Source organism: Haloarcula sp. KBTZ06, from assembly GCF_048595605.1.
In the GTDB taxonomy this organism is placed as follows: Archaea; Halobacteriota; Halobacteria; order Halobacteriales; family Haloarculaceae; genus Haloarcula; species Haloarcula hispanica.
The window spans coordinates 2760674-2981697 of sequence record NZ_CP184337.1; the positions used below are offsets into that span (position 1 = coordinate 2760674).

General features: G+C 65.0%; 224 protein-coding genes, 3 tRNA genes and 1 pseudogene (2 of these 228 running past the window's edge). 105 read left to right on the forward strand and 123 right to left on the reverse strand.

Annotated features, from left to right (window positions below):
- Window positions 1-587: the 3' end of a DUF460 domain-containing protein gene (locus ACNO8S_RS14390; RefSeq protein WP_420182156.1), read on the forward strand. 1390 nt of this gene lie to the left of the window's left edge; 587 of the gene's 1977 nt are visible here — the last part of the coding sequence; the start codon falls outside the window, past its left edge; the stop codon is at window positions 585-587.
- A gap of 115 nt (window positions 588-702) precedes the next feature.
- Entirely contained in the window at window positions 703-1749 is a 1047-nt protein-coding gene (locus ACNO8S_RS14395) for a PAS domain-containing sensor histidine kinase (protein ID WP_420182157.1), read from the forward strand.
- 11 nt (window positions 1750-1760) lie between these two features.
- Here ACNO8S_RS14395 and ACNO8S_RS14400 read toward each other — a convergent pair whose 3' ends face one another.
- The 7 genes from ACNO8S_RS14400 to ACNO8S_RS14430 all read right to left on the reverse strand — a co-directional run bounded on the left by ACNO8S_RS14400 (window position 1761) and on the right by ACNO8S_RS14430 (window position 7449).
- The gene (locus tag ACNO8S_RS14400) at window positions 1761-2006 is read right to left on the reverse strand and encodes a DUF7470 family protein (protein WP_004590621.1); all 246 of its coding nucleotides are present in this window, start codon (window positions 2004-2006) and stop codon (window positions 1761-1763) included.
- A gap of 38 nt (window positions 2007-2044) precedes the next feature.
- Window positions 2045-2455, reverse strand: a complete 411-nt coding sequence (locus ACNO8S_RS14405) for an SCP2 sterol-binding domain-containing protein (protein WP_014041519.1) — start codon at window positions 2453-2455, stop codon at window positions 2045-2047.
- 117 nt (window positions 2456-2572) lie between these two features.
- A complete protein-coding gene (locus ACNO8S_RS14410; protein ID WP_008307449.1) occupies window positions 2573-3295 on the reverse strand; it encodes an ABC transporter ATP-binding protein in 723 nt (240 codons plus the stop codon).
- The gene (locus ACNO8S_RS14415) at window positions 3292-4104 is read right to left on the reverse strand and encodes an ABC transporter ATP-binding protein (RefSeq protein ID WP_420182158.1); all 813 of its coding nucleotides are present in this window, start codon (window positions 4102-4104) and stop codon (window positions 3292-3294) included. The genes ACNO8S_RS14410 and ACNO8S_RS14415 overlap by 4 nt, the downstream gene beginning before the upstream one ends.
- Window positions 4097-5206: a branched-chain amino acid ABC transporter permease gene (locus ACNO8S_RS14420; RefSeq protein WP_050007487.1), complete on the reverse strand. Its 1110-nt coding sequence runs from the start codon at window positions 5204-5206 to the stop codon at window positions 4097-4099. The genes ACNO8S_RS14415 and ACNO8S_RS14420 overlap by 8 nt, the downstream gene beginning before the upstream one ends.
- Complete coding sequence (locus tag ACNO8S_RS14425; RefSeq protein WP_420182159.1) at window positions 5203-6120, reverse strand: branched-chain amino acid ABC transporter permease; 918 nt, start codon at window positions 6118-6120, stop codon at window positions 5203-5205. The genes ACNO8S_RS14420 and ACNO8S_RS14425 overlap by 4 nt, the downstream gene beginning before the upstream one ends.
- Before the next feature lie 30 nt (window positions 6121-6150).
- Entirely contained in the window at window positions 6151-7449 is a 1299-nt protein-coding gene (locus tag ACNO8S_RS14430) for an ABC transporter substrate-binding protein (protein WP_420182160.1), read from the reverse strand.
- 140 nt (window positions 7450-7589) lie between these two features.
- Between ACNO8S_RS14430 and ACNO8S_RS14435 the strand changes: the two genes are divergently transcribed.
- Complete coding sequence (locus tag ACNO8S_RS14435) at window positions 7590-8561, forward strand: proline racemase family protein (RefSeq protein WP_050037179.1); 972 nt, start codon at window positions 7590-7592, stop codon at window positions 8559-8561.
- Window positions 8562-8632: 71 nt separating this feature from the next.
- A complete protein-coding gene (locus ACNO8S_RS14440; RefSeq protein ID WP_050037180.1) occupies window positions 8633-9469 on the forward strand; it encodes a proline dehydrogenase family protein in 837 nt (278 codons plus the stop codon).
- Between the two features lies 1 nt (window position 9470).
- Here ACNO8S_RS14440 and ACNO8S_RS14445 read toward each other — a convergent pair whose 3' ends face one another.
- A complete protein-coding gene (locus ACNO8S_RS14445) occupies window positions 9471-10187 on the reverse strand; it encodes a helix-turn-helix domain-containing protein (RefSeq protein ID WP_014041526.1) in 717 nt (238 codons plus the stop codon).
- A gap of 189 nt (window positions 10188-10376) precedes the next feature.
- Here ACNO8S_RS14445 and ACNO8S_RS14450 point away from each other — a divergent pair, with 189 nt between their 5' ends.
- From ACNO8S_RS14450 to ACNO8S_RS14480, 7 genes are all read left to right on the forward strand, one after another.
- Window positions 10377-11900, forward strand: coding sequence for an aldehyde dehydrogenase family protein (locus ACNO8S_RS14450; protein WP_191450181.1), 1524 nt, complete (start codon window positions 10377-10379; stop codon window positions 11898-11900).
- Window positions 11893-12021 (forward strand): hypothetical protein, encoded by a 129-nt coding sequence (locus tag ACNO8S_RS14455; protein WP_275039401.1) that lies wholly within the window; start codon window positions 11893-11895, stop codon window positions 12019-12021. The genes ACNO8S_RS14450 and ACNO8S_RS14455 overlap by 8 nt, the downstream gene beginning before the upstream one ends.
- Window positions 12022-12143: 122 nt before the next feature.
- On the forward strand, window positions 12144-12431 hold the full coding sequence (eif1A, locus tag ACNO8S_RS14460) for a translation initiation factor eIF-1A (protein ID WP_004516096.1): 288 nt from the start codon (window positions 12144-12146) through the stop codon (window positions 12429-12431).
- Window positions 12432-12472: 41 nt separating this feature from the next.
- Window positions 12473-13408 (forward strand): serine/threonine-protein kinase Rio1, encoded by a 936-nt coding sequence (gene rio1 / locus ACNO8S_RS14465; RefSeq protein ID WP_004590597.1) that lies wholly within the window; start codon window positions 12473-12475, stop codon window positions 13406-13408.
- Window positions 13409-13681: 273 nt separating this feature from the next.
- On the forward strand, window positions 13682-14731 hold the full coding sequence (locus tag ACNO8S_RS14470) for a two-component system sensor histidine kinase NtrB (RefSeq protein WP_151103902.1): 1050 nt from the start codon (window positions 13682-13684) through the stop codon (window positions 14729-14731).
- Between the two features lie 95 nt (window positions 14732-14826).
- Window positions 14827-15375 (forward strand): KH domain-containing protein, encoded by a 549-nt coding sequence (locus ACNO8S_RS14475; protein WP_004590591.1) that lies wholly within the window; start codon window positions 14827-14829, stop codon window positions 15373-15375.
- 127 nt (window positions 15376-15502) lie between these two features.
- Window positions 15503-15943 (forward strand): acyl-CoA thioesterase, encoded by a 441-nt coding sequence (locus ACNO8S_RS14480; RefSeq protein ID WP_014041531.1) that lies wholly within the window; start codon window positions 15503-15505, stop codon window positions 15941-15943.
- A gap of 57 nt (window positions 15944-16000) precedes the next feature.
- Here the strand turns inward: ACNO8S_RS14480 and ACNO8S_RS14485 are convergent, their stop codons facing one another.
- The 5 genes from ACNO8S_RS14485 to ACNO8S_RS14505 all read right to left on the reverse strand — a co-directional run bounded on the left by ACNO8S_RS14485 (window position 16001) and on the right by ACNO8S_RS14505 (window position 17926).
- Window positions 16001-16276 (reverse strand): hypothetical protein, encoded by a 276-nt coding sequence (locus ACNO8S_RS14485; RefSeq protein ID WP_014041532.1) that lies wholly within the window; start codon window positions 16274-16276, stop codon window positions 16001-16003.
- Window positions 16273-16512, reverse strand: coding sequence for a hypothetical protein (locus ACNO8S_RS14490; RefSeq protein WP_129755721.1), 240 nt, complete (start codon window positions 16510-16512; stop codon window positions 16273-16275). Before ACNO8S_RS14490 ends, ACNO8S_RS14485 begins: the two co-directional genes overlap by 4 nt.
- A 74-nt stretch (window positions 16513-16586) precedes the next feature.
- The gene (locus ACNO8S_RS14495) at window positions 16587-16826 is read right to left on the reverse strand and encodes a hypothetical protein (protein WP_023843446.1); all 240 of its coding nucleotides are present in this window, start codon (window positions 16824-16826) and stop codon (window positions 16587-16589) included.
- Between the two features lie 304 nt (window positions 16827-17130).
- A tRNA-Thr gene (locus ACNO8S_RS14500) sits at window positions 17131-17202 on the reverse strand.
- Window positions 17203-17269: 67 nt separating this feature from the next.
- On the reverse strand, window positions 17270-17926 hold the full coding sequence (locus ACNO8S_RS14505) for a DUF7114 family protein (protein WP_014041535.1): 657 nt from the start codon (window positions 17924-17926) through the stop codon (window positions 17270-17272).
- A gap of 60 nt (window positions 17927-17986) precedes the next feature.
- On the opposite strand from ACNO8S_RS14505, the gene ACNO8S_RS14510 reads away from it, so the two are divergent.
- Entirely contained in the window at window positions 17987-18661 is a 675-nt protein-coding gene (locus ACNO8S_RS14510; protein WP_129755722.1) for an enoyl-CoA hydratase/isomerase family protein, read from the forward strand.
- A gap of 38 nt (window positions 18662-18699) precedes the next feature.
- A complete protein-coding gene (locus ACNO8S_RS14515; RefSeq protein WP_420182161.1) occupies window positions 18700-19470 on the forward strand; it encodes a DUF3105 domain-containing protein in 771 nt (256 codons plus the stop codon).
- A gap of 23 nt (window positions 19471-19493) precedes the next feature.
- Here ACNO8S_RS14515 and ACNO8S_RS14520 read toward each other — a convergent pair whose 3' ends face one another.
- Entirely contained in the window at window positions 19494-20327 is an 834-nt protein-coding gene (locus ACNO8S_RS14520) for an NAD+ synthase (protein ID WP_050037185.1), read from the reverse strand.
- A 274-nt stretch (window positions 20328-20601) separates the two neighbouring features.
- Here ACNO8S_RS14520 and ACNO8S_RS14525 point away from each other — a divergent pair.
- The 10 genes from ACNO8S_RS14525 to ACNO8S_RS14570 all read left to right on the forward strand — a co-directional run bounded on the left by ACNO8S_RS14525 (window position 20602) and on the right by ACNO8S_RS14570 (window position 28737).
- Window positions 20602-20672 (forward strand) — tRNA-Gly (locus ACNO8S_RS14525).
- 733 nt (window positions 20673-21405) lie between these two features.
- Window positions 21406-22413, forward strand: coding sequence for an AAA family ATPase (locus ACNO8S_RS14530; RefSeq protein ID WP_420182162.1), 1008 nt, complete (start codon window positions 21406-21408; stop codon window positions 22411-22413).
- A 195-nt stretch (window positions 22414-22608) separates the two neighbouring features.
- Window positions 22609-22917, forward strand: coding sequence for a 30S ribosomal protein S24e (locus ACNO8S_RS14535; protein WP_004516108.1), 309 nt, complete (start codon window positions 22609-22611; stop codon window positions 22915-22917).
- Complete coding sequence (locus ACNO8S_RS14540; protein ID WP_004590578.1) at window positions 22918-23052, forward strand: 30S ribosomal protein S27ae; 135 nt, start codon at window positions 22918-22920, stop codon at window positions 23050-23052. It begins immediately after the preceding gene.
- Between the two features lie 9 nt (window positions 23053-23061).
- Complete coding sequence (locus ACNO8S_RS14545) at window positions 23062-24723, forward strand: bifunctional N(6)-L-threonylcarbamoyladenine synthase/serine/threonine protein kinase (protein WP_420182163.1); 1662 nt, start codon at window positions 23062-23064, stop codon at window positions 24721-24723.
- A gap of 267 nt (window positions 24724-24990) precedes the next feature.
- Window positions 24991-25266, forward strand: coding sequence for a DUF5808 domain-containing protein (locus ACNO8S_RS14550; RefSeq protein ID WP_004590574.1), 276 nt, complete (start codon window positions 24991-24993; stop codon window positions 25264-25266).
- 65 nt (window positions 25267-25331) lie between these two features.
- Window positions 25332-26003, forward strand: a complete 672-nt coding sequence (locus ACNO8S_RS14555) for a non-canonical purine NTP pyrophosphatase (protein WP_420182164.1) — start codon at window positions 25332-25334, stop codon at window positions 26001-26003.
- On the forward strand, window positions 25993-26115 hold the full coding sequence (locus ACNO8S_RS14560) for a hypothetical protein (protein WP_255355555.1): 123 nt from the start codon (window positions 25993-25995) through the stop codon (window positions 26113-26115). Before ACNO8S_RS14555 ends, ACNO8S_RS14560 begins: the two co-directional genes overlap by 11 nt.
- Window positions 26105-26902: an SDR family NAD(P)-dependent oxidoreductase gene (locus ACNO8S_RS14565; protein ID WP_014041542.1), complete on the forward strand. Its 798-nt coding sequence runs from the start codon at window positions 26105-26107 to the stop codon at window positions 26900-26902. The genes ACNO8S_RS14560 and ACNO8S_RS14565 overlap by 11 nt, the downstream gene beginning before the upstream one ends.
- 131 nt (window positions 26903-27033) lie before the next feature.
- A complete protein-coding gene (locus tag ACNO8S_RS14570) occupies window positions 27034-28737 on the forward strand; it encodes a methyl-accepting chemotaxis protein (protein WP_044952059.1) in 1704 nt (567 codons plus the stop codon).
- A gap of 16 nt (window positions 28738-28753) precedes the next feature.
- Here the strand turns inward: ACNO8S_RS14570 and ACNO8S_RS14575 are convergent, their stop codons facing one another.
- The 3 genes from ACNO8S_RS14575 to ACNO8S_RS14585 form a co-directional block, all read right to left on the reverse strand.
- A complete protein-coding gene (locus tag ACNO8S_RS14575) occupies window positions 28754-29230 on the reverse strand; it encodes a DUF7384 family protein (RefSeq protein WP_420182165.1) in 477 nt (158 codons plus the stop codon).
- Between the two features lie 380 nt (window positions 29231-29610).
- Window positions 29611-30276 carry a potassium channel family protein gene (locus ACNO8S_RS14580; protein WP_127014031.1) on the reverse strand — a complete coding sequence of 222 codons (666 nt, stop codon included), beginning with the start codon at window positions 30274-30276 and terminating at the stop codon, window positions 29611-29613.
- A 57-nt stretch (window positions 30277-30333) separates the two neighbouring features.
- A complete protein-coding gene (locus ACNO8S_RS14585; protein ID WP_420182166.1) occupies window positions 30334-31569 on the reverse strand; it encodes a hypothetical protein in 1236 nt (411 codons plus the stop codon).
- A 369-nt stretch (window positions 31570-31938) separates the two neighbouring features.
- Here ACNO8S_RS14585 and rnz point away from each other — a divergent pair, with 369 nt between their 5' ends.
- Both rnz and ACNO8S_RS14595 read left to right on the forward strand, forming a co-directional pair.
- Complete coding sequence (gene rnz / locus ACNO8S_RS14590; RefSeq protein ID WP_420182167.1) at window positions 31939-32874, forward strand: ribonuclease Z; 936 nt, start codon at window positions 31939-31941, stop codon at window positions 32872-32874.
- Between the two features lie 42 nt (window positions 32875-32916).
- Complete coding sequence (locus ACNO8S_RS14595) at window positions 32917-33990, forward strand: Gfo/Idh/MocA family protein (RefSeq protein WP_151145049.1); 1074 nt, start codon at window positions 32917-32919, stop codon at window positions 33988-33990.
- Window positions 33991-33999: 9 nt separating this feature from the next.
- On the opposite strand, the gene ACNO8S_RS14600 is transcribed toward ACNO8S_RS14595, so the two are convergent.
- Window positions 34000-34728, reverse strand: coding sequence for a DJ-1/PfpI family protein (locus tag ACNO8S_RS14600; RefSeq protein ID WP_014041551.1), 729 nt, complete (start codon window positions 34726-34728; stop codon window positions 34000-34002).
- Here ACNO8S_RS14600 and ACNO8S_RS14605 point away from each other — a divergent pair.
- Both ACNO8S_RS14605 and ACNO8S_RS14610 read left to right on the forward strand, forming a co-directional pair.
- Window positions 34720-35598 carry a PhzF family phenazine biosynthesis protein gene (locus ACNO8S_RS14605; protein WP_420182168.1) on the forward strand — a complete coding sequence of 293 codons (879 nt, stop codon included), beginning with the start codon at window positions 34720-34722 and terminating at the stop codon, window positions 35596-35598. The genes ACNO8S_RS14600 and ACNO8S_RS14605 overlap by 9 nt on opposite strands.
- Window positions 35599-35657: 59 nt before the next feature.
- Window positions 35658-36029: a VOC family protein gene (locus tag ACNO8S_RS14610; RefSeq protein ID WP_129755732.1), complete on the forward strand. Its 372-nt coding sequence runs from the start codon at window positions 35658-35660 to the stop codon at window positions 36027-36029.
- Window positions 36030-36059: 30 nt separating this feature from the next.
- Here the strand turns inward: ACNO8S_RS14610 and ACNO8S_RS14615 are convergent, their stop codons facing one another.
- The 4 genes from ACNO8S_RS14615 to ilvA all read right to left on the reverse strand — a co-directional run bounded on the left by ACNO8S_RS14615 (window position 36060) and on the right by ilvA (window position 39559).
- On the reverse strand, window positions 36060-37538 hold the full coding sequence (locus ACNO8S_RS14615) for a transporter (protein WP_420182169.1): 1479 nt from the start codon (window positions 37536-37538) through the stop codon (window positions 36060-36062).
- A 343-nt stretch (window positions 37539-37881) separates the two neighbouring features.
- Window positions 37882-37963: transfer RNA gene (locus tag ACNO8S_RS14620), tRNA-Ser, on the reverse strand.
- 29 nt (window positions 37964-37992) lie between these two features.
- Window positions 37993-38196 (reverse strand): hypothetical protein, encoded by a 204-nt coding sequence (locus ACNO8S_RS14625; protein WP_014041554.1) that lies wholly within the window; start codon window positions 38194-38196, stop codon window positions 37993-37995.
- 151 nt (window positions 38197-38347) lie between these two features.
- Complete coding sequence (gene ilvA / locus ACNO8S_RS14630; protein ID WP_014041555.1) at window positions 38348-39559, reverse strand: threonine ammonia-lyase; 1212 nt, start codon at window positions 39557-39559, stop codon at window positions 38348-38350.
- A 285-nt stretch (window positions 39560-39844) separates the two neighbouring features.
- On the opposite strand from ilvA, the gene ACNO8S_RS14635 reads away from it, so the two are divergent.
- A complete protein-coding gene (locus ACNO8S_RS14635) occupies window positions 39845-41479 on the forward strand; it encodes a potassium channel family protein (RefSeq protein ID WP_420182170.1) in 1635 nt (544 codons plus the stop codon).
- Window positions 41480-41905: 426 nt separating this feature from the next.
- Here ACNO8S_RS14635 and citZ read toward each other — a convergent pair whose 3' ends face one another.
- Entirely contained in the window at window positions 41906-43051 is a 1146-nt protein-coding gene (gene citZ, locus ACNO8S_RS14640) for a citrate synthase (protein ID WP_014041557.1), read from the reverse strand.
- A gap of 233 nt (window positions 43052-43284) precedes the next feature.
- On the opposite strand from citZ, the gene ACNO8S_RS14645 reads away from it, so the two are divergent.
- On the forward strand, window positions 43285-44508 hold the full coding sequence (locus ACNO8S_RS14645) for a potassium channel family protein (RefSeq protein WP_420182171.1): 1224 nt from the start codon (window positions 43285-43287) through the stop codon (window positions 44506-44508).
- Window positions 44509-44515: 7 nt separating this feature from the next.
- Here ACNO8S_RS14645 and ACNO8S_RS14650 read toward each other — a convergent pair whose 3' ends face one another.
- Window positions 44516-44767, reverse strand: coding sequence for a DUF7536 family protein (locus ACNO8S_RS14650; RefSeq protein ID WP_420182172.1), 252 nt, complete (start codon window positions 44765-44767; stop codon window positions 44516-44518).
- 99 nt (window positions 44768-44866) lie between these two features.
- Here ACNO8S_RS14650 and ACNO8S_RS14655 point away from each other — a divergent pair, with 99 nt between their 5' ends.
- Both ACNO8S_RS14655 and ACNO8S_RS14660 read left to right on the forward strand, forming a co-directional pair.
- Window positions 44867-45823, forward strand: a complete 957-nt coding sequence (locus ACNO8S_RS14655) for a succinylglutamate desuccinylase/aspartoacylase family protein (protein WP_420182173.1) — start codon at window positions 44867-44869, stop codon at window positions 45821-45823.
- 282 nt (window positions 45824-46105) lie between these two features.
- Window positions 46106-47170, forward strand: a complete 1065-nt coding sequence (locus tag ACNO8S_RS14660; RefSeq protein ID WP_420182174.1) for a pyridoxal-phosphate dependent enzyme — start codon at window positions 46106-46108, stop codon at window positions 47168-47170.
- A gap of 1 nt (window position 47171) precedes the next feature.
- Here ACNO8S_RS14660 and ACNO8S_RS14665 read toward each other — a convergent pair whose 3' ends face one another.
- From ACNO8S_RS14665 to ACNO8S_RS14675, 3 genes are all read right to left on the reverse strand, one after another.
- Window positions 47172-47399, reverse strand: coding sequence for a hypothetical protein (locus ACNO8S_RS14665; protein WP_023843450.1), 228 nt, complete (start codon window positions 47397-47399; stop codon window positions 47172-47174).
- A gap of 32 nt (window positions 47400-47431) precedes the next feature.
- Window positions 47432-47638: a hypothetical protein gene (locus ACNO8S_RS14670; protein ID WP_420182175.1), complete on the reverse strand. Its 207-nt coding sequence runs from the start codon at window positions 47636-47638 to the stop codon at window positions 47432-47434.
- A gap of 258 nt (window positions 47639-47896) precedes the next feature.
- Entirely contained in the window at window positions 47897-49162 is a 1266-nt protein-coding gene (locus ACNO8S_RS14675) for a TiaS agmantine-binding domain-containing protein (protein WP_420182176.1), read from the reverse strand.
- Between the two features lie 128 nt (window positions 49163-49290).
- On the opposite strand from ACNO8S_RS14675, the gene ACNO8S_RS14680 reads away from it, so the two are divergent.
- Window positions 49291-50259 (forward strand): transcriptional regulator, encoded by a 969-nt coding sequence (locus ACNO8S_RS14680; RefSeq protein ID WP_420182177.1) that lies wholly within the window; start codon window positions 49291-49293, stop codon window positions 50257-50259.
- A 58-nt stretch (window positions 50260-50317) separates the two neighbouring features.
- On the opposite strand, the gene ACNO8S_RS14685 is transcribed toward ACNO8S_RS14680, so the two are convergent.
- Together ACNO8S_RS14685 and pyrE are read right to left on the reverse strand one after the other, a co-directional pair.
- Window positions 50318-50566, reverse strand: coding sequence for a glutathione S-transferase N-terminal domain-containing protein (locus ACNO8S_RS14685; protein WP_420182178.1), 249 nt, complete (start codon window positions 50564-50566; stop codon window positions 50318-50320).
- A gap of 86 nt (window positions 50567-50652) precedes the next feature.
- Window positions 50653-51204: an orotate phosphoribosyltransferase gene (gene pyrE / locus ACNO8S_RS14690; protein ID WP_420182179.1), complete on the reverse strand. Its 552-nt coding sequence runs from the start codon at window positions 51202-51204 to the stop codon at window positions 50653-50655.
- An 86-nt stretch (window positions 51205-51290) separates the two neighbouring features.
- On the opposite strand from pyrE, the gene glmM (ACNO8S_RS14695) reads away from it, so the two are divergent.
- On the forward strand, window positions 51291-52670 hold the full coding sequence (gene glmM, locus ACNO8S_RS14695; RefSeq protein ID WP_420182180.1) for a phosphoglucosamine mutase: 1380 nt from the start codon (window positions 51291-51293) through the stop codon (window positions 52668-52670).
- On the opposite strand, the gene ACNO8S_RS14700 is transcribed toward glmM (ACNO8S_RS14695), so the two are convergent.
- From ACNO8S_RS14700 to ACNO8S_RS14725, 6 genes are all read right to left on the reverse strand, one after another.
- A complete protein-coding gene (locus ACNO8S_RS14700) occupies window positions 52655-53806 on the reverse strand; it encodes a DUF7118 family protein (protein WP_420182181.1) in 1152 nt (383 codons plus the stop codon). The genes glmM (ACNO8S_RS14695) and ACNO8S_RS14700 overlap by 16 nt on opposite strands.
- Window positions 53806-54168: a phosphoribosyl-AMP cyclohydrolase gene (hisI, locus tag ACNO8S_RS14705; RefSeq protein ID WP_008307361.1), complete on the reverse strand. Its 363-nt coding sequence runs from the start codon at window positions 54166-54168 to the stop codon at window positions 53806-53808. The genes ACNO8S_RS14700 and hisI overlap by 1 nt, the downstream gene beginning before the upstream one ends.
- A gap of 47 nt (window positions 54169-54215) precedes the next feature.
- Complete coding sequence (locus ACNO8S_RS14710; RefSeq protein ID WP_050037203.1) at window positions 54216-55241, reverse strand: A24 family peptidase; 1026 nt, start codon at window positions 55239-55241, stop codon at window positions 54216-54218.
- A gap of 102 nt (window positions 55242-55343) precedes the next feature.
- Window positions 55344-55733 carry a ferredoxin Fer1 gene (gene fer1 / locus ACNO8S_RS14715; RefSeq protein WP_004590522.1) on the reverse strand — a complete coding sequence of 130 codons (390 nt, stop codon included), beginning with the start codon at window positions 55731-55733 and terminating at the stop codon, window positions 55344-55346.
- 125 nt (window positions 55734-55858) lie between these two features.
- On the reverse strand, window positions 55859-57067 hold the full coding sequence (locus ACNO8S_RS14720) for an inorganic phosphate transporter (RefSeq protein ID WP_014041572.1): 1209 nt from the start codon (window positions 57065-57067) through the stop codon (window positions 55859-55861).
- A gap of 69 nt (window positions 57068-57136) precedes the next feature.
- Complete coding sequence (locus ACNO8S_RS14725; RefSeq protein WP_014041573.1) at window positions 57137-58057, reverse strand: hypothetical protein; 921 nt, start codon at window positions 58055-58057, stop codon at window positions 57137-57139.
- Window positions 58058-58167: 110 nt separating this feature from the next.
- Between ACNO8S_RS14725 and hisA the strand changes: the two genes are divergently transcribed.
- Window positions 58168-58902, forward strand: coding sequence for a 1-(5-phosphoribosyl)-5-[(5-phosphoribosylamino)methylideneamino]imidazole-4-carboxamide isomerase (gene hisA, locus ACNO8S_RS14730; RefSeq protein ID WP_014041574.1), 735 nt, complete (start codon window positions 58168-58170; stop codon window positions 58900-58902).
- On the opposite strand, the gene ACNO8S_RS14735 is transcribed toward hisA, so the two are convergent.
- Complete coding sequence (locus tag ACNO8S_RS14735) at window positions 58899-62633, reverse strand: glycoside hydrolase family 97 catalytic domain-containing protein (protein ID WP_420182182.1); 3735 nt, start codon at window positions 62631-62633, stop codon at window positions 58899-58901. The genes hisA and ACNO8S_RS14735 overlap by 4 nt on opposite strands.
- Window positions 62634-62798: 165 nt before the next feature.
- Here ACNO8S_RS14735 and ACNO8S_RS14740 point away from each other — a divergent pair, with 165 nt between their 5' ends.
- On the forward strand, window positions 62799-63389 hold the full coding sequence (locus ACNO8S_RS14740; protein WP_191449942.1) for a class I SAM-dependent methyltransferase: 591 nt from the start codon (window positions 62799-62801) through the stop codon (window positions 63387-63389).
- Window positions 63390-63396: 7 nt separating this feature from the next.
- Here the strand turns inward: ACNO8S_RS14740 and ACNO8S_RS14745 are convergent, their stop codons facing one another.
- The gene (locus tag ACNO8S_RS14745) at window positions 63397-63789 is read right to left on the reverse strand and encodes a nuclear transport factor 2 family protein (RefSeq protein WP_014041577.1); all 393 of its coding nucleotides are present in this window, start codon (window positions 63787-63789) and stop codon (window positions 63397-63399) included.
- Window positions 63790-63894: 105 nt separating this feature from the next.
- On the opposite strand from ACNO8S_RS14745, the gene mutS reads away from it, so the two are divergent.
- The 9 genes from mutS (at window position 63895) to ACNO8S_RS14790 (ending at window position 74419) form a co-directional block, all read left to right on the forward strand.
- A complete protein-coding gene (gene mutS, locus ACNO8S_RS14750) occupies window positions 63895-66660 on the forward strand; it encodes a DNA mismatch repair protein MutS (protein WP_420182183.1) in 2766 nt (921 codons plus the stop codon).
- A gap of 74 nt (window positions 66661-66734) precedes the next feature.
- Window positions 66735-68675 (forward strand): ATP-binding protein, encoded by a 1941-nt coding sequence (locus ACNO8S_RS14755; protein WP_420182184.1) that lies wholly within the window; start codon window positions 66735-66737, stop codon window positions 68673-68675.
- Window positions 68676-68774: 99 nt separating this feature from the next.
- On the forward strand, window positions 68775-69791 hold the full coding sequence (locus ACNO8S_RS14760; RefSeq protein ID WP_420182185.1) for an ABC transporter ATP-binding protein: 1017 nt from the start codon (window positions 68775-68777) through the stop codon (window positions 69789-69791).
- A gap of 19 nt (window positions 69792-69810) precedes the next feature.
- Entirely contained in the window at window positions 69811-70656 is an 846-nt protein-coding gene (locus tag ACNO8S_RS14765) for an ABC transporter permease (protein WP_014041581.1), read from the forward strand.
- Window positions 70657-70797: 141 nt separating this feature from the next.
- Complete coding sequence (locus ACNO8S_RS14770) at window positions 70798-71604, forward strand: LolA family protein (RefSeq protein WP_225306729.1); 807 nt, start codon at window positions 70798-70800, stop codon at window positions 71602-71604.
- A gap of 61 nt (window positions 71605-71665) precedes the next feature.
- Complete coding sequence (locus ACNO8S_RS14775; protein WP_420182186.1) at window positions 71666-72850, forward strand: LolA family protein; 1185 nt, start codon at window positions 71666-71668, stop codon at window positions 72848-72850.
- 364 nt (window positions 72851-73214) lie between these two features.
- On the forward strand, window positions 73215-73586 hold the full coding sequence (locus ACNO8S_RS14780) for an ArsR/SmtB family transcription factor (protein WP_044952077.1): 372 nt from the start codon (window positions 73215-73217) through the stop codon (window positions 73584-73586).
- A gap of 1 nt (window position 73587) precedes the next feature.
- Window positions 73588-73899: a DUF7521 family protein gene (locus tag ACNO8S_RS14785; RefSeq protein ID WP_050037211.1), complete on the forward strand. Its 312-nt coding sequence runs from the start codon at window positions 73588-73590 to the stop codon at window positions 73897-73899.
- Between the two features lie 70 nt (window positions 73900-73969).
- Window positions 73970-74419 carry a hypothetical protein gene (locus ACNO8S_RS14790; RefSeq protein ID WP_014041585.1) on the forward strand — a complete coding sequence of 150 codons (450 nt, stop codon included), beginning with the start codon at window positions 73970-73972 and terminating at the stop codon, window positions 74417-74419.
- A gap of 14 nt (window positions 74420-74433) precedes the next feature.
- On the opposite strand, the gene ACNO8S_RS14795 is transcribed toward ACNO8S_RS14790, so the two are convergent.
- The 4 genes from ACNO8S_RS14795 to ACNO8S_RS14810 all read right to left on the reverse strand — a co-directional run bounded on the left by ACNO8S_RS14795 (window position 74434) and on the right by ACNO8S_RS14810 (window position 76814).
- Window positions 74434-74634 carry a hypothetical protein gene (locus ACNO8S_RS14795; protein ID WP_008307333.1) on the reverse strand — a complete coding sequence of 67 codons (201 nt, stop codon included), beginning with the start codon at window positions 74632-74634 and terminating at the stop codon, window positions 74434-74436.
- 63 nt (window positions 74635-74697) lie between these two features.
- Window positions 74698-75204, reverse strand: a complete 507-nt coding sequence (locus ACNO8S_RS14800; protein WP_014041586.1) for a hypothetical protein — start codon at window positions 75202-75204, stop codon at window positions 74698-74700.
- Window positions 75205-75293: 89 nt separating this feature from the next.
- A complete protein-coding gene (locus tag ACNO8S_RS14805; protein WP_014041587.1) occupies window positions 75294-76562 on the reverse strand; it encodes an HAD family hydrolase in 1269 nt (422 codons plus the stop codon).
- Window positions 76563-76670: 108 nt separating this feature from the next.
- Complete coding sequence (locus ACNO8S_RS14810) at window positions 76671-76814, reverse strand: hypothetical protein (protein WP_004590504.1); 144 nt, start codon at window positions 76812-76814, stop codon at window positions 76671-76673.
- Between the two features lie 134 nt (window positions 76815-76948).
- Between ACNO8S_RS14810 and mutL the strand changes: the two genes are divergently transcribed.
- The 4 genes from mutL to ACNO8S_RS14830 all read left to right on the forward strand — a co-directional run bounded on the left by mutL (window position 76949) and on the right by ACNO8S_RS14830 (window position 82538).
- Complete coding sequence (mutL, locus tag ACNO8S_RS14815) at window positions 76949-79099, forward strand: DNA mismatch repair endonuclease MutL (protein ID WP_420182187.1); 2151 nt, start codon at window positions 76949-76951, stop codon at window positions 79097-79099.
- An 80-nt stretch (window positions 79100-79179) separates the two neighbouring features.
- Complete coding sequence (locus tag ACNO8S_RS14820) at window positions 79180-80124, forward strand: sugar kinase (protein WP_420182188.1); 945 nt, start codon at window positions 79180-79182, stop codon at window positions 80122-80124.
- Between the two features lie 51 nt (window positions 80125-80175).
- Window positions 80176-81414, forward strand: a complete 1239-nt coding sequence (locus tag ACNO8S_RS14825; protein ID WP_420182189.1) for a carboxypeptidase regulatory-like domain-containing protein — start codon at window positions 80176-80178, stop codon at window positions 81412-81414.
- A gap of 38 nt (window positions 81415-81452) precedes the next feature.
- On the forward strand, window positions 81453-82538 hold the full coding sequence (locus ACNO8S_RS14830) for an aminomethyltransferase family protein (protein ID WP_420182190.1): 1086 nt from the start codon (window positions 81453-81455) through the stop codon (window positions 82536-82538).
- A gap of 6 nt (window positions 82539-82544) precedes the next feature.
- Here ACNO8S_RS14830 and ACNO8S_RS14835 read toward each other — a convergent pair whose 3' ends face one another.
- From ACNO8S_RS14835 to ACNO8S_RS14855, 5 genes are all read right to left on the reverse strand, one after another.
- Complete coding sequence (locus tag ACNO8S_RS14835) at window positions 82545-83147, reverse strand: IMPACT family protein (RefSeq protein ID WP_014041592.1); 603 nt, start codon at window positions 83145-83147, stop codon at window positions 82545-82547.
- A 58-nt stretch (window positions 83148-83205) separates the two neighbouring features.
- Complete coding sequence (locus ACNO8S_RS14840) at window positions 83206-83541, reverse strand: 2Fe-2S iron-sulfur cluster binding domain-containing protein (RefSeq protein ID WP_014041593.1); 336 nt, start codon at window positions 83539-83541, stop codon at window positions 83206-83208.
- Window positions 83541-84044 (reverse strand): ACT domain-containing protein, encoded by a 504-nt coding sequence (locus ACNO8S_RS14845; RefSeq protein ID WP_005536977.1) that lies wholly within the window; start codon window positions 84042-84044, stop codon window positions 83541-83543. The genes ACNO8S_RS14840 and ACNO8S_RS14845 overlap by 1 nt, the downstream gene beginning before the upstream one ends.
- A gap of 66 nt (window positions 84045-84110) precedes the next feature.
- Window positions 84111-84698 carry an imidazoleglycerol-phosphate dehydratase HisB gene (hisB, locus tag ACNO8S_RS14850; RefSeq protein WP_129755748.1) on the reverse strand — a complete coding sequence of 196 codons (588 nt, stop codon included), beginning with the start codon at window positions 84696-84698 and terminating at the stop codon, window positions 84111-84113.
- A 58-nt stretch (window positions 84699-84756) separates the two neighbouring features.
- Complete coding sequence (locus ACNO8S_RS14855; RefSeq protein WP_420182191.1) at window positions 84757-85518, reverse strand: alpha/beta fold hydrolase; 762 nt, start codon at window positions 85516-85518, stop codon at window positions 84757-84759.
- Between the two features lie 82 nt (window positions 85519-85600).
- Here ACNO8S_RS14855 and ACNO8S_RS14860 point away from each other — a divergent pair, with 82 nt between their 5' ends.
- Window positions 85601-87463, forward strand: a complete 1863-nt coding sequence (locus ACNO8S_RS14860; protein WP_420182192.1) for a cation:proton antiporter — start codon at window positions 85601-85603, stop codon at window positions 87461-87463.
- Window positions 87464-87480: 17 nt separating this feature from the next.
- Here the strand turns inward: ACNO8S_RS14860 and ACNO8S_RS14865 are convergent, their stop codons facing one another.
- The 4 genes from ACNO8S_RS14865 to ACNO8S_RS14880 form a co-directional block, all read right to left on the reverse strand.
- Window positions 87481-87672: a DUF7511 domain-containing protein gene (locus ACNO8S_RS14865; protein ID WP_014041598.1), complete on the reverse strand. Its 192-nt coding sequence runs from the start codon at window positions 87670-87672 to the stop codon at window positions 87481-87483.
- 349 nt (window positions 87673-88021) lie between these two features.
- Window positions 88022-90805: an alanine--tRNA ligase gene (alaS, locus tag ACNO8S_RS14870; RefSeq protein ID WP_151102651.1), complete on the reverse strand. Its 2784-nt coding sequence runs from the start codon at window positions 90803-90805 to the stop codon at window positions 88022-88024.
- Window positions 90806-90869: 64 nt separating this feature from the next.
- Window positions 90870-91499 (reverse strand): archaellin/type IV pilin N-terminal domain-containing protein, encoded by a 630-nt coding sequence (locus ACNO8S_RS14875; protein ID WP_420182193.1) that lies wholly within the window; start codon window positions 91497-91499, stop codon window positions 90870-90872.
- A gap of 92 nt (window positions 91500-91591) precedes the next feature.
- Window positions 91592-92569 (reverse strand): replication factor C small subunit, encoded by a 978-nt coding sequence (locus ACNO8S_RS14880; protein ID WP_420182194.1) that lies wholly within the window; start codon window positions 92567-92569, stop codon window positions 91592-91594.
- 78 nt (window positions 92570-92647) lie between these two features.
- On the opposite strand from ACNO8S_RS14880, the gene samp2 reads away from it, so the two are divergent.
- Both samp2 and ACNO8S_RS14890 read left to right on the forward strand, forming a co-directional pair.
- On the forward strand, window positions 92648-92848 hold the full coding sequence (gene samp2 / locus ACNO8S_RS14885) for a ubiquitin-like small modifier protein SAMP2 (RefSeq protein WP_044952087.1): 201 nt from the start codon (window positions 92648-92650) through the stop codon (window positions 92846-92848).
- A 27-nt stretch (window positions 92849-92875) separates the two neighbouring features.
- Complete coding sequence (locus tag ACNO8S_RS14890; protein WP_420182195.1) at window positions 92876-93268, forward strand: GNAT family N-acetyltransferase; 393 nt, start codon at window positions 92876-92878, stop codon at window positions 93266-93268.
- Window positions 93269-93334: 66 nt separating this feature from the next.
- Here the strand turns inward: ACNO8S_RS14890 and ACNO8S_RS14895 are convergent, their stop codons facing one another.
- The 5 genes from ACNO8S_RS14895 to larB all read right to left on the reverse strand — a co-directional run bounded on the left by ACNO8S_RS14895 (window position 93335) and on the right by larB (window position 96676).
- Window positions 93335-93787 (reverse strand): pyridoxamine 5'-phosphate oxidase family protein, encoded by a 453-nt coding sequence (locus ACNO8S_RS14895; protein WP_420182196.1) that lies wholly within the window; start codon window positions 93785-93787, stop codon window positions 93335-93337.
- 24 nt (window positions 93788-93811) lie between these two features.
- Window positions 93812-95209: a phosphoglucomutase/phosphomannomutase family protein gene (locus ACNO8S_RS14900; protein ID WP_420182197.1), complete on the reverse strand. Its 1398-nt coding sequence runs from the start codon at window positions 95207-95209 to the stop codon at window positions 93812-93814.
- A gap of 138 nt (window positions 95210-95347) precedes the next feature.
- Window positions 95348-95632 (reverse strand): GIY-YIG nuclease family protein, encoded by a 285-nt coding sequence (locus ACNO8S_RS14905; RefSeq protein ID WP_050007393.1) that lies wholly within the window; start codon window positions 95630-95632, stop codon window positions 95348-95350.
- A gap of 27 nt (window positions 95633-95659) precedes the next feature.
- Entirely contained in the window at window positions 95660-95809 is a 150-nt protein-coding gene (locus ACNO8S_RS14910) for a DUF7563 family protein (protein ID WP_420182198.1), read from the reverse strand.
- A gap of 102 nt (window positions 95810-95911) precedes the next feature.
- Window positions 95912-96676 (reverse strand): nickel pincer cofactor biosynthesis protein LarB, encoded by a 765-nt coding sequence (gene larB, locus ACNO8S_RS14915; protein ID WP_420182199.1) that lies wholly within the window; start codon window positions 96674-96676, stop codon window positions 95912-95914.
- A gap of 288 nt (window positions 96677-96964) precedes the next feature.
- Here larB and ACNO8S_RS14920 point away from each other — a divergent pair, with 288 nt between their 5' ends.
- Window positions 96965-97132, forward strand: a complete 168-nt coding sequence (locus ACNO8S_RS14920; RefSeq protein ID WP_004517708.1) for a hypothetical protein — start codon at window positions 96965-96967, stop codon at window positions 97130-97132.
- Window positions 97133-97180: 48 nt separating this feature from the next.
- On the opposite strand, the gene rpiA is transcribed toward ACNO8S_RS14920, so the two are convergent.
- Window positions 97181-97867, reverse strand: a complete 687-nt coding sequence (gene rpiA, locus ACNO8S_RS14925; protein WP_420182200.1) for a ribose-5-phosphate isomerase RpiA — start codon at window positions 97865-97867, stop codon at window positions 97181-97183.
- 58 nt (window positions 97868-97925) lie between these two features.
- Between rpiA and ACNO8S_RS14930 the strand changes: the two genes are divergently transcribed.
- A complete protein-coding gene (locus ACNO8S_RS14930) occupies window positions 97926-98102 on the forward strand; it encodes a hypothetical protein (protein WP_420182201.1) in 177 nt (58 codons plus the stop codon).
- Between the two features lie 83 nt (window positions 98103-98185).
- A complete protein-coding gene (gene glmM / locus ACNO8S_RS14935; protein ID WP_420182202.1) occupies window positions 98186-99502 on the forward strand; it encodes a phosphoglucosamine mutase in 1317 nt (438 codons plus the stop codon).
- 106 nt (window positions 99503-99608) lie between these two features.
- Here the strand turns inward: glmM (ACNO8S_RS14935) and ACNO8S_RS14940 are convergent, their stop codons facing one another.
- The 8 genes from ACNO8S_RS14940 to ACNO8S_RS14975 all read right to left on the reverse strand — a co-directional run bounded on the left by ACNO8S_RS14940 (window position 99609) and on the right by ACNO8S_RS14975 (window position 107210).
- Entirely contained in the window at window positions 99609-99767 is a 159-nt protein-coding gene (locus ACNO8S_RS14940) for a DUF7563 family protein (RefSeq protein WP_044952319.1), read from the reverse strand.
- A gap of 204 nt (window positions 99768-99971) precedes the next feature.
- Window positions 99972-100556, reverse strand: coding sequence for a DUF7090 family protein (locus ACNO8S_RS14945; protein ID WP_008307296.1), 585 nt, complete (start codon window positions 100554-100556; stop codon window positions 99972-99974).
- 46 nt (window positions 100557-100602) lie between these two features.
- Window positions 100603-101040 carry a DUF2391 family protein gene (locus tag ACNO8S_RS14950; RefSeq protein WP_014041609.1) on the reverse strand — a complete coding sequence of 146 codons (438 nt, stop codon included), beginning with the start codon at window positions 101038-101040 and terminating at the stop codon, window positions 100603-100605.
- 264 nt (window positions 101041-101304) lie between these two features.
- A complete protein-coding gene (upp, locus tag ACNO8S_RS14955; protein ID WP_014041610.1) occupies window positions 101305-101982 on the reverse strand; it encodes a uracil phosphoribosyltransferase in 678 nt (225 codons plus the stop codon).
- A 40-nt stretch (window positions 101983-102022) separates the two neighbouring features.
- Window positions 102023-104824, reverse strand: coding sequence for a TRAP transporter permease (locus ACNO8S_RS14960; RefSeq protein ID WP_420182203.1), 2802 nt, complete (start codon window positions 104822-104824; stop codon window positions 102023-102025).
- On the reverse strand, window positions 104821-105309 hold the full coding sequence (locus ACNO8S_RS14965) for a DUF1850 domain-containing protein (protein ID WP_023843457.1): 489 nt from the start codon (window positions 105307-105309) through the stop codon (window positions 104821-104823). The genes ACNO8S_RS14960 and ACNO8S_RS14965 overlap by 4 nt, the downstream gene beginning before the upstream one ends.
- A gap of 58 nt (window positions 105310-105367) precedes the next feature.
- The gene (locus tag ACNO8S_RS14970) at window positions 105368-106318 is read right to left on the reverse strand and encodes a TAXI family TRAP transporter solute-binding subunit (RefSeq protein WP_420182204.1); all 951 of its coding nucleotides are present in this window, start codon (window positions 106316-106318) and stop codon (window positions 105368-105370) included.
- A 199-nt stretch (window positions 106319-106517) separates the two neighbouring features.
- Window positions 106518-107210, reverse strand: coding sequence for a type 1 glutamine amidotransferase domain-containing protein (locus ACNO8S_RS14975; RefSeq protein ID WP_151102657.1), 693 nt, complete (start codon window positions 107208-107210; stop codon window positions 106518-106520).
- Between the two features lie 258 nt (window positions 107211-107468).
- On the opposite strand from ACNO8S_RS14975, the gene ACNO8S_RS14980 reads away from it, so the two are divergent.
- Entirely contained in the window at window positions 107469-108167 is a 699-nt protein-coding gene (locus ACNO8S_RS14980; RefSeq protein WP_420182205.1) for a DUF5828 family protein, read from the forward strand.
- 80 nt (window positions 108168-108247) lie between these two features.
- Here the strand turns inward: ACNO8S_RS14980 and ACNO8S_RS14985 are convergent, their stop codons facing one another.
- Window positions 108248-108529 carry a hypothetical protein gene (locus tag ACNO8S_RS14985; protein ID WP_014041616.1) on the reverse strand — a complete coding sequence of 94 codons (282 nt, stop codon included), beginning with the start codon at window positions 108527-108529 and terminating at the stop codon, window positions 108248-108250.
- A gap of 126 nt (window positions 108530-108655) precedes the next feature.
- On the opposite strand from ACNO8S_RS14985, the gene ACNO8S_RS14990 reads away from it, so the two are divergent.
- The gene (locus ACNO8S_RS14990; protein WP_050037228.1) at window positions 108656-109855 is read left to right on the forward strand and encodes an inorganic phosphate transporter; all 1200 of its coding nucleotides are present in this window, start codon (window positions 108656-108658) and stop codon (window positions 109853-109855) included.
- Window positions 109856-109860: 5 nt separating this feature from the next.
- Here the strand turns inward: ACNO8S_RS14990 and ACNO8S_RS14995 are convergent, their stop codons facing one another.
- On the reverse strand, window positions 109861-110076 hold the full coding sequence (locus tag ACNO8S_RS14995; RefSeq protein ID WP_050007752.1) for a hypothetical protein: 216 nt from the start codon (window positions 110074-110076) through the stop codon (window positions 109861-109863).
- 176 nt (window positions 110077-110252) lie between these two features.
- Here ACNO8S_RS14995 and ACNO8S_RS15000 point away from each other — a divergent pair, with 176 nt between their 5' ends.
- The gene (locus tag ACNO8S_RS15000) at window positions 110253-110936 is read left to right on the forward strand and encodes a hypothetical protein (protein WP_420182206.1); all 684 of its coding nucleotides are present in this window, start codon (window positions 110253-110255) and stop codon (window positions 110934-110936) included.
- 55 nt (window positions 110937-110991) lie between these two features.
- On the opposite strand, the gene ACNO8S_RS15005 is transcribed toward ACNO8S_RS15000, so the two are convergent.
- The 3 genes from ACNO8S_RS15005 to ACNO8S_RS15015 all read right to left on the reverse strand — a co-directional run bounded on the left by ACNO8S_RS15005 (window position 110992) and on the right by ACNO8S_RS15015 (window position 114302).
- On the reverse strand, window positions 110992-112857 hold the full coding sequence (locus tag ACNO8S_RS15005) for a carbon starvation protein A (RefSeq protein ID WP_420182207.1): 1866 nt from the start codon (window positions 112855-112857) through the stop codon (window positions 110992-110994).
- 174 nt (window positions 112858-113031) lie between these two features.
- Window positions 113032-114006 carry an ArsA family ATPase gene (locus ACNO8S_RS15010; RefSeq protein ID WP_420182208.1) on the reverse strand — a complete coding sequence of 325 codons (975 nt, stop codon included), beginning with the start codon at window positions 114004-114006 and terminating at the stop codon, window positions 113032-113034.
- Window positions 114006-114302, reverse strand: a complete 297-nt coding sequence (locus ACNO8S_RS15015; protein ID WP_004959670.1) for a hypothetical protein — start codon at window positions 114300-114302, stop codon at window positions 114006-114008. The genes ACNO8S_RS15010 and ACNO8S_RS15015 overlap by 1 nt, the downstream gene beginning before the upstream one ends.
- A 145-nt stretch (window positions 114303-114447) precedes the next feature.
- Between ACNO8S_RS15015 and ACNO8S_RS15020 the strand changes: the two genes are divergently transcribed.
- A complete protein-coding gene (locus ACNO8S_RS15020) occupies window positions 114448-115734 on the forward strand; it encodes a CobW family GTP-binding protein (RefSeq protein WP_420182209.1) in 1287 nt (428 codons plus the stop codon).
- Here the strand turns inward: ACNO8S_RS15020 and ACNO8S_RS15025 are convergent.
- The 3 genes from ACNO8S_RS15025 to ACNO8S_RS15035 form a co-directional block, all read right to left on the reverse strand.
- Window positions 115731-115937, reverse strand: a complete 207-nt coding sequence (locus ACNO8S_RS15025) for a hypothetical protein (protein ID WP_008307276.1) — start codon at window positions 115935-115937, stop codon at window positions 115731-115733. The genes ACNO8S_RS15020 and ACNO8S_RS15025 overlap by 4 nt on opposite strands.
- A gap of 95 nt (window positions 115938-116032) precedes the next feature.
- Window positions 116033-116446 (reverse strand): hypothetical protein, encoded by a 414-nt coding sequence (locus ACNO8S_RS15030; RefSeq protein WP_008307275.1) that lies wholly within the window; start codon window positions 116444-116446, stop codon window positions 116033-116035.
- A gap of 30 nt (window positions 116447-116476) precedes the next feature.
- Complete coding sequence (locus ACNO8S_RS15035; protein ID WP_420182210.1) at window positions 116477-116791, reverse strand: hypothetical protein; 315 nt, start codon at window positions 116789-116791, stop codon at window positions 116477-116479.
- Between the two features lie 120 nt (window positions 116792-116911).
- Between ACNO8S_RS15035 and ACNO8S_RS15040 the strand changes: the two genes are divergently transcribed.
- Window positions 116912-117124, forward strand: a complete 213-nt coding sequence (locus ACNO8S_RS15040) for a hypothetical protein (RefSeq protein WP_050037233.1) — start codon at window positions 116912-116914, stop codon at window positions 117122-117124.
- 30 nt (window positions 117125-117154) lie between these two features.
- Here ACNO8S_RS15040 and ACNO8S_RS15045 read toward each other — a convergent pair whose 3' ends face one another.
- Both ACNO8S_RS15045 and ACNO8S_RS15050 read right to left on the reverse strand, forming a co-directional pair.
- Complete coding sequence (locus ACNO8S_RS15045; RefSeq protein WP_008307272.1) at window positions 117155-117526, reverse strand: cupin domain-containing protein; 372 nt, start codon at window positions 117524-117526, stop codon at window positions 117155-117157.
- 50 nt (window positions 117527-117576) lie between these two features.
- On the reverse strand, window positions 117577-118965 hold the full coding sequence (locus ACNO8S_RS15050; RefSeq protein ID WP_420182211.1) for a hemolysin family protein: 1389 nt from the start codon (window positions 118963-118965) through the stop codon (window positions 117577-117579).
- Window positions 118966-119063: 98 nt separating this feature from the next.
- Between ACNO8S_RS15050 and ACNO8S_RS15055 the strand changes: the two genes are divergently transcribed.
- Genes ACNO8S_RS15055 through ACNO8S_RS15065 form a run of 3 tightly spaced genes read left to right on the forward strand, consistent with a single transcriptional unit; the run spans window position 119064 to window position 120438 of the window.
- Window positions 119064-119342 carry a glutathione S-transferase N-terminal domain-containing protein gene (locus tag ACNO8S_RS15055; protein ID WP_008307270.1) on the forward strand — a complete coding sequence of 93 codons (279 nt, stop codon included), beginning with the start codon at window positions 119064-119066 and terminating at the stop codon, window positions 119340-119342.
- Window positions 119342-119851, forward strand: coding sequence for a redoxin domain-containing protein (locus tag ACNO8S_RS15060; protein ID WP_420182212.1), 510 nt, complete (start codon window positions 119342-119344; stop codon window positions 119849-119851). The genes ACNO8S_RS15055 and ACNO8S_RS15060 overlap by 1 nt, the downstream gene beginning before the upstream one ends.
- Before the next feature lie 2 nt (window positions 119852-119853).
- Entirely contained in the window at window positions 119854-120438 is a 585-nt protein-coding gene (locus ACNO8S_RS15065) for an L-threonylcarbamoyladenylate synthase (protein ID WP_050037236.1), read from the forward strand.
- Between the two features lie 30 nt (window positions 120439-120468).
- Here the strand turns inward: ACNO8S_RS15065 and ACNO8S_RS15070 are convergent, their stop codons facing one another.
- Together ACNO8S_RS15070 and ACNO8S_RS15075 are read right to left on the reverse strand one after the other, a co-directional pair.
- Window positions 120469-121131 (reverse strand): CRISPR-associated protein Cas4, encoded by a 663-nt coding sequence (locus ACNO8S_RS15070; protein WP_014041631.1) that lies wholly within the window; start codon window positions 121129-121131, stop codon window positions 120469-120471.
- A 118-nt stretch (window positions 121132-121249) separates the two neighbouring features.
- Complete coding sequence (locus ACNO8S_RS15075) at window positions 121250-121870, reverse strand: hypothetical protein (RefSeq protein WP_014041632.1); 621 nt, start codon at window positions 121868-121870, stop codon at window positions 121250-121252.
- A gap of 143 nt (window positions 121871-122013) precedes the next feature.
- On the opposite strand from ACNO8S_RS15075, the gene ACNO8S_RS15080 reads away from it, so the two are divergent.
- Both ACNO8S_RS15080 and ACNO8S_RS15085 read left to right on the forward strand, forming a co-directional pair.
- Entirely contained in the window at window positions 122014-124101 is a 2088-nt protein-coding gene (locus ACNO8S_RS15080; protein ID WP_064288578.1) for a (Fe-S)-binding protein, read from the forward strand.
- A 46-nt stretch (window positions 124102-124147) separates the two neighbouring features.
- The gene (locus ACNO8S_RS15085; RefSeq protein WP_023843459.1) at window positions 124148-124351 is read left to right on the forward strand and encodes a hypothetical protein; all 204 of its coding nucleotides are present in this window, start codon (window positions 124148-124150) and stop codon (window positions 124349-124351) included.
- Between the two features lie 14 nt (window positions 124352-124365).
- On the opposite strand, the pseudogene ACNO8S_RS15090 reads toward ACNO8S_RS15085, so the two are convergent.
- Window positions 124366-125111: pseudogene (locus ACNO8S_RS15090) on the reverse strand (potassium channel family protein).
- A gap of 399 nt (window positions 125112-125510) precedes the next feature.
- Between ACNO8S_RS15090 and ACNO8S_RS15095 the strand changes: the two are divergent.
- On the forward strand, window positions 125511-126239 hold the full coding sequence (locus ACNO8S_RS15095; RefSeq protein WP_420182213.1) for a competence/damage-inducible protein A: 729 nt from the start codon (window positions 125511-125513) through the stop codon (window positions 126237-126239).
- Window positions 126240-126243: 4 nt separating this feature from the next.
- Here ACNO8S_RS15095 and ACNO8S_RS15100 read toward each other — a convergent pair whose 3' ends face one another.
- Complete coding sequence (locus ACNO8S_RS15100) at window positions 126244-126924, reverse strand: hypothetical protein (RefSeq protein ID WP_420182214.1); 681 nt, start codon at window positions 126922-126924, stop codon at window positions 126244-126246.
- Between the two features lie 515 nt (window positions 126925-127439).
- On the opposite strand from ACNO8S_RS15100, the gene hemB reads away from it, so the two are divergent.
- From hemB to ACNO8S_RS15125, 5 genes are all read left to right on the forward strand, one after another.
- On the forward strand, window positions 127440-128432 hold the full coding sequence (gene hemB / locus ACNO8S_RS15105; protein WP_151102667.1) for a porphobilinogen synthase: 993 nt from the start codon (window positions 127440-127442) through the stop codon (window positions 128430-128432).
- Window positions 128433-128602: 170 nt separating this feature from the next.
- Entirely contained in the window at window positions 128603-129316 is a 714-nt protein-coding gene (locus tag ACNO8S_RS15110; protein ID WP_420182215.1) for a DUF4129 domain-containing protein, read from the forward strand.
- Window positions 129313-129840 (forward strand): DUF7269 family protein, encoded by a 528-nt coding sequence (locus ACNO8S_RS15115; RefSeq protein WP_023843462.1) that lies wholly within the window; start codon window positions 129313-129315, stop codon window positions 129838-129840. The genes ACNO8S_RS15110 and ACNO8S_RS15115 overlap by 4 nt, the downstream gene beginning before the upstream one ends.
- Window positions 129837-131093, forward strand: coding sequence for a DUF58 domain-containing protein (locus tag ACNO8S_RS15120; RefSeq protein WP_050037242.1), 1257 nt, complete (start codon window positions 129837-129839; stop codon window positions 131091-131093). Before ACNO8S_RS15115 ends, ACNO8S_RS15120 begins: the two co-directional genes overlap by 4 nt.
- Window positions 131090-131572, forward strand: a complete 483-nt coding sequence (locus ACNO8S_RS15125) for a DUF7519 family protein (protein WP_420182216.1) — start codon at window positions 131090-131092, stop codon at window positions 131570-131572. The genes ACNO8S_RS15120 and ACNO8S_RS15125 overlap by 4 nt, the downstream gene beginning before the upstream one ends.
- Before the next feature lie 23 nt (window positions 131573-131595).
- Here ACNO8S_RS15125 and ACNO8S_RS15130 read toward each other — a convergent pair whose 3' ends face one another.
- Together ACNO8S_RS15130 and ACNO8S_RS15135 are read right to left on the reverse strand one after the other, a co-directional pair.
- On the reverse strand, window positions 131596-132942 hold the full coding sequence (locus ACNO8S_RS15130) for an ATP-binding protein (RefSeq protein ID WP_420182217.1): 1347 nt from the start codon (window positions 132940-132942) through the stop codon (window positions 131596-131598).
- A complete protein-coding gene (locus ACNO8S_RS15135) occupies window positions 132942-134552 on the reverse strand; it encodes a methyl-accepting chemotaxis protein (protein WP_420182218.1) in 1611 nt (536 codons plus the stop codon). The genes ACNO8S_RS15130 and ACNO8S_RS15135 overlap by 1 nt, the downstream gene beginning before the upstream one ends.
- 464 nt (window positions 134553-135016) lie before the next feature.
- Between ACNO8S_RS15135 and ACNO8S_RS15140 the strand changes: the two genes are divergently transcribed.
- From ACNO8S_RS15140 to ACNO8S_RS15165, 6 genes are all read left to right on the forward strand, one after another.
- Window positions 135017-136345, forward strand: a complete 1329-nt coding sequence (locus ACNO8S_RS15140; RefSeq protein WP_014041644.1) for an ammonium transporter — start codon at window positions 135017-135019, stop codon at window positions 136343-136345.
- Complete coding sequence (locus ACNO8S_RS15145; protein ID WP_004517663.1) at window positions 136338-136703, forward strand: P-II family nitrogen regulator; 366 nt, start codon at window positions 136338-136340, stop codon at window positions 136701-136703. Before ACNO8S_RS15140 ends, ACNO8S_RS15145 begins: the two co-directional genes overlap by 8 nt.
- A 9-nt stretch (window positions 136704-136712) precedes the next feature.
- Window positions 136713-137171 (forward strand): HTH-type transcriptional regulator Lrp, encoded by a 459-nt coding sequence (lrp, locus tag ACNO8S_RS15150; RefSeq protein WP_050037246.1) that lies wholly within the window; start codon window positions 136713-136715, stop codon window positions 137169-137171.
- Between the two features lie 119 nt (window positions 137172-137290).
- Window positions 137291-138649 (forward strand): substrate-binding protein, encoded by a 1359-nt coding sequence (locus ACNO8S_RS15155; RefSeq protein WP_420182219.1) that lies wholly within the window; start codon window positions 137291-137293, stop codon window positions 138647-138649.
- Between the two features lie 40 nt (window positions 138650-138689).
- Window positions 138690-139334 (forward strand): chemotaxis protein CheC, encoded by a 645-nt coding sequence (locus ACNO8S_RS15160; RefSeq protein ID WP_014041647.1) that lies wholly within the window; start codon window positions 138690-138692, stop codon window positions 139332-139334.
- A 172-nt stretch (window positions 139335-139506) separates the two neighbouring features.
- Window positions 139507-140859: a substrate-binding protein gene (locus tag ACNO8S_RS15165; RefSeq protein WP_420182220.1), complete on the forward strand. Its 1353-nt coding sequence runs from the start codon at window positions 139507-139509 to the stop codon at window positions 140857-140859.
- 263 nt (window positions 140860-141122) lie between these two features.
- Here ACNO8S_RS15165 and ACNO8S_RS15170 read toward each other — a convergent pair whose 3' ends face one another.
- The 3 genes from ACNO8S_RS15170 to nasA form a co-directional block, all read right to left on the reverse strand.
- Entirely contained in the window at window positions 141123-142889 is a 1767-nt protein-coding gene (locus tag ACNO8S_RS15170) for a nitrite/sulfite reductase (RefSeq protein ID WP_064288571.1), read from the reverse strand.
- A gap of 428 nt (window positions 142890-143317) precedes the next feature.
- Window positions 143318-144640, reverse strand: coding sequence for an MFS transporter (locus ACNO8S_RS15175; protein ID WP_420182221.1), 1323 nt, complete (start codon window positions 144638-144640; stop codon window positions 143318-143320).
- 320 nt (window positions 144641-144960) lie between these two features.
- A complete protein-coding gene (gene nasA, locus ACNO8S_RS15180; protein ID WP_420182222.1) occupies window positions 144961-146967 on the reverse strand; it encodes an assimilatory nitrate reductase NasA in 2007 nt (668 codons plus the stop codon).
- Between the two features lie 276 nt (window positions 146968-147243).
- Here nasA and hemL point away from each other — a divergent pair, with 276 nt between their 5' ends.
- Together hemL and ACNO8S_RS15190 are read left to right on the forward strand one after the other, a co-directional pair.
- Entirely contained in the window at window positions 147244-148581 is a 1338-nt protein-coding gene (gene hemL / locus ACNO8S_RS15185; protein ID WP_420182223.1) for a glutamate-1-semialdehyde 2,1-aminomutase, read from the forward strand.
- A gap of 1 nt (window position 148582) precedes the next feature.
- A complete protein-coding gene (locus ACNO8S_RS15190) occupies window positions 148583-149398 on the forward strand; it encodes an HVO_0234 family beta-propeller protein (RefSeq protein ID WP_151102677.1) in 816 nt (271 codons plus the stop codon).
- 86 nt (window positions 149399-149484) lie between these two features.
- On the opposite strand, the gene ACNO8S_RS15195 is transcribed toward ACNO8S_RS15190, so the two are convergent.
- Entirely contained in the window at window positions 149485-150552 is a 1068-nt protein-coding gene (locus ACNO8S_RS15195; RefSeq protein ID WP_230458900.1) for a PAS domain S-box protein, read from the reverse strand.
- A gap of 280 nt (window positions 150553-150832) precedes the next feature.
- Here ACNO8S_RS15195 and ACNO8S_RS15200 point away from each other — a divergent pair, with 280 nt between their 5' ends.
- Window positions 150833-151687: a ribose-phosphate diphosphokinase gene (locus ACNO8S_RS15200; protein ID WP_050037253.1), complete on the forward strand. Its 855-nt coding sequence runs from the start codon at window positions 150833-150835 to the stop codon at window positions 151685-151687.
- Between the two features lie 64 nt (window positions 151688-151751).
- Here the strand turns inward: ACNO8S_RS15200 and ileS are convergent, their stop codons facing one another.
- Window positions 151752-155009, reverse strand: coding sequence for an isoleucine--tRNA ligase (gene ileS, locus ACNO8S_RS15205; protein ID WP_151144955.1), 3258 nt, complete (start codon window positions 155007-155009; stop codon window positions 151752-151754).
- Between the two features lie 52 nt (window positions 155010-155061).
- Window positions 155062-155253: a hypothetical protein gene (locus tag ACNO8S_RS15210; RefSeq protein WP_023843467.1), complete on the reverse strand. Its 192-nt coding sequence runs from the start codon at window positions 155251-155253 to the stop codon at window positions 155062-155064.
- Between the two features lie 84 nt (window positions 155254-155337).
- On the opposite strand from ACNO8S_RS15210, the gene ACNO8S_RS15215 reads away from it, so the two are divergent.
- Genes ACNO8S_RS15215 through ACNO8S_RS15225 form a run of 3 tightly spaced genes read left to right on the forward strand, consistent with a single transcriptional unit; the run spans window position 155338 to window position 157195 of the window.
- Window positions 155338-155961 (forward strand): uracil-DNA glycosylase, encoded by a 624-nt coding sequence (locus tag ACNO8S_RS15215; RefSeq protein ID WP_044952092.1) that lies wholly within the window; start codon window positions 155338-155340, stop codon window positions 155959-155961.
- A gap of 34 nt (window positions 155962-155995) precedes the next feature.
- Window positions 155996-156424, forward strand: coding sequence for an HIT family protein (locus tag ACNO8S_RS15220; protein ID WP_058990859.1), 429 nt, complete (start codon window positions 155996-155998; stop codon window positions 156422-156424).
- A gap of 42 nt (window positions 156425-156466) precedes the next feature.
- Complete coding sequence (locus ACNO8S_RS15225; RefSeq protein WP_420182224.1) at window positions 156467-157195, forward strand: ParA family protein; 729 nt, start codon at window positions 156467-156469, stop codon at window positions 157193-157195.
- Here the strand turns inward: ACNO8S_RS15225 and ACNO8S_RS15230 are convergent.
- The gene (locus ACNO8S_RS15230) at window positions 157192-157566 is read right to left on the reverse strand and encodes a universal stress protein (RefSeq protein WP_420182225.1); all 375 of its coding nucleotides are present in this window, start codon (window positions 157564-157566) and stop codon (window positions 157192-157194) included. The two genes, ACNO8S_RS15225 and ACNO8S_RS15230, sit on opposite strands and share 4 nt — an antisense overlap.
- 391 nt (window positions 157567-157957) lie before the next feature.
- Between ACNO8S_RS15230 and ACNO8S_RS15235 the strand changes: the two genes are divergently transcribed.
- A complete protein-coding gene (locus ACNO8S_RS15235) occupies window positions 157958-158695 on the forward strand; it encodes a ribonuclease H-like domain-containing protein (RefSeq protein WP_014041661.1) in 738 nt (245 codons plus the stop codon).
- A gap of 100 nt (window positions 158696-158795) precedes the next feature.
- Here the strand turns inward: ACNO8S_RS15235 and ACNO8S_RS15240 are convergent, their stop codons facing one another.
- The 3 genes from ACNO8S_RS15240 to ACNO8S_RS15250 all read right to left on the reverse strand — a co-directional run bounded on the left by ACNO8S_RS15240 (window position 158796) and on the right by ACNO8S_RS15250 (window position 160171).
- On the reverse strand, window positions 158796-159101 hold the full coding sequence (locus ACNO8S_RS15240; RefSeq protein ID WP_023843468.1) for a hypothetical protein: 306 nt from the start codon (window positions 159099-159101) through the stop codon (window positions 158796-158798).
- 149 nt (window positions 159102-159250) lie between these two features.
- The gene (locus ACNO8S_RS15245; RefSeq protein ID WP_014041663.1) at window positions 159251-159418 is read right to left on the reverse strand and encodes a hypothetical protein; all 168 of its coding nucleotides are present in this window, start codon (window positions 159416-159418) and stop codon (window positions 159251-159253) included.
- 120 nt (window positions 159419-159538) lie between these two features.
- Window positions 159539-160171: a rhomboid family intramembrane serine protease gene (locus ACNO8S_RS15250; RefSeq protein WP_050007537.1), complete on the reverse strand. Its 633-nt coding sequence runs from the start codon at window positions 160169-160171 to the stop codon at window positions 159539-159541.
- 90 nt (window positions 160172-160261) lie between these two features.
- On the opposite strand from ACNO8S_RS15250, the gene ACNO8S_RS15255 reads away from it, so the two are divergent.
- Together ACNO8S_RS15255 and ACNO8S_RS15260 are read left to right on the forward strand one after the other, a co-directional pair.
- Window positions 160262-160552, forward strand: a complete 291-nt coding sequence (locus ACNO8S_RS15255) for a hypothetical protein (protein ID WP_420182226.1) — start codon at window positions 160262-160264, stop codon at window positions 160550-160552.
- Window positions 160553-160558: 6 nt separating this feature from the next.
- Window positions 160559-161008: a GIY-YIG nuclease family protein gene (locus tag ACNO8S_RS15260; RefSeq protein WP_129755796.1), complete on the forward strand. Its 450-nt coding sequence runs from the start codon at window positions 160559-160561 to the stop codon at window positions 161006-161008.
- On the opposite strand, the gene leuS is transcribed toward ACNO8S_RS15260, so the two are convergent.
- From leuS to ACNO8S_RS15285, 5 genes are all read right to left on the reverse strand, one after another.
- The gene (leuS, locus tag ACNO8S_RS15265) at window positions 161009-163684 is read right to left on the reverse strand and encodes a leucine--tRNA ligase (RefSeq protein WP_420182227.1); all 2676 of its coding nucleotides are present in this window, start codon (window positions 163682-163684) and stop codon (window positions 161009-161011) included. It abuts the gene before it with no gap.
- Between the two features lie 498 nt (window positions 163685-164182).
- Window positions 164183-165229, reverse strand: a complete 1047-nt coding sequence (locus ACNO8S_RS15270) for an ABC transporter permease (protein WP_050038257.1) — start codon at window positions 165227-165229, stop codon at window positions 164183-164185.
- 10 nt (window positions 165230-165239) lie between these two features.
- Window positions 165240-166520 (reverse strand): ABC transporter permease, encoded by a 1281-nt coding sequence (locus tag ACNO8S_RS15275; protein WP_420182228.1) that lies wholly within the window; start codon window positions 166518-166520, stop codon window positions 165240-165242.
- Window positions 166517-168073, reverse strand: a complete 1557-nt coding sequence (locus ACNO8S_RS15280; protein WP_191450644.1) for an ABC transporter ATP-binding protein — start codon at window positions 168071-168073, stop codon at window positions 166517-166519. The genes ACNO8S_RS15275 and ACNO8S_RS15280 overlap by 4 nt, the downstream gene beginning before the upstream one ends.
- Before the next feature lie 173 nt (window positions 168074-168246).
- Window positions 168247-169413, reverse strand: coding sequence for a BMP family lipoprotein (locus ACNO8S_RS15285; RefSeq protein WP_420182229.1), 1167 nt, complete (start codon window positions 169411-169413; stop codon window positions 168247-168249).
- Between the two features lie 157 nt (window positions 169414-169570).
- Here ACNO8S_RS15285 and ACNO8S_RS15290 point away from each other — a divergent pair, with 157 nt between their 5' ends.
- The gene (locus tag ACNO8S_RS15290; RefSeq protein WP_129755798.1) at window positions 169571-170764 is read left to right on the forward strand and encodes an inorganic phosphate transporter; all 1194 of its coding nucleotides are present in this window, start codon (window positions 169571-169573) and stop codon (window positions 170762-170764) included.
- 30 nt (window positions 170765-170794) lie between these two features.
- Here ACNO8S_RS15290 and ACNO8S_RS15295 read toward each other — a convergent pair whose 3' ends face one another.
- Window positions 170795-171226 (reverse strand): universal stress protein, encoded by a 432-nt coding sequence (locus ACNO8S_RS15295; RefSeq protein ID WP_014041672.1) that lies wholly within the window; start codon window positions 171224-171226, stop codon window positions 170795-170797.
- Between the two features lie 508 nt (window positions 171227-171734).
- Between ACNO8S_RS15295 and ACNO8S_RS15300 the strand changes: the two genes are divergently transcribed.
- The 3 genes from ACNO8S_RS15300 to fer all read left to right on the forward strand — a co-directional run bounded on the left by ACNO8S_RS15300 (window position 171735) and on the right by fer (window position 173877).
- Complete coding sequence (locus ACNO8S_RS15300) at window positions 171735-172343, forward strand: IMP cyclohydrolase (RefSeq protein WP_420182230.1); 609 nt, start codon at window positions 171735-171737, stop codon at window positions 172341-172343.
- Window positions 172344-172419: 76 nt separating this feature from the next.
- A complete protein-coding gene (locus ACNO8S_RS15305) occupies window positions 172420-173118 on the forward strand; it encodes a metallophosphoesterase family protein (protein WP_420182231.1) in 699 nt (232 codons plus the stop codon).
- Between the two features lie 90 nt (window positions 173119-173208).
- Window positions 173209-173877: a ferredoxin Fer gene (fer, locus tag ACNO8S_RS15310; RefSeq protein WP_050037264.1), complete on the forward strand. Its 669-nt coding sequence runs from the start codon at window positions 173209-173211 to the stop codon at window positions 173875-173877.
- Window positions 173878-173891: 14 nt separating this feature from the next.
- Here fer and ACNO8S_RS15315 read toward each other — a convergent pair whose 3' ends face one another.
- Complete coding sequence (locus ACNO8S_RS15315; RefSeq protein WP_014041676.1) at window positions 173892-175067, reverse strand: aspartate kinase; 1176 nt, start codon at window positions 175065-175067, stop codon at window positions 173892-173894.
- Window positions 175068-175268: 201 nt separating this feature from the next.
- On the opposite strand from ACNO8S_RS15315, the gene ACNO8S_RS15320 reads away from it, so the two are divergent.
- Window positions 175269-175667 (forward strand): hypothetical protein, encoded by a 399-nt coding sequence (locus ACNO8S_RS15320; protein ID WP_008307220.1) that lies wholly within the window; start codon window positions 175269-175271, stop codon window positions 175665-175667.
- Window positions 175668-175673: 6 nt separating this feature from the next.
- On the opposite strand, the gene ACNO8S_RS15325 is transcribed toward ACNO8S_RS15320, so the two are convergent.
- From ACNO8S_RS15325 to ACNO8S_RS15340, 4 genes are all read right to left on the reverse strand, one after another.
- Entirely contained in the window at window positions 175674-176648 is a 975-nt protein-coding gene (locus ACNO8S_RS15325; protein ID WP_420182232.1) for a YndJ family protein, read from the reverse strand.
- Window positions 176645-177319 (reverse strand): DUF4166 domain-containing protein, encoded by a 675-nt coding sequence (locus ACNO8S_RS15330; protein ID WP_420182233.1) that lies wholly within the window; start codon window positions 177317-177319, stop codon window positions 176645-176647. Before ACNO8S_RS15330 ends, ACNO8S_RS15325 begins: the two co-directional genes overlap by 4 nt.
- A 238-nt stretch (window positions 177320-177557) precedes the next feature.
- Window positions 177558-178949, reverse strand: a complete 1392-nt coding sequence (gene thrC / locus ACNO8S_RS15335) for a threonine synthase (RefSeq protein WP_420182234.1) — start codon at window positions 178947-178949, stop codon at window positions 177558-177560.
- Between the two features lie 65 nt (window positions 178950-179014).
- Window positions 179015-179404: a helix-turn-helix domain-containing protein gene (locus tag ACNO8S_RS15340; RefSeq protein ID WP_004959860.1), complete on the reverse strand. Its 390-nt coding sequence runs from the start codon at window positions 179402-179404 to the stop codon at window positions 179015-179017.
- A gap of 443 nt (window positions 179405-179847) precedes the next feature.
- Between ACNO8S_RS15340 and ACNO8S_RS15345 the strand changes: the two genes are divergently transcribed.
- Complete coding sequence (locus ACNO8S_RS15345) at window positions 179848-180825, forward strand: orotate phosphoribosyltransferase (protein WP_050037269.1); 978 nt, start codon at window positions 179848-179850, stop codon at window positions 180823-180825.
- 26 nt (window positions 180826-180851) lie between these two features.
- On the opposite strand, the gene argF is transcribed toward ACNO8S_RS15345, so the two are convergent.
- From argF to ACNO8S_RS15400, 11 genes are all read right to left on the reverse strand, one after another.
- A complete protein-coding gene (gene argF / locus ACNO8S_RS15350) occupies window positions 180852-181748 on the reverse strand; it encodes an ornithine carbamoyltransferase (RefSeq protein WP_014041683.1) in 897 nt (298 codons plus the stop codon).
- A 1-nt stretch (window position 181749) separates the two neighbouring features.
- The gene (locus ACNO8S_RS15355) at window positions 181750-182811 is read right to left on the reverse strand and encodes a [LysW]-lysine hydrolase (protein ID WP_420182235.1); all 1062 of its coding nucleotides are present in this window, start codon (window positions 182809-182811) and stop codon (window positions 181750-181752) included.
- Entirely contained in the window at window positions 182808-183935 is a 1128-nt protein-coding gene (locus ACNO8S_RS15360; protein ID WP_420182236.1) for an aspartate aminotransferase family protein, read from the reverse strand. Before ACNO8S_RS15360 ends, ACNO8S_RS15355 begins: the two co-directional genes overlap by 4 nt.
- Window positions 183932-184843 carry an acetylglutamate/acetylaminoadipate kinase gene (locus tag ACNO8S_RS15365; protein ID WP_420182237.1) on the reverse strand — a complete coding sequence of 304 codons (912 nt, stop codon included), beginning with the start codon at window positions 184841-184843 and terminating at the stop codon, window positions 183932-183934. Before ACNO8S_RS15365 ends, ACNO8S_RS15360 begins: the two co-directional genes overlap by 4 nt.
- Window positions 184844-184861: 18 nt before the next feature.
- On the reverse strand, window positions 184862-185899 hold the full coding sequence (gene argC / locus ACNO8S_RS15370) for an N-acetyl-gamma-glutamyl-phosphate reductase (protein WP_008307210.1): 1038 nt from the start codon (window positions 185897-185899) through the stop codon (window positions 184862-184864).
- The gene (lysX, locus tag ACNO8S_RS15375) at window positions 185896-186804 is read right to left on the reverse strand and encodes a lysine biosynthesis protein LysX (protein WP_064288551.1); all 909 of its coding nucleotides are present in this window, start codon (window positions 186802-186804) and stop codon (window positions 185896-185898) included. Before lysX ends, argC begins: the two co-directional genes overlap by 4 nt.
- 84 nt (window positions 186805-186888) lie before the next feature.
- Window positions 186889-187053: a lysine biosynthesis protein LysW gene (gene lysW / locus ACNO8S_RS15380; RefSeq protein WP_004959888.1), complete on the reverse strand. Its 165-nt coding sequence runs from the start codon at window positions 187051-187053 to the stop codon at window positions 186889-186891.
- A gap of 165 nt (window positions 187054-187218) precedes the next feature.
- Window positions 187219-188745, reverse strand: coding sequence for an argininosuccinate lyase (argH, locus tag ACNO8S_RS15385; protein WP_050037274.1), 1527 nt, complete (start codon window positions 188743-188745; stop codon window positions 187219-187221).
- 4 nt (window positions 188746-188749) lie between these two features.
- Complete coding sequence (locus tag ACNO8S_RS15390) at window positions 188750-190018, reverse strand: argininosuccinate synthase (RefSeq protein ID WP_420182238.1); 1269 nt, start codon at window positions 190016-190018, stop codon at window positions 188750-188752.
- Between the two features lie 397 nt (window positions 190019-190415).
- Entirely contained in the window at window positions 190416-191204 is a 789-nt protein-coding gene (locus ACNO8S_RS15395; protein ID WP_191907461.1) for a hypothetical protein, read from the reverse strand.
- Window positions 191205-191341: 137 nt separating this feature from the next.
- Window positions 191342-192436 (reverse strand): helix-turn-helix transcriptional regulator, encoded by a 1095-nt coding sequence (locus ACNO8S_RS15400; RefSeq protein ID WP_064288548.1) that lies wholly within the window; start codon window positions 192434-192436, stop codon window positions 191342-191344.
- Window positions 192437-192593: 157 nt separating this feature from the next.
- Here ACNO8S_RS15400 and ACNO8S_RS15405 point away from each other — a divergent pair, with 157 nt between their 5' ends.
- The 5 genes from ACNO8S_RS15405 (at window position 192594) to ACNO8S_RS15425 (ending at window position 198445) form a co-directional block, all read left to right on the forward strand.
- Window positions 192594-192782: a DUF7554 family protein gene (locus ACNO8S_RS15405; protein WP_014041693.1), complete on the forward strand. Its 189-nt coding sequence runs from the start codon at window positions 192594-192596 to the stop codon at window positions 192780-192782.
- A gap of 39 nt (window positions 192783-192821) precedes the next feature.
- On the forward strand, window positions 192822-193331 hold the full coding sequence (locus tag ACNO8S_RS15410; RefSeq protein WP_371726985.1) for a 2'-5' RNA ligase family protein: 510 nt from the start codon (window positions 192822-192824) through the stop codon (window positions 193329-193331).
- A 188-nt stretch (window positions 193332-193519) separates the two neighbouring features.
- Entirely contained in the window at window positions 193520-193942 is a 423-nt protein-coding gene (locus ACNO8S_RS15415; protein WP_014041695.1) for a PPC domain-containing DNA-binding protein, read from the forward strand.
- Window position 193943: 1 nt separating this feature from the next.
- Entirely contained in the window at window positions 193944-198137 is a 4194-nt protein-coding gene (locus ACNO8S_RS15420) for a DNA-directed DNA polymerase II large subunit (RefSeq protein ID WP_420182239.1), read from the forward strand.
- 92 nt (window positions 198138-198229) lie between these two features.
- On the forward strand, window positions 198230-198445 hold the full coding sequence (locus ACNO8S_RS15425) for a hypothetical protein (RefSeq protein ID WP_014041697.1): 216 nt from the start codon (window positions 198230-198232) through the stop codon (window positions 198443-198445).
- Between the two features lie 33 nt (window positions 198446-198478).
- Here ACNO8S_RS15425 and serA read toward each other — a convergent pair whose 3' ends face one another.
- Window positions 198479-200065: a phosphoglycerate dehydrogenase gene (gene serA / locus ACNO8S_RS15430; protein ID WP_420182240.1), complete on the reverse strand. Its 1587-nt coding sequence runs from the start codon at window positions 200063-200065 to the stop codon at window positions 198479-198481.
- A gap of 148 nt (window positions 200066-200213) precedes the next feature.
- The gene (locus tag ACNO8S_RS15435; protein ID WP_014041699.1) at window positions 200214-200381 is read right to left on the reverse strand and encodes a DUF7556 family protein; all 168 of its coding nucleotides are present in this window, start codon (window positions 200379-200381) and stop codon (window positions 200214-200216) included.
- 373 nt (window positions 200382-200754) lie between these two features.
- Here ACNO8S_RS15435 and ACNO8S_RS15440 point away from each other — a divergent pair, with 373 nt between their 5' ends.
- From ACNO8S_RS15440 to ACNO8S_RS15455, 4 genes are all read left to right on the forward strand, one after another.
- Window positions 200755-201600 carry a CBS domain-containing protein gene (locus tag ACNO8S_RS15440; RefSeq protein WP_014041700.1) on the forward strand — a complete coding sequence of 282 codons (846 nt, stop codon included), beginning with the start codon at window positions 200755-200757 and terminating at the stop codon, window positions 201598-201600.
- The gene (glyS, locus tag ACNO8S_RS15445) at window positions 201597-203333 is read left to right on the forward strand and encodes a glycine--tRNA ligase (RefSeq protein WP_420182241.1); all 1737 of its coding nucleotides are present in this window, start codon (window positions 201597-201599) and stop codon (window positions 203331-203333) included. Before ACNO8S_RS15440 ends, glyS begins: the two co-directional genes overlap by 4 nt.
- Window positions 203334-203933, forward strand: a complete 600-nt coding sequence (locus ACNO8S_RS15450) for a dolichol kinase (protein ID WP_420182242.1) — start codon at window positions 203334-203336, stop codon at window positions 203931-203933.
- 67 nt (window positions 203934-204000) lie between these two features.
- Window positions 204001-206511 (forward strand): DEAD/DEAH box helicase, encoded by a 2511-nt coding sequence (locus ACNO8S_RS15455; RefSeq protein ID WP_420182243.1) that lies wholly within the window; start codon window positions 204001-204003, stop codon window positions 206509-206511.
- Between the two features lie 6 nt (window positions 206512-206517).
- On the opposite strand, the gene ACNO8S_RS15460 is transcribed toward ACNO8S_RS15455, so the two are convergent.
- Complete coding sequence (locus ACNO8S_RS15460; protein ID WP_420182244.1) at window positions 206518-207327, reverse strand: Sjogren's syndrome/scleroderma autoantigen 1 family protein; 810 nt, start codon at window positions 207325-207327, stop codon at window positions 206518-206520.
- 127 nt (window positions 207328-207454) lie between these two features.
- On the opposite strand from ACNO8S_RS15460, the gene mdh reads away from it, so the two are divergent.
- Entirely contained in the window at window positions 207455-208369 is a 915-nt protein-coding gene (mdh, locus tag ACNO8S_RS15465) for a malate dehydrogenase (protein ID WP_014041705.1), read from the forward strand.
- A 274-nt stretch (window positions 208370-208643) separates the two neighbouring features.
- Window positions 208644-209906: an RNA-guided endonuclease InsQ/TnpB family protein gene (locus ACNO8S_RS15470; RefSeq protein ID WP_420182245.1), complete on the forward strand. Its 1263-nt coding sequence runs from the start codon at window positions 208644-208646 to the stop codon at window positions 209904-209906.
- 55 nt (window positions 209907-209961) lie between these two features.
- Here ACNO8S_RS15470 and ACNO8S_RS15475 read toward each other — a convergent pair whose 3' ends face one another.
- The 4 genes from ACNO8S_RS15475 to ACNO8S_RS15490 all read right to left on the reverse strand — a co-directional run bounded on the left by ACNO8S_RS15475 (window position 209962) and on the right by ACNO8S_RS15490 (window position 211934).
- Entirely contained in the window at window positions 209962-210087 is a 126-nt protein-coding gene (locus tag ACNO8S_RS15475) for a hypothetical protein (RefSeq protein ID WP_255359479.1), read from the reverse strand.
- A gap of 131 nt (window positions 210088-210218) precedes the next feature.
- On the reverse strand, window positions 210219-210905 hold the full coding sequence (locus ACNO8S_RS15480) for an OapC/ArvC family zinc-ribbon domain-containing protein (RefSeq protein ID WP_008307188.1): 687 nt from the start codon (window positions 210903-210905) through the stop codon (window positions 210219-210221).
- Window positions 210905-211288 carry a DUF2073 domain-containing protein gene (locus ACNO8S_RS15485; protein WP_004517591.1) on the reverse strand — a complete coding sequence of 128 codons (384 nt, stop codon included), beginning with the start codon at window positions 211286-211288 and terminating at the stop codon, window positions 210905-210907. Before ACNO8S_RS15485 ends, ACNO8S_RS15480 begins: the two co-directional genes overlap by 1 nt.
- 4 nt (window positions 211289-211292) lie before the next feature.
- Entirely contained in the window at window positions 211293-211934 is a 642-nt protein-coding gene (locus tag ACNO8S_RS15490; protein ID WP_004590329.1) for an Era-like GTP-binding protein, read from the reverse strand.
- Between the two features lie 933 nt (window positions 211935-212867).
- Here ACNO8S_RS15490 and ACNO8S_RS15495 point away from each other — a divergent pair.
- Window positions 212868-214442 (forward strand): Cdc6/Cdc18 family protein, encoded by a 1575-nt coding sequence (locus ACNO8S_RS15495; protein ID WP_064288542.1) that lies wholly within the window; start codon window positions 212868-212870, stop codon window positions 214440-214442.
- 69 nt (window positions 214443-214511) lie between these two features.
- Here the strand turns inward: ACNO8S_RS15495 and ACNO8S_RS15500 are convergent, their stop codons facing one another.
- The gene (locus ACNO8S_RS15500) at window positions 214512-215165 is read right to left on the reverse strand and encodes a S26 family signal peptidase (RefSeq protein WP_420182792.1); all 654 of its coding nucleotides are present in this window, start codon (window positions 215163-215165) and stop codon (window positions 214512-214514) included.
- 128 nt (window positions 215166-215293) lie between these two features.
- Complete coding sequence (locus ACNO8S_RS15505; RefSeq protein WP_146417688.1) at window positions 215294-216004, reverse strand: S26 family signal peptidase; 711 nt, start codon at window positions 216002-216004, stop codon at window positions 215294-215296.
- Window positions 216005-216092: 88 nt separating this feature from the next.
- Between ACNO8S_RS15505 and ACNO8S_RS15510 the strand changes: the two genes are divergently transcribed.
- Together ACNO8S_RS15510 and ACNO8S_RS15515 are read left to right on the forward strand one after the other, a co-directional pair.
- Complete coding sequence (locus ACNO8S_RS15510) at window positions 216093-217661, forward strand: DNA-directed DNA polymerase II small subunit (RefSeq protein WP_420182246.1); 1569 nt, start codon at window positions 216093-216095, stop codon at window positions 217659-217661.
- Window positions 217662-218041: 380 nt separating this feature from the next.
- A complete protein-coding gene (locus tag ACNO8S_RS15515) occupies window positions 218042-219340 on the forward strand; it encodes an O-acetylhomoserine aminocarboxypropyltransferase/cysteine synthase family protein (RefSeq protein ID WP_044951534.1) in 1299 nt (432 codons plus the stop codon).
- A gap of 288 nt (window positions 219341-219628) precedes the next feature.
- Here ACNO8S_RS15515 and serB read toward each other — a convergent pair whose 3' ends face one another.
- Window positions 219629-220261, reverse strand: a complete 633-nt coding sequence (serB, locus tag ACNO8S_RS15520; protein WP_014039045.1) for a phosphoserine phosphatase SerB — start codon at window positions 220259-220261, stop codon at window positions 219629-219631.
- Window positions 220262-220498: 237 nt separating this feature from the next.
- Window positions 220499-221024, reverse strand: the 3' portion of a protein-coding gene (locus ACNO8S_RS15525; RefSeq protein WP_420182247.1) for an erythromycin esterase family protein. The gene runs 884 nt beyond the window's last position; only the last 526 of its 1410 coding nucleotides appear in the window; its start codon lies beyond the right edge, outside the window — the gene reads right to left on this strand; the stop codon is at window positions 220499-220501.

The following is a 221024-nucleotide window of genomic DNA, read 5'->3' on the forward strand; positions in this document are numbered from 1 at the left end:
AAGTCAGGAAGGACCGCGAGGTGACGCGGCTCCAGCGGCGCAACGAGGCCCTCGAACGGAAAGTCGAGGAAGAGGAGGAGAAACGCGAGGCGCTTTCCGACAAGCTCGACCGGCTGAAGGCGCTGTGGAAGCTCGACCACTCGAACTTCGCCGACGTGTCGGAGAAACAGGAGGGGCTCACCCCGGTCAAGGTGGTCAAGCAGTTCACCAAGGACGCCATCGCCGACGCCGACGAGCGGTTCGGCCTCGTCGAGGACGACATCGTCATGTTCCGGGACGCCTCGGGCGCGGGTCGCTCGACGGCGCAGCAGTTGGCCGACATCGACCCGAAAATCGTCCTCCGGAACGGCAATCTCTCCGATATCGCCGATCAAGTGCTGTTCGACAACGACATCCCCGTCGCGCCGGCGGAAATGGTCACCGTGCAGGAAGTGGACGAACTGGCCGTCGCCCGCGAGGGCGAAATCGAGGCCGCAATTGAGGACTGGGAGGAACGCGCTGCCGACCGCCGGAAGGAACAGAACGCGGAGATGGTCGACCAGATCATCAGCGAACACCGGGCCGACCGGCCGACAAGCGAGAACTAGGCGCTGTCCGGGCTGTCGGCGGACAGTAGCTGTATGGAACCCCGTTCAGTGTCACTTGCCGAACCGCGGGCCGTCTGTACTGCGTGGTTATATTCATTGGGTGCCTCTCTCTCGCATGGATGACCAGTGTCGTGTTCTGGCGGCCGCACTCGAAACGCTCGACGATGTCTTCTACGTCTACGACGCGGACGGCCGGCTTGCCTACTGGAACGCCCGACTGAACGAACTGTTCGGCCTGACGGACAGCGAACTGTCGGGCATGGACCCAACCGAGTTTTTCGTCGCGGACGACCGGGCAGCCGTTGAAGCAGCCATCGCGGAGGTGTTCGAGTCGGGTCAGACGACCGTCGAAGCGCGGGCCGAGACGACGGAGGGAGTCGTGACGTTCGAACTCAGCGGCCGGCTTCTCACGGCGGACGACGGCACAGTCCAGGGATTCAGCGGTGTCGGCCGCGATATCACTGCCCGTCGCGAACGGGAGTGGCATCTCCAGCGACAGAACGAGCGGCTCACGGAGTTCGCTGACCTGCTAGCACACGACCTCCGGACGCCGCTTGCCGTCACCAGCGGCCACCTCGAACTCGCTGCCGAGGAGCTGTCGCCCGAACGTATCGACGCCGCCAGAGACGGGTTGGGGCGGTTAGAAGCCATCATCGACGATATGCGAACCGCGACCAGGGAGGGAGCGCTGGCGGCCGACAAGCAGACCATCAATATCGCCGACGTGGCGACGACAGCGTGGAACCACGTCGAAACCGGCAGTGCAGTGCTGGAACCGCCGCCGTCGATACTGGTCGAGGCCGACGCAAAGCGATTGCTCCGACTGTTCGAGAACGTCTTCGCCAACGCCGTCACACACGGTCCTGAACGCGACGAACGGGGCTCTGACGAGGAACGCGACGGTGACGCGACCGGCATAACAGTTCGTGTCGTGCCGACGCCCGACGGCTTCGCGGTCGAGGACGACGGCCGGGGAATCGCTCCCGACGAACGGGAGCGGGTGTTCGAACCGGGCGCGTCACGGGCGGCTGATGGGACCGGCTTCGGTCTCTATATCGTCAGGGCAATCGCCGAAGCCCACGGCTGGACAGTACGTGCCACAGCAGGAGAACACGGCGGTGCACGGTTCGAGTTCGATATTGATGCGGACACCGCCTGTTAGTCGTCTCCGCCTCAGGGCATGCCGTCGCCGCCCATACCGCCACCGCCCATGCCGCCGCCACCCATCCCGCCCATCCCGCCGCCGAGTCCGAACGCGCCGAGCAGGCTCGTGACGAGGCCGTAGACGACCAGCCCGAGGCCGCCGACGACCAGGGCGATGCCGACGGCGACGATGGGTGCCTTCCACGCGACTAGACCGATGCCGGCGAGCAACACGACGATGCCGCCGATACCAACCGCACCGAGTTTGTCGAGCATACCCGTGTAGGCCAAGCGGGCGGACAAAAGCCCGTCGGTCAGTGCTCGAACTCGGTGTCGACGTTCTGTGCCGCCGCGACCATCTCGGCGATGGTGTCCTGGCGGCGCAGCAGCCGCATCGTATCGCCCTCGACGTCGAACGTCCCGTCCATCGCCGCGGCGGAGATATCGAGGTCGCCCTGCAGCATCGTGACCCACTGACTGTAGGGACCACGGAACGCGAAGTCGTACTCGGGGTCCGCGACCGTCCCAGCGGCGGTACAGACACCGTCCTTGATTACAACGACGAACTGTATCGGTTCGCCGGTATAGGCGTCGTCAGCACGGATTTCGAAACAGAATACGGCGGTGAAGCCGTCGGCGCTGTCGGCGAACTCGGACCGGTCGTTTATCCGGTCGCGCCACGCGGCGGCCCAGTCGTCGGCCTCGGTCGGCAGCGTCACAGTCATTGGCAGGCGGTATGCAAGGGGGGCTTTTCTGTGTTGCCTTGTCCGTTCGAATGCGACGCCAGCAGGGTCGTCGTCGCGGCTCCGCGGCGAGCGCGAATAAAACAGCGATGTGAGACCTCAGCGGCGCGATTCGCCGCCGAGATACAGCCGGGACACCTCGGGGTCGTCGAGCAGCGAGTCCGCCTCGCCCTCGAACTTGACAGTCCCCTGGTCGAGGACGAACCCGCGGTCGGAGATGCCCAGTCCCTCGCGGGCGTTCTGCTCGACCATCAGGATCGACGTGCCCAGTTCGTTGACCGTCTCCACGTCGTCGAACACCTCCTTGGCGGTGTTGGGTGCCAGACCGGCGCTTGGCTCGTCGATGAGCAACACGTCGGGCTCCATCACGAGCGCGCGGGCGAAGGCCAGCACCTGCCGCTGGCCGCCCGAGAGCGTCTTCGCGTTCGCGGTACGCTTGTCGTCGAGGATGGGGAACCGGTCGTACAGTTCGGCCACGACCTCGTCGAGGCCGCCGTCGCGGGCGACCCCGCCCATCCGGAGGTTCTCGTCGATGGTCAGCGAGCCGAACACGTTCTCCGTCTGTGGGACGTAGCCGACGCCGATTCGGACGATATCCTCCGGAGCCATCCCGCCGATTTCGCGGTCGCCAAGACGTACCGAGCCGGTCCATGGCTCCAGCATGCCGAACACCGTCTTGAGGACGGTGGACTTACCGGCCCCATTCGGGCCGACGAGGCAAGCGATCTCCCCCTCGCCGAGCGTCAGTGAGAGGTCATCGAGTACCTGCACTTCACCGTAGCCGCTGTCGACGCCGTCGACGGTGAGGATAGGGTCGGTCATTCCGACGGCCCTCCGAGGTAGGCGTCGATGACGCGCTCGTCGCTCCGGACCGCCTCGGGCGGCCCCTCGACGAGGACACTCCCCTGATTGAGGACGATAATCGGGTCGGCGAGCCGCATAATGAAGTTCATATCGTGTTCGATGATGAGGAAGGTGATGCCCTCCTCGTTGAGTTCCTCGATGAACCCCGCCAGTTTGTCGGCCAGCACAGGGTTGACCCCGGCGACCGGCTCATCGAGCAACAGCAGGTCGGGTTCGGCCATCATCCCGCGGGCCAGTTCGACCAGTTTCATCTGTCCGCCCGAGAGGTCCGTTGCTGGCTGGGTCGCCAGATCGCCAATTTCGAACCGTTCGAGCATCTGCTGGGCCTGTTCCAGCGAGCGCCGTTCCTCCTGTTCGACGGTGTCAGGTGAGGTGAACAGCGGGATGATCGACTCCCCGGTCTGGTTGTGCGGCCCCACGAGCAGCGCCTCCCGGACGGTCATCCCCTCCGGTTTGCGCGGCGTCTGGAACGTCCGGATCATCCCCTGATCGGCGATCTGGTGGGGCTTCTGGCCGGTCACGTCGACGCCGTTGACTGCGACGGAGCCGGCGTCGGGTTCGTAGAAGCCCGAGACGAGATTGAACAGCGTGGACTTGCCGGCGCCGTTCGGGCCGATGAGGCCCGTTATCGTGCCGCGTTCGACCTCGATTGACGCGTCGTCCGTCGCCACGAGGCCCCCGAAGCGTTTCTCTAGACCTTCCGCACGCAGTACCGGGTCGTCCTTCCCGAGAACCGGGCCGTCGGAGACGAGCGACTGCTCACTCATCGCGACCACCGCCCAGCGAGTCTGGCCAGATAAGCTCGCGCTCCGGCGGGAGAATCCCCTCCGGGCGGAGCCTGACGATAAAGATGATGAGCAGGCCGACCAGCATGAGTCGGAGCGGTGCCGCGCCGATGGGCAGCGCGCCGGTGTCGGTCAGGAAGCGCGTTCCCTGCTGGATGGCAACGATAGTGAATCCGCCCAGCATCGCACCGCGGTCGCTGCCGGTGCCGCCGAGGATGACAGCGACCCAGACGTAGAACGTCGTGATCGGCTGGAGGTCCGAGGGACTGACGAACAGGACGAGGTGGGAGTAGAACACGCCCGCGAGCGCCATGATGAGGCTCCCGATGACGAAGGCCTGCATCTTGAACGCGAACGTGTTCTTGCCCAGCGTCTCCGCGAGGTCCTCGTCGGTCCGGATGGTTCGCAGGACGCGGCCCCACGGCGACTGGTGGATGCGCCGGAGGAACAGGTAGACGGCCGCGACAATCACCGTGACGAGGACGACGTTCAGCGCGCTGGTGACCACCGACTGACTCATGTTGAACACCGGCGTCCCGCCTACGTAGAAGATGTAGGGGTACGTCAGGTCACCGAGCACGGGCCAGTCGGAGAAGAACAGCGGGATGCCGGTCAGCCCGGCGCTGCCCGCCGTCCACTGGGATTCGTTGAGGATGAAGATACGGACGACCTCTGCGAGCCCTAGCGACGCGATTGCGAGGTAGTCGTCGCGGAGTTTCAGCGTCGGATAGCCGATGATTACCGCGAGCACCGCGGCGAGACCGAGACCGCCGAACAGCGCGACGATGGGGCTGACACCACCGGATATCGGCGAGCCGGATGCCGTCAGCAGGGCGGTCCCGTACGCGCCGAGGCCGAAGAAGGCCGCGACGCTGAAGTTGATCATGCCGCCGTACCCCCACTGGACGTTCAGCCCCATCGAGAGGAGCATGTACATCGCCGACAGCCCGACGAGATACAGCAGGTACGCTGGGGCGAGGAAGCCGGTGATGACCGCGAGGAGCAAGAGCGCGGCGAGCGCGCCCAGCACCCCCGCGACGCCTTTCTCCCGGGGCGAGTACCCACCGACATCGAGCGCGCTCATGTCATATCCCCCGCGATGCCGCGGGGCCTGACAAGCAGGACCGCGACCATGATGACGAATGCGACGGCCGGCGCGTAGGCGTTGCTGATGGGGAGCCCGATGTCGCCGAGCAACGGCGTCAGTTCGTGGAGCATCCCGATGAGCAGCCCACCGAGCATCGCCCCGTACACCGAGCCGATGCCGCCGAGAATGACCGCAGCGAACACGACCAGCAGGATGTTGAAGCCGATGCGCGGGTCGAGTTGGCTGTACAGCGCGAGGAAAACGCCGCCAGCGGCGGCCAGGGCGCTGCCGACGACCCACATGACGAGGATGACGCGGTCGGTTCGGATGCCGCTCACGCGTGCGAGGTCGGGGTTGTCGGCCGTCGCGCGCATCTTCCGGCCCAGCGTCGTCCGCTGGAGCAGCAGGTGCAGACCGGCGACCAGCACCGCCGCGCTGACGATGATTGCGACGTCCCGCTGTGTCACCGCGACGTCGAGCGTGTCCAATAGCACCGGAATCGGCCCGCTGCGACGGATATCGTACTGCAGGAAGTCCGTCCCGAAGGACGCCTGTAGCACCGCGCGGTAGACGAACGCCACGCCGATACTCGTGATGAGGAGCCCGATCGAGTCCGTATCGAGGGGCTTGTACACGAGAATGTGAGTCAGGACGGCGACGACGGCCGCTAGCGCCATTCCGACTGCCAGAGCGATGAAGAACCCGATTGGGAGACCGAGAACGGTGCCGCCAAGGCCGCCGAACACACCGAACGCGACGAACGCCCCGTAGGCACCAAGCGTCATCGTATCGCCGTGTGCGAAGTTCGCGAAGTCGGCGATGCTGTAGACCAGCGAGAGTCCGATGCTCCCGAGGATGATGATACTACTGAAAACGAGCCCGTTTGCCAGGTACTGTAATATCTGCGCCATTGGTGAAAATGGAAAAGGGTCGTGGCCGCCTTAGCCCTCGATGAAGCCGCTGGATTCGTACGCGTGGTCCACGACTTCGAACACCTGCAGCAACCCGACGGGATCACCGTTCTCGTCGAGGTCGATCGGGCCGCTCACGCCGGTGTAGTCCACGTCCGATGGCGAGCCACCGTTGGCCAGAATCTCGTGTGCATCCTCATAGGTGGTCGCCTCCTCGCCTTCGGGACGAGTCACGTCACGGACGACCTCCATGAGCGCCGAGCCGGTGAACTCGTCGGCGGCTTCGATAGCGAGTGCGCTGACGACCACCGCGTCGTAGGCGTACGCCGACCACGACGTTGGTTCCTCGCCGAAGCGCTCCTCGAACTCCGAGACGAACGCCTGGTAGTTCTCGGCGTCCTGTGGGACGCTCGGCACCACGGCCTTCATTCCGTCGAGGCTGCCCTCGGGAGCTGATTCGAGGACTTTCGGGCCTTTGACGCTGTCCCCACCGTACCAGGCGGCCTGATCGGTGACGCCCAGGTCGAACGCCTCCTGGGACATCGTTGCGAACTCCGGCTGGTAGGTGATGAACACCCACGCGTCGGCGTCGGTGTTAGCCATCGAGGAGATGGTGCTACTGTAGGAGGACTGGCCCTGGTCGTGGGGTTCGTTGTAGACGATTTCTCCGTCGTAGGCCTCGATAAAGGCCTCGCCGACGGACTGCCCGTAATCGTTGTTGATCCAGGCCAGGGCAGCGGACTCGTTACCGTCTTCATCGAGGAGCGTTGAGATCGCCTCCGCCTGTGCCTTGCCGGCCGGCGGCATCCGGAGCAGGTCCGGGAAGTTCGTCAAGTTCGGGCTGGTGCTGTTCTGGCTGATCTGGACGACATCAGTGTTCTGGACAACGCTCTCGTGGATGGCCGTGCTGACGCCGCTCCCGACAGTACCGATGAGCAGCGGAACTTCTTCCTGATTGACCAGTGTCTGGGCCGCGCTGACCCCGCCCTGGCTCGTACTCTGGTCGTCCTGCTGTGAAATTTCCAGTTCACCGCCACCGACGCCGACCGAGTTGACGTCGTCAAGCGCGATTTCCTTGCCGCGCTGATTCCGCTGTCCGAACGCCGATAGTGAGCCGGAGAGGCTGTCGACCATCCCGATGGTGTAGGTTTCGGAGCCTGAGTCCGTCGAGGTGTCCGTCGATTCACCGTCGCCGCCGTCACCACCGTCGCCACCGTCACCTTCGTCGGGAGCACCACCGGAACAGCCGGCGAGGCCGACGAGTCCGGCACTGGCAGCGGCTTTGATTACGCTTCGCCTGTCGATCGAAGACTTGTCATGGTCGTTCATGGTATACTGATATCCTTTTTCGTAAGTCCCTGTATAACCCTGTCACCGTCCATGGTAGGCACCATGTTCTGGACGGCGTACGGAAAGCCGTCAATTAATACTTCTGGAACGCCTTTCCCGCATAGAGTATCGCTACGGCTATGGAACGAACGGAGTTTATCACGGTAGACACGCATACGGGCGGAGAGCCGACGCGCATCGTACTCGACGGCATCGAGGCCGACACACTCGCCGGAGAGACCGTCCGGGAGAGACGCGACCGGTTCGCAGCCACAGCAGACGGCGTCCGAAAACTCCTCATGCAGGAGCCCCGCGGACACGCGGATATGTTCGGGGCGGTCCCGGTGCCCACCGACCGGGCCGACCTCGGGGTCTTCTTCATGGACACTGACGGCTATCTGGACATGTGTGGCCACGGCCTCATCGGGGTCGTGACCGCACTCGTCGAACGGGGCGAACTCCCCGAAACGCGGGAACTGACCGTCGAAACCCCGGCCGGGCTGGTCGACGTGACGGTCGAAATAGCTGACGGCGTCGTCCACCGCGTCGCGTTCGAGAACGTCGACAGTTACGTCTGTGAGACGATTACCGTCGAACAGGACGGCATCCCGGTCGAGGCTCGTATCGTCTATTCCGGGAACTACTTCGCCGTCGTCGACGCTGAGAGCCTGGGCGTCACGCTCGACGGCGAGGATGCCACGCAGTGTATCGAGCCCGCACTGGCACTCCGCCGAGCAGTCAACGACGTCGCACCCGACGACCCAGTCACCGGTTCGTCAGTGACCGTCTCGGCAGTCGAACTCACCGCCGGCGGCGACAGCGACCGGAGCTGTGTGGTGTTCGCCGACGGATCTATCGACCGCTCTCCCTGTGGGACGGGGACGTGTGCGCGGTTGACGCTTCACCACGTCGACGGTGACCTCGCTGTTGGCGAGCGTGTCGAAGTGACCGGCCCGGTGGGGTCGGCGTTCGAGGGGTATATCAGCGAGACAAACGTCGACGACGGTGTCACCGTGACCAGCCCGGTCGTTTCGGGTACAGCGCATATCACGGGCGATCACACGTTTTACCGGGACGACGACGATACGCTCGGCAGTTTCACACTCACTTAATTTCAGGCCATGGAGGAGGACTTTTTTGGTAGGGGGTGCGTTTAGGCTCATATAGTGGCGTAGTTTCGATAATGATTCCGCCGATAGCGAACAACTTCGTCGCCGGGGAGACAGCCCCGGGGGCGCTCGACCACGTCGCTTCGCTCAACGACGACGGCGTCAAGGGCATCCTAAATCTGTTAGGCGAACACTACGACGAGCGCCAGCCCGCCAACGAGGACGCAGACCAGTACATCGAGTTAGTCAAAGAAATCGACAGGAGCGGCCTCGACTGCGCTATCTCGGTCAAGCCCTCGCAGATCGGCCTCGACGTTGGGGACGACGTGTTCGTCGAGAACCTCGAACGGATCGTTGCGGCGGGCGACGACCACGGCGTCTTCGTCTGGGTCGACATGGAGGATTACACGACGACCGATGTGACCCTCGACGCGTACGAACGACTCGTCACGGACCACGAGGGCGGCGTCGGCGTCTGTACACAGGCAAACCTCAAGCGGACGCCCGAGGACCTCGAACGGCTCGCTCCTCTTCCCGGGAAGGTCCGGCTGGTCAAGGGAGCCTACTCCGAGCCCAAAGAGGTCTCTTACAAGAAAAAAGAGCGCGTCAACGAAGCCTACCGCGACTGTCTCGAACTGATGTTCGAGGAGTTCGATGGCGGTATCGGCGTCGGTAGCCACGATCCGGCGATGATAGACTACGCGAAGGACCTCCACGACGAGTACGGCACTGACTACGAAGTGCAGATGCTAATGGGCGTCCGCGACGACGCCCAGCGCGACCTCGCCGCGGAGGGCGTCCCGATGTGGCAGTACATCCCCTACGGCGACAAGTGGTTCTCCTACTTCTACCGGCGCGTCCGTGAACGCAAAGAGAACGCGCTGTTCGCTGTTCGGGCCGTTCTGAGCTAACTTACTGGTCCGGGTCGAGTAGTTTCGCTTCTGCTTTCCGGAGGTGTTCGAGCAGCGTCGTCTTCGAAACGCCGAGTTTCGACGCGAGTTCGCGCGTCGAGATGCCCCGCGGCCACGCGTAGTAGTCCTCCTGTCTGGCGAGTTCGAACGCCTCGCGCTGGCTGTCCGAGAGTCTGTCCATCCGCCGGAGTTGCTGCGGATTGCCGCCGCCGGCGGACGTGATTCGAGTCACTTCGATATCGGCCGACTGTTCCTCGCGGATCTCGTCGAGGAGCGACTCGGCCTCGTCGCGGGAGTCCGGGAAAAACACCGGCCAGTGCTCGCGGCCGTGGCGGACGCGAACCGGGTCGTTGTGGATGAACCCCCGCGAGAGAAGGCTGTCGCTAATGGTGTTGTCCGGGTCGTACTCGACGAACAGCTCGCGGGTCGTGTTCCCCGGCGACGAGGACGTGCCAGTCGCGCCGTGGCGCTCGCGTAACTCCAGCACGGAGTCGGTCAGCGACGAATCACGGGTCGCGTCGATGAGATCCTCGACGTCGTTAATACTGTCTGCGTACGCCGTGAACAGGCCCTTCACGCTGCCGTTCTGGGTGTTGTACACGCCGTGAGCCAACAGGCCAGCCGCGGTCTGATCGGTGACTTCGAGGGTCCAGCAGTCAGGATGCCAGATGCTCAGGGTGAGCTGGAGTCCCCCGTGTTCTGATTGTGCTTCACTCATACTGGGCGCCCTCCGTATGAAGGGGTGCTAAAGACAGTCACGATATGGACGCAGATAAAGGTGCGGTTCATAAGGGGAACACCGACCATGGGAGATAATGCCGGATTGTAGATGATATATCAGGCTACGACCAGCCCCCTGACCATGGACGGTGGAACATATTGGTGGGGGACGCGTACAGTACCTACCATGAGTACAGACGACTCACGGCGACACTACATCGACGGTGAATGGACGACAGGCACCGGCGAGGAAACGTTCACAAGTCAGAACCCGGCTACCGGCGAGGCGCTCGCCTCGTTCCACCGCGGAACCGAGGCCGACGTCGACCGCGCGCTGGCCGCGGCAGAAGACGCCTACGACGAGTGGCGCTCGCTCTCGCACATCGACCGCGCAGAGTACCTCTGGGACATCTACCACGAGCTGCGTGACCGCCACGAGGAACTCGGCGAAATCGTCACCATGGAGTGTGGCAAGGAGATCAGCGAGGGGCTGGCCGACGTGACCGAGTCCTGGCACATGGTCGAGTGGGCCGCCGGCAACGCCCGCCACCCCCACGGCGACGTGGTACCGTCCGAGATCGCCAGCAAGGACGCCTATATGCGGCGCAAGCCGAAGGGGGTCGTCGGCTGTATCACCCCGTGGAACTTCCCGGTCGCAATCCCGTTCTGGCACCTCGCAGTGACGCTGGTCGAGGGCAACACCGTCGTCTGGAAGCCCGCCGAGCAGACCCCGTGGTGTGCCCACATCATCGCCGAGATGTTCGAGGACTCGGGCATCCCGGACGGCGTGTTCAACCTCGTGCAGGGCTACGGCGACGCCGGCAACGCCATCGTCGAGGACGACCGCGTCGAGACGGTCCTCTTTACGGGCAGCGCCGAAGTCGGCCACAAGATCGCCTCCAAGGTCGGCGGCGAACCCGGCAAGATCGCCGCCTGCGAGATGGGCGGAAAGAACGCCGTCATCGTCACGGAGGAAGCCGATCTCGATATCGCCGTCCACTCGGCCGTGATGTCCAGCTTCAAGACGACCGGCCAGCGCTGTGTCTCCTCGGAGCGGCTCATCGTCCACGAGGACCTCTATGACGAATTCAAGGAGCGGTTCGTCGACATCGCCGAAGACATCGCCGTCGGCGACCCGCTGGAGGAAGACACCTTCATGGGGCCGCTCATCGAGCGAGACCAGGTCGAGAAGTTCAAGCGCTACAACGACCTCGCTCGCGAGGAGGGCGCGAACGTGCTCGTCGACCGCGCCGACCTCGATGCCGAAGAGATTCCCGAGGGTCACGAGGAGGGCCACTGGGTCGGCCCGTTCGTCTACGAGATCGACTACGACGAGGACCTGCGCTGTATCAACGAGGAAGTGTTCGGCCCCCACGTCGCGCTGCTTGAGTACTCGGGTGACTTCGACCGCGCACTGGAGATGCACAACAGCGTCGACTACGGCCTCGCCGGTGCCATCATCTCCGAGGACTACCGCCAGATCAACCAGTTCCGCGACGAAGCCGAAATCGGCCTCGCCTACGGCAACCTCCCGTGTATCGGCGCGGAGGTCCACCTGCCATTCGGCGGCGTCAAGAAGTCCGGCAACGGCCTCCCGAGCGGCCGCGAGGTCATCGAGGCCGTCACCGAGCGCACCGCCTGGACGCTGAACAACTCCAAGGACATCGAGATGGCACAGGGGCTGTCGGCGGACATCATCACCGATGAGTAAGTCCGTCCAGCCGCCGGAGGTCGGCTCCGTCTGTCCGCGCTGTCGCGGCGAGACGACGACGGCGACCGGCATCGAGAGTTGCACCGACTGCTCGTGGGTCGGCTGTCTCGGCGCTGACTGACGCGACGACATCGCTTTTCCGTACGGCCCCAGCGTCTGTCCCACACCGTCACGGGGGCCACGGACCGGGTTCTCGGTCCAACTTTTCCAAACCTTAAACCTCTCCCCGTCGAAGTACCGTCTATGAGCGACAACGACAGCAGAAAGAACCTGCGGATGCCGGAAGAGGACGAGGTGTTCGCCGTCGTCATGGACATGCTTGGCGCGAACCGCGTCAAGGTACGCTGTATGGACGGCGTCGAGCGCACAGCCCGGATTCCGGGCAAGATGCAAAAGCGGATCTGGATACGCGAAGACGACGTGGTCCTCGTCGAACCCTGGGACTGGCAAGACGAGAAAGCCGACATCACATGGCGCTATGAGAAACAGGACGCCGACCAGCTTCGCGAGGAGGGGCACATCCAGGAGTAGCCTGACATGTATCTGGCTGCGGGCTCGACGGAGGCAAAAGCGTGACCGAGGGGCAGTTCGGCCTGCTCGATACGGACGACGTCGACTCACCGGGTGACGAATGGGAAGAGGTCGACGTCTCCGACACGGAAGCCGACCGCATCGCCCGCAAGCGGGACCGCGAGTTCAGCGAGTTCCGCGAGCGCATCAAGGACGCCGACCAGTTCAAGGTCGAGGCCAGCGTCTTCGACGACGCCACCTACGGCGCGCTGTACAAGCTCGTGCAGGACGGCCACATCGACGCCTTCGGCGGGCCGATTTCGACCGGCAAGGAAGCCAACGTCTACACGGCGCTGTCGGGCGAGACAGAGGTCGCCGTCAAGGTCTACCGCATCAACGCCTCCGATTTCAAGGACATGCGGAGCTATCTCGACGGCGACCCCCGGTTCGAGGGCATCGGCTCGGACAAGAAGAAGGTCGTTACCGCGTGGGTCCGCAAGGAGTCCTCGAACCTCAAGCGCGCCCGCCGGGCCGGCGTCCGGACGCCGGAGCCCATCGCCGTCGAGCGGAACGTCCTCGTGATGGAGTACCTCGGGACCGAAGAGGGCCGCAGCAAACGTCTCAGCGAGGTCCACATCGAGAACCCCGAGACGGCCTACGAGGTTGTCAAGGAGTACACCCGCCGGCTGTACGACGCCGGCCTCGTCCACGGCGACCTCTCGGAGTACAACATCGTCTTCCACGAGGGCCAACTGTACATCATCGATCTCGGGCAGGCGGTGACCATCCACCACCCCAACGCCGACGATTTCCTCGAACGGGACTGCCGCAACGTCGCGAACTTCTTCGCCAGACAGGGCGTCGACGCCACGCCCGAGGACCTGCTCGCGTACGTCCGGGAGTACGCGACACCGAAGGACAAGGACGACACCGCCCCGGGGAGCGACGACGACGCCGTCCCGCAGGGGACGCCAGCCGACCGTCGTGACGACGAGTAACCACCAGCGTTCTGTTCGCGTGATGTGTTTTGGGGTGGAATCTTGTCGCAGCGGCGATATGTGAATTGTAGCCATTATCACCCATGGCACTGAGTTCCGGCAGACAAACCGCAGCACACCGCCGTTGTTACCCGCTTCCTCACAACCCGGTTTGACTGTGAAAACCACAGTGCGTAAAATGTTAGAGGTCGTATATATACACATGGATGACCTGTCACAGTGCTACCCATGCTGTGTGAGCCGGCGCTGGCCTGTCCCGAGTAGGTGCGGCTGATGGACACCACCCCATCAGACAGCAGTTCGGATCAGCAGACCGCGAACAGCGACGCCTCGGTGTCTGAGCGCCTCATCGAGGGACTGTCCTCGCATGCGGTGTTCATGCTCGATGCCGGAGGCACCATCACGACCTGGCCCGACCCGGCAGCGACGCTGTACGGCTACGACCGGGACGCGACGGTCGGCCGCCACTTGGACATGCTGTTTGCCGATCCCGAGGAGATGGAGACGACCGTCGAGTCACTGCTGGTGGAGGCGACAGACAGCCCCGTCGAGACACAGCACTGGCACCGGCAGGCTGACGGCTCGGTGTTCTGGGCCACCCTCTCGCTCTCGCCGCTCGGGGACGGGGACCCCGAGGGGTTCGTCGCAGTCAGCCAGGACACGACCGAGAAACACCAGTACGACAAGATGCTCGAACGCCAGAACGACCGGCTCAAGGAGTTCACGGATATCCTCGCCCACGACCTGCGGAGCCCACTCAGTGTCATCTCCTCACGAGTGCATCTGGCCCGCGAAACCGGTGACGAGGAACACCTCGACGCGCTCGAGGAGACGAGCGACAGGATGGCCCGCCTCGTCGACGATCTGCTCTCGGTCGCCAAGCAGGGCAACGTCGTCACCGACCCGGAAACGACGAACGTCAAGGGCGTCGTCGACACCGCCTGGGAAGGGGGCGGCGGAACCACCGAACGAGCCACGCTCCACTACGACCACGTCGGCTCGGTGAGCGCCGACGCCGACCGCCTCATCGAACTGTTCGAGAACCTCTTTCAGAACAGCATCCGACACGGCGACGGAGCCGTTATCGTCCGCGTCGGCCCGCTGGACCACGGCTTCTACGTCGAGGACGACGGCCCCGGCATCCCGGCAGACATCAAAGACGACGTGTTCGACCACGGCTTCACGACTGCCGAAGACGGCAGCGGCTACGGCCTCTCGATTGTCCGGACCATCGCGGGCGCACACGGTTGGGATATCCTCGTCACCGACAGCAACACGGGCGGCGCGCGGTTCGAAATTACCGGCGTCGAGTTCCTGGACTGAAATGGCTTCTGCCGGCGGACGGGCGCCCGGCATCTTACAGTCACGCGACTGCCGAAGTTTTAAACAGGCAGACCCTCCTACAGAGAGGTATACTTATGCAACACGTGAAGATTCCGCAGGACCGTATCGGTGTGTTGATCGGCGAGGGAGGTGAGACCATGCGCGAGATCGAGGAGCGCGCAGAGGTCCGGCTGGATATCGATTCCGAGGACGGCACGGTGAAAGTCGAGTCCGTCGGCGACCCCGTGACGGCGCTGAAAGGCCCCGACATCGTGAAGGCCATCGGCCGCGGGTTCGCGCCCGACGACGCGCTGGCGCTGCTCGAAGACGACATGATGATGTTCGAACTCATCGATATCGAGGCCGCCTCCCGCAACAAGAACGACTTCCGCCGCCAGAAGGGCCGTCTCATCGGTGAGGGCGGCCGGACGCGGGAACTCATGCAGGAACTCTCCGGCGCGGCCGTGGTCATTTACGGCTCGACGCTGGGCATCATCGGCGGCCCGGAGCAGGTCGACGCCGTCCGGGAGGCCGCCGAGATGATTCTGGACGGTGCACCGCATGGCTCCGTCTACTCGTTCCTCGAACGCAAGCACAACGAGATGAAACACAAAGGCCTCGAATACCACCAGTTCACCGGATAAGTCCGGCACCGGAGCTGTTTGTCTGGCGGTTGCGAGCCACGGCACCAGTATGAATGCACGCCGTCACTGCTGAATCCCGTCAGCCGCGCACCACACCGTTTTCCCGGGACACGCTCTACGAGACGGTATGCCGACTATCGCCGATACCCATATCGTCAACCGTGAGCGCGTCCAGCCGACCCACGCTAACAACTACAACAGTGCCCACGGGGGCATCGTGATGAAGTGGATGGACGAAATCGGGGCGATGTCGGCCATGCGGGCCGCCAGAGAGTCCTGCGTGACCGCGCAGATGTCTCGCGTCGACTTCGAGCGCCCGATACCCATCGGTGACACCGCACTCATCGAGTCATACGCCTACGCGACGGGCCGAACCAGCGTCCGGGTTCGCATCGAAGTCGCCCGCGAGGACCCCCACACGGGCGAAACGGAGGAGACGACGAGCGCCTACGCCACCTTCGTCGCCGTCGACGACGGCACGCCCACGCCTGTGCCCGAACTGACGGCCGAAAGCGAGGCATGCAAGCGACTACGGGAAACGGCGCTCGCAGAAGAACCGCAGCGGTAGCCGACAGGAACTGCCACTAGAGGGCGGTGTTAGCGGGATGGCTTCCGTGCGCCAGGCTCAATGTGACGGGCTCCGCGGCGTGTCGAAGTAATTGAGCATATCCAGCACCGCGCCCAGTATGAAGCTGATAACGGCGATGACCAGAACGAGCCCCGTAAGCAGTGTCGAAATCGGGGGGGTCAGCATGAACTGGAACGCGGCGATGAAGACGCAGGTGACCATCCCAACGACCAGCAGGAACGAGCCTGCGCTGGGGTCCTCACCGGTGAGAAACTCGAGCCCGGCGAGGAAGCCGGATGTCTGTGGCGAGTCCTCGGTGACATCTTCAGTCATTGCTCGGCCTCGGGCTGTGCCGTTTCCGCGGCCCGTTGAATGATCTGCACGAGGTGTGACACCCAGAGCCCGCCGGTGAATCCGAACAGCGCGGAGACGACGACGGCCTTCGTGAGGGTGCCAAGCGGGGCGGCCGCCGCTAACAGGCAGAGTCCTCCGAAGAGGAGCATCAGTCCGTACTGGATTCGGGTGTCAAGGTCAAGGCGTGTGATGGTCTGGGCGAGGGTTGAGCGCATGTGTCGATGGTGGTGGCTGGTCGGACGGCTGGTTGTAACTCGATACGACGGCGGAAGCCGGCGTCAGTTCCTGTTCAGTCAGCGCCCTCTCGGAGAAGCCGTTTGATTTCGCCGAGTCTGAGATACGCGGCGAGTCCGAGGATGGTCGCAGGCCAGAGACCGATGAACTGACCCCGCTGTTTGTCGCCGCGGACGTAGTAGAAGTACAGCGCCAGGGCAACGGACGCGACGGACGCCAGCGCGGCGGGCCCCATGGCGCGGCCGTTCTCGGCTTGCGATACCGCCTCTGCCGTCTCGTCGTGTGTGGTACTCACATGCAATGTTGGGCCTACAGCGGTATATCCCTTTGCAAGCAGTCAGCAGAACTGAAGGTTTCGGGATTCCACGCTTCGGTACAATTTCGGGCTTGCAACTGCCACTATTGCCTCACCTGATCACGGAGTCCGTCGCTCTGGACAGTTAATTCGTTGTAGAAAGCCTCTGCCGGAATGTGAACCGGAGCAGGACGGTCGCCCTCACGCTGGTCGGCGCTGCGACTGGCAGGGATTCAAATTCCGGATCCGGCGTTTCACGCGCTCCGGACCCATCGCTGGCGCTCTGGGTCAGTCGCTTGGAAAAAGCCTAGGCCGGAATTTGAATCCGGGGTCTCGTCCTTACCAAGGACGCGCTTTACCGCTAAGCTACCCAGGCACGCATCAATGTGTATCCGGCAATTGTCTAAAGTCGTTTCGATTCAGGGCCGGTGTGTCGATTAGTATCAGTGGTCGGCGGCGGCCTCGGTCCCGTCGCCGGATGGCTGTTCGGCCCCCGCGCGGGCCCGGAGCGCGTCGGCAACCTCCTCACCGAGCAATTTGGCGTTCGACGGGAGGCCGTCGACGGCCAGTTCAGTCGCGTACTCGCGGAGCGTCGGTGTGGGTCGGATGCCGGCGGCGGTGACGCCGGCGACCACGGCGAGTTCCAGAATGTCAGTTTCGAGCGCGGCGTCGAGACTGTCGTCGTTGGTCGTCTGACGGACTGTCTGGTCGTGGCCGAACGAACGGACGACGGAGACGGCGGCGTCGGCGGCCTCGGTCCTGGCGAGCAGGTAGAAGCCACGCGAGACGAGGATGTCCGCGATGAGGATATCCAGGTCGGCCGCGTCGCGGTCGCCGTTGACCCAAGGGTCGTCGTGGGCCAGTTGGCGAGTGAGCGAAAGTCCCTCGTAGATGAGTTGAACGCCGGCGGCTCGGTCGGCGACGCCGTCGGCCAGGTCGACCGGTGGGTCGCTGGTTGCGCCCGCGCTGACGAGCGCCAGGACGCCGGGCGCAAGCGACGCGTCGTCCAGGCGAGCGGCGATCCGCTCGTGAAGCCGGTCAGGCTCGACATCGTCGACTGCCGCCAACGCCGCTCGGCGAACTGCCGCCACTTCCTCCATTATGAGGGTCTAGCGACGGGAAGGGCAAAGACCTTTGGAAACCGCAGAGTCACAGCAGGCATGGTACAGACCACGAGCGGCGATGGTATCCGGACCCTGACGCTCGACCGGCCCGACCAGCGCAACGCGCTCACCAGCACGGCGCTACGTGACCTCGAAACAGCAGTCGAGTCAGCGACCGAGCCAGTGCTGTATCTCCACGGCGCTGGCGAGGCGTTCTGCGCCGGCGCGGACCTCGACGAGGTCAAGGCCCTCGATTCGGAGAGCGCCGAGGCGTTCGCGGCGCTGGGTCAGCGGGTCGCTCGGACGCTCGAATCCTACGACGGGGCCGTCGTCGCCGGTATCGACGGCGCGGCGCGGGGCGGCGGCGTCGAACTGGCGCTGGCCTGCGATATCCGGGTGGCGACGCCCGGCGCGACCTTCGCGGAAACGGGGGTCAAACTCGGCCTGTTCGGGGCCTGGGGCGGGACAGCGCGGCTCCCCGACATCGTCGGGACCGGCGATGCGCTCGACATCGCGCTCTCTGGCCGAACGCTTGACGCCGAGACGGCGCTGCAGATGGGGCTGGTCTCACGGGTGACTGCGGAGCCTCGGGCTGTCGCTGAAGAGATAGCAGCCGTCGACGCGGACGCGCTTCGAGTGCTGAAAGCACGGATGCGAGACGATGCAGACAGGGAAACACAGGAGCGCCGCGAGCAGCAGGCCTTCGCCGACCTCAACGCGAAGACTGAGTAGGAAAGGGTACAAGACGACGCCTCGCATACGGACCGCCAATGGTCGACTGTGAGTACTGCGGGGAATCGTTCGACGGCGACGACGCCTACCTTGACCATCTCGCCGACGCCCACGACGGCGAACTGGGCGCGATTGATCGACGGCGCGTCGAAGAGCATACCGGTGGCGAAGAGGGGAACGCCCTCCCGGTCGGGCCGATTGTTATCGGCGTCGTCGTCGTGCTCGCTATCGGACTCACAGTGTACGCGACCCAGCTGAGTGGTGGCGACGGCGGCAGCGACGCGGACCTCGTCGGGACGGCGGGCGCACAGCCGCTGTCGGCAGTCGAGGCCTCCGGGGTCGAAGCGTCGTCACTGGACGACACCGGCGACAGCGACCGACTGGCCGGCGTCAAGCAGTTCCCGGACAGAGGGACCACCCACGTCGAAGAAGGCAGTGCTATCGACTACCAGCGGGTCCCGCCACTCTCCGGGACGCACTACGCTTCGACAGTCGATGCAGGCTTCTACGAGGCGACGCCGCTGCTCGGTTCGCTCGTCCACACGCTCGAACACGGCGCGGTCATCGTCTACTACGACCCCGATTCAATTTCCCCAGAAGCCAGAGAGAGCCTTCGGGAGTTCTCCAGCACCCACACCGGCACCTGGCGGAGCGTCATCGCTGTTCCGAACCCCAACGACGACCCGCGGGCGACCTACGTCGTGACGGCGTGGCGGCACGAGCTAACGCTGGACAGCTACGACGCCGACACCGTCCACGCGTTCCTCTCGGAGTATCTGGGCCGCGGACCGGAGAACCCGGTCCGTTAACGACTAAGTCGAAGGAACAGGCCTCAGTACAGCGGGTCCGCACCCGGCGGCATCGCCCGCTTGTGGGCGCTCGATTCGTACATCTCGCGGACAGTCTCGACGACATCGAGCGGGACACCGAGCCGGTCGGCTGTCGCAGCCGCCGGGACACCGCCGTCGATATGCAGGGCGAGGATAGAGTCGAGCGTGTCGTAGTCCATCCCCATCTCGTCGGCGTCGGTCTGGCCGGCCCACATCTCGGCGCTGGCGGTCTTTTCCGCGAGGTCGTCGGGGACGCCGACGTGTTTCGCCAGCTGTCGGACCTGCTGTTTGTACAGCGCCGCGATGGGATGGCAGTCGACCGCGCCGTCGCCGTACTTCGTGTAGTAGCCGACCAGTGCTTCGCTCCGGTTCCCGGTGCCTAGGACCAGCGCCTGCTCGTGGTTGCCGACGAGATAGTTCAGCACCGCCCGACAGCGAACCCGGAGATTGCCGACGGCGAGCTGGTCGCCCTCGGCGTCGGGATAGGCGTCGAGGAATGCGTCGACCAGCGGGTTGATTTCGATAACGTCGTACTCGATGCCGAGCAGGTCGTTGGCCACGCGCTCGGCGTCACTCATGTTGTCCGCGCGGTTGACCTCGCTGGGCATCACGAGGCCGTGGACAGCGTCGCGGCCAAGCGCCTCGACAGCCAGGTGTGAGACGAGTGTGCTGTCGATGCCGCCAGAGAGCCCCAGCACCACGGTGTCGACACCGGCAGCGTCGACCTGGTCCTCGATGAACGACGTGATATGGTCGCGGTGGGCGTCCAGTTCAGCCTCGGAGAACGTCAGGTCGATCGGGTCGTTGGCCCGTACGACGGAGTCCGCTGTTGCCATATCTACTAGTTGGCCGGGCGGAACTAATACCCATCCATCGGCGCGATATTTTCGGACGACCGTCCAGTCGAAACGCTACGTTCAAGTGCGGTCGCTGTTGACAGTTCGATACGGGGTTCGCAGGTCCGACCGACCTGCAGTCTACCGAAGTGCGCCGGTGGTGAGCAAATCCGACGGATTTGCGAGCCTCGGCGCGCGAGTGACCGTAGTGAACGATGCGCGCCGGTGTAATGCGGTTCCAAGGGAACCGCAATGCTCGGCGCGAGTGCAACGAGCGCCGGTGGTCCAGTGGTAGGACATTGCCTTCCCAAGGCAATAGCCCGGGTTCAATTCCCGGCCGGCGCATTTTGCTGCGAGCAAGTCGCGAGCAGCAAATGCAGTCCACGGGAATTGAATCACGCGAGGCGAACGGAGTGAGTCTCGCAATCGGGTTCAATTCCCGGCCGGCGCATTTTGATGCGAACAATTCGCGAGCAGTAAATGCAGTCCACAGGGAATTGAATCACGCGAGGCGAACGGAGTGAGTCTCGCAATCGGGTTCAATTCCCGGCCGGCGCACTCCCTGCGGTCGTTTGCCGCCCGATGTTCGCGAACGCGTCGCGTTCGCTCACTCCCGGCCGGCGGGTTTTGCTGCGAGCAATCCATGAACTCCAACCACAGCCGGAGATCGAGCCACGCAAAAAGCGTGCAGTTCGAACTCCGCAGGTAGTAGCGACACGATTCTAGGTACGTAGAATGAACGGTTATATGAGGATAATATGTAGTATGTTAACGTATGCCTCGACCAGCCACTCGGCCCCACAATCCCCTACTGGAATGTAAGAAATGCCACGAGCCGGTAATCAAAACAGCCGACGAGGAGTTCGAGTGCGTGGAATGCGGTTGGCGGCCAACTGCGGACAGTCTGCTCTCGTAAGCCAGATCGGGGGCGACCGGTGCTATTGGGCCAGTCACTGTTGTATTTCGGCCGAGAGAAGAGGCACCGACCGCGCCGTTACTCACTATTGGTACCAGCGGATAGCGTGAGCCCGCGGACCGCGGGATACTTGTCGGGGCCGGGCATACCCAGTGCCAACAGATGGACGCGCCGCTGTGGACGGAGACACACGCCCCGGAGTTGTCGGATATCCGCCAGCCGAAGGCCCGCGAACACCTGCAAGGAGCCATCGAGGAGCCGATGAACCTCCTAGTCCACGGGCCGAAAGGGAGCGGGAAGACGGCCGCTGTCCGAGCCTTTGCCCGGGAGGTCCACGAGAACCCCGACGCGGACTTCACGGAACTCAACATGGCGGACGTGTTCGACATGACGAAAAAGGAGGTCTCGAACGACCCGCGGTTCGCGTCGTTCATCGACAGCAAGCGCCGCCGCGAATCCTCGAAGGCCGACCTCATCAACCACGTCCTCAAGGAGTCCGCCAGCTACTCGCCGGTGTCGGGCAGCTACAAAACCATCCTGCTCGACAACGCTGAGGGGATGCGCGAGGACTTCCAGCAGGCGCTCCGTCGGGTGATGGAGCAGTACTACGAGGCGACGCAGTTCGTCATCGCGACGCGCCAGCCCTCGGCCGTTATCCCGCCGATCCGCTCGCGGTGTTTCCCGGTCGTGATGCGCGAACCGACTCACGAGGAGACGGCGTCCGTGCTGGAGGACATCGTCACCGCGGAGGACGTCGACCACGACGACGACGGCATCGAGTACGTCGCCGGCTACGCTGAGGGGGACCTCCGAACAGCAGTGCTGGCCGCCCAGACGACCGCCGAAGCCGAGGGCGAGGTGACGATGGACGCCGCCTTCGAGACGCTGAACGCCGTCGAAGCCGACGACCAGGTCGAGCAGATGATCGACGCGGCCGAAGACGGGCGCTTTACCGACGCGCGGTCGACGCTCGACGACCTGCTCGTCGACGAGGGGTATGGCGCGTCCGACATCCTCGACGACATACTGGCGGTGGCCCGGTCACGCTACTCCGGCGACCGACTGGCCGAAATTCACACCATGGCCGGGGAGACGGATATGGCGCTCGTCGACGCGGCCAACGAGCGAATCCATCTCTCACACCTCCTCGCACAGCTGGGCGAGCGGTAGGGAACAGCTGCCGGCCGATAATGCTCTGGGGCGCTGTACGGGACACAGCCGGCCGCTACTGTACGTTCCCGCGCCTCTTGCCGAACCGCGATACGGCGCGGTGACATGGAATCGCGGACGCTCAGCCGCCGAGGCGGCGTCAACCGCTTCGAAATCCTTTTACGCGCTTCGGCGGGTAGATACGGACAACGAACCATGGATATCGACATCATCGAAGAAGACGAGAATCCCATGTTGCACCGCACGGACGTCCGGTTCGAGGTCGTCCACGACGAAGCCACCCCCTCCCGTCTCTCTGTCCGCGACTCTCTTGCGGCCACGCTGAACAAGGATGCCGAAGAAGTCGTCATCCACAAGCTCGACACCAAGTTCGGCATGCGGAAGACGGTCGGCTACGCGAAGGTCTACGACAACCCCGAGTACGCTCGCGACGTCGAGCAGGACCACATGCTCGAACGCAACAAGATCGTCGCCGACGGCGAAGAGGAAGCGGAGGAAGCATAGATGCCACACAACGAGTACTACAGCGACGACGGCGAACTCGACCGCGAGACCTGTCCCCGGTGCGGTGACACCGTCCTCGCCGAGCACGAGGACCGCCAGCACTGCGGCAAGTGCGGCTACACCGAGTGGAAGTAAGGCCGCCCGATGCGTATTCTGGGTATCGAAGGTACCGCCTGGGCAGCCAGTGCTTCGGTGTTCGAGACGCCGGACCCAGCGCAGGTAACTGACGACGACCACGTTTTCATCGAGACGGACGCATACGCGCCAGACAGCGGCGGCATCCACCCGCGCGAGGCCGCCGAGCACATGGGCGAAGCCATCCCGACCGTCGTCGAGACGGTCATCGGACATGCACACGAGCGGGCGGCCGCTGGCGGTACGAACGGGGACGGAGACGACAGCGCGCCGATTGACGCCGTCGCCTTCGCTCGTGGCCCGGGACTCGGCCCCTGTCTTCGCATCGTCGCCACAGCCGCTCGGGCGGTCGCCCAACGGTTCGACGTGCCGCTGGTGGGCGTGAACCACATGGTCGCTCACCTCGAAGTGGGTCGCCATCGCTCGGGCTTCGATTCGCCGGTGTGTCTGAACGCCTCCGGCGCGAACGCCCACATCCTGGGCTACCGGAACGGCCGCTACCGCGTGCTGGGCGAGACGATGGACACCGGCGTCGGCAACGCTATCGACAAGTTCACGCGACACATCGGCTGGTCGCACCCGGGCGGGCCGAAGGTCGAACGGCACGCCCGCGACGGCGAGTACCACGAACTGCCCTACGTCGTCAAGGGGATGGACTTCTCCTTCTCGGGCATCATGAGCGCCGCCAAGCAGGCCGTCGACGACGGCGTTCCGGTCGACGATGTCTGCCGCGGGATGGAGGAGACCATCTTCGCGATGCTGACGGAAGTCTCCGAGCGGGCGCTGTCGCTGACCGGCGCTGACGAGCTGGTGCTTGGCGGCGGCGTCGGCCAGAACGACCGTCTCCAGCGGATGCTCGGCGAGATGTGCGAGCAACGCGGCGCAACGTTTTACGCCCCCGAAAATCGCTTCCTGCGGGACAACGCGGGGATGATAGCCATACTCGGCGCGAAGATGTACGCGGCCGGCGACACCATCGCTATCGAAGACTCACAGATTGACTCGAACTTCCGGCCCGACGAGGTGGCCGTCACCTGGCGCGGGACCGAAGAGTCGGTGGACAGCTATCGGGCGGCGGACGACGAAGTCCAGGGCGCGGAGGCGACCGTCCGCTTCGACGGTGATCGCGTCATCAAGGAGCGCGTGCCCCGCAGCTACCGCCATCCGACGCTCGACGAGCGCCTGCGAATCGAACGCACCAGACAGGAGGCCCGACTCACCAGCGAAGCCCGGCGCAACGGCGTCCCGACGCCGCTTGTCCGTGACGTGGACCCGCAGGAATCTCGTATCGTTTTCCAGCGCGTGGGCGATGCTGACCTGCGCGAGGGGCTGTCCGAGTCACGCGTTACAGACGTGGGCCGATGGCTCGCTCGCATCCACGACGCCGGCTTCGTCCACGGAGACCCGACGACGCGAAACGTCCGGGTCGGTGGTCGTGACGAACAGGCGGACCAGACGTTCCTGATCGACTTCGGCCTCGGCTACTACACGCAGGAGGCCGAGGACCACGCGATGGACCTCCACGTCCTCGCCCAGTCGCTCGCCGGGACCGCGGACGATCCCGAGACGCTGCTGTCGGCTGCCGAGGACGCCTACCGGACCGAGAGCGACCACGCCGACACGGTGTTCGCCAGCCTCGACGACATCGAGGGTCGGGGCCGGTATCAGTAGGATAGGAACCAAGGGCGGTGCTGAGTTGCGGTCGGCGGAGCAAGCATACCGCGGCCTTCGGCCGCGGTTTCACGCGAATCACTCCGCGATTCGCGCCTTTTTCGCCCACGTTCACAAGAGCGAAGCTCTTGTGCAGCCCATCAGAAGTCTCCGACTTCTGAGGACGTTTTTGGACGGGGGTTGAGCGCTCGCCGGGAGCGAGCGCGATGCCCCCGTCGAAAAAGGTGGTGGACAAATGGTTTAACCTCGGCCCGAATAGGAATCGGTATGGCAGAAAAACCCCAGTCGGGAACGTTGTTCGGCGTGCCGTACAACTTCGAACGACCGAGCCTCAAGCGGTTGGTGTCGGCCTATTGGAAGCCGGGCGATGACATGCTGGTGGAGAAGCCGTTCGGCATCGGCTACACGCTGAACCTGGCGAACTGGCGCTCGTGGGTCGTGCTGGCGGTCGCCGGCGTGATGCTGTATCTCGAACGCGGCGGCAGCAGCGAGGAGTTCGAATCCGAGAGCGAGGACGAACCTGTCGAAGTCGTCGTCGACTGAGACGGATTGGTTGGGCGGTTGCGGAGTTTCGACGGCTCTTTTATCGCCGGTCGCTGTGTGCCGGTATGCTCAATTTTGTCACGACCAACCCCGGGAAGGTCCGGGAGGCGACCGAGAATCTCGACGACGAGGTCGAACAGTTCGACTTCGATTACCCGGAAGTCCAGGCAGACGACCTGAAAACGGTCGCGGCCGAGGGGGCGCGGGCGGCCTACCGAGCGGCTGACGGACCGGTCATCGTCGACGACGCAGGACTGTTCATCGACGCCTTCGACGGGTTCCCCGGGCCGTACTCCTCCTACGTCGAGGACACCGTCGGCGTAGAGCGCGTCTGGCGCATGACCGAGCCGGAGGACGACCGCGGCGCGGCGTTCAAGACGGTCATCGCCTACTGCGACGGCGAAGGGTTCGAGGCGACGCCTGATCCGGGCGGGATCGACCGCGAGGACCGGCGCGGACAGGACCTAGCGGCCGACGACCGCGGCGCGGCGACGACGGACGAACAGGTCCACGACGGGAGCGCGGGGAGGAGCAGCGAGACAGTCCCGGTAAAGCTGTTCGAGGGGCGCGTGAACGGTGAAATCGTCGCGCCGCGCGGCGAGGGCGGGTTCGGCTTCGACCCGATCTTCGAGCACGACGGAACGACGTTCGCGGAGATGAGCACCGAGCAGAAGAACGCGATCTCCCACCGCGGGCGGGCGTTGTCGAAGTTCGCGGAGTGGTACGGTGAGCGGTAGCGAACCGTCCGTCGAGGGATGGGGCCCATCCCTCGGAAGTTCCAGCGACGAGGGACCGACGGCGCTGGAACCCGAAGCGACACCGGTCGCGGAGTGGTACGGTGAGCGGTAGCGACGTGCCGGTCGTCGGGACCGGCGGCACCGCCCTGATAACCGGTGCGTCGGCGGGCATCGGCAAATCGCTGGCACAGGAGTTCGCCGCACGCGGGCACGACGTGGTGCTGGTCGCCCGGAGCGAGCGGAAACTGGAGCGGCTGGCCGCGGCCCTCGAAACGAGGGGCGTCACGGCGACACCGATTGTAATGGACCTCGACCACGCGGCGGCCGCCGAAGCCCTGTACGAGGAGGTGCTGGACCGCGAGCTGGACATCGGTGTCCTCGTCAACAACGTCGGCGTGGGGACCTACGGCCCGTTCGCGGAAAGCGATCTCGACGCCGAGCGGACGCAGTTGCGGCTGAACGTCATGCTCCCGGTCGAACTGACGCGGCTATTCCTCGACGAGTTCGACGACGGCGGCGCGGTTATCAACGTGGGTTCAGTCGCCGGGTTCCAGCCGGGACCGAATCTCGCTGGCTACTACGCGAGCAAAGCGTACATCAACAGCTTCAGCGAGGCGTTGGCCGAGGAACTCCGTGAGACTCCGGTCGATGTGACGGTCGTCTGTCCCGGCCCGGTCGACACAGAGTTTCAGGAACGAGCCGGGATGGCGGACTCGATGGTTGGGTCTGTCGCCTCGAATACGCCCGAAGCAGTCGCGACGGCGGCCTACGAAGGAGCCGCCGCTGGCGAGACTGTCGTCATTCCGCGGCGGTCGATGCGGCTTATCGACCGGCTGGTCAGGGTGACGCCGCGCTGTGTCGTCCGGCGCGTTGCAGCGCTGGTCAATCGAGGCCGGTAGAGAATCAAGTACGAGAACGCTATCGGCCCTGGGCTTGTGTCGCTTATTACCGGGCCTACGTCCACTGATTTCTTTTCAATATCCGAGAATTAGACTGGAACATTATTAAACACTGTAAGAAAAGGGTGCGTATGCTCACAGACCCCGTCGGACAGTACAAAGCGGTGATACGCGAATCACTGGACCTCTTCGGCGTCTCCGGCTCCGTCGAGCGGAAGGTGCTCGCGGCCGTCGGTCTACAGTTTGCCGCCTCGGTCGCGCTGGCAGTCGTCTCTCTCGTCGCCAGCGGGACCGTCCGGTTCGTCGTCACCGGTGTATTGCTCGCTGGCGCTATCGTCGCGTTCGCCAACACGGTGTTCATCACCCGCGAGGACTTCGTCGAGCCAATCACAGCCATGGCCGCGGGTGCGGACCACATCGCGTCCGGCGAGCTCGACGTAGAACTGCCCGAGAGCGAGCGGGACGACGAGGTCGCCGAACTGCTCTCGTCGTTTCGGTCGATGCAATCCTACCTTCTGACGGTGTCCCGACAGGCCGACGCGCTCTCCCGACAGGAGTTCGACGCCGACGTCCTCGACGAGGATGTCCCCGGAGCTTTCGGAGAGTCGTTGGAGAAGATGGCCGCCAGTATGGACGACTACACCACCGAACTCAAGACGATGACCAGCGACCTCGAACGGCGCTCCCAGGCGTTGAACGACCTCGTCGTCGCCTTCGGTGACGCCGCCGAACGGGCGAAAGACGGGGACCTGACGGCCACTATCGACGAGGACTTCGAGGCCGACGACGAGCAGTTCGACGCCGTTGTCCAGAACTACAACGACCTCGTGACGACGCTGGGGGAGACGGTTGCCACCGTCGCCGCGTTCGCAGAGGACGTCGACGAGACGAGCGATCACGTCACCCGGAGCGTCGAAGAGATCGACGATGCGAGCGACGAGATTTCCCGGTCGGTTCAGGAGATCTCGGCGGGAGCCAGTCAGCAGGCGTCGCGCCACGACGACGTCGCCTCGGAGATGAACAGGCTGTCTGCCACCGTCGAAGAGATCGCCGCGACCGCCGAAAGCGCCGCCGGGACCGCCGAGCAGGCGACACAGCGAGGCCGAGAGGGGCGCGCGGACGCCGAGCAAGCTATCGATGAACTCGACGAAATGGAGGCCCGTATCGACGACATCGCCGTTGCGGTCGAGAGTCTGGTCGACCAGATCAGCGAGATTGACGACATCGTCGAGGTCATCACGGACATCGCCGAGCAGACCAATATGCTCGCGCTGAACGCCTCCATCGAGGCGGCCCGCGCGGACGGAAGCGGTGACGGGTTCGCCGTCGTCGCCGACGAGGTGAAGACGCTCGCCGAAGAGACCCGTGACGCTGCAACGGACGTATCGGACCGCATCGAGGCGGTCCAGCACGAGGCCAGCGAAACCGTCAGCGACGTGGAAGCGACGAACCAGCAGGTGACCGACAGCGCCGCAACCATCGAGTCGGCGCTCCGGGACTTCGAGGACATCGTCGACGTGCTCGGCGAGGTCAACGATTCGATTCAGGAGATATCGGGAGCTACCTCCGAACAGGCAGAGACCACGCAGGAGGTCGTCGATATGGTCGACGAAGTCGCGACAGTGAGCGAGCAGACCAACGAGGAGTCCGAGGCTGTCGCCGCCGCGACCGAGGAACAGACCGCGACGATTACCGAAGTGACCACCGAGGTACAGGAGATGGCAGCCCAGACCGACGAGTTGCGTGAGGTGCTTGCAGAATTCGACGTTGCCGAGGACGCAGCCGGGCCGTCGGGAGCAGGCGCCACAACCACCGTAACGACGGCTGACGACTAAGCAGCGAGATTACCGGCTACGCGCGTGGGTCACGGTCCGGACCGGGATACTCGCCGTCCTCGACGACTGGGTATAGTGACTCCGGGTCGAACAGGCGCGCGAAGGCGTCCGGTGGTCTGACACTCAGGGACAGATGACGGTTGAGCGACGCGCTGGTCCGGGCGCTCCGCAGGTCGTCATCGTAGGAGAGGAGGTGCTGTGCGCCGCCCCGATAGGCCGATGCCAGCGCGGGCTGGTCGCCGACCGGGTGCTCGACGATGTCACAGTCGGGTTCGATCCGCGCCCGCCAATCGGCCGCCAGGTCGTCGTCAGCGAGGTCGGCGATGACGGCAGTAGCATCGGCTAGCAGGTGGTCACTCGCGACGAGCGTGACCCACGAGTGCCGGCGGATGTGGTCGATAGCGGCACGGGCATCGCTGTCTGGTCCACACAGCAGATCGGCGGCGAGGACGTCGGCGTCGGCGACGACACGCGCCGGCGACGGCTCACGCATCGTCGTCCTCCGCCCGGTGCTCGTCGAGGGCCACACGGACAGCGTCGACCGTGGTCTGGTGGTCCGCCGCACGTTCGAACAACGTCGCCCAGGTCATAGCAGGAAGCAGTAGCTGAACGGGCAAAAAGCCGTGCCGTCTGTCGTCCGTCGGCCGCCTGTCTGACGGGCATTTATGTCTACCGGTAGCATTCCACCCGGTACGGGCGCGCTTCCACGGCTCCAGTGGACGTCGGTGCCACTGCGTGCCATCCTATCCTCCCCAGGCGCGCCCGGACACCGCGATCCTCCCTTTCATATTCTACTCCCCCCGGCTTTCGCCGCAGACAGCGAGCGCTATCGACCTGAAAAGAGACGACAAAGCGGGATATGGTCCCGGAATCTCAGGCTGACGCGTCGCCCCGGAGCGTCGCCCGAATATCGTCCAGTCCACCGGGGTCGGCCATGATCGCGACACTGTCGCCGGGTTCGATTTCCGTCTGTGGGAGCGGAATCGTCATCGGTTCGTGGTCCGTCCCGTGTGCGTAGATGTGAGCATCGCCGGGAAGGTCCACCTCGACGACCCGCTTTCCGACGAACGGCGAGTCGTCGGGAATGCGGATACTTGCGACCGAAAGCTGTTCGGTCAGGTCGGCGAGGACATTGAAGTCACCGCCCAGTAGTGCCGTCTTCGCACCAGCCGCGCCCAGTCGCTCGGGGTAGATTATCTCATCCACGTCAGCGGCGTACTTCTCGTAGATTTCCTCGCGGTAGTCGGCATCAATCCGCAGGACCGTCCGACAGCCGAACTCTTTGCCGATCATGCAGGCGGTGAAGTTCGTGTTCAGGTCGCCCGTGAGACCGCCGATAGCGTCCGCACTTTCGATACCGGCATCGACGAGGACGCTTTCCTCGTTGCCGTCACCCTGGATCGTCTCGAACCCGGTTTCCGTGGCCCGTTCGACCTTCACAGGGTCGTTGTCGACGATAACGACTTCGTGCCCCTCGCTCTGTAGAATCCGTGCGGTCCGGATGCCGACGCGGCCATAGCCAACGATAACGAACTTCATGGACTACGGTACGACGGCCACCATTAAAAATGTGAACGGGTGACAGGGTGGCGCGGGTTAGCCTTCTGTCGTCGCGCTTTCTTCGGTCGCGTTGTCCGTTTCGCCAGTCTCGTCCGCTGGCGGCTCCTCGGTTTCGTCCGCTGGTGGTTCGTCAGTCTCGTCCGCTGGCGGCTCCTCTGTTTCGTCCGCTGGTGGTTCGTCAGTCTCGTTCACTGGCGGCTCCTCAGTCTCGTCCGCTGGCGGCTCCTCGGTTTCGTCCGCTGGTGGCTCCTCAGTCTCGTTCGCTGGCGGCTCTTCGGTCTCGTTTTCGGTCGGCTCTTCGGTTTCGTCCGCTGGTGGTTCGTCAGTCTCGTTCACTGGCGGCTCCTCAGTCTCGTTCACTGGCGGCTCTTCGGTCTCGTTCACTGGCGGCTCTTCGGTCTCGTTCACTGGCGGCTCCTCGGTTTCGTTTGCGAGTGGCTCCTCGGTCTCGTTTGCGGGTGGCTCCTCAGTTTCGTTCGCCGGCGGTTCTTCGGTCTCGTTTTCGGTCGGCTCCTCGGTCTCGTCCGCTGGCGGCTCCTCGGTCTCGTTTTCGGTCGGCTCTTCAGGCGCGTCGATAGCAGACTCGATGGTGATCTCGGCGAACGCACCGTCGTCGCGCGTGAAGACGCTGTGGGTGTACGTATCCGGCTCGATATCAGTTGTGTCGACGGTGAACGTCACGTCCGTAGATTCGTTCGCGTCGAGGGTCACGGACTCGGAGGCCAGCGGCTGGCCACCCAGTCGGAACTCGACGGCCTGTGTCGTGTTGAAGTCGTTCGGGTTGGCGACGGACGCGTCGACAGTGATGTTGTCACCGGCGGTAGCGTTCGTCGGTGCGTCGAGGCTCTCCAGGGTGAACGATTCAGAGACGGTAACTGGAGCGACCTGCCCGTCGTCGCTGGTGAAGACACCGTGGCGGTAGTCACCGGGCGCGACGCCGGTCGTGTCCGCTGAGAACTGGACTGTGGTGGTCTCGTTGGGCTCAAGCGTGACGAGCGTCCGGTCGACGACAGCCCCGTCGAACCGGAACGCCACGGATTCAGTCACTGTAGTGTTCTCGTTGTTCGTGACCGTCGCGGCCACGTCAGCAGTCGAGTTCGGTGCGACGCTCTCCGGGGCGGTCAGGGAATCGACTGCGACGCCTGTGTTCCCGGCTTGTTCTGACGGCGATGCCTGTTGCGCTGTCACGCCCGGTACAGCCCCGACCTGTGCGGTGAGGCCGCCGACGACGAGTAGCGCAGCGAAAACGGCGAGTGTGCGTGTGCGTATCATGATGCGGTTCTGCGGTGATCGGAAGGCAATGCGAACGATGCAACGGGTGAGGGAAACATAAACTGGCGAGACAGTTCAATAGGACATAATAACCTGCTAAGCCGTCATCTGTTACTGCCGGCTCGGGAAAGTGAGACTGAGCGACACTTACTCAGTGTTAAATTGTTTTGCTGGTGGTTAAGTTCTCGACGGAGAAGCGCGCGAGACAGTGTGTGACACCGGAAAGCAGCCGCCATTACCGGTCAGTAGAAACAGCCATGTCACATCCCAACACACAAACGAGCGGCGCAGTGACAAGACGAAGAGTGCTACCGCTCCTGTGACGACACCCTTTCGACACCGGTTTACCCGTCGACAGTAGAGGATTCGATGACTATGCGCGTGACGTTTCTCGGGACGAGTGGGGCCGTGCCGACGACCCAGCGCAACACGAGCAGCATCTTCGTCAACCGCGACGGCGACTACCTCCTCTTCGACTGCGGCGAGGGCACACAGCGGCAGATGATGCGCTACGGCACCGGCTTCGCTATCGACCACCTGTTCGTCACGCATCTCCACGGCGACCATGTCCTCGGGATTCCGGGGCTACTCCAGACGTGGGACTTCAACGAACGCGAGCGGTCGATTGCCGTCCACACGCCGGCGGGCACGCGCGGGAACATCAAACAGCTCATCCAGGCCAACGGGACGACACCCTCGTTTCCCGTCCGCATCAACGAGGTGTCGGCCGGAGACGTAGTCCTCGACCGGTCGGAGTACGAGATTCGGGCAATCGAGACAGCCCACCGCTGTGCTAGCGTCGGCTACGTCCTCGATGAGGACGACCGGAAGGGGAAGTTCGACCGGGAGAAAGCCGAAGCGGAGTTCGGTATCCCGCCAGGGCCGAAGTACTCCAAGCTCCACCGCGGCGAGGCCGTCGAACACGATGGTGAAACTATCCAGCCGGAGGCCGTCGTCGGTCCAGCCCGTCCCGGCCGGCGGTTCGTCTACACCGGCGACACGCTCCCCACCGAGAGCGTCATCGAGGCAAGCGAGGGCGCGGACCTGCTCGTCCACGACGCTACCTTCGCGGAGGACCGGAAGGAACGGGCGAAGGCGACGGCCCACTCCACTGCCCGGGAAGCCGCCGACGTGGCGCGGCAGGCCGGCGCGTCGACGCTGGCACTGACCCATATTTCGACCCGCTACGCCGCGAGCGCCGACGAGCTAGTCGACGAAGCCCGCGACGCGTTCGACGGCGAGGTCGTGCTCGCCGAAGACGGGATGGAGCGCCGTGTCGAGTTCCCGGACGCAGACGAGTACTGATGAGATAGTGCAGCATTTATTCGTTGAAGCAATAACGGAGCCATGACACACCGATTAGTCCACGTCGGTCTGGGCGGCCAGGGGTCCACCTGGGCGACAGACGCGATTCCGCCGAACGTTCACGACGACCGAATCGAGGTCGTCGCCGCGGTCGACACCGACCCGGAACGGCACGAGTTGGCCGAACGGGAACTCGGGCTGTCGCCAGAGGAGTGCTACACCGACCTCGAAACCGCGCTCTCGGAGCGGCCGGCCGACATCTGTTCTATCGTGACACCGCCGTCGACCCACGAGGCCGTCGTGGAGACGGCGCTCGCCCACGACCTGCATATCATCTCGGAGAAGCCGATTGCCGACACACTGGAGGCGTCGGTCCGGGTGGCCGAGAAGGTGGAGAAGGCCGGCAAGAAGATGGGGATCACGATGAGCCACCGGTTCGACCGGGACAAGACGACGTTCCGCCGGGCCGTTGAGGAGGCCGGCGACATCGATTATCTGACGGCTCGGTACACGGGCAACGTCCGCGAGCGAGGTTTCTACGCCGACTACGTCTACGAAATGGAGAACATGCTCCTGCTCGACGGCGCAATCCACCACCTCGACATCCTCGCGTCGCTGGCCGATTCGCCCTGCGAGCGGGTGTACGCCGAGACGTGGACGCCCGAGGAGGCCGACTACGACGGTGACTGCAGCGGCCTCGTGACGCTGCATTTCGCCGATGGCACCCGCGCCCAGTACGAGGGCAGTTACGCCAACGCAACGACACTGAACGGCTGGGGCCACGAGCAGTTCCGCGCCGAGTGCTCGGACCAGACGGTCCTCCTCGACCGCCGCGATGTCGAGCGGTTCCACGCCGACGCGTACGACACCGGGAACTTCGAGAGCATCGGCAAGGGCGACGGCGAGACGGTGCCGCTGGCAGAGCGGCCCCACTGGAAAAACGCCTGGCTCATCGAGCAGTTCTGCGACTGGATCGACGGCGACGACCCGATGCCGACGAATGTCGACAGCGTCCTCCAGTCGATGGCCATCGTCTTCGCCGCCATCGAGAGCAGTGAAACCGGCGAGGCCGTCGACGTGCAGGCGCTGCTCGACGACGCCCGCGCGAACGCCTGATTCCGCGTTTTACGCCGATTCGCCGCGGAAGACCTCGCCGCAGGGCTCGTATTCCATCTCCTCACAGACAGCGGCGGCCACGTCCGCGCCCCACTCGCGTTCGACGAGGTGGACGGCGAGGTCCAGCCCGGACGTGACGCCGCCACAGGTCAGAACGTCATCGTCGTCGACGACCCGGGCGTCGACAACCGTCGCGTCGGTCGCCCGCAGGTCCTCGATTGCGCCGCCATGTGTCACCGCTGGCCGGCCATCGAGCAGGCCGGCCCGAGAGAGCACCATCCCGCCGGTACAGACGCCGGCAACAGTCGCACCGCGGTCGTGTGCCGCCGCGACGGCGTCGGGCAGGTCGCCGCGTTCGGTCTCCGTCCAGACGCCGGCCTCGCTTCGGTCGTTCCACCCGCCGCCAGCGACGACGAGCAGGTCCGGGGTCACGTCGGCGAGCAATCCGTCCGGTTCGACTCGAAGCCCGTGGCTCGCAGTGACCGTGTCCGAGTCGCGCACCGAGCGAAGCGTCACGTCCCACGACGCGCCAGAGCGCGCCGCGTTCTCGAACACCTCGTAGGGCCCGATGGCGTCCAGTTCGTCGAACCCGTCGAAGCAGGCGATTGCAACAGTGTCCATGCCCTCGATACGGCTGACGGCGAGAAATAGCCCGGTGGCTTCAAGCGACTCGGTACCATCCGACAGGCATCCGGAGTGTTCTTTGGGAGCGACGCCGAGCGAACAGGTATGTCCCATCCGTTTCACATCGTCGACGTGTTCGCCCGGGAGCGATACGCCGGGAACCAACTCGCCGTCGTGACCGATGCCGGCGACCTCCACGAGGACGAAATGCAGGCCATCGCCGCCGAGATGAACTACTCCGAAACGACGTTTGTTACCGGCGAACCGACCGACGGCGCGTGGCCGGTCCGCATCTTCACTCCCGCGGCCGAGGTGCCCTTCGCCGGCCACCCGACCCTCGGGACCGCACAGGTCATCCGGGACCACCTGGCTGACGGGACTCCAGAAACGGTGACGCTGGACTTGCCTGTTGGCGAGGTCCCGGTCGAAGTGCGAGAGCGCGACGGCCGCGAGATCCTGTGGATGACACAGCAGGCCCCCGAGTTCGGCGAGCAGTTGACCCACGAGGACCTCGCCGCCGTTCTCGGCCTGCCGGCTGACCGACTGGACCACGACTGGCCGGTCGAAATCGTCTCCACGGGGCTGGCGACGATTGTCGTCCCGGTGGCCGACCGCGACGCGCTGGAAGCCATCGACCTGGACCGCGACGCCTACGACGCCGTGACCGGCGACCGCGACGCAAAGAACGTTCTGGCGGTCTGCCGAGAGCCGCGGAGCGACGACAACGACCTCGCTGTCCGCGTGTTCGCACCGTTCTACAACGTACTGGAGGACCCCGCGACTGGCTCCTCGAACGGCTGTCTGGCCGCGTATCTCGCCCGACACGAGATGCTCGGCAGCCCTGCCGTCGAGGCCCGTGTCGAGCAGGGCTACGAGATGGGGCGACCGTCGCTGTTGCATCTCTCAACTGACGGCAGCGGCGAGGACATCAGCGTCCGAGTCGGCGGCAGCGTCGTCGCCGTCGCTCGTGGCGACCTGCTCTAAGTGGCCGTGACAGTCGGGTTTCCGGCACACTCATTTCGCCCCGTCCACAACGCCGCGGCATGGACCTCGCACACACCGCTATCTGCGTCTCAGACCTCGACCGCACGATGGATTTCTACGAGGCGCTGGGCTTCGAGGAGACGAATCGGTTCACGCTAGACGGCGTGGAGAACGTCTATCTCGGCCGAGACGGCGACGGCGACCTGCAACTGCGCTACGATCCCGACCGCACCACCCCGGTCGCGCCGAACCGCGCCGACGTGGACCACATCGCGTTCACCGTCGACGATGTCGAGGGGACCTTCGAGACGGCCATCGACGCCGGCGCTGCGCCGGTGCTGGAACCGACTGAAGTCGACGCTGCAGAGGCCTTCGCCGCCTTCGTCGAGGACCCCGAAGGGTACACACTGGAGTTCTACCGCTGGCTCTGAGCGGCGACGTCCGCAGCGAACGAGCAGTGCTCACCCAAGCAGGGAGCGAACCCGACCGCGCCATAGCGCTGCCGTCCGGGTGGCGACGAGTCGAGCCGGTTCGGACACCGCAGCGAGGAAGCCGCCGAAGCCGACGAGGCACGTCACAGCGGCCGCGCTGGCAACGATTACCGGGGAGAGGCCAGCGCGCGTGAGGACGGCGACCGCACCGGTCGTGAGTGCGAACGAGACTCCGAGGCCGACAGCGAGGTACGCCGCAACCCTGGAATCCAGCGGAATCCGGCCGAAGACAGCCCGAGAATAGTAGATGACGTACCCGAAGACGACCAGATTCATGACGCCGTACCCGGCGGCCCCGGCGACCGCCCCGAACTCCGCCCCGAAGATCGTGGGCACTGGAACGCTGAACGCCAGTCCGTAGAGCTTCGTGCGGAAGCTCACGCTCGGTTTCCCGATACCCTCCATGGCGTGTGACGTGAGCGTCCAGAAGCCACGGAGGATGTTCACGCCGCCGACGAGCAGGACAGTCGTCGAGAAGACACCCTCCGAGCCGGCGAAAGCGATCCGCGCAACCACGTCGTGTGCGGCCAACAGGTAGCCGAAAACGACGAAGGTGACGCCCGTCCCGCCGGTGACCGCCCCGTCGAGGTACGCGAGTTGCGTGTCACCGGCGGAGGAGTCCCCGCTGACCTTCGTGAGCAGCGGGGAGGAGAGCCGCCAGGAGATCGTCGCCCCGAAGTCGGCGAACCGGTCGGCGGCCTCGTAGATCCCGACAGCCGCCGGCGTCGCGACGATGCCCAGCACGTACACCGGCATATTGTACGACAGACGGTCCAGCACCTGGTCCGGGACGCTCCACCTGGCAAAGTTCCAGGCGCGCTCGACGGCGTGTCGGTCCGGCAGCGTCGGGACGACGCCCAGCGCGACGGTCACAGGAACGAGCACCGCCAGCCGAACCCCGGCCACGACGAGCAGCAGGTCGCCGGCGGTCGTCAGTGTCGGGGCCAGCGCCAGCAGGATGATGAGCTGGATAGCGCTCTGGACGCCGTTAAGCCACGTCTGCACGCTCGGGTAGCCGATGGCACCGACCAGACTCGTCGCGACCATCGACAGTGCAACCGCAAGGGCGTACAGACCGACAGGCGCGAGCAGTCCCGGAGACACCACGGTATTGCGGACGATGACGCCGGCCAGCGCGGCCACAGCCACACCGGCGACGAGGAGATAGCCGAGGGCGAATAGCACTGCCAGGCCGAAATACGGGCCGACAGCTTCGCCCCGTTCGCTGCCGACTTTCTGCAGCGTCTGGCTGATGCCCCGGATCGGACGAAGGACGAGCGAGACCGAGATACTGACGAAGAAATACGTCCCGGTCGCTCCAGGCGATGTGACGAACGCGTAGACGATACCGCTGAGAACGAACAGCGTCGTCGAGAACAGCGCCCCGCTGGTCGTCCGAATAGAGGAGTCCAGCAGGTCTATCTCGTCGCCGTCACGCTGTTCGACCATCGACCGAGTATCAGGGCTGTGGGCGGGAAAACGGTGCGGTGGTTGCACTGGCAGGCGGAACAGCAATGTGACAGGCGCTGTCGCTCCTCACCCGCAGTCAGTCACAGAAATCCCCGCTCACGGCTCACTTTGTTCGCCGTTCGCGGTTCTGGAGGTTCTCACTTCGTTCGAACCTCACTACGCCAGGACTGGGATTTGAACCGATGGCGAGACGTTCCGGGGTGCTCGCTTCGCTGTGCTCCCGGGGCTGCGACTCGCGTGCTCAAATTCCAGTCAGTGTACGTTTCGTGACTGCTGGCTCGCTCGTCGCTGTCGCTCCTCACTCGCAGTCAGTCACAGAAAACGCCAGGACTGGGATTTGAACCCAGAATCCCGAAAGGGAACACGCTTTCCAGGCGTGCGCCTTACCGTTCGGCCATCCTGGCACGTATTTCGAGAGTGCGAGGGCGGGCGATTAAGGGCTTTCGTTTCCGAACAGCCGGGGCTGCATGCGGTAAGAGGCCAGCGTCGCCCCGATACCGACGGCTACGGCGACGCCGGCTTTGGCTGATATCGACACCGGCGTCCCGGCCAGCAGTTCGTAACCCTGAACGAGAACCAGAAACGCGAGGCCCCCGACGACGCCCCACAGGAGGCTGGCCTTCGTTCGCGGGTCCATCAGCGCCCTCCGTTCCGTGCTGTTGTATCGGCAGGTACTGTCCGTGCGAGCCGTCGCATACACGAAGCGGTGGCCGCCGCGGCTAAAACCCCGCCGAAATCAGTCGAGAACAGTTCTCTCGGCGCGCTCTGGCTCGGGGGGCGAGACCCAGTCAGACGAGCACGTCGACCTCGTACCCCTCGTCGGTGAGCGCGTCGATGAGTTCGTCAACGTGGTCGTGGCCGCGGGTCTCCAGATCCAGTTCGACCTCGGCCGAACTCATCGCCACGTCGCGACTGGTCCGGTCGTGCTCGATGCCATAGATGTTGACCTGCTCGCGCGAGAGGACCTCGACGAGTTCCTCTAGCGCTCCGGGGCGGTCCTGAAGGACAGTCCGGATCTTGAGATAGCGGCCGGTCTCGACGAGGCCGCGCATGATGACGTTAGTCAACATGTTCAGGTCGATGTTCCCGCCACACAGCGCGGGGACAATCGTCTCGTCGTCCTCGAAATCGAACTTCTCCTCCATGACGGCGGCCAGCGCGACGGCACCCGCGCCCTCGGCGAGTGTTTTTGAGCGCTCTAACAGCGTCGTCAGGGCGACAGCGATTTCGGAGTCCGACACCGTCACGACCTCGTCGACGCGTTCGCTGATGACCTCGAACGTCTTTTCGCCGGTGGTACGAGTGGCAATGCCGTCGGCAATGGTCTCGACGCTGTCACGTTCGATACGGTGCCCCTTCTCCAGGGATTCGGCCACGCTGGACGCTCCCTCGGCCTGGACGCCGATGACGCGGATGCTTTCGTCCTTACCTTTGAGCGCCGTGGCGATGCCGCTGATGAGCCCGCCGCCGCCGATTGGAACGACGACCGTGTCCACACCGGGGAGGTCCTCGTAGATTTCCAGTCCGATGGTCCCCTGCCCCGCCATCACTTTCTCGTCGTCGAAAGCGTGGACGTAGGTCCGGCCCTCCTCGCGCTCGAGTTCGTGGGCGTGTTCGGCGGCCGCGTCGTAGTCCCGGCCGTGGAGGACCACGTTGCCGCCGTAGCTCCGGGTCGCCTTCACCTTCGAGACTGGTGCTCGTTCCGGCATCACGATTTTCGAGTCGACGCCGATTCGCGTGGCGGCCAGTGCAACTCCCTGAGCGTGGTTGCCGGCGCTCGCCGTGACGACACCGGCTTCCCGTTCAGCGTCCGAGAGCGACGCGATGCGGTTGGTCGCACCCCGTATCTTGAACGACCCCGTGCGCTGGAACAGTTCGAGCTTGAGATGGATATCCGCGCCTGTCATCGCCGAAAACGTGTGCGAGTAATCGAGCGGTGTGTGCCTGGCCGTTTCAGAGACGGTGTCCTGTGCCGCGAGGACGTCCTCAAATGAGAGCATGGGAGTGGCTATTCACCGGACCATGTTATACTGTCGGCCGACCATGCGGCATCGACGGCCGCCATAGCCACGACTGCTCGGGTAGTGTCCTGAAACGGAAAGGGGGAGCGTGTGACTGCACGCGGGAGAAGGAACGCGATTAACTTAAATCCCGTCGTAGCGCGGTGAAAGTGAAAGTGCGGGACAACGGCCGGGTGAGAAACTCTCCCTGGCGCTCGTTTCCTGAGAGGGCCGTCGACTAGCCGGACAGAACTGTTTTACACTCGGTATCCCAGAACGTAGTAGATGGATACCTGGCAGCGACGAACAGCGCTGTACGTTCTCGGCCTCGTTGGCATCATCCTAGCCTATGCGCTGGCCTACGACTACGGGATGTCGGCCTTCGAGAACGAGCCGCGCACGTTCCTGAAATCGCTGCAAATCGTCGTAGAGACGTTTACTACGACTGGCTACGGCTCGGATGGGGACTGGCAGAGCACGGAGATGTTACTACTCATCATCGTGATGGACATCACCGGCGTCGTGCTCATCTTCCTCGCATTACCGGTGTTGCTGTTTCCGCTGTTCGAGGAGGCAATGGAGACGAAAGCCCCGAATACGGTCGAAAACGGACTCAGCGACCACGTCGTCATCTGTCAGTTCTCTCCCCGTGGTGAGACACTCGTCACCGAACTCGACACCTGGGACGTCGACTACGTCATCGTCGAGCCGGACCGGAACCGGGCCAACGACCTCTACGAAGACGGGTACTACGTCATCCACGCCGACCCGCAGTCCGTCGACGGGCTCGAGCGAGCCCATCTGTCGTCCGCCCGCGCGGTCGTGGCCGACGCGTCCGACCAGGTGAACACCAGTATCATCCTCACCGCCCGTGAAGTCGACGAGTCCGTCCAGACCGTCAGTGTCGTCAAGGAGCCCGACCGGGCGAAGTACCACGACCTCGCCGGCGCCGACGCCGTCCTGTCGCCGCGTGGACTGCTCGGTGAGAGCCTCGCGAGCAAGGTCACGACCGGCGTCTCGACGACGCTCGGGGACTCAATAGAAATCGGTGAGGACTTCGACATCGCCGAACTGCCGATCCACCGTGGGAGCGACCTCGTCGGAACGACGCTGGCCGACAGCGGCATCCGCGAGGAGACCGGCGTCAACGTCATCGGCGCGTGGTTCCGTGGCCAGTTCGTGAGTCCGCCCGACCCCGACGCCGAACTCGACGGCAGTACTGTCCTGCTGGTCTCGGGGACCGAACGTCAGCTGGAACAGCTCAAGGAGATGACGCTTTCTAGCGTACACGGCTTCCGCCGCGGGGAGACTGTCATCATCGGTGCCGGCGAGGTCGGCCAGACGATCACGGCGGCGCTCACGAACGCCGGGGTGCCGCACACAGTGCTCGATCAGACCGACGAGCCCGGCGTCGATGTCGTCGGCGACGCCACGGAGCCAGACGACCTGCGACACGCTGGCGTCGGCGCAGCCAGAACGGTTATTCTCGCCCTATCGGAGGACACCGACACCGAGTTCGCGACGCTGGTCATCCGTGACCTCAACCCGGACGTCGAAATCATCGCCCGCGCCGAGGAAAGCGAGAACGTCCAGAAGATGTACCGGGCGGGCGCTGACTACGTCCTCGCGCTGTCGACGGTCAGCGGCCGGATGCTCGCCTCCACGATCCTCGAAGACGAAGACGTCATCTCGATGGACCAGCAAGTCGAGGTCATCCGCGTCGCTGCCGACGGCCTCGGTGGTACGACGCTGGGCGAGGCCGATGTCCGCTCGCGGACGGGCTGTACGGTCGTCGCCATCGAACGCGACGGCGCAGTCATCACCGACCTCGGTCCTGACGTGACTATCGAACCGACTGACAAGCTCGTCATCGCCGGCACCGACGACGGCGTGACGCGGTTCAAGTCGGTGTTTGGCTAACCTCCTTTTTCCGCCTCGGGTACGCTTCACGCACCGCGCGGCGCAAAAACGTGGTCTTGCTGAGCGGAGTCGTTCGAGGGGCGCTTGCGCCCCTCGTGATGACGAGAGAGCGAAGCTCTCTCGAACCACGAAGCAAGGCTCGAAAGACGAGCGCAGCGAGTCTTTCGGTGGCGAAAAAGGCCGAACGCTCGCTATGCTCGCGTTCGGTGAACCGCTCACTTCGTTCGCGGACAGTCGCTACGCGTCCGTTACCGCAGAGTTCGATATTGGAGAGACTCGACAGGAGATGCATCTTGTGCCGATTCCGAGAACCGGCGGCGTCGCCGCCGGACGCTGGCCGCCCTGCCCTTCCCCGGTTCGCGCGATGAAACGCGCTCACGGCCACGCGGTAGTGACAGGCTACGGACGACTGACAGCGGGAGCGCCTTACCGTTCGTCCAGCGGCACGAACTCCGTCTCGTCGGGGTTCTTGCCGACGTACCGGGCACGGGGGCGAATCAGGCGGTTGTCCTCGATGTACTCGAAGACGTGGGCGACCCAGCCGCCGACGCGGGACATCGCGAAGATTGGGGTGTAGATGTCGATGGGGATGCCCATCTGGTAGTACGTCGATGCCGAGTAGAAGTCGACGTTGGGGGCCAGCCCCTTCTCTTCCATGAGGTAGTCCTCGATGGTGGTCGACATCTCGTACCACTTGAGCGTCCCGGCGGCCTCGCCGAGTTCCTTCGAGCGCTCGCCGAGAATCTTCGCGCGCGGGTCCTTGACGTTGTAGACGCGGTGGCCGAAGCCGGAGACGCGGCGGCCTTCGTCGAGGGCGTTCTTGACCCAGTCGAGCGGGTCGGATTCGGCGTCGTCGACCTCCTTTAGCATCTCCATAACGTCCTGATTGGCGCCGCCGTGGAGCGGTCCCTTCAGCGTCCCGATAGCAGAGGTGACCGCGCTGTGAACGTCCGACAGCGTCGACGCCGTCGTGATGGCCGAGAACGTCGATGCGTTGAGGCCGTGGTCGGCGTGGAGCACGAGCGCCTGGTCGAACACGTCGGCGAGCACGTCGTCGGGCTCCTCGCCGTTGAGCATGTACAGGAAGTTCGCGGCGTGGTCGAGGTCGTCGCGAGGTGCGACGGGTTCCTTGCCGTCGCGGATGCGAGTGAACGCCGCGATGATGGTCGGAATTTTGGCCGTAATCCGCCGCCCAGTTTCGAGATTGACCGTCTCGTCGGTCGGTTCGGCGTCCTCGGGTGCGGGGTCGAACGCCGAGAGCATCGACACCGCGGTCCGGAGCGCTGCCATCGGGTTCTCGTCCGCTTCGGCGAGCTGTCGCACGGTCGAGATGACATCGTCGTCCACGCCGCGTGCGTCCACCATCGCCTGCTTGAACTCGGAGAGCTCGTCCCGGTTCGGCAGATGACCGTGCCAGAGCAGGTACAGCACCTCTTCGTAGCTGGCACCCTTCGCGAGGTCCTCGATGGTGTACCCCCGATACACGAGTTTGCCAGCGTCGCCGTCGATAACGCTGAGTTCGGACTCGGCGACGATGACACCCTCGAGTCCCTTCTTGAGGTCGTCGGACATACGCAATCTCTTCCCTACCTTCCGGGAAAAACATTTTCTTTCCGAGCGTGTGTGGCACAATGTCAGGAACAGTTATTGGACGACTGTCCATCTGATTACCGGTCTATTTGGGTCGATACCCCAACGTAGCACCCACACTGGTATGCAAACGGCCAGTCACAGCCAATAGCGGGGCGCGCTATCTCCTCACACAGTGAGGAACGTTTTTGCTCGGGGGCATCGAACCGGCGGCCATGGACCCGACAGGGACGGTCGAGTACGAACCGGTCAGCGTCAAGCAGGTGCTGGCCGAGATGAAAGACACCGCCGAGTTGCTCATCGACCTCTCGTACTCGGCTGTCCTGCTGGGTAGCGACGACGTGGCCGCAGAGGTGTTAGAGTTAGAGGAGAAGATGGACGTACTGCAGTTGCGTGCACGCATGAGCCTCCTGATGGCCTGCCGGTCGACGGCGGACGCGGAGTCGCTGGCCCCCGTCCTGGGGATGGTCGGGGCCGCCGAGAAGATCAGCGACGCGGCCGGCGACATCGCCAAAATAGTGCTAGAGGATATCGGCCTGCCAGACACGATGCGGGCGGCCCTGCCCGAAGCCGTCGAGACGCTCGTGCGGGCGACAATCGGTTCGGACTCCCGACTGACCGGCGATACACTGGGCGGCCTGAACCTCGAAACCGAGACCGGCGTCCGCGCGCTGGCGATCCGCCGGCAGGGGAACTGGCTGCTCAACCCCGACCGGGAGACGCGCCTCGAAGCGGACGACGTGGTGCTGTTCCGTGGCCCCGAGGACGGTATCGCCGAGGTGTATCAGGACGCGACCGGCGACGTGTACGAACCGCCGGAACCACCCGAGGGTGGCGTCCGGGACCTCGAACGCGCCGTCGACTCTATCGTCCTGATGAAAGACATGGGCGAGCTGGCGGTTGACCTAGCCTACGGCGCGGTACTGTTCGACAGCACAGAGGTCGCCGAAGAGGTCGTCGAACTCGAAGCCGAGGTCGACGCGCTGCAGTCCCGCTTCGAGGCCTGGACGCTCCGGGCCGCCGCTGACATCGACGACCCCGTGTCGCTGCGGGGCCTCGTCCACCTGGCCCGGTCGACAGAGGTTATCTCCGACGCCGCACTGGAGATGAGCGAGGGTGTCCTGCGAGGGCTGTCGACGCATCCGGTCGTCGCCGAGGCTGTCCAGGAGTCCGACGAGGTCATCGTTCGGACGACAGTGTACCCCGACAGCGATCTCGCGGGGACGACCATCGGCGACGCGGCGGTCAAGACGGCGACGGGTATGCGGATCATCGCGATACGTCGCGGGGCCGGGGAGAGTGAACGGACCGGGCGCGAGGGCGGCGACTGGGTCGTTTCGCCAGGGCCGGAAACGCAGATTCAGACGGGCGACGTGCTCATCGCGAAGGGGACTCGAACCGGCGGCGGTCGGCTTACAGAACTGGCCGAGGGAAAATAGCGTTTTGCTACTGTCTTGCGAGTCGCACAGCCGACAGGGCCGTGAACAGCGCCGTCAGCAGACCGCCCAGCGACGTCGCGAGAACGAACCCCAGCGCCACGTAGAACCCCATCGGGCGCTGGGTCCCCGGCAGGACGAACAGGGCGAACAGCCCCGCCGTGAACAGGCCGGCGAGTACGAAGCCGATTTTCGCGTTCCGTGGCACGTTCAGCGCCGCGACCATCGCCGCTTTCCCGCTCTGTGGCTCGGACTGGGACACACCTGTCGATAGGGGCGGCGGCCCCAAGATGCCGTCGGTCCGGCGCAACTGCTGGCGAAATCCGAACCAGTAAAGGCTCCCAAGGCAAACGTGGGAACAATGGTTACTTTCGGTACGGCGACCGCCGCCCCCGGTGAGAAAGACACGGGGCGGCTGGAGGTCGGTGAGACCCGCGACGGGTCGACGTTCGGGCTACCGGTCGCCGTCGTCAACGGTGTCGACGACGGACGGACACTCTACATACAGGCGGCCAGCGACGGCGACGAACTGAACGGCGTCGGCGTCATCCAGCGGACGCTCCCACAGCTTGACCCGACGGAGCTGTCCGGGACGATTCTGGTCTGTGGCGTCGTCAACTACCACGCGTTCCAGGTCGCCGAGCACCGCAACCCGATCGACGACACGAAGATGAATCGGGCGTATCCGGGCGACAAAACGGGGACGTCGAGCGAGCGCATCGCCGCGGCGACGTTCAACGCCGCCATCAGCGCCGACTACGTGCTCGACCTGCATCAGGGGTCGACCTCGCGGATGATCGACGAGGTACGGGTCCGGTGTGGCACCCGCCACCGCCTCCACGAGGAGTGTCTCGAACTCGCGAAAGTGTTCGGCTGTGGCTACATCCTCGACCAGAAAGGCCCCGACGGGCAGTTGGCTCGCGCCGCCCCCGACGAGGGCGTGCCGACAATCGACCCCGAACTCGGCGGCTGTGTCGGCTGGGACGAACAGTCCATCCAGCGGGGCGTCGACGGTGTCTTCAACGTCCTGCACTACTACGGCTTCCTCGATGGCCACCATGACACGCGCCCCCAGACCCGCGCCTCCGGATTCGAACAGTACGGCTCCCCCGTCGGCGGCCTCATCGACCTCAAGCCCGACCTCGGCGACCGCGTCGCCCGCGGCGAGACGCTGTTCGAGGTGACCGACGTGTTCGGCGAGCCGAAGGCCGAAATCACCGCCGACTCCAGCGGCGTGTTCTGGCGTGCCCGTCGACTCCCGCAGGTCGCGACCGGCGAGTACGTCTGCTCGGTCGGGACGAACGTCGACACCTACTAACAACCACTTTTTACTTCGGAGGGTGTCCTCGGCCGCGGTGCGGCCTGTGGGCACCCCCCTCGCAAAAACGTGGGGAAAACGCGGGACCTCGCTACGCTCGGTCCCGTGAAACGCGGCGCTTCGCGCCGCGTATGCTCGCTTGCTGACCTGCCTTTCCCCGGGGCGGCCGACGGCGCGGCCGCCCGGCCATCGCTCCGTGCGCTCCGCCAGCCCAGCCGCAGGCACCGACTACCGCGCCACAGACGCCGCCAGCTTTTGGACGGTTCGCCACGGAGCAAGCCCATGCGCACCTGTAGCGTCTGCGACCGGGAGTACCCCCGTGAGGAACCCTGGCGGTGTTCCTGCGGGGCTCCGCTTGATTACGCCAGCCAGCCCCTGCCCGACAGCCGACCGGCGCAGTTCTCGCGGGCCAGCGGCGTCTGGGACTTCGCTGACTTCCTCCCGATGGGTGAGCGGGTCAGTTTAGGCGAAGGCTGGACGCCGCTGGTCGACGCGCCCGAGTGGGACGCCACGTTCAAACTGGAGTATCTCCACCCGACGGGGAGTTTCAAGGACCGCGGCGCGGCGACGGTCATCGCCGAAGCGCTCGGAGTCGGAGCCGACCGCGTGCTCGAAGACTCCTCGGGCAACGCCGGGCTGGCAGTCGCGTCCTACGCGGCACGGGCGGGCCTGGACGCGGAGATATACGTCCCGGCGAGCGCAAAGGAAGCGAAGGTTCGCCGCATCGAACGGACCGGAGCCGACGTGGTCCCGGTCGAGGGGAGTAGAGAGTCCGTAACCGCGGCCTGTATCGACGCCGTCGAGAGTGGGGCGGGCTGGTACGCCAGTCACGCCTGGAACCCCGCGTTCTTCGCCGGGACGGCGACGGCCGCCTACGAAATCGCCGCCCAGAGAAACTGGAGCGTGCCGGACGCCGTCGTCACACCGCTCGGTCACGGGACGCTGTTTCTCGGCCTCTACCGCGGGTTCCGGGCACTGGAGCAAGCTGGATGGACGGACGCTATCCCGCGTATACTGGGGACGCAAGCGGTCGGGTACAGTCCCATCGCCGACGAGGAGGGCAGTACACCGGACGACGCTGCTGCCAACGACCTCGCTGACGGGATCCACATCCGCGACCCGCCGCGTGCCCAGCAAGTACGACACGCCATCGACGAAACCGGCGGTGCCGCCGTCGCCGTCTCCGCGGCGGCAACCGAGCGAGAGCGCGACCGACTCAGTGGGGCAGGGTTTCACGTCGAGCCGACGTGTGCGACGGCGACGGCTGCGCTCCTTCAGTTCAGAGAGCGGGGAGAACTCCAGGACGGTGACGACGTGGTTGTTGCGTTGACCGGACGGAACGACTAACCTACCGCATCAGCAGTGTCGAGACCGGAAAGTCGGCATCGACGGAGAGCCACTGGTCCTCTACGTCTGTCGTGTCGACATCCGGCGCGTAGCAGATGAGTCGCTCACTGCCGTCGGGACGGGAGCGTACCACGGCAGGTAGCGTTCCCTCGTCAACGTCAGCCGCTGCCGTCACCGCACTCGTCGACCGGGTATCGGAGTCCATGTCTCGATTCACGACAGGTATCATTATTGTTACCTGTCGGTTATCGGGCGTAAGGGCTACTGAACGTCGTCAAGCGGAACGAGAAGGTCCGACGAAACGGCCAGCCAGTTCCCTTCCAGTTCGGAGGGCGTGCTGCCGGGCGGATACAGGATCGAGCGCTGGCCGCCGCCCGCAGCCGGCTCGTGTTCGACAGTCAATAGCTTCTCGGCGGCCTCGCCGTCCGTCGTATTTCGCCGCTGGGTGTCTGCCCCTTCGGTGCTCATGGCCGCACATAACGGTATATCAATATTGTTATCCGTAGTCTAAATCGAGGTATATCCCCGTATTACCGGAATATTCGTGGTGCTTACTCGACGGTAGCCGGTTCGAACCAGATAGAAGACAGGACCAGGGCCACGATTGATTGTCGGGTGGGATGTTTACGCGACGATGTCACACCGCATTCGAATTGTTGTCGCTCATTTCCGCATAAGTCGTCCCCGAGGTCGAGAGAGACCGGTACACCGCGACGCTAATCCGTCTCAGCGGGACGGGTGAGTGGGTGCGTCGAACCCGCCACGGACCAGCGGCTTGGCGATGTGGCGGCGCGCGACCGGCGGCACTTCGTACCAGCCGCGTTCCAGTCCCCGCTCTATTGACTGCTCGGTCTTGCCGTCGGCGCTGGTACCGCAGTCCCGACACCGATAGCCCTGGTTCCGGCCGGCAGATTTCATCGACCGCCCACAGTCCGGGCAGTCCGGCGTCACGGGTTCCGTCCGAACGAGTTCCCGAGCCGCGAACTTCTCCAGTTTGAGCGTGCCGTCGGTCACTTCGCCACAGGCGGTGATTCGGTCGCCCACCCTGAGCGAGCGGACCCGATCGCGAAAGCCCTTTGTCGGCTCGAAGGCCGCACAGTCGAGGGTCGTATCGTCGCCCTCGAGCGTAACGAACACATGCCCGCCCTCCCGCGTTTCGGGGGCGTCGACCACGTCGCCGGTGACGCGGTAGGCGCTGTCAGCCGTGACCGCGTCGACAGCGGCGTCCTGTAGATGGACGTCCGTCCCCTGGTTCGTCACGAACGTCGCTCGCCGGGCGATGGGTTCGCTGTCGATCGCGTCGGCGACAGCGCGACAGGCGTCGGGGTCGTCGCCGCGGATTCCGTAGAGAATCGGACACGGCGTCCGGGGAACGCAGACCGGATAGCCCGATGCACGGTCGACAGTGTCCCACACGTCGGGGTAGTACTCGGCCGCCACGGCGCGGACGCTCTCGCCGTCGACCGCCCGCTCAGTGCCCCACCGGTCTTGCTCCCGGTAGGCGATGTGTTCGTAGGTCCAATCCGACAGCGCGGCCCAGGCCCCGACCGCCGCGAGCGCGCCGACGAGGCCGCGGCCGTTGCCCCGCTGGCAACGGGCGAACCCGACCACGTCAGCTAGCGTCATCGCGGCCATCGGGTCCTGTATCGACTGGATTGTCTCGCAGGCGAACGTTGCGACCTGCGGTGGGACGTCTTCGGGGTCGCAGTCCGCGACGATAGCGCCGGGGTTGGTCCGCGGGTCGTCGGTCTCGGCCATGTCGAGCACGTCCTCGGCCAGTTCAAGCGCCGTGTCGGCGTCGAGGTCCGTATGCACTGCCAGCGCCGCGTTCCCGCGGGTCTTGTGCTCGACGGCGGGGTTCAGTCGAACGAGGAGCAGTCGCTCGACGGTCCCCCCGGCGTCGCGTATCGCCTCCGCGAGGGTGGCGGCGGCGTAGGTCGTACACATCCCCCGCTCGCGCGAGTCCGTATCATCGAGGCCGACGACAGTCACAAGCGCCTGTAGCCCCGAAACGGTCAAACCCCTTTCGTCACGCTGTCGATAGGAGCCTGAGAGGTCAACGAACGGCGCAATGCATATAATGGGTGAACGGTCTAGACTCAGTAGAGGTACAGAGTACTATGTCACGGTCGGCGCTGGTGGAAAACGTCATGGCGATGCTCGAAGACGCTGGCTTCCTCGTCAGCGACCGCTGTGCGATTCGTCCGAAGAGTTTCGACATCGCTGCCCGTCGCGGTGAGGACGTGTTGCTCCTGAAGATACTGGGCAACATCGACGCCTTCGACGCACAGACAGGGGGCGAGATGCGGCGACTGGGCACGTACCTGAATGCTACACCGATCGTGGTCGGACTCCGGACCCGTGACGAGGAACTGAAACCCGGCGTCGTCTACTTCCGCCACGGCGTCCCCGTGCTGTCGCCCGACACCGCGATGGACCTGTTCGTCGAGGAGGTCCCACCGCTCATCTACGCCGCTCCGGGCGGACTCTACGTCAACATCGACTCGGAGATTCTCGCCGACGTGCGCGAGGACCGCGACTGGTCGCTGGGCCGCTTGGCGAAGGAACTGGGCGTCTCCCGGCGGACGGTCTCAAAATACGAGGACGGAATGGACGCCTCCGTCGAGGTAGCCGCCGAACTCGAAGACCTGTTCGACGCGCCGCTGACCTCGCCGGTGAGCGTCCTCGACGGCGCCGAGGAAGTCCGTGACGACGAGCCGACACCGGACGACCCCGCCGTCGCACCGGAAGACGAGCCGATTGTGACGGTATTCACCCGTATCGGCTTCGAAGTCCACCCGACGGACCGCGCGCCCTTCAAGAGCGTCAACGAGAGCGACGACGAGCACGGGCAGGTCCTTGCCGGTCACTCGGCGTTCACCGAGACGGCCGAGAAGCGAGCCCGCATCATGTCCTCGGTCGGCGAGGTAACCCGGACTCGGTCGGTGTACGTCGTCGACGAACTCCGGCGGGAGTCCGTCGAGGGGACCGCGCTCATCGAAAAAGAGGAGATGGAGAACATCGAGGACGCCATCGACCTGCGCGACCTCATTATGGAGCGCGGCGAGGACCGCGAGGAAGTCGCCTGAGCGGGCGCTCTCAGTCTTCGCTGTCACGTAAAAACGAGAACCACCGCAAGCGCCGAGTCTACTGCCCGTACGTCTCTTCGAGGTACTCGACGATGTCGTCGGATTCAGGCATTCCGTCGACGCCGTTGTCCTCGTCGACGAGGACCGGAACGCCCGTCTGGCCCGAAACCTCCTTCACTTCGGTCCGCTCGCCGTGGGACCGCGGGACCATGTGGGACTCGTAGTTGAGGCCCAGCTCGTCGAGTTTCTTGATTACCTTCGCACAGTACGGACACCCCTCGAGTTCGTAGAGTTCGAGATTAGCCATTTGCACTCGTGGGTAGGCGAGCCAGCGTCAAGAACACATCGGTGGTGTGTCCCGACCGCGCACCGTCGACAGCGATGCCGCTCGCGCTACACGTCGATATCGTCGGGCGCGTCGGCCAGCAGGTCCGACGCCGTCACGAGCGAGGACAGTTCGAGGTCGTGGTCGGCGAGGTTCTCGCTGGCCCCCTCCTCACGGTCGACGACGACGAGCACGCGATTGACGACAGCGCCGGCCTCGCGGAGCGCCTCGGCGGCGTCGACCGCGCTCTGGCCGGTCGTCGCGATGTCCTCAATGATGATGACCTCCTCGCCGTCGGTCAGGTCCCCTTCGATTCGGTTGCCCGTGCCGTACTCCTTGGCCTGCTTGCGAGCGATGACGTAGGGGATGCCCGTCTCGACACTGGTGACTGCGACCAGCGGGACCGCGCCGAGGGCGACGCCGGCGAGCGTGGCGTCGGTGTCCCACTCGGCGATGCGCTCGGCGAAGGCCGCGGCGATACGGTCCAGACAGTCGGGGTTGGTCTCGAAGACGTACTTGTCAACGTAGTAGTTCGACGTGCCGCCGTGGGAGAGTTCGAACTCCCCGAACTTGACGGCGTCAGCGTCCCGCAGTGCCGCGATGAGGTCGTCGTTTGCCATACGGTCACTGCACGGTCACGGGGCTAATGACTGTTGAATTCGGACAGCGACATTCCTAAGCCCCTCCGCATCAGACACTCGCTCGAATGCAAGTGTTCGGGTCGAGTGGCGTCCGAGGTGTCGCGGGCGATGAGCTGACACCGCGGTACGTCCTTCGGGTTGCACAGGCCGCCGGGGACGTCTGGCGTGACGACCACGACCGCGTCGCGATCGCCCGGGATACGCGGACGACCGGGCGGACGTTTATCAACGCCGCGACAAGCGGGCTGACGGCCGTCGAGTTCGACGTCGACCGCCTCGGCGTCGTGCCGACACCGGGGTTGCAGGCCTACTGCGAGCGTGAGTCGGTCCCGGGCGTGATGATTACCGCGAGTCACAATCCGGCCGCGTACAACGGCGTGAAGCTCATCGGCGCGGACGGCGTCGAACTGACGCGGGACACGCTCGACCACGTCGAGCAGTCCCTCCGGGACGACACCCCGACCTACGCGGACTGGGAGACAGTCGGGTCCGACACCGCCATCGACAGTGCTCGCCGCCGCTACCGCGAGCAGGTGCTGTCTGCCGTCGACCGCGACCGCATCGCCGACGCCGACCTCACTGTCGTCGTCGACCCCGGCCACGGCGCTGGCTCGCTGACGAGCCCAGACCTGTTCCGCGAACTCGGCTGTGAGGTCCACACCGTCAACACCCAGCCCGACGGCCACTTCCCCGGCCGCGACCCCGAACCCGTCGCCGAGAACCTCGGAGACCTCCGGGCGTTCGTCCGCGCGACCGACGCCGACCTCGGATTCGCCCACGACGGCGACGCCGACCGCGGGATGTTCGTCGACGAGACCGGGACCCATATCGAAGGTGACGCCGCACTGGCCGCGCTCGCGGCGGCGAAAATCGAGTCGGGCGACGGCGTCGTCTCGGCGGTCAACGCCTCCCAGCGGCTGGTCGACGTCGTCGAGGACGCCGGCGCGACCCTCTCGCTCACCCCCATCGGCTCGACGTACATCGTCAGCCGCATCCGCAAACTGCAGGACGAGGGGACCCACGTCGCGATTGCCGGCGAAGGCAACGGCGGCATCCTCTTCCCCGACTACCGCATCGCCAGAGACGGGGCGTTCACCGCCGCGAAGTTCCTCGAACTCGTCGCCGAGCGGCCCGCGAGCGAGGTGGCCGCGGACTACGACGACTACTACAACGTCCGGCGAAACCTCGAATACGAGACCGAAGACGAGCGCGAAGCGATGCTCGAAGGCATCGAGGCCCACGCGAACGACGCGACGGCCGACCTCGACACGACGGACGGCTATCGCCTCGACTACGGCGACGGTTGGGTGCTCGCCCGACCGTCCGGCACGGAGCCCGTCGTCCGGGTCTACGCCGAAGCGCGCACGCTCGACCGCGCCGAAGAGCTGGCCGAAACGATGGTGAGGCGAGCAACCCAGCAGGCTGACACTTACAGCGGCGAATAAGTCTCCAGCGCGTCGTCGATAGCTGCCCTGGCCTCGCGGGCGGTCGATAGTTCCTGCTCGACAGCACCGCTTGCCAGCCGTTCACGCTCGGATTCTGTGAGGTCTGCCCGAGCGACAGCGCTCTCGCGAAGCCGCTCGTAGTCATCCCGCTCCGCGAGTCCACGTACCTCCCGTAGCGCCGCGACGACTGACTCGTCGGCGAACCGGGCGACGACCGAGCGGTACTCTCGGCAATACCACGGCAGGGCGTCGGCCGACGGCGGCGGCCAGTCGATCCGCACCGGCTCGGCGTCGAGTCGCCGGAGGTACGTCTGCCGGGTGGCGACGGCGCTCCGTAGCGCCGCGGCGTCGTCGACGTAGTGGTCCAGCTTCGAGGCGGAGTAGTCGGCGTACTCCAGCAGTTTCGGAATCGGCTCGGTCCCGGCGTCGTGCTCGCGAACGTACGTCAGCAGTTCCGCGGGTGGGGACCGGAACTCGACCAGCGGGTACGCGTCCGACCGATCGATAACTGCCAGCGCGTCCTTAGCCGGCGTATTGCGGCGAAACTCGGTGAACGCCTCTGAGACGGCGTCGTTGTAGCGCTCGATGGGGTCACGGAGATGCTCGACCGGGGCATCGAGATCGGCGTCGCCGAGACGCTGGAGGCGTTCCAGGTCGTCGATGCGGTCGCTCAGTTCGTCGCGTCGACGGTTCGCCTCGGTCCGGGCTTTCTTGTACTGCTCGCGTGCGTCGTCGAGTTCGTCGAGTCGCCCGACGAGGTCGCCGATGGGCGACAGCATCTCGCGGGCCTGCTCGAAATCGCCCTCGGTGAGTCGCCGCTGCTGGAGGAAATCGTCGATTTCTTCGAAGGTATCGCGCTCGGGCAGATCCTCGGGGAGATCGTCGGTCAGCGTCCCGACCCGGCCCTGAAACTCCATGAACGCCTCGAAGTCGCCGCCGCCGGTCGCCCGGCCGTCGTAGCTGTCTAGCAGGTTCCACAGCTCGCTGTAGATGTCACGGCAGTCACGCAACGCGTCGGCACCGACCTCCTCGACACGCGTCTGCGCTCGGTCGTGCGCCTCGGCGGCCTGTTCGAGGTTCTCGACGGCGTCGGGGGTTCCTGCACTGCTTTCGATCTCAGTATCGGATCGCGCCATCAGTAGACGTCGTCCGGGTCAAACACTTGCTCACCGACCGTCTCGCCGTCGACAGTCCGGTGGAAACAGGACTCGTAGCCGGTGTGGCACGCCCCGCCGGTCTGGTCGACGACGTACAGCAGCGCGTCCCCGTCGCAGTCGACCCGCACCTCTTCGACGGCCTGCGTGTGGCCACTCGTCCCGCCCTTGTGCCAGAGTTCGTCGCGGCTCCGCGAGTAGTAGTGGGCCTCCCCCGTCTCTCGGGTCTTCCGCAGCGCTTCCTCGGTGACGTAGGCGAGCATGAGTACCTCGCCGGTGTCGGCGTCCTGTGCGACAGCGGGGATGTACTCCTGCTCGTCGAACGCGAGGTCGACCTCGGTCATACTCGGGCGGAGGCGTGTCCGAAAAATAGGTCTTCTGCTACCGGGGGTCACGCGAGCCCAACAGCCTGCAACAGCGAGAACAGCACGTCGCCGTAGGTGAGCGAGACGACAAGCCCGGCGAACATCGGGACGAGGAACGGAATCCCGGGCGAAATCCACACCTCGTCCTGTTCGGCGAGCACGTCCAGTCCGTCACGGAGCTGGGCCGGCGACGTGCCGTAGGCGGAGTGGTCGATGTCGTCTAAGAACTGCTCTGCACCCCACGGATCGTCGATGTGGTCGGGACGGTCGGTCTCATCGGCCCCGGCGTCACGGTTTGCCGGCTCGTCCACGTCGTCGGCCACCGGGTCGCCGCCGTCGGTCGCCAGGGAACCGTCGCCGGGGTCGTTCGGGACCGCCGGGATGGAGGTCGGCAGCCGATGCTGCTCGGGATCGGCACGGATGTCAGCAAGCGAGCAGCCGCGCCACTGGAGGTACATCCGGAGGGCGTCGAGGTCGAGGCCGCCGCGGTCGAAGCCGTCGGGGGATTCGAGCAGGCGGCCGTACTCCTCGGTGACGTTGGCGGCGGCGACGGGCCGCCCGATGAACATCGCCAGCGAAAAACGACCACGGGCGAGGTTCCCGGCAGCGACGGCAAGCGGGTAGACGATGCCAGCAAGCACGGTGTTCGAGAGAATCGTCAGCGAGAACACGCCGATAGCGCTCTGCTGGAGCGGGAGCGCGACGCTTGGCATTGGCAGGTAGTACACCGGATAGACGGGAAAGAGGACGGCGACGAGCATGAACGCCTTCGCGTCGGCCCCGCCGAACCCGCCGATGAGCCAGAAACCGTACGACAGCGGAACGACGAAGCCGAGACTGATCGCGACTCTGATGAAGAACAGCCGCTGGCCGACCGCTGTCGGGCCGGCCCAGACGGTGTAGGCGTCCCACAGCAGGAGCACGACCGCCAGCACGGCAAGCGGGGTCCAGGTCCGGTTGGGCACCCGGCGGGTTTTCACGTCGCGGTAGGCCGCCCACCCGAACACCGGGACGGCGACCAGCCGAAGCAGGTCCGGTATCGACCCAAGCACGGCTGTACGCAATACAGGGGTACCCCTAATGGTTCCGATACGACGGCTGTCGAAGGCAGTCGCTGCTGGAAGAAGAAAGTGTAGTGCGCTGCAGGAGCCGCGTTAGATGACGCGGTTCTGCAGGTAGTCGAGGTGCTTGGCGTTGTAGACGATCTTGACCTCGTCGGCGTCCGGGCTGCCGATACAGGTCAGGCGAACGTTTTTGTCTTCGACTTCCTCGTCGCTGAGGATCTGCTGCATGTCCATGTCGATGTCGCCTTCGAGAACGATGGCGGCACAGTTCGCACAGGCACCGGCGCGACACGAGAAGGGCCAGTCGTAGCCCTGCGCCTCGGCGGCTTCCAGGATGTACTCGCCTTCGTTCACCTCGAGGGACCCGTAGTCCTCACCGTCGAGGTCCATATCTGACGCCTCTGCGAAGACGTCGTCGTCGTACATGTCCCAGCCGTTATCGTCCACTACTTCGTAGTTAAGGTACTCTACCGTGGGCATCACCTGATTGGTTCGAACCCCGCCCTGTTAGACTTTGCCCTTCGGTTTTAGGCCGTGCAAAATAATGAGGGACAACGCGGGGATTCGTCGGAAACCGACGACAGCTGTTCGGGACCGATCACCGCTCAGGCAATCGGCAAAAACTTGAATACCAGATACGCCGCGAGCGTCGCGATCGAGGGGACGATGTTCTGAAGGAAAATCACTCTGGCGGTGGTCCCGGGTTCGAACAGGTCCGACGCCGACGGGATGTCCTCCCGCGATTCCTCGCCGATGGGTTCGGTCTCGGCCGGCTTCGGCGTCCCCTTTTTCCCGCCGACAGTCGGCGCATCCGCGGCTTCCGCGTCGGTGGTCAGCGCACCGACAGACGCGACGGGCGTCTCGCCCTGCACAGTGTCGGAGAGGCTCGTCGTTCGCGTTGCACGGCCCCAGCCGAGCCCGACGATGCTCATCGTGGCGATGATGACGAAACTCGCCGGAATACCCAGCGCGGAGAGGAAGGTGACGATGGTGGAGGCAACTGCCGCAACCACGATGGCGGCGACCAGCGGGAGGTCGGTCAGGTCGTTGCCGACCGTGTCCATCGTTCGACGGGCGATGGTAAAGGCACCGAGGCCGATAGCGCCACCGCCGAGCAGGATAGCCGGGTACATATCTAGCGAGCCGTTCCCCACGAGGGGGGCGACGGCGTTGGCAACGTTCGACGCGCCCGCCGAGAAGGCCATGTAACAGCCGATACCGATGACGACGACGGTCCCGACGAACTCACGCGGTGTCGTGTTCTCCCCAAGTGACGGCCGTGGAATCGAACCGGACCGGTCGAAATCCAGTAGCGACCCCTCGCTCTGGGAGACAGCGAACCACTCGACGAGGCGCGGGTAGAAGTACCGGCCGATGACCCCGCTGACCCAGAAGGCGATGATCGGGGAGACGAGCCACCACGAGACGATTTCGAGCATCAGGGCGGCGTTTAGCGTCCCGCGAGCGAGGCCGAGACCGGCGATAGCGCCGACAGCCGTCATCGAGGTCGACGCCGGGACGCCGACCACGTTCGAGAGAAACAGCGCGACGCCGATGAAAAACAGCACGACAATGCTGATGAGCGGGGAGAAGGCGGTCTCGACGAGGTCACTCCCGAGGCTTTCGACGACTTCCGGGCCGACGATGAGTCCCCCAGCCAGCGCGAAGATGGTCATCAGGGCCGCCGCGGACAGTTTCGAAAGCGTATCTGACCCGACTGCAGGCCCGAACGCGACACCCGTCGAAGAGCCCCCGATATTGAACCCGACGAAGATAGCCACCAGAACACCGAGGGCAAAGAGAACTTCGACCATACAGGTGCCAGTCCCTCACTGGGTTAAAACGTACCGAACGGGTAATGTGCCAAGCGACGGCGACCGCCGCTACGACGACCGCTCGTCCGAGCCACCGTCGTCGGTGTCAGACTTGCCACCCTCGTCAGCGAGGTGCTCGTCGTCGGCCGGCATCGTCTCCTCGACCTCCGCCGCGGTCTCCTCGACTTCGTTCGCCGTTTCCTTGGCCGCTTCGACCTCGTCGGTGACCGATTCGGCGGTCTGCTTCGCATCGCTGGTCTTGTCTTTGACCTCCGTGGTCTTGTCTTTCACTTCGGTCGTCCTGTCTTTCGCTTCCGTCGCCTTGTCCTTGACTTGGGTCGTCTTGTCTTTCACTTCGGTCGTCTTGTCCTTGACTTGGGTCGTCTTGTCCTTGACCTCGGTCACCTTCTCGGCGGCGTCCTCGTCGCCGGTCTCGGTCGCAGTCTGTTCGACTTCGTCGGCCGTCCGCTCGACTTCGTCCGCGGTCTGCTCGACCTCGTCGACGGTCTCCTCCACTTCGTCCGCTGTCTGCTCGACCTCGCCGGCCGTCTGCTCGACTTCGTCCGCGGTCTGTTCGACATCTTCGGCGGCCTCGTCGACAGTCTCGGCCGCGTTTTCGACCTCGTCGGCGGTCGTCTCCAGTTCCTCGGCTGTCGTTTCCAGTTGCTCGGCGGCCTCTTCGAGTTCAGCGGCCTTCGTGGCGACGTCCTCGTTCGTCCGTTCGAGGACGTTCGCGAGGACGAGGAACTGTAGCAAGCCGACGACGACGAACGCCGAGATGGCGACACTGGCGGCGGTCGCAAGCACCGACACCGTGCCGGCACCGAGCGGGAGAACACCGAACGCGGCCAGCCCCCAGGCCAGCGCCAGGCCGACGGCGACGACCATCACGGCCTGTTCGAAGAGCTGGTACTCGCGCTCGTACGGCCCGAACATGATCGCTTCGAGCCGACGGGCGAGCGGTGTGAGGACGAGTGTAGCAGTAACCATGTCGGACCTTTCCCATCACGCCGTAAAAGGATGGGGGTGAATTTGTGCAGACAGCCGTCCGTACACGGTGGACCGACACGCTTTCGACGGCCGCCGCCGGACCACCGGCCATGTACCCCGAATTCGAGGTCGTCCCCGCGGTCGACATGCAGGACGGACAGGTGGTCCAGCTGGTCGGCGGCGAACGCGGCACCGAAAAAACCTACGGCGATCCGGTCGAGGCCGCACAGCGGTGGGTCGACGCCGGCGCGCGGACGCTCCATCTCGTCGACCTCGACGGCGCGTTCGAGGGCGAGCGACGGAACGCGGCGGCCATCGACGCCGTCCTCGACGCGGTGGGAGCCGACGTGGACGTGCAACTCGGCGGCGGCATCCGAACCGCCGAGGACGCCGTCTCGCTGCTCGACCGCGGGCTTGACCGCGTCATCCTCGGCACGGCGGCCGTCGAAACGCCGGAGATCGTCCGCGAAATCAGCGACGAACACCCCGGTAGTGTGCTCGTGAGCCTCGACGCGAAGGACGGCGAGGTGGTCGTCTCCGGATGGACCGAAGGCACTGGTCTGGACCCCGCCGACGCCGCCGAGCGGTACGCCGACCTCGGGGCCGGCGGCATCCTCTTCACCGACGTGGATGTCGAGGGGCAGCTCGAGGGGGTTCGGACCGACCCGGTTCGCCGACTGGTCGACAGCGTCGACATCCCCGTCGTCGCCAGCGGCGGCGTGGCAACCATCGACGACGTGCTCGCGCTTCGGTCGGCCGGGGCCGCCGCCGTCGTCGTCGGGAGCGCGCTCTACGAGGGGCAGTTCACGCTCGACGCGGCGATTGACGCGCTCGCCGAGGATTAATCGAGCGGGACGAACGGCAGCGTCGCCCGCGAGTCGGCACTGTAGGCCAGCGCGTCGGCCTGACTGACGCTCTCCGGTGTCGTCAGGTCCATAATTCGCGGTGCGTTCTCGACTGCACCGGGCTTGGCACCGCCGAAGACGTAGCCCCCGGCTTCTTCGGCGACTGGCCGGAGCGACCCGCGGTCCTCCGACTGCACCATCGCGACGACTTCGAGGTCCGCCGCGTCCGCGCCGCCGACGGCCTCGCGGTCGAGGCTGAGCGTGACTGTCCCCGCGTCCACGTCGACGGTCTCGCCGAGGGAGACCGCGTCCCCGTCGGCGTCGGTCAGCGTCGCACCGCTGGCGTCGACCGCGCTCTTTGAGAAGCCGCTGATTTCGATGCGGTACTGCCACGGGGCCTCGAAGTCGACGGTCGCGCCGAGGTCGTCGAGGCTGGTCGTCGACCCGCTGTCAGCGCTCGGGTCGCGCAGCCAGAGGACGAACCACTGCGGCGAGAAGCCGCGGCTACTGCCGAAAGCGTTGTAGAGAGTCGCCACCTTGAAGGTGAAGCGATGGAGGCTCGGTGTCTGTTCGACCGTCAGCGACTCCAGGTCGAACGCGCCGTCCTCGAAGTCACCGCTGGTCGGATACGTGTACGCACCTGGGCCGGTGTCGTCGCCGGACGGGTCGGCGAGTTCGGCCACCGTCGCCGGCGGCTTGACCGTCACCGTTCCGCTGGCGAGCGTCGTGCCGTCCGGGAGCGCGACTGACACGTCGTAGTCGCCGGCCGTGTCGATGCTGTAGCCGAACTCGTAGGTGGCGTCGCTTGTGTTGGGCGGGAAGCGGACGTTCGCTGTCCTGACAGTCTCGCCGTCGACGCGGAGCGTCACCGTGGTCCCGCCGATGAACGCCCCGTCGTTGCGCCCGGTGGCCCGAATGAACGGCTCCTGGATGAACACCTCGTCGCCGATGGTGACGTCGAAGTCCTGTGCTGGCCGCTCGTACGCCGGCAGATCGTTGATTTCCTGCCCCGTCGCGCGTTGGAAGCGGACGGCCGTCCCGCCGCTGCCGACCATCGACGCGAGCAGAGTCGTCCCCGGTGTGACGATGGCCTCGTCGACGCGAACGTCGGTCAGGTTCTCGTCGTAAGCCGCGTCGATGCCATCGGAATAGATTTCGGCGACGTACTTCGGGCCGTTGGGGCCGTTACCGTTGCCCGTGCCGTTCTTCTTGCCGTTGCCGCTGGCTTCGTTCGTCCCGTTCTTCTCGCCGTTGTCGTTCCCCGGCCCCTGTCCGTTGCTGTCCGAAGCAGGCGAGAGGAACTCCAGGGACACGTCGATGGCGCGGCCGCCCTCGTCGGTCATCGAGCCGAGATACCACTCGTCGTCTTTCTGCCGTGCAGTGACCATGTAATCGCCGATTTCGGCGTCGAGGACGCGTGTGTCGTCCCAGCCTGCGGCCGGAACGTCCTCGATGAACTGGAACTCCTCGACGGTTTCGCCGCGGATGGGCGGCGTCTCGGGTTCGGGCATCGATTCGCCGGGTTCGGTAACGGCGACAGCGTCAAGGTTGAAGCCGCCAGTGTCCTCGCTGGTCAGCGAAAGGGCAATTTCGTCCTCGTCGCCGGACAGCGAGACGGTCGTCGAGACACTCTCCCAGACGTCCCAGTACTCGGTGGGCGGGAACGTGAGGTGGCCGGCCTCGCTGCCGTCGACCAGCACCGTCGCGGTGCGGTCGGTGTCCGCGCCGACGGCGTTCTCCTCGGCGTCGCTGGCGTACCGGAAGTGAACGTCGTACTCGCCCTCGCCCGCGTCCTCGACGGTCCAGGAGACGGTCGCACCGGGCGCGGCGCTGTTGGGGTCGATGGCGACGTACTGCTCGCCCTGGGCGTTGGCCCAGCGGGCGGCCGTCGAGAAGCCCTCGATGTCGCCCCACTCGGCCTGGGCGACCTCGCCGACGGCGGCCGTCGACGGCTGGTCGGCCAGATAGGAACTGGGTAGGTCGGCGGCCATCTGGAGGCCGCTGAAGTATGTCGGGTACATCGCCAGTTGCTTGGCGCGCGTGGTCTCGATGCCGCCCGACCCCGAGTCCATGTCGAAGATGCCCGGCGTGTACTCGACCGGCCCGCCCAGCATCCGCGTAAAGGGGAACGTGACGTGGTGTTCGGGGCTCACGTCGCCGAAGGAATCGTACTCCTGACCTTTGACCCCCTCGCGGGTCATCAGGTTCGGGTAGGTCCGCCGGCGGCCGGTCGGGTGAATCGGCTCGTGTATATCGAGCATCTGTCGATTGGCCGCCGCCGTCTCGGCGACCAGCGTGTGGTGGTTGACCAGTATCTGGTTGTGGTGGCTGTAACGCTCGCCCGCAAGGTCACCGCTGTCGGAGACGTAGCCGTTCTTGATGGTCCGGATTCCGAGGTCATCGTACAACGAAAATGCCTCGTCGAGCTGTGATTCGTAGTTCCGGAAGTCCCCGGCCGTCTCGTTGTGCATCGTCATCTGGGTCGGCGGGTCGAGGCTCGCGCCGTAGTCGGTCACTTCCGCCAGATCGAAGTCCGGATACGGTGTGGAGAAATCGAAACTGCTGCCATCGCCCGGATAGCTCGACCAGCCCTCGTTCCAGCCCTCGACGAGGACGCCGGGGATGTCGTGCTCGCTGGCGAAGTCCATGTACTGCGTGGCGCGGCCGGTCTGTGCGCCGTGGTTGCCGGAGGTCTCCCCGGTGTACTCCCAGTCGGCGCGGCCGGTTATCATCAGCCACCAGACGCCGATGAACTTCTGGGGCTCTATCCAGTCGATGCCCTGCGTGAACACCTCCTCGTCGTAGTCTTCGTTGAGGTTCACCACCAGATTCGACTCGACGAGGTCGCCGGCGCTGGTCCCCACCTGAACTGTTCGCCATGGGGTGACGTGCGGGGCCGACGCCGACACCTTGGTCCCGTCGGGTAGCGGTGCGAGCGTCGACTCGAAGGTCGTGTCGCCGGCGTCCGATGGCGTGAGCGCGAGCGAGGCGTAGTCCGTGAGGTCGGCCTCGTGGACGGCGAGGTGACGGCCGTCGTCGGTTCGCATCGTCATCGGCGTGTGGACGCCGTCGAAGCCAGTGCCGTCGAGTTCGCCGGCCACCTCGCTCAGCGGCGTCTCCTCGTACTCCACCTCGAAGTTGTTGTAGTCGTTGGGAATCCACCACGAGGTGTAGTCCCCGGCGAAATTGTACTCGGTCCGCTCGGATGTGACGACGAACTGGTCGCCGAAGGGCTCCCCGAAGATGAATCGGAAGCCGACGCCGTCGTCGAACACCCGGAAGACGAGCGTCCCGAACCGCTCCGCCCCGGTCGACTCCGCGACCCCCAGCCGGAGTTCCGTGTACCGCTCGGTGATTTCGTCGTAACGGTCCCATACTGGTGTCCAGGACGTATCGACCTCGGTTCGCTCGCTCCCGGTGACGGCCAGACCCGAACGGAACGGGTCCTGATTCCGGAACTCGAAGCCCAGTTCGGACTCCCCAATGAGCGTCGTCCCGTCGTGTGCGACCTCGTATGTTGCCACACCGTCGCTGACATCGACAGTGAGTGTTACTGCCCCGTCGGGTGACGAGACAGTCTGTGTGGCCGAGTCGTCGCCCGCTGTCACCTGTGCGGCAGCGTCGTCGGAGACGGAGACCGAGAACGCCGACGCGGCCAGCAGCGAACCGACCCCACCGAGGAACTGTCTTCGGCTCGGGTTAGATTTGGGCTGTGATTCTTCTTCAAACATCGAGTCGTTCCTCCCGCGGATAAGTAATAAAAGTTCACCTAGATTGCATACCAGTTGGTCAATGAATCAGTGAACACCATCGGAATATCGCGTTGGAGTCGAAATAGGGAGGTGACTGTGGAGAGGTAGCTGAACGCCTATCCGGCTTGCACACATAGTGTAGACATGGACCGCAACGAGGTGCGCCACGCGTGGGACAGTGTCTCCGAGACCTACGCCGAGCGGCGCGACCCGACCGGGTCGGACGCAGCCCTGCTCGAACGGCTCCCCGGAGCGCCGACAGTTCTCGACGTAGGCTGTGGTGACGGCGCGCGGACGCTTGCGAACCTCCCGCCGAACAGCGTCGGGCTCGATTTCTCCCGTGCGGGACTGGATCTCGCAGCAGAGACAGTACCGGACAGCCGTCTCGTTCAGGGGGATATGACGGCGCTCCCGGTTGCGACCGACGGCGTTGACGCAGTCACGGCCTACCACGCCGTCTTCCACGTCCCGCAGGACCAGCACCCGACGGTCTACCGTGAGTTCGCTCGCGTGCTCCGACCGGGCGGTACCGTGTTGATGACACTGCCGAGCGGCCAGTTCGAAACCGTCCGGCGCGGCTGGATGGGCGGGTCGATGTTCTTCTCGGCACCGGGTCGGCGGGCGACGCTCGACCAGTTGGCCGACGCTGGTTTCACCGAGACGGAGACGGTCACCGCGACGGACCCCCTCGGGAGCGATAGCGAGTTCGTCTTCGCCACGCTTGACGGCGATTAGCGACCGCCTACTCCCCTAGGTCGTCGGCCGTGCTGACGTGCATGCCGACGAACTGCCACTCGCGCGCCTCGCCGGTAGCTTCGAGGGTCCCGCTCCAGCGCGTGTCGTACTCGTGGCGGACCGTGCCCTCGGTGTCGGTCCAGCACAGGTCGACGGCGTCGCTGAACCACGCGTAGCCCTCGCGTTCTGTCACCCGGAGCGCATGGCTCTCGACAGTCCAGTCGGCCGTCGTCTCGGTCTGTTCCCGTAGTCCTGTTCCGATAGCGCCGGTTCCGACCAGTTGTTCAGAGATGCCGAACTTGACCACCGAGCGGTCTGCGTCATCGGCGAAAAAGGGGCCGAGCGGCTCGCCGGCCCGGAGCGCGGCGTAGTAGGCCGCGATAGTCTCTGCTGCGTTCATACTCGGCCCTACGGCCTGTGGCCCCTTCACTGGCCACGCCCGGCGGCCGCGAACACGCTCTCCCGACCCGCAATCCTTACGCCCGGGACGGCCACACGGACGTGTATGACAGAGGCGACGGGAATCGTCGGGGAGTTCCTCACGCTCAAGGAGGGGACCGACGCGGACCTGCTGGCGATGCAGTGTGGCGACTTCTACGAGTTTTTCGACGAGGACGCCGAAATCGTCGCCGACGAACTCGACCTGAAGGTGAGCCAGAAGTCCTCGCATGGCTCGTCGTACCCGATGGCGGGGGTTCCAGTCGACGACCTGACGCCGTACGTCTCCGCGCTGGTCGAGCGGGGCTATCGGGTCGCCATCGCCGACCAGCACGAGACCGAGAACGGCCACGCTCGCGAAATAACGCGGGTCGTTACGCCCGGAACGCATCTAGAGACCGGCGACGAGTCGGCGCAGTACCTCGCCGCGGTGGTTCGGGAGGCCAGCCGGGACGGCGGTGACACCTACGGTATCGCGGCGACGGACGTGACCACGGGCCAGTTCCAGGTCACGCAACTGGACGACGCCGACGCGGGCGAGGCGCTGACGGAACTGTACACGTTCGGGCCGGCCGAGATTCTCCCCGGCCCGGAGCTCCGGAACGACGACGGATTTCTTGACCGCCTGCGCGAGCGGACGGACGCGGCGCTGACGCTCCACGATTCAGCATCGTTCGAGCCGGGGCGGGCGAGCCACACTGTCCGCGAGCAGTTCGGGAGCGAGACGGTCGACAGCGTCGGCATCGGTGACCAGAACGTAGCAGTCCGGGCCGCCGGCGCAGTGCTGTCCTACGTCGAGGACACCGGCGTCGGCACGCTGGCGGCGGTCACGCGCCTGCAAGCGTACGGCGAGCGCGACCACGTCGACCTCGACGCGACGACCCAGCGGAACCTCGAACTCACAGAGACCATGCAGGGCGACAGTTCGGGGTCGCTGTTCGACACTATCGACCACACGGTCACGGCCGCCGGCGGGCGGCTGCTCCAGCAGTGGCTCCAGCGGCCCCGGCGAAACCGGACCGAACTCCAGCGCCGGCAGTCCTGCGTGGCGGCGCTGTCGGAGGCGGCGATGGCCCGCGAGCGGATTCGAGAGACGCTGTCGGACGCCTACGACCTCGAACGGCTGGCGGCGCGGGCCACGTCGGGGAGCGCCGACGCGCGGGACCTGCGAGCAGTTCAGGAAACGCTGGCGCTGCTCGGACGGGTCGCCGACGCCGTGACCGAGACCGAGCGGCTGGCCGAGTCGCCGCTTGCCGACGCGCTCGACGGGGCCGACCGCGAGGCGGCCGACGCGCTGGCCGCGGACCTCGACAGCGCACTGGTCGCTGACCCGCCGGGAACGATCCGGCAGGGCGGACTGTTCAAACGGGGGTACGACGACGACCTCGACGAGATCATCGACGAGCACGAGGCCGCTCTGGAGTGGCTGGAGACGCTGCCGGACCGCGAGAAGGAGCGGACCGGCATCACCCACCTCTCTGTCGACCGGAACAAGACCGACGGCTACTACATCCAGGTCGGCAAGAGCGAGACCGATGCCGTCCCCGAGGAGTACCAGCACATCAAGACGCTGAAAAACTCGAAGCGGTACACGACACCCGAACTCGACGAGAAAGAGCGGGACGTGCTGCGCTTGGAGGAGCGCCGCCACGACATGGAGTACGAGCACTTCCAGCGGCTCCGGGCGCGCGTGGCTGAGCACGCGACGCTACTGCAGGACGTGGGCCGGACGCTGGCGGAACTGGACGCATTCGCGTCACTGGCGGTCCATGCCGTCGAGAACGACTGGACCCGGCCGGCGGTCGTCGACGGCAACGAACTATCCATCGAGGCCGGCCGTCATCCGGTCGTCGAACAGACCACCGAGTTCGTCCCGAACGATCTCTACATGGACGACGACCGACAGTTCCTCATCGTCACCGGGCCGAACATGAGCGGGAAGTCGACGTATATGCGCCAGGCGGCGCTCATCACGCTGCTTGCCCAGGTGGGCAGTTTCGTGCCAGCGCGGTCGGCGACAGTCGGTCTGGTGGACGGCATCTTCACCCGCGTCGGCGCGCTGGACGAACTCGCGCAGGGCCGCTCGACGTTCATGGTCGAGATGCAGGAGCTATCCAATATTCTCCACTCGGCCACCGACGAGTCGCTGGTGATTCTGGACGAGGTGGGTCGCGGAACCGCTACCTTCGACGGCATCTCTATCGCCTGGGCGGCGACGGAGTACATCGTCAATTCCATTCAGTCCAAGACGCTGTTTGCCACCCACTACCACGAACTGACGGCGCTGGGCGAGGAGCTACCGGCCGTCGAGAACGTCCACGTCGCGGTCGACGGCGAGCCGCGGTCCGCGGAGGGCGACGGCGACGTGACGTTCCTCCGAACGGTCCGGGACGGGCCGACCGACCGCTCCTACGGCGTCCACGTCGCCGACCTCGCCGGCGTCCCCGAGCCGGTCGTCGGTCGCTCACAGGAGGTGCTCGACCGCCTGCGCGACGACAAGGCCATCGAGATTCGGGGGAGCGAGCGGGACGACGGCGGGACGACACAGGCCGTCTTCGACCTGGATTCGGGGCAGTTCAGGGACGGCGCGGCCGGGTCGGCGGGCACGTCAGCCGATTCGGGGACTGAGCCGGTTGCGGCCGACGGCGATCCCGAACACGCGCCCGGCGAGTCCGCAGCCGAGGGTCCTGCAGGCGACGCGGCTGCAGCGTCGCTCGACCCGGAAACCGAGGCCGTCCTGTCGGAACTGACGGAACTGGACGTCAACGAGACGCCGCCGGTCGAGCTGATGGCGAAAGTACAGGAGTGGCAGGCTGAACTGGACGACGAGTAGCAGACGCCACCCGATTTTCAACGGAGATACTCACGCCCGAAAGGGTATAGGGGAGTTGTCACTGCTAGAAGGCAATGACCGACCGGATCCGCGTTCTCCACGTCGACGACGACCCGGCTGTCGTCGAAGCGGCCACGAGCGCTCTGGAACAGGAGCACTGTGGCATCACGGTCGAGACAGCGACGAGCGTTGCCGACGGCATCGAACGGCTCGACAGCGACGCGTTCGACTGTGTCGTCGCCGGCTACGACCTGCCGGAGCAGACCGGCGTCGAGTTCCTCGACGCGGTCCGCAAGCGAGCGCCGGACCTGCCGTTCGTCCTGTTCACCAGCGAGGGGAGCGAAGCAGCCGCCAGCGACGCGATTTCCGCCGGTGTCACCGAATATATCCGGGTCGACGGCGGCGCCGAGCCGTACGCACGGCTCGCACACACCGTCGTCGACGCCGTCGAACGGACAGCCGACAACATCGAACACGCACAGAGCACGCGACGCGAGCGCGCTATCGAGGAGCTACACTCCACCGCCAGGGCGTTCATGCGAGCCACGACTGAGGATGCGGTTGCCCAAGTCACAGTGGACACCGCCAGAACCATCCTCAATATGCCGGCCAACGGCGTCCACTTCGCCGACGGCGACAGCCTGTATCCGGTCGCCTGGACCGAACAGGTCGAGGAACTCATCGGCACGCCCCCGGTGTTCGAGGCCGGAGAAGCGCTCGCGTGGCAGGCTTTCGAAACCGGCGAGGCCCGGGTCCACGACGATATCACGTCGAGCCCGGACCGGTACAACCCGGAGACGGATATCCGCAGCGAGCTCATCCTTCCGCTCGGGGACCACGGCGTCCTCCTCATCGGGTCGAGCGAGGTCAGTGCGTTCGACGACACGGACGTCACACTCGCACGGACGCTCTCGGTCCACGCGACGGCGGCGCTTAACCGTCTCGACCGTGATCGCCAGCTCCGCGAGGAACGCGAGTTCATCGACCAGGCGCTGGATACGCTCGACGACCTGTTCTACGTCATCGGCACGGACGGCAGCCTTCGGCGGTGGAACGAGCGCATCCCCGAAGTCACGGGATACAGCGACGACGAAATCGGCGATATGGCTGTCGCTGACTTCTTCCCCGATGACGAGCACGGGGCAGTCGAAGCAGCGATAGACGAGACGCGAACCACCGGCCGAGTAACTCTCGAAGCCGAGATTCTGACTGCCGATGGAGAGCGGATTCCGTACGAGTTTGCCGGCACCCGGTTGACAGACGCTGATGGAGCGGTCGCCGGGACCGTGGGTATCGGGCGGGACATCTCCCAGCGCAGGGCGTACGAACGGCAACTGGAGCGAAAGAACGAGCGCCTCGACGAGTTCACCAGTATCGTCAGCCACGACCTCCGAAACCCATTGACAGTCGCGGAGGGGAATCTGGAACTGGCCAAAACAGAATGTGACAGTGACTATCTTGACGAGGTCTCGCGTTCCCACGAGCGAATGCGAGCGCTGATAGACGACCTCCTCACCTTCGCACGCGCCGGCGAAACGGCGACCGACCTCGAATCCGTCACGCTCGCAAACATCGCCGAGGAGTGCTGGCAGACCGTCGAGGGGGACCGGGCGACGCTCGTCGTCGAGGCCGACCGTCAGATCCGGGCTGATACGGCGAAACTCCGCCGGCTGGTGTCGAACCTCCTCCGGAACAGCGTGGAACACGGATCCACGCGCGCTCAGGCACCGTCCGACCGCACCGCGGAACACGACGAGGAGAACCTAACTGTGCGAGTCGGGACAGTCGAAGACACGGATCGGCACGGTTTCTACGTCGCCGACGACGGGCCGGGCATTCCATCGGAGGACCGCGAACAGGTGTTCGAGGGGGGCTACTCGACCGGCGAGAACGGGACCGGGTTCGGGCTCAAAATCGTCCAGCGGATCGCCGAGGTTCACGGGTGGACGGTCACAGCCACCGAGAGCGAGGCCGGCGGCGCGCGGTTCGAGGTGACGGGGCTCGAACCTGCCTGAGCAGGCAGGCCAGTCGCCGAGTGCGGGCCAGCGACATCTGCGGCAGGCCCACTGCGGGACGTGACTGACCTTTTGGTTCTGAAGCCCTCAGTGTCGGTAATGTCATCCCAGCGCCCGCCCCGGCGGGGCTCACGGACCGCCGAGCAGTCGGCTGCGCCGCGGGACGGAGCGACGCCCGCACTCGCCGTCGAGGGGTTGTCAAAGCAGTTCGGTAGCGGTGCGGACGCGGTGACGGCCGTCAACGACGTGTCGTTTCGCATCGAGCAAGGCACCGTTGTCGGCCTGCTGGGACCCAACGGGGCGGGCAAGACAACGACGATAAAATCGATTCTCGGGCTGGTGTTGCCTGATTCCGGAAGTGTTCGGATACAGGGTATCGACATGAGCGAGAACCCGCGGGCAGCCTACCGCCACGTCGACGGGATGCTCGAAGGGGCGCGAAACGACTACTGGCGGCTGACCGTCCGGGAGAACCTGCGCTATTTCTCGACCATCAAGGGCGTCAAGCCGGATGCCGTCGCCGACCGTCACGAGCGGCTGCTGGCGAAACTCGACCTCCTGGAGAAGGCCGACGAGCCGGTTCGGGACCTCTCCCGCGGGATGAAACAGAAGGTGTCGCTGGCGAGTGTGCTGGCCAGCGAGTCCGATCTGGTGTTTCTCGACGAACCGACGCTGGGACTCGACGTCGAAAGCTCGCTGACGCTGCGTCGGGAACTGCGCCGCATCGTCGACGAGCGCGACCTCACGGCTGTCGTCAGCAGCCACGACATGGATGTCATCGAGGACGTCTGCGACCGGGTCATCATCATGAACGAGGGAGAGATCATCGCAGACGACAGCGTGGCGGCCGTCCTCGACCAGTTCACCGCGAACGCGTTCGCCGTCACCAGTCCGGACATCACCGACGACCTGCTTGCGACCGTCCGGGAGCGCTTCGAGGTGGTCGACGTGACGAGCGTCGAACGGGGCCGGCGCGTCGAGGTAGCGACCGATAGCGACGGGTTCTACCGCCTGCTTGCGCTGTGTCGCGACCACGATGTGACGCTTGCCACCGTCGGCACGGTCGAACCGGGTCTGGAGGACGTGTTCGTCGAAATCACGGGGAAGAAACGATGAGAGTGGCGGAGACGAGACGATGACCGCGAGCGCCGACACGCGCACAGAGGACAGTGATGGGACCAGTGCCCAGGCTGTCAGAGCCGCCATGCAGGCGGGCTATCTCGACCTCGCGCGGGCGGTGCTGTACCGCGAGTACCTCATCTTCGTCCGCTATCCGGCCAACGCCGTCGGCGGTATCGTCATCTCGGTGTTTTTCTTCGGCCTGCTGTTCTACGGCGGCCGGATGCTCGCGGGACAGGCAATAACCGACTCCATCGAGGGCATCATCGTCGGCTACTTCCTGTGGTCGCTTTCCGTCGGCGCGTACCAGTCCATCTCGAACGACATCGGGAGCGAGGCCCAGTGGGGCACGCTCGAACGGCACGTCATGACGCCGTTTGGCTTCGCGCCGGTCGCGTTCTGCAAGGGTGTCGCGAAAGTCGTCCGGACGTTCATCACCTCGACAGTGGTGCTGGCGGTGATGCTTGCGATTACCGGGACGACGCTCCAGTTGAACGTCCTGACTGTGGTCGTCGTCGCGTCGCTGACTATCGCCTCGGTGCTTGGTCTGGGATTCGCTGCCGGCGGCGTCGCGGTGCTGTACAAGCGCATCGGGAACTGGCTCAATCTGCTCCAGTTCGGGTTCATTATCCTCATCTCCGCGCCCGTGTTCGAGCTCGGCTGGACGCGGGTGCTGCCGCTGGCCCACGGGAGCGCGCTCCTCCAGCGGGCGATGGTCGACGGGACCCGACTCTGGCAGTTCTCGGCCATCGACTTGGGGCTCCTCGTCGGCGTCCCGGTCGGCTACGTCCTGCTGGGGTACGTCGTGTTCCAGTACACGACCCGTCGGGCCAGACGACTCGGCGTACTCGGCGACTACTGACTTCGGTAGACAGGAGGTTTTACTTGAGGTGCCGGTTATGTGATAGGTAACACTCTCGCTCGGGCTACGCACACAGCGTCGGGCGGTCCTCTGCCCTGCACCCCACAAATGGTCACTCGATATCTCTCATCGGAACGGCTGGTGCCCACCATTGCGACAGTGGTCGTCGTTGGTGTGCTGGCTGTTGCGACGTGGTCGCTCGTGTTCGCGAGTGACGGCGCCGCCGACCAACCCCAGATCGACAGGGACGTACAGCAACGCTACGAGTCGATAGACGGTGTCAGCGCGACCCAGACGACGATAGTCTCACAGAACGGGACAGTTACGAGCAGAACAACCTACGACGCGACGCTCCAACCGGGGACCCAGAAGAAACGGCTCGTACTCGTCAACAGTACGTCACAGGCGAATGACGTGCGTCTCTCGGACGGGTCGACGCTGTGGCTGTACAACGACAGTCGTGGAAGGGCAACACGAATACCCCTCTCCGAGACTGAGTCCGACAGAGGTGAGCGGCTACAGCGCCTCTTCACAAAACTCGACGAGTCGACAGCGGACCCCCGGTCAGTTGAACCACTCCCCGTTGTCCCTCGAGGCGAGCGATGGCCGGTCAACTCAACCGAGGGGATGACCGTCAGCTACCGGGGCACAGAGCCGGTTGACGGCCGCGAAGCGTACGTCGTCCATGTGACGCCGAGAAACGGGACAAAAGCATACGAGCAAACCGTCTGGGTCGACACACAGCGGTTTTTCCCGGCCAAGCAGCGGACTGCCTGGACGGCAGACGAGAAGCACACAGTCGTGACGACGAGGTATGCGAACGTCACGTACGACACCGGAGTTCCCCATGACGAGTTTGCCCCCGACTTCCCGGACGACACAGCAGTCAGCGTTCCGGAACCATCAGATAGGAGGTTTTACCTGCGCTGCCAGTTATGTGCTACATAATATTGTCGTTCAGACAGACCGAACGCAGTCGGGCAGTTCCCCACACCCGGTAACCTGATATATGGCCACTCGACACCTCACATCGGAACGACTGGTCCTCACCGTCGCGACGGTCGTCGTCGTTGGTGTACTGGCTGTTGCGATCTGGTCGCTTGCGTTCGCGAGTACCGGAACCGCTGATCAGCCCCAGATCGACGCGGACGTACAACAACGCTACCAGTCGATAGACGGTGTGAACGCGACACAGACGACGACGATCACCCGGAACGGGACAGTTGCGAGCCGGACGACCTACGACGCCGCGCTCCGGCCGGGGACCCAGAAGAAACGGCTGGTGGTCGTCAACAGCACCGTCGAGCGATACGACCGCCGAGTGTCGAACGGGTCGATGCTGTGGCTGTACGACCAGCGCCGCGCGAAGGCGACACGCATCTCTCTCAGCAAAACCGATTCAGACCAGGGTGAGCGGCTGCAGCGTCTGTTTGCGAATCTCAACATGGAGACGACAACCGACACGACGACCGACTCACCGTCGGTTGAGCCGTTGCCCGTCGTTCCCCGCAGCGAGCAGCGGCCGACCGTCTCTGCTGGCTCGATGAGCGTCAGTTATCGCGGTACTGAATCAATCGACGGGCGTGAAGCCTACGTCATTCATGTGGCACCGAAAGACGACACAGCGGCCTACGAGCAGACGGTCTGGGTGGACACAGAGCAGTTCTTCCCGGTGAAAAAGCGCACTGCGTGGACAGCCGACGGTGAGCGAACAGTCGTGACGACGACGCACACGAACGTCACCTACGACACCGGTGTGTCCGAGGACGTGTTTACCCCCAACTTCCCCGACAACACGACTGTCACTGTCCCAGAGACGCCCGAAAGACAGACCTACGAGTCGGTCGGTGCGCTCGAAGCCGACACCGAGATCCAGGTTCCGGAGCCCGACATCCCGCCGGGGTACGAACTGACCTACGCGACGCAGACGCGGGGGCGGATCCACAGCGTCGGCCTCCGCTACATGAACCGGACCAGTCTCATCACTGTCGGCAAATACGACCGGCCCGCTAACAGGGACAGCGCCAGCGGAGCGGTGACAATCGACGGGCAACCGGCACAGGTCAGCTACGGACTGACAACCTCAGTTTCGTGGAGCTGTGAGCGCTACCGATACACCGTTCGCGGTGAGGGCGTGTCCGCGGACCGACTCGTCACGGTCGGCCAGTCAATCGGCTGTCCCGGCGGCGAGTGAGCACCCTCGCTGGCATATCAAGCCGCCGTTTTCTGGGCCAGAAGTTCGACTGCACGTTATATTATGGAACCGCTCCTCAATTCGAGTGCAGCGGCCCTGACAACACCGTGCCACCAGCGCCCTCCGGCAATAGCCGCTGTCTGTCCACCATACTGCCCTATGGTTCCCCAGGGCCGCCACCCTGGGGGGAATGTGGGCCAGGCCGCCCGCGAACTGGTCCCCCTACCTCGCCCCACCTTCGCCCAAGGGCGGTGCCCTGACCCCACCGGTCTCCGCTGACACTGCGCCCTTCTCCGACGCGGCTGACTTCTGACTCGGAAACTGACGGGACCTTTTATTCGGGGACGGGACGTTGGTCCAGTACGTGAGTGAGGACCCGGCCGTGGGCGACATCCTCGACCTGCTCAGTGACGAGTACGCCCGGGACATCCTCGCAGCAACGAGTGTCAAACCCATGTCCGCGAAACAGCTCGCCGACCAGTGTGAGATGTCACAACCGACCGTGTACAGACGGGTCGAGTGGCTTCAGGAGTACGGCCTCATAGAGGAACAGACCCAGATAGAGACGGGCGGCAACGACTACAGCGTGTTCGCTGCCACGCTCTCGGAGTTCTCGCTGGCGCTTGCTGACGGTGACTTCGAAACCGAGATCGAGCGGACCGAACCGCCGGCGTTCCCGGGACAGGATGAACAGGACACCGCGGACCGATTCACAAAAATGTGGGAGAATCTCTGATATGGTCGCCATCGAGACGCTGATGGACTGGCTCATCACCGCCCTGGCGTTCGGCTCGACAGTACTGGGTGGATACGTCGGCTACCAGGCCTACCGGGGGTATCGCCGGCACAACAGCCGCGCGATGCAGTACCTCTCAGTCGGGCTGTTCTGCCTCACGGCGGTGGCCTTCGTCGTCGCGTTCACCGGGTCGGTCCTCCTTCGCCAGGGCCTGCTCGACAGCCAGTTCCAGCAACCGCTGACACTCGTCACTCGCGCCTTCCAGTTCGTCGGCGTCCTCTTTATCGCGTACTCGCTCCACTCCCGGGAGTGAGAGTCGGAATGTGTGTGGCGAATCACGGCCGTCCCGAACCGCTGAAGGGTCTCAGGGGGAAAGGATACGTATGGCGCAAACTGCGGGGGGACGGCCGACGGTCCGCATCGACGGGGCTGACCCGGTATTGCTCCCCTGGGACGTTGCACCCGAAACGCTCCCCTTCGATGTCGTCCGCGGCCCAGTCGCGTTCGAGTGTGCCTCCGGCGACCGGATCGAACGGGAGTACACCGGCATCGCTGTGTTCGACCTGTTAGAGGCGGCGGCGATGCCCGGCGACACGACCCACGTCCAGTTCGAATCGGCGAACGGCGACCTGGCGTGTATTCCACTTGCGGACCTCAACGACGCGGTGCTCGCGCTGGGCGACGGTCCCGGAACCGAGCCGGGGCGACCGCGGTTCGTCTCGCCCCGCGTGCTCGGCCCACGAACCGTCAAGAACGTCTGCCGGCTGCGGCCGCGGGCGCTCGCCGCCGGCGCTGACCGTGAGGCCTACGAGCGGCTGCCGCTGGACGAGTGACGCCGGACGACTGACTACTCCAGCAGGCCGATGTCCTTCGCCAGGCGGTCGGCGAGTTCTTCCAGCACATCGGGGTCGACCTCGGCGACCGGCTCACCGTCGTGGAGCTGCTCGTTGTGGCGCGCGACGGCGTCCTCGACGTCCTCGAAGGCGACCGATGTCCGCGTCCCGCACTCCTCGCATACGACCGGAATCTCGGGCTGGTCAGCTGTCATTAGCGGCAGTTTAGCTCGCTCCCCGATAAACGGACCGGAGCGTCAGCCGGGCGCACCTGGCAGTCACTCCAGGACGCTCTTGGGCCGCTTGAGGTAGAACGCCTGCTCGGTGACGCGCTCGTAGACGGCATACAGCGTCTCGACGGCGGCCAGGTCGGGGTCGAACTGCAGGTGCGGCGCGGTGTGGTACGCCTTGCAACTGGTCAGGAAGAAGTACAGCGTCCGGTGGTGGGCCGGCGTCGCGTCGACGACACCCATCGACTGCCCGCCCAGATCGTCCGAAAAGTCGTTGAGCAGACCGGCAATATCGTCGTTCAGTTGCTCGTCGGGCCGAGTGAGCGGCGCACCGAGCGTCTGCTGGAGGAACTCGCTCGTCGCCCGCAGGAACGGGTTCGAGTCCATCCCCGTCGGGTCCACCCCACTGAACGCGTCGTACAGGTCGAGCAGCGCCGTCAGTTCGTCGTCGGTCAGCGCGATGGGTTTGACGGGGTCGCCCTGCGGGAGCGAGTAGTCCGGGAAGGAGTACGACTGCGGGTCCGGCACCTGCCCGAACACGGTATCGAGACTCATGGTAGCAGTTCGGTCGGCCGACGCCTAACTGTTGGGTGGGACGCATGTCCGAATCGGGAACGAACCACAGCAACAGATGGGGCGTCGGCTCACTCGCCCTGCTCGTCCAGTTGCTCAACGAGGCTAATACCGTAGATAGTCCGCAACACCGTGCTAGCGTCGCCGGCCTCGTACACCAGGTCGTCCCTCGAACTGACGTGGTCGAGCACGTCGGGCGAGGAATGCGCGGGCGCGGCGGCGATGCCGGCGTCGTTCTCGTCGACCCAGCGCATCACTCGCAGGTCGCTCTTGCTGTCGCCCATCACGAGCGCGAACGGGTCGTCGATGCCGAGCACGTCGAAGGCCTCCTCGACGCCGGCGGACTTGTCCAGTTCGAGGCTCACGAGTTCGGCCGCGTCGCCCTCGTAGTAGCCCAGGTCGACGCGTTCGAGGATGTCGCGGAACGCCTCGGGCGCGTCGTCGATGTCGGCGTCGGTCGACAGGTCGCTCGCCGCCAGCACGTCCAGAATCTCCGGGTCGCGGCTGAAGTAGGCCCGCGCGTAGCCTGCGGGGTCGTCGACTTCGGCGTCGACCTGTGTGGCGATAGCGTCGCCAACGAGGCCACAGAGGTACCGCAGCGACTCGTCGATGATTTCGACGGCGTTGTCGCTGCCGACCTCGGCGTTGGGTTTCAGCGTGACGTTGAACTCGTTGCCCTGGAGGTGACAGCGCTTGCCGACGGCGTCGGGGGCCTCCGAGAGGACTCGCCGCCGGACGGTCTCGAACACGTCCACGACCGCTCCGTCGAGGCGTTCGTAGAGCAGTCGCTTGGTGTCCTCGCCGTGTTTGGGCGTGAACACGCCGTTACCGGACTCGTAGACGATGCTCATCTGGCCGGAGGAGACGAGATCGTTGCCAAGCCCCTGTATCATGAACCCCTTGACGTTCTCCAGCGTCTGGCCGGTACAGACGACGATAGGGACGCCCGCTTCGTGGAACTGCGTCAGGAGATACAGCGTGTCACGGGGGATTTCGTTGTCGGTGTCACCGGCCGACCGGAGCGTCTCGTCGACGTCCAGCACGAGCACGTTCACCGACCGGTCGTACTTCGAGTAGAGGTCGAGCGCGGTAAAGGCCTCGTCGCGGGTCAGCCGGGCCGCGATTTCCGCATAGGTCTCGCCGGTCCCGGGAAACTCGTCAGTGATGTCGGATTTGAGAGCGTCAAGGCGGTCACTGGCGGTTTCCCACTGTTCCAGGGCGACAGTCGAGCTGAGCGGAGGAAACAGGTCGACGAACTCCTGATAGCCACGCAGCGTCGTCGTGTCTACGCTCTTATACAGACGGTAGAGTTGGTCGTATTGTTCCATGTCGATATCCACAGGATAGTGGCGACTAACGGCGAGCGTACTTTAGCTATCGGGTTTGCGATACTCACACACGACAAAAAATGGCTGGTTTGCCAACACCGCATCGAAGGTGTGCCGCTGCTACGCCTCGTCGCCGCCGTCGGTCAGCACCTCGGTTTCGGTCGCCTCCTCGTTGAGGAAGGATGGGAGTTCCTCCTCGTCCTCGTCAGTTGCCTCGTCGTCCGCCGTCGCTTCGGTCCAGGAGCGTTCTCTGTGGTGGCACATAGGTCGTCACCATGGGAGGTTCAGGACTGTTTTGTGTTAACTATTTTCATGACAATGCTGATAGGCACGGCGAAGGCAGACAGTATCAAGTCGCTTCGCCCGTTAGCCGGTGGCAATCACATGCGGAGGCACGTATGACCGATATCCAGCGACTCGACGACCGGACCGTCGAACGCATCGCGGCCGGCGAGGTGGTCGAGCGACCGGCCTCCGTCGTCAAGGAACTGGTCGAGAACGCCATCGACGCCGACGCGAGCCGGGTCGACGTGGTTGTGGAAGCTGGCGGAACCGACGGGATTCGCGTCACGGACGACGGCATCGGGATGGACCGAGAAGCCGTCGAAACGGCCGTCGAGGAGCACACCACGTCGAAAATCCGCGACATTGCAGATCTGGAGGGTGGCGTGGGAACACTCGGGTTCCGCGGCGAGGCGCTGCACGCGATCGGGGCGGTCTCACGGCTGACGATCCGGACCAGACCCCGCGGCGGCGACGTGGGAACCGAACTGGTGCTCGAAGGCGGTGACGTCACGTCAGTCAGCCCCGCCGGCTGTCCGGAGGGGACAACGATGGCGGTAGAAGACCTCTTCTATAACGTCCCAGCCCGCCGGAAGTACCTCAAACAAGAGTCGACGGAGTTCGCACACGTCAACACCGTCGTCGCCAGCTACGCGCTGGCTAACCCGGACGTGGCCGTCTCGCTGACCCACGGCGACCGCGAAACGTTTTCGACGACCGGCCAAGGCGACCTGCGCGAGACGGTGATGTCCGTCTACGGCCGGGAAGTCGCCGAGTCGATGATCTCGGTCGGAGCAGGTTCGGAAGCGAACGCGGATGGCGACGAGAGTGATAGTTTCCCTGACGGGCCGCTCGACGGCGTCCACGGCCTCGTCTCGCACCCCGAGACGAACCGCGCCGGCCGCGAGTACCTCTCGACGTACGTCAACGGCCGCTATGTCCGGGCCGGTACCGTTCGCGACGCCGTCGTCGACGCCTACGGGACCCAGATCGCGCCGGACCGCTACCCCTTCGCCGTCCTCTTTCTGGACGTGCCCGCGGGCGACGTGGACGTGAACGTCCATCCCCGCAAAATGGAGGTCCGCTTCGCCGACGACGAGGGTGTTCGCGAGCAGGTCCGGACTGCCGTCGAGGACGCGTTGTTGCGGGAAGGGCTACTGCGCTCGACAGCACCGCGTGGCCGGTCGGCACCCGAGCAGACCGAGATAACGCCGGCGTCAGACGGGGCGAACGACAGCGAGCACGAGCGGTCGAGTCCGGACGGCCGGGACACCGGAGACGAAGCAGCAACGCCGGGACGGACGGATACCACCGCAACGGGCAGCGCTGATGCAACAGCACAGGAGCCGGATACCGAGCCCACAGACCGACCGGACAGCACGCAGACCGAGACAGCGGGTAGCCAGTCCTCCGGCACAGCCCAATCCATTCAATCAGCCGACACGAAACGGCCCTCCGCGACCGGCCCAACGGACGATGCGTCGGGCGAATCCGGGGTGCGCGATCCAGAGGGTAGTGTTTCGAGTGGAAATAGCAATGGTGAGCGCCGTGACGCGTCCGCGGCGGGACGGACAGCCACGGAGAGCGAGGGGCGGAAGTTCACCGGCGGCCAAGAGCAGGCACGCCTCGGCGACGCCCCGGAAGTGACCCACGAGTCGCTGCCCTCGATGCGGATTCTCGGACAGTTAGCCGACACCTACGTCGTCGCGGAGACGGACGACGGCCTCGTGCTGGTCGACCAGCACGCGGCCGATGAGCGGGTCAACTACGAGCGGCTCAAGGCCAAGTTCGAAGGCGAAACGACGACGCAGGCACTTGCTAACCCTGTCGAACTGGAACTAACCGCGCGCGAGGCCGAGGTGTTCGACCGGCGTAGCGACGCGCTGGCGAGTCTGGGGTTCCACACGGCGCGCACGGGTGAGCGAAGCATCGAGGTCCGGACCCTTCCGGGCGTCATCGCCGATGCGGCCGGCCCGGACATCGTCAGGGACGTACTGGGCGCGTTCGTCGCCGGCGACGACGAAGCGGCAGCGACGGTCGAAGCGGCGGCGGACGAACTGCTCGGCGACCTGGCGTGTTACCCCTCGGTGACCGGGAACACGTCGCTGACCGAGGGCTCCGTCCGGGAGCTACTCGCCGCACTGGACGACTGTGAGAACCCCTACGCGTGTCCCCACGGACGGCCGACGGTCATCCACATCGACCGGCAGGAACTCGAAGACCGGTTCGAGCGGGATTACCCCGGACACGGCGGTCGGCGGCGGTAACGAGAGATTCCGGCCCGTCCCCAGACACAGCAATCGATACAGCCGATTGAACTAAACCTCCGTCTCCCGATGCACGCGGTATGTCACTCGTAACGTTCGGTGAGACCGCTCTGAGATTTGCACCCCCTGACGGACAGCGATTCGAGACGGCCCGTGAGGCGTCGATTCGCGTCGATGGGACCGCGAGCGGCGTTGCAGCGACGGCCGGCCGACTTGGGGCTGACGCACGGTGGCTCTCGAAGGTCCCGGACACACCGCTCGGACGGCGCGTCGTCGCGGAACTCCACGAGTTCGGGCTGGAGACAGAGGTTGTCTGGGCCGACCCGAGTACCGGCCGGCAAGGGCTCACGTTCCACGAGGACGCCGACCCGCCCCGTGCCGAGCGGCTGCTACAGGACCGCGGCAACACCGCGATGGCGACGCTGACGCCCGGTGAACTTCCGATGGGCGAGATACAGAACGCGGACGTGGTGTTCACCTCTGGCGCAACCCTCTCACTTTCTGACACAGCCGCCGACACGACGGGGGCGTTACTCAGAGCGGCCGCAGGAATGCGAGCATTCGATCTCGATTTCCATCCGGGGCTATGGGACGCCGAGGACGCCCGCGACGCGCTTGCAGACCTGCTACCGGCCGTCGATACTCTCTTTGCCGCCGAAGAGCAGGTTTCCGCGGTGTTTGACACGACTGGGAGTCCGCGCGAAGTCGCTCACACGCTCGCGACGGAGTACGACCTCACCCGCGTGATTCTCACACGGAGCGAGTACGGCGCGGTGGCCTACCACGACGGCGTCATTCACGAGCAAGATGCCATCGAGACGACCGCGGTCGACGAATCGGGACAACACGAGGCCTTCATCGGCGCGACGCTCCAGCAACTGGCCGCCGGCGCTGACACGGACGAAGCGCTGCTCCACGGTGTCGCAGCAGCAGCCCTCTCCCGGACACTGTCTGGACCGTTGACACCGCTCGAACCGTCCGAAGTTGAGCGCCTCGTCGATTCACAGCAGTCCAGACGGCCGTAGGGAGTCCCTACCGGCAGTACTGATTTACGTCCACTCTTTTATTGATCAGGTATGCTCGACCATCGAACAGTGTTAACAATTGTGATGCTGGCGCTGCTGGTAGGGTCCGGAGCGGTGGCGGGAACAGCCGCTGCACAGTCGCAGGTGACGCTCACCATCACCGTGGTCGATCAGGACGGCGACCCGCTCAGTGGTATCGATATCTCGGCGACGTGGGACGACGGCGCAGGCGGGCCGTCCAATGAGACGACGCGGGCAAGCGGGCAGGCACTCATCGATGTCCCCGAGGGGGCGAACGTCTCCCTCCGGATAGACGACGACGAGTACGTCCGAAACGTCCCGTACGTCGTCGAGGACGCCGAGGCGGAGTCCATCGAGGTGGCGGTCTCGGAGTCAGCGACGGCCACAGTCAACGCGGTGAAGGCGGACGGCCAGCCGGCTGAGAACGCTCGCATCCGGCTGTATCGAGACGGGAACTACGTGGTCGACATGAATGCAGGTAGCGACGGGACCATCACGACACAGCCCGTCGAAGAAGGCGAGTACAGCGTCATCGTCACCAAGCCGGGGTTCTACCGTAACCTGACGACCGTGCCCGTCTCCGGCGAGACAACGACGACGGTCCGGATTCGTGAAGGGTCGGTCCTGCTGCAGGCCGAAGTCGTCGACGATCACTTCGACGACCCGAGACCGATCCGAGGTGCGAACCTTCAGGTCGAATCGGACAACGGGTTCGACGGGACGGTGCCGACGCTCTCCGACGGAACGGCGTCGGTCAGCGTCCCGGTCAACGACCGCTACGACGTCACAGTGACCAAAGAGGGCTACGAGACGGTCGAGAGACGCGTCAGCGTGGCTGAAGACGAAAAGTCGATCGACGTGGATATCCGGCGCACTCCGGAGATCACGCTCTCCCCCGATAACAGACAGGTCGTCGTCAACGCAACCGTCGGTCTCACGGTCACCGACGAATACGACGAGCCGGTTCCGAACGCGACCGTGTCTCGGAACGGTACCGAGGTCGGACAGACCGACGCGGACGGCGAAATAACCGCGACGGTCCCGACGGCCGGCAACGTCACGTTCACCGCGACAGCTGCCGACCTCACCACGACGACGAACGTTACCGCGTTCAGACCGGACGGGGAGACGACGAACGGGGCAGCCAGAGCACCGGAACAGACGCAGACGGAGACCGAAACGACGGACGGCAGCGGTCCGGGCTTCACTGTCGCTCTGACGATAGCCGCACTGCTCGCGGTGACCGCCCTCGCACACCGACGCCGCTAACGGGACGTTTTTCCCCGCGAGGGCCGCATACCCGTACAATGACTGTTCTCGAGTCCGTTCACGAGGCCCACGAAGCGACGTTCAGGGAGGTCGGTGGTCGGCGCGTTGTCGACAACTACGGGCGACCGGAGCGGACCCACCGCGCGGTTCGGAACGTCGTCGGGGCGATGGAGTACGGCTACGGCGTGATCGTCGTCACCGGCGAGGACCGCGTCGACTACGTCGACAACGCCGTCTCGAACCGCGTGCCAGACGATGACGGCGCGGGCTGTTACGCGCTCTTGCTCGACCCCGACGGCCGCGTCGACACGGACATGTACGTGTACAACGCCGGCGAGCGCCTGCTCGTGTTCACACCGCCCCAGAAAGCCGAGGACCTTGCCGCGGAGTGGGCGGACAAGACGTTCATTCAGGACGTCGAGTTCGAGGAGGCAACCGACGACTTCGCCGTCTTCGGCGTCCATGGGCCGAAAGCGACAGAGAAGATCGCCAGCGTCCTCCACCAGACCGGAACCCCGCCAGCACCGCTGACCTTCGAGCGCGGCGAACTCGGCGACGCCGGCGTTTCCGTCATCCGGACGGACAACCTCGCCGGTGAGGAGAGCTACGACGTGGTCTGTAGCGCTGACGACGCCGAGGCTGTCTTCGACACGCTGGTCAACCGGGGGCTCAACGCCGTCCCCTTCGGCTACCGGACCTGGGAGACGCTGACGTTAGAGGCCGGGACGCCGCTGTTCGACAGCGAAATCGAGGGGGCGCTTCCAAACAATCTGGGCCTGCGGAACGCTCTCGACTTCGAGAAGGGGTGTTACGTCGGTCAGGAGGTCGTCTCCCGCATCGAGAACCGGGGCCACCCCACTCAACGATTAGTCGGCCTCGCCGTCGAGGCGTGCCCGGACCCCGGCGCTGCGGTGTTCGCTGGCGACGAGCACGTCGGCGACGTGACCCGGGCCGGCCGGAGCCCGATGCGGGAAGCCCCGATTGCGCTGGCGAATCTCAGTTGGGAACGGCCCGAAGACGCGCTGACCATCCGCATCGACGGTGAACCGGTCAGCGCACAGCAGGTCGACCTGCCCTTTATCGACGGCTCGGCGCAGTCGGCGCGGTTGCCGACCTACGAGTAGCGGGGGTCACGCCAGTTCGATAGCCGCCCGCCCGCTGGTCGCGCTCCGGATTCGGTCCCGCAGGTCGCTCCCCTCAGCCGTAGGCACCCGAACCTCGAAGACGACTTCGGCCTCGTAGTCAGCTGCAAACTCGACGCCTGCTGATTCAAGCAGGCTCCGAACGCTGCCGGAGTCGTCGTAGGCGACGGTTACGGTGAACTGCTCGTGGGGCACCTCCTCGACCACGCCTGCGTCGTCAACGCCCTCTTTCACCGCTCTGGAGTAGGCACTGGCGAGGCCGCCGACGCCGAGGTTCGTCCCGCCGTAGTAGCGCGTGACGACGGCGACGGCGTTCTCGATATCGCGTTGCTGGAGAACGTTCAGCGCGGGGTCGCCGGCGCTGCCGCTCGGTTCGCCGTCGTCGCTCGAATACTCCCGAAAGGGATCGGATCGCACGCGGTAGGCGGGGACGTTGTGGGTCGCGTCAGCGTACTCCTCGCTGACGGCGTCGACGAACGCCTCGGCGGCTTCGACGGTCGCCGCCGGCGCGACGTGGCCGATGAACTCCGAGCCGCGCACTTCGAAGCGCGCCTCGCCGCGGCCCGGAACGGTCAGGTAGCTGTCCGTCACGGCCCGGCGTAGGCCCGGCGGCGGAATAGCGTTTGTCGTTCGCGCTCCCAGCAGTGAGTCAGTCCGTCCTGCCGTCCGGTTGCCGCGACCCCCAGACCCGCTTGTCAAGCAGTTCGACTCTCATTCCGTCCCGAACCCGGAGCTGACAGGAGAGCCGGGGATAGCTAAACCGGTCGGCGAGGTCGTCGTGCCAGTGGTCGGGGTCGGGCGGCTCAGCGAGACGGACGCCGCAGGTGGCACAGATGCCGCGGCCGCCGCAGTTGACCCGTTTCGCGTAGCGACCGTGTGGCGAGAGGTCGGCATCGAGAAGCACGTCCCGGAGGACGGCCCCGCGTTCGGCGGTGAGTTCGTGGGTTTCCCCTCCGGGCGTCTCGACGGTGAGCGTCGCCGGCATCAGGCCAGTTCGATGGTCCGGACGAACGCCAGGCGACGGATTTCGTTGATGAGGTCGCCGGGCAGTTCCTCGTCAGTGATGACGTACAGTTTCGGTTCGTCGGTGAACTCGGGGTCTTCGCTCAGGACCTGGCGGATAGAGATGCCGTGGTCGGCGATAGCCGACGTGACCGTCGAGACGATGCCGGACTCGTCGGCGGCGCGGACGGTGACAGTCACTGCGTGCAGATCGAGCACCGGGGCGAGATCGAGCAGGCTCGGCACGGAGGAGATGTTGCGGAAGATGCGCCGCAGGTCGTCGTCGTCGAGAATCGCGTCCGTCGTCGCGTTGACCACGCGGCGGTCAACGTCGGCCTCGCGGGCGATACCCGTGTTCGGGATTTCGATACCGCCCGAGACGACGCGGCCGTCCTCGTTGACGGAGAACCCCCGTTCCAGCAGCAGGCGGATGACGTCCTGCTGGCCGGGAGAGTCCTCGAATTTCTGCATAATCTCGTCGAACATACGGAAGGATGGGTATGGGGACACTAATCGGTGCCGACAGCGGCCGAAACGGCGGGTCGCAATCGGCTACAGTTCGCCCTTCGTGCTCGCCACGTCGGAGCGGCGCTCGTCGATGCGGGTCGCGTCGTCGAGTGCTCGTGCCAGCCCCTTGAACAGCGCCTCGATCTCGTGGTGAGCGTTCTCGCCCTCGACGCCGCAGTGCAGCGTCAGCCCGGCGTTCATCGACAGTGAGCGACCAAAGTGCTGGGCCATGTGGCTGGTCATCCCACCGACCGAGTCCTGCGAGAACTCGCCGTCGAACGCGAAGTACGGCCGGCCGGAGATGTCGACGACGACGCTCGCGACGGCCTCGTCCAGCGGGACCTTGCGGTCGGCGAACCGGCGGATGCCGCGCTTGTCGTCCAGCGCCTCGGTGAACGCCTCGCCGAGCGTGATGGCGACGTCCTCGACGGTGTGGTGGTCGTCGATGTCTAGATCGCCGTCGCACTGCACGGTCAGGTCGAACAGCCCGTGGGTGGAAAAGGAGTCGAGCATGTGGTCGAAGAAGCCGATGCCGGTGTCGATGGTGCTGTCGCCGTCGCCGTCGACGTCGAGCGTGACCTCGATGTCCGTCTCGGCCGTGGTCCGCGTGACGGCCGCCGTCCGGTCGGTCATACGTATCACCTATCAGGCCGCGTATTTGTGGATTGCGTCCGGCCATCCGGTCCAATAGTTACTCTGTCTGCTCGTCCAGTAGCGCCAGCAATCGGTCGGTCACCGCCGGCGCGTGTTCGACGAAACAGCAGTGGCGACCCTCGACGGCCTCGCCGGTCCCGCGGGGCAGGTCGGCCGCCAGCGACTGCGCGGCGTCCGGCGACACGACGGGGTCGTCCAGCCCGTAGTACACCTCAGCGGGCTGGGTGATCTCGTACAGCGGCGGCGAGTCGAAAGCCGTCATTGCGTTGGCCTGCGCGTCGCGGGCCGCGCCAGTAGCGTCCTCGTCAGCGCGCCAGCCTGCGATCCGCTCCATGAGGTCCGGGTCGTGTTCGCGGAATGCCGGCGAAAACGCTCCTGCAAGCGACGATGGGGCGTCCAGCGCGAGCGCGTCCAGTTCCGCCCGATCCACCGCATCGCCAGATCCCACCGTACAGTACAGCGTCAGCGAACGGGCGCGGCTGTACTGGTGAGCGTATTCGAGCGCGACCATGCCGCCGAGGCCGGCCCCGACGAGGTGGGCGCTCCCGACGCCGTGGTCGGCCAGCACGGCTTCGAGGTCAGCCGCCAGCGTGTCCACGTCGTACGGTCCCGCCGGCGCGTCCGACCGGCCGGTTCCGCGGAGGTCCCACACCACCGTCTCGTAGGGACCGGCGACGGCGTCGTAGTGCCAGCCCCAGAGCCACGCCCCGTACCCCACGTCGTTGATGAACACGACGGTGGGGCCGTCGCCGTCGGCTTCGTAGTAGAGGGACACGTCGCGGTTGCGTGCGGTCGGCATTGGCTGTCGGTTCCTTCGCCGGTGGTGTGTCTCTTTCGGTGAGTAGGTCTTTAGCGCTGGCTGTCGAAGGGCCGCCAGTCCCGTGTCAGGAGCAGCATCACTTATCGGCGCTGTCGTGTTGGTCGTGAGTCTGGGTGTCGCCGCGCAACTGGTCGCCGACTGGCTCCAGATCCCGAGCGTCGCGTTCCTGCTGGTCGCCGGCGTCTTCGTCGGCCCGCAGGCCCTCGACCTCGTCGACCCCGCGATATTCGGACAGGCCGGGCTGCAGGCTATCGTCGGCCTCAGCGTCGGTATCATCGTCTTCGAGGGGGCGTTCCACCTTACCGTCGAGCGAGTCCGTGAAGCGTCCAGGGAGGCGCTTGGACTGGTGACAATCGGCGCGTTCGTCTCGCTCGTCGGAACCGCCGTCGCCGTCAAGGTCGTGTTCGGGACGACGTGGCCAGTCGCCGTCCTCGTCGGGAGCCTGCTGATCGCCACCGGGCCGACGGTCATCACGCCGATCATGCAAGTGGTCCCGGTCAGGGACCGGGTCGCCGCAGCGCTGGAGACCGAGGGCATCATCAACGACGTGACCGCAGCCATCCTCGCGGTGGCGACGTTCGAGTTCGTCATCGCGAGCCAGTCCTCGCCGGTAGTCGTCGTCGAGGCGTTCGTCGCCCGGCTGGTCGTGGGACACATCGTCGGTATCGCCGTCGGCGGCGGTATCGCACTCCTGCTCCAGCGGTGGCACCTTTCGGCGGACAACGCCATGCAAAACGCCCGGGCGGTGGTCCTGACCGCAGCGCTGCTGGCGTACGCGCTGGGAAGCATATGGCTCTCGGAGGCCGGCATCGCGGCCGCCGCCGTTGCCGGTATCGTACTGGGGAACGCCGACCTCCCCCACGAAGAGGAGATCGCCGATTTCAAGGGCGGTATCACGCTGTTTGTCCTCTCGTTCGTCTTCATCGTGTTGGCCGCCCAGCTATCGCTCGGTGACCTGCGTGCGCTCGGGATCGGCGGACTCGTCGTCGTCATCGTCGTCGTCACGCTCGTCCGCCCGCTCGGCGTGTTCCTCTCGACGCTGGGTGGCCGACTGACAGTTCGAGAGCGGATGTTCGTCGGCGCGATGGGGCCGCGCGGTATCGTCCCAGCCAGCGTCGCCACGCTGTTCGCCATCGAACTGCGTCCCGAGAACCCGGATGCTGCGACGGTCCTCGTCGGGACTGTCTTTCTCGTCATCTTCGCGACCGTCATGTTTCAAGGCGGGCTGGCCCGTCACTTCGCGCAAGCGCTCGACATCCTTCCCATGCAAACACTCATCGTCGGTGGCGGTCGCGTCGGCCGGGAACTGGCAGTACGATACGAATCACGCGGCGAGGAGGTCGTCCTCATCGACAGCGACGAGGACACGGTCGAGCGGACGCGGGCCGACGGCCATCGCGTCGTCCACGGGGACGCGACGAACGCGCACGTCCTCGAAGAAGCAGGGGCGAACCGGGCGTCCGTTGTCGTCGCTGCGACCGCAGACGACGACGTGAATTTGCTCGTGGCACAGCTGGCGACGACCCGGTTCGACGTCGACACCGTGGTCGCCAGAGCGAACCAGCCGGACAACGTCGAGGCCTTCGAGGACCTTGACGTCGAGACGATATCCGCCGGCTTCGCCGTCGCCGACGCAATCGACGACGCGGTCGAGCGACCAGCGCTGGCCCACTGGCTGTCGGACTCCGGCCGAACAGGGGACGTACTGGAAGTCGAACTCAGCAACGACTCACTGGTCGACCGGACCATAGAGGAAACCGCGGAGAAGCTTCCGGACGGCTGTCTGGTCGCAATGGTGAGTCGCAACGGCACAGACAGAGTCCCCGACAGCGATTTCCGCCTTGCAAGCGGCGATCACCTGACGCTCGTCTGTGAAACCAACGAGGCGATGCGGGACGCCAGGCGGCTGTGTCAGGGCAAATAGCGGGCGGCACGCGCCGCTCAGCGCAGTTCGTCGAGAGAGACGGCCGCTGACCGATCCGCAGTGACCCACTCGGTCACGGACTGCTGGAGGTCCGAGGGGAAAATCGTCAGCTCCGAGGGGTTCTCGGGGTCGTCGTACAGGCAGTCCAGTTCGAACTCCGGCGCTTCGTCGAGGTCAGTGTCCGACGGGGGCGTCGTGGTCGTACTCATGGGTCAGGTAGCACGGGTGGCACTGCAGTTTTCACACAGTTCGTCGGGAGCACGGCCGCTGGCAGCGGGCACACTGGTCCCACAGCGCCGACACGTCCGTTGTGACCGAACGTACTCGGTGTGAGTCCGAATGTGTGCGATGTCACGTTCTCCGCTCATATCTGCTATAGATGGGCAGTTACTAAAAATACTTTTGGAAACTCACCCAGATATACATAATACAAGTAAATGTAATTGTATCCATTGGATGTATTCGAATCGTTCGAGCAGAATATTCCTCCACAATCGGACAACTGTCCGAAGCAACGGAGTGGAAAGCAGCACTAACGGCGAGAAAACCAGAGACGGTTCAGGCGTTTGCGACAGTTCGCAGGATCTCCGGCGCGTCGTCAAGCGCGTCGTCAAGCGCGTCCGCATCGGGACCGCCGCCCTGTGCAAAGTCCGGCGGGCCGCCACCGCCGCCGCCGACGCGACCGGCGAGTTCGCCGACGACTTCACCGGCGTCGACATCGACGCCGTCGGGCACTGAGACGACGAACTGCGCGCCGTCGAGTCCCGAGCCAAGCACCGCGATGTTGCCTTGCTCGACGATAGCGTTCGCCTGCGCGCGGAGTTCGTCCATGTCGGCGTCGATGCGCCCGACAACGGCGGTCGCATCGCCGACCTCGACTTCTTCATTGTCGCCACCGCCGCTCGCGCGGGCCTCAGCGAGTTGCTCTTTGAGCTGTTCGATTTCTTTGCCACGGGCCTTCCACTCGTCGAAGAACCGCTCGGCAGTCTCCGGGACGGCATCGGGCGCAACGTCAAGGATATCCGCGGCTTCGGTGAGCGCGTCTTCGGTGCGCTGGGTGGCCTCGATGGCCGCGTTGCCCGCGGCGAAGGTCAGGCGGATGACGCCGTCCTGAATTCGCTCGGTGTTCAGGAGCTTGACAGCCCCGATGTCACCGGTTCGGGCGACGTGGGTGCCACCGCAGGCCTGCACGTCGTCGCCGACGGTGATGAGCCGGATCTGCTCGCCGGCCGGGATGCCGCCCTGGTAGAGGTCGAAGCCGTGGCGCTCCTCGGCCTCGTTGCGGTCGGGCCACTCCTGAGAGACGGCGATGTTGTCCTGTATGATGTCGTTGGCGAGGCGTTCGATCTCCTTGACCTCCTCGCGGCTCACCGACTCGTAGTGGCGGATGTCGATGCGGGCGGAGTCAGTGCCCTTCTGGGCACCGGCCTGTCTGACGTGCTCGCCGAGTACCTGCCGGGCGCTGTGGATGACGATGTGGGTCGCGGTGTGGTGTTGCATCAGGCGCTGGCGGCGGCTCGCATTGACCTGTCCGCGGACGAACTCGCCCTTGCCGGGGTCGTCGTCGCAGGTGTGGACGATGACGTCGCCGTACTGCTGGACGTCGGTCACCTCGGCGGAGACGTCGTCGGTCGACAGCGTCCCCTCGTCCGGCGGCTGGCCGCCGCCTTCGGGGTAGAACATGGTCTGGTCGAGCACCACGTCGTAGTTGTCGTCGTCGCGGTCGAACACCTCAAGGACGACGGCCTCGAACTCGGTCCGCTGCTGGTCCTCGTAGTAGAGCCGGTCGGTCTCAGGCAGTTCTTCGAGCCGGTCCTCGTAGGGCGTCCGTGACTCCTCGGTGGCGGTGTCGTCGCCGCCGTGTCGCTGGGCGACGACCGCGTAGAAGTCGTCGGGCACGTCGACCGCGACGCCTTTCTCGGCGGCGATTTCCTCGACCATGTCCGGCTGAATCCCGTGGGAGTCGTACAGTTCGACCAGTTCCTCGGTCGGGATCGGCTCGCCCTTTTCGGCGTACTCGTCGGCCAGCTGGCGGACGCGCCGGCCACCGCGGTCCAGCGTCTCGCGGTACTTCTCGACCTCGGTGCGGACGATGTCGCGGATGGTGTCGCGGTTCTCGTAGCCCAGCCGCTCGGCCTGCATGTCGACGAGTTCGTCCAGCGGCGCGTCGACGCCGACGCCGTCGACCAGTCGCTTCGTCCGGCGCAGCACCATCCGTGCCAGATAGCCCGTGCCGACGTTCGAGGGGACGATGCCGTCGCCGAGCATGTACGCGAGCGTTCGGCAGTGGTCGGCGATGGCGTAGATGTCCTCGAGCGGTGCCATCAGGTCCCGCATCTCCGCGACCTCGACGCCGACCTCGGCGGCGATGGTGTCGCGTTCGGCCTCGATGTCTTCGGCCTCGTCGATGTCCATCCGGCCCGCGAGCTTCGCGGCCTCGTGGACGATGCGCTCCTCCTCGTCGGTGAGTTCGATGCCGGCGTTGTCCTTGAGGAAGGCGATCATGTCGGGATAGACGGCCTCGTACACCGTCGGTGTCCCCTGGCTCATCCAGGTCCAGCGTTCGAGCCCGTAGCCGGTGTCGACGATGTAGGTGTCCATCGGCGAGTACCGGTTGCCGTCTTTCATCTCGTACTCGCCCTCTGGGTCCTGCTCCATGGACATGAAGACGAGCGTGGCGAGTTCGGCCCCGCGGTAGATGACCTCGATGGCCGGGCCGGCGTTGCCGCCGCCGACCCACGGGTCCTCGATGTAGACGATCTCGTCGAGGTTCGCCCCCATCTCCTCGAACAGTTCGTCGCAGTACCGGACCGTCTCGTCTTTCCAGTACACCTCGCCCTCGTAGGCGTACTGCTCGGGGTCTTCGATGTCCTCGCGCGCGTTGAACGCGTGGTGGGCCATCATCTCGAAGGCCATCGTGTGCCGGCCCGTCTTCCCGACGTTGTCGATGTCCTGCATCCGGATGCAGGGCTGGCTGATGCACAGCGGGTTCGCCGGCGGCGGCGTCGTCCCCGAGGTGACCAGCGGCTGGAAGTCGTAAATCGACGCCTGGGTCAACAACACGTCGTCGCGCCAGCGGTTGGCCGCCACCGGGTACGGGTCGATGCGCTCGTGGTCACGGTCCTCGAAGAAAGAGAGGAACGCCTCGCGCATCTCCGTCAGCGAGTGGGACTCGTCGAAGCCGGGGTTGTCGATGAAGTCGTACTCCGCACACGGCGGTTCGCCGCAGGTCTCGCGCTCGACACGGGACCAGAACATGTCGCCACAGGAGGCACACTCCTGGCGGTGGAAGCCTTCCTCTTCGAAGTAGTCGAGTTGGTAGGCCTCGTCGAGGTCGCTCATTGGTGTTCAGTTGGCCCACGTTCGCCTAAAACTGTTCCGAAGGGGCCGGCGGTATCCCTGGCCGTCAGAGCGTGACAGAGGATTCCCCGGAGAGCGTCTTCGGTGCGACGACTTCCTCGGTCGTCATCCCGCCGGCTGGCGAGGTAATGCGGAGCGTCGCAGTCTCTCCTTCGGGCAGTTCCTCACCGAATGGCTCAGCGCCAACGGAATTATCGGTCCCCAGGTCGAGCGTGATTCTGAACCGGTCTTCAACGTCGTTCAGCACCGGCTGGGAGCCGTCGTTGTCCTGCACGGTAGAGATAGCGAACCGCCCATCGGGGTTGCCGTCTGCGCCGCCAGCCGCGAGCTGGTAGTACGACCCGCTCGGACCGATCCACTGGACGGTCGTCTTGTCAAGGTCGACGTTGCCTGCCCCCGGTGCCCGCCTGACGACGATGTCAACCACGCCGATCTCGCTGTTGTCGGTGAAGTGGTCCCCGGTCATGCCCACAACCTGGATGCGGTTGGTCGTCGAATCGCTGGACTGTTGCCCCGTCGCCTGGGCGGAACTCTGCAGGAACCCCGCAGTATTGATAAGCACGCCCGCCGCGATTGCCGCGACCAGCACCATCGCGATAAACACGATGAGCGTCCCGATCCCGACCTGACCGCGGTCCTCACCCGTCCCCTCCGTAGATGGTCGTAAACGTTGCATTTCAGTTGTTGATACTCTTACTTTCCTTTCATCATAAAGCTCACCCGCCAGTTATCAGGTGTGAAAAACCGGATCGTAGCGGTAGTACGGCCTTACTCGTCCTGGGCGAGCGAGGCCAGCATCGCTTCGAGTTGCACGCGCTCGTTCGCACCGCGGGTGATCCGGTAGTCGGTTTCGCCGATGCGTTCGAGCACTCGGACTGCCGCTTCGTCGTCGATATCGAACTCCCAGATGGAGCGGTGGAGTTGGTCGATGATGTCACCGCCAGCGATGCCTTCCTCGGTCAGCAGTCTATCGAGGGTCGCCCGCGAGGCGGTGAAGTCGCCGTCCAGCGCCGACTGGACCATCGTCCGGATCTCTTCCGGGCGGGCCGTCGAGGTGATCGCGTACACCGCCGACTCGTCGACCGTGTCGCCGCTGACCGACGCGGCCTGCAGGCCGTTGATGGCTTTCCGCATATCCCCGTCGGCGGCGTAGACGAGCGCGTCCAGTCCGTCCTCGGTCAGTTCGATGTCCTCTTCGGCGGCGATGTTTCGGATTTCCTCGGCGACGGCGTCGTCGGCCAGCGGCGAGAACCGGAAGACCGCACAGCGGGACTGGATGGGGTCGATGATCTGGCTGGAGTAGTTACACGAGAGAATGAATCGGACGTTGTTCGAGAACTGCTCCATCGTCCGGCGCAGCGCCGACTGGGCGTCGCTGGTCAGCGCGTCGGCCTCGTCGAGGAAGATAATGCGGTACTCGACGCCGCCGAAGCTCGTTCGGGCGAAGTTCTTGATTCGGTCCCGGACCACGTCGATACCGCGCTCGTCGGAGGCGTTCAGTTCGAGGAAGTGCTCGCGCCAGTCCTCGCCGTACAGTTCACGGGCGATAGCCGTCGCACACGTCGTCTTCCCCGTCCCCGCGGGGCCGGAAAACAGCATGTGGCTCAGGTCGTTGCGCGAGACGTAGCTTTTGAGTCGCCCGACGATGTTCTCGTGGCCCATCACGTCGTCGAGCGTCTGCGGGCGGTACTTCTCGATCCAGACCTCCTCGCGTCCCGCCCGCGACTCGGACTCGGCCTCACTCATGGACGATGGGAAGCGTGGGCCGGTCTTAAACCCCGCGAGAGTCGACAGTCTCAGGTACGTCGGCGGAGTAGTCGGTGTATGTACGTCACCGTCGAGATCGCCGGCGAGGACACCCACGAACTGGAGGTGGACGCGGATGCGACCTACGCCGACCTGCTTTCGCCGGTCGACCTGAGCCCCCACGAGGTGTCGGTCCTCGTCGATGGCGAGCACGTTCCGACGGATCAGCCCGTCGAGCACGACCACGTTCGGGTCGTCAGGCTCATCAAAGGCGGCTGAACCGCCAAGCAGCGGCCTCTAACAGATATGCACGTCCGCACAGCGACCGCCGACGAAGTGCCGGCGGTGATGAACGTCCTCGACGGAGCGGTCCTCTCGATAGCCGTGGAAACCGTTCGGGCGGGTGCTGAAGACGACGGTACGCTCGTCGCAGTGTCCGACGATGACCCGGCGGCTGAGCGCGTTCTCGGCGCACTCGTACTCGACGACACTCACATCGAGGCCGTCGCTGTCCGTCGGCGTCGTCGCGGGCAGGGTATCGGGACGGCGCTCGTCGAGGCCGCGCTCGACCGGCGAAATTGTGTCACCGCCGAGTTCGACGCTGACGTTCGGCCGTTCTACGAGGCGCTGGGATTCGACGTGACGCCGCTCGCCGACGAAGCCGACCGCTTTCGCGGGACTTGCCGCCGTCGCCGGTGAGCCGATTTACACACCGACCGCACTGCAGTCGTGCGATCGGGTGTGCACCGACGTTCACTGGCGACGCTAGTTCTGTCGGCCGGTCAGCTCTTCGATGGACAGTTCGTACAGCGTCACGGTCATCTCGTCGGTCGGCTCGTCGAACACCCGGATGGGCGCGTAGCGCTCGTTGATTTCGACGGCCTCGTAGGCCGGGTCGCCGTCGGGGACGGCCGTTATCGGCCCCCGGGCGACGATGCTCCACCCGGTCCACGCCTCGGCGTCCGGCGTCGACTCCGTCTCGGTGACGACGTACGACGCCGTCTCGGTGGCGTCCAGGTACCCCGTCTTCTCGCTGTTGCTCGTCTCGCCGAGGCGGAAGTACAGCGACCCGTCCTCGTAGTGGTGAAACACCGGGAAGGCGTACGCGTCGTCCCCGTCAGCCAGCGCGAGCACCCCCTCGACAGTCGATTCGAGGCGGTCCCGGACGGCTTCGTCGGGGATCCCCTCGGTGTAGGCGAATTCGATGTCGGTGTCCATGCGCCGACGACGCGCGCCCCGGGCTTAAACGAGGGGTTCGACCAGGTCCCGACCCGCCTCTAACAGGTCCTCGACGCGCTCCGCACTCGACGCCTCGGCGTAGACGCGGAGTTTCGGCTCCGTTCCGGACGGGCGGACCAGCACCCACGTCCCGTCTTCGAGCCGGATTTTGAACCCGTCGACGGTGTTGATGCCGTCGACAGCGACTCCCGCCAGCGTCTCGGGCAGCGCGACTTCGAGGTCTTCGAGGACTGGTTCCTTGCGGTCGTCCGGGCAGTCGACGCTGATTCGGTTCTGGTGGATTTTGCCGTGTTCGTCCAACAGACGGTCGACGCGGGCGTCCAGCGGTTCCTCGCGTTCGGCGGCGGCGGCGACCAGCGCCACCAACACACCGTCCTTGTTCCGCAGATGGTCCGGCAGGCCGAAACCGCCGGACTCCTCGCCGCCGAACAGCGCGTCGTGCTCGGCCATCGCCTCGGCGACCCACTTGAAGCCGACGGCGACCTCGTGGACGTTCTGGCCGTGGGCCTCGGCGACGCGGTCGACGATGCTAGAGGTCGAGACCGTCCGAACCACGTCGCCCGAGCCAGTTTCGAGCAGAAAGTCGTACATCGCGGCGAAAAACAGGTTCGGGTCCAGATAGCCCCGCTCGGGTGTGACGACGCCGATGCGGTCGGCGTCGCCGTCGTTGATGATTCCCAGCGTGGCGTCGCCGTCGCTGACTTCCGCCACCAGTCCCTCGGCGTTCTCCGCCGACGGTTCGGGCGACCCGCCGCCAAAGTCGGGGTCCCGTACGCAGTTGAGCCGGGTCACGTCGGCTCCGGCCGCTTCGAGCAGGGCGTCGGTGACGCCGCGGCCGCTGCCGTACAGCGCGTCGTAGGCGACCGACAGGCCATCGAGATCGGTGTCGACGTACTCCAGCGCGTGGTCGTGGAACGGACTGATGAGGTCTTCCTCCGCTCGCTCGCCCCACTCGTCCTCGGGGAGCGGGTCGAGGACGGCGAGGTTCTCCTCGAAGGCGGCCGTCCAGTCGGGCAGCGCTGGTGACCCGTCGCCGGGAATGAACTTCACGCCGTTGTACTCCGGCGGGTTGTGGCTGGCCGTGATCTGGAGCGCCCCCACGAGGTCGCGGTCTTTCACCGTCCAGGCGAGGATCGGCGTCGGCGTGTCCCGGTCCGGCAAGAGGACGTCGAAGCCGTTCGCGCGCAGGACATGGGCGAGTTCGTCAGCGAACCCGGGCGAGGTCTCGCGGGCGTCGTACCCGATAGCGACGGTCCCGGTCGCCCCGCGTTCCTGCAGGGTGGTGGCGACGGCCTGTCCCACCATCCGGACCCGCGGCTTCGTGAACACGTCCAGCGTCGCCCGCCAGCCGTCCGTCCCGAAGGCGATCGCACCTGCGTCGACATCCGCGTCGTTGTCCATATCTCGCGGTTCTCAGCCCCTCGACAAAAAATCACGCCCCATCGCAAAACTGTCACTTCACGGCTACCGACGGGAAGAGGTGAGCCTCGGCATCTGAGGCGGTAGCGCTGCTAATTCTTCAGTTGTATCGATAGCGGTTCAGATATCGAAGTCCGCTTCGGCGTCGCTGGATTCGACGAGCCGTTCCTTCTTTGCTCTGGTGTACTGCTTGATCTCGTACTCACGGCTCATCGCTTCGGACTGTGAGTCGAACGACTCGACGTGGATCAGTTCGACCGGGGTTCGGCCGCGCGTGTACTTCGCGCCGTCGCCGGCGTCGTGTTCGCGGACGCGGCGCTCCACATCGGTCGTATAGCCGGTGTAAAAGGTGTTGTCGCTACAACGGAGGACGTACACGTGGTAAGGGCTCCGCGCGGTAGTCATCGCACGATGCTGGTGGCCCAGCGGGCCTCACACTTGTTGGGCGCGCTCTCTCGATACCTCGGCAATGCCAGCGTTCGCCGAGCAGTTCGGACACGCCCGGATGTGTCCGCGTTCGTCCGCGAACACTCGGGCGAACTGGTCTGAGACGTGCGCGCCGCAATGATCACATTCAGGCATCGTGTTCGTCGGCGACACCACCGCCGACGTATACGCGTACGCGCGTTGTTCCCATAGATCTTTACCCAAATACTTGGGTATGTCTGCAGTTGGCGTAGATATCTACGTCCGTGCATCGTCGAGCTGTCTGGCGATTAGGCCGGCCTGTGTCCCGGCGGTGAAGCCGGCGTCGATGTTCACAACGGAGAGGGCGGTACAGGACTGGAGCAGCCCCGAGAGGGCCGCCTCACCCTCGCCACCGTGGCCGTAGCCGGTCGAGACGGGCAGGCCGATGACCGGGACATCCACGAGACCGGCGACGACCGTCGGGAGCGCGCCCTCGCGGCCCGCCGCGACGATGAGGACGTCCTGGTCCCGGAAGCCATCGACCGCATCTATCGTCCGGGCGAGGCTGGCGACGCCGACATCGTCGATACGGGTCACGGTCGCACCCATCTCCTCGGCGATGAGTGCGGCCTCACCGGCCGGAACGGCGTCGGAGGTCCCCGCGGTGACAATACCGACTGACGCGTCCAGCGACGGCCGTTCGAACGCGGGCGTCGTCGCCACCAGCCAGTTCGAGCGGTCGTCCCACCGGACCGTCGCGTCCGGAGCGGTCTCGTCCAACTGTTCCCGAACGGCCGTCGCAGTGGACGTATCCAGCCGCGTCACGATAGCCCGGTCCGTCGTTTCGATAGCTGTCGCCGCCAAATCCGCCACTTCCGCTGCGGTCTTCCCGTCCGCGAGGACGGCCTCAGGAACGCCGGCACGGTCCTCCCGGGCGGCGTCGAACCGACCGGCCCCGCTGGTCGCGTAGCCCGCAAGCGCCGCCTCGGCCTCTACCGGGGAGAGGTCACCCGCCGCAACCGAATCGAGTATGTCGCGCATAGGACCCATTCAGTGATACGGCCACTCCTATCCGTCGGTCCGAGACGAACGAATCGCCCGTTTCAGGGCCGACCTGTGCGAGCGCGCGTGAGCGACGCTCGGCCGGAGTAACGCGACAATAGCCGTCCGGCGCAGCCGAAATGGCGTATTCTGATGGATCTATTCGGACACAAATGCGGATTTATAAGGGGTTATGTGTCGTATAATGCCTCAAACTGCCGGTAATAGGGTCGAGAGCGAACTAATTGGAGAAAGTATATAAGTAACCCCCGTCGATACCTCGTCTGTATGGCAGACCTAATCGTCAAAGCCGCCGTTAAGGAAGAGCTCAACGACATGAACGTAGCGTCCGACTTCTACGACGCACTCGACGAGGAAGTCGAAGAGCTGCTCCAGGACGCAGCCCGCCGAGCCGACGAGAACGACCGGAAGACGGTCCAGCCGCGCGACCTGTAAGGTCGTTTCAAGCAGTGTATTTTTTCGACGCAAGCCGACCAGCGACAGCTACTTCGATAGCGCTCGGACGGTGACGCCGTCAGTAGTGCCGACGTGGATTTCGTCGGCCACATCGACGAACAGCCCGTGCTCGACGACGCCGGGGAGTGCGGCGAGGTCGCTGGCGAGCGCGGCGGGGTCGTCGATAGGGCCGAAATCACAGTCGAGCACGAGGTTCCCGTTGTCGGTGACGACGGGGCCGTCCTTGCGCTCTGCACGGCGAAGTGTCGGGTCGCCACCTAGATCATCGACTGCTTCGGCGACTGTCGAGCGGGCCATCGGAAGTACCTCGACCGGCACCGGCACCGAGAGCGACTCGGCCTCTTTGGTCGGGTCGGCGACGACGAGGAAGCGGTCAGCGCTCGCGTCGACGATCTTCTCCCGGGCGTGGGCTGCTCCGCCACCTTTGATGAGGTTGCCGCCGGCCACCTCGTCGGCCCCGTCGATAGCGAGGTCGACCGACACGTCGTCGAGGTCCGCCAGCGGGATGCCACAGTCCCGGGCCAGCTGACGGGACTGAAATGACGTCGGGACGCCGACGACATCGAGTCCTGCGTCGACCGCTCGCCCGATAGCGCGGATAGCGTGGGCCGCTGTCGACCCCGTGCCAAGGCCGACGGCCATGCCGTCCTCGACTGCCTCGGCCGCCGATTCCCCCGCTGCCTGTTTCGCCGCGTCGGAGCCGCCCTGTTTCATGTGCGGTGGGTCGACAGACGCGGACAAAACGTTTGTTCTCCCGGGCGCAAGCGTCAGTATGGCCGACTGCACGTACTGCGGCTGTTCCGTCGAGGCCCACGACCCCGTCTACATCAGCGAGACACCCGACGGGAAGCCGACAACGCAGTTCTGCAACTACGGCTGCCTCTCGGCTCACATCGACGAAGCGGGGCTGACGACCGGGACGGCCTGCGAGTGGTCGCCGACACAGTAGCGGAGCGGCCTCGGCACTGCCGGCCCGCAGTACCTGTCTGATGCCGGATGGATTTTAGGGGCGGCCCGACCCAGAAGGCAGTAATGACACAGTTCGGAACGAGCGGGATTCGGGGTCCCGTCGGCGAGACGGTCACGGCCGAGGTGGCGCTCTCGGTAGGGCGAGCGCTTGGCATCGACTGCGAGCGAGTGGTCGTGGGCCGGGACCCGCGAGCGAGCGGCGAGTACTTGCAAGCGGCGCTGGTGGCAGGACTCCGTGAGAGCGGCGTCGACGTCGTCGACCTCGGCGGCGCGGCGACGCCGACTATCGGACGGGCGGTGGCGTGGCAGGACGCCGACGCCGGCGTCGCAGTGACGGCGAGCCACAACCCGCCCCAGGACAACGGTATCAAGCTCTGGCAGCCCAGCGGGCAAGCCTTCGACGCGGACCTGCGGGAGACGATTGAACAGCGACTGGACGAGGATGCGTTCCAGCCAGCGGCGTGGGACGAGAGCGGCGACAGCGAGTCCTGGGACGCCGGCCAGCGCCACGTCGAGGCGCTGGTCGCGGAAGTCGGCGACCGGGACCTCGACAGCCACGTCGTCGTCGACCTCGGCAACGGCGCGGGCCGGGTCAGCATCGACGCACTCACCGAACTGGGCTGTTCCGTCGAGACGCTCAACGGCCAGCCCGACGGCGCGTTCCCCGGTCGCCCCTCGGAACCGAAAGCCGAGAACTGCGAGTCCCTGGCGACGCTGGTGGCCGAATCCGACGCCGACCTCGGGATCGCACACGACGGCGATGCCGACCGGATGCGAGCCGTCGCGGCCGACGGGACCTTCCTCTCCGGCGACGTGTTGCTGGCCGTGTTCGCCCGTACTGCGGCGTCACCGGGCGATCGGGTCGCCGTCCCGGTCGATACGAGCCTCGCCGTCGAGGACCACCTCAGCGATATCGACGTGGCCGTCGAATACACCCCGGTCGGGGACGTGTATGTCGCCGAGGCCGCGAGCGAGGACGGGGTCGCTTTCGGCGGCGAGCCGAGCGGCGCGTGGATCTGGCCCGAGCGAACGCTGTGTCCGGACGGGCCGCTGGCGGCCTGTACCGCCGCGGCACTGGACAGTGAGCGCCCGCTGGGTGACCGCGCCGACGACGTGCCGGAGTACCCCATCCGCCGGGACAGCGTCGAAACCGACCAGAAGGAAACCGTGATGGACCGGGTTCGGGAGACAGTGACCGCCGCCTACGACGACGTGACGACGCTCGACGGGGTCCGGGTCGACCTCGGCGACGCGTGGTTCCTCCTGCGGGCCAGCGGGACCCAGCCGCTCGTTCGGATCACCGCCGAAGCCCGTGACGCGGACCGTGCTGACGCGGTGTTCGAGGAAGCACGGACACGCCTGACAGATGCATTAGCATAGCCGCTGAAACGCCTGTGCAGTAAAGCAGCGGTTGGTAGCGAGTGCAGCCGGCGAGGAAAACGTCCCCGCAACCGTCAGGTCACAGGGCGGCAGTTCCTGATCGGTTCTATCCGCGACGTGTGGACCGGGCCTCACGGACGTCTGCCCCGTCGCGAATCTTGTCCTCGCACTGCGGACAGACCCTGGGCTTTTCGACCCCGTTCGGCGTGAACACACGCGCGTAGTCAGCCGTTACAAAATTACCGCAGTTCTGGCATTCCGGCATACAACCCTGTATGTGGGTCATACCCTCTTAATTGTTGTTGGTCTGGTAAGAGTTGGCATACGGGGTGTTGGCGTCGCTGCCGGGTGAAAACACCGTTTCATTCGAGAGGGAGGGACGCCATCGGGGTGTTCGATGGGCGAAGTAGTGTCGGCCGGCTGCCACAATTTCATCGGAGGAGCGGCGGATTCAGGAGCGCGTGTCCGGTTACTCCTCGAAGGAACTGGTAATGGTTCCGTCCTCGGACAGTTCGATGACACCGTCGAAGAGTTCCCGGAACGCCGCGACTGTCTCCTCGTCGTGGACCTCGTCGGCGAGGTGGAACATCCCGACAGCGTCGTACTCCGCAAGCAGGTCGAGGATGTCTTCGACGGCCGAGAGCGCGCCGTCCTCGTCGGCGTAGTAGATGAGTTCCGTCAGGGAGTCGAACGTTACGCGGAGTTTCCCGTCGTGTTCCTGCAAGAACGTCTCGGTCTCCGAGACGATGCCGGACAGGTCGTCCGGGGCAGAAACGTACCGAACCCCCTCGGAGCGGCGACGGGTATAGCCGCGTTCGACCGACAGCGTGTCGAGGATGGTCGCCTTCGACTCGTCAACCTCGTAGTACTCCAGTTTCTGCTTGACCTCTCGGGCGGTGGTCCGGGTCGAGATGACGAGCATCGAATCCGTGTCGGTTGCGAGGAAATCCGTGTCGAGTCGGTCCGTCTCGCCGGTACTCGGATGCAGGAGCAGTACCCCCGTGCCACCCGGAACGGTTTCCGGTGCGTTGTCGATAGCCAGCGTATACTCCATATGCACATCAAGGAGAGTGGCACCCAATTAAGTGTGCGGGTCGCGGTCAGAACACGCTGTCCGCCGTCGCAGCCCCGACGACGCTGAAAATCGCACCGACGATGATCGCCTTCAGGGTCGTCAGAGTGACGGCCATCGGCGTCGGGTCCGCCAGAATCCCGCCGTCGACGAGAAACGTGTCCGGGGCGGTCAAAGCTGTCGCGAGGATGGCGACCGAACCGAACGCTACAATCATCAGCGAGACGAACCGGACTGGAATACCGGCCACCTCCGCCTCGGTGTCGATGTCTCGGCCGGCGTCGGCCTTGTACAGCGCCCCGTAGCCGATAGCGAACACGATACCGACGACGACTACCGCGTGATACCAGGACATATTCTCGGCCAGCACCCACACCTCCTCAGTCACGACGAACGGCCCCGCGAGCAGGAACCCCCCGACGAGCTGCTGGGCAGTGTCCGCAACGCGGTATCGTCGTCGAACCATACGGGGTTGCCGTGCCGTCAGTACGAAAGCCTCCCGGTCCAGTACCGTCCGACAGGAGCCACGCCCGGTCACCGCGGGGCGGTTCACGGCCGTCACTCTCGTTTCAACTGGACCAAAATTACGCTGCCGTCTGTCGGTTTCCATGTGAAGGAAGGGGGTACAGCAGCTGGGTACAGACGGAAAATCGCGACATCATCGGCTGATTCGGGCCACAGATAAAAACGTTTCGTCCCTCAACCGATAGGTCGAGCGGGCCGCGACCGCTTACGTCGTCCGGAAAGCCCGGTCACCGGCGTCGCCGAGTCCCGGAACGATGAACCCGTCCTCGTCGAGTTCGTCGTCGATAGCGACGCTGATGATGTCTGCGTCCGACTGGGACTCCGAGACGCGGACGATACCCTCCGGCGCGGAAACCGCAGCCAGAACGAGCAGGTTCTCCGGTTCGGTCTTCTCTGAGGTGATGTAGTCGAGCACCGTCGTCATCGTCGACCCGGTCGCAAGCATCGGGTCCGCGATGATGACGGTGTCATCCTCGGTGATTTCGGGCAGTTTGACGTAGTCGACCGAGATGGGGAACTCGCCGTCGTCGTTCATCCCGGCTTCCTCGTCGCGGCTGGCAGAAATGACGCCCTGCCTGGCGCGGGGGAACGCCTTGAGCAGTCCCTCGACGAACGGCGTCGCCGCACGAAGGACGTTGACGATGACCACGTCGTCGAGTCCCTTGACGCGTTCGCCCATCATCGTAGTCAGCGGCGTCTGGACCTCCGTGTACTCGGTCTCCATCCGACCGTCGATGATCTCGTAGCCACAGATGCGGCCGAGACGGACCAGTCCCTTCCGGAACGCGACCTGTTCGGTCTCGACATTTCGTATCCGTGTCAGTTCATCTCGCGCCAGCGCGTGCGTGACGACGGAGGCGTCGCCGCGCTGTTCGATTGGCATATCGTGCCCGTTGACCCCCGATGGGTTAAACGGTTCTCACTCACGCCGGCTCAGCCGTGCCGGACCGTACCGCAGGGTCACCGCCGCGCTGGCGGTTCTTCGCCATGAGGAAGAGGAACAGGGCGAGGCCGACGCCGCGGAGTACAACGTCGAGCAGGACCGTCATCTCGCCGCCGGCGATGCCGACGAGTCCGAGGAGGTCGTACACCCCGGACACAGCGAGCGCAGGAGCCATCAACAGGAGCGAACTGAACGCGAACGCTGCCCGCTCGCCACGGGAGACCGGCGCGTACGCGAACCCGATGACTGTCGCGGCCAGTGCGACGACGCCGAGGAAGACGCCGATCACGGGGATGAGAATCTCGGGGATCGCGTAGCCGACATCGAGGAGGTCCGCGGTCCCGACGACCCGGTATTTGTCCCCGATGTCGAGGGTGGCAGCGTCAGGGTTGCGCCGCAACAGGATGATGCCCGGCGTGACGATGAACGCGAACGGGACGATGGCCTTGTTGAGCGACAGCGAGAACGCCTCGATACCGGTCTCGAAGGCATCGGACTTCGCGACGCCCGAGGCAGCGTAGGCGGCCACCGCGACCGGCGGCGTGATGTCGGCGATGACGCCGAAGTAGAGGATAAACAGATGCGCCGCGAGCAGCGGAACGCCGAACTCGGTCAGCGCCGGCGCGAGCAGAGAGACGAGGATGATGTAGGTCACCGTCGTCGGCATTCCCATCCCGAGGATAATCGACGAGAACGCGGTGACGAGCAACAGCAAGACGAGCGACCCGCCGGCGACAGCCGTGATGAGCGAGACGAGGTTCGGACCGAGGCCGGAGACGCTGATGACACCCGGGATGATGCCGGCAGCGGCGACGGCGATAACGACTGGAACGGCGGTTCTGGCCCCGCTCTCCATAGATTTCCCGAGGAAAACACCGAGCTTGTACAGTCCGTTCGAAGCCAACTCTGGACGGCCGATAGCATCGGACGTCGTTTCGGCGGCATCGTCGACGGCATTGTCGAACGACAGCAGCGGCGAGTCGAGTCTGGGCCGGGTAATCAGCGTCAGGACGCCGGCGAGGATGATCAACGTGCCGACATTGCCGAGCGCCGCGGAAAACGCGGCACCAAGCGGTTGTGGGCCGGGCAGTGCAAGCGCCCCTTCCGCTGCCAGGTCTGCCGCGACGAGGCCATCGATGCGGTTGAACAGCGGCGGGAATGCCGTAGTGGCCTGTACGAACCGATTGAACAGGTATCCGAAAATGCCTTGTCCAGTGAAGTACTGCGTGAGCGTCGTCAGCCCGAAGAGGGACGCAAGTGTAATGCCGAGTCGGGCCCGCGTCTCGTCGCTGTAGGCCGCCACAAGTGCGATGAGGGCTCCGATTGCGATGAGCGTAAACCACGCCGAGCGGGCGACAGACAGCCGCTCGATGATGAGGTAGTACAGCAAAAGAACGAGCGGGACGAGGTAGAACCAGCCGCTCCGGAGGTGGCTACGGATGTTCACCAGTTCCGAAGAGTCGAGGCCGCCGATATCCTCCTTGACCGCCTCGAAGTGGACCATCACCCAGACGCCGAAGAAGAAGACGATGGCGGGAATCGTCGCGACGACGATGACGTCGGCGAACGGCGTCGCCGTGTACTGGACGATGAGGAACGCGGCGGCCCCCATCACCGGAGGGAGGATCTGGCCGCCCGAGGAGGCAGAGGCCTCCACGCCCCCGGAGAACTCCGGCGAGTAGCCCGACCGCTTCATCAGCGGAATCGTGAACGCGCCGGTCGTCACCGTGTTCGCAATGGAAGACCCGGAGATGGTTCCCATAAATCCGCTGGCGAGAATGGACGCCTTCGCCGGGCCGCCCTTTCGCGTCCCCGTTGCGCCGTACGCGAGGTCGATGAACCACTTCCCCGCGCCGGACATTTCGAGGAACGCGCCAAACAGGATGAAGATGTAGATGAACTGCACGGAGACGGTGACCGGAATCCCGAACACCCCGTTTTCGGTGTTGTACCAGAGGTTCTGGATGATAGAGGCCCAGGACAGTTCCGGGATGGAGAGCACGCCGACGTAGGCTGCGTTCTGTGGAATGAGTACGCCAAAGCGGGCGTAAACGACAAAGGCCGCGACGATGACCATCAGCCAGAGGCTGATGGCCCGGCGGGTCGCTTCGAGGACGAGCAGGACGCCAAGCACACCCAGCACGAACGCGTAGGAGGTATCGGCAAGTGGCCCGAGCAGGCCTGCTATCGGTTCCAGAAAGGTGAACACTTCCTGAATCGGTCGGCCGCGTTCAAGTCCCAGCGCACGCATGCGCTGGATCTCGTCGAAGTCGGTGATGAAGTACGCGGCCGACAGCACCGACAGCGCGATGAAAACGAAATCAGAGGGCGTCACACGGTCCATCTCGGCGTCCAGAAACGCCCAGGCGAGCGCGTCGCCGATAGCGTGAACGACGCGAGACACCGGATGCTCCGCGCCGAATTTCTCGTCGACCAGCGTCCCGAGCGCGATACAGCGCCGGGAGAGCGGGCCGTCGCCGGTGCTGCCGGGATACAGCAGGAAGGTCAGGATGAGGCCGAAGGAGACGTGGACGGCGTTTATCTGGAGCAGTTGCAGCGACGCGAACACGACATCACCGACACCCGGAAGCGAAATCGAGAGGACGAACCCTTTCGCCGCGAGCCACATCTGAAACACCGAAAACGAGATGCCGATGAGCGCGACGAGGACGAGCGCCCAGCCCCTGAGGGAGCGTTTTCGCTCAATCTCCTGCAGTACTTCGTCGACTTCCTCGTCCGATACGGCCTCCCCGCCGTCGTCAGGTCGTGTGTCGTCAGTCATGTGTTGAGCTGGTCTTTCGCAGCACCGAACGCCGAACGCTGAGTCACGTAGAGATGGACCGAGCGGCCGTTGGTGCGGGCTACCAAATCGTAGGTTTCGGCTCCGACGTGAAGTTTATGCCCTGCAACATCACCGGGAGAGACTGTCACACGCGTGTAGTTGCCCGGTGGGTCGAAGACGTACACCCCGTCTTCGCGGGTGACGTTGGCCCCGCTCGGGAGCCCCCAGCCGAACGATTCGAACTCCATGCGGGTCATTTCGAGATGGTCGCCACGGACCGTGTACTCGTCGTAGACACGCGTTTTTTCGACGCTATGCATGTATTCCAGCGCGACAGTCGTTCCGTCCTCGACTGGGACCGTAAGATACTGTTCGCCGGTCTCGGCGTCCGCAACGACCAGTGCACGGCCGCCGGGTAGCGCCGCTACAGTCCCGATGAGGAGGAGGGAAACGAGCACCGCGGTGGCGACGTATCGTCGTCTCATTCCGGTTGCTGGGTAGTAGAAGACGGGTAGTGAACGATACGGATGGCGTCAGTCGGCGTTACGCGTCGAAGTAGGTCGCCGCACCGGGGTGGAGTTCGATGGACATCCCGTCCTGTGCGGAGTCCTTGCTGATGAAGTCCGTCTTGATCGAGAGGTCGTCGACGTTGTCGAAGATAGCCGCGGTGACGGATTCAACCGTCGATTCGGGCTGTTCGGCGTTCGTCGCAATCATCGCCTGCACAGCGATTGTTTCGACGTCCTCGTCGACACCGGTGTAGGTGCCGCCGGGGATGGTGTCGTCGGCGAACCAAGACGCGTCCTCTTTCGCTGCGTCGCGGTTGTCGCCGGAGATGGGGACGATGACGAGGTCGTTCGTGTTCGCGAGGTCCTCGATAGCGCCGACCGGCCAGCCGCCGACGACGAACGCGGCGTCGATGTCGCCGTTCCGGAGCTGGTCAGCGGCCTGGGAGAACGAGGCGTTCTGCTCGGTGAAGTCTGAGATGCCGACCGACTCCAGAATCTGGAGCGCGTTGACCTGGGTCCCGCTCCCGAGGTCGCCGGTGTTGATCGTCGCGCCTTCGAGGTCGGAGAGCTGCGTGATGCCCGTGTCCGCGAGGGTGACGACCGTGATCGTTTCGGGGTACAGGGTCGCAACGCCGCGGAGGTTCTCGATGGCGTTGTCCTGGAACGCATCGATGCCGGTGCCGTTCTTCGCGAACGAGGCGATGTCGTTCTGGATGAGCGCGAAGTCGGCGTCGCCGTTGGCGAGGCTGCCGACGTTCTCGACGCTTGCACCGGTCGACTGGACGTTCAGCGTGAAGTCCGTGTTGTCCTCGACGACCGTCTTGAACTCGTTCGAGAGCGGGAAGTAGGTCCCACCGGTCCCACCGGCGTGCCACGAGAGGCGGGTCTCCGTGTCGCCACCGTCGCCGCCACAACCGGCGAGAGCCGCGACACCTGCAACGCCTGCTGTCTTGAGGAACCGCCTGCGCGTGGAGTTGTTAGTCATACGTATGTCTACGTTGCACGGGGCCTTCAAGAAGGTTAGCTAGTACACAGTCGTTATTTGACTATATTGTGCGATACCGTATGGCACCGTATTCTCGGGGACGACGACCGGGCGGGGTAACACGACCGGGCGAGATGTCCTTTGTTCGGAGAAATTCGGATTCTTTGACGTGTGTCAGTAGCTGACGTTCCGGACCCCGTTACGCGGACGTCTCGATACCGAGTTCGTCGAGGAGCGTCCGGGCGGCCGCAGCCGACGACGGCGGGCCACGAGCCGTGATGAGGTCGCCGTCGACCGTGACGCTGGTGTCGGCGTCGAGTTCGGCGTCCCAGTCAGCGCCGACAGCCTTCACTTCGTCTTCGACCCAGTACGGGAGCTTCCGGCCGTCGGGGAGTAGGTCGTTCTCGTCGACGATGCCTTCCTCCCAGGCGTTCGGGAAGCCGGTGACCGAGCGGCCGTCGGCGAGGAACTCGCCGTCAGCGTTTCTGGTGAACGCCAGAATCCCGACCGTGTGACAGACGACGAGCGCCTTGCCGTCGTCGCCGGCGACGCTCTCGCGCAGCAGTTCGCGGGCGTGGACGTCCTGCGTGATATCCCACTCCGCGCCGTGGCCGCCGGGGAACACGACGGTGTCGTAGTCCTCGGCGTCAGCCTGGGCCAGCGGAATCGGGTTGTTCAGGCGCTCATCGGTCTCGTGGACCTCCCGAACGTGCTCTGAGAGGTCCTCGCCGACTTCTTCCGGGTCGACGGAGCGCTCGTCAAGCACCGGCGGCTCGCCGGTCGGTGTCGCCACCGTGATATCCAGACCGGCTTCCGAGAGTGTTGTCAGCGGCTCGATACATTCTTCGCCCCAGTACCCGTGTTCGCTTACGACGAATAGTGCGGATGACATCAAACTACCATTCGCGTGCAATCCTTATAAGCAGCCGTTCGGTGTTGAGCGAAGCGGGCCGAGCGGGCGGGTCGCTATGCAGTGGCAGCACGCCGTCTGCGTGCCGATGTCGAGGGCTGGGGAGGAGTAGGGCGGGTAAGTATCATGTCTACCGCCATGGCGGAAACGTTTAACCCTACTGAGCAGCAATCCGCTGTGTACAGATGGACAGCCCACTGCAGCAGGTCCCGCGGCTGTCATAGACCGATCTATTATACCATGGCAGACATCGAAGAGAGCGTTTCAGGATTCAAGACGAAAGGCGGCTGGGTCGACATCGTCGAGCACGGCGAGCGCATCACGCAGGCGCTGAAAGACATCGCTTCGGACGAGAATGTCGACGACGACGCCCTCAGTGAGTTCGACGAGTGGCGACCGAAAAGCCACGAGCGACTGGACGAGGACGTCAACGAGAAAACCGCCGACCAGGCGAGCGTCGACGAAGGCAAAGGAGAGCAAGCGGGGAAAGGCCCCGATGAGGACCTCCAGACCGCCGGGGAAAAGCTCAGCGAGTCCTACGAAAACCTCGACGAACCGGACGAGGCGATGGAGCGATGGAGCGAGTCCGTCGACTACGTGGCCCGCGCGGCCGACTCCGCCAGCCGGAAGGCCCTGCGGAAGGTCGAGGACACCGTCTACCGCAACGTGATGACACAGATCGCGCCCTACTACTTCGACAACGACCTCATCAGCGCGAACCTCCGCCGCGTCGGCGACGGCGACCGCCCCGAGTACGTCTTCGAGGTCAACGTCAACGACGACGACCTGAAGATGCGCGTCTCCAACAAGCTCGCCGACTTCGAGCAGGCCGTCGACCGCTGGCACGTCGACACCGAGAAGGTCACCGAAGCTGTGGAGGCTGCCGAAGGTGTGGATGCGACAGAGCCGGGCGAGGAGACCGATGCGAAGACGAACTGAGCTCGCCGCCGGGCGAGCGGCACCGGTTTTGGGTCCGAGAGGCGAAAACGAACGAAGCGCAAGCGTGGCCACACAGACGGTCAGATAGCGTCGTCGGGGTCGTGTTTCTCGGCCATCCGCGTCGCTTCGGCCGCGTACTGCGCCCGAAGGTCCTCGTCCTCGACGGAGCCGAGGTTGTCCGGGTCGGCGTCGACGGCGGCCGTCGTCTCCCGCACATCTGAAAACGAGGTCAAAGCGCGCTCCTTGCGGAAGTACTGTTCGCCGTCGGGCGTCGCGTACGTGAGGATGATGAGGTTCTGTTCGTCGTCGGAGTAGGTTCGTTCGACCAGCCAGACGCGAACAGTCTCTTCAGTGGCGGACATACGGGACCGAACCACGCGCTGGCACCTGAACGTTTGCCCGTGACGACCGCGTCGGTGTCGGCAGTCGGCCTCGCGAAGGCGCGCGAACGGTAGGCTCATTGCAGGCCGGGGCAAACGCCGTGACAGATGGTCGCGACGAGTACGATTGCGACGCTTGTTGTCGCGTCAGCCGCGAGTCTGTTCATGGCCTGGGCTATCGGTGCCGGGTCGTCCGGGTCCACTCCGTTCGCGCCGGCCGTCGGAGCGAACGCGATTTCGGTGATGCGGGCCGGGTTTTTCGTCGGCATCCTCGGGCTGGCCGGCGCGGTCCTGCAGGGGGCCAACGTCACGGAGGCTGTCGGGAGCGAACTCGTTCTGTTCCCGAGCGGCGGCGGCCTCTCGGCTATCGCCGCCATCGTCGCCCTCATCACCGCGGCGGTGCTGGTCGCCATCGGGATTTTCACTGGGTACCCCATCGCGACGGCGTTCACCGTCACCGGTGCGGTGGTCGGCGTCGGACTGGCGATGGGCGGCCAGCCGGCGACGGCCAAGTACCTCGAAATCGTCTCGCTGTGGGTCCTGACGCCCTTCGTCGGCGGCGGCATCGCCTTCGGGACGGCGTGGTCGCTCCGACACGAGGCCACGACCGAGGAACGGCTCGTACCGCTGCTGGGCGGGCTGGTCGGTGTGATTCTGGCGAACATCGAGTTCGTGCTCCTCGCGCCGGGCAGCGGGCAGGCGTCGGTCGCCCGCGCCGTCGCACGAGCGGCTGGGACGCCAATATTTCCGTCGATGGTCGTCGTATCGCTCCTTGCCGGGGTGCTTGCCGGGGGACTGCTGTATCTGGACATCAGAGCGGACGCAGCCGCCGGGCAGCGGCACTTCTTGCTGGTGATGGGTGGGCTGGTGGCCTTCTCCGCCGGCGGGAGCCAGGTCGGCCTGGCGCTGGGGCCGCTGGTCCCCCTGCTCGGCGAGGGGCCGACGGCGGCCATTCCCATCACCGGGGTCCTGCTGTTCGGCGGACTCGGCCTCCTCATCGGGTCCTGGACGGGCGCGCCGCGGATGATCAAAGCGCTGGCACAGGACTACTCCTCGCTCGGCCCGCGACGCTCCATCGGTGCGTTGATTCCGAGTTTCATCATCGCGCAGGCGGCCGTCTTCTTCGGCATTCCAGTGTCGTTCAACGAGATCATCGTCTCCGCCATCGTCGGCTCCGGCGCGGCCGCCGGCGGCGGCGAAGTCAGTCGTGAGAAGATGGGCAAGACAGTGCTGGCCTGGATCGGGTCGCTCGCGCTGGCGTTCGGGCTGAGCTACGGCCTCTTCTGGATTATCGACGCACTCCTCTGACTCGCTTAGCGACCCCAGACGTAGCGACTCACGGCCTCGTTGACGCGGGTCGAGAGCCGGCCCATCCAGGCCTCAGGCGAGACGCGCTCGATATCCCGCTGGTCGACTTCGATGCGGTCGTCGCCGAAGGGGTCGTGGGGCTGTTCGTCCGCAGTTTCGTCGACGGCGTCGACGACGACGGTCATCGAGCAGCGGCCGCAGGCCTCGGTGTCTTTCGCCATGATTGTTAGTGATTAATTCGGAGGCCAGCGTCAAAAACCTGCCGCGGCGGTCGTGTACGGCCCGTGAACGACCGTCGGCTGACCGACGCGCTTAAGACGCCGACACGGCATCGGCATGGTATGAGCTACCGCGGCATAGGGCCGGTGCGAACTAAACGCCCACGCGGCTCGACACGATGAGCGAGGAAACAGAGCCCGGGCCGGTCGAGGAACCCCCGGACTACGGTGCGGACGACTGGGAGGACCCCGTCACTGGGGCGGTCCCGAAATCGGAGCTGCCCGACGAAATCATCGAGGAAGTCCCACACTGGACAGACGACCCGTACTTCGACCGGGTGAGCGACCGCCTGATGTACAACTACACGCTGGAACGGGACCACCGGCTCCGTGGCGAGCGCTGGGACCTCTACGGCGAGATGCGGATCCTCAATCAGAAGCAGTTCTTCCACCCGGCGCTGTCCTACGGCGACCACGAGTCAGAGGAGTACCTCTATGCTCGCCGCGTCACCCGGCCGACGGTTGGCGAACTGAAGCGGCTGGTCGAACTCGGCCACGACCTGGCCGACAAACGGGTCACGCCGAACGAGGAACACTACCGAACGGACTTCACGTTCGTCCTAGTCGCCGACGAACTGCCCGAGGAGGTCCGGTCGTTCGTCGAGGGCCAGCGCGAGCGCACGCTGTTGAAGTACGGCTACTACGGCCATTACGAGGTCAATCTGGGCGTTATCGTGCCGGACGAGCAGGAAGCCGTCGCCGGCGAGGCCGCCGACGTGGTCGAGGCGTTCGTCCTCTGGGAAGACGTGAACCAGCCCGAGGAAGGGATGCTCTCGCGGCTCGCCAAGCGGTTCTGGAGATGACGCTCGGGTAGCAGTCGCTGTCAGCGCCGAAAAAACGAAGAAGTGATCGGTTGCGTCAGTCGTCGCTCGGTTCGACGGCACCGCCGCCGTAGCTCTCGCGGACGGTGCTGATGTTGTCGTACCCCTTCTTGACCAGCGCCAGAGCGAGGCCGATGAGGGTCAGTGCCAGAAGCGTCTGGATAATCGTTGCGAACAGTTGCACACCGCTCGCACCGCCCACGATAATCGTCTGGTAGATGTTCTGGTAGAACGCGAGCCAGCCGAGGCCGAGCACAGTTATCGCCACCATGACGGCCATCGGTACGCCCGTGGAGTACAGCTGTTTGCTCTTGTCCCAGTTAGCCAGCCAGACCGTCGCGGTCAGCAGTGCGAGCGCGGCCAGCAGCTGGTTCGCACCGCCGAACAGCGCCCACAGGACGACCCACTGGCCGGAGATGACCATCACGTACGCGAGGACACATTGGATGATCGGGTTCGTGTACCGACCGCGGCCGAGTTCGCCCAGCGTCGAACGGATGCCGCCGCCCACGTCGAGGCCAGTCGACGTCTGGCCGGCCGGCAGGCCGACGATCTCTTCCATCATGTAGCGGCCGAGCCGGACAGCCGTGTCAGTAGACGTAAGCAGGAAGCTCACGAGGACGAGCGCCATGAACGGCGCGCCGAAGGACTGTGGGAGGCCGAGGCTCGTCAGGATGATGCCACCACCGGTCGCGAAGTTCGGCAGCGCTGCGCCGATACCGCCCGCGGGGTCGGGGAAGCCGGCGACCGCGAGCGTCGACAGCGCGACGGCCGCGAGCAGCCCCTCACCGAGCATCCCGCCGTAGCCGATCAGGCGGGCGTCGGTCTCCTTATCGAGTTGCTTCGCCGTCGTCCCGGAGGAAACCAGCGAGTGGAAGCCGCTGATGGTTCCACAGGCGATGGTAATGAAAAGCAGCGGGAACAGCGGGTACAGGCCCGCACCCTCGACGCCCCAGAAGCCGTTGAACGCACCCAGCGAGCTGTCGATGACCAGCGGCTGGCTCGACGAGCCGAGGATGGTCCCGACGATAATGGCGAGCAGCGCGCCGCCGACGCCGGTGTACAGCAGGAACGAGGAGAGGTAGTCACGCGGCTGGAGCAACACCCACACCGGGAGCGCGCTGGCGACGGCGGCGTAGGCCATGATGACCGGTATCCACGCCGCAGTGTTGCCGCCCAGTGCGCTCGCGCCAGGCACCCAGGAACCGCTCCCGCCGAGCAATACGATGACGGATATCTCCGCGGTCCGTTCGGCCGTCGGCTCGAACAGGGCAATCGGGAACTGAATCCCGGCGAAGACGCCGGCGAAAACGCCTGCGACGAACAGGACTGTGCCGGGGATGAACGGCCCGTTGAGCTGGTAGAGGTACACGCCGAACGCCAGCGCGAGGGCGATGTAGACCAGCGACGCCGTTACCACCTCGGGATAGGCGTTGAACACGATCCCGACCACCAGCGCGAACACTGCGACGACGAGGATAATCGTCAGGAACGCGAACCACAGCAGCATGTTCTTCCCGCCCTCGCCGACGTACTCACCGACGATGTAGCCGATGGACTTCCCTTCGTGTCGGAGCGACCCCGACAGCGAGACGAAGTCGTGGACGCTGCCCATCAGCGGGTTGCCGATGGCGATCCACAGCAGTGCGGGAACCCATCCCCAGATGGCCCCCGCAGTAATCGGTCCGACAATCGGTGCCCCACCCGCGATACTGGAGTAGTGGTGACCCAGCAACACCGGTTTCTTCGACGGGACGTATTCCTGCCCGTCTTCGTACTTGTGTGCCGGTGTCTCGTTGTCGTTGTCGAGTTCGAGGAACCGCGCGAGGTACTTCGAATACCCCAGGTACCCCACGCTGAACGTCACCAGTACTGCCAGGACGATCCAGATTACCTGTGTCATGTATGTGCATGAATGGTAACCAACATCAAGCTATTAATAGTTATTATATATTTCTTATATATCTCAAATCCGTCAGAATACGCTCGGTCACACGGCTTCGACTATCAACGAAAATCTAATATCTGATTACTTATCGGTTATGCGCGGCCCACACATGAGCGGCGGGTCGCCGGCTCAGACGAACGTCGGTGCCTCGGCGTCCGTCTCGACGTCGAATTCGGCGGCGACATCGTCGAGCAGGTCGCCTTTCACCTCCGCCGTGCGGGTCGTGATTTCCGCGACCAGCGGCGGGTCGAGCGTCTCTCGGACCTCCTGAAGCCGCTCGTTCTCAGTGGCGACGCGGTCCCTGAGATAGCGGGCCCCGCGGCCGTCCTCGTCGGGGTCCGGTTCGGGCGTGAGCTTGTTCGCGACGAGGCCACGAACCGAGAGGTCGCGCTCTCGCATCTCCGAAATCGCGCGCCGCGTCTCGTTGACCGAGAGCTGGTCCGGATTGAGAACGAGGAAGAAGGCGGCGTCGGACTGTAACGCGCCGCCGGCGAACTCGAAGAACTCCTTGCGGTCTTGCAGGCGGGCCAGCACCGGGTCGCCATCCATCACGCGCCGAGGCTCGTTGTTGCCGATTGCGGCCTTCTCGAAGAGGTCGATGCTCTTCTCGCGTTTGTGCATCAGCCGGTCGATCCACCCCTCGAGGAACTCCGGCAGGCCGAGCAGGCGGAGCGTGCTGCCGGTCGGCGACGTGTCGAAGACGACCCGGTCGTACGGGTCGGCGTTGCGCATCACGTCGACGAAGCGGTCGAACAGCGCCGACTCGTAGGCCCCCGGCGTCTGGTGGGCCATCTCTAGCTGCTGGTTAATTTCGTTGACCATCGCCGCCGACACCTGCTCGGAGAGGTCGTTACGGATGCCGTTGAGGTGGCGCTGGGTCTCGGTTTCGGGGTCGATCTCCATCGCGTCGAGGCCGTCGATGCCCTCGACGGACTCCGGGTCGTCGCTGAACGACTGGTCGAACACGTCAGTGACTGAGTGGGCGGGGTCCGTCGAGACGACGAGCGTGTCGAGGCCCGCTCGCGCGGATTTGACGCCGTAGGCACAGGAGACCGTGGTCTTGCCGACCCCGCCCTTGCCGCCGAAGAAGACGAACGGCTCCATCAGAAGTGGTACTGCTGGCCCTTGCGTTCGATGTACGACCCCCGGTCCCACAGCCGCCGTTCCCAGGCCTCGAAGGTGTCTTCGAGGTACGGCAGCAGTTCGGCGGTGTAGTACGACACCGGCGACGGGATGCCGAAGGCGTCGGGGAAACAAGCCAGCATGAACGCGTCCTCGATGTCCTCGGCCTCCTTCTCGATTTTCTCGTAGGCCGGATGCGTTATCATGCCGTGGTACAGCCCGCGGGCCCACTCCCGCAGTGTCCGGCGAAAGCGCTCGATTCGGTCGGCCAGTTCCATCGTGGGTCGTGTGTGCGAGAGGCACGGAGTAAAAGCTGTCGCAGTTACCCGTCGATAGTGCCCACGCGCTCTGGCGGGACAGTGGTCGTGTTTGACCGCCGGAAACGAGGCGCGATTTGAAGGGAGGCGACGCACAACGGGAGGTATGCGCGACACCATTCCCGTCACGATTCTCTCCGGAAGCCTCGGGGCCGGGAAGACGACGCTACTGAACCACCTGCTGACCGAGGCCGGCGACCGAGACATCGCCGTCCTCGTCAACGACATGGGAACCGTCAACGTCGACGCCGAACTCATCGCGGAGGGGTCGGAACTGGACGTGGATGACGGCGTCGCGGAGCTATCCAACGGCTGTATCTGCTGTGAACTGCAGGACGACCTCGAAACGGCGGTCGTCCGGCTGGCGAACGACCGCGACTTCGACGCGCTGGTCGTCGAGTCTTCTGGCATCTCCGAGCCGGCACCGGTAGCGCGGCTGTTCACTACCGAGTCGCGCGTGGCCGCGCTGTATCGCGTCGACACGCTCGTAACCGTACTGGATACCCGACTGTTTCTCGACTCATTCGCCGGCGAGACGCCGGAGCGCCGGGGGGCCGTGGAAGCAAACGCCGATGGGGACAGCACCGACGCAGCGGCCGCCGACGCTGACCGCCCGCTCTCGGACCTGATGGTCGAACAGGTCGAACTGTCGAATCTCGTTGTGTTGAACAAGGCGGACCTCTGTACCGACGCAGAACTGGACGAAGCCGAAGAGTTGGTACGGGCGCTCCAGCCCGACGCCGAGACCATCCGAACGACCTTCTCACAGGTCGCCCCCGACCGGCTGTTCGACCGCGGGCTGTTCGACCAGACCGAGATCAACGACCTGCCGGGCTGGAAGCGAGCCCTGGCCGACGCTGGGCATAGCCATGGCGAAGACGGCCACGACCACGGTGTCGAGGGTGATGCAGACGACACCGGCCATGGACACGACGGCCACCACCATCCCGAGGAGGTGTACGGCGTCACTTCCTTCACCTACCGCCGCCGTCGGCCGTTCCACCCCGACCGGCTCGCCGACGTGCTGCGGGACCTCCCGTCGGGTGTCGTCCGCTCGAAGGGCACCGTTTGGCTGGCGGGCACCGAGCGCCGCGTCGTCATCGGCCAGGCCGGCCCCTCGATACGGGCCGAAGCACAGGGACCCTGGATCGCGAGCCTGCCCGAAGTCGAGCGGGATATGTACCGCTCGAACCGGCCGGAACTCGACTGGCACGACGAACACGGCGACCGCCGGACTGAACTGGTGTTCATTGGAACAGACTACGACGAAGACGCCCTTCGGACGGCGCTCGACGACGCGCTCGTCACGGACGAGGAATGGACGGACAGCGAGTCGCTCACGGGGCCGTTCCCGGCAGAACAGGGGGATGAGACGGTTATCCGGAGCCCTTAGCAGGCGCAGTCACGACCGGCCGCACGCTCGAACCGCATCTCCTCGCCGCAGTCCGGACAGACCGGTTCGCCCTCCAGTTCGACGTCCCTGATGCGAACGCCGCAGTCGTCACACCAGTACGCCCCCTTGGACCCGTCGTCCGGTCGGGACTTCGTGTCCGACTGTGACGTGAGTGCGTCCTTGACGCTGTCGAGGATGCTCATGATCGTATATTGAAATTACGGCTACTAAACGTACCGTGGTTGTGTGCAGTCATCTCACGACCAGCGCCGAACGGGCCGGATGCGCCGTCGCCGGCTCACGCACCGGGTACGTCGGCCGCCAGGTCTTCGATAGCCCGCTCTAGCTCGTTGCCGCGCTTCCAGACGGCGATGCGGTCGGCAAAGGGGAGCGGCAGGTTCAGCGAAACGGTCGAGCGCATCGTGAGTCGAGACCCGTTCTCTTCCGGCGTGACAGTAATCTGCGTCTCCAGATGGTCGAAGGGGCCGACCTCGCCCTCGGCGGTGTACCGGAGCCCGTCGTCCCGCGATTCGAAGCGCAGCGGGACCGACATCCCGGGGCCGGCGGCAGTAACCAGGGTTCCCGTATCAGTCTCTTCGACGGCCGTCACCGTGAACGTCCCCTCCGCCGCGACGACCGCCTCCGGCGAGAGCGTGCGGTGGACAGCCGGCGGCCGCGCCATCACGAACCGAGAGCGTTCGACCTCGCGCATACCAGTCCACATGCGTACCGGGGTAGTAAATCACAGGGCCAGCGGAGCCGAGACGGCAACCAGCAAGACAGCGAAGCCGATACCGATGTAGATGAGCCGCTGAAATCGGAGTTCCGGGGCTATCTGTACCGAGGGCGGCGGCGCAGTCCAGACAAGCCGGTGATACGCGACGGCGGCGACAGCGACGGTCCCGGCTGTGGCAACGGTCAGGCCGGCCCACACTGGCAGCCCGTACGCGAGGCCATACAGCGGGCCGACGGAGAACAGCAGCATCACCGCCGTCATGGTGCAGACGAGAAACGGGACCGGGTCGACCGGGTCCCCATGACGGTTTTGAACGTTCATACGCCCGTCTTGGGCGCCGAGCGTGTTTAGTTGCGCGACTCGGCCGCCGCCGGCTAGAGCGTGTCGAACTCGCCGGGCACTGCCAAAGAGCTAAGGGGCGTCCCGTCCGTGTTCGTGGGCATGAGCGACGCGAACGGGTTCGAGGAGGGGGCGAGCGGGTCGCAGGGTGACCCGCGGGTACTCATCGCGATGAACGTCGTGCTCTCGACGGTGTTTGCGGCCACTATTGTCTGGGGGCTGAGCGTCATCGGCGCGGCGGAACTCACGGCTATCAACGTCGCGACCGGCGCGATACTGCTGTTCGCACTGACCTATGCCATTACGCTCCAGTAGCGGGCCAACGGAACGATCTCGACGCTCGGCTTACTCGGGGTCGTACGGGTGGACGTCGTCCACCGCGGGCGCGCCGACGACGAGCGTCCGTACTGATTCGGTCGCCGACTCGGGGTTGTGCGCCCGCTGGGGGCTGTCCGGTTCGACGACGAACGCCTCGTCTTCGCCGACCTCGTAGGTCTGCTCCGGCGTCTCGACGGCGAGCGTCCCCGAGAGGACGTAGAACAGTTCCTCCTGATTATCGTGGTAGTGGTACGCGAGCGGGATATCCTCGCCGGGAGCGACCTCGTAGACGTTCACGGCCGCGTTTTCGAGACCGGCCGCGTCACTGATGGAGCGCTGGACACTGGGTCGGTCCGGTGTCGGCTCGATATCGTCGACTGCGAGGTGGTGATAACCCATGTCATCCCTGTCAACAGCGACCGACGTAAAACGACTGCTCCCGCAAGTGCTCAGTCCGTGACCTCTTCGGCGTCGACCGACTCGGTTTCGTCGGTTTCGAGGCGGACAACGCGAGCTTTCATGATGCGCGTGTTTTCGACCTGTTCGACGCGGATCTCGACGCCGTCGTAGGTGATGGTCTCACCCTCTTCGACCAGTCGGCCAGCCCGGTTGAAGATGAAGCCGGCGATGGTCTCGAACTCCTCGCCTTCGGGCAGTTCAAGGTCCAGTGCCTCGTTGACCTCCTCGATGTTGACCTCGCCTTTGACCGTGACCGTGTCGTCGTCGACGTACTCGATCGGCTCTTCCTCTTCGCCTTCGAGTATCTCGCCGACAATCTCCTCGGTCAGGTCCTCCATCGTCACCAGCCCCTCGGTGGTCCCGAACTCGTCGATGACGATGACCATGTGGAGGCGCTCGGCCCGCATCTCGGTCAACAGGTCGTCGACGTTCTTCGATTCGGGGACGTGCAGGGTCGGCTCGATGAGGTCTTCGAGGTCCATATCGCGGGCCAGCGCCTCGCCGTAGTTGAGGTCCCGAACGAGGTCGCGGATGTGGATGACGCCGATAACGTTGTCCAGACTTCCCTCGTAGACCGGGATGCGGGCGTGGCCGCTCTGGATACAGGTCTCCAGCGCTTCCTCGACGGAGGCGTCCTTGGCGACGGCCGTCATGTCCAGCCGCGGCGTCATCACTTCCTTGGCAATGGTGTCGTTGAACCGCAGCGTGCGCTGGAGCATCTCCCGTTCGTCCTCGTCGAGGACACCTTCGCGCTCTCCCGTCTCGATGATGTCCTGTATCTCCTCGCGGGTGACGTAGGAGGTCTCGATGGCGGAGCGGCCCCCGGTGATTTTGTTGACGACGCGCGTGAGGTAGTCGAACAGCAGGATAAGCGGGAGCAGCACCTTCTCGGCAGCCTTGAGCGGTTTGGAGATGCGCAGCGCCCACGATTCGGTGTTCTCCACCGCGTAGCTCTTTGGCGCGCTCTCGCCGAACAGCAAAACGACGGCGGTAACGCCAAACGTCGCGATGGCGACAGCCAGCCCCTGACTATCGACGTACATCGCAAGGAGTCCAGTAGCGATGGAAGACATCGCGATATTGACGAGGTTGTTGCCGACGAGAATCGTTACCAGCAGGCGGTGGGGGTCTGATTTGAGTTGTTTGAGCGTCTTCGCACCCGGGACAGCGTCCTCGACGAGCGCTTCCGTCCGGTGTGCAGGCAGCGAGAACATCGCAATTTCTGAGGACGAGAAGAACGCCGAGAGGACGACCAGTGCGACGAGCGTGACAATACCAGCGACGAGCACCGCGTCTTTTGGTATTGGGACGCCGACGATTTCGACGCCCTGCAACATCGCTGTAGACAGCTCAAACGGCGCAGGTGGATCCAGGGCCATCAACGGTCGAAGTTGTAATGGGTGCGGATTAAGGCTTGTCATGAAGGGGTTGTCAGCGAAGCCCTTACCCGGCTTTCACGCGTATCACTCCACAGAGTATGAGCGAGTCCGATATCACGCTGTACCGGTTGCAGGCGTGTCCGTTCTGTGAGCGCGTCGTCCGGAAGCTGGACGCCTACGACCTCGACTACCAGTCGCGGTTCGTCGAGCCGATGCACGCCGACCGTGACGTGGTCAAGCGACTGTCCGGCAAGCGGACCGTCCCGGCCATCGTCGACGAGAACACCGGCGTCACGATGTCCGAGAGCGCGAACATCGTCGCGTATCTGGAGCGGACCTACGGCGAGGGCGAGGAGACGGCAGGGGGTGCGGCCTGATGGAACTCGATTTCGACGTCGTCGACCTCGACCCGGTCGACCACCCCGAGGAAGGCGACACCGCGCCGGATTTCACGCGCCCGCTCGTCAACGACGAGTTCTGGGAGGACGAGTCGCTCGCGTCGCTGTGTGCCGACAGCGACCGGGTCGTCCTCGTGTTCCACGCGATGGACGGCGCGTTCCCGGCGACGTACATCTGGAACGAGATCCGCGACCGCGCGTGGCACGAGCAGGCCACCGTCGTCGGCGTCTCCATCTCGACGCCGTACGAGCACAAGCAGTTGCTCGAAGAGCGGGATATCGAGGGGGACTACCGGCTGTTCTCGGACCCGGCCAACGGCGTCGCAGAGCAGTACGACATCGACATGGACCTCGACGGGATGGCCGGAATCGAGGAACCGCGCCCGTCGGTGTTCGTCCTCGATAGCGACCGGACCATCGAATACGCCTGGGTGGCCCAGGAGTGGCCCGACTTCCCCGACTACGACGACGTCGAAGCCCAGCTCTAACGATGGCGACAGTCGACGACGCCGCGGCAGCGGTCCGCGACGGAGAGCTGGTCGTCTATCCCACGGAGACGGTGTACGGCCTCGGCGCGGACGCGCTCAATGCTAATGCCGTCGAGCGTGTGTTCGAGGCGAAAGGTCGCGAGCGCGACAAGCCGGTGTCGATGGCCGTCCCCGATGTCGAGTCCGCCCGCGAGTACACGCACCCAAGCGACCGCGAACTGGCGTTCATGCGCGAGTTCCTCCCCGGCCCGGTCACCGTCGTCGTCGAGCGCCGCGACGCAGTGCCGGACGTGCTGGTCGCCGGCCGGGACCGCGTCGGGGTTCGGGTCCCCGACCACGACCTCGCGCTCGAACTGCTCGCCGAGACCGGGCCGCTAACCGCCACCAGCGCCAACATCTCCGGCAACCCAAGCGCCCGCTCCGTCGACGACCTCGACGCCATCCGGGAGCGCGCCGCCGTCGTGCTCGACGCCGGCGAAACCGACGGCGGGACCGGCTCGACGGTGGTGAACGTCGACACCGGAACGATACACCGCCGCGGCGCACACGCTGACGCCGTCGAGTCGTGGCTCGAAGCCCAAGGCTGACACTCACCGCTGTCCGGGCGATTATCTGCCCTATCGTAGCATCGACCGTAGCGACCGCGTCTTCACCCCGCAGTCGTCGCTGAACTCACAGGGCTCGCACTTCGCGTCGTTGTGTACCCGTCCGGGCGGGCCGTCGATGCTGTCGGCAGTCCGAACCGCCCGACGGTAGACGCCGGCCCGCCGTGCGTTCACCTCGATGCGCCGGATGACGCCGTATGCCGGATACTCGGCGTAGGCGATGTCGATGTCACGCTCGCGCTCCCAAGAGAGCGCCTTCGCGGCGGCGACCAACCGCACGGTCTGGGGCTCCCAGACACCGTCCTCGGGCGGCCGACCGGCGAAGACGAGCGACGGGACCGGACCGTCCCGCCCGGCGACGACCTTGTGTGCGATACCGCGGGCGTCCTTCCCTTCGAGATACGCGTCGGTCGCCGCCGGGGCGACCAGCGCGTCCCAGTCGGCCAGGCGCTCTCGAAGCCCTCTGAGCCGGTCGCGGTACTCGTCCGGACCCACTTCGATGGGGGCTGCCAGCAGGGCGGCGTCGTCGGTCAGCAGCCGCTCGTAATCACGGGCGAGCCGGCGAACCGACTCAATCTCGTCGGGGATTTCGCTCGCCCCGTCGCGGCGACGGTAGTAGAGCTTCCGCGGGCAGTAGGCGGCCGTTTCTAGCTCTCGGAACGTGTGGGTCGGCATGGCTCTGCGTGGTCGTGTTCCACTACAAGAATGTTCGGCGGGACGGAACGGTCGTGTTTCGGACAGCCAGAAAACCCTGCCATCTCAGCCGACAGCTAGTGTAAAAGAATGCCCAGAGTTACATCGACACGTCAGCGCCGGAATCCAGCGAGTCGATGTCCTCAGTGGCTTCGTCGAGACCGTCTTCGCGGAGGCCGGCAGCGTGCTGTGTCGACAGCCCGGCGTCGGTGAGCACGTCCTCGAACTCGCTCTGGAACCGGTGGGAGACCCGGCGCGCGGCGTCCTGTGCGGCGACGACGCGACGGTAGTGGGCGGCCCAGGACTCGTCGATGTCGAACTCGGCCGCGAGTTCGGTGACAGCGGGGTCGGCGTCGGCGACGCGGCGGCGGAACTCGGCCAGGTCGAACGGTGCCTCTGTGTCCTCGTCGCGGAGGAGATGCAGGTCCAGCCGCGCCTCCACCACGTCAGGCTCGTCCGCGCCGATTTCGGCCGCGATGGCCGCATCGTCGCTCCCCTCGTAGAACAGTCGGACCACTGTTATCAGGGATTCGTCGGCGAGGTCGGTTCGGAACTCGTACCGCTCGCGCATCCGCGCGATGACATCACCGAGTCGGTCCGCGACACCGGCCTCGTCAGTATCGGCCAGGGACCCTCTCGACGCCTCCTGAGACTCCGTCACAGCCTCCTCGTCGGAGACATCCATAAAGATGTCACGGAGTTCTTCGGTCTTCTCGTCCATCGAACATGAAACTACTTCTCGGGAGTCATATATCTGTCGGATGGGCAACGTAACGCGAGGAAACTTTCAACAGGTCCCTAATTCCCGCAAGACTGCGACGGGGCGTGGCAAGATTTAAGCGGACACAAATCGCGTGTTACCGTATGTCATCTATACTCCAGACGACCACGCGCCCGACGTTCTGGCGTATCGGCGACGTGGGGAAAGCGCTGTTCTACTATCTGGCAGCGCTCGCCATCATCGTCTTTCTGTACGGTGTGTACGACCGCGTCACCCGCTATGCCCAGGGCAGCGATGACCCCTTCGACCGCCTGGACGAGTTGCCCCAGCGAACGGTCGCGGCGGCGCAGTTGGCGCTGTCGAACCGGAAGCAGTTGGACCGCGACACCGTCGCCGGCGTGATGCACGCGTTCATCGTCTGGGGCTTTCTGACGCTGCTCATCGGGACGACGATTCTGGGTATCGACATGGACCTCTATCGGCCGCTGACCGGTGAATCCTTCTTCGTCGGCCAGTTCTACCTCTCCTATTCGTTCGTCATGGACGCGATGGGGCTGCTGTTCGTCGTCGGCGTTGGTGTCGCGCTGTGGCGGCGCTACGGCCGCAAGCTCGACCGCCTCCACGACCGCCACACCTCCCGCGAGGACGACCTGTTTCTGGGCGCGCTGTTCGTGCTGGGCGTCGGCGGCTACCTCACCGAGGGCATCCGTATTCTCGGCACCTCGACGGTGCGTGACGTCTCCTTCGAGACGGTGAGCTTCGTCGGCTGGTCGGTCAAGGAAGTGCTCGTCATGGCCGGGATGACACCGGAAATGGCAGCGGGTGCGTACCCGTTCGTCTGGTGGAGCCACTCGCTGGTCGCGCTGTGGTTCGTCGCCTGGATTCCGTACGCGAAGCCGTTCCACATGCTCTCGTCGTTTGCCAACCTCGTCGCCCGCGACGAGAAAGCCGGCGTGCGACTACCCGGCGTCCCGGCCGACGCTGACCCCGACGACATCGGTCCCAGCGACATCGACGACTTCTCCTGGAAGCAACTGCTCGACCACGACGCCTGTACCAAGTGCGGCCGGTGCTCGTCGGTCTGTCCGGCAAAAGCGTCCGGGCGGCCGCTGGACCCGCGGAACGTCATCCTCGACCTGAAACGCTACCGCGAGGAGCGCGACGCCGGCGGCGAGGACGTGCCTATCATCGCCGACGGCGGCACCTCGGTCATCGACGCCCACACGATGGAGTCCTGCATGTCCTGTATGGCCTGCATGGACGCCTGCCCGGTCGACATCGAACACGTCACGCAGTTCACTGAGATGAACCGCCGGCTCACCGAGGCCGGCGAGATGGATGAACACGTCCAGGACGCGATGATGAACGTGTTCCAGCACGGCAACACCTTCGGCGACCCCGAGCGCGCCCGGCCGGACTGGACCGAGGACCTCGACTTCGAGGTGCCGGACGCCCGCGACGAACCGGTGGAGTACCTCTGGTACGTCGGCGACTACCCGAGCTACGACGAGCGCAACCAGAAGATTGCGCAGGCGCTCGCCACCGTCTTCGAGGCCGCCGACGTGGACTACGGCATCCTCTACGAGGCCGAACAGACCGACGGCAACGACGTGCGCCGCGTCGGCGAGGAAGGGCTCTACGAGATGCTCGTCGAGGACAACGCCGAGGCAATACTGGACTGTGAGTTCCAGTCCATCGTCACGACGGACCCCCACGCCTACAACACGTTCATGAACGAGTACCCCGAGTTCGAGGCCTGTGAGTGGGGCGAAGACGACGTGTTCCACTACACGCAGGTCGTCGCCGACCTCGCAGATGCGGGCGCGCTCGGCCTCTCCGGGACCGAACTGGACTACACTGTCACCTACCACGACCCCTGTCACCTCGGGCGGTACAACGGCGAGTTCGAAGCGCCGCGGGACCTCATCCACGCGACCGGAGCCGACCTCCACGAGATGCCCCGCAACAGGGACGACTCCTTCTGCTGTGGCGGTGGCGGTGGCGGTCTCTGGATGGACCTCGAAGAGGAGAGCAAACCCAGCGAGGAACGCCTGCGCGAGGCCCTCGAAGACACCGAGGCGGGCGCGGCCGTCGAGAAGTTCGTCGTTGCCTGCCCGATGTGCATGACGATGTACGAGGACGGGCGCAAAACCGGCGGCTACGAGGAGGACCTTGAAATCGTCGGGGTCACGGAGCTACTCGCTGAAGCGGTCGGGGAAGCGGGAGTCTGATCGCTCAGATGTGAATTTTCAAGTAGCTGAAACGAAAAGGCTCACCATGGCCCTCCTCCAGATACCGGGACTACCCGGCGCAACGGAACTTATCCTCATGGTACTCGTACTGGCGGTGTACATCGGACTACCAGCCGCTGGCATGGTACTCGTCTACAACTTTCTCGACGGTAAACGCGGCTACGAGAAGCGGGTTTCCGAACTCGAACGCCGGGTCGAGACACTGGAATCCGAACTATCCGAGGAGTAACGTCTGAACCGTCGTCACAGCCGCTCACACACCTGTTTTCCGCTGACGACTTCGGGAATTATCACTTCATCCGCGCCCACGCGGCGGGCCACGGTCTCGTCCTGTCGGTCGCCGGCCCGAACGATGAGCTGGACAGTGGGCGCAAGCTGGCTCGCCAGCACCGCAATCTGAATATTTGCGTTCGTGTCATCAATCGCCCCGACGACCGTGTCGGCTCGCTTGATGCCCGCGTCCGTCAGCGCGTCCTCGCGGCTCGCGTCGGCCTCCAGCGCGAGATGGCCATCGTCGAGCCCCGTTCGTACTGTTCTGTCTGTTTCTCGATGACGACCACCTGTGCGTCCGTGCCGCCTATCTGCTCCGCGACAGTCTGTCCGAACGTCCCGTAGCCACAGACGACGATGTGGTCGTCCAGTTCCTGAAGTCGTTGCGAAATCTGCATACGTGTAAGTTCCTGCTGAATCTGGCCGCCGAAGGCTGCCGACAGCACTGTTTCACCTATCCACAGTCCAGCGACGACGAGACCGGTCAGCACCACGATGGCGTAGCCTTTGACCAGCGTCGCGGGCCCCTCGTGGGTCTGGAAGTGGAGTTCGATGCTCGTGGGGTCAAGCAGCCAGAACAGGGCGTTGACGACGCCGACGCCACCGAACGTGACGAATCCGAACACACCGGCGGCGACGAGTCCAACGAACGCGAGAACCGGTCTGGAAAGCCGACGGAGCAGCGAGCGGTCCGGCCCTGTGCTATCGCTGTGTTCCATTGCTGTAGCTACCTGCCAAGAGTTGCCGTTACGACACACCGCGACGAGCCCGATAGCGCGACGACGCGGTGTGCTGCCAGCAGCGTCAGTCTGTCAGCGTTCCAGCGGATGTTGTGGACGCTTCGTCGACCGGGTCAGCGCTGTCGCGATCCGTACTCGGCACGCGACTTCGGTTCGGGTACACCCGTTTGACGCAATCGGCACAATTGGTGACAAGTACCATGATTTTGAATTGCCGGACCCAGTATATGTATGTTACCGAAATATGGCTAGACTAGATATAATGTCATTATACACCATTCATATTCATTCGGTCCGCAGCGGGCTCACGACATCGGAACGCGTGTCCACCTGCGTCCAGCCAAACGCTTAACGCCGCCAGACACTCACAGCGAGATGATGGAGGTCGCACTGCTCACCGTCGGTGACGAACTGCTCGCTGGCGACACGGAGAACACGAACGCGTCGTGGCTGGGCCGCCAGCTCACGGCCGCCGGCGCAAGCGTCACCCGAGTCCTGACTGTGCCCGACGACGAGGCGGTCATCGCCGACGCCGTGGCGCGGTATCACGACGCCTTCGACGCGGTCATCGTCACCGGCGGCATCGGCGGGACACCGGACGACGTGACGAAAGCCGGCGTGGCACAGGCGTTCGGCCGGGACCTCGTCGTACCCGAGGACGTCCGCGCCCACCTCGAAGCGAAGGCCGAGCAGTTCGCCGCGGACAACCCCGAAATGGTGGACCGCTACGACATGGACTTAGACCTCGACGCGTGGGCGTCGATTCCGGCGGGGAGCCAGGCGCTGCTGACCGACGAGAGCTTCGCGGCCGGCTGTGTCATCGACCGCGTGTACGTGTTCCCGGGTATCCCCGAAGAACTGCAAGCGATGTACGAGACCGTCGCCGACGAGTTCGACGGCGACCGGACGACGAAGACGATGCACACACCTGCGCCCGAAGGCGCGCTCGTCAGTCACATCACCGAGGCCCGCGAGCAGTTCGACGTGGCTGTCGGGAGCTACCCGCGCAAGGACGACACGCCGGGGCGGGTGAAGGTCACCGGCGACGACCCAGCGGCTGTCGCCGAGGCGGCGGCCTGGCTCCGCGAGCGCATCGAAACAGAATAGCAGGCTACATGCCGCCGCCACAGCCTGCGGCTCCGCCTGCGCCCGCAGCAGTACCGGCACACGCGGCCGCCGCTCCCGCACTCGCGCCGGCACAGTGGGCGGCGATTGCCGCCTGGCTGCCGCTGTACGCGCCAGTTCCCATCGACTGGGCGTCGAACTGCGTCCAGTCCACCGGCGGAAGTTCGTCGTCGCCGTTATCGCCCTCGGCCACCGCGGCCCGGAGCGAGTCGATGTCGAAGGACGCGTCGGTCAGGTAGCGCTCGACGAGCGGCGGGTGGACCGCGATGCGGCGGTAGATGACCGTCTCTTCGTCCTCGTCGGCGTAGGCGAACTGGAGGTCGTAGTGGCGGACGTGGGAGTCCGCGAATAAAGGCTGTACCGCTTCCAGGGCACGGCCGGCGAACGCCCAGACGGTGTCGAGGGCTGGTTCGCCGGCGTCCTCGAACAGGAACGTGACGACGGGGACGAGGATGTCGTCGCCGTCGTCGTGGACGTTGACCTTGTTCACCTCGGCGAGGTCCGGGTCCTCGGCGAGTTCGTCCGGCAGCGGGTCGAACGCCTCGTCAATGGTGTCGTTGGCGGCGTCGCGCTCGTCGCGGTAGTCCGGCGTCAGGTCCGCGAAGCCGAGGCCGTCGAGGAAGTTGTGCACCTGGTCGGTCAGTGAATCGTCGTCTGTGGAGGGCATCAGCGGTGGCTGGGACCGCCCGCGTTATAAATCTCGTGTCGATGTCGAAAGTGGTGTTTAGTTAATGGGTAGAAACCTCGAACAGCCAGAAAGCCCCCGCGTTCTCAGCTTTGGTTCGCGGTTTCACCGCTCACCAAGACGAGGGACCGCAGGTCCCTCGGACCATGCGAACGGCGCGAAGCGCCGTGAGCAGAGACCGTGGTTCGAAAGACGCGAAGCGTCTTTCGTCATCTGCTCACGGGCACGAAGTGCCCGTTCGCAGGTTCGTGGGACTCATAGAGTCCCACGCTCATCACGAGAGAACGAAGCTCTCTCGAACGACAGCAAGGCCCTCGACCGGAGCCAGGGCGAGAGCGAAGCTCTTGCGGGCAATCGGACGCTCCGCGTCCGATGACAGCCGGGGCTTTCTGGCTCTCAGCAATCGTTGTTGCTAAACTAAACACTGCCATGTCGGCTCGCGTCCAGTTGCGACCCCAAGCGGTGGGTTCTTGCCACAGACGGCCGGAGAAGTCGGTATGAATCTGACACAGCGCCCCCGCCGTCTGCGAACCGACGGCGTGCGACCGCTGGTACGGGAGACGGACCTCTCCGCCTCGGACCTCATCGCGCCGGTGTTCGTGGACGCCACCACGGACGAGCGCGTCCCCATCGAGACGATGCCGGGTCACGAACGGGTCCCGGTCGGCGAGGCGGTCGAGCGCGTCGAGGAGGTCCTCGAAACCGGCGTCGAAGCGGTGATGCTGTTCGGCGTCCCCGAGTCGAAAGACGAGCGCGGGAGCCGCGCCTGGGCCGAAGACGGCGTCGTGCAGGAAGCCACGCGCCGCATCACGAGCGAGACGGACGCCTACGTCATCACGGACGTCTGTCTCTGTGAGTACACCGACCACGGCCACTGCGGTGTCCTCGAAGATGACGCTGCCGAGAACCCGCGGCTGACGGTGCGCAACGACGAGACGCTCGATTTGCTGGGGAAAATCGCCGCGAGCCACGCCGCGGCCGGGGCCGACATGGTCGCCCCGTCGGGCATGATCGACGGGATGGTCGGGGCGATTCGGGAGGCGCTGGACGCCCAGGGCGACACCGACGTGCCCGTCATGAGCTACGCCGCGAAGTACGAGTCGGCCTTCTACGGCCCGTTCCGGGACGCCGCGGACGGCGCGCCGGCCTTCGGCGACCGGCGGCACTACCAGATGGACCCCGCGAACGCACGCGAGGCCAGCCGCGAGGTCGATCTCGACGTCGAGCAGGGCGCAGACGTGCTGATGGTCAAGCCCGCCCTGCCGTATCTGGACATCGTCAAGGAGATCCGGGAGTCTTACGACCACCCCGTCGCCGCCTACAACGTCTCCGGCGAGTACGCGATGCTCCACGCCGCCGCCGAGAAGGGCTGGCTCGACCTCGAAGCGGTCGCCTACGAGTCGTTGCTGTCCATCAAACGCGCCGGCGCGGACCTCATTCTGACCTACTTCGCCGAGGACCTCGCTGACGAACTCTATAGTAACAATTGAAACGATTTACACACTGATCGCACTGCAGTCGTGCGATCAGGTGTGCATTGATTTTCAATGGCTACTATAGGCGGGACCAGTCCCCGTGTGTACCCGTTCGAACCGCGCCCATGGGTTCCAGCGAACGGCAGGTCCCTAACCTATTCATGTGACAGGGGCGGAGTGGCCGTATGCAGCGACAGTCCCTCCTCGTGGCGGTTGTCGCCGCGATTGCGCTGCTGTCGTTCAGCGTCGGCGCCGCGAGCCTCGACGCCGCCACCGGGTCCGACCAGGCGGAGATGACCCGTGACGACAGCGAGATCGACAACCCCGACGGACAGGGCCTCAGCGACCCGCCCGGTAGCATCGACCCACCCGAAAGCGACGGCGGTGCCCGCGCGCTGCTGCCGAGCGTCCCCGCCCCGGCAGTCGGTGCGCTCGCCGTCGGCCTCGCAGTGGGTCTGGTCGTCCTCTGGCGGCTGGCCGGTCAGAGCCGGACCATCGACGAGACGGGCGGCGAAACGCCAGCCGTCGCAACAGCGGAGTCCGCGAAGGCCCCCTCGCATAGCGCGGCTGCAATCGACGTACCCCTGACCAACGACGTGTACCGCGCGTGGGCCGCCCTCGAAGATGCGGTGACCGTGGACGACGATGCATCGTCCCCGCAGGACATCGAGGCGAACGCGACGGCGGCCGGGGCCGACCCCGACGCCGTCGCCTCGCTCCGGTCGGTGTTCGAGCGGGTTCGCTACGGCCGGGAGCGGCCGGACGCTGACCTGGAGTCCCAAGCCCGTGCGGCGCTGGAACGGGCCGTCGACAACGCGGACGATATCGCGGCGAGCCCCGACGAGATGCCTTCTGCGGACAAAGACGCCGACGGGTCCGCCGGGGAGGGCAAGGCGTGACACTGCGCCGGCTCCCGTTGGCACTTGGCCTCGTCGCGACAGCCATCGGCCTCGGCCTCGCCGCGCTCGGCGCGCCGCTGTTGCCCTCGGGCGCTGTCTCGGACCTCCCGATACTCGCGGTGGCCGTCTTCGCTGGCGGTGTCGCGCTCCTCGCGCTCCTGGTTCGCTCCCTCGACAGCGAACGCGGGATGGCGCTGCCGGACACAGACAGCCAGTACGTCACGGTCCCCGGCGACGATATCGACGAGGCGCTTGCTGCTGGAGCCGGACAGGAAGCGATCCGGCGGCGCGTCGAGGGGGTCGCTGTCACCGTCCTCCAGCGCGACGGGCTCTCTCCCGACGAGGCAGCGGACGCGCTCCGGTCCGGCGCGTGGACGGACAGGGAGCCGGCTCGGAAACTGTTCGACGGGACACCGATATCGCTCCGGGCGCGGCTGTCCGGGTGGCTCTCGGGTATCCGTCCGTTCCAGCGGCGCGTCGCCCACGCGACGGCGGAACTCCGACGGCGCGACGAGGAGCGATGAGCGAGGTCCACCGCACCGGCCGCTGGTTCGGGCTGGCCGGGGCCGCACTGGTCGCCGTCGGCGTCGGACTGGTGGGGCAAGTCCCCGCGCTCGTGTTGCTGGGCGGGCTCGGCGTCACGCTGAGCGCGTACGACCGGGTCGCTGTCCCGCCAGCGGCGGACGTGTCGATACAGCGGTCCATCACACCGACAGAACCCGCACTCGGCGAGCGGGTCACCGTGGCGCTCACCGTCCGCAACGACGGATCACGGACGATTCCGGACCTCCGGCTCGCCGACGGCGTGCCGGATTCTGTCCGCGTCGTTGACGGGTCGGCGTCGCTGGGGACGGCGCTGCGGCCCGGCGCATCGACGACGATTACCTACGAGATTACTGGCGGGACCGACCGCTGCGTGTTCGACCCGGCGACGGTCGTCGTCAGGGACGTGGTCGGCGTCGTCGCCCGACGAACGTCCGTCACGACCGAACCCGACACCGTCACCTGGGAACAGCCGACCAGTTCGGCGCTGTTGCCGCTGGTCCCCGCAGTGGCCCGCCGACCCGGGACGGTGCCCGTCGACGAGGGCGGCGAAGGGGTCTCCTTCTACGCGGTCAGGGAGCACCGGTCGAACGACCCGCTCTCCCGCGTCGACTGGAATCAGTACGCCCGCACCGGCGACCTGCGGACCGTCGAGTTCCGCCGCGAGCAATCCGCGACGGTCGTGGTGGTCGTCGACGCCAGAGCAGCCGCCGCGCTCGCGCCGCGTCCGGACGCCGAGACAGCCATCGAGCGGTCGACGATGGCTGCCGTCGCCCTCGTCGAGGGGCTCCCCGAGGACGGCCACGAGGTCGGCGTCGCGGCGTACTCGCCACACGGAGCGTGGCTCGCACCGGGCACGAGCGCCGCGCACCAGCAACAGGCCCGGGACCTGCTCAGGACCGACCGCGCGTTCGCCGCGACATCGGTCACCCGAACACCGGACACAACGAAACTCATCGCACAACTGCCGACAGCGGCGAACGTCGTCTTCCTCGGGCCGCTGTGTGACGACGACAGCGAGGCGCTGGTCCGTCGACTCGCCGCCAGCGGCCACCCGGTGACGGTCCTGAGTCCCGACCCGACCGCGACGGACACGGCGGGCCACCGGCTGGCACGGCTCGAACGCCGTGAGCGGCTCCGTCGGTTGCGAGCCGCCGGCATCGCCGTCCACGACTGGCCCGCAACTGAGCCGCTGGAACAGGTAACCGAACGGGCCTGGCGGGGTGGCCAATGATACCGCGAACCGGAGCCGTCTGTGGCGGTGCGGCGCTGACGGCGGGCGTCGTGACGCTTTTCGTCGCCGGCATTAGCGCGGTCTCGACCGCTGCCGCCCTCGTCGGCGTTGTGCTGCTCGCCGGCGGGCAACTGATTCAGTCCGGCCGGCTCATCGACGTCGCCAGCGCGTCACTGTTCCTGGCGCTGCTGGTGGCCGCCCTTCAGGGGGCAACGACGACCACGGTGCTGGTCGCCGGCGGCGCGACGGTGCTGGCCTGGACGTTCGCACACGCGGCCATCGACCTCTACGCGGACCTCGGAACAGCGCCCGGAACGCCCGTGGAACTCACCCATGTCGCGGGAACGACAGGGCTTGTCGGGGCGAGCGTCGTGGTGACGACCCTGCTCTTTCAGCTAAACGTCCCGCCGCTGTCACCGCTGGCGCTGGCGAGTGTCGTGCTGGGCGCAATCGCGCTGACCGCGGCGCTCAGGCGCTAGCGTCACAGCGGACGGGACAGCACTCACTTCCGCGTCGGTGTAACCTCGGATTCCGCGGTGTCAGCCAGTGTGAGAACGTCATCGGCATCGGAGAGCGGAAGCCTGAGCGAGACGGTCGTCCACCCGTCGGTTCGGTCGTACTCGATGCCGCCGCCGGCCGCCTCGGCGACCCACCGAGCGAGCCAGATACCGAGGCCGCTCCCGTGCTGGAGATTGGTGATATCCGCGTCCTCGAACACGACGGCCCGTTCGACGGCGGGGATACCGGGGCCGTCGTCGAGAACGCGGACGAACGCGTCTCCACCGGTCCGCTCGGCCGTAATTCGAACGGCTGTGCCCTCTGGTGTGTGGCTCACCGCGTTCTCGACGAGGTTGTCGAGCGCGTCGTAGACGGCCGTCCCGCCGGTGACAGGGAGTGTCTCGGGGAGTGCTGTTTCGACCGGTGTATCGGGGCGATAACTGTCGGCGACAGACTGAGCCAGCGCCGCTGCGTCGACCGACTGGCCGGATTCCCCGTCGAGCGCGGTCTCGACGCTTCGGGCCTTTTCGCTGACGGCGGCGAGGCGGTCGGCCGCATCGAGGGCGCGAGACGCGGCCAACGAGACGGACGAGTCAGCTGCGTGGGCCCGGACGTATTCAGCCGTCCCGAGCACGACAGAGAGTTCGTTGCGGAGATTGTGCCGCAGGACGCGGTGGAGAACGCGGAGTCGCCGCTTTTGCCGCCGGCTGTCGGTCACATCCGTGTACATCGCGAACCCGCAGCGACGGCCGTCGGTCGTGTCGTACGGGACCCCGCGATAGATGAACTCGCGGCAGCCGTCGGCCGTCTCCCGAGAGACGACGGCGTAGTTGACCTCCCCGGCGGCCGTCCGCTGGTCGTAGTTAACCGCCTCCTCGACGCGGTCGCCGGGAACGATGTAGTCGTTGAGCGGTTCGCCGACAATCTCGTCGCGGTCGTATCCGAACGTCTCGACGAACGCGGGGTTGACCGTTCGCACAATCGGGACGAAATTGACGATTTCGAAGCCGACGACCGCATCCTGAATGAGGTCGAACAAGTACTGGAACGGGTCGGCCGTCTCGGCCGTCCGACAGAGCGATCCGACGACAGACCCGTCGGTTGCCGTCGTGAGCTCAATCGTAACCGGACCGGAGAGGTCGCTTTGCGGGAGCCTGACCTGACAGGTTTCGGTCAGCCGGTCTGGCGCACTGTTGACGGCCTGTCTCGCTGTGGTCAGTGGCTCACGGTCCTCGGCTGCGACCACCGCCTCGACAGGTGTTCCAACAAGTTCGGCAGGCGTCCGCCCAAGCAATGCGGCGAATTCGTCCGTCGCGAACGTGAACCGACCAGTGTCGTCGATGCAGAACATCAGTTGTCTCTGATTCGGAGGAAGGGTGGGCTCGACAGCTGTGAGACCGGTTGTTTCTCACCCACAGTACCACGCGGCGAGGCCGTGAGCGTCAGGTACTCGCGGCCGTCAGTCCGTGCCAGCGTGAGTTCCTGGTCGGCAGCGCCCGAGTAGAACGCCCCGAGCGTGGCCGGGACCGCGTCGTCGTTGATGACGTTGACTACTGTGTCGTGAGGGTCGAAGACGCCGTCGTCGTTCTCGTACCGGGCTTCCCTGGCCGCCTGTTCGCCCATCATCCGTATCTCGCCCTGAATGTTTCCGACGATGACCAGCGGGGCGTCCCGTCTGGTGGCCGTCGTCTCGTTGGCGGCAGCCAGCGAGGTCCGTTCGAGGTCGAACACGTTGTACCGGGCGTCCCAGTTCCCGAACGCATCGAGGATGAACAGGGCGTCGTCGTCGAGTGCGTCCGTGAGCGAGCGGTCGGTCGCCGCGAACGCAGCGGCCAGCGTCGACCGGTCAAGCGACGGGGGCGGCGTCAGCGAGACCGCCCGGCCGGCGGCGACGGCCGTCGCGCACAACTGAGCGATAGCGCCGTCGACCTGCGTCCCGTCAGAGTACCGGAAGACAGCCTGGCCCCCCATGACGAGCCCGCCGCCACAGAGGTCGTCGATACCGTCGATACCGGTCGAGACTGTCGGTGCGTCCGCCAGACGGTCCTGCCGGTCAGCCTCTGCAGCGGCGAGTACGTCGTCAATCTCGTCCAGCATCGCGGTCTGCTCGGAGCGGGCGGCGCGTATCTCCGAGAGGTCGTCTTCGATGGCGGCGGCGCGGTCCGAGACCGTCTCACACCGCTCGGCGACCGCTTCGCTCGTCGTCGCCTGCTCGTCGGTCGCCGCCGAGACAGACGCGATGCCGTCGGCCGTCTCCGCGACGGTATCGGCCACGTCGTCGAGCCGCGCCATCGCCGTGGTGACCTGCTCGGCCCCAGTGTCGATTCCGTCGATGGCCTCGTTGAGCTGTGCAACGGTGTCGTCTGTGGCTTCGCGAACCGCAGCCAGCGTCGTTTCGATTTCCGCAGCCTGCTGCTGGGACTCCTCGGCGAGCCCCTTGATTTCGTCTGCAACGACGGCGAACCCGTCTGTGTCGGTGGTGTCGCTCGCCCGCGCCGCCTCTATCGAGGCGTTCAGCGCGAGCATATTCGTCTGGTCGGCGATACGGTCGATGCCGGCCAGTGCATCGGCGATACGGTCGACTTGTTCCTGCAGGGCGGCCACCTCTGTGGCGACTGCCTGGCCCAGTTCGCGGACCTCGTCCATCGACTCGATGGCGTCGGATGCGGCCTCCCGCCCGTCGTTTGCCGCATCCGTCGCCCGCTGGCTCTGCTCGCTGACCTCGGTCGCGGTCGCAGCGATCTCCTCGATTGTGGCGGAAAGCGACGAGACGTCGTCGGCGATCTGCTGTGCGTCGGTCGCCTGTGCCGTTGCGCGGTCGTCAATCGCCGCGAGTTGCTCGCCGACGGTCGCCGACGCCGCCTGAACGACATCAAGTGCGCCCTGTGCGTTTGCGACCGCTCGCTCCTCTGTCACGGCCGTCGACTGGTCCGGAACGGAGGGATAGTGGTCTGAAGCCATAATCAGCTACTGTCCCTCCGATTCATAGTCGAGTTGTACAGTTTATCGGTACTTTGTGCCACGTCTCCCCACTGATTCCCGGGCATTTATACTGAATCCGAATCTGTGTTCGCGAGATATAACCCTGTTGTCGCTGGCAACACCCGCCAGACGGGAGCGCGCGCAAGGGAAAACGGCCTATTTGGCCCCCTCTTGCCGGAACTGGGGGCAACAAACGTCCAAAATTCCAGTGTGCATATACGGACTTTCTTGACGGAGAACAACCTTATATCCATAATATCATACCCTAATCTGGACGGTCGTCTACCATATCCCCTCTAATTTCCGTGTTCATAAAGGCAAACCTTATGTAGTGTTGTTACCAGAGCCTTTCTCGTGAAAGAGTTGAAGAAGTTGAGCCAAAGTGGGGCAAAGTTGGACATGCAGACGGCTGTCGATACGAAAACGAAACAGGTGAGCTAGAAATGAGCTACACTGCACTACAGGTAGATCCGAGCGTACTCGCAGAGGGGGTTAACCTGCTGTGGGTACTGGTGGTATCGTTCCTGATTTTCTTCATGCACGCGGGCTTCGCCATGCTGGAGGCGGGCCAGGTGCGCTCGAAGAACGTCGCGAACCAGCTAACGAAGAACCTCCTGACCTGGTCGGTCGGCGTGACGGTGTTCTTCCTGATCGGCTCGGGGATCAGTGCCCTGGTCGGCGGGAGCGGCTTCTCGCCCGCCTTCGGCGCAGGGGCCGCAAACGACTACGTCGGCTGGCTGTTCGGTGCCGTCTTCGCGATGACGGCGGCGACCATCGTCTCCGGCGCGGTCGCTGGACGGGCCAAGCTCCGTGCGTACATCACGTACACGTTCCTGCTGGCGGCGGTCATCTACCCAGTCGTCACCGGGATCACGTGGGCCGGCGCGTACATCAGCTTCGGCGGCGAGGCGTTCCACGACTTCGCCGGCGGGATGATCGTCCACGGCATGGGCGGCATCGCGGGCCTCACGGCGGCGTACGTCCTCGGCCCACGCATGGGCCGGTACAACGAGGACGGCTCCGCGAACGTCATTCCGGGCCACTCCCTGACGTTCGCCGTTCTGGGAACGCTCATCCTCGCGTTCGGCTGGTACGGCTTCAACGTCGGGACGGCGGCGACCGTCTTCGTCGTTGAGGACGGATCGCTCGCCCTCGGCGCGTTCGCGACGGTCGGCCGCGTCGCGATGACGACGACCATCGCGATGGCCTGCGGTGCGATGGGTGCCGGACTGGTCGCGTGGCTGAAGACCGGGAAGGTCGACACCCTGTACGTGGCAAACGGGCTGCTCGCCGGGCTGGTCGGCATCACGGCGATCCCCGACACCACGACGTGGTGGGGCGCAATCGTCGTCGGCGGCCTCGCGGGCGGACAGCTGCCGGTCGTGTTCAGCTTCATCGAGAACCGGATGAAAATCGACGACGTCTGTGCCGTCTTCCCGGTCCACGGGAGCGCCGGCGTGCTCGGCACGCTGCTGTTCCCGTTCGTCGCCACGTCCGGCACGGTCGGGTCGGTCGTTAACGCCTTTATCGCACAGCTGATCGGCGTCGCCGCCATCGCGGGCTGGACGATTGTCGCAACCGGGGTCGTCTGGTACGCCCTCAAGGCGGCCGGCCAGGCGCGGGTCACGCCCGAACACGAGCAGGAAGGGCTGGACGTCAGCGAACACGGCGTCGAGACCTACCCCGAGTTCGGTGGTGGCGAGAGCGTCGTCGCCGATGGTGGTAAAGTGAGCCCGAGCATGCGTACTGACGGAGGTTCCCAAGATGACTGACGAAACCGACGACTCTGAAATCAAGATGGTAGTCGCAATGGTTCGACCGGACAAACTCGGCGACGTGAAGAAGGCGCTCGCCGAGGTCGGCGCGCCCTCGCTGACAGTGACGAACGTCTCCGGTCGCGGCTCACAGCCCGCAAAGAAGGGGCAGTGGCGCGGCGAGGAGTACGTCGTCGACCTGCACCAGAAGGTCAAAGTCGAGACGGTGGTCGCGGACATCCCCGCGGAGGATGTCGTCGACGCCATCGCCGACGGTGCCCACACCGGCGAGAAAGGTGACGGCAAGATATTCGTCCTCCCCGTGGACAACGCCTACCAGGTCCGAACCGGTAAAGAAGGCCCAGAGGCAGTCTGAGCGGACGAAATGGTCGATGATACCGACAGACAGGTAGTGAACGCACTGCTTCAGGACGGCCGGGCGAGCGCCCGTGACGTCGCCGCCGCGACCGGTATCGCGGCGACCACGGTGTCTCGCCGGATGGACGACCTGGAGGCGACCGGTGTGATCGACGAATACACCGTCGACATCGATTACGGGGCGCTGGGCTACGACGTGACCGCCGTGTTCCAGCTCTCCGTCGAGGGCGACGGGCTCGGACGGGTGGTGGACCGGTTACGGGATCGACGCGAGATGATCGCGGTCTACGAAGTGACCGGCGACCACGACATCGTGGCCGTCGGGAAGTTCACCGACACGCAGTCGATGAACGAGCGGATAAAGACGCTGCTGACCGACGAGGACATCCGGTCTGCCTCGACATCAGTCGTGCTGAACACGGTGTGTGAGCACGAGCAGTTCCCGGTCGACGGAACTGACGCCTGAGGACGACGCCTGTTTTCCGACTGGCAACCACAGCAGTGAGTAGCGTCCCGTATCGGTTTGGAGACCTATTGAGCGATGAAGGAAGGTTTAATTACAGCAGTAGTAATATATTTTTCATCATGGATTGGGATGCTCGGGGGTCAACGGTGACGCGACGGGAGCTACTCGGAGCCGTCGGAGCGAGTTCGCTCGCCGGACTTGCTGGCTGTGGCGGGGGCAGTCGCGCCACGACGCCGACAAGCAGTGCCACAGCGTACGCGAACCAGCCGGTCGACGACGACCAGGTGACGCTTGGCCTCACAGTCCCGCAGTCGGGGTCGTTCTCGCCGCTTGGGACCGGCCAGCAGCGCGGGTTCGAACTGGCCATCGACCACCTCAACGAGGGCGGCGGCTGGGTCGACACCGACGCGTGGCAGGCGCTGTCCGGGGACGGCATTCTCGGCCGGACGGTCGAGAGCGTCATAGCTGACACGGAGTCCAGTTCGAAAGCGGCCCGTGACGTGGCAGAGACGCTGGTCGAGCAGGACGGTGCCGTGATGGTCGCCGGCGGCGGGTCGACGAACACAGCCCGGGAGTTGCTCAAGTACTGTCCGACCCGCGGCGTGGTCCACATGCTCGGGTTCGCGCCGGGGACGAACGTTACGGGGATCGGCTGCTCGCGGTACGGGTTTCAGGAGATGCACAACGGTCGGATGGCCGCCAACGCGCTGGCTCCGGTGTTGACCGAGCGGTTCGACGGGCGAACGGAGTTCTACCAGTTGCACGCCAGCTCGGATTTCGGTTTCACGCAGTCCGAGCAGTTCAAGCGCCGGTTCCAGTCGGAGAACTGGAGCGAGATGGGCGCGACGAAGACGCGGGTCGGAACGGAGAACTTCAGGCCGCAGTTGCAGGAGGCCGTGGACACTGACGTCGACGCCATCGTGTTGTCCTACCGCGGGCGCGACGCAGTCACCGCGCTGAACCAGGCGACGGATATAGTCCCGGAAGAGATGGACATCGTCATGCCGATCGTGAGTCGGCAACTGGCCCGCGATGTCGGCGCCGACATGGCCGGTATCGTCGGCACTATTTCGTGGGATTACAGCATCGAGACACCGCTCTCGACGGCGTTCACGGAGGCGTTCGATGCGGCGTACGCCGACGATCAGGTCCGGGTCCCGTCAGACCAGGCTCGACTGGCCTACGCGCAGACGCTCCAGTACGCCGCGGCCGTCGAGCGGGCCGGGACGTTCGAACCGCCGGCCGTCATCCGTGAACTCGAAGGCACCACGTACCAAGCCGGACGCGGCGAGGCGACGTTACGGGCATGCGATCACCAGTCGGTGGGACCTGTTCCCGTCGTCGAAGGATCCAGTCAGGGCCCCGAGGTACTCGACGTCATTCAGCTTTCGACTGACGTCGCGTACGGCTGCGAGGAGTATCCCGCAAGCGAGTGTACTGACCTGGGACCGTACGAACCCGAGACGGCCGACAGTTGAGGGGCGGTGGCGTTAAGCCGCTCGCGCCGCTCCAGAAGATATGGGCTTGAAAGTGGACGTGCGGAAGCTGGACCTTTTCAATCAGATGGCAAAGGAGGGGTCTGGGACAGTCGCGGAGAACCTCGGGCAGCTGACCGGGCTCGACGCGACAGTTCGGACCTCACAGATCAATTTTCTCGACATTGCGGACGTCAAAACACACATCGGCGACGACAAGGGCGTCGGCATCTACGTCGAACTGAACGAACCGCCCTACGGCTACGTCCTGTTTCTGCTCGAACCAGACGACAGCAAGCAGATGGCCAGCGCGATGATGGGTGGAATGGGTGAGCCAAGCGAGGGCGAGGGGTTCTCCGACATGGAACGGTCGGCGATGCAGGAGATCGGCAACATCATGACCTCCGCGTTCATCGACGGGTGGGCCAACGTGCTGGAGACGACCATCGACATGGGGACACCGAACTTCGTGTTCGGGCCGGCCGACGGCATCGTCGACGAGATGGGCGGCTGGCCGGACTCCGACCTGGTGTTCGTCGTCGACTCGCGTATCACCGTCGACGACGGCGACCTCGGGATGACCGTGTACACGTTCCCCGAACTGGAGGACCTCGTCGCGCTCATCCAGGATATCGACCTCGATACCGACGTCGCAGTAGACACCGAAGCCAGCGACATTCTCGACTGACATCGGTCCCCTATCTCTTCTCCCCCTTTTCCTCGCGCGGCCGAGGTGGATGTAATCGCCGAGAAGACAGTCTGAAGGCCGTCACTACCAGATACCAGCACCTTCTATGCTAATTGTTCACTCATTCCTATTGAAAAAAGTATTATATATATTTACCATCAAAACAGCTGGTATGGGATCGGAAAGAGGGGGAGCAGTTGACAGGCGGTCCGTACTACAGATCGCCGGTGGGGTCGGTACCGCAGGGCTCGCCGGGCTGGCGGGATGTCAGGGCGGGGGTTCGACAATCGAAAGCACACCGGAGCATCCACCGCTCGGGAACTATCCGGTCGACGGCGATGCGGTCACACTCGGCTTCAACGTCCCACAGTCGGGGACCTACGCCGCCGAAGGGCGCGACGAACTCCGGGGGTATGAGCTCGCGGTCACGCATCTCAACGAGGGCGGTGGCTGGGTCGGACAACGCTCCTTTGACGTGCTCAGCGGCGACGGCGTGCTCGGGAAGACCGTCGAGTACGTCACCGCGGACACGGAGACGAAACCGGATGTCGCAACGGCCAACGCCGAGGAGATGATCGAGCAAGACGACGTCATCATGTTCTCCGGCGGCTCGTCCAGTTCCGTCGCCATCGCCCAGCAGGACGTCGCACAGGCCCAGAAGGTCCCGTACATGTGCTGTCTGACCCACTCGAACGACACGACGGGACGGGACTGTGTCCGCTACAGCTTCCGGGAGATGTTCAACGCGTACATGACCGCACAGGCGCTGCTTCCGGTACTCAAGGAACGGTTCGGCCGGGAGGCTCAGTACGTCCAGATCTACGCGGACTACAACTGGGGCAAGACCATGGAGTCGTCCATCCGTGACTTCTTCACGTCGAGCGGCTGGGTCGAACTCACAAGTATTCCGACGCGTCTCGGGACGACGGACTACGAGGAGCCGCTCAAGCAGGCCCGGGACGCCGGCGCGGAGGTCGTCTTCCTCGACCACTACGGACTCGACGCCGCGAACTCGCTGACAAAAGCCCAGGAGATTCTCCCGGACGAGGTGGGGATTGTGGTGCCGCTGTACAACCGCATCGTGGCACAGAACGCCTCGAAGGCGCTCGACGGCGTCGTCGGGACGGTCGCGTGGGACACCAGCGTCTCGTCCGACCTCTCGAACGAGTTCAAGAACGCCTTCACCGCCGAGTACGGGAACGCACAGCGTCCCTCCGGCGTGGCCCATCTGGCCTACGCGCAGACGCTCCAGTACGCCGCGGCCGTCGAGCGGGCCGGCACCTTCTACCCGCCGGCGGTTATCCGGGAACTGGAAGACCACGAGTACTCGGTCGGGCTTGGCAGCCAGACGATGCGGCGCTGTGACCATCAGGCCCAGCGTGGCGTGCCGGTGGTCGAAGGGCTCTCCGAGTCCGAGCAGTCCCTTGGCCGGTTCTACGACCTGCTCAGCGTCACGAAGGCGGTCGGATACGACTGTGACGGCGGCCCGGCCGCCGAGTGCGAGCTCGGAGACTACGGGGACTAGAGCCAGAGCGCAGCGACTACTGCGCAACGGAAAAATACGGCAAACGGAGAACCGAGCGGGGACGTGGACACGAGCAGTCCCCAGCTGTCAGAGGCAGACGGACGCGCTGTGATGGGCACGTCACGTCGGCGTATCCGGCTGTTCGGAGCCGGGACCGCGTTACTCCAGTAGCTCCGGTGCCGCGTCGTATGCCACCCCCTTGACCGCGGATTCCGGCGGGTCGTCACCGTCGTGGTCGGTCGGGCAGTCTGTCTCAGCCATGGTCAGTCGTCCGCCGAAATCGGCTGGCCCTCGGCGTCGGTCGGGGCCGGGCTTTCGCCGTCGTCGAATGGATACCACGACTGCTTGCCGTCGGCTAGACACGGGTCGGTGTACCCCTGGACCTCGTGGGGTTCGGCCAGTTCGACGATGGTCTCGTGACCGGTGGCGTCGACCCACTCGCGGAAGGTCTGACCCTCCGAGCGAAGCGCGGCGTAGGCTTCGACAATGTTGGCGATCATGCCCGGCACCTCGTCAGCAGGGACGCGCTGGCGGACCCACTCGATGAACGTCGGCTCCTCGCCGATGCCGCCGCCGACGCCCACGTCGACGGCTTCGACCATCTGGCCGTCCTTGCGGGCGCGCATCCCCTGTAAGCCGATGTCGGCCGTCATCGCCTGGCCGCAGTCGGCCGTACAGCCCGAGAAGTGCATCTTGATGCGGTCCACGTCGTCGGGCACGTCGACGTTGTCACCGAGCCAGCGGAGCAAGCGGGCCATCCGCGCCTTCGTCTCCGTGAGCGCGAGCGAGCAGAACTCCGTCCCGGTACAGGCCATCGCGCCCTGAACGAACGGGTTCGGCTCGGGCGAGTGTTTCTCCAGCAACGGCTCGTTGAGGAGGTTCGAGAGATTCCCGTCGGGTACGTCCATGATGAGCGGGTTCTGCCGGCGGGTCAGTCGCACCTCGCCGGAGCCGTAGGCGTCGGCGAGATCCGCGAGTTCGATGGCGTCCTCGGCGGAGAGTCGGCCGACCGGCACCGAGAGGCCGACGTAGTTCTTGTCGTCTTTCTGGTCGTAGACGCCGACGTGGTCGTGGGCACCGTACTCCGTGTGCTTGCCGGCGTTGTACGTGTACTCCCCGCGGAAGTCGGTCCCGGCGGTTTCGAACTCGAAATCAAGCCGTTCGTCGAGTTCCTCCCGGATGGCGTCAGTACCGTGTTCATCGACGAAAAAGCGCGCGCGGTTCTTCGAGCGGTTCTGGCGGTTGCCCGCTTCGTGGTAGTACTCGACGAAGGCCCGCACGGTCTCGACGGCGTGTTCGGGCCGAATGAACAGGTCGAGCGGACGGGCTTCGCGCGGTTCGCGGCCGCCGAGGCCGCCGCCGACGCGGACGTTGAACCCCTCGACTTCCTCGCCAGCAATGATTTTGTGCGCCGGCTCCAGCCCGATGTCGTTGATGCTGTCCTGGGCACACCCCTGCTTGCACCCCGTCACCGAGATATTGAACTTCCGGGGCATGTTGGCCAGGTCGTTATCGTCGCGGATGGTCTCCTGAATCTCGTCCAGAATCGGGCGGGACTCGACGTACTCCTCGGCCTTGCCGGCGACCGGGCAGCCGGAGATGTTCCGCATCGTATCCCCGCCCGCCGAGCGCGAGGAGACGCCGACGGCTTCGAGTTTCTCCCAGATCTCCGGGATGTCTTCGAGCTTGAGCCAGTGCAACTGGATGGACTGTCGCGTCGTGAGGTCGATCCAGCCGTTCCCGAACTCGGGGTTCTCGGCCGGTCCCTTCGCGTAGTCCCGAGCGACCTCGCCGATGGCCCGAAGCTGGTCGGGCTCCAGGACGCCGCCGCAGTTGGTCAGCCGCATCATGAAATACGACTCCTGGCCGCCGCGGTGGTGGAACACCCCCCAGAACTTGAACCGCGAGAACCACTTCTCCCGTTCGTCCTCGGGAATCGACTCCCAGCCTTTCTCGGCGAACTCCTCTAACTTCTCCCGTACCTCGTCGCCGTACAGCTCCGCCTTGTACTCCTCCTTTTTATGTGCCATCTTCGCGCGCCCCCGTTCTTAATGGATGTAGTTTTTTATCACTCATATCTATCTGAATGACCGCTAATTCACGTCTAAGTACTGAGGTCGATTCCTTATAACGCTATTCGTTAAAGAAATAAAGAATAATAGAGCGTTAGAAAATGGCCGTCCAGAATTATACCGTCTGAGAGGTGTTTAAAGAGGTTATACACTGCCCCGTCGACAGAGATGAAACCGCAGGACGGCAATCGGTTGTCCGGTCGAGTTCGGGACTGTGCGTCGGGGACGCTCCGCGGGCGTGATTCGCCCGACCGGAGCGCGACCCCGTAGAACTGAGGTGTCAGTCGCGCGCGAGCCGAACCGACGAGGGACGCGACACACCGGCCTGTTCAGTGCGTCACGCGTGCGGAAAAGAGAAAGAACGGCTCGTTCGAGAGCGATGAGCGTCAGTCGTCGCCGGAGGCGACGGTGGTGCCTTCCTGCGTGCTTCCGACGAACCCAGCCGTGTTAGCGACTTTCGCGATTTCCGGCTGGAACACCCATGCAGACAGCAACACAATCGGAATCATGGTAACGGCGGCCACGGAGTACCCCAGGTGGAGGTTCGCCAGCCACGGCGCGGAGTAAAACAGCGGGTAGACGATGCCGCCGACGGTGCCGACGCCGCCGACGACGCCCGCGACCGAACCCGAGTCGTTCGGGAACATCGCGGGCACCTGCGCGAAGATAGCGCCCTCGGCCCAGGCACAGCCCGTGCCCACGAGGAAGCCGATGACGACGGCGTTCAGCAGGACCCCGGAGAGGCCGGCCAGCGTCATGGCGAACATCATCACCACGATGAAACAGAGCCCGAGGAACGTCCACTGTTCGCGGTACTGGCCCTTGAAGAACGGCAGGAGGTCCTTCTCCTTGCGGGCCAGCAGGTCGCTGCCGTAGCCGCCAAAGGGCCGGAGCAGGCCGGCGGCAATTGAGAACGTCGCCGCGAAGGTGCTCGCGATGACGAGGTTGTCCTGGTTGAACGCTTCGCGGTAGTAGGTGGCGAGCCACCCGTTCATCGACAGTTCGAGGCCGAAGGACATGATGTACGCGGCGGCGAGGACGACGGTGCCGTAGCGCGTGGCCGTGTGTAGCCAGCCCTTGAAGTTGGTGTCCTCCTTGGTCGCCTGGCGTTTCGCCTCGCTTTTCGCGGCCTCGCCCAGCGTGTAGTAGGCGATTGCGAGGAGGATGGAGACGATGCCGGTGTAGAAGAAGGCGGCCCGCCAGTTCGTCGAGAACAGCGGCCCGTTCCAGCCGGACCCGAACACACGGGGCAGGATGAGCGCCCCGCCGGCGGCACCGGCGTTCCCGACGCCGGCGTAGATGCCCTCCGCCAGGCCGAGGTTCTCCTCTTCGAACCACTCGGCGACGTGCTGGATGCCGATGACGAACGTGATGCCGGCCGTCGCCACGATGAGTCGCAACACGAAGAACACGGAGTAGTCCTGTGCGAAGGCGCTCCCTATCGAGAACACGCCGACATAGGCCAGTACGATGGCGAAGATGGCCGGCGCACCGAACTTATCCGAGAGCCAGCCGGTGAGCATCCGGCCGAACGGTGCCATCCAGATGGCCGAACTGGCGAGAATACCGATTTCCGCGGTCGAGAGCCCGAACTCCTCTGCCATCGGGCCGGTGAACGGCGCAAAGGAGAACCAGATGAGAAACGAGAAATTGAACCCGATAGTTGCCAGCAACAGCGTCCGGTACTTCGTCATCTTGATCAGTCCCATGCCGACACCTCGGTTACGGACGCGGTATTGTTCACGGTCGATAACGAGACTTTGTTCACCAATCCGCCTTTATTTTGGATGTGTGCCCACATCAGTACATGAAGTCCGAAAGTCCCACCATTTAATAACAGTAACCGTTTACAGAACGGCTATTCTACCCAGCCTGAGTGGATAGACCGCAAATATATCATCGGATATCCCCTGTTTAAGGACATTGAACGCCCAGCGGACGGGGGAATAATTGGACATATTTAGATTACTTCGGACGGCGATGGAGAAGCGCGTGTCGACGAACCGTCGGGGCCGCGCCCGATATCGGCTCAGTCGGCCGTGGCGGGCGGGAGTTCAGCCTCGGCGGCGACGAGGCGGGCGGCACACTGCTTGAAGTTCGGTTCGTCGGACTGGGGGTCGCGGTCCGAAAGCGTCAGCCGGTTCGTTGCCGGGTGGTGAATGGGGAGCCACACCATCCCCTCGGGGACGCCCTCGTCGCGGTCGATGGCGACCGTCGCGGAGCCACGGCGGGTCTCGACGGTCAGCCGGTCGTCGGTAACGAGGCCGCTGTGTTCCTCGACGGTCTCGGGGTGGATGCGGGCCACCAGCGGACCGGCCTCACCCCCGCGGGACCGGACGCCGGTGTTATACCCGTCGGCCTCGCGGGCCGTGGTCAGCGTCAGCGGGTAGTCGTCGTCGGTCGGCTCCGGGAGCGACTCCTGGCGGCCCGTCGAGAACTGTGCGCGGCCGGAGGCGGTGGGGAACGACCACGACTCGTCGTCGTAGTAGCGGTAGCCGCCCGAACTCACCCCGTCGGGCGCGGGCCACCTGACGGCGTGGCTGTCGTCGAGGCGTTCGTAGGTGATGCCCGAGCAGTCGGCGACTGTCCCCTCGGTGAGGGCGGTGAACTCGTCGAAGACGTCCGAGGGGTCCGGCGACGTGCTCTCGAACAGGCCGGGGAACAGCCGCGAGCCGATGGTGGCGATGATGTCCAGATCCGGCCTGACGCCGCTTGGCAGGTCAGTCGCCGACCGGACCCGGGAGATGGTCCGCTCCATGTTCGTCGTCGTCCCGTCGCTCTCGCCCCACGTCGCGGCGGGCAGGACCACGTCGGCGATTTCCGTCGTTTCGGTGTGGAAGGCGTCCTGCACGACGACGAAGGCGTCTTCGAGCGTCTCGCGCACAGAGTCGGCCTCGGGCATCCCGGCAACGGGATTGGTGGCGACGGCCCAGACGGCGTCTGGCTCGCCTTCGAGCATCCCGACAGGGCCGGGGCCGGTGTCGTCGGGGAGGCGGTCGACCGGTACGCCCCAGTGGTCGGCAACGAGGCGGCGGTGGTCCGGATCCTCGAAGGCCCGCTGGCCGGGCCAGGACCCCTTCGAGGAGCAGATGCGGGTCCCCATCGAGTTGGCCTGGCCGGTCAGCGAGAACGGGCCACCACCGGGCCGGAGGTTCCCCGTCGCCAGCGTCAGGTCGATGAGCGCCCGGGCGGTCTCGGTCCCTTGGACGTGCTGATTGATGCCCATGCCCCAGTAGACCAGCGCTTGCTGGTCCATCGCGTCGGCCAGCAGGTCCACCTGGGCCATCTCGACACCGGCCTCGGCTGCCGCGTCGGCGGCGTCGGGCAGGGTCGCGAGCAGGTCGTCGAATCCCTCGGTTGCTGCGTCGACGAACTCGCGGTCGACCCGCCCCGTTTCGACGATGCGGGCGAGGACGGCCCGGGCCAGCGCGAGGTCTTTCCCCGGGTCAGGTGCGACGTGGTGCTCGGAGTTCTCTGCGGTCTCGGAGCGGACGGGGTCGACGACGATGATTTCGACGCCGTCCTCGTCGGCGGACTGCTGAATCCAGCGGAACATCACGGGGTGGGCGACCGCCGGGTTCGCTCCCCAGACGACGTGGCGGTCGGCGTCGCTGATGTCGGCGTACGTACACGGCGGCGCATCGCTGCCGAAGGCCTGGTAGTAGGCGGTGACGGCGCTGGCCATACACAGCGTCGTGTTGGCGTCGTAGTTGCGCGTCCCGAAGCCGCCGCGGGCGACTTTCCCCAGCGCGTAGGCGGCCTCGTTGGTCTGCTGGCCGCTTCCGAGGACGGCGACCGAATCGGGGTCCCGCTGGTGGACGGCCTGAAGCCCCTCGACCGCGCGGGCCAGCGCCACGTCCCACTGGGTCTGACGGAGTTCGCCGTCGCTGCGGACCATCGGTCGGGTGAGCCACTCGCCGTCGGGGGCCTTGCTCTCCCGGAGGCCACGCGCACAGGCGAGTCCCTGACTGACCGGATGGGCGGCGTCGCCACGAACAGCGTCGATACCGTACCCTTCGTCAGCGCCCTGGTGCATGTGGCCACAGCCAACGGCACACCGCATACACGTCGTCGGTACCCAGTCGCTCACAGCCGCCCACGCGCCGTCAAGACGCCCATTTGTCCAATTTGGCATGATATCGAAGTACGTTCGGATGCCATTATCGTAATTACATAGATGAATACGCACCGTATAACAGTGACTCTTTACGAAATATTTATTTTACCGGTGAACGCATGACATCCGTCCACTAGGTCGGTGGGACCGCGAGCTAACAACAGTTTCTTTCTGACAGCGGTCAAACGGCAGCGTATGAACCACGAGCAGTCGCGAGCGCTGTACGACCGCGCCCTGTCGGTGCTGTCGGGCGGCGTCAACTCCTCCGTGCGAGCCACGCAGCCCTACCCGTTCTTCGTCGAGAAAGGGGACGGCGGGCACGTCATCGACGCCGACGGGAACCGATACATCGATTTCGTCATGGGCTACGGTCCGCTGCTGCTGGGCCACAGCCTGCCCGAGCAGGTCCAATCAGCCATCCAGCGACACGCCGCTGAGGGGCCGATGTACGGCGCGCCGACCGAAGTCGAGGTCGAACTGGCCGAGTTCGTCACCCGGCACGTCCCCAGTGTCGAGATGCTGCGGTTCGTCAACAGCGGGACCGAGGCGACGGTCTCGGCGGTCCGACTGGCTCGTGGCTACACGGGGCGGGACAAAATCGTCGTGATGCAGAGTGGCTACCACGGGGCACAGGAGTCCACGCTGGTCAAGGGCGAGGGCGACCACACGGCCCCGTCCAGCCCCGGCATCCCCGAGAGCTTCGCTGAGCACACCCTGACCGTGCCGTTCAACGACGAGGAAGCCGCCCACGAGGTGTTCGAGGAACACGGCGACGACATCGCCGCGGTGCTCACCGAACCCATCCTCGGGAACTACGGCATCGTCCACCCGGTCGAGGGCTACCACGACACGCTCCGGGAACTGTGTGACGACCACGGCTCCCTGCTTATTTTCGACGAGGTCATCACCGGCTTCCGCGTCGGCGGCCTCCAGTGTGCCCAGGGCGCGTTCGACATCGACCCCGACATCACCACGTTCGGGAAGATTGTCGGCGGCGGCTTCCCGGTCGGGGCAATCGGTGGCAAAAGCGAGATCATCGAGCAGTTCACCCCTGCCGGCGATGTGTTCCAGTCCGGAACGTTCTCTGGCCACCCCGTGACGATGGCGGCCGGTCTGGAGACGTTACGGTATGCGGCTGAACACGACGTATACGACCACGTCAACGAGCTCGGCGACCGGCTCCGAGCGGGACTGCAGGACATCCTCGAAGACCAGGCCCCCGAGTACACCGTCGTCGGCCGGGACTCGATGTTCAAGGTCATCTTCACCCGCGACGGGCCTGATTCCTTCGACGGACATTGCGAGGCTGGCTGCCGGCAGCGGGAGTCCTGTCCACGCTTCGACTACTGTCCGAAGACCGGCCACGACGTGACACAGGCCGAGACCGAGCGGTGGGAGCGCCTGTTCTGGCCTGCGATGAAAGACCAGGGCGTGTTCCTCACGGCGAACCAGTTCGAGTCACAGTTCATCTGTGATGCCCACACAGGTGAAGACATAGAGAATGCGCTCGAAGCATACAAAGAGGCGATATGAGGTGAGCGACGACGACATCGCACTGTCCGAGAAGCGAATGTACGGGGCGAAACGTCCGGAGACCCACGCGTACGTCGCGTCGGGACTGGGCGTCACCCGCGTCGAGACGGCCGGCGGCCAGATCGGGCGGTTCAGCCTGAGCGAACGGTGCAATGCCCGTGATGTGGCCGGCGCAAGCGGCGAAGTCGCGGTCGCCACCGACGAGGACGTGCTCGTGTTGACCGACGACGGCTTCGTTCCGACTGGGTTCGGGCCAGCCACCGCCGTCGGCTACGACGGCGACGGACTGCTCGCAGCCGGCGACGGCCGCGTCGCTCGGTACAGCGGGGAGTGGCGAGATATCGGCGAGGTCGCGGACGTCCGTGCCATCGACGGCGACCGCCTCGCCGCGGCCGAGGGCGTGTACGCCCTCCCGTCGCTCGACCGACTCGGCCTGGTGGACGTGGTCGACGTGGCCGGTGACTACGCCGCGACCGAGAGCGGGCTGTACCGCTACGAAGGCGGGAGCACCGACAGCGACGGCGAGTGGACCGAGGTCCGGTCGGGCCGACACTTGGCAGTTGCAAGCGACGGTGAGCAGGTCCATGCCGCCGCGGCGGACGGCCTGTACGAACTGACAGCCGGCGCGTGGGAGCCCTGCACGTTGCCAGCGACCGAGCGCGTCGTCGACGTGACCTACGGCGACGACACCTACGCGATCACCGAGAACGGGACCTTCCTCGTCGCAACCGCGGCCGAGGCGACCGCCGACGGACAGGGCGGCTGGCGACAGCGCTCGCTGGGCGTCCCCGACGTCGTTGGCGTCGCTGTGGCCTGATTCGATCAGTAGTATCTAAGCGGGACTTCGCGGTTCTATCCGGCCTTCATGGCAATAGATCAGTATCGACCGGCGTCCATGCACTCTTACTGCGGTATTTGCTGTCTGTCGGCCTCTTTCAAAATAATGCCGTAGCCACGGAGCGCTCCGGACTCGTCAAAGCTCGCAGAGAGCGTCATGTCTGTCCAGCAGCGCGTGCCGTCCTGACGGATCTGTAACCCTTCGTGGGAGACGGTCCCGTCTGTTTTCGCGGTATCGAGGAGTTGCTCGGGAAGGCCGTTCGCCAGATCAGACTCCTCGAAGAACGTCGAAACGTGCGCTCCGATGATTTCCTCCGCGTTATAGCCAGTGAATTGTTGAGCACCGTCGTTCCAGCGAGTGACGTAGCCCTCATGGTCGAGGGTGAAAAAGGCGTGGTCGTCCATGGCATCGATAAGAACGTCGAACTGAGTGCTCTGTCCCACCAACTGCGTCCGTTCGGGGGTGATGTCCCGCGCCGTACACACGAGTACCCCGTCGTCAGCGTGAGCCAGGCGATGGTTCGTAACGAGCCTGTCGCCGTCTTTCATCAGTCGAACTGTTTCACCCGACCAGTACTCGTTTTCTTTGACCGCTGGGATGATGTCGTTCTCTAGCCGGTCCGCTTCATCGTCGTGGTACAGAATTGTCCAGGGCTCGCCGGCCAGTTCATCCTGCTCGTATCCAAATAGGTCCGCAAAGGCAGGGTTCACATACGAAAACGTCCCGTCCGGGTCGATGAGGCTGATCCCTTCGCTGGCAGTCTTCATCGCCCTGTAGCTACGGTCGATTGTACGGACGGCACGGTAGCGTTCGACAAGGTTCGTGATTCGATTGGCCAGGATCGCGTACTGGTCAGTCCCATGCTCTTTCTGGATGTACTCCGTCACGCCGGCCGTGATAGCTTCGCTCGCGATCTCTTCGCTCCCTTTGCCAGTAAAAAGGATGAACGGCAGGTCAGGAGACTGTTCGCGGACTGCAGCCAGGAACTCCAGCCCGTCCATTACTGGCATATCATAGTCCGAGACGATACAATCGATGTTCTCCGCCCGAAGAATCGCAAGACCGTCAGTACCGTTCGTTGCCGTTTGAACTTCGAGCCGTTCGTTTTCCCGTTCGAGGAACTGGGCGGTCAAATCCGCAAAATCAGGTTCGTCATCTAAATGTAATACCTTCATGATTTTGGAGGGACTGCGCTGTTCGTACTTTGGAATCGAGCAGAGATAAATACCTCATCTAGTTGTAAATAATATTACGAAAATATATCATTGTATCGGAAAATAGGCATGGTCACACAAGTTACGTGAGTGTTGTCGCTATGGGTGTCAATTACAATGCACAGTTGTCTGAAGGGAGAGTCAGCCACGATGTCGGGGAATCGAAAAGAGGTTTAGCCCGGACAGCCACCCACCGCACATGATTATCCCCGGGGCGGACACGCAGGCGTTCGCGGCGACCCTCGCCGAGGCGACGGGCGAGCGGCTTGGACGGGTCGAGTACGAACGGTTCCCCGATGGTGAGCACGTCGTCCGGGTCCCCGAAGCAGTCGCTGGCGAGCGTGCCGTCGTCGTCGCATCCACTGTCGACAGCGACGCGCACCTCCAGTTGCTCCAGTTGCAGGACGCGGCCCGCGAAAGCGGCGCGAGCGAGGTCATCACCGTCATCCCGTACATGGGCTACGCCCGTCAGGACGAGGCGTTCAAGCCTGGCGAACCGGTCTCCTCGCGGGCGATGGCCCGCGCCATTTCGACGGGAACCGACCGTGTACTGACCGTAAATCCCCACGAACCGGCCGTCTGTGATTTCTTCGACGTGCCAGCCACCAACGTCGACGCGGCGAGTGTTCTCGCCGACCCGCTGCCTGCGGACCTGACGAACCCCCTCTTTCTCTCGCCCGACGAAGGCGCAATCGCCCTCGCGACGACGGTCCGAGACGCGTACGGCGAGGGTGAGACGGACTTCTTCGAGAAGGATCGGGACTACGACACCGGCGACATCGAGATCAGCCCCAGCGACGCGCCGGTCGAGGGCCGTGATGTGGTGCTGGTCGATGATATCATCGCCACGGGGTCGACGATGAGCGAGTCCGTTGGCGTCCTCGACGACCGCGACGCCGAACGGGTGTTCGTCACCTGTATCCACCCGATGCTCGCCAGCAACGCCCTGACGAAGCTCAACAGCGCCGGCGTCGAAGCCGTCTACGGCACGGACACGCTTGAACGCGCCGTCAGCGAGGTCAGCGCCGCACCGGTCGTCGCCGAAGAGCTGTAGACACCGGTGCTGAAACACGAGGGGCAAAAAAAACCCCGCTCGTTGTAACGCGACTGCGTGCCGCTTAATCCGACGCCTCAGCCGCGGCGACCGGTGCTATCGCGATTTCCATCTCAATCCCTTCGACGTCCCACGTTTTTCGATGGCCGTCCTCGACGCCGCCGAGTTCGTCAGCCCGAACCTCCTCTTTGATGAGCGCCTCGTGCTCGCGGACCAGCGAATCCACGCGCTCGTCGTCGATTGCCAGGTCCACGACGATGCGCTCCTCGATATCGAGTTCGAGGTCCTTTCGCATCTCTTGCACGCGGCGGATGACCTCGCGGGCGTACCCCTCGCTCTCGATGCCTTCGGTGAGCGCCGTGTCGACGTAGACGACGCCGCCGCCATCGAGCGCAGCGAACTCCGTCCCGGTGACGCCCTCGGGGGTCTCGCGGCGGAACTCGACCATCTCCTCGGTGAGGTCGACGTCCTCGCCGAGTGCTTCGCTCACTGTGCCTTCGAGGGTATCGAGTGACTGCTCGCCGACGCGGGCCTCGTTGAGCGCGTTCATGACGCGGCCGGCGTCGTCGCCGAAGGCCGGGCCGAGTTCGCTCATGTCGGCCTCGGCGGAGTACTGGAGTTCGCCCCACTCCTCGTCAGCGCCGACGACCTCGACGGCGCGGGCGTTGAGCCGGTCGGCGATGATGGCCTCCTGTGCGCGGACCGCGTCGGCCACGTCGTCGCTGTCGACGTCGACGACGACGCGGGTGACGGGCCAGCGGAGCTTGCGTTCGGCCTGCTGGCGGGCATTCGAGCCCGCTTCCTCGACCTCGCGGACGACCTCGATTTCGCGTTCGAGCGCAGGGTCGTGCAGGTCGGCGTCGACCTCGGGCCAGTCACACATGTGGACCGTCGGGTTGCCGGCGTCGCCGGTGAGTGCGCCGTACACCTGCTCGGCGACGAACGGCGTGAACGGGGCAAACAGCGCGGCCACGGATTCGAGCACGCGGTAGAGCGTGGCGTAGGCGGCCTGCTTCGAGGCGCTGTCCTCTTCTTCCCACATCCGCTCGCGGACGACCTGAATGTAGAACCGGGAAACGTCTTCGACGACGAATTCGAGCAGTTCGTCGACCGCCTTGTCGTTCTCGAAGTCGTCCATCGAGTCGGTCATCGCCTCGGTCACGGTCTGAAGCCTGGAGAGGACCCACTCGTCGACGAGTTCGAGGTCTTCGCGGACATCCTCGACTGTGGTCTCCTCCGGATTGAAATCATCCGCACGCATGTACGGCAGCGGGAAGCGCGCGACGTTCCAGAGGATGTTGAGCCGCCGTTGCATCTCGGCGGTCTCCTCCCAGGAGAAGTTCATGTCCTCGCCCTGGGCAGTCACCGACAGCAGGAACAGCCGCATCGGGTCGCGGCCGTGCTTCTCGATGACCTCGTGGGGATCGATGAGGACGCCCTTGGACTTGGACATGCCGCGGCCGTCGGGCATGTTGGCGTAGCCGTGCATCAGCACCTGCTTGTACGGAATCTCACCGGTGGCGGCGGTGCTCATGCCCAGTTGCGACCAGAACCAGCCGCGGGTCTGGTCGTGGGCCTCCATGATGAGGTCGGCGGGCCACAGCTCCTCGAAGTCCTCAGTCTGTTCGGGGTAGTCGACGGTCCCCCACGTCGCCACGGAGGAGTCGAGCCAGACGTCGAACACGTCGCCGACGCGGGTGTAGGTCGTGCCGTCCTCGGTGATGGTGAGGTCGTCGACCGTGCCCTTGTGGAGGTCGACGTTTTCGGGGTCGATGTCCTGGTCGACCCGCTCGGCAAGTTCCTCGCGGTCGCCGACGACGATGGCGTCGTCCATGTCACCGGACCAGTCTTCAGGGAGCCAGATGGGGATCGGGATGCCCCAGTAGCGCTGCCGCGAGACGTTCCAGTCCGGCGCGTCCTCAACGAAGTCCCGGAAGCGGTTGTCTCGCGCCCACTGCGGGTACCACTCGCTGTCCTCGATATTCGCAAGCAGTTCGTCCTTGATGTCGGTCACCGTGATGAACCACTGGTCGGTAACGATACGGACGATGTCGGTGTCACAGCGCCAGCACTGCCCTTCGCGGACGGTGTGGCCAGATTCACTGGAGAGCAGGACGCCGTTCTCGTCGAGGTCGTCGATGACCTCGTCGTTGGCGTCGCGGACGAACGTCCCTGCGTACTTGCCCGCGTCGTCGGTGTAAACGCCGTCGCTCCCGACCGGACAGAAGATTTCGAGGTCGAGTTCCTGTCCGCGCTCGAAGTCCTCCTCACCGTGGCCGGGCGCGGAGTGGACGAGACCCGTGCGGTCGGCCTCGACGTAGTCGGCGGTATACACCTGCCCAGAGCCCTCGCCTTGGGCGTGGTCCGGCACTTCCTCGGCCAGCGGGTGCTCGTACGCCCAGCCGACCATCTCCTCGCCGGACAGTTCCTCGACGACCTCGTAGTCGTCGTACCGGCCGGCCTTCAGCACGTCCTCGACGCAGGCCTCGGCGACGTAGAGCCGTTCGGTATCACCGTCTTTCTCAGCGTCGACGCCCACGTAGTCGAGGTCACCGTCGACGGCGACGAAGGTGTTGGCGACGATTGTCCAGGGCGTCGTCGTCCAGATGACCAGACTGCCCTCGCGGCTCGCGGTTTCACCGCTCGCTCGTTCCGAGGTCTCGCTCCGCTCGCCCTCGCGGTCCGCCAGCGGGAACTTGACGTAAATCGACGGCTTGCCAACGTCGTGGTACTCGACCTCGTTGTTGGCGATGCCAGTTTCACAGCGCGGACACTGGTTGATAGAGCGCTGGCCCTGTTCGACGAGGCCGCGCTCGTGAGCCTGCTGGAAGCCCCACCAGGCGGCCTCCATGTACTCTGGATTGACCGTCTTGTAGGGGTCGTCCCAGTCCATCCAGACGCCGAAGTCCTGGAAGTCCGTCTGGAGGCCTTCGAGTTGCTCCTCGGCGAAGTCTTTGCACTCCTCGATGAAGTTCTCCTCACCGAACTGCTCGATGTCTTTCTTGTTCTCGAAGTCGAGGCGCTCCTCGACTTTCGTCTCGATGGGGAGGCCGTGCATGTCATAGCCCGGCCGGTCAGTGACGTTGTAGCCCTGCATCCGCAGGTAGCGGATGTAACAGTCCTTCAGGGTCTTGTTCCACGTCGTCCCCATGTGGGCCGCGCCGGAGGTGTAGGGCGGCCCGTCAACGAAGAAGTAGTCCTCGCCGTCGGCCCGGTGGGCCTTCGTCTGCTCGTAGGCGTCGACGTCGTCCCAGTACTCGAAGACCCCGTCCTCGACGGCGTCGGGGTTGTACTGGTCGTCGACAGCGGCGAAACGTTCCATACCGGCACATTCGCCGCCTCCAATAAAGGACAATCGGTTGTATGTGTGCTGTTCAGGGCTCGCGCTCACGCTGGAGGAGCAAGCTGACCGTCTCGCCGGTCTTGTCTGTGAGCGGAGCGGCGACATGCCACCCCTCGGCTCCGAGTTCGTTCAGTTGTTCGACCGGCGGCGTGACCTCGCCGCCGAGTCCGGCGATCATGACATCACTGTCAACCTCGATAGTGCGGTACTCGTAGGAGGGCATACAGATGCTGGAGCGGCCACCGGCGATAAACGTCTTGTGGTGGCGACCGCCACGGCTTTGCCGCCGACGGCCGTGCCAGCGCATGTGCCAGCGTTCCCGACCGACGAGCAGCAAAACGCCCTCACAGAGGACTGCCGACGCTGCCCGGAACTCGCCGAGAGCCGGACCTGTATCTCGTGGGGCAACGGCCCGCCGTCGGCCGACCTCGTGGTCATCGGCGAAGCACCGGCTGACGGCGACCCGGAAGCCGAGCAGTGGCGGGGCGGCAACCTGACCGGGATGGCCTACACCTCGCGGCGCTCCGGCCGGAAAATCCGGCAGGTGCTCGCCGACGCCGGGTTCGGCCACGACGACTGCTACTACACCAACGCCGTGAAGTGCCATCCGCCGGAGAACCGCGACCCGACCGACGCGGAGTTGGCGAACTGCCGCCCCTACCTCGTCGAGGAAGTCGAAGCAATCGAGCCAGCGGCGGTGCTGACCACCGGCAAGCACGCGACGAAGACCGTGCTGGCGCTGGACGACGACAGCCTCGACGGGTTTCTCGACAGCGTGCTCGACCCGCTGCAGAGCGAGGCGCTGAGCGTTCCCGTGGTCCCGCTGCTCCACCCCTCGTATCAGGAGGTCTGGCTCTCGCGGCTGGGCTACAGTTACGACGAGTACACGGCGGCCATCGCCGACACGGTCACCAGTGTCGATGACACCTAGAACCTTCTTGTGACCGCCGGACACAGGGACGACCATGAGCGAGGACTGCATCTTCTGCCAGATTGTCGCCGGTGACATCCCGAGCCGAACCGTCTACGAGGACGACACCGTGTTCGCGTTCCTCGATGCAAATCCCCTCTCGCCGGGGCACACGCTCGTCATCCCGAAGGCCCACCACGAACGGCTGAACGACACGCCCGCCGACGTGGCCGGCGAGGTGCTGTCGACCCTGCACGAACTCGTCCCCGCCGTCGAGGCGGCCGTCGACGCCCCCGCCAGCACGGTCGCGTTCAACAACGGCGAGGCGGCCGGCCAGGAAGTCCCGCACGTCCACGGCCACATCATCCCGCGGTTCGAAGACGACGGCGGCCGGCCGATCCACGCGCTGGTCAACGACCGTCCTGACCTCTCCGACGACGAACTAGACGACATCGAGGACGACATCGTGGCCGAACAGGCGTAAAATTCCGTATCTTTTTATCGAAAGATAATCCAACAGCGACGCATGGGGGTTCCGACGCTCGCGTTCGTGGGGTGTACCGGTGGGGCTGGAACGACCAGGCTGACAGTCGAGACGGCGGCGACGCTGGCCCGGGGTGGGCGGTCCGTCGCCGTCGTCGACGCGGCCTTCGGCACGCAGGGGCTGGCAACGTACGTCGACGGGCGGCTCGACGCCGACGTGACTGCGGTGGCCGTCGGCGACGTGCCGGTCGACAGCGCGCTGTTCGAGTGGGATATCGACGCCGACGGGCGGGTCGCGCTCTGTCCGGCCCACGCGCCGTTCGAGCGCCTCGCGCGAGCGAAGTCAGCCGAGAGCGCACAGACGCTCGAACGGGCTATCGAAGAGGTGGCCGGCCGGTTCGACCACGTCCTGCTCGACGTGCCGCCGATTGCGTCGAATCAGGCCGTCGCCGCTGCCACGACCGCACAGCGGCGGGCGCTCGTGGTGCCAGCCAGCCGGCGCGGCGGCGACCTCCTTCCGAGACAGCAGGGCCGGCTTCGAGACATCGGTGCGCCGGCCTCTGCCGTCGTCGCGACGCGTGTCCACGGCGATGACAGCGAACCCGTCGAGGACGCCGCACACACGGTTCCGCACATCGGCGCGGGCGCGTCCAGACCACTTGCGACGGACCCCGATTCCGATGTCGCACCGACCGTCGCCGCGATGGCCGAGGACCTGCTCGATGTCGACCTCGGCCTGACCTTCGAGGACGACGGCCTGTTCTCCCGCTAGGGAAATGGGAGGACGATGACCGGGCGGTCAACGCGGGTCAGGAGGTCCCGGGCGGTCGAGCCGATACCATCGCTGTCGTCGGTCCCGCGGTTCGGACCGATGAGGAGTTCGTCCGGGTCGTGTTCGTCAACCGCCGCCAGTATCTCCGTCACGGGCTCACCGTCTTTCGTTTCCGTTACGGGCATAAACGACGCGAGTCGCGAGCGGGCGACATTGACTGCGTCACCCGCGTCACGCGGCGGAGCATCGGGGTCGCGGACGGCGACCACGATGACGTCGTCATCAGCTGCCGGATCGAGGCGCTTCTGGAGGTAGTCAGCGGCGGCCGCAGTGACGTGGACCGAGTTGGTGGCGAGCAGAAACGTCGTCATGGGCTACTCTGTGGCGTCGCTCGGCTTCGTGCTTTCGCTCGTCAGCAGCGCACCACAGCGAAGGACAACTATACAGATAGCAACAGAATCGGGGCGTAGCATACACATAGCGGCTGGCTACTCATATACGGGACTCCTTGCGAAGCCATGCCCCTATCCGAAACCCCGGACCCGGTACGGTTCGTCTGTCCGTTCTGTGAGCGGACGTTCGGCCGGCCCCAGTCAGTGTGTGATAGCTGCGATAGCACAGTCGTCGTCTCCGTGGAAAGTCAATCAGTGTACAACAGCATCCTTCCGATGTGTGGACATTAGGCGGGGAGGGACATGACGCTCCGGCCGCCTGTCACGCGCACCGACGGGCTTACATACAGCCCAACCTGTACCCGAGAGCGTGCGCGTCGAGAACAGTTTCATCGGAACCGACGGCGTCGGGGAGAAGACCGAGCGGTCCATCTGGGAGCAGGGCGTCACCCACTGGGACGAGTTCGAACCGTCCGTCGTCGGCGGCCAGCGCGGCGACCGAATCCAACAGTTCATTGACGAGGGGCGGGACCGCGTGGCCGAAACCGACGTGTCCTACTTCGACCACGCGTTTCCCAGCAGCGAGCGCTGGCGACTGTACGAGACCTTCCGCGAGCGGGCCTGTTTCTTCGACATCGAGACGACCGGACTCGATCAGGACCGCAATCAGGTGACGACGGTGAGCCTCCATCAGGACGGGGAGACGCAGACGCTCATCGCCGGTGACGACCTGACCGCCGAGAACCTCCGGGCCGCCTTCGACGGCGCGGACCTGCTGGTGACGTTCAACGGCAAGCGATTCGACGTGCCCTTCCTCGAAGCGAACTTCGATGTCAATCTCGACCGCCCACATCTGGACCTGATGTACACCTGCAAGAAAATCGGGCTCTCCGGCGGCCTCAAGCAGGTCGAGCAGGACATCGGCATCGAACGGGACCGACCGGACATCTCTGGCCGGGACGCGGTGCGGCTCTGGCGGGAACACGAACAGGGCCGAGACGGTGCACTCGAAACGCTGGTGTCGTACAACCGGGAGGATACAGTGAACCTCAAGACGCTGGCCGAGACAGCCACCGAGCGGCTTGACGAGCAGGTTTTCGTCGGTTGACAAACCGGTCGTGAACCGTCACCATACCCCCATTGTTTCGAGTGGAGTGTGGAAGTGTGACGGAATATCAAATGATCCTGGTGAACCCAGGCGTATCGAGTTATCGACTCCAGAAGGGCGTATGCCCGTGTCCGAGAACGATAGAAGCGACGTGCCAGGCAACAAGTTCGAGGAACAGCGCCGTATCCTGTCCGGTGCCGACGCCGTAGAGCGACGGGAGATACAACAGCGGCAGTAGTACGGCTCCCCAGAACGCGAACGGTCGGACACCGACGAGCGTCACGGTCCAGACTCCGTGGACCGCAAACACGAGCGTGTCGAGGTATCGGCCGGCGTCCGTCGGTCGTAATCTATCGGTGTCGCTCCGTTGGGGCAGCGGGGGGCTATCGCTGCTCGATGACCCCACTGTCACTCACCCTGTCTGGCCTTGGTATCATTGGTCGAAACAACAGTATACCGCACCTAATCGGTGGTTGTTACACATATAGGCGGCCGCTTCGGCGTGTCTATGTATATTCACGTCCACGGTTTCTGTCATGTCTGTTCCAGCAGGAATCACACCGGATTCACCGCGCCCTCACAATCCGGACACGTCGCGAGCATCCGCGGCCAGTCGCCGGCCGTGTCGTACGCGATGACGAGATTCGCTGCGGGAATCCTCACGTCACAGACCGGACACCTCCCCAGCGGTGGGTCGGCCGTTTCTATGTCACTGTCCCACATACACTGCGCTACGCACTCAGTACATATTGTTACCAGGCACCTACGAAGTGTGGGGCCAGTTGTATCAGCAGCGTCCTATCAGAACGGGCGTGGCGAAGCTGTCTCGGAACGACGTGCTGCTCAGTAGTTGGCGGCCTCGGGCGTCTGTGACGAGTCCGTCGGCCGCAGCAGGTGGACGCGCCCGGCAAGGAACCCTAGCAAAAGGCCGGTGAAGTGTGCGATGAGCGCGACGCCAGGGTTTGCGGTCGCGAGGGTGATCGCGGCGGCAACAATGCCGGCCAGCGCCAACTGGACGCGCGGCGCGAGTTCGAAGCCCCCGATGACAGTGTCGGTCAGGCGGTTGGCAGCGAGCAGGTAGCCGAAGAGGGCAAACACCGCGCCGCTGGCCCCGAGCACGGAGACGTGGCTGACCATCCCGGGGACCAGCGGGCCGACGAGACTGGTAATCGAAACCTGTGAGACGCCGGCGAGTGCGCCGGTCGAGACGAAGAAGGCGTGGAACCGGAGCGGCGACGTCCGGCGTTCGAGGACGACGCCGGCGAGAGCCAATCCGACGGCGTTTGCGAGGAGATGTGACAGGCCAGCATGTGCGTACACGCTTGTAACGAGCGTCCAGGGACGACTGAACAACGGGGGCGAGAGGGCGAACAGGCTCCGCGGGGCGGTCACCACGCCGACGGCCTGCTGTGCGAGGAACACAGCACCGATGACCGCCAGCGTGACCACGGTTGGGCTTTGTCGCAACGGCTTCATTGTGCCGATATTGTCGCTCTCAACACAAGAAACGCTCGGACAGCCCTCTGTTTCAGAACGCATAGGTGGCATCGTCGCGTTCGTTCGCGTATGTCCGACCTGAGCGAGACGCTCGCCGCGGCGTTCGCCGACGAGACCGACGACGAGATCGCACAGACAGCCGCCGACAACATCGCCGACTTCGCCGAGGAGTACGACGAGGACCTGACGAGCGACCGCGTCACCGACCTGCTCGCGGACGCGCCATACGACGACTTTGGCCGCCGGTTCAACTGGGTCATCGGCGAACTCGCCGCGGAAAACGAGGACTGCACCGACTCCCGGGCGTTCCGCATCGACGGGTTCGGCGAACTCGCCGCCGACCCCGACATCGGGACCTGAGCGCGCATGCCTGGCGGGACCTACACGCTGGTTCTCGAACGGGACGCCAGCGGGCCGATTGCAGTCGGCGCGCTGGGCGAAATCGAGTTCCCGGCGGGCTGGTACGCCTACACCGGGAGTGCGCTGGGCAGCGGCGGCTTCGGCCGCATTGACCGCCACCGCGCCGTCGCCGCCGGCGACAACGACACCCGGCACTGGCACATCGACTACCTGCTGGGCGACGCGGCGACGACCGTCGACCGGGTCGTCACGACCGAGGCCGACGTCGAGTGCGCCGTCGCCAAACGGGTCGACGGGCCGGCGGCAAAAGGGTTCGACCGCGTCGACGCCTTCGGCTGCTCGGACTGTGACTGCCGCTCGCACCTGATACACCACGAACAGCGGGAGAAGTTGGTCGACGCAGTGACCGGCGCCCACGAGGCCGCCCAGGCGGAAACGGCGGCCGCGACCGAGTAGTCAGGAGATGTGGATCGCGGGCTTGTTTGGTCGCGCCTTGGCCGCGAGGTCGTCGTCGGGTGCGGCCCGCCGGACGACAACGTCACAGCCGAACTCGTCTTCGAACAGCCACGCGGCCTGCTGGAGCGTGTCGAGTTCGCGTTCGCCGTCGATAATCGGTTCCAGTCCCGCGCCGCGGTCGGCCAGCCGGTCGGCGAACTCGGCGGCCGCGTCACCGTGCTGTTTGATGTCGTCGTCGGCCATGATCTCGCCAACGATGGCGTCGCCGGGGTCGGACTCGCGGGCGATCTCGTAGGCGCGGTACTTCCAGTCGGCGGCGACGACGAGTTCGATCTCGTTCGGCGCCTCGATGTCGACGACCTCCGTGATTTCGCGCACGTCGTCGAGGGTCTGCCGGACGACCTGGCGCTCGATGCGGTAGTCGTCCACGTCACGGAGCGGTTCTGGCCACCGGCTCTCGGCGACGAGGCCGTCCTCGTCGAGCAGCTGCCACATCTCCTCGGCGAGGAAGGGGGCGATAGGCGCGACGAGGCCGGCGAGCACCCGCAGGCCGCGACCGTAGGCGAACTGGTAGGGCCGGTCGTAGCCCGCGTAGCGCCCCAGCAGCCGGGCGAACCGCTGTAGCTCGCCGATGACGCGGTGGAACCGGAACCGGTCGTACTCTTCGGTGACGGCCGCGATAGTCCGGTCGATTTCCCGCTCCAGGTACGCGTCGTGGCCGGTGCTTTCGGTCCGTGTCTCGGTTCTGTCAGTGTACTCCGTGACAAGTCGGTACAGCGTCTGCTGGAAGTCGTAGGCCGTCGAGACGTCCTTGACGGTCCACTCGAAGTCCTGGGAGGGGTGGGCCGCCGAGAGGACAAACAGCCGCGTCGTCTCGGCCCCGTACTCGTGGGGCGCGATGTCGTTGCCCTTCGATTTGGACATCTTCTCGCCGCTGTGAAGCACCGTCCCCTGATTGATGAGCCGCTCGACCGGTTCTTCCCGGTCCAGCAGGCCGATGTCCGACAGCGCGCGGGTGAAAAAGCGTATATAGAGGAGGTGCAGCACTGCGTGTTCCTCGCCGCCGACGTACACGTCGACCGGGAGCCACTCGTCGGCGGTTTCCTGGTCGAAGGGGGCATCTTCGAAATGCGGCGACAAGTATCGCAGGAAGTACCACGAGGAGTCGACGAACGTGTCCATCGTGTCCGTCTCTCGCACCGCGTCGGCCCCGCAGTCGGGACACGTCGTCTGCTTCCACTCCTCAGCCGCATCGAGGGGATTGCCGGTCGTCTGGACGTAGTCGGGCAGTTCCACCGGCAGGTCGTCTTCCGGAACCGGGACGTGGCCGCAGTCGTCGCAGTGGACGATGGGAATCGGCGTCCCCCAGTAGCGCTGGCGGGAGATGAGCCAGTCCCGCAGGCGGTAGGTCACCGCTTCCTCGGCGGCCTCGTGCTCGCGCAGGCGCTCGCGGGCGGCGGAGCTGGCGAGCCCGTCGTACTCGCCGCTGTCCGTGAGCATCCCGTCGCCGGTGTAGGGCGCGTGCGGCAGATCCGTCCCGCTGCCGTCGACCGGTTCGACGGCCTGTTCGACGGTCAGATCGTGCTCGTCGGCGAAGGCGTGGTCCTGTTCGTTGTGGGCCGGCACGCCCATGACCGCTCCTGTTCCCACGTCATCCAGCACGTACGCCGCGACGTACACCGGCAGTTCCTCGCCGGTGTAGGGGTGGGTCGCGGTGAGGTCCGTCTCGACGCCGCTCATCCCGGCGTCATCCGTGCTCGCCACTGATTCCACGTAGTCGGCGACGGCGTCGTCCGTCTCGGCCAGCGCTCGCGCGAGGTCGTGGCCCGGCGACAGCGCCAGATACGTCGTGCCGTACACCGTGTCGAGCCGCGTCGTGAACGCATCGACGGTGTCGTAGTCGTCGTGGCCGACGGAGAAGGCGACCCGAGCGCCCTCCTGGCGGCCGATCCAGTTGCGCTGGCTGTCCCGCACGCCGTCGGGCCACCCCTCCAGGTCGTCCAACCCGCGATACAGCTCCTCGGCGTAGTCGGTGATGGCGAAGAACCACTGGTCGAGGTCGCGCTGCTCGACGCCGGTCCCGCAGCGCCAGCAGACGCCGCCGTGGGTGTGGCTGTGGCCAGTGCCGGCAGTCGTTTCGCCTTCATCAGCTTCCGGCGGCGTTTCGACCTGCGCGTCAGCAAGCACTGTCTCACAGTCCGGACACCAGTTCACCGTCGCCGCGCCGTAGTCGACCAGTCCCTCGTCGTAGAACTGGGTGAACAGCCACTGGTTCCACTGGTAGTACTCGGGGTCACAGGTGGTGACTTCCCGGGACCAGTCGTAGCCAAAGCCCATCTCCCGGAGGTCGGCTTTCATCTGGTCGATACACGTCCGAGTCCAGGACTCGGGGTCCGTGTCCCGCTCGTAGGCCGCGTTCTCCGCCGGCAGGCCGAACGCGTCCCACCCCATCGGGTGAAGCACGTCGTCGCCGGCCATCCGCCGGTACCGAGCATACGCGTCCGTGATAGCGTAGTTCCGGATGTGCCCCATATGCAACGAGCCAGAGGTATAAGGGAACATCCCCAGCACGTACGTCGGGTCCTCGGCGTCAGTGGGGCATTCAAACACTCCGTCTCGCTCCCAAGCCTGCTGCCAGTACTCTTGAACCCGGGCGTGGTCATATCGGCGCGACATTTGCTACCTCGTCCTGTGCCTGCCGCGCACATGAGTGTTCGGCTAGGATTGGACTATTCTCTTCCAGTGGCTACCAGAAAGTCCCGAGGCGCTGGGCTCCTGCGACTCGCTGCGCTCTCTGCTCACGGCGCGGAACGCCGTTCGCACGTTCCGAGGGACCGCAGGTCCCTCGCTCCTCACTTCGTTGCGGTGCTTGTGTCGTGGTCCGAGAGAGCAGAGCTCTCTCATCATCCCGAAAATCGAAGATTTTCGGACGATCTCGAACGCCCAGCGCCTCGCCCCTTTCATCCCCACCCATAGCCGGTTGGCCAATCCACGCTGGGCGGGACTGAAAGGGGCCGCACCATCGGCGAACCCCGGCGCAGCAAGCACTGGCGCGAACGCAGTGAGTGAAGGGCGCAGCAAGCCGCGGGAGTCGATAGTGCGGGGGCTTTCTGGCTGTTCGCATTTGATCAACTGCTGCGGGCAGAAACAAGTCCAGAGAAGGTTGTGTCTAGCTCATTCCTCGCCGGACTCGTAGTGCTCGCCAGCGGCTTCTGGCAGGCGGGTTTTGCCCACCAAGGCGAGGACGACGATGACGGCGACGAACGGAATGGCCTGGACCAGTGAATCGGGGACGGCGATGACATCGGCTGTCTGGAGGCGCAACTGGACGGCGTCGAGGCCGGCAAACAGCGTCGTCGACAGCAGCGCGCCGACCGGGTTGTAGTTGCCGAACAGATAGGCGACGATGGCGATGAACCCCTTGCCGTTGACCATCGTCGGGCCGTTGCCGGTGAACTGGCCGATGTTGATGGCCAGCGCGGCCCCGCCCATCCCCGAGAGGACGCCGGAGAGGAGGACGGCTGCGTAGCGGACGCGGGACACGTCGACGCCGGCGGTGTCCAGCGCCTTCGGGTTCTCGCCGGCGGCCCGGACCCAGCGGCCGAAGGTGGTGCGGTTCAGCACGTACCACGACGCCGCCACGGCGAGGAACATGATGTACACCGCGGGCGAGGCGTCGAACAGCGCGCCGAAGAACGGGATGTCGGCCAGCGCCGGGACTGTTATCGTATCGAAGGTGCCGACGTTGCTGGTGTTCGGCCCGCCGTAGAACACCTGCGAGGCGAACGGCGCGAGGCCGAGCGCGATGAGCCAGACGGCCAGGCCGGCGATGATCTGGTCGGCGCGGAACTCGATACAGACGACGGCGAACACGGCAGCGAGCAGCGTCGACGCGACGATGCCGATGAGGAACCCGAGCCACAGCGAGCCGGTGGCGTCGGCCCCGAAGATGGCTGCGAAGGCCGAGATGATGAGCAGGCCTTCGAGCCCGATGTTGATGATGCCGCTCTTCTCGGCGAAGATGCCGCCAAGCGCGGCCAGCACGATCGGGACCGAGAGCCGTAGCGTCGAGGACAGCGTCGATTTCGAGGCCAGTACCCAGAATATCTGACCGGGCGTCGACGCCGGCGCAAGGAGGCCGAATCCGGCGAGGACGGCCAGTAGGAGGAACGCCGCGGCGGCGATGAACAGCCGGCCTGACATCGACGAGAGTCGCTCCATGGCGCTGTCGTTAGTCATCGGCACCACCTCCCGCGGTCGCGGTGGCCTGTCTGTCGCGCTGTCCCCTTGCGAGCCACCGACCGATGATACGGAAGAACTCCGGCATCGCGACGAACAGGATGATGAGCCCGCGCAGGACACCGACCAGCTGTGGCGGCACGTTAGTCGCGAACGCCACCACGTTCGAACCGGACTTGAGGACGCCGAACAGGAGCGCGGCGAAGACGGCCCCGATGGGGTTGTTGCCGGCGAGGATGGAGACGGTGATCCCGTCGAAGCCGTAGCTCGGGATGCCAGTCTGGAACTTCCCGAGCGTCATCATCACGAACACGGCCCCGCCGATACCACCGAGTGCACCGGACAGCGTCAGCGACGTCAGGATGGTCCGGGCGGAGTCGACACCGCCGTACTCCGCGGCCGCGGGCTGGATGCCGGCGGTCCGCAGGTCGTAGCCGAAGGCCGTGTGTTCGAGCAGGTAGTAGACGCCGCCGACGAACAGGAGCGCAATCAGGAGCGCGAGCAGCGAGAAGTCCGTCCGCGGGTCGAACAGGATCGAGGGGAACTGTCCCTCGACGGGCAGTGTTCGGGTCTGTGTCGCCTGGCTCGTCGGGTCGGCGAAGTGGTTCCGGACGAGATACAGCGAGACCCGGACAGCGACGAAGTTGAGCATGATAGTGGTAATTACCTCGTTCGCGTCGGCGTAAGCTTTCAACGCGCCGGGTATCGCACCGTAGAGGCCGCCACCGATTGCGCCGGCGAGCAGCCCGAGCGGGATGAACAGAACGAGGGCGATTGTTCCGGAGACCAGCGAGCCGGCCCACAACACCGTCAGTGCGGCCGCCAGCGCGCCGATGATGAGCTGGCCCTGCGTCCCGATGTTGAAGATGCCCGCACGGAAGGCTAAGGCGACCGAGAGTCCGGTGAACACCAGAATCGTCGTCTCCCGAAGCGTCGCCGCGAACTGCGCGTTCAGCGGCGACCAGCCGCCCGTGAAGGGGTCGCCCAGTGCGCCGAGGAACAGGCGGTTGAACACGTAGAACGGGTCGTAGCACAGCGTCGTGGAACCAAAGGAAAGTACCGGCGACCGACACGTCGCCATCAGTCCCGCAGCGGTGACGATGACCGTCCCGACGACGAGAGAGAGCAACAGCGCCGAGACGGCGATGAGAATCCGCTCGCCGACGGAGGTCTGGCCCAGCCTGATGAGTCGCTGCCGGTACTGTGACCACCGGTCGTCCGAGGCCGGTGCCGGCGGGTCGTCGCCGTTCCGCGACGGGCCGTCGTCGCTCATTGGTGACCCTCCTCGTTCGCCGCAATGGTCGGGACGGCGTCAGGTTGCTGCCCGGCCATCAGCAGTCCGAGCTGTTCCTCGGTCACGCGCTCGGGGTCAACGATGTCGACGATCTCGCCCTCGTAGACGACGGCGAGACGGTCCGAGAGCGACTGGACCTCGTCGAGGTTCGAGGAGATGAGCAACACGGCCCGGCCCGCTTCGCGGAGCGCGTTGATCTGATCGTGGATGAACTCCATCGACCCTACGTCCACGCCGCGGGTGGGGTGGGAGGCGACGACGAGACGCGGGTCCCGGGCGAACTCCCGGCCGACGACGAACTTCTGCTGGTTCCCGCCGGAGAGGGACTTGGCGTGGGCGTTGGCATCCGGCGGCCGAACGTCGTACTCTTCGATTATCTCCTCCGCGTGGTCGCGCGTGTGGTTCCAGTCGATGCGCCCCTTCGAGGTGTAGTCGGCCGCGTGCTGGCTCCCCAGCAGGCCGTTCTCGACGAGGTCGAAGTCCATCACCAGTCCCCGCTCCTGTCGGTCTTCCGGGATGTAGGCCAGCCCGGCCTCGATGCGCTCCCGGCGGCTGTCGGTGGTCCGGTCGACGCCGTCGTAGGTAATCGTCCCCTCGTCAGGCATTTGGAGCCCGGTAATTGCCTCGACCAGTTCCGACTGGCCGTTCCCGTCGACGCCGGCGATACCGAGTACCTCGCCGGCCCGGACCTCAAGCGAAATCCCGTCGACTGCGCGGACACCCCGGTCGTCCTCCACGACGAGGTCCGAAACCGCAAGAATAGACCGGCCCGGCTCGGCGGGCTCCCGGTCGAGATCCAGCAGCACCTCTCGGCCGACCATCATCTCGGCCAGTTCCTCCCGAGTGATGTCGTCGGCCGGCACCGTCCCGACGTTTTTCCCCTCGCGCAGGACGGTGATTTCGTCGGCAGCCTCCATCGCCTCGCCGAGCTTGTGCGTGATGAAGATAATCGTCTTGCCCTGGTCGGTCAGCTCTTCGAGCACGCGAAAGAGGTCCTCGACTTCCTGTGGCGTGAGTACTGCCGTCGGTTCGTCCAGAATCAGGACGTCTGCGCCGCGGTAGAGCGCTTTGAGGATCTCGACGCGCTGCTGGACGCCGACGCCGACGTCTTCGATGCGGGCGTCGGGGTCCACGTCGAACCCGTATCGCTCGGACAGTTCACGGACCTGTTCTCGGGACTGTTCGCTGTCAACTGTGAGTCCAAGCCACTTGCGGGGCTCGTTCCCAAGCGTGATGTTTTCGGTGACGGTCATCGGATCGACCAGCATGAAGTGCTGGTGGATCATACCGACACCCTCGTCGATGGCGTCGCGTGGCGAGTCGAACTGCTGTGTCTCGCCGTGCACGTTGACCGTCCCCTCGGTGGGCTGGTAGAGCCCGTAGAGGACGTTCATCAGGGTGGTTTTTCCCGCACCGTTCTCGCCGAGCAGTGCGTGAACCGTCCCCTTCTCAACCGCCAGATCGACGTCGTCATTCGCGACTACCCCCGGAAACCGCTTTGTAATACCATCGAGGTGGACGGCCTGTTCCATACTCTGAGCCGTTACCTTCCCGTTGTTTTAACTTCACGGTTCCACATGTCTGGCAAAAATATGCGGCAACTGCGTGTGTGGCCGCGGTGACTCGGACGGATTGTTGTATATTATTTTCGGATAATTCCGACCGCGGGGCGGAACAGATCGACAAATCGCTTTAACGATCCGTCTCAGGCGTTGTCGGGGTCAGTGGGCACGCTGATGTCGCCGTCGATGATGCTCTGGCGGACCTCGGACACCTCGTCTTTGACGCCCTGTGGGATCTCCGAGCCGATCTGCTGGCCGTACACCGCTTCGACACCGTTCTGTTCGAGACCGAGCGTGTTCACGGCACCGCCCTCGAAGTTGTCGTTGACGACCGATTCGACCGACGTGTACACCGCGTTGTCGACGCGTTTGACCATACTCGCGAGGATGACGTCGCTGAAGTCCGCTTTCGTGACCGACTGGTCGCGGTCGACGCCGACTGCGAAGCGCCCCGCCTCCTGGGCCGCACGGAACACGCCGGTCCCGGTGTTACCGGCCGCGTGGTAGACGATGTCAGCACCGGATTCGTACATCGAGAGGGCCGCCTCCTGTCCGCCGGAGGGGTCGTTGAAGTCGCCGACGTAGGCCGACTGGACCTCGACGTCCTCCTCCGCGTGCTTGACGCCGGCTTTGTAGCCGGCCTCGAAGCGACCGATGAGGTCACCCTCGACGCCGCCGACGAAACCGACGCTCGCGGAGTCACCCTGCGTGGATCCGGCTCCAGCCGAGAAGTCCTGGCTGGTCAGCTTCGCGGCCATCAGTCCGATGAGGAACGAGCCCTGATGCTCACCGAACACGTACGAGCCGACGTTGTCCGCCTCGACGACGGAGTCGACGATCATGAATTTCTGGTCCGGGTATTGTTCGGCGGTTTCTGTAAGGGCGTCCGCCTGCAGGAAGCCGATACAGCAGACGAGGTCGTAGTCCGGGTTCGAGGACTGCGCGTACTGCTGCTGGAGGCTGCCGAAGTCTTGTACCGCTTCCGGCTGAGACTCGTCGTATTCGATACTCAGCTCGTCTGCCGCTCGGATAGCGCCGGTCTGAGCCTGGTCGTTGAACGACCCGTCACCGAGCCCGCCCGTCGCGTACACCATTCCGACACGAGCGGCCGGGCCGCTGTCGCCGCCGTCCCCGCCGTCGCTGTCGGTGTCCCCGCCGTCGCCTCCGTCACCGTCCCCGCCATCGCCACCGAGGCATCCGGCTAACCCGATTGCAGTTGCGGTACCAACACTACTGATGAACGTGCGTCTCCGCTGTGACATGTCCCACCAGCGGTGTCGATAGGCGTTAAAGACTTCGGTGTCGCACATTAGCCACATCGGCGACAAATCATGGCAAGGCGGGCCGATCGGCTGTCGATACCGACGCCGCGGACATTTTATGTACTGGGTGTGAACGGCTGGCAATGACAATCTGGTCGCGTTCACACAGCAGCAACTGGCAGGCCCTGACGGGGCCCAGCACGCGGTGACTACCGTCGTCTTCGGGGCGCTGGTCGCCCTCGCGACGCTCACCGGGCTGGTGACAGCCTGGACACTCGGTGCGAACAGCAACTCACCGCCCTTCGCCCCGGCTATCGGCGCGAACGCCATTTCGACGATGCGCGCCGCCTTCATGATCGGCATCCTCGCCGCGCTGGGCGCACTGACCCAGGGCGGGAGTATCTCCGAGACAGTCGGAGCCGGCCTCATCGACGGTGTCGCCATCACATCGCTCGCAGCCATTGCCGGCCTGTTGACCGCGACGGGGTTCATGGCGTTCGGGATCTACTCGGGCTACCCCGTTCCAGCGGCGTTCGCGACGACGGGCGCGATGGTCGGCGTCGGGCTCTCGCTGGGCGGTCAGCCGGTCTTCGACACCTACCGCCGCATCATCACGTTCTGGCTGCTCGTCCCGCCAGTGTCGGGGAGCCTGGCCTATCTCACCGCGACCGTGTTGCGCCGGGACGACATCCCCGAGACGGTCGGCGTCCCGTTACTCGCCGGCGTCGTCGGCGGTATCGTTGCCAACGTCCAGTTGAGCATCATCCCGTCGCCGACCGGCACCGACCAGGGCTCGCTGGCCGGCTTCGCCGCGATGGTCGCCGGAACGGACATCGCGGCTGTCGCCGCGACGCTGCTGGTCGCCGCCGGGAGCTTCTACTACATCCGCCGGCAGACCCAGGCCTCCGTCGACAAGGGCATCAAGACCTTTCTCGTCGTTCTCGGCAGCGTCGTCGCCTTCTCCAGTGGCGGCAGTCAGGTCGGCCTCGCGACCGGCCCGCTGGAGAACCTCTACGGCACCGAACTCGGCCTGCCCGGGTTCGTGTTGCTGGCACTCGGTGCGGTGGGCATCCTCGGCGGGGCGTGGATGGGCGCGCCTCGCCTGCTACAGGCGACCTCCCGCGAGTACGCACAGCTGGGCGTCCGGCGCTCAATCGCCGCACTGGTTCCCGGGTTCATCATCGCACAGGCCGCCATCGCGCTGGGCATCCCCATCTCGTTCAACAACATCATCATCTCCGGGGTCATCGGCGGCGGCCTGGCTGGCGGCTCCGCCGGCGTCTCGCGCCGGAAAATTGGCGTGACTGTCGGGTTCTGGCTCATCACACTCGTCACCAGCGTCGTGCTCGGCTACGGCGTGTATCAGGTTCTGGAAGCGGCCCTCGGCAGCCAAGCGTGAAAAGCTCCCGCGTGCTGTCCGGGTCGACGACTACCGGACGACCGTCACCGTCACCGGGGCTTCGCTGACGACCGCCGTCGCAACGGTCCCGAGCAACCGCCTGGCGATCTCGTTTCGCGTCTCGCTGTGACCACCCATCACCACCTGGTCCACGTCGACCTCCTCGACGTAGTCCAGAATCGTTTCGGCTGGATCACCGGTCTCGACGGCTGTCTCGACCTGCCGGCCGACTTCGTTGGCCTGCTGTGACGCCCGGTCGACGAGATTCGCGGCCCGCTCGTCGGCCGCCGCCCGGCGGTCCTCGTCCGGTTCGAGCATCCCGCCTTCGCTCATCCCGGTATCGAGCGGCGCGACGACGTTCAGGACCGTAATCCGACAGTCGAACGTCTCCAGCGCGTACGTCAGCGCCTCGTCAGCCAGCGGTGACCCGTCCAGCGGGACGAGGACGTGCGTCGGTGCCATATGTTCTCTCTGGCAGGAAGCTACAAGTAGCCACGGGCAAGCCGGCGCTTGCCAGATGTGTGTCAAGCCCGTCCCACATGAGTTCGAACCAGTGGAAGACTCGAGTCCACTAATCACGACGCTGTCGCTCACGGGTTGTTCGCGACAAGAATAGTCCATCCTGGATTCGAACCAGAACCAGACGTGCTCGCTTCGCTGTGCGCGACTGGCGGGGTTCGAATCAGTAATTACGATTTCGCGGCTCGCGAGTTTGCTCGCCACAGAAATAGTCCATCCTGGATTCGAACCAGGGTCGAAGCCCCCAGAAGGCTTCAGGATTGGCCTCTACCCCAATGGACTGTGTGCACTCTACAGTATCGGGTGCCCCTTTGTAAGCGTTGCGCGATTCGGTCGGACATGAAGCGTGTCAGCAGCCCACACAACACCGCCAGGAGAACAATAGCGTCATGCCTACGCTAGACGGCAAGACATCGACAGCGCTTTTTCGGGGTGCCGTGCACACTCGCGTATGTACGTCGGACGATTCGTCGTCGTCAGTCCCGAGGTCGGCGCGTACCGCGTCTCCTCGCGCTCGTTCCCCAACCGCCAGGCAGTACAGCGCGACGGCACAGTGACTATCGAGCCGACACCGGACGCGCCGGAGACGGACAACCCATACATCTCCTACAACGGCGTCCGCGTCACCGAGCGCGGCGCAGTCGTCGGGAACGGCTCGCACGTCGACCCAATCGCGGAGAAGCTCGAACTCGGCTATCCGGCGCGGGACGCTATCGCGGAGCCGCTCCTCTCGCTCGACTTCGAGAAGGACGACTACGACACGCCGCGGGTCGCCGGCATCGTCGGCGTCGACGGGGCGGACCCGACGACCAACGCCGACGGGCCGGGGGCGGTCATCGGGACCGTCCGCCGGGACGCGCTGCTGGTCGAGGAAGTCACCGAGCCGACGCTGGTGGCGACCTACGAGGAGGACAGTCCGACGGCGTTCGACCTGGCCGCGACCGAGGCCGGCGAGGTGGCCCGCGAGGTGTACGACCACAAGTACGAGCATGCCGTCTGTTCGGCCGGCGTTTCGGGGTCAGCGGGCGAGTTCGACGTGGCAGTGTACAACGGGGAGTGAGCGGATGGCCGCACAGCAGACACAGATACTGAGCCAGGACCGACACTCAAGACCCCACAGGGGGTAGACACTAGCAATGGAACTCGGCATACTCTCTGATATCCACGGCAATCGGGTGGCGCTAGCGGCGGTGCTTGCGGACATGCCGCCGGTCGACAGGCTGGTCTGTGCGGGCGACGTGGTCGGCTACAACCCCTGGCACGCCGACTGTGTCGACGCGATGCGGGGGCACACCGATGGGCTCCCAGCGGACGTTCCCTGGCCGACCGAAGAAGTCCCGACGGTGATGGGCAACCACGACAGGGCGGTCGCCGCCGAGACGCCGTTCGCGTTCAACGGGATGGCCCAGGCCGGCGTCGAACACGCCACGGAGCAGTTATCCGACGAGCAGATCGAGTGGCTGGCGGCGCTGCCCGACGAGCGCCGCGTGTGTGACGGCCGGGTAAAACTCGTCCACGGCCACCCGGACGACCCGGACCACTACACGTTCCCCGAGGAATTCGGCCCGGACCTGCTGGGCGACGAGGACGTACTCGTGATGGGGCACACACACCATCAGCACCACGAGGTGTACGAGGACGGCATCGTGATGAACCCCGGCAGCGTAGGCCAGCCCCGCGACAAGGACCACCGGGCAGCCTACGCCGTGCTCGACCTCGCGGACCTGACTGTCGAGGAGCACCGCGTGGCCTACGACACGAGCGAGGTCATCGACGCGGTTACCGACGCTGACCTGCCGCGGCAAATCGGCTTCCGGTTGACGCAGGGCCGGTAGCCACAGGGAGTGTACGTCGCCTGTCGCCGGCAGCCTGCAGAAACTGCAGCGGGAGGAGGGAATTTATGTCCGTGACCGCTACCGTGTGGTGTGGAGTCCCCATTCGAGGTCCTCGGAATTCCGCCGGACGCGGACGACGGGGAGATCGTCGATGCGTACCGCGAGCGGGTGAAGGAAGCCCACCCGGACCAGGGCGGCTCGACGGAGGAGTTCCAGGCGGTCAAAGACGCCTACGAGCGACTGCAGAACGGCTACGAGCCCGGGGACCCGCTGCCGGACGAGTCACCGACGGGCGAACCCGGGTCCGAGACCGAGCAAGCCCCGCCGGAACCGGACGACCCGCTGGTGGAGTTTCTCAACTTCGAGGTGCTGGAGGACCACGGCTGGGCGCTCGAAGACGAGGATCTGTTCGAGAAAGCCGCCGACGCGAACTTGCGGTCGTCTGATTTCGGGCGGTTCTACGTCGATCCGAACGACACGTTGCTGGAAGCGGCCGAGAAGAACGGCTTTGCGTGGCCCTTTGCTTGCCGCGGCGGCGCGTGTACGAACTGCGCCGTCGCGGTCGTCGAAGGCGAGATGCCGTCGCCGGCGAGCCACATTCTCCCGCCGGACCTCACCGAAAAGGGGATTCGGCTCTCGTGTATCGCCGCACCGGTGTCTGACGACGCGAAAATCGTCTACAACCTGAAACACCTGCCCGAAGTCAGCGAACTCCTGCTGCCCGCGAGCCGGTTCGAGCAGGCCTCCTCAACCGATTAAAAAGAACCCAGCGATCAGAATACGTCCTGCACGAGCGAGAGGGCCTGTTCGCGGTCCTCCCACGGGACGAACACGGAGACCGACGTCGCGGACGTAATCACGTCGTAGAGGTGGATGTGCGCGTCGGCCAGCGGTTCGACGACCTGATGGGCGAGCGCCGACTGGCTCGGATCGCCGCCGGTGACACGGATGACGGCGATATCGTCCTCGACGGTGACCGACGAGAGCGTCTCGTCGTCGACGATACGGGCGTGCAGCAGCGCCTCGGCTTCCTCGGCGTCGTCTTCGTCGACGTAGAACGTCAGCGAGTCCATCCCCGAGGAGTTGGCCTCGATATTTATCTCCTCGTCGGCGATAGCGCCTGACAGGTCCGCGAGGATGCCCGGGCTGTTCCGGATAGCGCGGCCGGCAACGGTGACGCAGGCGATTGGCTGTTCCTGCAGGTCGATGAGGTTCTGGAACTCGCCCTCGATGGACGTGCCACCGGAGAGCAGGTCGCCGTGCTGGTAGTGGACGACGCGAACGCCGAGGTCGTCGCTCTTGTATGATAGCGCCGACGGCGCGACCACCTCGGCCCCGCGGAAGGACAGCGAACGGAGCTCGTCGACAGAGATTTTGCCGACGTTCCGAGCGCCTTCGACGACACGCGGGTCCCCGGTCATGACACCCTCGACGTCGGTGACGATGACAACTTCGTCGGCGTCCATGTAGTCGCCCATCATCACGGCGCTCGTGTCGGAGCCGCCGCGGCCGAGCGTCGTCACGTTGCCCTGATAATCTTCGGCGAGGAAGCCGGTGATGACCGGGACGACGTCCTTGAGCTGGCCGGCCAGCGCGTGGGCACGCTTCTGTGTCTCCTCGACGTCGACCTCGCCGTACTCGTCGGTGATGATCGGCCAGTCCTCGCTGCCGGGTTCGAGGAAGACGGCCTCGATACCGCGGGCGGCGAGTGCGCCCTTGAGCATCCGAACGGAGGTCCGTTCGCCCATCGAGACGATTTCGGCGCGGTCCGCGGAGTCGGCGTCGTAGTTGATCTCGTCGAGCAGTTCGTCGGTCGTGTTGCCCATCGCCGAGGCGACGACCGCGACCTCGTGGCCCTGCTGGACGGCCGCAGCAATCGAGTCAGCGGCCCGGTTGATGCGGTCGCCGCTGCCGAGGCTCGTCCCACCGAACTTGGCGACTACGCGCATGCTACCACCGTGTCCATGTGTACGTGAGTCATTGCCCTCGCGTTATCCGTCGCTCGGGATAACTGTGTCCATCTGTTTCCACACCGCACTGTCGGCAGGACCCGACAGAGTCCGTCGCGTGACGACCTATTGCTACGGAAGCGAACGCGACCCGAAGCGTCCGACACACCGTTTATTTGCGTGGGGTTCCCACACATATGCATGGATATCCGCGACGCTATCGAGGACGACGCCGAGCGACTGGCCGCCCTCGCTGACGGGCCGCCGGACGTGATGCAGAACCTCGTTCACGACCGCACCGTCCGCGTGGCCGAGGAGGACGACGACATCGTGGGGTTCGTGAGCTTCGACGCCGAGCGTGGGACCGTCCACGTAACGCAACTGGCCGGGTCGAGCGACGCCTGCGAAGTACTCCTGACCGACCCTATCGAGTTCGCGCGCCGGGAACACATGTCCGTGGAGCTACTGCTGCCGGAAGACGAGTCAGAAGTCCGGGCCGCCGTCGAGGCGGTCGGGTTCACCTCCACCGGAAACGGCCCCCGGTTCGACGGACAGGAGACGACGCGCTACCGGTTAGAGCCGGAGCGAGCGGAGCACTGACCGGCGTCACTGGACCGAGAGCCGCCACCCGAGCGTCGCACACAGCCCGAACCCGAAGGCGTTGAGCGAGCCGTGGAGCGCGACCATCGTCGAAATCGTCAGACCCAGCGAGCGGCCGGTGAACGTCGACACCCCGTAGCCGAGCGCGAGCGCCATCGAAATCGGGAGCGCCACGGCCGCGATGCCAAGCAAGACCCCTTGCGGTCGAGGGCAGGTGAGGGCGACGCGACGCAGGACCACGACGCCGAAGGCCGCGACGGCGACGGTGAAGAGACTCACTGCGACGACCTCCACCAGCGGCGAGAAGGCGATGCCGACCGCGATGAGCGCCGGGCCGACGAGGATGACACCCGCAACGGTGCGGAATCCCCGCGAGCGGTCACCGAGGTGTCGTCCGGTCAGTCCCGCCGCGACCGGGAGGACGAACCCGGCGTAGTGGAAATGGACCGCCGTCAGTCGAATGATGACGCGGTCGAACCAGAACGTCAGGTCGAGATGGGCCAGCAGGAGCGCGACCGCGCCAACTGAGACGTAGGCGAAGCCGGCGTCGATAGCCGTCTCCGGGAGCGTCAGGCCGCTCCGAACCCGGGTCCGTGCGAGCGCGGCGAGTCCGAGGAGGCCGGTGACCGCAAGCCACGGCGTTGCGATCGCGGCGGCCAGCAGTGCTGGTGACGGAACGACCAGCGATACCGCAAACAGGAGTGCGCCGACCGGCTGGAGCCAGATGGCTGTGGTCGTGAACCGGTTCGCAGGCCCCTGAAACGCCCCGGTCGCCGCCGTTCGGAGCGCGAGCGGGACCAGCACGAGCGGCGCGAGTGCGAGCGCCCGTTCGATGGCGGTCAGTTCGCCAGCGACAGTCAGCGCCAGCCAGGCCACCGCCCCGAGCGCCGCACTCAAGTCCGCCACGGCGATGCTCCCGATGGCCGGCTGGGTGACGCTGCCGGGCGCTGGCTGCCGGGACCCGCCGGCGCGGTCGCTCATCGTGGCGGGAGCCGGTCGAGCCCGCGGACGATTCGGAGGTCGTCGGGCGTCCCGTCGCTGGCAGTCTGGTCCTGCGTGAACGTCCCCCGATAGCCGAGCATGTGACCCACGAGGTCGTTCTCGACGGTCGCGGTGACGTGGTAGCGTTCATCATCCTCATCGTAGCGGTCTCGCACCTCGACATCGGCGGCCAGCGGCCCCGGCAAGGGCACATAGCGGTCGCCCAGACGAGCCCACTGGCGGCCGCCAGCGACCACGAGCGCGCCGTCCTCAACCCGCGGGTGGAGTTCGCTGGCGATCCGGCCCTGTGTCCCAAGGAAATCGAGCAGTCGCTCGGCCTCGGCGTCCCAGACGGTCAGCGAGTCGAACAGGCGGGTGGTGTCGCCGAAGTCGAAGGCGCGGCGGGTCGTCATCGCCTCGTGACCGCCGTCCGTCGTGTAGGCCACCGTCGTCACCGAAAACGGCACGTCCTCGCCGGCTTCGGGAAACAGCATATTCTGCGTCGTCATCGCGTACAGCGCGGGCAGCACCAGCGTGCCGCGGGTGATGTCCATCTCGCCGCGGCCGACACAGACGGTCCCGTCGTCGGGGCCGAGACTGTAGCGGTCGCGGACCTTCGGATGGAGGTCGGCCGCGGCCTCGCCCAGCGCCCGTTCGTAGACGCCCGTCACAGCACCACCCGAGCCGGTGGCGTCCCCAGTACAAGCGGCGTCTCGACGGCAGTGGTCCGGTACGGCGCTCCCGTCGCACCACGGGTCCGTTCGTCCATCGGCTCGCTATTTCCGTGGCAGATAGATATTTCTACTGGGTAGGTGGCGGGAAAATATCGAACGGAGCGCCGGTGCAGTCAGTTTTCCGCCGGGGGCACCAGTACAGCCGCGGAGCGGTTTGCGACCGCGCTCGCCGGCGTTACTTCTTCGAGAGGAACTTTCGGTAGAGGTACGCGACGCCGAGGCCGCCGGCGACCAGCGCCGGGACCAGCGGCGCGTCGGCGGCCTTCGACGCCTGTCGGCGAACCGTCTGGGCGACCGACGACGGTTCTTCGATGAGGTCCAGCACGGCTTCGGTGCTGTTTTCGACCGGCTCCGGCTCGTTCCCGGCCTCGGCAGCCGCCTCGGGGTCTTTGAGCAGGTGGCCCGTGGTCAGGCAGACGACCGACTCGTCGCTACCGACCTCGCCCTCGCGCCGGAGTTTCCGGAGGCCGGCGACGGATGCCGCGGAAGCCGGTTCGACGCCGACTCCCTCCCCAGCGATGTCGCGCTGCGCTTCGGTGATCTCCTCGTCGGAGACGGCGACGGCGGTGCCGCCGGTCTCCCGGATGCCCGGCAGCGCCTTCGGCGCGTTGACCGGATTGCCGATGCGGATGGCGGTCGCGCGGGTCTCGACGTCCTCCCAGCGGCGGGTGTCCTCGTACCCGTTCTCGATGGCCTCGACCATCGGGGCGGCCCCCTCGGCCTGGACGCCGGTGAGTTTGGGCACCTGATCTTCGGTGATTGCGCCGGCCTTGACGAGTTCGCGGAAGCACTTGTACAGCGCCGCGGTGTTGCCGGCGTTGCCGACCGGCAGGACGATTCGGTCCGGGTACTCGCCGTTGTCGGCGTAGAACTCCTCCATGATTTCCAGCCCGATGGTCTTCTGGCCCTCCAGACGGAAGGGGTTCAGCGAGTTCAGGAGGTAGGCATCGCCGCGGGCGGCGAGGTCCTGCACGATGTCGAGACACTGATCGAAGTTGCCGTCGACTTCGAGGATGCGCGCGCGGTGGAGGCTCGCCTGTGCGATTTTGCCGGCCGCGACCTTCCCGGCGGGCAGAAGGACGAGCGTCTCCATCCCGCCGCGAGCGCCGTAGGCCGCAAGCGCCGCGGAGGTATTGCCCGTCGAGGCACAGGCCAGTCGGTCGACGCCGACCTCCTGGGCGACCCGGACACCGACGGTCATGCCGCGGTCCTTGAACGAGCCGGTGGGGTTCATCCCCTCGTGTTTCACGCGGAGCGCGTCGACGCCGATGTCGTCTTTCAGGCGCGGCATCTCGTGCAGCGGCGTGTCACCCTCGGGGAGCGTGACACCCTCTTCGAAGGGCAGGGCGGCGTTGTACCGCCAGACCCCCGACCCCTCGAACTTGTCGAAGGTCGGCAGGTCGTCGTAGCGGACCTCGAGCAGACCGTCACAGTCGTCGCAGGTGTAGCGAATCTCGTCGAAGGGAGCGAACGTCTCACCACACTCGATGCAGGCCAGCCAGACGCCGTCATCGGCAACCGGCGGCACGTCGTCGGTGAGTTGCAGGTCAGCCATTGTCGGGACCATGCTCCCAGTGGGCAAAAGTCGGACGGTTGTCGGCTATACTGCCAGCGTTCACGGCGCGGCAGCTATCACTCGCTGGGCCTGGCGTCGAACTCGTCGATACGGTGATGGACCGCGACAGTCCACTCGTCGAGGGTCTCGTGCATCAGTTCGCGGGCCTCCGACAGCGGTGTCGCGGTGTACTGGTACACATGGCCGCCGCCGTCGAGCAACCGCCGTTTCCGCGTCGCGAGCCCCTTCTCGCGAAGCGTCGATAGCGACCGGTTGACGTTCGAGCGGTCCCGACCGAGTTCGTCAGCGAGTTCCTCGACGGTGCTTGCAGGAGTCTCAAGCAATGTCTGGTACGTCCGTACTTCGTGTTCCTGAACGCCGAAAACACAGGCCATCACGTCCGAGAGGTTCGGTTCGTCGTCGACCATCAGCTCGTGGAACTGGTCCGGAGAGGGGTTGACAGACATACCCCTCTGTATTATTCCAACCCGGATAAACTGGGTCGTTACCTCAACCTCACCGCGACGGAATCGTCGCTGTCCGCTTCCATCCGGTTCCGAGCTGTCGGCAGCGGCTCGGGAAACAGACCCCTGTAAACAGTTGTCGAATATGTAGGTATAGTTACTGTTTCAGCTAGCGGGACCAGCTAGCAGGATTCCAATAGTAACTAGTACTGTGTAAAACAGTACCAAACCTATCGAAAAGGGTGCTGTTTCGGGTGGAGATTGTCCTCATACGAACCAGAGCTGCCACAGATCACCTATATCCGCATAAGAATGTCTCGTCGGAGTACATATCAAAAGCATTAATACTCACTGGCTAATGTCACTTTAAAAAGAAGTAAGCGCATTTCTCCTCGTGGTGTCCGAGCTACGACGAGGATGCTAATACTTCCCGATCCCAGAAACCAATGAACTACAGGAGTTTCGACCACCTCAGTGCTGATACGCAGGAGTGGATCGTCGATCTACCAGACGACCTGGATCTGATCGTCGGAATACCCAGAAGTGGGATGCTAGTGTCAAACTTACTTTCGCTGCATCTCAATCTCCCGATGACGGATATCGACGGGTTGCGGGAGGGCAGACTCCTACAGACGGGGGAACGGTACGACGGTGAGTTCGACCTCTCGGAGTTCTCGACGATACTGGTCGTCGACGACACCGTCTACACCGGGAGCGAAATGACCGATGCGCAGTCGACCATTGACGGGTTTGATCTGTCCGCGGACGTGTACTACGGCGCTGTGTACGTGGACGAGGGGTCCGAGCGGTTCGTCGATACCTACGCCCAGACCCTGCCGTTCCCGAGAGTATTCGAGTGGAACATGATGCACCACGACTTCCTCGTGGACTCCTGTGTCGACCTTGACGGCATCCTCTGTCGTGACCCGACGCCCGAAGAGAACGACGACGGGCCGAAATACCGGGAGTTTATCTCGACTGTCGACCCGATCTGTGTTCCCTCGGTGGAAATCGGGCAGATCGTCACCTGCCGACTGGAGAAGTATCGCAGCGAGACCGCCGCCTGGCTCGACGAGCACGGAATCGAGTACGACGAGCTGGTGATGATGCAGTACCCGGACAAGGCTACGCGGGTCGCTGCGGGCAACCACGGCGAGTACAAGGCCGAGGTGTACGGGTCTTCGGACGCCAAGCTGTTCATCGAGAGCTCACACTCCCAGGCCCGAACGATCGCTATGCAGACGAACAAACCCGTCTACAGCAAGGAGCAAAACCGGATGCTCCAGCAAGGGTATCTGACCCGCGTCGCCAGAAACGGCCGGATGTCCATCGAGGCCGTCAAATCCGACCCGCTCAGGTACGTCGATCAGCTCAGGTCAGATCCAGTTGACTTCGTCAAGCGGGCCTCGTCGGTGTTTCTCTAGGCCACGTTTTCCCGTTCGGGACGGGTCTACGCCTGCTCAGACAGCCACACCAACAACCCCTTCTGAGCGTGCAGGCGGTTCTCTGCCTGCGCCCAGACGATGGCGTTGTCCGACTCGATGGCGTCGTCGGTGACCTCCTCGCCGCGGTGGGCGGGCAGGCAGTGCATGAACGGCCGATCTTCGAGCAGGTCCGTCGTGATCTGGAAGCCCTCGAAGTCTTCGAGTTTCTGGCCGCGCTGGTCCTCCTGGCCCATGCTGACCCACACGTCGGAGTACACCACGTCGGCGTCGGCGACGGCGGCCTCGGGGTCGTGGGTCGTCTCGGGCGCGTTGCCGAAGGCGGCGGCGCGGTCGGCCACGTCATCGGAGATGCCGTAGCCCTCCGGGGTGGCGACAGTGAGGTCCAGTCCGACCATCGCCGCGCCGATGACGAAGGACTGGCAAACGTTGTTGCCGTCGCCGACCCACGCGACGGAGACGTCCTCGAAGTCGCCGAACCGCTCGCGGATGGTCAGCAGGTCGGCGAGCGTCTGGCAGGGGTGGGCGTCGTCGGTCAGCCCGTTGATGACCGGGACCTCGGCGTATTCGGCCAACTCCTCGGCGTCCGCGTGGTCGAACACGCGGGCCATGATGAAATCGACGTAGCGCCCGAGCGCGCGGGCGGTGTCCTTGACCGGTTCGCCGTGGCCCAGGTGGATGTCGTCGGGACCGAGGAACACGGCGTGGCCGCCCAGTTGCGTCATCCCCGTCTCGAAGGAGACCCGGGTCCGGGTCGACGGCTTCTCGAATATCATGCCGAGCGTCTGCTGGTCCAGCAGGTCGCTCGGACTCCCCTCGCCGTGATCGGCCTTGATGGCCGCGGCGCGGTCGAGGACGGTCGCCAGTTCGTCGGTCGTGAGGTCGTCGACGTCGAGTATGTCCATGTCAGTCCTCCAGCAGGCGTTCGGTCGCGGTTTCCAGCACCGCGACGGAGCGGTCGTATTCGTCGAGCGGGAGGTGCTCGTTCGGTGCGTGATCGAGGTCGGAGTCGCCAGGCCCGTAGGTCACCATCGGACAGTCCCACGCCTTCGCGTAGACGTTCATGTCGCTGGTGCCGGTCTTGCGAAGCAGCGTGGGCTCGCCGCCCTGCTTCCTGATCGCGGCCCGGAACGCCCGGGCGGCGCTGGTCCGGGGGCTCTGCATCACCGGCTCGACCTTGTCGTCCCAGTTGACCGTGCCGTTCTCCAGGAATCCGTCGGCAATCTCCCGGATCTCGTCGGTGCTGTACTCCGGCGGAACCCGCAGTTGGACGTCCATCGTCGCTTCGACGCTCAGCCCGTCGCTGGACGTGCCGCCCTTGAAGTCGACGGGCTTGCAGGTGACGCGTTCGAAGACGGGGTGCCACTCGTCGGTCTCGAACTCGTCGTCGACCGCCGACCACCAGTCGATGGCGTCCTGAATGGCGTTGTTCTCCGGGCGCGAGGAGTGGCCGGACTCGCTGGTGGCGACGTACGTTCCGGCCAGCAGGCCGCGGTAGCCGAGCGTGATGCCCTCCCAGCCGGAGGGTTCGCCGTTGATGACGGCATCGGGTGCCGTCTCGCGGTCCTCAACCAGATGGCGGGCACCCTTCGAGTCGACTTCCTCGCCGACGACGCCGACGAAGGAGGCTCCGGTGCGGACGGCCGTGACGGCCATCGCACACAGCGGCCCCTTCGCGTCGACGCTGCCGCGGCCCCACAGCACGTCGCCCTCGTCGGTCTCCTCGACACGGACCGGGATGTCACCCGGGACGGTGTCGATGTGGGACGTGAGCAGGACGCCGTCGTCTGCAGGCGCGCGGACGTTGCCGACCTCGTCGATCCACACCTCGCGGTCGTGGGCCTCGAAGAACTCGGCCAGGCGCTCGGCCGCCGCCGCCTCCTCGGGGGTGACGGAGGGCGTGCGGACGATGGCTTCGAGCAGGTCGCGGGCCTCGGTGTCGGCCTCGCGGGTCGCGGTCTCGCTCATCCCAGCACCTCCGTCATCGCCTCGACGACGGCGTCGGCGTGGTCCTCGTCGATGGTCAACGGCGGAAGCAGGCGGACGACCGTGCGGCCGGCCGGCAGCGCGAGCACTTGGTGGTTCAGCGCGAGTTCCTTCAGGGCCGCGTTCGCCCCGCGGCCGACCTCGACGCCGATCATCAGGCCCTCACCGCGGATGTCCCGCACGTCGTCGCCGATGGCAGCCTCCAGTTCCGTCTGGAGGTAATCGCCCATCGCAGCGGCGTTTGCTGGAACATCGTCGTCGATGACGGTCGAAACGGTCGCGCCGGCGGCCGCCGAGATGACCGGCCCGCCGGAGAACGTCGAGGCGTGGGAGCCGTAGTTCTCGGCGATCCAGTCGCGGCACAGCGTCGCGCCGACGGGGAGGCCGTTGCCAAGCCCCTTCGCCGCGGTTATCATGTCCGGCGCGACGGCGGCACGCTGTGAGTTCCACAGCGCACCGGTCCGGCCCATCCCGGTCTGGACCTCGTCGAAGATGAGCGCGGCCCCCGCGTCCTCGGTTATCTCCCGGGCGTCTTCGAGATAGCCGTCCGAGGCCGGGTTGATGCCGCCCTCGCCCTGAACCGGTTCGACGATGAACGCGGCCGTGTCCTCGTCGACGGCCTCGTCCAGCGCCTCGCTGTCGTCGTAGGGGACGAACTCCACGTCGCCGATGAGCGGCTCGTAGGGCTTCTTGTACTTGTTCTTCCACGTCGTCGCCAGCGCGCCCATCGTCCGGCCGTGAAAGCCCTGCATCGTCGCGACGATTTTCGAGTCCCCCGTCGCCGACCGGGCGAACTTCAGCGCGGCCTCGTTGGCCTCGGTCCCGGAGTTACAGAGCCAGGTCTTGTCTATCGGATCCGGCGCGGTGTCGGCGAGCAGGTCGTACAGCGCCGTCCGCTCGGCGTTCGGATACGACGCCTGGACGTACGTGATCTTCTCTAGCTGGTCGCTGACGGCGCTCTGGACCGCCGGATGGCCGTGGCCAAGCGGGACACAGGCGTAGGACGCGCCCATGTCTAGATACTCTGTGCCGCCGTCGTCGTAGACGTAGGCACCGTCGCCACGTTCGATCTGGATGGGTTTCTCGTTGAAGACGAATCCGCTCATTGTTCCTCCGTCGCTGTCTGGTCTGTGTCCTGTTCGAGTGCGCTCGCGTGGACGTGGGTCCCGTCGCCGTCGAGCGCCGACAGAATCGGCTCGTCGGCGTTGGCGTCGGCCACCACGACCTCGGGTGCGCCGCCGTCGAGCGCCTCCTCGGCGGCCATGATTTTACGGCCCATGAACCCCTCAGCAGCGGCTTCGAGGGCGGCCCAGTCGCTTGCCGTCTCGACCGACTTGATGAGCGTCGACGGGTCATCTGGGTCCGCGTAGACGCCCTCCACGTCGGTCAACAGCACCAACTGCGCGTCGAGTTCGCCGGCAATCGCCGCGGCCGAGCGGTCGGCGTCGGTGTTGACGGGAATCACTTCGCCGTGGTCTCGCGGCTCATCGCCGCTCGACTCGTCCGAGGCGCTCCGCGCCTCGCTATCCTCGCCGGCCATCGGCGGCGCAGCGACGGGCGTGTACCCGTCGTTGAGCAGCGACTCCAGCAGGTCGCCGTTGACCTGCTTGATGGTGCCCGAGTGGTCACCACGGCGAATCTTCTTTTTGCCGTCCTCGACGACCCGCACTGCGGACTTGCGCGGTCCGTAGAGCAGTTTGCCGTCGACGCCGTTGAGCCCGACCGCGTCGACACCCTCGCTCTGGAGGCCGGCGACGAGCTGGGTGTTCAGGTGGCCGAAGGCCATCTCGAACACCTCCATCGTGGTCTCGTCGGTGAACCGGCCGACGACGCCCGACGGCGTCTCGACGTATTCGGGCTCGACGCCGAGCCGTTCGAGCGTCTCGTCGACTTTGGTGGAGCCGCCGTGTACGACGACGACGCGCTCACCATCGGCCACTAACGATGCCACGTCCGCAAGCGCCCCCGCGGGGTCGACCGCGCGAGCGCCTCCGACTTTGATAACTACTGTCATAAAAACAACCTCCAGGAGTTACGGTGCGCCGACGGGGTGGAGCCCCTGGAACTCCAGGCCCGCCGTCTCTTCGATGCCGAGGGCGACGTTGGCCGCGTGGACCGCCTGGCCCGCCGACCCTTTCATCATGTTGTCGATGGCCGAGAACACGACCAGTCGCTTGTTGCCGGGGTCGAGTTCGAAGCCGACCTCGGCGCGGTTCGTCCCCGCGACCGACTTGGGCTCAGGGTAGCGGTAGACGCCACCGCCGCCGGCGACGAGTTCGACGAACGGTTCGTCCTCGTACTCGCCGCGGTAGGCCCCCCAGAGGTCGCCCTTCGAAACCGGGCCCTCCGGAAAGACGTGGCAGGTCGCGCTCGCGCCGCGGATCATGTCCACCGCGTGGACGGTGAAAGACACGTCGAGACCGAGGAACTGCTGAATCTCGGCCTCGTGGCGGTGGCCCGTGGGCGCGTACGGGCGGACGACGCCCGAGCGCTCCGGATGCGAGGATGCCTCGCCGCCGCCGGCCCCGCCCTCGCTGGAGCCGACTTTCACGTCGACGACGACCTGCTCGTCGCCGGAAAGGATGTCGGCCTCGAACAGCGGGAGCAGGCCCAAAATCGTCGCCGTGGCGTTACAGCCGCCGGAGGCGATGAGGTCGGCCCCTTCGAGATTGTCGCGGTTGAGTTCCGGCAGGGCGTACTCGCTCTGGTCGAGCAGTTCCGGGCGCGTGTGCCCGTCGTACCACTCGTCGTACTGGGCCTCCGAATCGAGTCGGAAGTCCGCCGAGAGGTCGACGACCGTGCCGGCGGCCTCCTGGAAGGCATCGATCTGCTCCATCGAGACGCCGTGGGGCGTCGCGGCGAACAGCACGTCGACCGACTCCAGGTCCGCCGGCGAGGAGAAGCGCAGGTCCGAGTGGCGAAGGTTCGGGTGCGAGTGTCCGATAGTCTTGTTCTCCTTCGAGCGGCTGGTCGCCTGTGCCAGTTCGAACTCGGGGTGACCGTCGAGGATGCGAAGCAGTTCCCCGCCGGTGAATCCGGAGCCGCCGACGACACTCGCGGTGTACGTCATGCTGTCACCTCGGCGTCAGTCTCGGTCGCCGCTTTCTGTTCGAGCCAGTCGACGACCTTCGCGGGCACGTCCACGTCGGTGACCTCGTTCAAGGCCTTGAACTCGACGGTGTGGTTGACCTCGTGGACCGTGTAGTCCTCGAACTTACGCCCGCCTTCGGTATCGCTCTCCGATACCCCGACCTCCATCAGGTCGATACCGAGCAGGCCGCCACCGACCGCGTCGGAGGCCTTCTCGACCAGTTCCAGTGCGCGGTCGTCCAGTTCGAACTCGTCGGTTTCAGCGCCCTTGGCGGCGTTGGTGAGCCAGTGGTCCGAGGAGCGGACCATCGCCGCGATGGGCTCGCCGTCGACGGCCAGCACGCGCATGTCGCGGCCGGGCTTGTCGACGAACTCCTGGACGTAGAAGATCTTGTGCTCGTAGTGGCCAAGTGTCTCCTTGTGTTCGAGGATAGCCTCAGCGGCCGAGCGGGAGTCGATCTTCGCCATCAGGCGACCCCACGAGCCGACAACGGGTTTGAGGACGCAGGGGTAGCCGAACTTCTCGATGGATTCCAGCGCGGCGTCCTTCGTGAACGCCACGTCGGTGTTGGGCGTCGGCACGCCCGCGGCCTCTAACGCGAGGCTGTTGTTGACCTTGTCCGCACAGGTGTCGGCGACCTCGGGACCGTTGACGACCGGCACGCCGTAGGCCTCCGCGAACTTCGTCGCGTACACGCTACGACTGGTCGCCAGACAGCGGTCGACGACGATGTCCAGATCCTCGAAGGCCTCGGGGGCCTCGTGGATATTGAACTGCTGTTTGCGAACGTCTATTTTCTCGATCTCGTGGTCGCGCTCGCGCAGTTCCGACAGGAGTAGCTTCTCGTCCCGGCGGATGCGCGAGTAGAGGAGTCCGACTTTCATACTGAGTCCTCCGTGGGTTCGCGGCTCGCAGCGTCGAGCGCCACGGTCACGTACGGCGCCGAGCGCCGCGCCACCGCGAACACCTCACTCACCCCAGTCCTCTTCGAGCTCGGGTGCGCTGTCGAGCTCGACAGGGTCGGCGCCAACGACTTCCAGTTCGGCACCGCAGGTGGCACAGTCAACGATCTCTCCGACTTCGAGGTTGTCGTGCAGGGACACGTCCGCCCCGCACTCGATGCATTCTGCCATTGTAGTTCATCCTGTGACAGGGATCCACTTAAAGCCTTCGAACATATCAGAATAGTTTAACAAGATATACTGCCTTCTAATCGTATCAAAGCTCCAAATCCGCCACGTTTCCGAATCGTGTATCAGAAGTATGGTATAATTGTCCCGCGAGGGGACGGTGGTCGGTCAGACATATCGGTCCACCTCCGTCTGGCGGCGGTCAGCCGCCTGTGAAACCGCTTGCCAGCGGTCAGTCAGTGCCTCGCTGTCGGCGGCGAGTGCGTCTTCGGCTACCGACACCTGCTCGGCGACGGCGTCGGGGGCCGGGCCACCGCGAGAGTCCCGCATCGCGACACTTTCCGCTGGGTCAAGTGCGTCCTCCAGCGCGTCGCGGTCGACGTAGGCTGACAGAGGCTCGCCCAGCACGTCCTCGGCGACGGCCGACAGTGCCTCGTAGTCGGGCGCGTCTTCCTCGGACCCCAGACCGGCGGCGGCCTCGGCAACGACCTCGTGGGCCGTGCGGAACGGCACACCGGCCATCGCCAGCAAGTCCGCCACGCCAGTCGCCGTCGCAAAGCCATCAGTGGCTGCGGCTTCGAGCGTCTCGGCAGGCCAGTCAGCGGTTGCGACCGCGCCCGCGGCGACTGCCACGCTCTCGGTGACGCTGTCGATGGCGTCCCAAGCGTGGCGACCGGCGCGCTGCAGGTCGCGGTTGTACGCCCGGGGCTGGCCCTTCAGATTGGTCAGCAGGCCGTTCAGCCCGGCGACGGCGTCACCCGTCCGACCGCGGACCAGCTCCAGCGTGTCGGGGTTCTTCTTCTGGGGCATGATCGAGGAGGTCGAGGCGTAGTCGTCGTCGAGGGTGACGTGGCCCTTGCTCGCCATCACGACCACGTCCTCGGACAGCCCCGACAGGTTCGTCGCCAGCGTCGCGACAGCGCTGGTCGTCTCGACGAGGAAATCCCGCGTCGCCGAGGCATCCATCGAATTCTCGGCGACGCCCTCGAACCCGAGCAACTCGGCCGTGCGCTCGCGGTCCACGTCGAAGGGCGTCCCGGCGAACGCGGCCGACCCGAGCGGGTTCTGGTTGACGCGCTCGTAGGCGTCCAGCAGGCGCGCGGTGTCGCGCTGGAGCGCCTGCTCGTAGGACAGCACCCAGTGGGCGACCGTGGTCGGCTGGGCAGGCTGGAGATGCGTGTAGCCCGGCATCACCGTTTCGCGCTCGGCACGAGCCACCTCGATGAGTTGCTCGCGGGCACCGACGACGGTCTCGACGAGGTCCAGAACGTCTTCGCGCAGGCGGTAGCGGATGCAGGCCGCCACCTCGTCGTTGCGCGAGCGAGCGGTGTGCATCTTCCCGCCGTCCGGGCCGACGCGCTCGATGACCGCACTCTCGATGGCTTCGTGGACATCCTCGCCGTCGGGCAGCGCACCGTGGCCCGCGTCTTCCACGTCCGCGAGCGCGGCCAGCACGTCGCCGGCCGTCTCGCGGTCGATGATCTCCTGTTCGGCCAACATCACGACGTGGGCGCGGTCGACGGCCAGGTCGGCCGCGAAGATGCGCTCGTCGTCGGACAGCGAGGAGAGGAACGACCGGGCGGGCCCGCCCGCGAAGCGGTCGCGGCGGACGACCGTCTCGCCGCTTCGGTCGGCGTCGCCCGCTGTGGCCGCGTGGTCCGCGTCCGCCGTCTCGTGGTCCTCGCCGTCGCTCATTCGCTTACTCCTCCGTGTCCTCAGTCGCGGCGTCAGATTGGTCGCCGCTGCCGTCCGTTACGGCAGCGCCCTTCTTCGCGTCGTCGAGGATCTTGTTCGCGAGGCGGGACTGGAAGCCGTGGTACTTCGCAACGCCGGTGGCGTCTTGCTGGGTGATCCCGCCGGAGACGTCCTCCTCGTTGAACGAGGCCGCCGACTCGCTGTAGACGGCGTAGTCGGACTCGCGGGAGACCGGGCGGCAGTGACCGCCTTCGAGTTTGACCGTGACGGTACCGGTGACGCGCTCGTTGGTGTCGTCGATGAACGCTTCGAGCGCCCCCGTCAGCGGCGCGTCGACGAGGCCCTGGTAGGCCTTCTGGGACCACTCCTGGTCGACCTGGGCCTTGAACTGGCGTTCCTCTTGTGTGAGCACCAGCCCTTCAAGCGCCTCGTGGGCCGTCAGCAGGACGGTGGCCGCTGGGTGTTCGTAGTTCTCGCGGACCTTGAGCCCGAGCATGCGGTCTTCCATCATGTCCGTGCGGCCGATGCCGTGGGCACCTGCCTGCGCGTTGAGTTGCTCGATGAGTTCGACGCCGCCGAGTTCGTCGCCGTCGATGGCAACCGGAACGCCGTCCTCAAACTCGACTTCAACCAGTTCGGCGTCCTTGTCGGAGGGATTGTCGGTCCACTTGTAGATGTCGTCGGCTGGGATAGTGCTCGGGTCTTCGAGTTCGGAGCCCTCGATGGAGCGGCTCCAGAGGTTCGTGTCGATGGAGTAGCGGCCGCCGTCGCCGCCCTCGACGGGCAGGCCCTTCTCCGCGGCGTACTCGTTTTCCCACTCGCGGGTCAGCCCGAGTTCACGCACCGGCGCGATGACATCGAGATCGGAGTCGCGCCAGACAGCCTCGAAGCGCAGTTGGTCGTTGCCCTTGCCGGTACAGCCGTGGGCGACGGCCGAACAACCCTCTTCCTCGGCGACTGAGAGAATGGCCTTGGCGATGACCGGGCGCGCGAGGGCGGTTCCGAGCGGGTAGCCCTGATAGTCGGCGTTAGCCTTGACGGCCTCCATACAGAGGTCCGCGAACTCCTCGGTGGCGTCGACGACGTGCTGTTCGACGCCCAGCGCTTCGGCGGTCTCCTCGGCCTCCTCGAACTCGTAGTCGGGCTGGCCGACGTCGACGGTGACGCCGATGACCTCGTCGTAGCCGTACTCTTCTTTCAGCAGCGATACGCAGACTGTCGTGTCGAGCCCGCCCGAGAAGGCGAGCGCGACGGTTCCGTTTCCTTCTGGCATGGATGTGTTCTGAATTGGTTCCGTGGTGTGCCTGTCGGTTTCTCGATCGAACAACAGATCGAGTATCCCATCGAACCGACGACGACGGCGTCTAGCGGCGAAACGAACCTGTCGAATGAAGAGTAAGTAGTAGTGGGCCTAGAAACGGCCCGGTCGTCGTCGTGGGGAGAAACGGAGGGACCCCTCGCTGTCCGCAGCGAGCATCGTGGAGCGAGAGGTCCGCTTCATGTACTTTCTGCTGTGTGACTCGGGTACTAATAGTTTCCGTGTTCACAGTGGCGTGTGTATGGTCCCCAGACACATGGACACAGTAGCCATCGCGTCGCCCGTAGCGGCCAGTAGCGACACGCAGACCGCTGTGTGACGAGGTTAAACAGTATCTTCGACTTCTTTTGTGCTATTGGCCAGCGTCGACAGTGTCGGACCCGACGTCGGTCGGCGGCTCAGTTTCACCGCCATCGGTGGCCGTCTCGTTGGCCGGCGTGGCATCGATATCGTCTGTCCGTTCACCTGCCTGAGTTCGTTCCCGCTCGACCCCGGGACGGTCGTCTGCCTCGGAGCGGTTCACCGCATCGCCGCCACGGTCGCTGGCAGCGTCAGGTCGAGCCTGCTGTCCGACGTTCGGCCCGGCGATACCCTGTGCGATAGCGGCGACGTCCGGACCACTCAGTTCGCTCGCGCGCTGTGAGAGGGTCTTGATTGCCGCCGCGTCGACGCCCTGCCTATCCAGGGCTTCGGCGGGGAGCTGGCTGGCGGTTTCGTTCGTTTCGTTAGCCAGTCGCTGGACGTTCTTCGTTTCGGCGTGGAGCTGTGCAGCCTTCGCCCGGTACTCGCCCTCCCTCATCGAGCCGTTCTCGCGGGCCTCGGCGAGCGCCTGCTTGCGCTGTTGGAGTTCCGCGAGCCGGGCCTCGGAGTCGTTCACCTGGTCGGCGACGACGGACGCCTTCGCGTCGTCAGTGTTCGCCTGCGCGATGCGGACCCCGAACGTCCGGGACTGGACCTCACCGTCAAGTTCGGCTTCCTGCACGCTGACGACGCCCGCCAGCTGTGCGCCGGGGGGCGTCGCGTTCTCGTCGGCCTGTTCGGTCACCGTTTCAGTCTCCTGTGCCATCGTCGCGGCGGGCACCGCGGCGAGCGTGCTCACCACGAGCACGACTGCCAGCAATACCGGAGTGGCTCGTCTCATTATAGCCGTTACTTGACCACCGAACACCCTATAAATAGGAGTCAGTGATGCCGGGTTAGCGCCGATTAAGCCGAATTAAAACCGCCCGACAGCAGTGATATGAGACGGCAGATTCCAGTAAACGGTCGGTTCCTTTATCACTGGGTTTCGCCGCCGCTGTCGGCTCCGTCGCTCCCGTCACCCTCCCCACCAGTCACGTCGGTGTCCGGCAGCGTCACCACGTTCTCGCGGCCGATGCGGAACGTCTCGACTTTGTCTTCGTCGCGCAGGCCCCCGATGACCTGACTCGTCTTGGCGTCGGTCCAGTCAAGTTCGCCGGCCACCTGCTGCTGTTTGAGCCGCCCGCCGTTGGATTCGAGCAGTTGCAGGACCTGCTCCTCGTTGCTCAGGAGTTCGGCCGGTGGTGCGCCAGCGTCGGCGTCCGTCACGGCGGCCGGCTCCGCTTCAGACTCGTCCGAGTCGACCATCGACGCCGGCGGTTCGGCCGGCTTACCGCCGCCGAGCACGCCGTACCGGCGAAGGGCATACGCTGCGGCGGCGATACCGACCAGCGCGAGGAGTCCGCCGACGAGGAGTCCGTTCGATTCGTCCTCCCCGTCAGCGGCGTCCCCCGGACTGACGACCACTCGCGGCTCGTTTTCCCCGAACGTCTGCTGGCCGCGCCAGGTGACAGAGGCGTTCTCCCGTTCGTCGGCCTGTGGCGCGACGGAGTCAGCCTGATAGTCCGCCGGCCAGCGCACGGTCAACGAGGTCTCGCTGTCCAGAAACAGCCCCGAGAGCGCGTCGCCGATTTCGATGCGGTCGCCGGAGACGCCGGCGAAGTTCGTCCACTGGAACCGATAGGTGATGACGCCGTACGTCTGGCCGAACGTCTCCTCGCGCGCGCTCACGGTGACGTTCTCGATGGCCATCTCGCGGCCGGTCGTGTTTTCGGCTGCCCCGGCAGTGTCCTGCATCCGGTTCTCGAAGCGGTCCGTGTACGCCGACGGGTTGGCCTGAATATCCGTCCGCAGGTCCTCGAATGCCTGCGTTGCGTTATCGTCGTCGAGTCGAATTCGGTAGGCGACCGTCCAGTCGGCCGTTCCATCGGAGTCCACGTCCGCCGTCATCACGACCACATCCGCGTCGACGGACTGCTGGCCGAGGCTGCCGAAACCGACTCCGGTCGCTGTCGGTACAAGCAATGCTATCGCGACGAATACGACTACTAGCGTTCCAGCGCTCCGGCCCATCCTACCGCGGCTATCCCCTCACCAGGTATATCGTTTATTGCCGATTGTGTGAACTGATAGTCAGGGGCCTTACATCCCAGGCAAGTTTGGTGGTTGGACTGGATCGCCTGCCCCCATGGCCACAAGGGGTTTGCCCCGCGAGGGAATCCTATCGAGCATGGACAGAGCCAAACTCGACGTGGACACTCTGCTGAAGATTGTCCTTGTCCTCATTGTGGTCTGGCTAGGGCTCGAAGTGCTCGATACAGCGCTCGGGCTGTTGACCGGCCTGCTCGGCATACTACAGCCGTTCCTCGGCGTGATTCTGATCGTCCTCATCGTCCTGTGGCTGCTCGACCGGCTGTAGGACCGCGCTCTTTTTGCCCACAGCGGACGAGCGCCCACTGTGTACAGCATCAACGTCCCGCTCCCGTCGGCAGTCACGTCGCTGGCGGCCGACCTCGCGGCGGACCTGCCGCTCGCACAGCGGCGGGGACGGGGCGATCACACGCTGGTCGCCAAGCGACTGGGCGGCGGCGACCACACGGCCTACGCACGGCTGGAAGCGCAGGGACGTGAGGCGCTTCGCGGCCAGTCGGCGTTCGAGGCGCGGATTTCGGGCGTCGAGCAGTTCGAGACGGCCGTGACCGGTCCATCACCGGTGGTGTATCTCGCCGTCGAGAGCCCGGGGCTTGTCGCCCTGCACGAGCGGCTCTGCGAGCGGGTCGACCCGGTCGACGAAATGGAGGGCGACGCGTACGTCCCGCACGTAACCGTCGCCCGCGGCGGGGACCGCGACGCGGCCGCTCGGCTGGTCGAGCGGGACATCGAGCCGATCCGGTGGACCGTCGACGAACTCTCGTTCTACGACGCCGACCGGAACCATCCGGTCAGTCGGGTGTCGCTGCCGGGATAACGCCGGTCGGTCGTCTGTCCCGACACAATGGCGAACAGGCGGCACGGGTCGGTCCCGGCGCGGTGTGCCGCGCAATCGCTGAGCGCGCCGGGTCGTGGCTACGTCACGGCGGCGGTAATCCCGGCCTCGGATATAAACGGTCGCACCGAAAGCAACGCTTTTGGAGCGGCCTGCCATCGAGTACGTATATGGATTACCGGGAAGTCGACAGTACGTCCGAGTACGTCTGCCGACTGGCACACGGCGCGGACTGGCGGGGCGAAATCGAGGCCTTCGCGGACGAACAGGGCATCGACGCCGGCTTCTTCTACGGGCTCGGGGCGGTCCAAGACGCGGAGCTCATGTTCTACGACCAGGACCGGACCGAGTACGACTCGGTGACCTTCGACGAACCGCTGGAAGTCGCCGCCTGTATGGGCAACATCTCGCAGCTGGACGGGGAGCGGTTCGCCCACACCCACGCCGTTCTCTCACGGCCCGACGGCGAAGCGATTGCCGGCCACCTGAACGCCGGCACCGTCTGGGCGGGCGAACTGTACGTCCGCGGATTCGATACAGAGCTCAAGCGGGAGCACGACGAGCCAACCGACCTGGACCTCTGGAATATCTAAGATGCGAGAGGCCGACGAACAGTACTTCGAAACGCTGGAAACACAGCTCGAAGCCGCCTTCGACGTCGCCGAGCGGGCCAAAGAGCGCGGCGGTGACCCGAAGCCGGAGGTCGAGATTCCAACCGCGCGCGACATGGCAGACCGGGTCGAGAACATCCTCGGCATCGACGGCGTTGCCGAGCGGGTTCGAGAGCTGGAGGGGCAGATGTCCCGCGAGGAGGCCGCGCTGGAACTGGTCGAGGACTTCGTCGAAGGGACTGTCGGCGACTACGACAGCCGCGAGGGGAAAGTCGAAGGCGCGGTCCGGACCGCCGTTGCCCTGCTGACCGAGGGCGTCGTCGCCGCACCGATCGAGGGCATCGACCGCGTCGAACTGCTGGAAAACGACGATGGGACGGAGTTCATCAACGTCTACTACGCCGGCCCGATTCGGTCGGCTGGCGGGACCGCGCAGGCGTTGTCGGTGCTGGTCGCCGACTACGCCCGCGCACTGCTGGGCATCGACCAGTACAAGGCCCGCGACGACGAGATCGGGCGCTACGCCGAGGAGATCGATCTCTACGACAAGGACACCGGGCTGCAGTACTCGCCCAAGGAGAAGGAGACGAAGTTCATCGCCGAGCACATGCCGATCATGCTCGACGGCGAGGCGACCGGCGACGAGGAAGTCTCGGGCTATCGGGACCTCGAACGCGTCGACTCGAACTCGCCGCGCGGCGGGATGTGTCTGGTACTGGCCGAGGGGATTGCCCTGAAAGCGCCGAAGATCCAGCGCTACACCCGGAACCTGGACGAGGTCGACTGGCCGTGGCTGCAGGACCTCATCGACGGGACCATCGGCAAAGACGAAGCCGACCAGGCGGACGGCTCGGACGATGCGGACAGCGACGACGGGAGCGAAGGAGCGAACGAGGACAGCGAAGACGAGAGTGACGAGCAGGCCGGACCGCCCCGCGTCGAGCCAGCCGACAAATACCTCCGGGACCTCATTGCCGGCCGGCCAGTGTTCTCTCACCCGTCGAAAGCGGGCGGATTCCGGCTTCGTTACGGGCGGTCACGTAACCATGGCTTCGCGACCGCCGGCGTCCATCCGGCGACGATGCATCTCGTCGACGACTTCCTCGCGACCGGGACCCAGATCAAGACCGAGCGGCCGGGGAAAGCCGCTGGCGTCGTCCCGGTCGACACCATCGAGGGACCCACCGTCCGCCTGGCCAACGGGGACGTGCGCCGCATCGACGATGCCGAGGAGGCGCTGGAAGTGCGCAACGGCGTCGAGAAGATACTCGACCTGGGCGAGTACCTGGTCAACTACGGGGAGTTCGTCGAGAACAACCACCCGCTCGCGCCGGCCTCTTACACTGTCGAGTGGTGGGAGCAGGACCTCAATGCCGCGGGCGCGGACGTGCAGGCGATGCAGGACTCGCCCCACGTCGACCTCGCCGACCCGAGCGCCGAGGAGGCAATCGAGTGGGCGACCGACTACGACGTGCCGTTGCACCCGAAATACACCTACCTCTGGCACGACGTGAGCGTCGACCAGGTGTGCGCGCTCGCCGACGCCGTCGAGGACGCACAGGTCGCACAGGCCGACGGGGCGTACGCCGACCCAGAGGCGGAGGCTGACGACACAGCGGGCGAGACGTACAGCGACGACGGCGCGCTCGTCCTGCCCCGCACCGATGCCGTCCAGCGGACGCTGGAACACCTCCTCGTCGAGCACACCCAAGACGACGACAGGATTACCGTCACCGACTGGGTGCCGCTGGTGCGGACACTCGGGTTCTCCCGCTCGTTAGAGCGGGACTGGACGCCTGCGGACCTCTCCGAGCGCGCCAAGACCTACGGCGAGAGCGAGTCGCTCGACGCAATCGGGGTAGCCGAGGACGCCGAACGCGAAGACGGCCAGAACGCAATCGAGGCAATCAACGAAATCGCGCCGTTTCAGGTCCGGGAGCGAGCCCCGACCCGCATCGGCAACCGGATGGGTCGCCCCGAGAAATCCGAGCGGCGGGACCTCTCGCCGGCCGTCCACACGCTCAGCCCCATCGGCGAGGCCGGTGGGGCACAGCGGGACGTTGCCAAGGCGACGAAACACGCCGACGGGATGAGCGACACGCCCGGCCACGTCGAGGTGGAGATCGCCCGCCGGCGCTGTCCCGACTGCGGAACCGAGACCCACCAGGCGGGCTGTCCCGACTGTGGCGGCACCACCGAACCGGTGTACGTCTGTCCCGACTGCGAGGCCGAGGTCGAACGCGACGAGTCCGGCCGCGCGGAGTGTACGCGCTGTGAGACGCTCGCCTCGCCGACCCAGTACAAGGTACTCGACCTGCAAGAGGCCTACCGCGATGCCCTGCAGAACGTCGGCGAGCGCGAGACAGCCTTCGAGCAACTGAAAGCGGTCAAGGGGCTCACCTCCGAGGAGAAGGTCCCGGAGCCGATGGAGAAGGGAATCCTCCGGGCAAAACACGATGTCTCGGCGTTCAAGGACGGGACAGTGCGCTACGACATGACGGACCTGCCGGTGACGGCGGTTCGGGCCTCGGAACTGGACGTCTCCGCCGAGCGGCTCCGAGGGCTGGGCTATACGGAGGACATCCACGGCGATCCGCTGACTCACGATGACCAGCTGGTCGAACTGAAGGTCCAGGACATCGTCCTCTCGGACGGCGCGGCCGAGCACATGCTCCAGACCGCTCGCTTCGTCGACGACCTCTTAGAGCAGTACTACGGGCTGGAGCGGTTCTACGAGTTCGACGACCGCGAGGACCTCGTCGGCGAACTCGTCTTCGGGATGGCCCCCCACACCAGCGCGGCGACGGTCGGGCGCGTGGTCGGCTTCACCTCCGCCGCCGTCGGCTACGCGCATCCGTACTTCCACGCCGCCAAACGCCGGAACTGCTTCCACCCGGACACGCGGCTGTGGTACGAAGACGAGAATGACGACTGGGAGTACGGGACCATCGAGGAACTGGTCGAAAACCGACTGGATGACCCCGACGAGGACGACTTCGGGACGCTCGTTCAAGAGTTAGACGGCGACCTCACCGTGTCGTCGCTGGGCGAGAACGGTCCCTGTCGCCAGCCCGTCGACGCCGTCTCGAAACACCCCGCGCCGGACCACCTCGTCGAGATTTCCGTCGGCGACCGAACCCTCAGGGTTACGCCCGACCACACGATGCTCCGTGCCGGCTCCGATGGGATTGAGGAAGTCCCGGCGGGCGACCTGACTGCCGGCGACGAACTCCCTGCCTACGATGGCGGCGAGACGACCACGATGACGGCACGCGGCGAGGCCTCGACGGCAGCAACCGACGGCGCAGCCCCGACAGACACCGTCGAGACTGTCGAGTACGTCGAGAGCAACGTGGACCACGTCTACTGTCTCACGGTCGCCGACACGCACCGCGTTGCCGTCGAAGGAACCTATGTCGGCCAGTGCGACGGCGACGAGGACTGCGTAATGCTCCTGATGGACGGCCTGCTGAACTTCTCGAAGTCCTACCTCCCGAACCAGCGCGGCGGACAGATGGACGCCCCGCTGGTGATGTCCTCTCGCATCGACCCCAGCGAAATCGACGACGAGGCCCACAACATGGACATCATGGAGAGCTATCCCCGGGAGTTCTACGAAGCCACCCGCGAGATGAAAGACCCGACCGAGGTCGAGGACGTGATGAAGATCGCCGAGGAGACGCTGGGGACCGACCGCGAGTACACCGAGTTCCGCCACACCCACGACACGGCGAACATCGCCGCCGGGCCGGACCTCTCGGCGTACAAGACGCTCGGGTCGATGGAGGACAAGATGGACGCCCAGCTCGAGATTTCCCGGAAGCTCCGGGCCGTCGTCGAGAGCGACGTGGCCGAGCGCATCATCGAGTACCACTTCCTGCCGGACCTCATCGGGAACCTCCGGGCGTTCTCCAGGCAGGAGGTCCGCTGTCTGGACTGCGGGGAGTCGTTCCGCCGCGCGCCTCTGACCGGCGACTGCCGAGAGTGTGGCGGCCGCGTCAACCTCACCGTCCACGAGGGCTCGGTCAACAAGTACATCGACACGGCCATCCGCGTCGCCGACGAGTTCGGAGCCCGCGACTACACGAAACAGCGGCTCAAGATCCTGGAACGGAAAATAGAGTCGGTGTTCGAAAACGACCACAACAAGCAGTCAGGTATCGCGGACTTCATGTGAGCGATAGCGTCACCCGGATTCATCAGGGTGACAGACGAGCGCGTGACGGCCGTCCGACGGGTGTTTTTGGCCGTGGCGGTCCTGTCACGGGTATGGCCTCGTCCCGCGATTCAGCGCCGCCGTTCGACTCCGGGGACCGGTCGGGCTCCCCGTCACCATCGTCCCGACAGACGCCCAGTACGATCTATCAGATACAGATCGCGCTGCTGCGCTCGCAGGTGGCGACACTCGAAACCGCGCTCGAACAGGAGCGCGAACACCGCCAGGCCGTCGTCGACCGGTACGAGCGCCTTATCGACGGCAAATAAACTGCGACTGGCTTTCGAAAAATTCCGCTGACGTTACTCGTCGCCGAGTTCGACGTAGGTGGTCTCGATGATGCGACTGTCGCCGTTGAGTCGCTCGATGATGTCCTGTGGCGGCTGTTCGTCGAGGTTGTAGACGGACAGGGCCTCCCCGCCGATAGTCTCGCGGCCGTTGAACATCCCGGCGATGTTGATGTCGGCCTCGCCCAGCACGGTCCCGATGAACCCGATAGTGCCGGGCTCGTCGCGATTGCGGACGACCAGCATGTGCCCGTGGGGGACGGCCTCGATGCGGTGGTCGTCGATGCGGACGATACGGGGCTCCTCGCCGCCGAACTGGGTCCCACAGACGGAGACGGATTCCTCGCCGTCGGAGACGGTGACGGTGATGAGGCTCTGGTAGTCCTCGGAAGAGCGGGTCTTGGACTCGGTCACGTCGATACCCCGGTCCTCGGCGATCTGCGGGGCGTTGACGGCGTTGACCTGGAGATCCGACGGGGCGAACACCCCTTTCAGTGCGCTGGCGGTGACGTACTCCACGTCTTCCTCGGCGATGTCGCCAGCGTAGGTGACCTGCACTTCGGACATGTGACCGCCGAACAACTGCACGGCGATGCGACCGGCAGTATCGGCGAGGTCGAGGTACGGCCCGACCTGCTTGAACGTCGCCTCGTCCAGCGACGGCGCGTTCAGGGCGTTAGCGACGGGCTGGCCGTTGGCCGCGGCGATGATCTGGTCGGCCGTGGAGGTGGCCACGTTCTCCTGTGCCGCTTCCGTCGACGCGCCCAAGTGGGGCGTGACGATGATGTCCTCGACGTCCAGCAGCGGGCTGTCGTCCGGCAGCGGTTCCTCGCCGAACACGTCGAGCGCTGCGCCCTTCAGGACGCCGTCCTCGACGGCTTCGGCCAGGGCCGGCTCGTCGATGATGCCGCCGCGGGCACAGTTGACGACGTAGCCGCCTTCGAGTTCGGCGAGCTCTTCCTCGCCGATCATGTTCTCCGTCTCGGGGGTCAGCGGCGTGTGGATGGTGATGAAATCGGACTTGGCGAGACAGTCGTCGAGCTCGTCGACGAGTTCCGCTCCGAACTGGTCAGCGCGCTCCTGGCTGATGTACGGGTCGAACGTGACGATGTCCATGCCCAGGCTGCCGAGTCGCTTGGCGACCTGCTGGCCGACGCGGCCGAAGCCGACGACGCCGAGCGTCTTGTTGTTGACTTCCGTGCCGAGGAACTCGCCTTTGGCCCACTCGCCGCTTTTCAGGCGGTCGTGGGCCTGTGGAATGGAGCGAGCCGTGGCAAACGCCATCGCGACGGAGTGTTCTGCGGCGGCGCGGACGTTGCCCTCGGGGGCGTTGGCGACGATGACGCCGTGGTCCGTGGCGGCGTCGATGTCGATGTTGTCCACGCCGATGCCGGCCCGGCCGACGATGATGAGGTCGGGCGCGGCCGCAAACACTTCCTCGGTGACTTCGGTGCCCGAGCGGACGATGAGCGCGTTCGCGTCGGCCACCGCGTCGAGGAGCGCGTCGCCCTCGACCTGGTAGGCTGTTTCGACATCGTGGCCTGCCTCACGGAGCCGCGTGAGACCGGCATCAGCGATAGGATCCGTGACGAGTACCTTCATACCGAATCGAACTTACTGGGGCGGCATAACGCTTGTTTTCTCCGTCCGAACGACTGCGTGCGGACACTCGGGACGGAGCGCCCGCGCCGCTGATAGGGTATCCTGCTTGGTGGGACCGTCAGCGAAAATCGAACCGACAGACAGCGGCCTATCGCCAGGCCGGGAGCGAGGCAGCGTCCGCGAGCGGGGTTGTGAGATAGGCGTCGTCTCGGGTCACGTCAGCGACGATAAACTGATCCGTTGGACCCTCTTCGACGGATGCCATGATGTCTCCGTCCGCGACCATCTCAACCGGAGCGACAGTATCCGACTCCATGCATGATAATATGTAACAACCATATAAAAACTTAGCGAAACCCATAGAGGGCAGGAGTATGATCCAGAGCCAACTGTCTGACAATAGTTCGTATCCTGTCAGTACTGGGACGAGATGGTTCGTGACCCAATACGGATAGGGCCTTATATCTCAACCATTAGAGTCTGTCTCCGCAGTTCTATTCATACCCAGATTCAGAATACCAATATGACAGAAGACGTAGTTGTTTCCGGGGCGGTGCAGTCCCTGGGTTTCCGAGATGGCGTCTGCGCGGTCGTCGGCGATAGCCGATGGCCGCCCGGCGTGCTACCCGGATGCCGAAAACGGACGGATGTTAAGGACTTAGTAGATGCGGGAAGGAAGTTCTGGCAGTATGAACGTCGCAGACGCTATGACGCCACGCTCGGAGGTCGTCACGGTCACCATTCCTGGGACCCGTGATGACGCACTGGAGTACCTCCAGGAGCAGGCCTTCTCGTCGGTCCCGGTCATCAAGGAGACCGACGAGGGCGAGGAGTTCAGAGGGATTATTTCACGCGATGCGCTCATCGAGAGCCCCGACGAAGACCAGCTAGCCCTGCTCGTCGAGGAAGTCCCGGCGATCAGCGAGGACACGTCTATCGAAGCTGCCGCGCAGGTGATGGTCGAGGACGGCGAGCGACGCCTTCCTATCGTCGACGGCCAGCTCAAAGGGATCATCACAGTGACCGACGTGATTCGGTCCATCGCCAACGGCGACGTCGACGGCGACAAGATCGTCGGTGATCTCGCCAACCGCGACATCAACTGCGTGTACGAAGGCACGCCGCTGACCGTCGCCGAACGGGAGCTTTCCCACGCGAACGTCCCATACGGCGTCGTGCTCGGCGACGACGGCGACATGTCGGGGATGCTTACCGAGGTCGACATCATCGCGGTCGCCCGCGTCGTCGAGGGCGAGGACGACACCGGCGACTCAATCGCCAATCAGGACGACGACTGGGCCTGGGAGGGCATCAAAGCCGTCGGCGGTCGGTACATGCCCACCCGCAACGTCGAGCTCCCTGCCGAGCCCGTCCGCGAGTTCATGACCGCCGAGGTCGTGACGGTGAACAAGCGCCGCACCGCCGAGGAGGCGGCACAGCTGATGATCGAGCACGACATCGAACAGATCCCGCTGCTGTCGGGTGACGAGCTCACCGGCATCGTCCGGGATATCGACCTGCTGCGAGGCCTATGAGCGAGGGCGAACGCCTCACCGAACTGGCGAAGCGTCGCGGCTTCTACTTCCCCTCGTCGAGTGCCTACGGCGGCGCGGCGGGCTTCTGGACCTACGGGCCACAGGGCGCTGCGCTGAAATCGAACATCGAGGACGCCTGGCGGGACCGCTACGTCGTCAAGGAAGGCCATCAAGAGATCTCAGCACCCGACGTGATGCCCGAGCCCGTCTTCGAGGCCTCGGGACACCTCGACGGCTTCGACGACATGATCGTCGAGTGCGGCGAGTGTGGCGCGACCCACCGCGCCGACCACCTCGTCGAGGACAACACGGACATCGAGGAGGCCGAATCACTCCCCAACGAGGAAGTGATGGACCTCATCGCCGAGCACGGCATCGAGTGTCCCTCCTGTCACGCGTCCCTGGCCGACCAGCCGGTCGACAACTTCAACCTGATGTTCGAGACCAACATCGGTCCGGGGTCGTCGTCGCCGGGCTATCTCCGGCCGGAGACCGCACAGGGCATCTTCGTGGAGTTCCCGCAGCTCTCGGAGTACGCCCGGAATCAGCTCCCCTTCGGCGTCGCACAAATTGGGAAGGCCTACCGGAACGAGATCTCCCCGCGGAAATCCCTCGTCCGCGTCCGGGAGTTCACCCAGGCCGAACTCGAACACTTCATCGACCCCGAGGAAGACGAGCCGCCGCTGGCCGAGGTAGCGGACGTGACGCTCCCGCTGTACTCCGCAGCAGCACAGGAGAGCGAGGACGGCGGCCAGCGCGAACTCACGGTCCGCGAGGCCGTCAACGAGGGCGTCGTCGAGAGCGAGTGGGTCGCCTACTATCTGGGCGTCTCCAGAGAGTGGTACGAGCGCATCGGCGTCGACATGGACCGCTTTCGCTACCGTCAGCACCTCGCCGGCGAGCGCGCCCACTACGCCTCCGACTGCTGGGACGCCGAGAGCGAGGTCGACGGCGACTGGATAGAGATTACGGGCTTCGCCTACCGTGGCGACTACGACCTCTCGAAACACGCCGAACACTCCGGCGAGGACTACACGGTGTTCAAGCAGTACGACGAGCCGATCACCGTCGAACGAGCGACCGTCGACCCCGACATGAGCTACCTCGGGCCGGAGTTCGGCGGCGACGCCGGCGCGGTCGCCGACGCACTCGAAGCGCTGGCCGAGAGGAATCCTGACGCCTTCGATGACGACGAGGTTACCGTCGAGGTTGCTGGCGAGTCCCACACCGTCCCCGTCGAGGAGACGAACTTCAGCGTCGACGAGGTCACCGAGAACGGTGAGCACATCCGCCCGCACGTCGTCGAACCCTCTTTCGGCGTGGGCCGGATCATCTACACCGTTCTCGCACATTCCTACGAAACTGACGAGGTCGACGGCGAGGAGCGGACCTACCTCGATCTCCCGCCGGAACAGGCCCCGACCACGGTCGGCGTCTTCCCGCTGATGGACAAGGACGGAATGGCCGAGCTCGCCACCGATATCGCCGACGACCTCCGGGCCGCCGGCCTCTCGGTCACCTACGACGACTCCGGTGCCATCGGGCGGCGCTACCGCCGGCAGGACGAGGTCGGTACGCCCTACTGCGTCACCGTGGATTACGAAAGTCTGGAAGACGGCGAGGTTACCGTGCGCGAGCGAGACACGACCGAGCAGAAACGGCTGCCCATCGAGGGGCTCGCCGACCGGCTCGAACGGCTCGCAACCGGCGACCTGACCTTCGACGACCTGTAGATGGCCGACGAGGTATCCCGGCGACTCGTCCACGTCACCGGCGCGACGGTCCCGCTCGCGCATCTGCTCCGGCCGGACTTGATTACGTGGCGCGTCGTCCAGGGATTCCTGGCTGTGGCGCTCGTCGTCGTGCTGATTCTCGAAGCCGTACGGCTGACGACCGGCCTGGACTGGGTGGTGTACGACCGGCTCACCCGCGAGTACGAACAGGACAACCCCGCCGGCTACGCGCTGTACATCGTCGGGATAGCCATCGTCGCCTTCGCCGTCGAACTCCCGAGTATGACCGAGACAGTCGCCGTCCCGGCGATGTTGATGCTCGCCATCGGCGACCCCATCAGCGGCCTGCTGGGCTCGGCTGATGCCAGCAACGTCAAACAGGCCTGGGTGCTGCTGGTGATGTTCGGCGTCTGTACGCTGCTTGCGGCCCCGTTCGTTCCGCCTGCCGCCGCCGTGCTTGGCGGTATCGCGGCCACCTTCGCCGACGGCGTCAAGCCCCGTATCGCCGGCTACGTCATCGACGACAACTTCTCGATTCCGGTGCTTGGCGCGCTGGCGATGTGGGTCGGCGTCCAGTACCTGCCCGGAATCGGCCTGTAATCCCTCGCTGTTCACTTTCACCGCGGTATCTGAACCCTTAACCACCGGCGGGACGAACGCGTGGGTAATGGCGACCACCGACGCCGGTGGCGAGCACGTCGAGCGCCCGCTGGTGACGCCGGAGTTCCTGGAGAACCGCCGCTACCAGACTGAACTGGCGGCGACGGCGAGCGGAGACCACACGCTCGTCTGTCTCCCGACCGGGCTGGGCAAGACGACTGTCTCGCTGCTGGTGACCGCCGAACGACTCGATGCCGTCGGCGGGAAAGCACTCATGCTGGCCCCGACGAAGCCGCTGGTCCAGCAACACGCCGAGTTCTACCGCGAAGCGCTCGAAATCGACGACGAGGATGTCGTCGTGTTCACCGGCGAAGTCCGGCCCGACGACCGGGCCGCCCTCTGGGAGGACGCCCGCATCGTCATCGCGACGCCGCAGGTCGTCGAAAACGACCTTGTCGGCAACCGTATCTCCCTTGCCGACGTGACCCACTGCACCTTCGACGAGTGCCACCGGGCGACCGGGGACTACGCTTACAACTACATCGCTGACCGCTACCATGCCGACGCCGAAGACCCGCTTGTGACGGGCATGAGCGCCTCCCCCGGCGACGACGAGGAGGCGATACTCGAAGTGTGTGAGAACCTCGGGCTGTCTGAAGTCGCGGTGATGACCGAGAACGACGCCGACGTGGCAGAGTACACCCACGACACCAGCGTCGACTGGAACCGCATCGAACTGCCCGAGGTCGTCGTCGAGATCCGCGACGCGATCAACGAGGTCATCGAAGACCGGCTGGACCAACTACGGGAACTCGGCGTCACGAACAAATCCTCGGCGGACATCTCCGAGCGCGAAATCCAGCAGATTCAGGGGCAACTGCGGGACCTGATGAACAACGACCAGAGCGAGGGCTACCAGGGGATGAGCTTTCTCGCCGAAATCCGCAAGCTCAGGACCGCCGTCACGTACGTCGAAACGCAGAGCGTCGAGTCCCTGCGGCGGTACTTCGAGCGGCTGAAGGAGGCTGCCCGCTCCTCCGGCGCGTCGAAGGCCGACCAGCGCCTCGTCAGCGAGCCGAAAGTACGGGAGGCGATGCGGAAGGCCAGCGACTACGACGACCTCCATCCGAAGTTCCGCCAAACCCGGATGTTGCTCGCCGAGACGCTGGGCATCGAGAACGGCGAGCGCGTCATCGTCTTCACCGAATCGCGGGACACCGCCGAGACGCTCGTGGACTTCCTCTCGGACCACTTCACGACCCAGAAGTTCGTCGGTCAGAGCGACACCGACGGCAGCGAGGGGATGAGCCAGAGCCAGCAACAGGAGACGCTGGACCGGTTCCGCAACGGCGAGTTCGAAGTGCTCGTCTCGACGTCCGTCGCCGAGGAAGGGCTGGACGTGCCCGAAGTCGACCTGGTGTTGTTCTACGAACCGGTGCCGACCGCGATTCGGGCCATCCAGCGGAAAGGCCGAACCGGCCGACAGGCCGAGGGCCGGGTCGTCGTCCTGCTGGCCGAGGACACCCGCGACGAGGCGTACTTCTGGAAGGCCCGCAACGACCAGAAGCGGATGAAACGCGAGCTGAACGAACTCAAAAGCGTCGCCGGCGAACTGGAGGCCCGCCTCGACCAGACCGGGCTCGACGAGTACGAGGACGGCGAAGGGACCGCTTCGGGTGGAACCAGCGAGGATGAAACCGCAACACGGAGCGGGGATTCCACTCGAAACAAAAGGGGTAGCGGAGCTAACAAGTCAGTCGAGGATGACGATGGCAGTGACGGTCAGGCCGGACTGGACGCCTTCGCAGACGACCCGTCGGAAGCGGCCGAGGTCGACAGCGAAGCGGCCACGGCCAACGAGGAGAATACCGGAACAGGGGACGACGAGGGAACGGTCGCCAGCGCCGGACACGACGACGAGGACGACCCCGTCGAAATCGTCGCCGACCAGCGGGAACTCGACTCGAACATCGCCCGGGACCTCTCGACGCGGGACGGTATCGAGACCCGACTCGAAACGCTGGCCGTCGGCGACTACGTCCTCTCGGACCGCGTGGTCGTCGAGCGCAAGACCGTCGCTGACTTCATGGACACGCTGACCGGCGGCGACCGGTCGATGTTCGAGCAGGTCGGGGACGCCACGCGCAACTACGGTCGGCCCGTCGTCGTCATCGAGGGCGAAGACCTCTTCGGCGCGCGGAACGTCCATCACAAGGCGATCCAGGGCGCGCTCGCGTCGCTCGCGGTCGATTTCGGCGCGAGCGTGCTGCGGACCAGCGACGAGGACGAGACCGCCGACCTGCTGGAAGTCATCGCCGGGCGGGAGCAGGAGGTGGCCGACCGCGAGGTGAGCGTCCACGGCGAGAAACAGTCGAAGACGCTCCCGGAGCAACAGGAGTACGTCGTCGCTTCAATCGCCGAAGTCGGGCCGGTGACCGCGCGCACGCTGCTGGAAGCCTTCGGTAGCGTCGAGGCGGTGATGACCGCCGACAAAGACGACCTGCTGGAGGTGTCCGGCATCGGCGACGTGACCGCCGACCGGATTCGAGAAGTCATCGCCAGCGACTACGACCCGTAGCTCCGCTCAGAACCGCGTCGCGTCCAGCGCTTCCGCCGCTTCTCTCGCTGCCTGCAGATGCTCGCGAGCCTCGCGTGGGTTCTCGGTCGCCGCGGCGCGCTCGGCGAAGCGGTGAACTGTCTCGGCCAGGAGCGCAGACGCCGCATCGAGATTTGCCGCAACGTCACCGGCCCCACCTTCGGATGGCGCGGGCTGTCGAGCGGAAGCGGGGGGGTCCTGTGAACTGTTCCCGGGCTGCCGCTCGGATTCAGTGGTCCGGTCAGCGGGGTTCGGAGCGCCGGTTCGGGCGTTCTGGGCGGGTGAATCGGGCTGGCTCCGGGGTTGTGTGGTCCTATCGCCCCCCGCTTCGGGTGGAGAATGCGATGCGTTCGTCGACGAGTCCGAGTGGGGTGGTTCCTGAGGTGCGGAGGGAGCAGCGTCCGGTGTGGTCTGCCCGTCCGCCGCTCCGTCTTCGGCTGCAGTCTGGTCCGGCTCGTTGCTATCGTCGCCGAACTGGACGCGGGCCTCGTCGCTGGGGGCGGCCATCTCGATGTTGTCCCCGTCGCCCGCACTGTCCGCCGTCTCTTCGTCGCCGTCGTCCGTCTCCGCCCCGTCGGCCTGCGCGTCGCGAGCGACTGGCTTCTGACAGGTCGGGCAGAACTCCTGGCCGTCGTAGCGGAAGATGGGGTCGCCACACTCGCTGCAGTGGGCGTTCGTCATCGTCGCGCCCTTCAACAGGAGCTCACTCATCTGCTCGGTCGCCGCCCGGTTGTCCTCCTCCTGCTCGAATTTCTCGCGGAGTTTCTCGCGTTCGGCTTCCTTGTCGAAATCACTCATACGAGTCACAACGTCACGGGGCTGAAAACAGTTTACGGGTGCGAGACGTCGGTACTGGCTGAACGCTGTGCGGCGGAATCGGGGTTTCGACACGTTTAACGTTCGCGCCCGAGCCTTTCCGAATGGTATGACAAAGGTAAGCGTAGTCGGCGCAGCCGGCACAGTCGGCGCAGCCGCAGGGTACAACATCGCGCTCCGTGACATCGCTGACGAAGTCGTTTTCGTGGACATCCCGGACAAGGAAGACGACACGGTCGGGCAGGCCGCCGACACGAACCACGGCATCGCCTACGATTCGAACACGCGTGTCCGCCAGGGCGGCTACGAGGACACCGCCGGCTCGGACGTCGTGGTCATCACGGCCGGGATTCCCCGCCAGCCCGGACAGACCCGTATCGACCTCGCCGGCGACAACGCGCCGATCATGGAGGACATCCAGTCCTCGCTGGACGAGCACAACGACGACTACGTCTCGCTGACCACCTCCAATCCCGTCGACCTGCTCAACCGCCACCTCTACGAGGCCGGCGACCGCTCGCGTGAGCAGGTCATCGGCTTCGGCGGCCGCCTGGACTCCGCGCGGTTCCGCTACGTGCTGAGCGAGGAGTTCGACGCCCCGGTCCAGAACGTCGAAGGGACAATCCTCGGGGAACACGGCGATGCACAGGTCCCCGTGTTCTCGAAGGTCCGCGTCGACGGCACCGACCCCGAGTTCAGCGACGACGAGAAAGAGCAACTGCTCGGCGACCTGCAGGAATCGGCGATGGACGTCATCGAGCGCAAGGGCGCGACCGAGTGGGGGCCGGCACGCGGCGTCGCGCACATGGTCGAAGCCATCCTCCACGACACCGGCGAAGTGCTACCGGCGTCGGTCAAGCTCGAAGGCGAGTTCGGGCACGAGGACACCGCCTTCGGTGTCCCGGTCCGTCTCGGGAGCAACGGCGTCGAAGAGATCGTCGAGTGGGATCTCGACGACTACGAGCAGGACCTGATGGCCGACGCTGCCGAGAAGCTCTCGGACCAGTACGACAAAATCTCGTAACCCGGCATCGCTCGCAACCGTCGGATTTCGGGACGGCATCCGTCCCGAGCTGTATTTTTCGCCTCGCCAGCGGTGTGAGAGACGTGGCTGTAACTGTGAGTGGCGCTCCCTGACGAACCGTGATCGTTACGGGAAAACGAGGAGAAAGCCTCGCCGTTCACGGCGGGCATGAATCCGACAAATTGGCGTCATGCTACACCCGTAGCTACGGCTGGATATTCCACTATTAGACATCACCCGAACAATTATATAAGTAATAATACTATGCTTACGTGTGTCGAATCAGGTCGTCACTCGGACACTGAAAGCGAGTGTCACTAATCACTCGCAAGTCTCTGACGACCTTGATTCGCATGGCTTCGCCGCCAGCAAACTCTGGAACATCGGGCGATGGACAATCTCTCGTGTTTGGGACGCTATCGACCATATCCCAAGCGCCGACGAACTCTGCTCGTACCTCAAAAATCACGAACGCTACGCGGACCTACATTCTCAGTCCAGTCAACGAGTTCTCCAAGAACTTGGTGAGGCGTTCGTCTCGTGGTACGAGCAGGACGATCCTGACGCGAATCCGCCCGGTTATCGCAAACACGGCGACGAACACCCGCGTTCAACCGTGACGTGGAAAAATAAGGGCTTCAAACTGGATACCGAGTACAACCGCGTTCGTCTCTCAAAGGGCACGAATATGAAGGAGTCTCGGTACGCCGCAGACTACATCCTCTGTGAATACACGATCCAAGCAGACGACCAGACGCTTTCCGATGTTGAAACCGTCCAGACGGTGCGTTCTGTCTGGACTGGCAACCAGTGGGAACTGCATTTCGTCTGCGAAATGCAGATTGAAACGTCGGAGAGTCCCGGCGAGAAGACGGCTGGTGTTGATCTTGGTATCTGCAACACGGCGGCTGTCTCTATCGGTGACGAGACGCTATTGTATCCGGGCAACGCCCTGAAAGAAGATACTCACTACTTCCGTCATGAAGAATACAACACAGAGGGTGAAAACGGCCCGAGCAATGAGGCACAGCGACTTCGACAAAAGAAGTCCCGGCGGCAAGACCATTTCTTGCACGCACTATCGAAAGATATTGTGGAGCAATGCGCCACTCGCAATGTCGGGACGATAGCAATAGGTCATCCGAAAAAGATTCGTGACGACTCTGATTGGGGACGCCACGGGAACAAGCGGCTGCACGATTGGGCGTTTGAAACGCTGTTGAGCCACATTGAATACAAAGCCGAAGAACGCGGCATCAGTATAGAGCGCGTTCCCGAAGGCGGATTAAAAACCTCGAAAACATGCTGTGAGTGTGGCACAGAAGCGGATTCTAACCGTGTTGAGCGTGGGTTGTATGTGTGTTCAGAGTGTGATTTGGTTGCGAACAGTGATCTGAATGCGGCGGAGAATATGCGAGCGACGGTAACTCCGAGTCCGTCACAGGATAGGAGTAACGGCTGTTTGGCACAGCCATGGGTGCGCCTGTTCGATAAATCAACGGGCAGATTACGCCCACAAGAACAGGTTGTCCCGTAGACCACAATATCCCAACGGCAGTCGGGAATCTTCGCCCTTCAGGGCGGAGAGGATGTCAAGCGGGTTCGTCCTGGTCGTCAAGCAAGTCGCTGTCGCGCCCGTCGTCGTCGATATCAGCACCGAGGAGTGACGCCCACTCTTCGAGGTGTGAATCCGATGTCGAGAGTTCTCGGTGGCTCATGGCGTTATCCGAAGCATCCACGGCATATTATATAATGGTTGTGCCCGCGTTGATACTCAATGGAGTGTGCAGCCGTTCTACGGCGTAATTCGGGCTAACGAATATATGAAAGCGGCAATAAGACCGTTCGGTCACTCGGAACGGATGGTTTCGGGAACCTGAATCGAGTAGTGCCCGTCTTCCTGCAGCGCAATGATGTATTCCTCGCGGTCGTACAGTTCCATCAGGTTCAGTTCGTACTGGCCGGGTTCCAGTACCTTGATCGACTCGAACTGGTCGTTGAGTTCCGCGCGCAGTTCCTCTAGGTCGGGCCGGTCTTCCTGCTCTGGTTCCGCCGGTGGGTCAGGGTCCGCACCGACAGGGCGGAACTGGTGTTCTGATTCGGACGCCGACGGTGCGTCGGACGGGAGTTCGTCCGGTTCGACGATATCGCCGCGGGCACTGGCCTGGGCTGAATCCTCAGCCGCAGACGTGCGGTCGGGTTCGGTCGACGGCGAGCCGGACGTGTGGGATGGGTCACTCGGCTGTGAGTCAGCCGACCGGTCGGCGTCGAGATGGGACTGTTCGGCGGGACGGTCGCCGTCCGGAGCGGAGCCACTGACGAAGTCACGTACCGAGGCGGCGGTCTTGCCGACGGTACGGGCGACAGTGCTGTCAGGTCCCGGTGGTTCCGGTGGCTCCGCGTCCGGCGTCTCGGAGATGTCGGCCCCCTCGGGCTGATACTGGAACTTGTTCCCGCCGCAGTTGGGACAGCCCGAGAGCATCTCCTTCGACCCGTCGTCGAAGCCACGGCCACAGTCCGTACACTGGTGGGGCATTATTTCCGGGAGACGAGGGCGCTGATGAGCGTTTCGTCCTTGTGGAGCGTCTCTATCTGGTTCGCCGGCCCGATGACTGTCAGCTTCTGGGTCGACTGTTTGCCCATCAGCCGGTCGAGGATGCTGGCGTCGGCGGCCTCGGACTTGGGGTAGGTCTCGATTTCGATGCCGTTGAACTCGTCGGGGCTGATCTCCGTCATCGTGACTTCGATCAGGCGGGACTCCTCGTCCGGGGAGAGTCCCTCTTCGAGGATGACGATGTTGCCGTCACGAACCCCGTCGAGTATCATCCGAATCTTCTCCATCGAGGCCAGTCCGGCCATGCGTTCGCCGCTGATGAGGTCGATCTGGACGCCGTCGTCTGGGTCTTTGACTTCTGCCATTATATCACCCGAAGTACTCCGCGATTTTGTCGTAGACTTCGTCCATGTTGTCTCCCTCGAGCGCCGACAGCGGAATCGTCTCGTGCTGGGGGTAGGCGTTTCGGATGCGCTGGACGGAGGACTCCTCCAGATCGATCTTGTTCGCGAGGATCAACACCGGAAGGTCCTGGCTCTCGATGATGCCGATGAGCATGGTGTTGACCTGCGTGAACGGATCGGTCGCGGAGTCAAGCACGTAAATGACACCGTCGACGTCCTCGCGGAGCCAGTGCATCGCTTCGGCGACGCCCTCGGTCGCTTCGCGGGAGCGACGGACGGCGTCGTCTTTCTCCATGTCGTGTTCGAGGAATTCGGTGTAATCGACCTTCGTCGTCACGCCCGGCGTGTCGACGATGTCGATTGTCACTTTCTTCCCGTCGCGTTCGATCTCGACGTTCTCCTTTCGGCGCGCACGGCGAGTCTCGTGTGGAACGTGACTCTCCGGACCGACGGCGTCGCCAGTCCAGTCCCGTGCGATGCGGTTCGCCAGCGTCGTCTTGCCGGCGTTCGGCGGGCCGTAGATACCGATCCGCTTCGGATCCTCTTCGGAGAACAGCGTCGATGCCGCGCGTGAGATGCTATCTTTGAGGTTTGTTAACAATCCCATCCTATCCTCCCGCCGCCCGGAGTCGTCCGGTATGGCGGCTCTGCCCGTAAAAGATAGGCGAATTCACTTAAGCCTACGTCAGACATTAGTCCTTTTTCTGACATGGGGAGGCATAGCACAGATCAGCGTGTGCGCGTTTCCGCGGATGCAATCGGGACGGGAACTGTTCGGGTGGAGTCCGGTCATCCGAAACCCAGCGATTCGGATTAGGGGTGGACCATCCTAGCCCCCCACCCCTTTGTTTCAGGTGGAACGACAGACATCCCTGGGGAGGGGGTGGAGAATTACCGATCAAATCGGGAGCGGACCAGCTGTTCAAATCGGCGCGACTCGCCATACCGCTAGTTAGAACGGCCTAGACACTAGAAAACTGTATACTACCCTCTACTAGGGATTTGTTTTATCTAGTGCGGCTTTGGTTTATGAGGAAGTGTATTAAATCTTTCCTCTTACTAGAGGACATTTTCGTCACCCTCACCCCCTCCCCCCGGGCCTGTTTCCCGTTCCACCGGAAACGAAGGGGTGGGGGGGTTGGCCCGTTACGGTCGCTTTGTCCTACAGGTCCCGTCCTTCCGTGGTACCACCACTCGTGTTCACACAGCGTACCAGCTCCCGGAACCACTCCATGGCTCCCCTTCCCCTCCACTCATACCCCTGCCGTGCCATGCCCGTCTAACCCAGTGAAACTGAAGCTATAGTCCTCTTTACGACAACGGAACCCATGCGGGAGCACTCATAAATATGCCAACATATATGTTTCATGGGTGGTGTACCGAAATATTTAATATCGACTCACGGTACGGTTCATGTGGTTCAACTGGACGCACCGGAGAGCGCTGATGCTCACTAACGACGGTACTGACGCACTCCTCGCTCCCTCTGTTCCGGTGTCTCCAACTCTCTCCACACGAAACGAAGGGGACTCTCTCGACTATGACTGACGAAAGCGACAACTCGGCCCCGGCATCCGACCCGTCGACGACAGAGACGTCGAACGACGCCGACGGGTCCGACGAGCAACTCGATGTCGAAACGGACTCCGGGACATCGACCGGGCCATCCGATCTCGACGACGTTATTCTCGACAATCTCGATGCCGGATCCGACGATCCCTCAGACGAGGCGTCCCGCGGCCTGTTCGACGACCTTCTCGAAGGGGAACCCATTTTCGAGAACAAGGAGGTCCTCCGCCCCTCCTACACGCCGCACAAACTCCCCCACCGCGAGGAGCAGATCAACAACATGGCGACGATTCTCGTCACCGCCTTGCGCGGCGATACGCCGTCGAACATCCTCATCTATGGCAAGACTGGAACGGGGAAAACCGCGTCCGCGAAGTTCGTCAGCGAGGAACTCGAAACGACCTCACAGAAGTACGAGGTTCCCTGTGAAGTGGAGTACATCAACTGCGAGGTGACCGACACCCAGTACCGCGTGCTGGCCCAGCTCGCGAACAAGTTCATCGACAAGAACGCCCAGCTCATCGACGACCGCATCGCCGAACTCGAAGATCTCCGATCGCGTGCACGCGAGAACGCGGCTGCACTCGAAGAGACGGCGTTCGATTCCCTCGACGACATCGAAACCGAAATCGAATCGCTGGAAGCCGACAAGGCGGAGTTCGAGGAAGTCCCGATGACGGGGTGGCCGACGGACCGGGTGTACAGCTCATTTTTCGATGCCGTCGACTACCACGAGCGCGTGGTCGTCATCATGCTCGACGAGATCGACAAGCTCGTCGAGAAAAGCGGCGACGACACGCTGTACAACCTCTCCCGGATGAACTCCGAACTGGAGAACTCCCGCGTCTCGATTATGGGCATCTCGAACGACCTGAAATTCACCGACTTCCTCGATCCACGGGTCAAGTCCAGCCTTGGTGAAGAGGAAATCGTCTTCCCCCCCTACGACGCGAATCAGCTTCGGGACATCCTCCAGGCACGCTCGGACGTGGCGTTCAAAGGCGACGCGCTCACTGAGGACGTCATCCCGCTGTGTGCGGCCTTCGCCGCACAGGAACACGGGGACGCACGCCGGGCGCTCGACCTCCTCCGGACGGCCGGCGAACTCGCCGAGCGTGACCAGACGGACAACGTCCTTGAAGACCACGTCCGGCAGGCTCAGGAGAAGATCGAACTCGACCGCGTCGTCGAGGTCGTCCGGACGCTCCCCACGCAGTCGAAGATTGTCCTCTTTGCCATCATCTTGCTGGAAAAGAACGGCGTCCACAACATCAACACCGGCGAGGTGTTCAACATCTACAAGAACCTCTGTGAGGAGATCGACGCCGACATCCTGACACAGCGCCGCGTCACCGACCTCATCTCGGAGCTGGATATGCTCGGCATCGTCAACGCCGTCGTCGTCTCGAAGGGCCGCTACGGGCGCACGAAAGAGATCTCCCTCTCGGTTCCAACCGAAGAGACGGAGGCGGTGCTCCTGTCGGATTCGAGACTCGGCGATATCGACGACGTCCAGCCGTTCGTCCAGGCCCGGTTCGACAACTGACCTGCGAACTGTATTCGCGCTCGACAGCTCGGCCGTTCCAGGTGAAAAAATCCCCTTCGAGTGATACGGCTACCCGGCCGCGGTGCCGTTCACCGCTGTGGGTCCCGTCTCGTCCGTCACCGTCGACCCCGTCTCGTCCGTTACTACACCAGTCGCTCCGGCCTTGTTCCACTGGAGTCGGACCTGTCCCAGCAACGGGACCCGTATCTCTGCCGTACCGACGACCCACCCGGGTTTGACCGGTTCGCTGATGGGGGGAGAGCCGACCTGATCGTATCGGCCGTTTTTGTCGCCCTTGGTGATGAAGCCGGCGTGGTCGGCCGGACAGGAGCTGAGGTCGTCGCAACTGTCCGCACTGCCGATGTAGTCCTTGTTCGCGCGGTCGTACCAGTTCTCGTCCTCCTCGACCCACAGCATCGCTCGGTGGATGATCGGAGTCTGCCGACTGTTGCCGTCGGGCTCGTATACGATAACGTCGCCCGGACGCTGGAACGTCCGATAGCTGTCGTCGTTCGCTGCGGTGACGACACCCTCGTGATCACCCGGGCCGGAGAACCGCTCCTCTTCCATCACGAACACGAGGTCGCCTTCTTTGATATGGGGATCCATGCTCGGGCTTTCGATAGCGACGAGCGGAGGCCACACGCCGCTGACGGCGAACAGCAACACCCCGACGAGCAGGACTGAGCCGGCGCTACTGACGATATCGGCCACGTACATCATCCCTCCCGGCCTCTCGGTTTCGTCTCCATCCGACGACCGACGGTCTGACCCGGCCATTCGTACCACGAATACTCGGAGGCGGCCAATCAACTTTCTGTTGTTGGACCGAACGCTATCTTCCGATTTGCTCAGGCTGCCGCTGGTGCTGTAGCTCCTCCGACCGGTATCGACACCGACGTGTGCCATAGCTGAGACGGTTGGACTCGGACGTATCCGAGACGAGGGATTCGGAAGGTCCCGGTTCCAATGACCCACTCCGGGCGGACAACGGTGCTTGCCCCGGTGACCTGATCGTATCTAGTGTTGGTTACTTTGTTGTCACCTTTCGTAATAAACCCAGCATGCGGCGCCGGACAGTTCTGTAGTTCGTCGCAACTGTCCGCGCTCCCGACATACGTCTGGTTCGCGCGGTCGTACCAGTTCTCGCCGGCATCGACCCACAGCATCGACCGGTGGATGATCGGCGTTCGCTGCTCGTTACCGTTGGGTTCGAAGACGATGACGTCCCCGGGCTGCTGAAAGGTCCGATAGCCGGTCTCTGTCCCGGCCGCTGCCGTTACAACGCCGTGACGGGCCGCCTGTCCCGAGAAGCGCTCCGCGTCCATGACGAACACCATATCGCCGGTGTCGATGTGTGGCTCCATGCTCCCGCTTTCGATGGCGACCAGTGGCGGCCACACCCCGCTGACAGCAAACAGGAACGCGCCGACGAGCACCACTGCCCCGACGCTCGTACCGATGTCACGGACGTATAGCGCGAGACGAAACGCAGGGCTGGCCTCCACAGACTCCTCTGTCCCGTCTGGAGGCGTGCTACTGGTCGATTCGTCCCGGCCCATCCTATCTCGGATTGCCGACAGCGGGGTATCAATCTTGTGACGGCCGTTGGTTCGCTATCCTTTTGACCGCAGACACTGAGTGTGGAACGTGCCTCTGGAGACGCCGGCACGAATCGTCAGCGAACTCGCGAGCCGCGGCTACAACGCGGAGCGCGAGGCAGTGACTCGGATCGCCGACACATCGGACCCATCGGCGACGCTGGAACGTGCACTCGAAACCCTCCCCGACGACGCGCTGAAGCTGACAACAGACCACGTCGACTCCGTGATTGAAGCGACAGAAGCCACCGGGGGATCGCCGAATACCGAACCAAACCCCGGAAACGAAACTACCGGCACTCCACCCAATTCACACCCCTCCGTTTCGACTGGAACAGGTGCAGCCACGTCGACCGAACCGGGTGGGTCCGTTCCACCTGAAACGGGGGGGTCACGGGACGTGGACACATCCCTCCGGGCAATCGAAGTCGCGAACGACATGACCGGCCAGTCTACCGGGACCGGCGAGTACTCGGACTTCGTCGCGGTGTTTCGGGACCGCTACGAGAAACTGGCGAGCAAGCTGCGCGGCAGAGTGAACCACCGACCGACTGACGCTATCGAGAACATGGGCGGCGGCAGCGACGCTGCGCTGATCGGCATGGTCTCGGACATCCGTTCGACCGCTAGCGGGCACTGGCTCGTCGAACTGGAGGACACGAACGGGACCTTCCCCTGCCTCGTGATGAAAGACCGGCCTATCGCCGATCTGGTCCAGCAGTTGCTTATGGACGAGGTCATCGCCGTCGAGGGGACGCTGGCCGACGACGCCGGCATCCTGTTCGTGGACTCGCTGTACTTCCCGGACGTGCCCCGAACACACAGCCCCTCGACCGCCGACCGGCACGTTCAGGCGGCGCTCATCTCCGACGTCCACGTCGGGAGCCAGGAGTTCATGGAGGACGCCTGGCACCGCTTCACCGACTGGCTCCACACCTCCGAAGCCGAGAACGTCGAGTATCTGCTCATCGCCGGCGACATGGTCGAGGGCGTCGGTATCTATCCAGAGCAGGACGAGGAACTGGACATCATCGACATCTACGACCAGTACCGCGCGTTCTCGGAGTACCTCAAGGAGGTCCCGGGCGACATGGAGATTCGGATGATTCCGGGCAACCACGACGCCGTTCGGCTGGCCGAGCCCCAGCCCGGCTTCGACGAGGAACTCAGAGACATCATGACTGCTCACGACGCTCAGGTCCACTCTAATCCCTCGCTGGTCACCGTCGAGGGCGTCACAGTGTTGATGTACCACGGCGTTTCGCTGGACGAGGTCATCGCCGAACTCCCCGACGAGGAAGCGAGCTACGAGGAGCCACACAAGGCGATGTATCAGCTCCTGAAAAAGCGCCACGTCGCGCCGCAGTACGGGGGCCACACCCGGCTTGCCCCCGAGGACCGCGACTATCTGGTCATGGAGGAGGTCCCGGACGTGTTCCACACCGGCCACGTCCACAAGCTCGGCTGGGGCGAGTATCACAACGTCGTTGCGCTGAACTCCGGGTGCTGGCAGGCCCAGACCGAGTTCCAGAAGAGCGTCAACATCGACCCGGACGCCGGCTTCGCGCCGATTCTAGATCTGGATACGCTTTCGATGACGGTCCGGAAGTTTACCTAACCACCTTTTTCCACGGGGGCCTCGCGCTCGCCGGGGCCGAGCGCTCAACCCCCGTACAAAAACGTGGGCGAAAAAGGCCGGACGCTCACTCCGTTCGCGTCCGGTGAAACCGGTCGCCAGGCGACCGGTATGCTAACCGCCCGGCACGACCGCAGGCCTGCCCTTCCCCGGGTCGCTTCGGGTGCGACAGTTGTCGCACCACTCGCTCCCGGCCGTCCGCCTGTTTGTACGTTGTCTCGACAGCACCGCCCAGATTGTACCCTGTCGACCCATGGCCGAACCTATTCGGCATTAGTGCGAAGAATCACCGGTATCTCGTAGCAGTGGCGGGGCTGACCGGTGTGGCTGTTATTAAGACCCGTCCGGTGGAAGCGGGGTGTATGAGTGACGACCAAGACCACGGATTCGAAACCGACGCGCTGCACGTCGGGCAGGAAGAGCCGGACGCCGAGACCCGCTCGCGCGCGCCACCGCTGTACCAGACAACATCCTACGTCTTCGAGGACGCCGAGGACGCCGCAAAGCAGTTCGCGCTGGAGAAGCCGGGCCACATCTACTCGCGGCTAATGAACCCCACCGTCGGCATGCTACAGGAACGGCTGGCGGCGCTGGAAGGCGGCGTCGGCGCGGTCGCCACCGCCTCCGGTATGGCGTCGCTGAATCTCGCCACCTTCCTGCTCGCAGACGTCGGCGACAACGTCGTCACGGCGTCGTCGCTGTACGGCGGGACCTACACCTACTACACCCACACCGCGCCGCGAAACGGCGTCGAGACCCGCTTCGTCGACACGCTCGACTACGACGCCTACGCCGAGGCTATCGACGAGAACACCGCCTACGTCCACTGTGAGACCATCGGCAACCCGTCGCTGGTCACACCGGACTTCGAGCGCCTCGCCGAAATCGCCCACGACCACGGCGTCCCCTTCTTCGTCGACAACACCTTCGCGACGCCGTACCTCTGTAACCCAATCGAGCACGGGGCCGACCTCGTCTGGAACTCCACGACGAAGTGGATTCACGGCCACGGCACCACCGTCGGCGGGGTTCTCGTCGACGGCGGCTCGTTCCCGTGGGAGGAACACGCCGATAAATACCCCGAAATCGCCGGCGACAACCCCGCGTACCACGGCGTCAACTTCCGGGAGCGGTTCGACGACGCGGCCTTCACCTACGCCGCCATCGCCCGCGGCCTCCGCGACCTGGGCTGCCAGCAGTCACCCTTCGACGCCTGGCAGACGATGCAGGGCCTGGAGACGCTGCCCGCGCGGATGGACCGCCACTGCGACAACGCCATAGGCGTCGCCGAGTTCCTCGCCGACCACCCCGAGGTCTCGTGGGTCACCTACCCCGGCCTCGAAGACCACGAAACGCATGACACCGCCAGCGAGTACCTCGACGGCGGCTACGGCGGCATGATAACGTTCGGCCTCGACGCGGGCTACGACGCCGCCCGAACGACCGTCGAATCGACTGAAATCGCCTCTCTGCTGGCAAACGTCGGCGACGCGAAGACGCTCATTATCCACCCGGCCTCGACCACCCACCAGCAGCTCACTGACGAGGAGAAGGCCGCCGCCGGCGTCACTGATGACATGGTCCGACTCTCCGTCGGCACCGAATCCGTCGAGGATATCAAAGCCGACCTCGACCAGGCTATCGGTCAGGCAACCAACTAACTGAAGATACAGTATTCTGGATCCAATATCTGGACACCCGTACCAAAGTGACGCAAGAATTCACCTGTTCACTAGGTTTATTACGGGAGAGGATAATGTATTCAATGAACCGTCGCCGGTAGCGAGCACGCGTCGGTTCACGCTCAACCATACTCTGTCATTGGTCCGACAACGAACGCTCGCGTCCGTGGGGAGCGTGCCTCTCCCTGCTTCAATCTCTCATCCGATACTGGTCAGCGGCGAGAACGGCTTCAATGCACAATCCGGAGCGCGAGCGCGGAAACTGCGCTACAGGACGTCTTCGGCTTCCAGCAGGTCGTACAGTTCGTCCATCGTCTCGACCGACGTGTCACACGACGGTGCGACGGCCGGTTTCGGGTCGAAGCCGATAGCCAGGTTCGCGACTTCGAGCATCGGCAGGTCGTTAGCTCCGTCCCCGACCGCGACGGTCGTGTCCCGGTCCTCGCCGGTGACAGCGGTCACAACCTCCATCGCATCGTCTTTGGTCCCGGAGATGAGCGGGCCGCGGACCTCACCGGTGAGTTCTCCGTCTGTCATAACCAGCCGATTGGCGACGATAGCGTCGACTTCGACCCCCTCCGTTTCGAGTGCAGCCTCGACGCCGCGCTCGAACCCGCCGGTGAGGATAGCGACGTAGACGCCGGCGTCCCGCAGAGCTTCGATGATCTCTGCCGCGCCGGGGCGCAGGGCGACCTCGTCGAAGGCGTCCTGTGCCTTCTCCTCGGAGAGGCCTTCGAGGAGCGCACACCGCTGGCGGAGACTTTCGGCGTACTCGATTTCGTTGTTCATCGCGCGCTCGGTGATGTCGGCCATGTCCTCGGCCGTCCCGTTCTGGCTTCCCAGCAGGACCGTCATCTCCGAATCGGAGAGCGTCCCGTCGAAGTCGAAAGCGACTAGCATTGCCCGCGAGTTTCGCGTGGAGGGTTTCAAAACATCCGGTTTCGGCTGGTCAGCCGACAACGCCGAGCGGGTATCCGACGATCCGCAGTGGGCTCTCCATCTCGCCGGACCGGTCTCACAGCGCCTCTCTCGGGTCCTGATTTGGGAGCACCAGCAGCCGCCGCGAATACGGGACATACTGACGCGAACCTGAACCAGCCGTCGTGACCGGTTTGTAAAAAGACAACTTCGCTGTGGCTACGCTGACCCGGAGAACGTTGCGGGCGAGACATCGCGGATGAAAACGATGCCATCCATCAGTTCACCGGGGGGTTCCGGAATCGCCATCGCACCTTTTTCGGGTGCCTTCGGGGCCGTCACCTGCATCTTCGATGTATTCGCGACCGAGCGGTCGATCGAGTCCCGCTCCCGTACGTCTTCGAAATCAAGGAAAAACTGTGGGTGTGACGCCTCCGCCAGCGTCGCTTCCAGCGTCTTGCCGACTGGGCCACCGAGGTCGAACGTCTCGAACTCGGTTCTCTCGTGGTTTGCCGGCACTGCGAACGAACCCGACCCGAACAGCAGCCCGAGCGAGTAGTAGTCCGAGCCAAACCGTTCAGTCAGGTGCTGCCCCATTCGCGCTCCGTCCTCCGACGCGTCCCCGACGTTTCTCATCGTGTGGTTGGCGTTCCCCATCACGATGGCGCGCTCCGAACCCGTCCACTCACGGAGCCACGCGACGTTGTCGGCCATCGCCGCGTCACGGATCGTTTTACCCTGTGTG

Excerpts from the sequence above, each read along its gene's own strand:
- ACNO8S_RS15405 (WP_014041693.1), top strand. The coding sequence starts at position 192,594 with ATGGACAGAGCCAAACTCGACGTGGACACTCTGCTGAAGATTGTCCTT.
- ACNO8S_RS14665 (WP_023843450.1), bottom strand. The coding sequence starts at position 47,399 with ATGATACCTGTCGTGAATCGAGACATGGACTCCGATACCCGGTCGACG.
- ACNO8S_RS15230 (WP_420182225.1), bottom strand. The coding sequence starts at position 157,566 with ATGACGACGTTTCTGCTCGCCACCAACTCGGTCCACGTCACTGCGGCC.
- ACNO8S_RS15110 (WP_420182215.1), top strand. The coding sequence starts at position 128,603 with ATGCAGCGACAGTCCCTCCTCGTGGCGGTTGTCGCCGCGATTGCGCTG.
- ACNO8S_RS14830 (WP_420182190.1), top strand. The coding sequence starts at position 81,453 with ATGACTGTTCTCGAGTCCGTTCACGAGGCCCACGAAGCGACGTTCAGG.
- ACNO8S_RS15285 (WP_420182229.1), bottom strand. The coding sequence starts at position 169,413 with ATGTGCGACACCGAAGTCTTTAACGCCTATCGACACCGCTGGTGGGAC.
- ACNO8S_RS15030 (WP_008307275.1), bottom strand. The coding sequence starts at position 116,446 with ATGCGCGAGGTCGAACGCTCTCGGTTCGTGATGGCGCGGCCGCCGGCT.
- eif1A (WP_004516096.1), top strand. The coding sequence starts at position 12,144 with ATGAGCGACAACGACAGCAGAAAGAACCTGCGGATGCCGGAAGAGGAC.
- ACNO8S_RS15035 (WP_420182210.1), bottom strand. The coding sequence starts at position 116,791 with ATGAACGTTCAAAACCGTCATGGGGACCCGGTCGACCCGGTCCCGTTT.
- ileS (WP_151144955.1), bottom strand. The coding sequence starts at position 155,009 with ATGGAACGTTTCGCCGCTGTCGACGACCAGTACAACCCCGACGCCGTC.
- glmM (WP_420182180.1), top strand. The coding sequence starts at position 51,291 with ATGCAAGTGTTCGGGTCGAGTGGCGTCCGAGGTGTCGCGGGCGATGAG.
- ACNO8S_RS14910 (WP_420182198.1), bottom strand. The coding sequence starts at position 95,809 with ATGCCTGAATGTGATCATTGCGGCGCGCACGTCTCAGACCAGTTCGCC.
- ACNO8S_RS14680 (WP_420182177.1), top strand. The coding sequence starts at position 49,291 with ATGTCACGGTCGGCGCTGGTGGAAAACGTCATGGCGATGCTCGAAGAC.
- ACNO8S_RS14855 (WP_420182191.1), bottom strand. The coding sequence starts at position 85,518 with ATGCCGACCGCACGCAACCGCGACGTGTCCCTCTACTACGAAGCCGAC.
- hisA (WP_014041574.1), top strand. The coding sequence starts at position 58,168 with ATGTACCCCGAATTCGAGGTCGTCCCCGCGGTCGACATGCAGGACGGA.
- glmM (WP_420182202.1), top strand. The coding sequence starts at position 98,186 with ATGACACAGTTCGGAACGAGCGGGATTCGGGGTCCCGTCGGCGAGACG.
- ACNO8S_RS15345 (WP_050037269.1), top strand. The coding sequence starts at position 179,848 with ATGAACTACAGGAGTTTCGACCACCTCAGTGCTGATACGCAGGAGTGG.
- ACNO8S_RS14725 (WP_014041573.1), bottom strand. The coding sequence starts at position 58,057 with ATGGTTACTGCTACACTCGTCCTCACACCGCTCGCCCGTCGGCTCGAA.
- argC (WP_008307210.1), bottom strand. The coding sequence starts at position 185,899 with ATGACGTACACCGCGAGTGTCGTCGGCGGCTCCGGATTCACCGGCGGG.
- ACNO8S_RS15130 (WP_420182217.1), bottom strand. The coding sequence starts at position 132,942 with ATGTTCTGCATCGACGACACTGGTCGGTTCACGTTCGCGACGGACGAA.
- ACNO8S_RS15255 (WP_420182226.1), top strand. The coding sequence starts at position 160,262 with ATGTCCGACCTGAGCGAGACGCTCGCCGCGGCGTTCGCCGACGAGACC.
- ACNO8S_RS14530 (WP_420182162.1), top strand. The coding sequence starts at position 21,406 with ATGGACGCGCCGCTGTGGACGGAGACACACGCCCCGGAGTTGTCGGAT.
- ACNO8S_RS15055 (WP_008307270.1), top strand. The coding sequence starts at position 119,064 with ATGAGCGAGTCCGATATCACGCTGTACCGGTTGCAGGCGTGTCCGTTC.
- ACNO8S_RS15020 (WP_420182209.1), top strand. The coding sequence starts at position 114,448 with ATGCGCGACACCATTCCCGTCACGATTCTCTCCGGAAGCCTCGGGGCC.
- ACNO8S_RS14985 (WP_014041616.1), bottom strand. The coding sequence starts at position 108,529 with ATGTCCGCCACTGAAGAGACTGTTCGCGTCTGGCTGGTCGAACGAACC.
- ACNO8S_RS15460 (WP_420182244.1), bottom strand. The coding sequence starts at position 207,327 with ATGAGTGATTTCGACAAGGAAGCCGAACGCGAGAAACTCCGCGAGAAA.
- fer1 (WP_004590522.1), bottom strand. The coding sequence starts at position 55,733 with ATGCCCACGGTAGAGTACCTTAACTACGAAGTAGTGGACGATAACGGC.
- larB (WP_420182199.1), bottom strand. The coding sequence starts at position 96,676 with ATGCGCGACATACTCGATTCGGTTGCGGCGGGTGACCTCTCCCCGGTA.
- leuS (WP_420182227.1), bottom strand. The coding sequence starts at position 163,684 with ATGTCGCGCCGATATGACCACGCCCGGGTTCAAGAGTACTGGCAGCAG.
- ACNO8S_RS14515 (WP_420182161.1), top strand. The coding sequence starts at position 18,700 with ATGGTCGACTGTGAGTACTGCGGGGAATCGTTCGACGGCGACGACGCC.
- ACNO8S_RS14990 (WP_050037228.1), top strand. The coding sequence starts at position 108,656 with ATGGTCGCGACGAGTACGATTGCGACGCTTGTTGTCGCGTCAGCCGCG.
- ACNO8S_RS14580 (WP_127014031.1), bottom strand. The coding sequence starts at position 30,276 with ATGAAGTTCGTTATCGTTGGCTATGGCCGCGTCGGCATCCGGACCGCA.
- ACNO8S_RS14825 (WP_420182189.1), top strand. The coding sequence starts at position 80,176 with ATGCTCGACCATCGAACAGTGTTAACAATTGTGATGCTGGCGCTGCTG.
- ACNO8S_RS15365 (WP_420182237.1), bottom strand. The coding sequence starts at position 184,843 with ATGACAGTAGTTATCAAAGTCGGAGGCGCTCGCGCGGTCGACCCCGCG.
- ACNO8S_RS14965 (WP_023843457.1), bottom strand. The coding sequence starts at position 105,309 with ATGAGACGACGATACGTCGCCACCGCGGTGCTCGTTTCCCTCCTCCTC.
- ACNO8S_RS15275 (WP_420182228.1), bottom strand. The coding sequence starts at position 166,520 with ATGAGCGACGACGGCCCGTCGCGGAACGGCGACGACCCGCCGGCACCG.
- ACNO8S_RS15095 (WP_420182213.1), top strand. The coding sequence starts at position 125,511 with ATGGAGGTCGCACTGCTCACCGTCGGTGACGAACTGCTCGCTGGCGAC.
- thrC (WP_420182234.1), bottom strand. The coding sequence starts at position 178,949 with ATGGTCCCGACAATGGCTGACCTGCAACTCACCGACGACGTGCCGCCG.
- ACNO8S_RS14555 (WP_420182164.1), top strand. The coding sequence starts at position 25,332 with ATGCTCAATTTTGTCACGACCAACCCCGGGAAGGTCCGGGAGGCGACC.
- ACNO8S_RS15045 (WP_008307272.1), bottom strand. The coding sequence starts at position 117,526 with ATGGGTTATCACCACCTCGCAGTCGACGATATCGAGCCGACACCGGAC.
- ACNO8S_RS14570 (WP_044952059.1), top strand. The coding sequence starts at position 27,034 with ATGCTCACAGACCCCGTCGGACAGTACAAAGCGGTGATACGCGAATCA.
- ACNO8S_RS14475 (WP_004590591.1), top strand. The coding sequence starts at position 14,827 with ATGCAACACGTGAAGATTCCGCAGGACCGTATCGGTGTGTTGATCGGC.
- ACNO8S_RS15160 (WP_014041647.1), top strand. The coding sequence starts at position 138,690 with ATGGGCTTGAAAGTGGACGTGCGGAAGCTGGACCTTTTCAATCAGATG.
- ACNO8S_RS15425 (WP_014041697.1), top strand. The coding sequence starts at position 198,230 with ATGGCCTCGTCCCGCGATTCAGCGCCGCCGTTCGACTCCGGGGACCGG.
- ACNO8S_RS15025 (WP_008307276.1), bottom strand. The coding sequence starts at position 115,937 with ATGAGCATCCTCGACAGCGTCAAGGACGCACTCACGTCACAGTCGGAC.
- ACNO8S_RS14455 (WP_275039401.1), top strand. The coding sequence starts at position 11,893 with ATGAGTAAGTCCGTCCAGCCGCCGGAGGTCGGCTCCGTCTGTCCGCGC.
- ACNO8S_RS14395 (WP_420182157.1), top strand. The coding sequence starts at position 703 with ATGGATGACCAGTGTCGTGTTCTGGCGGCCGCACTCGAAACGCTCGAC.
- mutS (WP_420182183.1), top strand. The coding sequence starts at position 63,895 with ATGACAGAGGCGACGGGAATCGTCGGGGAGTTCCTCACGCTCAAGGAG.
- ACNO8S_RS14735 (WP_420182182.1), bottom strand. The coding sequence starts at position 62,633 with ATGTTTGAAGAAGAATCACAGCCCAAATCTAACCCGAGCCGAAGACAG.
- ACNO8S_RS15220 (WP_058990859.1), top strand. The coding sequence starts at position 155,996 with ATGAGCGAGGACTGCATCTTCTGCCAGATTGTCGCCGGTGACATCCCG.
- ACNO8S_RS15060 (WP_420182212.1), top strand. The coding sequence starts at position 119,342 with ATGGAACTCGATTTCGACGTCGTCGACCTCGACCCGGTCGACCACCCC.
- ACNO8S_RS14415 (WP_420182158.1), bottom strand. The coding sequence starts at position 4,104 with ATGAGTGAGCAGTCGCTCGTCTCCGACGGCCCGGTTCTCGGGAAGGAC.
- ACNO8S_RS14435 (WP_050037179.1), top strand. The coding sequence starts at position 7,590 with ATGGAACGAACGGAGTTTATCACGGTAGACACGCATACGGGCGGAGAG.
- ACNO8S_RS14540 (WP_004590578.1), top strand. The coding sequence starts at position 22,918 with ATGCCACACAACGAGTACTACAGCGACGACGGCGAACTCGACCGCGAG.
- ACNO8S_RS15360 (WP_420182236.1), bottom strand. The coding sequence starts at position 183,935 with ATGAGCGGATTCGTCTTCAACGAGAAACCCATCCAGATCGAACGTGGC.
- ACNO8S_RS14995 (WP_050007752.1), bottom strand. The coding sequence starts at position 110,076 with ATGGCGAAAGACACCGAGGCCTGCGGCCGCTGCTCGATGACCGTCGTC.
- ACNO8S_RS14975 (WP_151102657.1), bottom strand. The coding sequence starts at position 107,210 with ATGTCATCCGCACTATTCGTCGTAAGCGAACACGGGTACTGGGGCGAA.
- ACNO8S_RS14785 (WP_050037211.1), top strand. The coding sequence starts at position 73,588 with ATGGTCGCCATCGAGACGCTGATGGACTGGCTCATCACCGCCCTGGCG.
- ACNO8S_RS15200 (WP_050037253.1), top strand. The coding sequence starts at position 150,833 with ATGATTATCCCCGGGGCGGACACGCAGGCGTTCGCGGCGACCCTCGCC.
- ACNO8S_RS14545 (WP_420182163.1), top strand. The coding sequence starts at position 23,062 with ATGCGTATTCTGGGTATCGAAGGTACCGCCTGGGCAGCCAGTGCTTCG.
- ACNO8S_RS14585 (WP_420182166.1), bottom strand. The coding sequence starts at position 31,569 with ATGATACGCACACGCACACTCGCCGTTTTCGCTGCGCTACTCGTCGTC.
- ACNO8S_RS14720 (WP_014041572.1), bottom strand. The coding sequence starts at position 57,067 with ATGGTCGAAGTTCTCTTTGCCCTCGGTGTTCTGGTGGCTATCTTCGTC.
- ACNO8S_RS15280 (WP_191450644.1), bottom strand. The coding sequence starts at position 168,073 with ATGGAACAGGCCGTCCACCTCGATGGTATTACAAAGCGGTTTCCGGGG.
- ACNO8S_RS15260 (WP_129755796.1), top strand. The coding sequence starts at position 160,559 with ATGCCTGGCGGGACCTACACGCTGGTTCTCGAACGGGACGCCAGCGGG.
- ACNO8S_RS14945 (WP_008307296.1), bottom strand. The coding sequence starts at position 100,556 with ATGGAGTATACGCTGGCTATCGACAACGCACCGGAAACCGTTCCGGGT.
- pyrE (WP_420182179.1), bottom strand. The coding sequence starts at position 51,204 with ATGGCAAACGACGACCTCATCGCGGCACTGCGGGACGCTGACGCCGTC.
- ACNO8S_RS14490 (WP_129755721.1), bottom strand. The coding sequence starts at position 16,512 with ATGCGCTCAACCCTCGCCCAGACCATCACACGCCTTGACCTTGACACC.
- ACNO8S_RS14900 (WP_420182197.1), bottom strand. The coding sequence starts at position 95,209 with ATGGACAACGACGCGGATGTCGACGCAGGTGCGATCGCCTTCGGGACG.
- lrp (WP_050037246.1), top strand. The coding sequence starts at position 136,713 with ATGGTCGATGATACCGACAGACAGGTAGTGAACGCACTGCTTCAGGAC.
- ACNO8S_RS15065 (WP_050037236.1), top strand. The coding sequence starts at position 119,854 with ATGGCGACAGTCGACGACGCCGCGGCAGCGGTCCGCGACGGAGAGCTG.
- hisI (WP_008307361.1), bottom strand. The coding sequence starts at position 54,168 with ATGACCGAGGTCGACCTCGCGTTCGACGAGCAGGAGTACATCCCCGCT.
- ACNO8S_RS15170 (WP_064288571.1), bottom strand. The coding sequence starts at position 142,889 with ATGGCACATAAAAAGGAGGAGTACAAGGCGGAGCTGTACGGCGACGAG.
- ACNO8S_RS15015 (WP_004959670.1), bottom strand. The coding sequence starts at position 114,302 with ATGGAACTGGCCGACCGAATCGAGCGCTTTCGCCGGACACTGCGGGAG.
- ACNO8S_RS15355 (WP_420182235.1), bottom strand. The coding sequence starts at position 182,811 with ATGAGCGAGACCGCGACCCGCGAGGCCGACACCGAGGCCCGCGACCTG.
- ACNO8S_RS15165 (WP_420182220.1), top strand. The coding sequence starts at position 139,507 with ATGGGATCGGAAAGAGGGGGAGCAGTTGACAGGCGGTCCGTACTACAG.
- citZ (WP_014041557.1), bottom strand. The coding sequence starts at position 43,051 with ATGTCCGACGACCTCAAGAAGGGACTCGAGGGTGTCATCGTCGCCGAG.
- glyS (WP_420182241.1), top strand. The coding sequence starts at position 201,597 with ATGAGCGAGGGCGAACGCCTCACCGAACTGGCGAAGCGTCGCGGCTTC.
- ACNO8S_RS14510 (WP_129755722.1), top strand. The coding sequence starts at position 17,987 with ATGGTACAGACCACGAGCGGCGATGGTATCCGGACCCTGACGCTCGAC.
- ACNO8S_RS14875 (WP_420182193.1), bottom strand. The coding sequence starts at position 91,499 with ATGCAACGTTTACGACCATCTACGGAGGGGACGGGTGAGGACCGCGGT.
- hemB (WP_151102667.1), top strand. The coding sequence starts at position 127,440 with ATGAATCTGACACAGCGCCCCCGCCGTCTGCGAACCGACGGCGTGCGA.
- ACNO8S_RS15400 (WP_064288548.1), bottom strand. The coding sequence starts at position 192,436 with ATGGGCCGGAGCGCTGGAACGCTAGTAGTCGTATTCGTCGCGATAGCA.
- ACNO8S_RS14480 (WP_014041531.1), top strand. The coding sequence starts at position 15,503 with ATGCCGACTATCGCCGATACCCATATCGTCAACCGTGAGCGCGTCCAG.
- ACNO8S_RS14795 (WP_008307333.1), bottom strand. The coding sequence starts at position 74,634 with ATGACAGCTGACCAGCCCGAGATTCCGGTCGTATGCGAGGAGTGCGGG.
- nasA (WP_420182222.1), bottom strand. The coding sequence starts at position 146,967 with ATGCACCAGGGCGCTGACGAAGGGTACGGTATCGACGCTGTTCGTGGC.
- ACNO8S_RS14575 (WP_420182165.1), bottom strand. The coding sequence starts at position 29,230 with ATGCGTGAGCCGTCGCCGGCGCGTGTCGTCGCCGACGCCGACGTCCTC.
- samp2 (WP_044952087.1), top strand. The coding sequence starts at position 92,648 with ATGTACGTCACCGTCGAGATCGCCGGCGAGGACACCCACGAACTGGAG.
- ACNO8S_RS15305 (WP_420182231.1), top strand. The coding sequence starts at position 172,420 with ATGGAACTCGGCATACTCTCTGATATCCACGGCAATCGGGTGGCGCTA.
- ACNO8S_RS14840 (WP_014041593.1), bottom strand. The coding sequence starts at position 83,541 with ATGCCGGCGACGCTCACCGTCGAGACGCCCGGAGGGGAAACCCACGAA.
- ACNO8S_RS14445 (WP_014041526.1), bottom strand. The coding sequence starts at position 10,187 with ATGAGTGAAGCACAATCAGAACACGGGGGACTCCAGCTCACCCTGAGC.
- ACNO8S_RS14760 (WP_420182185.1), top strand. The coding sequence starts at position 68,775 with ATGTCATCCCAGCGCCCGCCCCGGCGGGGCTCACGGACCGCCGAGCAG.
- ACNO8S_RS15145 (WP_004517663.1), top strand. The coding sequence starts at position 136,338 with ATGACTGACGAAACCGACGACTCTGAAATCAAGATGGTAGTCGCAATG.
- ACNO8S_RS14595 (WP_151145049.1), top strand. The coding sequence starts at position 32,917 with ATGACACACCGATTAGTCCACGTCGGTCTGGGCGGCCAGGGGTCCACC.
- ACNO8S_RS14645 (WP_420182171.1), top strand. The coding sequence starts at position 43,285 with ATGGACCCGACAGGGACGGTCGAGTACGAACCGGTCAGCGTCAAGCAG.
- ACNO8S_RS14940 (WP_044952319.1), bottom strand. The coding sequence starts at position 99,767 with ATGCCGGAATGCCAGAACTGCGGTAATTTTGTAACGGCTGACTACGCG.
- ACNO8S_RS14520 (WP_050037185.1), bottom strand. The coding sequence starts at position 20,327 with ATGGCAACAGCGGACTCCGTCGTACGGGCCAACGACCCGATCGACCTG.
- ACNO8S_RS15155 (WP_420182219.1), top strand. The coding sequence starts at position 137,291 with ATGGATTGGGATGCTCGGGGGTCAACGGTGACGCGACGGGAGCTACTC.
- ACNO8S_RS14425 (WP_420182159.1), bottom strand. The coding sequence starts at position 6,120 with ATGGCGCAGATATTACAGTACCTGGCAAACGGGCTCGTTTTCAGTAGT.
- ACNO8S_RS14405 (WP_014041519.1), bottom strand. The coding sequence starts at position 2,455 with ATGACTGTGACGCTGCCGACCGAGGCCGACGACTGGGCCGCCGCGTGG.
- ACNO8S_RS15080 (WP_064288578.1), top strand. The coding sequence starts at position 122,014 with ATGTCATCTATACTCCAGACGACCACGCGCCCGACGTTCTGGCGTATC.
- ACNO8S_RS15250 (WP_050007537.1), bottom strand. The coding sequence starts at position 160,171 with ATGAAGCCGTTGCGACAAAGCCCAACCGTGGTCACGCTGGCGGTCATC.
- ACNO8S_RS15100 (WP_420182214.1), bottom strand. The coding sequence starts at position 126,924 with ATGCCCTCCACAGACGACGATTCACTGACCGACCAGGTGCACAACTTC.
- ACNO8S_RS14655 (WP_420182173.1), top strand. The coding sequence starts at position 44,867 with ATGGTTACTTTCGGTACGGCGACCGCCGCCCCCGGTGAGAAAGACACG.
- ACNO8S_RS14430 (WP_420182160.1), bottom strand. The coding sequence starts at position 7,449 with ATGAACGACCATGACAAGTCTTCGATCGACAGGCGAAGCGTAATCAAA.
- ACNO8S_RS15420 (WP_420182239.1), top strand. The coding sequence starts at position 193,944 with ATGCGAGAGGCCGACGAACAGTACTTCGAAACGCTGGAAACACAGCTC.
- ACNO8S_RS14605 (WP_420182168.1), top strand. The coding sequence starts at position 34,720 with ATGTCCCATCCGTTTCACATCGTCGACGTGTTCGCCCGGGAGCGATAC.
- ACNO8S_RS15270 (WP_050038257.1), bottom strand. The coding sequence starts at position 165,229 with ATGGAGCGACTCTCGTCGATGTCAGGCCGGCTGTTCATCGCCGCCGCG.
- ACNO8S_RS14685 (WP_420182178.1), bottom strand. The coding sequence starts at position 50,566 with ATGGCTAATCTCGAACTCTACGAACTCGAGGGGTGTCCGTACTGTGCG.
- lysW (WP_004959888.1), bottom strand. The coding sequence starts at position 187,053 with ATGGCAGAATGCATCGAGTGCGGGGCGGACGTGTCCCTGCACGACAAC.
- ACNO8S_RS14980 (WP_420182205.1), top strand. The coding sequence starts at position 107,469 with ATGGCAGACATCGAAGAGAGCGTTTCAGGATTCAAGACGAAAGGCGGC.
- ACNO8S_RS14625 (WP_014041554.1), bottom strand. The coding sequence starts at position 38,196 with ATGGACCCGCGAACGAAGGCCAGCCTCCTGTGGGGCGTCGTCGGGGGC.
- ACNO8S_RS15455 (WP_420182243.1), top strand. The coding sequence starts at position 204,001 with ATGGCGACCACCGACGCCGGTGGCGAGCACGTCGAGCGCCCGCTGGTG.
- argF (WP_014041683.1), bottom strand. The coding sequence starts at position 181,748 with ATGGACATACTCGACGTCGACGACCTCACGACCGACGAACTGGCGACC.
- ACNO8S_RS14615 (WP_420182169.1), bottom strand. The coding sequence starts at position 37,538 with ATGGTCGAACAGCGTGACGGCGACGAGATAGACCTGCTGGACTCCTCT.
- ACNO8S_RS14740 (WP_191449942.1), top strand. The coding sequence starts at position 62,799 with ATGGACCGCAACGAGGTGCGCCACGCGTGGGACAGTGTCTCCGAGACC.
- ACNO8S_RS15000 (WP_420182206.1), top strand. The coding sequence starts at position 110,253 with ATGAGCGAGGAAACAGAGCCCGGGCCGGTCGAGGAACCCCCGGACTAC.
- ACNO8S_RS14895 (WP_420182196.1), bottom strand. The coding sequence starts at position 93,787 with ATGGACACCGACATCGAATTCGCCTACACCGAGGGGATCCCCGACGAA.
- rpiA (WP_420182200.1), bottom strand. The coding sequence starts at position 97,867 with ATGAAACAGGGCGGCTCCGACGCGGCGAAACAGGCAGCGGGGGAATCG.
- ACNO8S_RS15050 (WP_420182211.1), bottom strand. The coding sequence starts at position 118,965 with ATGGCCCTGGATCCACCTGCGCCGTTTGAGCTGTCTACAGCGATGTTG.
- ACNO8S_RS15210 (WP_023843467.1), bottom strand. The coding sequence starts at position 155,253 with ATGCCCTCCTACGAGTACCGCACTATCGAGGTTGACAGTGATGTCATG.
- ACNO8S_RS14485 (WP_014041532.1), bottom strand. The coding sequence starts at position 16,276 with ATGACTGAAGATGTCACCGAGGACTCGCCACAGACATCCGGCTTCCTC.
- mutL (WP_420182187.1), top strand. The coding sequence starts at position 76,949 with ATGACCGATATCCAGCGACTCGACGACCGGACCGTCGAACGCATCGCG.
- ACNO8S_RS14550 (WP_004590574.1), top strand. The coding sequence starts at position 24,991 with ATGGCAGAAAAACCCCAGTCGGGAACGTTGTTCGGCGTGCCGTACAAC.
- ACNO8S_RS15140 (WP_014041644.1), top strand. The coding sequence starts at position 135,017 with ATGAGCTACACTGCACTACAGGTAGATCCGAGCGTACTCGCAGAGGGG.
- ACNO8S_RS15040 (WP_050037233.1), top strand. The coding sequence starts at position 116,912 with ATGAGCGACGCGAACGGGTTCGAGGAGGGGGCGAGCGGGTCGCAGGGT.
- ACNO8S_RS14410 (WP_008307449.1), bottom strand. The coding sequence starts at position 3,295 with ATGACCGACCCTATCCTCACCGTCGACGGCGTCGACAGCGGCTACGGT.
- ACNO8S_RS14950 (WP_014041609.1), bottom strand. The coding sequence starts at position 101,040 with ATGGTTCGACGACGATACCGCGTTGCGGACACTGCCCAGCAGCTCGTC.
- ACNO8S_RS14535 (WP_004516108.1), top strand. The coding sequence starts at position 22,609 with ATGGATATCGACATCATCGAAGAAGACGAGAATCCCATGTTGCACCGC.
- ACNO8S_RS14610 (WP_129755732.1), top strand. The coding sequence starts at position 35,658 with ATGGACCTCGCACACACCGCTATCTGCGTCTCAGACCTCGACCGCACG.
- ACNO8S_RS15390 (WP_420182238.1), bottom strand. The coding sequence starts at position 190,018 with ATGCCAGAAGGAAACGGAACCGTCGCGCTCGCCTTCTCGGGCGGGCTC.
- ACNO8S_RS14905 (WP_050007393.1), bottom strand. The coding sequence starts at position 95,632 with ATGACTACCGCGCGGAGCCCTTACCACGTGTACGTCCTCCGTTGTAGC.
- mdh (WP_014041705.1), top strand. The coding sequence starts at position 207,455 with ATGACAAAGGTAAGCGTAGTCGGCGCAGCCGGCACAGTCGGCGCAGCC.
- upp (WP_014041610.1), bottom strand. The coding sequence starts at position 101,982 with ATGCCAATCGAACAGCGCGGCGACGCCTCCGTCGTCACGCACGCGCTG.
- ACNO8S_RS14800 (WP_014041586.1), bottom strand. The coding sequence starts at position 75,204 with ATGAGTCTCGATACCGTGTTCGGGCAGGTGCCGGACCCGCAGTCGTAC.
- hisB (WP_129755748.1), bottom strand. The coding sequence starts at position 84,698 with ATGACCGACCGGACGGCGGCCGTCACGCGGACCACGGCCGAGACGGAC.
- serA (WP_420182240.1), bottom strand. The coding sequence starts at position 200,065 with ATGAAGGTACTCGTCACGGATCCTATCGCTGATGCCGGTCTCACGCGG.
- ACNO8S_RS14400 (WP_004590621.1), bottom strand. The coding sequence starts at position 2,006 with ATGCTCGACAAACTCGGTGCGGTTGGTATCGGCGGCATCGTCGTGTTG.
- ACNO8S_RS15515 (WP_044951534.1), top strand. The coding sequence starts at position 218,042 with ATGAGTGACGACCAAGACCACGGATTCGAAACCGACGCGCTGCACGTC.
- ACNO8S_RS15010 (WP_420182208.1), bottom strand. The coding sequence starts at position 114,006 with ATGGAGCCGTTCGTCTTCTTCGGCGGCAAGGGCGGGGTCGGCAAGACC.
- ACNO8S_RS15125 (WP_420182216.1), top strand. The coding sequence starts at position 131,090 with ATGATACCGCGAACCGGAGCCGTCTGTGGCGGTGCGGCGCTGACGGCG.
- argH (WP_050037274.1), bottom strand. The coding sequence starts at position 188,745 with ATGAGCGACGGCGAGGACCACGAGACGGCGGACGCGGACCACGCGGCC.
- ACNO8S_RS15175 (WP_420182221.1), bottom strand. The coding sequence starts at position 144,640 with ATGGGACTGATCAAGATGACGAAGTACCGGACGCTGTTGCTGGCAACT.
- ACNO8S_RS14865 (WP_014041598.1), bottom strand. The coding sequence starts at position 87,672 with ATGAGTACGACCACGACGCCCCCGTCGGACACTGACCTCGACGAAGCG.
- ACNO8S_RS14970 (WP_420182204.1), bottom strand. The coding sequence starts at position 106,318 with ATGACTAACAACTCCACGCGCAGGCGGTTCCTCAAGACAGCAGGCGTT.
- ACNO8S_RS15495 (WP_064288542.1), top strand. The coding sequence starts at position 212,868 with ATGACTGACGAAAGCGACAACTCGGCCCCGGCATCCGACCCGTCGACG.
- ACNO8S_RS15490 (WP_004590329.1), bottom strand. The coding sequence starts at position 211,934 with ATGGGATTGTTAACAAACCTCAAAGATAGCATCTCACGCGCGGCATCG.
- ACNO8S_RS14440 (WP_050037180.1), top strand. The coding sequence starts at position 8,633 with ATGATTCCGCCGATAGCGAACAACTTCGTCGCCGGGGAGACAGCCCCG.
- ilvA (WP_014041555.1), bottom strand. The coding sequence starts at position 39,559 with ATGCTCTCATTTGAGGACGTCCTCGCGGCACAGGACACCGTCTCTGAA.
- ACNO8S_RS14420 (WP_050007487.1), bottom strand. The coding sequence starts at position 5,206 with ATGAGCGCGCTCGATGTCGGTGGGTACTCGCCCCGGGAGAAAGGCGTC.
- alaS (WP_151102651.1), bottom strand. The coding sequence starts at position 90,805 with ATGAGCGACCTCGACGAGGCCTACCAACTCGACTACTTCGAAGAGGAA.
- rnz (WP_420182167.1), top strand. The coding sequence starts at position 31,939 with ATGACTATGCGCGTGACGTTTCTCGGGACGAGTGGGGCCGTGCCGACG.
- ACNO8S_RS14450 (WP_191450181.1), top strand. The coding sequence starts at position 10,377 with ATGAGTACAGACGACTCACGGCGACACTACATCGACGGTGAATGGACG.
- ACNO8S_RS15505 (WP_146417688.1), bottom strand. The coding sequence starts at position 216,004 with ATGGGCCGGGACGAATCGACCAGTAGCACGCCTCCAGACGGGACAGAG.
- ACNO8S_RS15395 (WP_191907461.1), bottom strand. The coding sequence starts at position 191,204 with ATGAGACGAGCCACTCCGGTATTGCTGGCAGTCGTGCTCGTGGTGAGC.
- ACNO8S_RS14880 (WP_420182194.1), bottom strand. The coding sequence starts at position 92,569 with ATGAGTGAGGCCGAGTCCGAGTCGCGGGCGGGACGCGAGGAGGTCTGG.
- ACNO8S_RS15005 (WP_420182207.1), bottom strand. The coding sequence starts at position 112,857 with ATGACACAGGTAATCTGGATCGTCCTGGCAGTACTGGTGACGTTCAGC.
- ACNO8S_RS14890 (WP_420182195.1), top strand. The coding sequence starts at position 92,876 with ATGCACGTCCGCACAGCGACCGCCGACGAAGTGCCGGCGGTGATGAAC.
- ACNO8S_RS14600 (WP_014041551.1), bottom strand. The coding sequence starts at position 34,728 with ATGGGACATACCTGTTCGCTCGGCGTCGCTCCCAAAGAACACTCCGGA.
- lysX (WP_064288551.1), bottom strand. The coding sequence starts at position 186,804 with ATGAAAGTCGGACTCCTCTACTCGCGCATCCGCCGGGACGAGAAGCTA.
- ACNO8S_RS15245 (WP_014041663.1), bottom strand. The coding sequence starts at position 159,418 with ATGTGGGACAGTGACATAGAAACGGCCGACCCACCGCTGGGGAGGTGT.
- ACNO8S_RS15315 (WP_014041676.1), bottom strand. The coding sequence starts at position 175,067 with ATGCGCGTAGTCGCCAAGTTCGGTGGGACGAGCCTCGGCAGCGGCGAC.
- ACNO8S_RS15325 (WP_420182232.1), bottom strand. The coding sequence starts at position 176,648 with ATGAGCGACCGCGCCGGCGGGTCCCGGCAGCCAGCGCCCGGCAGCGTC.
- ACNO8S_RS15070 (WP_014041631.1), bottom strand. The coding sequence starts at position 121,131 with ATGCCGACCCACACGTTCCGAGAGCTAGAAACGGCCGCCTACTGCCCG.
- ACNO8S_RS14660 (WP_420182174.1), top strand. The coding sequence starts at position 46,106 with ATGCGCACCTGTAGCGTCTGCGACCGGGAGTACCCCCGTGAGGAACCC.
- ACNO8S_RS14820 (WP_420182188.1), top strand. The coding sequence starts at position 79,180 with ATGTCACTCGTAACGTTCGGTGAGACCGCTCTGAGATTTGCACCCCCT.
- ACNO8S_RS15075 (WP_014041632.1), bottom strand. The coding sequence starts at position 121,870 with ATGGACGAGAAGACCGAAGAACTCCGTGACATCTTTATGGATGTCTCC.
- ACNO8S_RS15435 (WP_014041699.1), bottom strand. The coding sequence starts at position 200,381 with ATGGAGTCGGATACTGTCGCTCCGGTTGAGATGGTCGCGGACGGAGAC.
- ACNO8S_RS15225 (WP_420182224.1), top strand. The coding sequence starts at position 156,467 with ATGGGGGTTCCGACGCTCGCGTTCGTGGGGTGTACCGGTGGGGCTGGA.
- ACNO8S_RS15340 (WP_004959860.1), bottom strand. The coding sequence starts at position 179,404 with ATGTCTGTCAACCCCTCTCCGGACCAGTTCCACGAGCTGATGGTCGAC.
- ACNO8S_RS15295 (WP_014041672.1), bottom strand. The coding sequence starts at position 171,226 with ATGGCACCGACGCACGTCCTCGTCCCGCTGGACGGGTCACCGCTGGCT.
- ACNO8S_RS14790 (WP_014041585.1), top strand. The coding sequence starts at position 73,970 with ATGGCGCAAACTGCGGGGGGACGGCCGACGGTCCGCATCGACGGGGCT.
- ACNO8S_RS14930 (WP_420182201.1), top strand. The coding sequence starts at position 97,926 with ATGGCCGACTGCACGTACTGCGGCTGTTCCGTCGAGGCCCACGACCCC.
- hemL (WP_420182223.1), top strand. The coding sequence starts at position 147,244 with ATGAACCACGAGCAGTCGCGAGCGCTGTACGACCGCGCCCTGTCGGTG.
- ACNO8S_RS14670 (WP_420182175.1), bottom strand. The coding sequence starts at position 47,638 with ATGAGCACCGAAGGGGCAGACACCCAGCGGCGAAATACGACGGACGGC.
- ACNO8S_RS15475 (WP_255359479.1), bottom strand. The coding sequence starts at position 210,087 with ATGAGCCACCGAGAACTCTCGACATCGGATTCACACCTCGAAGAGTGG.
- ACNO8S_RS15450 (WP_420182242.1), top strand. The coding sequence starts at position 203,334 with ATGGCCGACGAGGTATCCCGGCGACTCGTCCACGTCACCGGCGCGACG.
- ACNO8S_RS14845 (WP_005536977.1), bottom strand. The coding sequence starts at position 84,044 with ATGTTCGACGAGATTATGCAGAAATTCGAGGACTCTCCCGGCCAGCAG.
- ACNO8S_RS14470 (WP_151103902.1), top strand. The coding sequence starts at position 13,682 with ATGGACACCACCCCATCAGACAGCAGTTCGGATCAGCAGACCGCGAAC.
- ACNO8S_RS15485 (WP_004517591.1), bottom strand. The coding sequence starts at position 211,288 with ATGGCAGAAGTCAAAGACCCAGACGACGGCGTCCAGATCGACCTCATC.
- ACNO8S_RS15480 (WP_008307188.1), bottom strand. The coding sequence starts at position 210,905 with ATGCCCCACCAGTGTACGGACTGTGGCCGTGGCTTCGACGACGGGTCG.
- ACNO8S_RS15500 (WP_420182792.1), bottom strand. The coding sequence starts at position 215,165 with ATGATGTACGTGGCCGATATCGTCAGTAGCGCCGGCTCAGTCCTGCTC.
- ACNO8S_RS15120 (WP_050037242.1), top strand. The coding sequence starts at position 129,837 with ATGAGCGAGGTCCACCGCACCGGCCGCTGGTTCGGGCTGGCCGGGGCC.
- ACNO8S_RS14700 (WP_420182181.1), bottom strand. The coding sequence starts at position 53,806 with ATGGCGCGATCCGATACTGAGATCGAAAGCAGTGCAGGAACCCCCGAC.
- ACNO8S_RS14810 (WP_004590504.1), bottom strand. The coding sequence starts at position 76,814 with ATGTGCCACCACAGAGAACGCTCCTGGACCGAAGCGACGGCGGACGAC.
- serB (WP_014039045.1), bottom strand. The coding sequence starts at position 220,261 with ATGCTAGTCGCTTTCGACTTCGACGGGACGCTCTCCGATTCGGAGATG.
- ACNO8S_RS14755 (WP_420182184.1), top strand. The coding sequence starts at position 66,735 with ATGACCGACCGGATCCGCGTTCTCCACGTCGACGACGACCCGGCTGTC.
- ACNO8S_RS15415 (WP_014041695.1), top strand. The coding sequence starts at position 193,520 with ATGGATTACCGGGAAGTCGACAGTACGTCCGAGTACGTCTGCCGACTG.
- ACNO8S_RS15440 (WP_014041700.1), top strand. The coding sequence starts at position 200,755 with ATGAACGTCGCAGACGCTATGACGCCACGCTCGGAGGTCGTCACGGTC.
- ACNO8S_RS14505 (WP_014041535.1), bottom strand. The coding sequence starts at position 17,926 with ATGGAGGAAGTGGCGGCAGTTCGCCGAGCGGCGTTGGCGGCAGTCGAC.
- ACNO8S_RS14635 (WP_420182170.1), top strand. The coding sequence starts at position 39,845 with ATGGATACCTGGCAGCGACGAACAGCGCTGTACGTTCTCGGCCTCGTT.
- ACNO8S_RS15320 (WP_008307220.1), top strand. The coding sequence starts at position 175,269 with ATGGATATCCGCGACGCTATCGAGGACGACGCCGAGCGACTGGCCGCC.
- ACNO8S_RS14745 (WP_014041577.1), bottom strand. The coding sequence starts at position 63,789 with ATGAACGCAGCAGAGACTATCGCGGCCTACTACGCCGCGCTCCGGGCC.
- ACNO8S_RS14765 (WP_014041581.1), top strand. The coding sequence starts at position 69,811 with ATGACCGCGAGCGCCGACACGCGCACAGAGGACAGTGATGGGACCAGT.
- ACNO8S_RS14960 (WP_420182203.1), bottom strand. The coding sequence starts at position 104,824 with ATGACTGACGACACACGACCTGACGACGGCGGGGAGGCCGTATCGGAC.
- ACNO8S_RS15300 (WP_420182230.1), top strand. The coding sequence starts at position 171,735 with ATGTACGTCGGACGATTCGTCGTCGTCAGTCCCGAGGTCGGCGCGTAC.
- ACNO8S_RS14775 (WP_420182186.1), top strand. The coding sequence starts at position 71,666 with ATGGCCACTCGACACCTCACATCGGAACGACTGGTCCTCACCGTCGCG.
- ACNO8S_RS14920 (WP_004517708.1), top strand. The coding sequence starts at position 96,965 with ATGGCAGACCTAATCGTCAAAGCCGCCGTTAAGGAAGAGCTCAACGAC.
- ACNO8S_RS15085 (WP_023843459.1), top strand. The coding sequence starts at position 124,148 with ATGGCCCTCCTCCAGATACCGGGACTACCCGGCGCAACGGAACTTATC.
- ACNO8S_RS15135 (WP_420182218.1), bottom strand. The coding sequence starts at position 134,552 with ATGGCTTCAGACCACTATCCCTCCGTTCCGGACCAGTCGACGGCCGTG.